118 protein-coding genes and 1 pseudogene (1 of these 119 cut by a window edge) are annotated in these 191,308 nt (G+C 68.3%); 86 read left to right on the top strand and 33 right to left on the bottom strand.

The window, feature by feature from the left end:
• The 4 genes from ACFYO1_RS36935 to ACFYO1_RS36950 all read right to left on the bottom strand — a co-directional run.
• Window positions 1–989: the 5' portion of a S41 family peptidase gene (locus tag ACFYO1_RS36935; RefSeq protein ID WP_387242001.1), read on the bottom strand. Its footprint begins 367 nt before the window's first position; 989 of the gene's 1,356 nt are visible here — the first part of the coding sequence; the start codon lies at window positions 987–989; the stop codon falls past the left edge of the window.
• Between the two features lie 90 nt (window positions 990–1,079).
• Complete coding sequence (locus ACFYO1_RS36940) at window positions 1,080–1,907, bottom strand: DUF1542 domain-containing protein (protein WP_387242004.1); 828 nt, start codon at window positions 1,905–1,907, stop codon at window positions 1,080–1,082.
• Window positions 1,908–2,003: 96 nt separating this feature from the next.
• Complete coding sequence (locus tag ACFYO1_RS36945) at window positions 2,004–3,485, bottom strand: flavin-containing monooxygenase (protein ID WP_387242006.1); 1,482 nt, start codon at window positions 3,483–3,485, stop codon at window positions 2,004–2,006.
• An 82-nt stretch (window positions 3,486–3,567) separates the two neighbouring features.
• The gene (locus ACFYO1_RS36950; RefSeq protein WP_387242009.1) at window positions 3,568–4,710 is read right to left on the bottom strand and encodes an acyl-CoA dehydrogenase family protein; all 1,143 of its coding nucleotides are present in this window, start codon (window positions 4,708–4,710) and stop codon (window positions 3,568–3,570) included.
• A gap of 181 nt (window positions 4,711–4,891) precedes the next feature.
• On the opposite strand from ACFYO1_RS36950, the gene ACFYO1_RS36955 reads away from it, so the two are divergent.
• From ACFYO1_RS36955 to ACFYO1_RS36970, 4 genes are all read left to right on the top strand, one after another.
• Window positions 4,892–5,854, top strand: coding sequence for an alpha/beta hydrolase family esterase (locus ACFYO1_RS36955; protein ID WP_387242012.1), 963 nt, complete (start codon window positions 4,892–4,894; stop codon window positions 5,852–5,854).
• A 360-nt stretch (window positions 5,855–6,214) separates the two neighbouring features.
• Window positions 6,215–6,607 carry an ArsR/SmtB family transcription factor gene (locus tag ACFYO1_RS36960; protein WP_387242015.1) on the top strand — a complete coding sequence of 131 codons (393 nt, stop codon included), beginning with the start codon at window positions 6,215–6,217 and terminating at the stop codon, window positions 6,605–6,607.
• A gap of 47 nt (window positions 6,608–6,654) precedes the next feature.
• Window positions 6,655–7,716, top strand: a complete 1,062-nt coding sequence (locus ACFYO1_RS36965) for a cation diffusion facilitator family transporter (protein WP_387242018.1) — start codon at window positions 6,655–6,657, stop codon at window positions 7,714–7,716.
• A gap of 393 nt (window positions 7,717–8,109) precedes the next feature.
• Window positions 8,110–9,747 carry a long-chain fatty acid--CoA ligase gene (locus ACFYO1_RS36970; protein WP_387242021.1) on the top strand — a complete coding sequence of 546 codons (1,638 nt, stop codon included), beginning with the start codon at window positions 8,110–8,112 and terminating at the stop codon, window positions 9,745–9,747.
• Between the two features lie 60 nt (window positions 9,748–9,807).
• Here the strand turns inward: ACFYO1_RS36970 and ACFYO1_RS36975 are convergent, their stop codons facing one another.
• Together ACFYO1_RS36975 and ACFYO1_RS36980 are read right to left on the bottom strand one after the other, a co-directional pair.
• Window positions 9,808–10,200 carry an SCO5389 family protein gene (locus ACFYO1_RS36975; protein ID WP_375914966.1) on the bottom strand — a complete coding sequence of 131 codons (393 nt, stop codon included), beginning with the start codon at window positions 10,198–10,200 and terminating at the stop codon, window positions 9,808–9,810.
• 63 nt (window positions 10,201–10,263) lie between these two features.
• Entirely contained in the window at window positions 10,264–11,310 is a 1,047-nt protein-coding gene (locus tag ACFYO1_RS36980) for a nitronate monooxygenase (protein WP_387242024.1), read from the bottom strand.
• 247 nt (window positions 11,311–11,557) lie between these two features.
• On the opposite strand from ACFYO1_RS36980, the gene ACFYO1_RS36985 reads away from it, so the two are divergent.
• The 7 genes and pseudogenes from ACFYO1_RS36985 (at window position 11,558) to ACFYO1_RS37015 (ending at window position 53,452) form a co-directional block, all read left to right on the top strand.
• Entirely contained in the window at window positions 11,558–12,382 is an 825-nt protein-coding gene (locus ACFYO1_RS36985; protein ID WP_387242027.1) for a M23 family metallopeptidase, read from the top strand.
• A 91-nt stretch (window positions 12,383–12,473) separates the two neighbouring features.
• Window positions 12,474–13,460, top strand: coding sequence for a DNA-binding response regulator (locus ACFYO1_RS36990; RefSeq protein WP_387242030.1), 987 nt, complete (start codon window positions 12,474–12,476; stop codon window positions 13,458–13,460).
• 289 nt (window positions 13,461–13,749) lie between these two features.
• A complete protein-coding gene (locus ACFYO1_RS36995; protein ID WP_387242033.1) occupies window positions 13,750–21,180 on the top strand; it encodes an amino acid adenylation domain-containing protein in 7,431 nt (2,476 codons plus the stop codon).
• 200 nt (window positions 21,181–21,380) lie between these two features.
• Window positions 21,381–33,680: pseudogene (locus ACFYO1_RS37000) on the top strand (amino acid adenylation domain-containing protein); the annotation flags it as partial.
• 354 nt (window positions 33,681–34,034) lie between these two features.
• The gene (locus ACFYO1_RS37005) at window positions 34,035–50,837 is read left to right on the top strand and encodes a non-ribosomal peptide synthase/polyketide synthase (RefSeq protein WP_387242036.1); all 16,803 of its coding nucleotides are present in this window, start codon (window positions 34,035–34,037) and stop codon (window positions 50,835–50,837) included.
• Between the two features lie 259 nt (window positions 50,838–51,096).
• A complete protein-coding gene (locus ACFYO1_RS37010; RefSeq protein WP_387243129.1) occupies window positions 51,097–52,089 on the top strand; it encodes an alpha/beta hydrolase in 993 nt (330 codons plus the stop codon).
• 127 nt (window positions 52,090–52,216) lie between these two features.
• Window positions 52,217–53,452 carry an Nramp family divalent metal transporter gene (locus ACFYO1_RS37015; protein WP_387243132.1) on the top strand — a complete coding sequence of 412 codons (1,236 nt, stop codon included), beginning with the start codon at window positions 52,217–52,219 and terminating at the stop codon, window positions 53,450–53,452.
• A 530-nt stretch (window positions 53,453–53,982) separates the two neighbouring features.
• Here ACFYO1_RS37015 and ACFYO1_RS37020 read toward each other — a convergent pair.
• Together ACFYO1_RS37020 and ACFYO1_RS37025 are read right to left on the bottom strand one after the other, a co-directional pair.
• A complete protein-coding gene (locus tag ACFYO1_RS37020) occupies window positions 53,983–55,008 on the bottom strand; it encodes an SDR family oxidoreductase (protein ID WP_387242039.1) in 1,026 nt (341 codons plus the stop codon).
• Window positions 55,009–55,060: 52 nt separating this feature from the next.
• Entirely contained in the window at window positions 55,061–55,882 is an 822-nt protein-coding gene (locus tag ACFYO1_RS37025) for an enoyl-CoA hydratase-related protein (protein ID WP_387242043.1), read from the bottom strand.
• 130 nt (window positions 55,883–56,012) lie between these two features.
• Between ACFYO1_RS37025 and ACFYO1_RS37030 the strand changes: the two genes are divergently transcribed.
• Window positions 56,013–57,278, top strand: a complete 1,266-nt coding sequence (locus ACFYO1_RS37030) for a TetR/AcrR family transcriptional regulator (protein WP_387242046.1) — start codon at window positions 56,013–56,015, stop codon at window positions 57,276–57,278.
• 38 nt (window positions 57,279–57,316) lie between these two features.
• Here ACFYO1_RS37030 and ACFYO1_RS37035 read toward each other — a convergent pair whose 3' ends face one another.
• On the bottom strand, window positions 57,317–58,843 hold the full coding sequence (locus ACFYO1_RS37035; protein ID WP_387243135.1) for an aldehyde dehydrogenase family protein: 1,527 nt from the start codon (window positions 58,841–58,843) through the stop codon (window positions 57,317–57,319).
• A gap of 366 nt (window positions 58,844–59,209) precedes the next feature.
• On the opposite strand from ACFYO1_RS37035, the gene ACFYO1_RS37040 reads away from it, so the two are divergent.
• Genes ACFYO1_RS37040 through ACFYO1_RS37050 form a run of 3 tightly spaced genes read left to right on the top strand, consistent with a single transcriptional unit; the run spans window position 59,210 to window position 61,880 of the window.
• On the top strand, window positions 59,210–60,193 hold the full coding sequence (locus ACFYO1_RS37040; protein WP_387242049.1) for an ATP-binding cassette domain-containing protein: 984 nt from the start codon (window positions 59,210–59,212) through the stop codon (window positions 60,191–60,193).
• Window positions 60,190–61,014 (top strand): ABC transporter permease, encoded by an 825-nt coding sequence (locus ACFYO1_RS37045; RefSeq protein WP_387242052.1) that lies wholly within the window; start codon window positions 60,190–60,192, stop codon window positions 61,012–61,014. Before ACFYO1_RS37040 ends, ACFYO1_RS37045 begins: the two co-directional genes overlap by 4 nt.
• Window positions 61,011–61,880 (top strand): ABC transporter permease, encoded by an 870-nt coding sequence (locus tag ACFYO1_RS37050; RefSeq protein WP_387242055.1) that lies wholly within the window; start codon window positions 61,011–61,013, stop codon window positions 61,878–61,880. Before ACFYO1_RS37045 ends, ACFYO1_RS37050 begins: the two co-directional genes overlap by 4 nt.
• Here ACFYO1_RS37050 and ACFYO1_RS37055 read toward each other — a convergent pair.
• Window positions 61,850–63,040 carry a lycopene cyclase family protein gene (locus ACFYO1_RS37055; RefSeq protein ID WP_387242057.1) on the bottom strand — a complete coding sequence of 397 codons (1,191 nt, stop codon included), beginning with the start codon at window positions 63,038–63,040 and terminating at the stop codon, window positions 61,850–61,852. The genes ACFYO1_RS37050 and ACFYO1_RS37055 overlap by 31 nt on opposite strands.
• Before the next feature lie 234 nt (window positions 63,041–63,274).
• Between ACFYO1_RS37055 and ACFYO1_RS37060 the strand changes: the two genes are divergently transcribed.
• Together ACFYO1_RS37060 and ACFYO1_RS37065 are read left to right on the top strand one after the other, a co-directional pair.
• Entirely contained in the window at window positions 63,275–64,279 is a 1,005-nt protein-coding gene (locus ACFYO1_RS37060) for an alpha/beta hydrolase (RefSeq protein WP_387242060.1), read from the top strand.
• 1 nt (window position 64,280) lies between these two features.
• Window positions 64,281–65,216: an esterase/lipase family protein gene (locus ACFYO1_RS37065; RefSeq protein WP_387242063.1), complete on the top strand. Its 936-nt coding sequence runs from the start codon at window positions 64,281–64,283 to the stop codon at window positions 65,214–65,216.
• Window positions 65,217–65,234: 18 nt separating this feature from the next.
• Here ACFYO1_RS37065 and ACFYO1_RS37070 read toward each other — a convergent pair whose 3' ends face one another.
• Entirely contained in the window at window positions 65,235–65,711 is a 477-nt protein-coding gene (locus ACFYO1_RS37070) for a hotdog fold domain-containing protein (protein ID WP_387242066.1), read from the bottom strand.
• 676 nt (window positions 65,712–66,387) lie between these two features.
• On the opposite strand from ACFYO1_RS37070, the gene rpsJ reads away from it, so the two are divergent.
• From rpsJ to ACFYO1_RS37155, 17 genes are all read left to right on the top strand, one after another.
• Window positions 66,388–66,693, top strand: coding sequence for a 30S ribosomal protein S10 (gene rpsJ, locus ACFYO1_RS37075; protein ID WP_003938093.1), 306 nt, complete (start codon window positions 66,388–66,390; stop codon window positions 66,691–66,693).
• A 14-nt stretch (window positions 66,694–66,707) separates the two neighbouring features.
• Entirely contained in the window at window positions 66,708–67,373 is a 666-nt protein-coding gene (gene rplC / locus ACFYO1_RS37080) for a 50S ribosomal protein L3 (protein WP_387242070.1), read from the top strand.
• Window positions 67,370–68,044, top strand: a complete 675-nt coding sequence (gene rplD, locus ACFYO1_RS37085) for a 50S ribosomal protein L4 (protein WP_387242073.1) — start codon at window positions 67,370–67,372, stop codon at window positions 68,042–68,044. The genes rplC and rplD overlap by 4 nt, the downstream gene beginning before the upstream one ends.
• Window positions 68,041–68,346, top strand: coding sequence for a 50S ribosomal protein L23 (rplW, locus tag ACFYO1_RS37090; RefSeq protein ID WP_040731336.1), 306 nt, complete (start codon window positions 68,041–68,043; stop codon window positions 68,344–68,346). The genes rplD and rplW overlap by 4 nt, the downstream gene beginning before the upstream one ends.
• 33 nt (window positions 68,347–68,379) lie before the next feature.
• Complete coding sequence (rplB, locus tag ACFYO1_RS37095) at window positions 68,380–69,219, top strand: 50S ribosomal protein L2 (RefSeq protein WP_387242076.1); 840 nt, start codon at window positions 68,380–68,382, stop codon at window positions 69,217–69,219.
• Window positions 69,220–69,234: 15 nt separating this feature from the next.
• Window positions 69,235–69,516 (top strand): 30S ribosomal protein S19, encoded by a 282-nt coding sequence (gene rpsS / locus ACFYO1_RS37100; protein WP_107654114.1) that lies wholly within the window; start codon window positions 69,235–69,237, stop codon window positions 69,514–69,516.
• On the top strand, window positions 69,513–69,914 hold the full coding sequence (rplV, locus tag ACFYO1_RS37105; protein WP_107654115.1) for a 50S ribosomal protein L22: 402 nt from the start codon (window positions 69,513–69,515) through the stop codon (window positions 69,912–69,914). Before rpsS ends, rplV begins: the two co-directional genes overlap by 4 nt.
• A complete protein-coding gene (gene rpsC, locus ACFYO1_RS37110) occupies window positions 69,915–70,718 on the top strand; it encodes a 30S ribosomal protein S3 (protein WP_040731339.1) in 804 nt (267 codons plus the stop codon).
• 4 nt (window positions 70,719–70,722) lie between these two features.
• Window positions 70,723–71,139 carry a 50S ribosomal protein L16 gene (rplP, locus tag ACFYO1_RS37115; RefSeq protein WP_025347180.1) on the top strand — a complete coding sequence of 139 codons (417 nt, stop codon included), beginning with the start codon at window positions 70,723–70,725 and terminating at the stop codon, window positions 71,137–71,139.
• Complete coding sequence (gene rpmC, locus ACFYO1_RS37120; RefSeq protein ID WP_039822417.1) at window positions 71,139–71,378, top strand: 50S ribosomal protein L29; 240 nt, start codon at window positions 71,139–71,141, stop codon at window positions 71,376–71,378. Before rplP ends, rpmC begins: the two co-directional genes overlap by 1 nt.
• Window positions 71,375–71,647 carry a 30S ribosomal protein S17 gene (gene rpsQ, locus ACFYO1_RS37125; protein ID WP_378726694.1) on the top strand — a complete coding sequence of 91 codons (273 nt, stop codon included), beginning with the start codon at window positions 71,375–71,377 and terminating at the stop codon, window positions 71,645–71,647. The genes rpmC and rpsQ overlap by 4 nt, the downstream gene beginning before the upstream one ends.
• 118 nt (window positions 71,648–71,765) lie before the next feature.
• The gene (locus ACFYO1_RS37130) at window positions 71,766–72,026 is read left to right on the top strand and encodes a DUF6364 family protein (RefSeq protein ID WP_387242083.1); all 261 of its coding nucleotides are present in this window, start codon (window positions 71,766–71,768) and stop codon (window positions 72,024–72,026) included.
• Entirely contained in the window at window positions 72,023–72,457 is a 435-nt protein-coding gene (locus ACFYO1_RS37135; protein WP_387242086.1) for a PIN domain-containing protein, read from the top strand. The genes ACFYO1_RS37130 and ACFYO1_RS37135 overlap by 4 nt, the downstream gene beginning before the upstream one ends.
• Window positions 72,458–72,572: 115 nt before the next feature.
• Entirely contained in the window at window positions 72,573–73,376 is an 804-nt protein-coding gene (locus ACFYO1_RS37140) for a phosphatase (protein ID WP_387243138.1), read from the top strand.
• 169 nt (window positions 73,377–73,545) lie between these two features.
• Entirely contained in the window at window positions 73,546–74,718 is a 1,173-nt protein-coding gene (locus ACFYO1_RS37145; protein ID WP_387242089.1) for an MFS transporter, read from the top strand.
• Window positions 74,719–75,046: 328 nt separating this feature from the next.
• Window positions 75,047–75,481: an EXLDI protein gene (locus tag ACFYO1_RS37150; protein ID WP_387242092.1), complete on the top strand. Its 435-nt coding sequence runs from the start codon at window positions 75,047–75,049 to the stop codon at window positions 75,479–75,481.
• 34 nt (window positions 75,482–75,515) lie between these two features.
• Window positions 75,516–77,702, top strand: coding sequence for an MMPL family transporter (locus ACFYO1_RS37155; protein WP_387242095.1), 2,187 nt, complete (start codon window positions 75,516–75,518; stop codon window positions 77,700–77,702).
• A 91-nt stretch (window positions 77,703–77,793) separates the two neighbouring features.
• Here the strand turns inward: ACFYO1_RS37155 and ACFYO1_RS37160 are convergent, their stop codons facing one another.
• From ACFYO1_RS37160 to ACFYO1_RS37180, 5 genes are all read right to left on the bottom strand, one after another.
• Window positions 77,794–80,400, bottom strand: a complete 2,607-nt coding sequence (locus ACFYO1_RS37160; protein WP_387242097.1) for a hypothetical protein — start codon at window positions 80,398–80,400, stop codon at window positions 77,794–77,796.
• A gap of 243 nt (window positions 80,401–80,643) precedes the next feature.
• Window positions 80,644–81,387 carry a CPBP family intramembrane glutamic endopeptidase gene (locus ACFYO1_RS37165; RefSeq protein WP_387242101.1) on the bottom strand — a complete coding sequence of 248 codons (744 nt, stop codon included), beginning with the start codon at window positions 81,385–81,387 and terminating at the stop codon, window positions 80,644–80,646.
• A 207-nt stretch (window positions 81,388–81,594) separates the two neighbouring features.
• Window positions 81,595–82,524 (bottom strand): RluA family pseudouridine synthase, encoded by a 930-nt coding sequence (locus ACFYO1_RS37170; RefSeq protein ID WP_387242104.1) that lies wholly within the window; start codon window positions 82,522–82,524, stop codon window positions 81,595–81,597.
• 62 nt (window positions 82,525–82,586) lie between these two features.
• Window positions 82,587–83,039, bottom strand: coding sequence for a TIGR03667 family PPOX class F420-dependent oxidoreductase (locus ACFYO1_RS37175; protein WP_387242107.1), 453 nt, complete (start codon window positions 83,037–83,039; stop codon window positions 82,587–82,589).
• Between the two features lie 37 nt (window positions 83,040–83,076).
• Complete coding sequence (locus ACFYO1_RS37180) at window positions 83,077–83,244, bottom strand: hypothetical protein (protein WP_375918566.1); 168 nt, start codon at window positions 83,242–83,244, stop codon at window positions 83,077–83,079.
• A gap of 438 nt (window positions 83,245–83,682) precedes the next feature.
• Here ACFYO1_RS37180 and ACFYO1_RS37185 point away from each other — a divergent pair, with 438 nt between their 5' ends.
• Together ACFYO1_RS37185 and ACFYO1_RS37190 are read left to right on the top strand one after the other, a co-directional pair.
• On the top strand, window positions 83,683–85,530 hold the full coding sequence (locus ACFYO1_RS37185) for an ABC transporter ATP-binding protein (protein ID WP_387242110.1): 1,848 nt from the start codon (window positions 83,683–83,685) through the stop codon (window positions 85,528–85,530).
• Window positions 85,527–87,263 (top strand): ABC transporter ATP-binding protein, encoded by a 1,737-nt coding sequence (locus ACFYO1_RS37190; protein WP_387242113.1) that lies wholly within the window; start codon window positions 85,527–85,529, stop codon window positions 87,261–87,263. The genes ACFYO1_RS37185 and ACFYO1_RS37190 overlap by 4 nt, the downstream gene beginning before the upstream one ends.
• A 46-nt stretch (window positions 87,264–87,309) precedes the next feature.
• Here the strand turns inward: ACFYO1_RS37190 and ACFYO1_RS37195 are convergent, their stop codons facing one another.
• From ACFYO1_RS37195 to ACFYO1_RS37205, 3 genes are all read right to left on the bottom strand, one after another.
• On the bottom strand, window positions 87,310–88,698 hold the full coding sequence (locus tag ACFYO1_RS37195) for an alpha/beta hydrolase family protein (RefSeq protein WP_387242115.1): 1,389 nt from the start codon (window positions 88,696–88,698) through the stop codon (window positions 87,310–87,312).
• Window positions 88,699–88,862: 164 nt separating this feature from the next.
• The gene (locus tag ACFYO1_RS37200) at window positions 88,863–89,570 is read right to left on the bottom strand and encodes a siderophore-interacting protein (RefSeq protein ID WP_387242118.1); all 708 of its coding nucleotides are present in this window, start codon (window positions 89,568–89,570) and stop codon (window positions 88,863–88,865) included.
• 102 nt (window positions 89,571–89,672) lie between these two features.
• Window positions 89,673–90,134 carry a hypothetical protein gene (locus tag ACFYO1_RS37205; protein ID WP_387242121.1) on the bottom strand — a complete coding sequence of 154 codons (462 nt, stop codon included), beginning with the start codon at window positions 90,132–90,134 and terminating at the stop codon, window positions 89,673–89,675.
• A 212-nt stretch (window positions 90,135–90,346) separates the two neighbouring features.
• Between ACFYO1_RS37205 and ACFYO1_RS37210 the strand changes: the two genes are divergently transcribed.
• From ACFYO1_RS37210 to ACFYO1_RS37290, 17 genes are all read left to right on the top strand, one after another.
• The gene (locus ACFYO1_RS37210) at window positions 90,347–91,633 is read left to right on the top strand and encodes a SidA/IucD/PvdA family monooxygenase (protein WP_387242125.1); all 1,287 of its coding nucleotides are present in this window, start codon (window positions 90,347–90,349) and stop codon (window positions 91,631–91,633) included.
• Between the two features lie 41 nt (window positions 91,634–91,674).
• The gene (locus tag ACFYO1_RS37215; RefSeq protein WP_387242128.1) at window positions 91,675–92,628 is read left to right on the top strand and encodes a methionyl-tRNA formyltransferase; all 954 of its coding nucleotides are present in this window, start codon (window positions 91,675–91,677) and stop codon (window positions 92,626–92,628) included.
• Between the two features lie 52 nt (window positions 92,629–92,680).
• Complete coding sequence (locus ACFYO1_RS37220; RefSeq protein ID WP_387242131.1) at window positions 92,681–96,886, top strand: amino acid adenylation domain-containing protein; 4,206 nt, start codon at window positions 92,681–92,683, stop codon at window positions 96,884–96,886.
• A 7-nt stretch (window positions 96,887–96,893) separates the two neighbouring features.
• Entirely contained in the window at window positions 96,894–97,883 is a 990-nt protein-coding gene (locus tag ACFYO1_RS37225; RefSeq protein ID WP_387242134.1) for an ABC transporter substrate-binding protein, read from the top strand.
• Between the two features lie 154 nt (window positions 97,884–98,037).
• Window positions 98,038–99,705 (top strand): condensation domain-containing protein, encoded by a 1,668-nt coding sequence (locus tag ACFYO1_RS37230; RefSeq protein WP_387242137.1) that lies wholly within the window; start codon window positions 98,038–98,040, stop codon window positions 99,703–99,705.
• Window positions 99,702–104,033 (top strand): AMP-binding protein, encoded by a 4,332-nt coding sequence (locus tag ACFYO1_RS37235; protein WP_387242139.1) that lies wholly within the window; start codon window positions 99,702–99,704, stop codon window positions 104,031–104,033. Before ACFYO1_RS37230 ends, ACFYO1_RS37235 begins: the two co-directional genes overlap by 4 nt.
• 158 nt (window positions 104,034–104,191) lie before the next feature.
• Complete coding sequence (locus ACFYO1_RS37240) at window positions 104,192–107,632, top strand: amino acid adenylation domain-containing protein (RefSeq protein ID WP_387242142.1); 3,441 nt, start codon at window positions 104,192–104,194, stop codon at window positions 107,630–107,632.
• A gap of 51 nt (window positions 107,633–107,683) precedes the next feature.
• Window positions 107,684–113,812 (top strand): amino acid adenylation domain-containing protein, encoded by a 6,129-nt coding sequence (locus tag ACFYO1_RS37245; RefSeq protein WP_387242145.1) that lies wholly within the window; start codon window positions 107,684–107,686, stop codon window positions 113,810–113,812.
• Window positions 113,813–113,849: 37 nt separating this feature from the next.
• Window positions 113,850–114,614 (top strand): thioesterase II family protein, encoded by a 765-nt coding sequence (locus tag ACFYO1_RS37250; RefSeq protein ID WP_387242148.1) that lies wholly within the window; start codon window positions 113,850–113,852, stop codon window positions 114,612–114,614.
• Complete coding sequence (locus ACFYO1_RS37255) at window positions 114,611–115,930, top strand: polyketide synthase (RefSeq protein ID WP_387242152.1); 1,320 nt, start codon at window positions 114,611–114,613, stop codon at window positions 115,928–115,930. The genes ACFYO1_RS37250 and ACFYO1_RS37255 overlap by 4 nt, the downstream gene beginning before the upstream one ends.
• Window positions 115,923–119,033 carry a nocobactin polyketide synthase NbtC gene (nbtC, locus tag ACFYO1_RS37260; RefSeq protein ID WP_387242155.1) on the top strand — a complete coding sequence of 1,037 codons (3,111 nt, stop codon included), beginning with the start codon at window positions 115,923–115,925 and terminating at the stop codon, window positions 119,031–119,033. The genes ACFYO1_RS37255 and nbtC overlap by 8 nt, the downstream gene beginning before the upstream one ends.
• A 52-nt stretch (window positions 119,034–119,085) precedes the next feature.
• Window positions 119,086–120,069 (top strand): ATP-binding cassette domain-containing protein, encoded by a 984-nt coding sequence (locus ACFYO1_RS37265; RefSeq protein WP_387242158.1) that lies wholly within the window; start codon window positions 119,086–119,088, stop codon window positions 120,067–120,069.
• Complete coding sequence (locus ACFYO1_RS37270) at window positions 120,066–120,836, top strand: ABC transporter permease (protein WP_387242161.1); 771 nt, start codon at window positions 120,066–120,068, stop codon at window positions 120,834–120,836. The genes ACFYO1_RS37265 and ACFYO1_RS37270 overlap by 4 nt, the downstream gene beginning before the upstream one ends.
• Complete coding sequence (locus ACFYO1_RS37275; protein WP_387242164.1) at window positions 120,833–121,597, top strand: ABC transporter permease; 765 nt, start codon at window positions 120,833–120,835, stop codon at window positions 121,595–121,597. The genes ACFYO1_RS37270 and ACFYO1_RS37275 overlap by 4 nt, the downstream gene beginning before the upstream one ends.
• Before the next feature lie 54 nt (window positions 121,598–121,651).
• Window positions 121,652–122,725, top strand: coding sequence for an MAB_1171c family putative transporter (locus ACFYO1_RS37280; protein WP_387242167.1), 1,074 nt, complete (start codon window positions 121,652–121,654; stop codon window positions 122,723–122,725).
• Entirely contained in the window at window positions 122,722–123,795 is a 1,074-nt protein-coding gene (locus ACFYO1_RS37285) for an MAB_1171c family putative transporter (protein WP_387242170.1), read from the top strand. The genes ACFYO1_RS37280 and ACFYO1_RS37285 overlap by 4 nt, the downstream gene beginning before the upstream one ends.
• 108 nt (window positions 123,796–123,903) lie before the next feature.
• Window positions 123,904–125,673 (top strand): MFS transporter, encoded by a 1,770-nt coding sequence (locus ACFYO1_RS37290; protein ID WP_387242173.1) that lies wholly within the window; start codon window positions 123,904–123,906, stop codon window positions 125,671–125,673.
• Between the two features lie 95 nt (window positions 125,674–125,768).
• On the opposite strand, the gene ACFYO1_RS37295 is transcribed toward ACFYO1_RS37290, so the two are convergent.
• Window positions 125,769–127,808 carry a M13 family metallopeptidase gene (locus ACFYO1_RS37295; protein WP_387242176.1) on the bottom strand — a complete coding sequence of 680 codons (2,040 nt, stop codon included), beginning with the start codon at window positions 127,806–127,808 and terminating at the stop codon, window positions 125,769–125,771.
• 97 nt (window positions 127,809–127,905) lie between these two features.
• The gene (locus ACFYO1_RS37300) at window positions 127,906–129,942 is read right to left on the bottom strand and encodes a M13 family metallopeptidase (RefSeq protein ID WP_387242179.1); all 2,037 of its coding nucleotides are present in this window, start codon (window positions 129,940–129,942) and stop codon (window positions 127,906–127,908) included.
• Window positions 129,943–130,270: 328 nt separating this feature from the next.
• On the opposite strand from ACFYO1_RS37300, the gene rplN reads away from it, so the two are divergent.
• From rplN to ACFYO1_RS37320, 4 genes are read left to right on the top strand one after another with little or no spacing between them, the layout of a single operon-like run.
• On the top strand, window positions 130,271–130,639 hold the full coding sequence (gene rplN / locus ACFYO1_RS37305; protein ID WP_107654146.1) for a 50S ribosomal protein L14: 369 nt from the start codon (window positions 130,271–130,273) through the stop codon (window positions 130,637–130,639).
• A 1-nt stretch (window position 130,640) separates the two neighbouring features.
• The gene (rplX, locus tag ACFYO1_RS37310) at window positions 130,641–130,958 is read left to right on the top strand and encodes a 50S ribosomal protein L24 (RefSeq protein ID WP_387242182.1); all 318 of its coding nucleotides are present in this window, start codon (window positions 130,641–130,643) and stop codon (window positions 130,956–130,958) included.
• A gap of 1 nt (window position 130,959) precedes the next feature.
• Window positions 130,960–131,523, top strand: a complete 564-nt coding sequence (gene rplE / locus ACFYO1_RS37315) for a 50S ribosomal protein L5 (RefSeq protein ID WP_150404096.1) — start codon at window positions 130,960–130,962, stop codon at window positions 131,521–131,523.
• 2 nt (window positions 131,524–131,525) lie between these two features.
• Window positions 131,526–131,711, top strand: a complete 186-nt coding sequence (locus ACFYO1_RS37320) for a type Z 30S ribosomal protein S14 (protein WP_040731429.1) — start codon at window positions 131,526–131,528, stop codon at window positions 131,709–131,711.
• An 89-nt stretch (window positions 131,712–131,800) separates the two neighbouring features.
• On the opposite strand, the gene ACFYO1_RS37325 is transcribed toward ACFYO1_RS37320, so the two are convergent.
• Window positions 131,801–131,989 carry a hypothetical protein gene (locus ACFYO1_RS37325; protein ID WP_387242186.1) on the bottom strand — a complete coding sequence of 63 codons (189 nt, stop codon included), beginning with the start codon at window positions 131,987–131,989 and terminating at the stop codon, window positions 131,801–131,803.
• 264 nt (window positions 131,990–132,253) lie between these two features.
• On the opposite strand from ACFYO1_RS37325, the gene ACFYO1_RS37330 reads away from it, so the two are divergent.
• The 7 genes from ACFYO1_RS37330 to ACFYO1_RS37360 are packed head-to-tail and all read left to right on the top strand — an operon-like array spanning window position 132,254 to window position 136,074.
• The gene (locus tag ACFYO1_RS37330) at window positions 132,254–132,781 is read left to right on the top strand and encodes a WXG100 family type VII secretion target (RefSeq protein ID WP_387242189.1); all 528 of its coding nucleotides are present in this window, start codon (window positions 132,254–132,256) and stop codon (window positions 132,779–132,781) included.
• Between the two features lie 15 nt (window positions 132,782–132,796).
• Window positions 132,797–133,099, top strand: a complete 303-nt coding sequence (locus tag ACFYO1_RS37335) for a WXG100 family type VII secretion target (protein WP_387242191.1) — start codon at window positions 132,797–132,799, stop codon at window positions 133,097–133,099.
• Entirely contained in the window at window positions 133,096–134,508 is a 1,413-nt protein-coding gene (locus tag ACFYO1_RS37340) for a deaminase domain-containing protein (protein ID WP_387242194.1), read from the top strand. Before ACFYO1_RS37335 ends, ACFYO1_RS37340 begins: the two co-directional genes overlap by 4 nt.
• Window positions 134,501–134,971: an SMI1/KNR4 family protein gene (locus ACFYO1_RS37345; protein WP_387242197.1), complete on the top strand. Its 471-nt coding sequence runs from the start codon at window positions 134,501–134,503 to the stop codon at window positions 134,969–134,971. Before ACFYO1_RS37340 ends, ACFYO1_RS37345 begins: the two co-directional genes overlap by 8 nt.
• Window positions 134,972–134,978: 7 nt before the next feature.
• Window positions 134,979–135,323: an Imm8 family immunity protein gene (locus tag ACFYO1_RS37350; protein WP_387242200.1), complete on the top strand. Its 345-nt coding sequence runs from the start codon at window positions 134,979–134,981 to the stop codon at window positions 135,321–135,323.
• Window positions 135,324–135,330: 7 nt separating this feature from the next.
• A complete protein-coding gene (locus tag ACFYO1_RS37355; RefSeq protein WP_387242203.1) occupies window positions 135,331–135,684 on the top strand; it encodes a DUF6086 family protein in 354 nt (117 codons plus the stop codon).
• 12 nt (window positions 135,685–135,696) lie between these two features.
• A complete protein-coding gene (locus ACFYO1_RS37360; RefSeq protein ID WP_387242206.1) occupies window positions 135,697–136,074 on the top strand; it encodes a hypothetical protein in 378 nt (125 codons plus the stop codon).
• Between the two features lie 362 nt (window positions 136,075–136,436).
• On the opposite strand, the gene ACFYO1_RS37365 is transcribed toward ACFYO1_RS37360, so the two are convergent.
• Window positions 136,437–137,006: a Uma2 family endonuclease gene (locus ACFYO1_RS37365; RefSeq protein WP_387242210.1), complete on the bottom strand. Its 570-nt coding sequence runs from the start codon at window positions 137,004–137,006 to the stop codon at window positions 136,437–136,439.
• 324 nt (window positions 137,007–137,330) lie between these two features.
• Here ACFYO1_RS37365 and rpsH point away from each other — a divergent pair, with 324 nt between their 5' ends.
• The 9 genes from rpsH (at window position 137,331) to map (ending at window position 142,891) form a co-directional block, all read left to right on the top strand.
• Window positions 137,331–137,729, top strand: a complete 399-nt coding sequence (gene rpsH / locus ACFYO1_RS37370; protein ID WP_069161946.1) for a 30S ribosomal protein S8 — start codon at window positions 137,331–137,333, stop codon at window positions 137,727–137,729.
• Window positions 137,730–137,744: 15 nt separating this feature from the next.
• On the top strand, window positions 137,745–138,284 hold the full coding sequence (gene rplF / locus ACFYO1_RS37375) for a 50S ribosomal protein L6 (RefSeq protein WP_387242213.1): 540 nt from the start codon (window positions 137,745–137,747) through the stop codon (window positions 138,282–138,284).
• Window positions 138,285–138,286: 2 nt separating this feature from the next.
• The gene (rplR, locus tag ACFYO1_RS37380) at window positions 138,287–138,694 is read left to right on the top strand and encodes a 50S ribosomal protein L18 (RefSeq protein WP_378713354.1); all 408 of its coding nucleotides are present in this window, start codon (window positions 138,287–138,289) and stop codon (window positions 138,692–138,694) included.
• A 28-nt stretch (window positions 138,695–138,722) separates the two neighbouring features.
• Window positions 138,723–139,382 (top strand): 30S ribosomal protein S5, encoded by a 660-nt coding sequence (rpsE, locus tag ACFYO1_RS37385; RefSeq protein WP_107654159.1) that lies wholly within the window; start codon window positions 138,723–138,725, stop codon window positions 139,380–139,382.
• A complete protein-coding gene (gene rpmD, locus ACFYO1_RS37390) occupies window positions 139,382–139,561 on the top strand; it encodes a 50S ribosomal protein L30 (RefSeq protein WP_150404110.1) in 180 nt (59 codons plus the stop codon). Before rpsE ends, rpmD begins: the two co-directional genes overlap by 1 nt.
• Window position 139,562: 1 nt before the next feature.
• Entirely contained in the window at window positions 139,563–140,006 is a 444-nt protein-coding gene (gene rplO / locus ACFYO1_RS37395) for a 50S ribosomal protein L15 (RefSeq protein WP_150404111.1), read from the top strand.
• A 185-nt stretch (window positions 140,007–140,191) separates the two neighbouring features.
• The gene (gene secY / locus ACFYO1_RS37400) at window positions 140,192–141,514 is read left to right on the top strand and encodes a preprotein translocase subunit SecY (RefSeq protein WP_387242219.1); all 1,323 of its coding nucleotides are present in this window, start codon (window positions 140,192–140,194) and stop codon (window positions 141,512–141,514) included.
• Window positions 141,511–142,068: an adenylate kinase gene (locus ACFYO1_RS37405; RefSeq protein ID WP_387242222.1), complete on the top strand. Its 558-nt coding sequence runs from the start codon at window positions 141,511–141,513 to the stop codon at window positions 142,066–142,068. The genes secY and ACFYO1_RS37405 overlap by 4 nt, the downstream gene beginning before the upstream one ends.
• Before the next feature lie 22 nt (window positions 142,069–142,090).
• Entirely contained in the window at window positions 142,091–142,891 is an 801-nt protein-coding gene (map, locus tag ACFYO1_RS37410; RefSeq protein WP_387242225.1) for a type I methionyl aminopeptidase, read from the top strand.
• Window positions 142,892–143,391: 500 nt separating this feature from the next.
• Here map and ACFYO1_RS37415 read toward each other — a convergent pair whose 3' ends face one another.
• From ACFYO1_RS37415 to ACFYO1_RS37425, 3 genes are read right to left on the bottom strand one after another with little or no spacing between them, the layout of a single operon-like run.
• On the bottom strand, window positions 143,392–144,183 hold the full coding sequence (locus tag ACFYO1_RS37415; protein WP_387242228.1) for a class I SAM-dependent methyltransferase: 792 nt from the start codon (window positions 144,181–144,183) through the stop codon (window positions 143,392–143,394).
• Between the two features lie 42 nt (window positions 144,184–144,225).
• Entirely contained in the window at window positions 144,226–144,654 is a 429-nt protein-coding gene (locus ACFYO1_RS37420) for a DUF4254 domain-containing protein (RefSeq protein WP_387242231.1), read from the bottom strand.
• The gene (locus ACFYO1_RS37425) at window positions 144,651–145,172 is read right to left on the bottom strand and encodes a DNA-directed RNA polymerase subunit beta (protein ID WP_387242235.1); all 522 of its coding nucleotides are present in this window, start codon (window positions 145,170–145,172) and stop codon (window positions 144,651–144,653) included. The genes ACFYO1_RS37420 and ACFYO1_RS37425 overlap by 4 nt, the downstream gene beginning before the upstream one ends.
• Before the next feature lie 354 nt (window positions 145,173–145,526).
• Here ACFYO1_RS37425 and ACFYO1_RS37430 point away from each other — a divergent pair, with 354 nt between their 5' ends.
• The gene (locus ACFYO1_RS37430; RefSeq protein ID WP_387242238.1) at window positions 145,527–145,808 is read left to right on the top strand and encodes a PLD nuclease N-terminal domain-containing protein; all 282 of its coding nucleotides are present in this window, start codon (window positions 145,527–145,529) and stop codon (window positions 145,806–145,808) included.
• A 4-nt stretch (window positions 145,809–145,812) separates the two neighbouring features.
• Here ACFYO1_RS37430 and ACFYO1_RS37435 read toward each other — a convergent pair whose 3' ends face one another.
• The 5 genes from ACFYO1_RS37435 to ACFYO1_RS37455 all read right to left on the bottom strand — a co-directional run bounded on the left by ACFYO1_RS37435 (window position 145,813) and on the right by ACFYO1_RS37455 (window position 150,416).
• A complete protein-coding gene (locus ACFYO1_RS37435) occupies window positions 145,813–147,336 on the bottom strand; it encodes a hypothetical protein (protein ID WP_387242241.1) in 1,524 nt (507 codons plus the stop codon).
• 147 nt (window positions 147,337–147,483) lie between these two features.
• Window positions 147,484–147,927, bottom strand: coding sequence for a D-aminoacyl-tRNA deacylase (gene dtd, locus ACFYO1_RS37440; protein WP_387243141.1), 444 nt, complete (start codon window positions 147,925–147,927; stop codon window positions 147,484–147,486).
• Between the two features lie 128 nt (window positions 147,928–148,055).
• Window positions 148,056–148,898, bottom strand: coding sequence for a hypothetical protein (locus ACFYO1_RS37445; protein ID WP_387242244.1), 843 nt, complete (start codon window positions 148,896–148,898; stop codon window positions 148,056–148,058).
• Between the two features lie 24 nt (window positions 148,899–148,922).
• Window positions 148,923–149,180 (bottom strand): hypothetical protein, encoded by a 258-nt coding sequence (locus ACFYO1_RS37450; RefSeq protein ID WP_387242247.1) that lies wholly within the window; start codon window positions 149,178–149,180, stop codon window positions 148,923–148,925.
• A 963-nt stretch (window positions 149,181–150,143) separates the two neighbouring features.
• Window positions 150,144–150,416: a hypothetical protein gene (locus ACFYO1_RS37455; protein ID WP_387242250.1), complete on the bottom strand. Its 273-nt coding sequence runs from the start codon at window positions 150,414–150,416 to the stop codon at window positions 150,144–150,146.
• Window positions 150,417–150,513: 97 nt separating this feature from the next.
• Here ACFYO1_RS37455 and ACFYO1_RS37460 point away from each other — a divergent pair, with 97 nt between their 5' ends.
• Entirely contained in the window at window positions 150,514–150,684 is a 171-nt protein-coding gene (locus ACFYO1_RS37460; RefSeq protein WP_387242253.1) for a hypothetical protein, read from the top strand.
• On the top strand, window positions 150,684–151,010 hold the full coding sequence (locus ACFYO1_RS37465) for a WXG100 family type VII secretion target (RefSeq protein ID WP_387242256.1): 327 nt from the start codon (window positions 150,684–150,686) through the stop codon (window positions 151,008–151,010). Before ACFYO1_RS37460 ends, ACFYO1_RS37465 begins: the two co-directional genes overlap by 1 nt.
• A 27-nt stretch (window positions 151,011–151,037) precedes the next feature.
• On the opposite strand, the gene ACFYO1_RS37470 is transcribed toward ACFYO1_RS37465, so the two are convergent.
• Together ACFYO1_RS37470 and ACFYO1_RS37475 are read right to left on the bottom strand one after the other, a co-directional pair.
• Window positions 151,038–153,302, bottom strand: a complete 2,265-nt coding sequence (locus ACFYO1_RS37470; protein WP_387242259.1) for a tetratricopeptide repeat protein — start codon at window positions 153,300–153,302, stop codon at window positions 151,038–151,040.
• Window positions 153,303–153,462: 160 nt separating this feature from the next.
• Window positions 153,463–155,028 carry an amino acid permease gene (locus ACFYO1_RS37475; protein WP_387242262.1) on the bottom strand — a complete coding sequence of 522 codons (1,566 nt, stop codon included), beginning with the start codon at window positions 155,026–155,028 and terminating at the stop codon, window positions 153,463–153,465.
• Window positions 155,029–155,209: 181 nt separating this feature from the next.
• On the opposite strand from ACFYO1_RS37475, the gene ACFYO1_RS37480 reads away from it, so the two are divergent.
• The 10 genes from ACFYO1_RS37480 to ACFYO1_RS37525 form a co-directional block, all read left to right on the top strand.
• On the top strand, window positions 155,210–155,992 hold the full coding sequence (locus ACFYO1_RS37480) for a MerR family transcriptional regulator (RefSeq protein ID WP_387242265.1): 783 nt from the start codon (window positions 155,210–155,212) through the stop codon (window positions 155,990–155,992).
• Window positions 155,993–156,391: 399 nt separating this feature from the next.
• On the top strand, window positions 156,392–156,715 hold the full coding sequence (locus ACFYO1_RS37485; protein ID WP_378713326.1) for a hypothetical protein: 324 nt from the start codon (window positions 156,392–156,394) through the stop codon (window positions 156,713–156,715).
• A 6-nt stretch (window positions 156,716–156,721) separates the two neighbouring features.
• Window positions 156,722–166,441, top strand: a complete 9,720-nt coding sequence (locus ACFYO1_RS37490) for a hypothetical protein (protein WP_387242268.1) — start codon at window positions 156,722–156,724, stop codon at window positions 166,439–166,441.
• 110 nt (window positions 166,442–166,551) lie between these two features.
• Complete coding sequence (locus ACFYO1_RS37495) at window positions 166,552–167,517, top strand: alpha/beta hydrolase (protein ID WP_387242271.1); 966 nt, start codon at window positions 166,552–166,554, stop codon at window positions 167,515–167,517.
• A gap of 78 nt (window positions 167,518–167,595) precedes the next feature.
• Entirely contained in the window at window positions 167,596–168,087 is a 492-nt protein-coding gene (locus ACFYO1_RS37500; protein WP_387242275.1) for a DUF6301 family protein, read from the top strand.
• Window positions 168,084–168,533: a hypothetical protein gene (locus tag ACFYO1_RS37505; RefSeq protein ID WP_387242278.1), complete on the top strand. Its 450-nt coding sequence runs from the start codon at window positions 168,084–168,086 to the stop codon at window positions 168,531–168,533. The genes ACFYO1_RS37500 and ACFYO1_RS37505 overlap by 4 nt, the downstream gene beginning before the upstream one ends.
• A 94-nt stretch (window positions 168,534–168,627) precedes the next feature.
• Window positions 168,628–170,289, top strand: a complete 1,662-nt coding sequence (locus tag ACFYO1_RS37510) for a hypothetical protein (protein ID WP_387242281.1) — start codon at window positions 168,628–168,630, stop codon at window positions 170,287–170,289.
• Between the two features lie 128 nt (window positions 170,290–170,417).
• The gene (locus ACFYO1_RS37515) at window positions 170,418–170,822 is read left to right on the top strand and encodes a hypothetical protein (RefSeq protein WP_387242284.1); all 405 of its coding nucleotides are present in this window, start codon (window positions 170,418–170,420) and stop codon (window positions 170,820–170,822) included.
• Window positions 170,823–170,838: 16 nt separating this feature from the next.
• Complete coding sequence (locus ACFYO1_RS37520; RefSeq protein ID WP_387242287.1) at window positions 170,839–171,357, top strand: YbaB/EbfC family nucleoid-associated protein; 519 nt, start codon at window positions 170,839–170,841, stop codon at window positions 171,355–171,357.
• A 5-nt stretch (window positions 171,358–171,362) separates the two neighbouring features.
• On the top strand, window positions 171,363–191,308 hold a 19,946-nt coding region (locus tag ACFYO1_RS37525; protein ID WP_387242290.1), incomplete at its 3' end, for a hypothetical protein.

Below are 191,308 nucleotides of genomic sequence, written 5' to 3' on the forward strand. Positions count from 1 at the left end.
TGCGGTTGGGGTTCGGTGCTGCGGGTCTTCTTGGCGTAGGCGAAGTAGGGGCGGTCGGTGAGACGGGCTGCCAGTTGCAGGCCGAGGCTGTCTGAGCCGCCACCGTTGATGCGGAGATCCAGGATCAGTCCGCGTAGCCGGCCCAGCCGGTCCGCGGTGAAGAGCGCGTCGAGGGCGCGGTCGAGTTCGGCGCTGTCGGCGGCGAAGGTGCGTTCCGCGGTGTAGCCGCTGAACGAAGAAACCCGCAGGTAGCCATAGTCTTGCCCGGGAATGTCCGCGTACCCGACGCGGCCGTTGGCGAATTCGGTGAGCGAGTGCTGGAGATCGCGCTGCTGGACGAATTTCTCGACTTTCTGGTCGAGTTGCGGGCTCGGGATGGTCGTACCGGGCCGGCCTGTGCCGAAGAACCCGCTCTCGCCCGCCGACACGACCACGTGTGCGTCGTTCAGCGGCGCGACCATGTCCCGTAGCGTCGCGAAGAGTTGGGCGTCGTCGCCGCGCTGCTCGGCCAGGTCGGCCCGGGTGCGGAAGCGGTCCCGGACCTGTTGCCAGTCAAGGCCTTTCGCGGCGAAGAACGGATAGTTCTCCTGAAACGTCTGCCAGAACACATCGAAGACGGTGGGCTCGGCCGCGGTGGCGCATGGTGCCGGCAGGCCGTCGAGACGCCGCAGCGTGCGGTCGCCCGGTGATCCATCGATGTGCAGCGCGGCCCGATCCGGATGATCGCCGGGCCGCACGGTGAGCATGTCCTTACCCTCGGTGACATATCTGCCCGGATCCCCGGAGCGGGCGGCGGTCTCGTCCTTCATGCAGCTCAGAGCCGTTACCTGATAGGTCTCTAGCGTGTCCGCGTGTACGGAGAGCACGCTCCCGTAGTCGTCCACCTGCCAGAACCCGGACGGAAATTCAGGCGCACCCGCGGCCCTCCCGCACGCCGTGCCGACTACTGCCAGTGCCACCGCGATTGCCGCGGTTCGCTTGCGCTGCATGACCATTCGTCAACCGTCCGGCACAGGGCGGTACTTCGGCAACCGTGTAGGCAGGCGACCGGAAGGTGGTGCTACCCGTAGTAAGCCGGTTCAGAAACTGCCGCCGTCGAACCCGCCGCCGCCGTCGAACCCGCCACTGTCGAAACCGCCGCCGTCCCAGCCTCCACCATCGAATCCGCCTGCGTCCCCACCGGAGTCGTACCCGGCGACGTCGTCTCCACCGGTGTCGTACCCGCCGTTATCGCCCGCGGCGGCGAGCCCGTCCTGGTACCCGTCGCCGTACCCGCTCTCGAACCCCTGCGCGTCGTACCCGACCCCGGACATCCCGGAAAACAGCGACGAGAACAGGAGTGCCGACCCGAGGCCCCAGGCTCCGCCGATCAACGCGGGCTTCCACCACGGCTCGGAGTACCAACCGGCGGGCACCGGACGACCGGCGACACGACCGCCCGGGTAGTAGTTCGGCGTCGCCGGCGAGGGTTCCGGCGACGCCGCGATCTCCCGCCCGTCGTGCTCGACGACCCGCTTTTCGGTGACCTTGCCCGCGGAGTCCTGCCCGTCCAGGGCGGGCACGTCGGGCCCGGGATCCATGCCCATCGCGGTGCGCGCGGCACGGATGTAATAGAGCCCTTCCAGCGCGGTCTGTTTCGCCAGCCGCGCCTGCGCGGGCGTGCGCGCCTGATCGAGTTGCGACCCGGCGGCGAGCTGCCGCTCGGACGCGTCGACCAGCGCCTGCTTGGCCGCCTCGTTCGAGCCGGTGAGGTTGTAGATCTGCCCGCCGAGCCGCTCGTTGACCTGGCGGGCGTCGGCCAGCGCGTCGGCGAGCTCGGTGGCCGTGCGCTGCTTGCTCTGCCGGGATTGCACCACGATGAGGGCGCCCACCGCCACGATCACCACGACGATCAGTAGCCACAACACCGCGCGTACCTCTTCCCTAGCCGAGTCTCGAACCAATGCCCAGTTTACTGGGCACTTGCTGAGACCCGGCTGAAAACAGACGGCGCGGTCTGGTGGCTAGCGCACGTCGGCCGGCACCGATTCAGCCTGTGCCTCGTCGTAATCGGTCAGGTCGAAAGTCTTTGTCTTCCAACGGTAGAGCACGGTCGCGCCCGGCCAGTTGTTGGTGATGCGCCCCGCCGCGTTGCGATACCAGCTGGAGCAGAAGTTCCAAGGCGTGTCCTTCAGTCGCCGTTGGAGCCAGTCGTCCCAGTGCTGCTCGGCGTCCGCGCGCGCGGCGAGGTAGCGCCCGGGCCGGTCGGTGAGGTACTGCACGACCTGCCGGATATAGCGCGCCTGCGATTCCAGCATGTAGATGATCGAGCCGGAGCCCACATTCGTGTTCGGGCCGTACATCATGAACAGGTTCGGGAAGTTCGGCACGGACAACCCGAGGAAGGCGCGCGCCCCCTCCTCGCCCCAGACGTCGGCCAGTTTGCGGCCGTCTACGCCGTAGATGTTCATCGGCGCGAGGAATTCGGTGCCCTTGAATCCGGTGCCGTAGACGATCACATCGATCTCGTGCTCGGCGCCGTCGGCGGTGCGGATGCCGGTCGGGGTGATCGCCTCGATGGCGGTGGTATCCACGGTGACGTTCGGCTGGGCCAGCGCCGGAAAGTACTCGTTGGAGAACAGGCCGCGCTTGCAGCCTGCCGCGTAGTCGGGAGTCAGCTTGGCGCGCAGCTCGGGGTCCGGCACCTGCTTGTCCCGGTGCCGGTCGGCCAGCGCGATCACGGGGGTCTTCATCGCCGGGATATCGGTCAGTGCCAGCGCGAGCACCTCGAACAGTGACCAGATCGCGAACCGCTCGGCGAGCCGGGTCGGCGGCAGATACTTGAACACCGCCTTATGCGCCGCGCTGTATTCGGTGTCGAACTTCGGCAGCACCCACGCCGCCGACCGCTGGAACAGCGTGAGGTGCGCGGCCACCGGCTGAATGCGCGGAATGTATTGGATCGCACTGGCTCCGGTGCCGATGCAGGCGACGCGCTTGCCTGTCAGGTCGACGCTGTGATCCCACTCCGCGGAGTGAAACGCCGGACCCGCGAAGGTGTCGATGCCGGGAATGTTCGGCATGGCCGGCCGGGAGAGCTGACCGACGGCGGGCACGAGGATATCGGCGGTGAGCTGCGTGCCGTCCCCGGTGGTGACGGTCCAGCGCCCGGTCCGCTCGTCGAACTCGGCGTCGGTCACCTCGGTGCCGAACCGGATGAAGCGGGTCAGATCATGCTTGCCGGCGACCCCGCGCATGTACTCGTGGATATCGCGCTGCTCCGAAAACCGCCGGGGCCAATCGGATTTGGGCTCATACGACCAGGAGTACAGCGGCGAGGGCACGTCGCACGCGGCGCCGGGATAGGTGTTCTCCCGCCACACGCCGCCCAGATCCGCGGCGCGTTCCAGGATGGTGAACGAGTCCAGCCCGGCCCGCCGCAGCTCGAGCGCCACCCCGAGTCCGGCGAACCCCGCTCCGATAATGATGATGGACGGCGTTGTCATGATCCGAGCCTAAGCGCCGAACCCGCAGGTCCGAAGAGATCCGCGGTCAGCGAATCGGCATTTTCGGCCAAATCGGCCCGGGTCAGTTCCCCGCGAGTTGGCGGGCGATGACCAGGCGCTGGATCTGGTTGGTGCCTTCGAAGATCTGCATGACCTTGGCCTCGCGCATGTAGCGCTCGACCGGGAAGTCCTGGGTGTAGCCGTAGCCGCCGAGGACCTGGACGGCGTCGGTGGTGACCTTCATGGCGGCGTCGGTGGCGATGAGTTTCGCGACGCTGGCCTGACGCGAGTAGGGGAGCCCGGCATCGCGGCGGCGGGCGGCGTCGAGGTAGGTGGCGCGGGCCGAGTCGACGGCGGCGGCCATGTCGGCGAGCACGAAGCCGAGACCCTGGTGGTCGATGATGTGGCGGCCGAACGCTTCGCGCTCCTTGGCGTAGGCGACCGCGTCGTCGAGCGCGCGCTGCGCCAGACCGGTTGCCACGGCGGCGATGCCGAGCCGGCCGGAGTCGAGGGCGCTGAACGCGATCGAAAGTCCCTGTCCCTCTTCGCCGATCAGTCGCTCGGCAGGCAGGAACGCGTCGTCGTAGGCGGCGGTGGTGGTCGGCACGGCGCGCAGGCCCATCTTTTCCTCGGGCTTGCCGAAGCTCAGGCCTTCGGTGTCGCGCGGCACCAGGAAGCACGAAATGCCCCGGGAGCCTTCGCCGGTCCGCGCGAACAGAGTGTAGAAGTCGGCGCGACCGCCGTTGGTGATCCACGCCTTCGCGCCGGTGATCCGGTACCCGCCTTCGACTTTCGTCGCCCGGCAGCGCAGCGCGGCCGCATCCGAACCCGCGTGCGGCTCGGAAAGGCTGTAGGCGCCGATGGTTTCGCCACCCAGCATGTCTGCGAGCCAGCGCTGCCGCTGGTCGTCGGTGCCGAAGGTGAACAGCGGATGGCAGGACAGGCTGTGCACGCTGACCGCCACCGCGACCGCCGCCCAGCGCGCCGCCAACTCCTCGAGCACCTGGAGGTACACCTCGTAGGGCTGGGCGCCGCCGCCGAACTCCTCCGGATACGGCAGGCTCAGTAGCCCGGCCGCGCCGAGAGCGGGGAAGACCCCGTCGGGGAATGTCCCGGTCTTCTCGCACTCGACCACCCGCGGTTCGAGCACCTTGTCGGCGATATCGCGGGTCAGCTCGAGCAGGTCCCGAGCCTCGGACGTCGGCAGCATTCGATCCACTGGCATACCCCTACGCTAGCGAGCGGATCGCCGGTGCGGGCGTAGAGTCGCCGCTCGTTCTCCGGCGACCTGTCGGACGCGCGGCGCGGTGGCTGTGATCGATCGCTCAGTATGTGCGGAACCCTTTGCGCCCGTTCGTCATCCGGCGGCGGTACATTCGACGACGACCTTGCTGGAAGGAATCTCGATGGCGCGTACCAGGCCGCGCGGCCGAATGACGGCTGCCGTGCTCGCCCTTTTGGCGCTGAGCATGCCCTTCCTCTCGGCCGGTCCGGCCTCGGCGCAGGCTCCGGTGGTCGAGCGCGGTTTCGCCAATGCCGCAGGCTCGCGGGACTTCTACCTGCATGTTCCGCCGGGCGATCCGACCGGTAAGCCGCTCATGGTCTACCTGCACGGCTGCACCGATCCGCAACGTCAACTCGCCGACACCGGATTCGCGCTGACCGAGGTCGCCGACGAACTCGGGTTCGTACTCGCGTATCCGATCCAGACCGCGGCCGCCAACGAGCGGTACTGCTGGAACTGGTTCGATCCGGCGAATCAGGCTCGCGGGCAGGGGGAGTCGTCGATCATCGCCGAGCTCACGACCTCCTTGATCGGTGAGTTCAAGCTGGATCGTTCGCGCGTATACGTCGGCGGATACTCCGCGGGCGGCGCGATGTCCACGGTGCTGGCCGCGGACTATCCGGATCTGTACGCGGCCATCGCACCCATGGCGGGCGGGCCGTACGGGCTGGATCCGCAGACGTTCGGCGCGGACCTGTCCGGCGCGTCCGTCGTCGCGGCGATGGGCGAACGGGCCCGGCCGGTGCCCGGATTCTTTTTGCAGGACTTGGCCGATCAGACCAGCCTGTATCCGATCGGCCGGGCGAACCTGGCCCAGTGGCTCGGCGCCTACCGTCTCGCGGGCGAGCCCGCGGCGCCCACCGCGCCGACCGCGGTCGCGACGACCACGGACCCGGTGCCGACCACGGTCGAGCGCTACGCCGCGGGCGGCTGCGTCCTCGCGGAGTTCCGGACACCGATCGGCCCCGATCACATCGGCGGCGGGCTGCTGATGCAGTCCGCGCGTGGCGTCGCGCTGCAACACGACTTGATGAATTTCCTGCTGGCACACCGGCTCGGCGCGCCGCGAGAGGCGTGTGGCTGAGTAGTCTGAATCGAGAAAAGCGGACAAACCCAACTGGTCGGCCTGTTATAGGCGTGCAGATGTAATTGCACATCGGCGGCGCGAGCGGCGCTGCGGCACGGGCGAATTCACGCTGGTCACGGCGGTAACTGCCGGTTGTCCAGCGACAGCCGACCAGCGGGTTTTGTCTCATTCAGATGTTGTTCCGGCAGGTTGGCTGGCGCACTAGCGCCATAGCGACTAAGACAGTGAACGGTTCGATGGGGACGGACCGGCATGTCGGCGGCCACGCAGGGGGTGTCGCCGCCATTCCGGTCCGGTGGGGATGAACTCGGGAATTCGGCGTAGCCGCACGGCATTCCCTTGGTCTACTATCTGCGTATGAATGCAGGTAGCCAGGAAGGTTGGCCGCAGCTGGCGGAGGATCAGGTGGGCCTGGTCGTCGAGGTTTTCCGGATGTTGGCCGACGCGACCCGGGTTCAGGTGCTGTGGGCACTGGTCGATCGCGAACTGTCGGTGAACGACCTGGCCGGCTATGTGGGCAAACCCGCGCCCTCGGTGTCCCAGCATCTGGCCAAGCTGCGAATGGCGCGACTGGTCAGCACCCGCCGCTCCGGCACCACGATCTACTACAGCCTGGAGAACGAGCACGTCCGGCAATTGGTCGTGGATGCCGTGCACAACGCCGAGCACGCGGGCCCCGGCATTCCGCCGCATCACCGTGGTGACGGAGCACGCGAGCTGCCGGCGAACAGGACCGGAACAGCGAAATGACCTGCACGAAACCTGGTACTGGGCAAGATATCTCGGAGCGTGGCGGGGTGAACAACACGGAGGGCACCGGCCATCGGCACGATCACCATGGCCGGGCGAATTCCGGACACGGCGAAAGCCACCACCATGGGCACGGCGAAGGCGCCGGGCACCCGCACGAGCATCCGAAAGGTGTGCGCGGGCTGCTGCGGGAGATCTTCGTGCCGCACAGTCACGACTCGGCCGACAGTGTGGACGACGCGTTGGAAGCGAGCGCGGCCGGCATCCGGGCGGTGAAGATCAGCCTCGCGGTGTTGAGCGCGACGGCGATCTCGCAGGTAATCGTGGTGCTGGCCTCCGGCTCAGTTGCCTTGGCGGCCGACACAATTCACAACATCTCCGATGCGCTGACCGCGGTACCGCTGTGGATCGCGTTCGCGCTGGGCCGGCGCGCGGCTACTCGCCGCTATACCTACGGCTTCGGTCGCGCCGAGGATCTGGCGGGGTTGTTCGTCGTCGCGATGATCGCGCTTTCCGCCCTGATCGCCGGGTACGAGGCGGTCCGCAGGCTGCTGGCGCCGGTGCCGATCGAACACCTCGGCTGGGTCGCCCTCGCCGGAGTGATCGGCTTCCTCGGCAACGAGACCGTCGCGCTGTACCGCATCCGCGTCGGCCGGCGAATCGGCTCGGCCGCGCTGATCGCCGACGGCCTGCACGCCCGCACCGACGGTTTCACCTCGCTGGCGGTGCTCTTCGGCGCGGCCGGGGTGGCCCTCGGCTTCCCGCTCGCCGATCCGATCATCGGGGTGCTGATCACCGTCGCCATCCTCGCGGTTCTACGCACCGCCGCCAGGGACGTGCTGCGTCGCCTGATGGACGCGGTCGAGCCCGGCCTGGTGACCGCCGCCGAGCGGGCCCTCGCCGCCGAGCCGGGCGTCCAGGGTGTGCGCAGCCTGCGCATGCGCTGGATCGGCCACCGGCTGCACGCGGACGTCGAATTGGACGTTGCGCCGACCATCACCCTTGCCGACGCCCATCGCGTCGCCCACGAGGCCGAGCACACCCTCACCCACGTCGTGCCCAAACTGAACACCGCGGTCGTACACGCCTACCCGGCGCACGTAGGCTGACTCGGTACGCCTGACCTGCCGAAGGTGAGGGCACCTGCCGTCGCATTGGTCTCCGGTGAACATTCCTGTTCAGCACTCCCCGGGCACCTTTACTGTTCGGTAGCATTCGCCCTGTGATGTGGCTCATGGTCGGTGCGTGCTGAACCATGCCGACGCGCGTCCATAACCTCTCCGAGCTGCCTGACCTGCGCCATCGCAGCTGGATTCCGGACGACCTCGGGTCCGCCGGATCCGAGGCCGAACCGATCGGATCGGGGTTGCCGGAAACCGTTGCGACCGCGCTGGTTCCGCTCACCGCACTACCGCCGTTCGCCGACGGAACTACCGTGGCACACGAATCTGGCCTGAATCCGCGGAGAGGCGGAACGGGCCACTGAAGAAAAAGGAGTTCCGATGTTGAGCACCATGCAGGACGAGCCGTTGTCGCTGGCCACGTTGCTGCGCTACGCATCGACGTTTGTCGGCGATTCGACCGTGTCCACCTGGACCGGAACGGGCGTGCGCACCATGACCTATCGCGAAGTCGGCGCGGACGCGGCGCGGCTGGCCAACGCGTTGCGGGAGCTGGGCATCGGCATCGGCGATCGAGTCGGCACCTTCATGTGGAACAACAACGAGCACCTGGTGGCCTACATCGCGGCCCCGGCGATGGGGGCGGTGCTGCACGCGCTCAACATCCGGCTGTTCCCCGATCAGCTGGTCTACGTGGCCAATCACGCCGAGGATCAGGTGGTACTGGTCGACGGCACGCTGCTGCCGATGTTCGCCCAGTACCTGCCGAACCTGAAGACGGTCCGGCACGTCATCGTGGTCAACGGCGACGCGTCCACGCTGTCCGCGCCCGCGGGTGTACAGGTGCACTCCTACACCGAACTGCTTGCCGCGCAACCGGATACCTACGACTTCCCGGTGATCGACGAACGTTCCGCCGCGGCAATGTGTTACACCTCCGGCACCACCGGCGACCCGAAAGGCGTGGTGTATTCGCACCGCTCGAACTGGCTGCACGCCATGCAGGTGTGCTCGCCGAGCGGCATGGCCTTCACCGGTCGCGACACGATCCTGGCGATCGTCCCGCTGTTCCACGCGAACGCGTGGGGCATCCCATACGCGGCGCTGATGTCGGGTGCGAATGTGCTGATGCCGGACCGGTTCCTGCAGCCGGGCCCGCTGCTGGAGATGATGGCGGCCCAGCAGCCGACGTTCGCCGCGGCGGTGCCGACCATCTGGGGTGGCGTGCTGGCCGGCCTGGCCGCCCACCCGCAGGACATCACCCATCTGCGCACCGCAGTGGTCGGCGGCTCCGCCGTGCCGCCGTCGATGATGCGGGCTTTCCAGGAAAAGCACGGCGTGCGCATCCTGCACGCGTGGGGCATGACCGAGACCTCGCCGCTCGGCAGCGTCGCGCACCCGCCGACCGGTGCGACCGGCGAGGACGAGTGGGAGTACCGCTACACCCAGGGCCGGTTCCCGGCGAGCGTGCAGGCCAGGCTGGTCGGCGACGACGGCAGCGTGGTCCCGAACGACGGGGAAGCGCTGGGCGAGTTGGAGGTTCGCGGTCCGTGGATCACCGGCTCCTATTACTCACCGGACGGCGTCGAGGTCGACCCGGACAAGTTCGACGACGGCTGGCTGCGCACCGGTGACGTCGGCAAGATCAGCCCGGACGGCTACCTCACCCTGGTGGACCGGTCCAAGGACGTGATCAAGTCCGGCGGCGAATGGATTTCGTCGGTGGACCTGGAGAACGCCGTAATGGGTCACCCCGCGGTGGCCGAGGCGGCCGTGATCGGCGTGCCGGACGAGAAGTGGGACGAGCGGCCGCTGGTCGCGATCGTGCTCGCCGAGGGTGCGGAGGCCAAGGCCGACGAGCTGCGCGACTTCCTCGCCGACAAGTTCGCGAAATGGCAACTGCCGGAACGCTGGACGTTCATCGCCGAGGTGCCCAAGACCAGCGTCGGCAAGTTCGACAAGAAGCGGTTGCGCGCCCAGTACGCGGACGGCGACCTGACGGTCACCACGCTGTCCTGATCCGGTCGCGGTCGGCCCGGCGCGAAACATCGTGCCGCGCCGGGCCTTCCGCGTGGGCGATCAGCAGTTGCGCAGTTCCGGGCTCTGGTTCAGCAGCTGCGCCCTGGTGCCGATGAACGTGCTGTAGGTCTCGCCGCCGACCGCGGACAGCGGGAAGGCGGCCACCCGATGGCAGTTCTGGAAGGCGAGTTTTACGCCGAAGTGCCGTTCCAGTCCGCCGCGGATCGCGTCGGAGGCCATCGCGCGCAGCAGCTGCCCGCGCGCCACCTCGTCCGGCGGTGCGACCAGGTTGTCGGCGTATTCCTCACTGCCGGAACGCAGTTCGCCGGCGACCCGGCTGACGACTTCGTAGGCGTAGGGCAGCGACTGGCGGACGACCTCGACGAAATCGGCGTCGTCGACTTCGCCGCGTTCGGCACGTTCGAGCAGTGGGGCGGGGACATCGAGGGACATAGCGCTCTCCTCCAAGGGTGGATGGCCGATGCGATGCGTCTCGATTCTAATCGAAAGTCGTTGTCAACAAACCTGGATTCGCCGCGAAAGTGCTGCGTTCAGTGCGGTTTTCGTATCGGCCGCCAGCGTGCGGACCAGTTCGCCGGCCGGTAGCTCCGGTGCCAGGGTGTGCGTCTGGCCCGCCCACAGGTTCACGTTGTCCGGGTTGCCCGCGGACCGGGCCGCCGCCCGCAAAGGCGCGGTGGCGTAATGGATCTCCGGATACGCGGCGGGTGCGGTCGCGCTGTGCTCGACCATGAATTGATTGCGCAGGCCACGGGCCCGGCGGCCGGTGAAGGCGCGGGTGAGCATGGTCGGGGTGCCGGCGGTCAGCGCGGCGCGATGCACCGGATTGGTGCCGGCCTCGGGGCAGCGCAGGAACACTGTGCCGAGCTGCACGGCGGCCGCGCCCGCGGCGAGTGCTGCCGCGATGCCCGCGCCGGTGCTGATGCCGCCGGTGGCCACCACGGGCTTGTCCGTCGCGGCGGTCAGCAGTTGCAGCAGGGCGAGCACGCTGAGCGGATCGGTGTCATCGTCCGCGGGCCGGTCGACGAAGGTGGCGCGGTGCCCGCCCGCCTCCGCGCCCTGCGCGATGAGCACGTCGGCGCCGCGCTCGATGGCGATCCGTGCCTCGGCCGGCGAGGTGACGGTCACCCAGCTTTCCGTGCCGGCGGCCCGCAGCCGGTCGATCTCCGCGGCGGTCGGGCAGCCGAAGGTGAAGGAGGCGACCGCGACCGGATCGGCGACGAGCAGATCCAGCTTGGCGTCCCAGTCGTCGGTGTCGTACTTCGCGTCGCCGACCGGGTATTCGCGGGCGAGCTCGGCGAGGTAGTCGGTGAACTCGGTGGGGGAGGCGGCGGGGCCGGGCACGAAGAGATTGACGCCGAAGGGGGAGCCGGTCGCGGCGCGGGTGGCGGCGATCCGGGCGGCGGTGTCGGCCGCGCTCAGGTAACCGGCGGCTAGCAGGCCGAAACCGCCGGCCTCGGCGACCGCGACGGTCAATTCGGGCGTTGACGGCCCACCGGCCATCGGAGCGAGGACAATCGGGACGGTCAAGTCATCGATGATCACGGCTCCAGTGTGGCCTACTGGACGTGTGACCCGGTATTTACCTGCGTCTTTGCGCAGAAGGTTGCGGAATGGTCACGACGGGGTAGAGTTCCCGTCACAACGGATGCCAAACCGTTATATCGCAGGCTTCACCGGATCGTTACCGAACCGGATCGCGACCGGCCCGGCTCCGCTGAACCACCTGTTCTTCGGACGCAAGGACGCAGCTGTGTCGCACCATCGGGTAGGCCCCAGTTCCATTACCGTCATGAGCCTCATCGGCGATGAAATCTCGGGTCGGCCGACGCGGCATCGCGTCGAGTCCACCGCAACCGACCGGGTGAAGGTCGCCGCCGGCGTCGCGGTCGCCGCGGGCGCCCTGATCGGCACCGTCTCCCAGATCGCCCCCGCGGTCGCCAGTCCGATGCTGCCCGGCGCGCACGACGGCGACGAAGCAGACGCTCCCATGACCGTCCGCGGCACCGGCATTCTGCCGGTCGCCCAGGTCAAGGCCGCCACCCCCGCGCCGGAGGCCCCGGCCCCCGCGGTGCCGGTGGCCGGTCAGATCGCCGCGCCGGCCCCCGCGCCGTTCGGCCTGCAGAACCTGCCGCCGGAGATCGCCGGCCCGCTGGCCCAGGCCGAGCAGATCCTCAAGGGCGTGCAGCAGCAGACCGCGCCCGCCCCGATGGGCGCCGTGCGCCCGGTCGGCGGAGAGATCAGCTCCGGCTTCGGCAGCCGCTGGGGCGAAATGCATTACGGCCTCGACTTCGCCGATCAGATCGGCGCCCCGATTCACTCGGTGAGCAACGGCACGGTGATCGAGGCGGGCCCCGCCTCCGGCTTCGGCCTGTGGATGCGGGTGCAGCAGGACGACGGCACCATCGCCGTCTACGGCCACGTCAACGAGATGCTCGCGCACGTCGGCCAGCGGGTCAACGCGGGCGATGTGATCGCCACCGTTGGCAACCGCGGCAACTCCACCGGCCCCCACCTGCACCTGGAGATCTGGGACCAGGGCGGCACCAAGATCGACCCGCTGCCCTACCTGGCGGCCAAGGGTGTGCCGTTGCAGTGGGGCCCGTCGGCCCACTGATTCCGCTGCCCGGCTTGATATTCCGCCGATCCCTGCCCCCATTCCCGGGCAGGGAGCCCCACCAGGACCGGTCGGTCGATAGGCTCGGATCGTGACAGAGCTGGGCGACATCTTCGAGCCTGGATCACCGCACGGCCGAACCTACGCCGTGCTGGTGCATCATCCGCGATCGAGTCTCCCCGATATCGCGCAGTACCTGGGCGTTTCGGAGGAGACGGCCGCGGCGTCGTTGAACGTGCTCGCGGACCTGCGCGCCGCCGTGCGGGTGCCGGGCGGCGACGACGGACCCGCGGTGTGGGACGCGCACGCACCGGAGTCGCTGTCCGAGGCCGAGGCCCGGCGCAGGCAACAGCAGATCAATCAGATGCACACGGCCGCAGCGCGGCTCAGCGAGACGTTCCGCTCGGTGCGCCGCTCGCCGCGCAGCAGCGGCGCCGTGGTGCCGGTGTTCGAACGCCTGGAAATGCTCGCCGATTTCGAGGAGATGCAGACCAGTGCGCGCAGCTGCGTCAAGGTGATCGAGCGCGGGCCCTACCTCAGCGATCTCGAGCGCGAACGACAGTTGTTCCAGCTCAAGCGGAATCGGCTCGGCGAAGGCATCCGCTACCAGACGCTCTACCAGGACACCATCTACCAGGATCCGGACCGGCTGCGCCACGCCCTGTCCACCAATGCCAGTGGGGCACAGGCGCGCACGCTGCCGGAGCCGCCGTTCAAAATGATCGTCAGCGACGACGAACGCGCTAGCCTGGTGCTGCACGTCGACGAACGCCGCCCCGACCCCATGGGCTTGCGGATCACCGGCTCACCCGCGCTGGACCTGCTGATCAAAACGTTCGACGTGCTGTGGTCGCTGGCCGCGCCCATCTCGGTGAACCCGACCGCGGAGGCCCTCGACGAGCGTGACCGCGCGATCCTGACGCTGATGGGTCTCGGTGCCACCGACGACACCATCGCGCGACGGCTCGGGATGTCCCGGCGTACTGTGGTCCGCCGGACCGCGCGACTGCTGGAGCGGCTCGGCGCGAGCACCCGATTCCAGGCCGGGGTGCAGGCAACCCGGCGAGGTTGGTTGTGAACTAGTTCACCGATCCGGGTACTCGTGCAACACGACCGGTCTGTAACCGATATAAACCGTGGCATCTGGCAAGACACCGCTTCCATGGGGGTCGCGGCGGATGTGGGAAGACAGGAGCCCGAACAAGGGGGCGGACCGCTGTCGGTGGTCCGTATCAATCCAAGACAGCAAGGCGTGGGTACTGAGCAGTCCCTTATATGATTGCTCGGACCGCGCTGGCCCCGGACGATACGCCCTCGATATGGGTAGGGCCGGGTCCTAGCTCGATGCGAGAGGTGAATGCACTCGAATGGAAACTGCCCGTCGTTCCGCTCGTGGTAGCCGTCGCCGCAGGTCGGGCAGCCCGCTGTTCGGGCAGTTGCTGACCGCCGCCGTCGAATCCGAGGCCAACGAGGTCGCCGTTCGCTTCAATCCGTCGGGTCAGCTCGACGACGAACGCCAGCTGACCTACGCCCAACTGGACGCGACCTCCTCGCGGCTGGCCAGGGAACTGATCGAGCGCGGTGTCGGACCGGGCGACGTGGTCGCCATCGGCATCGCCCGCAGCCTCCAGTCGGTCATCGCCGTGTGGGCGATCGCCAAAACCGGCGCCGCCTACGTTCCGGTCGATCCGGCCTACCCGACCGACCGCATCAACCACATCCTGTCCGACTCCGGCGCGACCGTCGGGCTCACCACCTCGGCCCACCGCCCGGTGCTCGGCACCGGGGTGTACTGGATCGAGCTGGACGACCCGGTGCAGGCCGCGCGGATCGCCGCCCGCCCCGAACATCCGATCTCCTACACCGACCGGGTGCGACCGCTGGACGAGCGGCACCCGGCCTACGTCATCTACACCTCGGGTTCGACCGGGCGGCCCAAGGGCGTCGTGGTCACCCACACCGGCCTGGCCGGCCTGGTCGCCGCCGAGCGCGAGCACTACGGCGTGACCGCCGATTCGCGGGTGCTGCATGTGTGCTCGCCGAACTTCGACGTCTCGATCCTGGAGTTGCTGCTCGCCTTCTCCTCCGGCGCGACGCTGGTGATCGCGCCGCCGTCGGTGTTCGGCGGCTACGAGCTGGCCGATCTGCTGCGCCGCGAACGCGTGACGCACATGCTGATCACCCCGGGCGCACTGGAATCGGTGGACCCGGCCGACCTGGACGACCTGCGGGTCGTGGTGGTGGCCGGCGACAAGTTCGGCCCGGAACTGGTCGGCCGCTGGGCCACCGGGGACCGTGAGTTCTACAACGGTTACGGACCCACCGAGGCCTCGATTCTCGCGACCAGCTCGGCGCCGATGGTGGCCGACGACGTCATCACGATCGGCTCGGCGATCCCGGGAGTCGGTGCGTTCGTGCTGGATTCGCGGCTGCGGCCGGTGCCGGCCGGTGTGGTCGGCGAGCTGTACCTGTCGGGTCCCGCACTCGCGCAGGGTTATCTGGGCAAGCCGGGGCTGACCGCGGAGCGCTTCGTGGCAAGCCCGTTCGGCGCGGACACCGATACCGCCGGCACGCGCCTGTACCGCACCGGAGACCTGGTGCGGCGCGTGCCAACAGCATCGCGCAGCGATTCAGTGGGGGGTGGCGGTCGGGAGACGGGTGGGCCCGACGGCACGATCGAGTATCTCGGGCGCTCCGACTTCCAGGTCAAGATCCGTGGCTTCCGCATCGAACTGGGCGAGATCGACAACGCGCTGACCGCGCACCCGGACATCGACTACGCGGCCACCCTCGGCAAGACGCTGCCGTCCGGCGCGACCGCGCTGGTGTCCTACGTGCTGCCGCGCGCCGGAACCACCGTCGACACCGGTGAACTCGCCGAGTTCATCGGAGAGTCGCTGGCCGGGTACATGATTCCGGCCGCCATCATGGTGCTCGACGAGATCCCGCTGACCCCGGTCGGCAAGCTGGACCGCGCGGCGCTGCCCGCACCGGTCTTCGCCGCCAAGGCTTTCCGGGCCCCGTCGACACCGGTCGAGGAGATCGTCGCCGACGTGTTCGCCGCGCTGCTGGTGGCCGGGGAAAAGCCGAGCGGAGCCGGGGCTGTGTCCGATGACGCGCTGACGCGCGTCGGTGTAGACGACGACTTCTTCGAACTCGGCGGCAACTCGCTGCTCGCCGCGCAGGCCGCCGCCCGGATCGGGTCGGCGTTGCAGGTGCGGGTGCCCGTGCAGCTGCTGTTCGAGGCGACCACCGTGGCCGCGCTCGCGGAACGGGTCGAGCAGCACGCGGGTTCGGCCGCCGGGCAGGCGCTGCACGCCCGGCCGCGGCCGTCGCGGGTGCCGCTGTCCTACGCGCAGCAGCGGATGTGGTTCCTGAACCGGTTCGATCCGAGCAGTGCGGTCAACAACATTCCGGCCGCGGTGCGCCTGTCCGGGCACCTCGATATCGACGCGCTGCGCGCCGCCGTGCGCGACCTCACCGAGCGGCACGAGGTGCTGCGCACGCTGTACCCCGAGGTGGACGGCGAGGGCTACCAGCGGGTGCTCTCGATCGGCGATCCGCGCGCGGTGGCCGAATTCGTGGTCGAGCCGGCCACCGAGGCCGAGCTGCCCGGACTGGTCGCCGCCGTGGTGACCAAGGGCTTCGACGTGACCTCGGCCCCGCCCGTGCGGGTGCGGCTGCTCGAGCTGAGCGAGACCGAGCACGTGCTGGTCTGCGTGGTGCACCACATCGCCGGTGACGGCTTCTCGATGGGCCCGCTGACCCGCGACCTGATGGCCGCCTACCTGGACCGGATGCGCGGTGGCGCACCGGAATGGCCGCCGCTCGAGGTGCAGTACGCCGACTACGCGATCTGGCAGCGGGAGATCCTGGGCGCCGAGGACGACCCGGAATCGGTGCTGGCCAAGCAGATCGACTACTGGCGGACCGAATTGGCCGCGCTGCCCGAGCAATTGGAGCTGCCCGCCGACCGGCCGCGGCCCGCGGTCGCGTCCAACCACGGCGCCACCCTCGCCTTCGAGATCGGCCCGGATGTGCACGGCGCGCTGAGCCGCCTTGCGCACAACCACAATTCGACGCTGTTCATGGTCGTGCACGCCGCGCTCGCGGCGCTGCTGGCCCGGTTGTCCGGCACCAGGGACATCGCCATCGGTACCCCGGTCGCCGGTCGCGGCGAGGCCGCGCTGGACGACCTGATCGGCATGTTCGTCAATACCCTTGTGCTGCGCACGGATATCGACTCGGGCGCGACGTTCGACGAACTGCTGCGCGAGGTCCGCCGGGTCGACGTCGAGGCCTTCGGCCACGCCGACGTGCCGTTCGAGCGGCTGGTGGAACTGCTGGACCCGGCCCGCTCGGCGGCCAGGCACCCGCTGTTCCAGGTGATGCTGACCTTCCAGAACCTGGCTCGCACCGAACTGGAGCTGCCCGGCCTGTCGGCCTCGGCGGTGGACCTGGCGATGCCGCTGGCGAAGTTCGATCTGCAACTGGCCCTGGTCGAGCGGATCGACCGGCACGGTGCCGCGGAAGGCATTTCGGCGGCGTTCACCTACGCCACCGACCTCTTCGACGAGGCCACCGTGCAGGACTTCGCCGACCGCTTCGGCCGGATCCTGGCCGCGGTCGCGGCCGATTCCGAGGTCCCGGTCGGCGATATCGACGTGCTGGCCCGGGGTGAGCGCGAGCTGGTGCTGCACGAGTGGAACAGCCCGGGCGCCGAGGTGCCCGAGCTGACCCTGGTGGATCTGATCGGTGCCCAGGCGCGCAGGCGCCCGGACGCTGGAGCGATCCGCTTCGGTGACACCACCCTGACCTTCGGCGAGTTGCAGCGGCGCGCCAACAAGGTGGCACGAGCGCTGATCGCGCAGGGTGTCGGCCCGGAAGCGCTGGTGGCCGTTGCGGTTCCGCGTACCGAGGAGCTGCCGGTCGCGCTGCTCGCGGTGCTCACCGCCGGTGCCGGGTACCTGCCGATCGACACGACCTACCCCGCACAGCGGCTGGAGTTCATGCTCACCGATGCCGCTCCGGCGTGCATCCTGACCACCGCGAGCGAGCTGGAATCCGTTCCCGCGGGCGATATTCCGGTCATCCTGCTGGAGGACACGGCCGACTTCGCCGACGCCGCGGTGCGCGCGTCCGAGCGGGTCGCACCGCTGCGGCCGGACAACCTGGCCTACGTCATCTACACCTCCGGTTCGACCGGCGTGCCGAAGGGCGTCGGCGTCGCGCACCGCAACGTGGTGCAGCTGTTCGCCAACACCCAGTCGATGTTCGAGTTCGACGAGACCGATGTGTGGACGTTGTTCCACTCGTTCGCCTTCGACTTCTCGGTCTGGGAACTGTGGTGCGCGCTGGCCAACGGCGGCACCGTCGTGGTGGTCGACTACCTGACCTCCCGGTCGCCGGAACTGTTCCGCGAGTTGCTGATTCGCGAACAGGTCACCGTGCTCAACCAGACCCCGTCGGCGTTCTATCAGCTCGCCGAGGCGGACCGGGCCGCGCAGACCGCCGATCGGGCCGAGTTCGCGCTGCGCTACGTGGTGTTCGGCGGCGAGGCCCTGGACCTGCGCCAGTTGCAGCGCTGGTACGAGCGGCACGCGGTGGACGCGCCGTGGCTGGTCAACATGTACGGCATCACCGAGACCACGGTGCACGTGTCGTTCCTGTCGCTGGACGAGCAGATGGTCGACAACGCGGCCAGCGTCATCGGCCGCGCGCTGCCCGGCCTGGACGCCTACGTGCTCGAGGACCGGCTGCATCCGTCGCCGGTCGGCGTGGCCGGTGAGATCTACGTCGCCGGCGCGCAGCTGTCCCGCGGCTACCTCGGCCGGCCCGGGCTGGCCGCGAGCCGGTTCGTCGCGAATCCGTTCGGCGCGCCGGGATCTCGGATGTACCGCACCGGCGACATCGGCCGCTGGGTCGGCTTCGGCGGGCAGGCGACGCTGGAGTACGCCGGTCGCGGTGATCAGCAGGTGCAGTTGCGCGGCTTCCGGATCGAACTCGGCGAGATCGAGTCGGCGCTGGTGCGCTGCCCCGGCGTGAGCCAGGCGGTGGTGCTGGTGATCGCGGACGAGAACGCGGGCGACCGGCTCATCGGATATGTCGTGCCGGACACCGGCGTTCGGCTCGACGCGGCCGAATTGCGTACGCAGGTAGGCGAATTCCTGACCGGCTACATGGTGCCGGACGCGATCGTGGTACTGGACGTGCTCCCGCTGACGCCGAACGGCAAGCTGGACCGCAAGGCCCTGCCCGCACCGGAATTCCTCAGCACCGCCGCGTTCCGCGCGCCCGGCTCTCCGGTCGAGCAGGCGGTCGCCGAGGTGTTCACCGGCCTGCTCGGCGCCAACGAGATCGGCCTGGACGACGACTTCTTCGGCCTCGGCGGCAACTCCCTGCTGGCCACCAGGGTGGTCGCCCGGATCAACGAGGCGCTCGACGCCAACCTCGTCGTGCGCGAGCTGTTCGAGTCGCCCACCGTCGCCGCGCTGGCCGCCCGGGTCGTGCCCGGCGCGGCCAAGGCGTCCGGCGCGCGGCCGCCGCTGGCCCGGATGCCGCGCACCGACAAGGTGCCGTTGTCGCTTGCCCAGCAACGGATGTGGGTGCTCAACCAGTTCGATCCGGACTCGCCCGCCTACAACATCCCGCTGGCCATCCGGCTCTCCGGCGTGCTCGACGTGCCCGCCCTGCGCAACGCGGTGGCCGACGTGCTGGAGCGGCACGAGACCCTGCGCACCCGCTACCCGTCGGACCCGGCCGGCGTGGCTTACCAGGAGATCCTGTCGGTCGGCGAGACGCTGCCCGGTGGCCTGGAGACCGTCTCCACCGCCGACCCGATCGGTCGCATCACCGAGCTGCTGTCCACCGGATTCGATGTGACCCAAGAGGTTCCGGTGCGTGCGCTGCTGCTCGCGGTCGGCCCGGACGAGCACCTGCTCGCGCTGGTCGTGCACCACATCTCCGCCGACGGCGCCTCGATGGCCCCGCTGGCCCGGGACCTGGTGACCGCGTATCTCGCTCGGATCGGCGGCAATTCGCCGCGCTGGTCGCCGCTGGAGGTGCAGTACGCGGACTTCGCCGGCTGGCAGCGCGCGGTCATCGGCACCGACGACGACGAGAACTCCATCGCGGCAAAGCAGTTGGCGTTCTGGCGGCGCCAGCTCGACGGACTGACCGGCGAGCTGAACCTGCCGCTGGACCGCCCGCGCCCCGCGGTGCCGTCGATGCGCGGCGCCTCCACCGGCTTCGCCGTCGCGCCGGACGTGCACGCGGCGCTGGTCCGGCTTGCGCGCGAACACAATTCGACGCTGTTCATGGTCGTGCACGCCGCGCTGGCGGTGCTGCTGGCCCGGCAGTCGAACAGCAGCGACATCGCCATCGGCACGCCGATCGCGGGTCGCGGCGAACGCGCGCTGGACGAGCTGGTCGGCATGTTCGTCAACACGCTCACCCTGCGCACCGCCGTCGAGCCCGGCGTCACCTTCGCCGAACTCGTCGACCGGGCCAGGGAGACGGACCTGGCCGCCTTCGCCAACGCGGACATCCCCTTCGAACGGGTCGCCGAGGTGGTCGCCGCCGGCCACGCGACGGTCTACAACCCGCTGTTCGGCGTGGTGCTGTCGTTCCAGAACAACGAGCAGCCCGAGCTGGAGCTGCCCGGCCTGACCATCACCGGGCTGGACGGCGGCGAGATCGCGGCCAAGTTCGACCTCCAGGTGAACGTCGATCCGCGGCATCACGCCGACGGCACCCCGGCCGAGCTGATCACCGCGATCACCTATGCGACAGACCTTTTCGACGAGTCCACGGTGCAGGCGCTGTGCCGCAGGCTGGAGCGGGTGCTGGCCGCGGTGGTCGCGGATCCGACGGTGCGGGTGGGCGATATCGATCTGCTCGACGCCCAGGAGCGCGAGCGAGTGCAGTCCGCCGCGGAGACCGCGCAGGAGCCCAGCGCCGCGGGCGCGACGGCCACCACCGGTACCGCGCTGACCCAGGCGCTGACCGCGGTGGTCGAGGACGACCCGGACGGCCCGGCGCTGGTCGCCGGCGAGGACGCGGTGTCCTATCAGGAACTCGACGCGCGCTCGTCGCGGCTGGCCCGTGTGCTGGCCGCGCGCGGCTGCGGCCCGGGTGACGGTGTCGCGGTCCGGTTCGACCGCGGTGTCGACGCCGTCGTCGCGACCTGGGCCGTGCTCAAGGCCGGTGCCGCGGTCGTTCCGCTGCCCTCGGTCGACGCGCAGGTCCCCGCGGCCCCGGTGGTCAAGGTCGGTCTCACCGGTGCGGCCGTGCCCACCGCGAGCGAGGTCGACTGGCTCGTGCTCGACGATCCCGCGGTGGCCGCGCAGATAGCCGCGGAGTCGCCACGGCCGGTCACCTACGCACACCGCACGCGCGTGCTGCGGGGCACCGATCCGGCCTACGTCGGGACACGCACCCTCACCTACGACCAGCTGGCGGGGGCTGCGGACCAGTTGCGCACGGGCACCGAGCTGACCTTCGAATCCCGCACCTTCCAGGTCGGCGGTCCGGCGGAGCTGGCCCTGATCGAGGTGGTGGCCGCGGGCTCGTGTGGTGCGTCCATGGTGCTCGTCCCGGGCGACGCCGACTTGACCGAGGCGCTGGCCGACGAGTGGGTCAGCCACCTGCTGACCGATCGCGCCACAGCCAGTACCCTCGATCCGGCGGCACTGGAGGATCTCCGAGCCGTGGTGCTCGCCGACGGCGGTGATGTCGGCGGCGCATGGACGCAGGTGGCGACGGTCGTCGCCCTGGCCGATCTGCTGCGTGCGGGGTAAGTCCCGTCGAGTATCGGGTGCAAGCCCCTAAAAACATGACTAGGGTCACTCGGGACCGGTTCGCCGAATCGAGGCGACCGCGGCAGGTGCGGCTTCAACATGTTCGACAGGCAGGATGAGCAGAGTTTCATGGTTCGTGTAGTTGGGGACGTGCGTGCTGATGGCCGGCGGGGAAGCAAGATCCTGGCACTGGTGAACGCATGACGCGTTCCGCTCGTGTCCGGCCGGCGCGGACCCGGCGACCCCGGGTCATCACACTGCCGCAGCTGATGGCGACCGCCGTCGAAGCGAACCCGGACGGCATCGCCCTCACCTATGCCGACGCCACAGCGACACTGGCGCAACTGAGCTACGCCGAACTCGATGAGCGGTCGACCCGCCTGGCGCGGCTGCTGATCGAGCGCGGCGTCGGCCCGGAAGACCTTGTCGCGATCGGTGTTCCGCGCTCGATCGACTCCGTGGTCGCGGTCTGGGCGGTGGCGAAGTCCGGCGCGGGTTTCGTGCCGGTGGACCCGAACTATCCGGCCGACCGGATCGAGCACATGGTGAAGGACTCCGGCGCGGTCTTCGGACTGACCACCGGCCGGTCCGCCACCGAGCTGCCGGGCCAGGTCGAATGGCTGGTCATCGACAGCGAGACCACCCTGCGCTCGCTGGAGCGGCACTCGACCGAGCCGATCACCAACGCCGACCGGGTGCGTCAGCTGCGCGCCGAGCATCCGGCGTGGGTCATCTACACCTCCGGTTCGACGGGCGCGCCGAAGGGCGTGGTCGCCACCCAGGCCGGCCTGGCCGGATTCTGCGAGGAGCAGCGCACCCACTACGGCGTCACGAGTACCGCACGGACGCTGCACTTTTCCTCACCCTCGTTCGACGCCTCGATGCTGGAGCTGCTGCTCGCCCTCGGCGGCGCGGCGACCATGGTCGTGGTGGCGCCGATGGTGTTCGGCGGTGACGATCTCGCCGAGCTGCTGCGCCGCGAGCGGGTGACCCATGCGTTCATCACCCCCGCCGCGCTGGCCTCGATCGATCCGGCGGGGCTGGACGACCTCGGCGTCGTCGCGGTCGGCGGTGAGGCCTGGCCGCCGGATCTGGTGCGGCGCTGGATACTTCCGGTCACCGGTGGCGTCCGCGCGCTGTTCAACGTCTACGGCCCGACCGAGACCACGATCGTGGTGAACATCGGCGCGCCGCTGGTGCTCGACGCCCCGCTGACCATCGGCGGGCCGATCCGCGGCGTCACCGAATACGTGCTGGACGAGCGGCTTTCGCCGGTGCCGGACGGCGTGGTCGGCGAGCTGTACATCGCGGGCGCGCAGGTGGCCCGCGGCTACCACGATCGCCCGGCGCTCACCGCCGCCCGATTCGTGGCTAACCCGTTCGACCCCAACGGGTCTCGGTTGTATCGCTCTGGTGACCTGGTTCGCTGGACCGCAGAGGGCAGGCTGGAGTACGCCGGGCGCAACGACTTCCAGGTGAAGGTGCGTGGTTTCCGCATCGAACTCGGTGAGATCGACGCGGTGCTCGCCACGCACGAGAGTGTCGACTTCGCGGTCACCATCGGGCACGAGCTCGACAGCGGCACCACGATTCTGGTCTCCTACGTGCTGGCCGCGCCCGGCGCGACGGTGGACACCGACGAGCTGATCGCGACCGCCGAGCAGCGGCTGCCCGCGCACATGGTGCCGACCACCATCACCGTGCTCGACGAGATCCCACTGTCGCCGACCGGCAAGCTGGACCGGCGTGCGCTGCCCGCCCCGCAGTTGCAGACCAAGGAATTCCGCGCGCCCAGTGGGGAACTGGAGCAGCTGGTCGCGCAGGTCTTCGCGGAACTGCTCGACACCGGCGCCGAGATCGGCGCCGACGACGACTTCTTCGAGCTCGGCGGCAACTCGCTGGTCGCCACCAAGGTGGTGGCCAGGCTCGGCGCGCAGATCGGCGCCAGGGTGCCCGCGCGCACCGTCTTCGAGGCGCCGACGGTCGCCGCCCTGGCGGCGCGGCTCGCCCCGTTCACCGGCTCGGGCGGCAGGCAGGCGCTGGCGCCGATGCCGCGGCCCGAGCACATCCCGCTGTCGCTGGCGCAGCAGCGGATGTGGTTCCTGAACCAATTCGACACCGCGTCGGCGGCGAACAACATTCCGTTCGCCATCCGGTTGTCCGGCGCGCTGGACGTGCCCGCGCTGCAGGCGGCGGTGGCCGATCTGGTCGAGCGGCACGAGACGCTGCGCACGGTCTACCCGGCGGTGGACGGCACCGGCTATCAGGTGGTGTTGCCTGCGGCGCAGGCGATTCCGGAGTTGGCCGCGACCGACGTCGCCGAGTCCGAGCTGCCCAGCAGGCTGGCGGAGTTCATGCTGGCCGGTTTCGATGTGGCGGCCGAGGTGCCGCTGCGGATGGCGTTGTTCCGGCTCGGCAACGGCGACCATGTGCTCGCGGTCGTGGTGCATCACATCGCGGCCGACGGCACATCGATGGCCCCGATGGTGCAGGACCTGACCTTCGCCTACCTCGCCCGCTCGGGGATGGCCGCAGGCACCGCCGACGGGGCGGATGAGCACAGCGCGGGTACCGCGCCGAATTGGGCGCCGCTACCGGTGCAGTACGCCGATTACGCCCTGTGGCAGCGCGCGATGCTCGGCGACGAGAACGATCCGAAGTCGGTGGCCGCCGAGCAGATCGGTTACTGGCGAACGGCTTTGGCGGGGCTGCCCGGCCGGCTGGAGCTGCCTGCGGATCGCCCGCGTCCCGCGCTGCCGTCCGGTCGCGGCGGGGTGCACACGTTCGAGGTGGACGCGCAGACCAGGGCCAAGCTGGACGCGCTCGCGCTCGACACGGGCGCCTCGCTGTTCATGGTGGTGCACGCGGCGTTCGCGGCCCTGCTGGCCAGGTTGTCCGGTACGCCCGACATCGCCATCGGTACGCCGGTGGCCGGTCGCGGCGACGCGGCGCTGGATGGGTTGATCGGCATGTTCGTCAACATGCTCGTGCTGCGCACCGACAGCGCGCCGGGCGCGTCGTTCCGTGCGCTGGTCGAGTCGGCCAAAAAGGTTGACCTAGAGGCCTTCTCACACGTGGAGCTGCCGTTCGAGCGGCTCGTCGAGGTGCTCGATCCCGCGCGCTCGCAGGCGCATCACCCGCTGTTCCAGGTGGCGCTGTTCTTCCAGAACATGGACAAACCCGCGTTGGAACTACCGGGGCTGTCGGCGTCCGCCCTGGATCTGGACGGCGCGGCGGCCAAGTTCGATCTGCAGCTGACGGTGACCCCGCACGAGGGCGAGAACACCGGTCTCTCGGCCATGTTCACCTATGCCACCGATCTGTTCGACGCGGCGACGGTGGCGCGGTTCGCCGCGCGGTTCCGCCGGCTGCTGCGCGCGGTCACCGCCGATCCGGACCGGGCGATGGGCGATGCCGACCTGTTGTCGCTGGTCGAGCGGGACCGGATCCTGTTCGAGTGGAACGACACTCGGCAGCGCGTCGCCCCGCATCTGCTGCTCGACGGCTATCGGCAGGCGGTGGCGTCTACTCCGGATGCCGTCGCGGTGGTCTTCGAGGGCACCGAGCTCACATACCGCGAGTTCGATGAGCGGGTCAATCGCCTTGCCCGGTTGTTGATTGCGCGGGGTGTGGGTGCGGAGTCGTTGGTGGGTTTGGCGATTCGGCGTTCGCTGGATCTGGTTGTGGGTATGTATGCGATCGTCTCTGCGGGTGGGGCGTATGTGCCGTTGGATCCGGATCATCCGGCCGAGCGGATCGCGCACATCCTCGATACGGCACGGCCGACTTGCGTCGTCACGACTTCCGCTGATGCGGCCGCCCTGCCGGTCGGCGTTGCGGCGGTCGCGATCGACACCGTCGATCTGACGCGGTTCGACGATGCGCCGGTGCGCAAGGACGAGCTGCTCCGCCCGGTGCGGCCGCAGAACCCGGCGTATGTCATCTTCACCTCGGGTTCCACCGGTCGCCCCAAGGGTGTCGCGGTGTCGCACGCGGCGATCAACAATCAGATCGAGTGGATGCTCGCCGAGTACCCGCTCGGCACCGACGATGTGTACCTGCAGAAGACCGCGACCACCTTCGATGTGTCGCTGTGGGGCTTCTTCATGCCGCTGCGGGTCGGCGCGAAGCTGGTCGTGGCGACGCCGGACGGGCATCGCGACCCGGCCTATGTCGCGGAAACCATTGCCGCGCAGTCGGTGACGGTCACCGACTTCGTGCCGTCGATGCTGACCATCTTCGCCGCGCACACCGCCAAGGGCGCCATCCCGACGCTGGAGCAGATCTTCGTGATCGGCGAGGCGCTGCCGCCGGAGACGGTCACGGCGGTGCACGCGGTGATCGACGCGGACGTGCACAACCTGTACGGCCCGACCGAGGCCGCGGTGTCGGTGACCTACTGGCCGGCCGACGGTTCGGATACTCGTTCGGTGCCGATCGGATTGCCGCAGTGGAACACTCGGGTCTACGTGCTCGACGCGCGCCTGCGCCCGGTGCCCGACGGCGTGGCCGGTGAGCTGTATCTGGCCGGTGATCAGCTGGCGCGCGGCTATGTCGGCAGGCCGGATCTGACCGCGGATCGATTCGTGGCGAACCCGTTCGGCAGCGGTCAGCGCATGTACCGCACCGGCGATCTCGTGGTGTGGCGCAAGGCTTCCGGCGCGGACGCCGACGAGGACATGGTGCTCGACTACCTCGGGCGCACCGACTTCCAGGTGAAGTTCCGTGGTCAGCGCATCGAGCTCGGCGAGATCGAAACCGCGCTGCTGGCCCAGGATTCGGTGAGTCAGGCGGTCGCGCTGGTCAGCCAGTCGACGCTGGGTGACCAGCTGGTCGCCTACGCGGTCGCCGCGCCCGGCGCACGCATCGACCCGCAGGAACTGCGTCAAGCCATCGCGGAAACGCTGCCCACGTACATGGTCCCGGCCGCCATCGTCGCGCTCGACGAGCTCCCGCTCAACGCCAGCGGCAAGCTGGATCGCAAGGCGCTGCCGGAGCCGATGTTCACCGCGCGTGAATTCCGCGCGCCCGCAACGGCGGTCGAGGAGATCATCGCGGGCGTCTTCGGCGAGGTGCTCGGGCTGACCAGGGTCGGCGCCGACGACGACTTCTTCGCCCTCGGCGGCAACTCGCTGATCGCCACCCAGGTGGTCGCGCGGCTGGGTGCGGCGGTCGGCGGCCGGGTGCCGGTGCGGACGCTGTTCGAGGCGCCGACCGTGGCCGCCCTCGCGTCCGTGATCGATTCGCAGGTGCACAACCGGCCCGGGGTCGAGCTGGGCAGCATCGAGCGGCCCGCGGAACTGCCGCTGTCGCTGGCGCAGCGGCGGATGTGGTTCCTCAACCGCTTCGACCAGGACGGCGACGCGGCCGGTTCGGCCGCCTACAACCTGCCGTTCGCGCTGCGGCTGACCGGTGCGCTGGATGTCGCCGCGCTCGGTGCGGCGCTGCACGATGTGGTGGCCCGGCACGAGGTGCTGCGCACCGTGTACCCGGAGACGGCCGCCGGTCCGGTCCAGGTGGTGTTGCCGCCCAACGGGATCGCGCTGGATGTCGCGCCGCGACTGCTGAGCGAGGCCGACGTGGCAGGCGCGGTGTACGCGCTGGCGTCGAGTTCGTTCGACGTGACCACCGAGGTCCCGGTCCGGGTGGCGCTACTCCAGGTCGACGGCGTCGCGGACACGTATGTGCTGGCCGTCGTGGTGCATCACATCGCCGCCGACGGATCCTCGATGGGTCCGCTGGTGCGCGACGTGATGATCGCCTACGCCGCGCGGACCGCGGGCGAAGCGCCGAACTGGGCGCCGCTGCGGGTGCAGTACGCCGATTACGCGCTGTGGCAGCGGGCGGTGCTCGGCGACGAGAACGACGCCGAATCCATTGCCGCGCAGCAGATCAGCTTCTGGCGCGCGCACCTGGCCGACCTGCCGGATCTGCTCGAGTTGCCGACCGACCGGCCGCGTCCGGCGATCGCTTCCCTGGCCGGCGCCCGGGTGGATGTGCAGATCGACGCCGCTACCCACGCGGGCCTCGTGGAACTTGCGCGGGCGCATGGCGCGACGTTGTTCATGGTCGTGCACACCGCGCTGGCGGTGCTACTCGCTCGCCTCTCGGGTGCGGTGGACGTCGCCATCGGCACGCCGCTGGCCGGTCGTGGCGAGCGTGAGCTGGACGACCTGATCGGCATGTTCGTCAACACCGTGGTGTTCCGGACCCAGTTCGAGCCGGGTGAGTCGTTCGTCGACCTGCTGAGCAGGCAGCGCGAATCCGACCTGCAGGCGTTCGCGCACGCGGATATTCCGTTCGAGCGCTTGGTCGAGGTGCTGAACCCGCCGCGTTCGACGGCACACCATCCGCTGTTCCAGGTGGGGCTGTCGTTCCAGAACATCGCGCGCACCGCGCTCGAGTTGCCCGGTCTCGCGGTGTCGGGACTGGACGCGGATCTGGCGGTGTCGCAGTTCGATCTGCATCTGATCGTCGGCGACGGCTACGACGAGTCCGGCGTGCCGACCGGCATGGGCGGGTTCTTCACCTATGCGACAGATCTTTTCGACGCTGCCACCGTGCAAGGCTTCGCCGAGCGGTTCGCGCGGGTCCTCGCCGCCGTGGTGGCGGACGCGACGACGCCGGTCGGGGATATCGAGGTACTCGACGCGGTCGAACGCGACGACGTGCTGGCCGGGTGGAACGCCACCGAGCAGCAGGTCGACGAGTCGGCGACGCTGGTTTCGCTGCTGGACGCCGCAGTGGCCGCCGATCCACGATCCGTCGCGCTCGTAGTCGATCTGCCGACCGGTCGCGAGAAGGTGACCTACGCAGAGCTGGATGCGCGGGTGAATCGTCTTGCGCGGCATCTGATCTCGGTCGGGGTCGGGCCGGAGTCGCGGGTTGCTTTGGCTTTCCGTCGTTCGGTGGATCTGATCGTGGCGATGTATGCGGTGGCGAAGTCCGGTGGTGCGTATGTGCCGGTGGATCCGGCGCAGGCGGCCGAGCGGACGAGCTACATTCTCGAGACGGCGGCACCGGTGTGTGTGCTGACCAATGCCGATGCCGCGTTCAGCGCCGATGTCGCGCCTGTGGTGCGGATCGATGAACTCGATCTCGACGGACTGGACGCCTCGCCGGTCACCGACGCCGATCGCGTTTCGCCGTTGCGTCCGGAGAACACGGCGTATGTGATCTTCACGTCGGGTTCGACGGGTCGCCCCAAGGGTGTTGCGGTTTCGCATGCGGCGATTGCGAATCAGTTGCAGTGGAAGGTGACCGAGTTCGGTCTGGATGCGGCTGATGCGATTTTGCTGAAGACTGCTGCGACGTTCGATCTTTCGGTGTGGGAGTTCTGGTCGGCGGCGGTGTGTGGTGGCCGTTTGGTTATCGCCGCGCCGGATGGGCATCAGGATCCCGCGTACCTCAACGAGTTGATGGCTCGTGAATGGGTGACCACGCTGCATGTGGTGCCGTCGATGCTCGACGCACTCACCGCCGGTGACTTCCCCACCTCGCTGTGGCGAGCACTCGCGATCGGCGAGGCGCTGCCCGCCGGACTGGCGCAGCGCTTCCTGCGCGACTACCCGCGCGTCGAACTGTTCAATCTGTACGGCCCGACCGAGGCCGCGGTGTCCATCACCAGCCACCGGGTCTCTCGCAACGACCAGGCCTCGGTGCCGGTCGGTGCGCCGGAGTGGAACAGCCAGGTCTTCGTGCTGGATTCGCGACTGCGGCCGGTGCCGGTCGGCGTTTCCGGTGAGCTGTACCTGGCCGGTGCGCAGCTGGCGCGTGGGTACTTCGGTCGTGCCGATCTGACCGCGGATCGGTTCGTGGCCAACCCGTTCCAGACCGGTGTCCGGATGTATCGCACCGGTGACCTGGTGGCGTGGAACCGCGACGGTGAGCTGGAGTACCGGGGCCGCACCGACTTCCAGGTGAAGATCCGCGGCTTCCGCATCGAGCTCGCCGAGATCGACGCGGCGCTGCTCGCGCTGCCCGAGATCGCGCAGGCCGCCGTCATCGCCAAGTCGGACCCGCGCACCGGTGATCGCCTGATCGGCTACCTGGTCCCGGCCGGGACCGATGTCGATGTGGCGCAAGTGAAGTCGGCACTGACCACCGGTCTGCCGTCGTACATGGTGCCCGCGGCGTTCGTGGTGCTGGATGCGTTGCCGCTGAACGTGAACGGCAAGCTGGATCGGAAGGCGTTGCCGGAGCCGGAGTTCGAGGCGCAGGCTTTCCGTGCGCCGTCGACGCCGATCGAGGAGATCGTGGCTTCGGTGTTCGCCGAGGTGCTCGGTGTCGATCAGGTCGGTGCCGATGACGACTTCTTCGGTCTGGGCGGTAACTCGCTGCTGGCCACCCAGGTCGCCGCCCGGATCGGCGCCGCGCTCGACGCGCGGGTGCCGGTGCGCGCCCTGTTCGAGGCCTCGACCGTCGCCGGTCTGGCGGCGAGGGTGGCGCAGCACGTCGGCTCCGGCCGCAAGGCTCTGGTGGCGGGTCCGCGCCCGGAACAGATTCCGCTGTCGCTGGCGCAGCAGCGGATGTGGTTCCTGAACCAGTTCGACACCGGTTCGGCCGTCTACAACATCCCGGCCGCCATCCGCCTTTCCGGCGATCTCGATGTCGCCGCACTGCAATCGGCGGTGCGAGATCTGGTGGCCCGCCACGAGATCCTGCGCACCACATACCCCCAGACACAGCACGGCCCGGTGCAGTCCATCGCCGAGCAGGTCTCGGTCGATCTCACGCCCGCGCAGATCGGCGCGGACGAGGTAGCGGATTCGGTATACCGAGTCGTGGCAGCGGGTTTCGACGTCACCGCCGAGGTTCCGTTCCGCGCCAACCTGTTCCAGGTCACCGGCACTTCCGACTACGTCCTGGTCTTCGTCGCGCACCACATCAGCGCCGACGGCTGGTCGATGGGTCCGCTGACCCGGGACCTGATGCTGGCCTACGCCGCCCGCACCGGCGGCGCGGCGCCGGACTGGGCCCCGCTCCCGGTGCAGTACGCGGACTACAGCATCTGGCAGCGCGACGTGCTCGGCGCGGAGGACGATCCGCAGAGCCTGATCGCCCAGCAGGCCGAGTACTGGCGCACCGCGCTGGCCGCCCTGCCGGACGAACTGGCCCTGCCCGCCGACCGCCCGCGCCCCGCCACCGCCTCCTACCGGGGCGCGACGCTGGACTTCGAGCTGGACGCGGACCTGCATGCCGCGCTCGAACGGATTGCCCAGCAACACAACGCGACGCTGTTCATGGTCGTGCACGCCGCGCTCGCGGTGCTGCTCGCCCGTCTGTCCGGCAGCTCCGACATCGCCATCGGTACGCCGGTCGCCGGTCGCGGCGAGGCCGAGCTCGACGACGTGATCGGCATGTTCGTCAACACCCTGGTGCTGCGCAACGAGATCGAGCCCGGCGCTACGTTCGACGCGCTGCTGGCCGCCGTGCGCGACACCGACGTCGCCGCGTTCGGCCACGCGGACCTGCCGTTCGAGCGTCTGGTCGAACTGCTCGACCCGGTCCGCTCGGCGGCCAGGCACCCGCTGTTCCAGGTGATGCTGGTCTTCCAGAACCTGGCCCAGACCTCGCTCGAACTGCCCGGCCTCACTGTGACTGGCCTCGATCCGCAGGTGCAGACGGCCAAGTTCGACCTGCAGCTCACCATCGCGGAACAGCCGGACCGCCAGGGCATCTCGGCGATCTTCAGTTACGCGACGGACCTGTTCGACGCCGCGACCATGCAGAACTTCGCCGAGCGTTTCCGCCGCATCCTCGCCGCGATCGCCGCCGATGCCGCGGTGGTCGTCGGCGAAATCGACATGCTCGCCGCCGGCGAACGCGAACTCGTGCTGCACGAATGGAATTCGCTCGGCGCGTGGGTGCCGGGCGCGACCCTGCCCGGCCTCATCGCCGATCAGGTGTGGCGGCGTCCGGACGCGGTGGCCATCCGCTTCGGCACCCGCACCATGGCCCACCCGTCGCCCGACCACCACCCCTCATCGAGTCGCTCCGCGACGCTCACTTTCCGCGAGTTGCAGCGCCGTGCCAACCAGGTCGCCCGAGCGCTGATCGCGCAGGGCGCGGGCCCGGAATCGCTGGTGGCCGTCGCGGTGCCGCGCACCGAGGACCTGCCGGTCGCCCTGCTCGGCGTGCTCGCGACCGGCGCCGCCTATCTGCCGATCGACTCCGCCTACCCGGCCCAGCGGCTGGAGTTCATGCTCGCCGACGCCGCCCCGGTCTGCGTGCTGACCACGGCGGACGAGCGGGCCGCGGTGCCCACGGGCGGGCTGCCCGTCGTCTTGTTCGAGGAGACAACGGATTTCGCCGACGCGCCGATTCACGACGCCGACCGGAACGCGCCGCTGCGCCCGGACAACCTGGCCTACGTCATCTACACGTCCGGCTCGACCGGCGTGCCGAAGGGCGTCGGCGTCACGCACCGCAACGTCGTCGAGCTGTTCGCGAACACCCAAACCCTGTTCCGCTTCGATGAACACGATGTCTGGACGTTGTTCCACTCGTTCGCGTTCGACTTCTCGGTGTGGGAACTGTGGTGCGGCCTGGCGCACGGCGGCTCGGTCGTGGTGGTCGATTACGTCACCTCGCGGTCGCCGGAACAGTTCCGCGAGTTGCTGATTCGCGAGCGGGTGACGGTGCTGAACCAGACCCCGTCCGCCTTCTACCAATTGGCGGAGGCCGACCGGGCCGCCGAGCCCGGCGCGCTGGCGCTGCGCTATGTCGTGTTCGGCGGCGAGGCCCTGGATCTGCGCAAGCTCGAGCGCTGGTACGAACGGCACGGCGGGGCAACCCGGTTGGTGAACATGTACGGCATCACCGAGACCACGGTGCACGTCTCGTTCCTGCCGCTGGACGAACGCGATCGCGGCAATCCAGCCAGCGTCATCGGCCGCGCGATCCCCGGCCTGGACGCCTATGTGCTCGACCCGCGCCTGCACCCGACCCCGCTCGACGTGCCGGGCGAGATCCACGTGGTCGGCGCGCAGCTGTCCCGCGGCTACCTGGGCAAGCCGGGCTTGACCGCGACCAGGTTCGTGGCGAATCCGTTCGGCGCGCCGGGTTCTCGGATGTACCGCACCGGCGACGTCGGTCGCTGGCGCGACTGCGGTGACAAGGCCCAGCTCGAGTACGCCGGCCGCAGCGACCAGCAGGTGCAGCTGCGCGGCTTCCGGATCGAACTCGGCGAGATCGAGGCGGCGCTGCTGCGCTGCGACGGCGTGAATCAGGCGGTCGCCCTGGTCCGTTCGGACGCGCAGGGCGACCGGCTCATCGGTTATGTTGTGGCAGAGATCGATTCGGCGGCCATTCGGGCACAGGTCGCCGAGTTCCTGACCGGCTACATGGTCCCGGACGCCGTCGTGGTCCTGGACGCGCTGCCGTTGACCCCGAACGGCAAGCTCGACCGGAAGGCCCTGCCCGCACCGGAATTCGTCAGCACGATCGCCTTCCGCGCACCTGATACGGCGCTGGAGCAGACCATCGCCGCGGTATTCGCCGACTTGCTCGGCGCGGACCCGGTCGGTCTCGACGACGACTTCTTCGCCCTCGGCGGCAACTCGCTGCTGGCCGCGCAGGCGGTCGGCCGGCTGCGCGAGGCCACCGGCGCGACGGTCAGCGTGCAGTGGTTCTTCACCGACGCCACGGTCGCCGGGCTGGCCGCCCGGATCGACGCACAGGCCCCGGGGGAGAGCGACCTCGACGCCGGTCTGGGCGTCCTGCTGCCGATCCGTACCGCGGGCAGCGCGGCGCCGCTGTTCTGCCTGCACCCGATGTACGGCCTGGCCTGGAGCTACGCCGGCCTCACCCAGCACCTGCCCGCCGAGCAGCCGATCTACGGCGTGCAGTCGCCCGCGCTGTCCGAGGACGGCGACCTGCCCGGCTCGATCGCCGAGCTGGCGCACCGCTACGTCACCGAGATCCGGACCGTGCAGCCGCACGGCCCGTACCGGCTGCTCGGCTGGTCACTCGGCGGTGTGCTCGCGCATGCCATCGCCACCGAGCTCCAGGGCAACGGCGAACAGGTCGAGTTGCTGGCCATGATGGACAGCCACCCGAACCCCGACGTCGCGGGCTTCCGCGCGGCGGTGCGCGGCGCGCTGGCCGAACTCGGGCTCGGCGGCGACCTGATCGGGGCCGACGACGACATCTACGACCTCAGCGACCAGGCCCTGGCCGCCCTGCACGCGATGATCCCGCCGGAACTGGTCGCCCTGACCCCCGAACGGTTGCGGCGCATCTACCGCAGCGCGGTCCGCTCGGCCGAACTGATCGCCCAGCACCGTCCAGGGGTATTCCACGGCTCGGTGGAGTACTTCAGCGCGGCCGTCGCCGACCCGGCGGATGTGCTTCGCGCCACTGCGGCCGACTGGTCGCCGCACGTCACCGGTGCGGTGCTCGACCGGCCGGTCGAGGTGACGCACGCGCGGATGACCGCCCCCGAGGCGCTCGCTGAGATCGGCGCCGAGCTGGCGATTCTGCTGGATCGGCTGGGCTGAGCAGGTCCTGCCGCCGTGGGGTCACCAATCGCGCGGCGGCAGGGAATAATCGTTCCCGGCGCGCGTTTCGCGCGGCCGGGCCGCGGTCCGCTGCCCGGATCGCACGGGCTGTGTTCGGCGTGCGCCGGTGAGGTCGGTAACGATGGGCATGCGCGCGGTCGATGATCATGGGGGCGGGGAGCATCGAGGCGGGTTTGCGGCGACAACAGGCAGGGTGAGGCTTCTCCATGGTTCGGTCGGTCGGGCAGCGGTATGACGACGCGCGCGTAGCGGTGTGCGCGTGACCGAGCGCAGCGAGAGCGTGTTACAGCCCGCCTGGGGCATGACGGAGCCGAGCGCCGGCGAGGTGGAGTCATGACCCGACCGGCACGCGTTCGGCCCACCCGAACCAGGCGATCCCGCGTCACCACGCTGCCGCAGCTGCTGGCCACCGCGGTCGAGGCGAACCCGAGCGGCGTCGGTGTCGCGTTCGCCGACGCCACCGGCACGCTGGCCGAGCTGAGCTACGCCGAGCTGGACGACCGCTCGACCAGGCTGGCCCGACTACTCATCGGCCGCGGAATCGGGCCGGAGGATCTGGTGGCCATCGGCATCCCGCGGTCGATCGACTCCGTGGTCGCGGCCTGGGCGGTGGCCAAGGCCGGGGCCGGCTTCGTGCCGGTGGACCCGAACTATCCGGCCGACCGGGTCGAGCACATGGTCGTCGACTCCGGCGCGGTCTTCGGACTGACCGTGGCCGCGGTGCGCGACGAGCTGCCGGACCGGGTGGACTGGCTGCCGATCGACACCGCGGACTGCGCCAGGCTGCTGGAGGAGTTCCCCGCCGACCCGGTGACCTACATCGATCGGGTGCGGCCGCTGCGCGCCGAGCATCCCGCCTATGTGATCTATACCTCGGGTTCCACCGGCAAGCCCAAGGGCGTCGTCGTCACCCAGGCCGGCCTGTCGAGCTTCTGCGACGAGCAGCGCGAGCGGTACCGGGTCACGAGCGACTCGCGGACTCTGCATTTCGCGTCGCCGTCGTTCGACGCGTCGGTGCTGGAGCTGCTGCTCGCGGTCGGCGGCGCGGCCACCATGGTGGTCGTCGCGCCGACGGTGTTCGGCGGCGAGGAACTCGCGGCGCTGATCCGCCGGGAGCGCGTGACGCACGCGTTCATCACCCCGGCCGCGCTGGCGTCGGTGGACCCGTCCGGGCTCGACGAGTTGCGCGTGGTGGTCGCGGGCGGCGAGGCGTGCCCGCCGGAGTTGGTGCGGCGCTGGGCCACACCGGTTTCCGGCGATCGGACCCGGGAGTTCTTCAACGGATACGGGCCCACCGAGACCACCATCATGACGAATATCAGTGCGCCGCTGGCCGCGGACGCACCGGTGACCATCGGCGGGCCGATCCGCGCGATCACCGAATACGTACTGGACGAGCAGCTGGTGCCGGTCGCCGCCGGGGACGCCGGCGAGCTGTACATCACCGGCGCGCAGCTGGCCAGGGGCTACCACGACCGCGCGGGGCTGACCGCGTCCCGGTTCGTCGCGAATCCGTTCGACGCCAACGGCTCCCGGCTGTACCGGACCGGCGACCTGGTGCGCTGGAGCGATTCGGGGGAGTTGGAGTACCTGGGCCGCAACGACTTCCAGGTGAAGATCCGCGGTTTCCGGATCGAGCTGGGGGAGATCGACGCGGTGCTCGCCGCGCACGAGACCGTCGATTTCGCGGTCACCGTCGGGCACGACCTCGACAGCGGCGCGACGATCCTGGTCTCCTACGTGCATTCCGCGCCCGGCATGGACGCGGATGCCGCCGAGCTGGCCGCGGTCGCCGAGCAGAGCCTGCCCGCGCACATGGTGCCGACTGTGGTCATGGTGCTGGCCACGATCCCGCTGACCCCGGTCGGCAAGCTGGACCGGGCCGCGCTGCCCTCGCCGCGCTTGCAGACCAAGGTGTTTCGCGCGCCGGTCGGCCCGCTCGAGGAGCTGGTCGCGGACGTCTTCGCCGAGCTGCTCGGGCCCGGCGCACCGGTCGGCGCCGACGACAACTTCTTCGAACTCGGCGGTAATTCGCTCATCGCCACCCAGGCCGCCGCCCGGCTCGGTGCGGCGCTCACGGCGCGGGTGCCCGCGCGGCTGATCTTCGAAACCCCCACCGTCGCCGGGCTGGCCGAGCGGCTGGAGACGTTGAAGGGCGCGGGCGACCGGCGCGCGCTCGCGCCGACCGAACGGCCGGAACATATTCCGCTGTCGCTGGCCCAGCAGCGGATGTGGTTCCTCAACCAGTTCGATACCACCTCGGCGGCGAACAACATTCCGTTCGCCATCCGGTTGTCCGGCCTGCTGGATGTGTCGGCGTTGCAGGCCGCGATCACCGATGTGATCGAGCGGCACGAGACGCTGCGCACCGTCTACCCGGCCATCGACGGCACCGGTTACCAGGTGATTCTGCCTGCGGCCCAGGCCGTTCCGGACCTGGCGCCGAAACCGCTCGCCGAACACGAGCTGGCGGACTGGTTGCGCGAGTTCGCGCTGGCCGGCTTCGACGTGGCCGCCGAGGTGCCGCTGCGCATCGCGCTGGCCGAGCTGTCGCCGAGCGAGCACGTGGTCGTCGTGGTGGTGCACCACATCGCCGCCGACGGCGCGTCGGTGGCCCCGTTCCTGCGAGATCTGCTCGGCGCCTTCCTGTCCCGGCGCAACGGCGCCCCGCCCGCGGTGCCGCCGCTGCCGGTGCAGTACGCCGACTACACGCTGTGGCAGCGCGAGGTGCTCGGCGACGAGTCCGATCCGACGTCGGTGGCCGCCGCGCAGATCGCTTACTGGCGGCATGTGCTGGCGGGCATTCCGGATCGGCTGGAGCTACCCGCGGACCGGCCGCGCCCGCCGGTCGCCTCCGGCAACGGTGCGGAGTACACCTTCGAAGTGAGCGCCGAGGTGCATCGCGGGCTCATCGAGCTCGCCCAGCGCTCGGGCGCTTCGGAATTCATGGTGGTGCACGCCGCGTTCGCGGCCCTGCTCGCCCGGCTCACCGGCACCGGCGACATCACCATCGGCACGCCGGTCGCCGGCCGCGGTGAACGCGAGCTCGACGGGCTCATCGGTATGTTCGTCAACACGCTGGTGTTGCGCACCCCGATCGACCCGGGCACCTCGTTCCTCGACCTGCTCGACGCCACCAAAGAGACCGACCTGGCGGCGTTTTCGCATGCGGAGCTGCCGTTCGAGCGACTGGTCGAGGTGCTCGACCCGGTGCGCTCGCAGGCCCATCACCCGCTGTTCCAGGTGGCGCTGTTCTTCCAGAACATGACCAGGGCCCAGGTCGAGCTGCCCGGATTGTCCGCGCAGGCGGTCGAATTCGACGGCGCGGTAGCCAAGTTCGATCTCCAGCTGACGGTGGTGCCGAAGCCGGAGAACGGGTTCTCCGCGCAGTTCCTCTATGCCACGGATCTGTTCGACGAGGCCACCATCGCGGAGTTCGCGCGGCGGTTCGAACGGCTGCTGGTCGCGGTCGGCGCCGATCCGGAGCGCGCGGTCGGGGAGATCGACCTGCTCGCACCGGCGGAGCTGGCGCGGATTCTGGTCGGCTGGAACGAGACCCGGCACGCGGTCGCGCCCGAGCTGCTGCTGGATGGATACCGGCGGGCCGTCGCGGCGCATCCGGAAGCCGTTGCGCTGGTGCACGAAGGCGCGACGCTGACGTACCGCGAGTTCGATGAGCGGGTGAATCGCCTTGCCCGGCTGCTGATTACGCAGGGCGTCGGCTCGGAGTCGCTGGTGGGTTTGGCGATTCGGCGTTCGCTGGATCTGGTTGTGGGTATGTATGCGATCGTCTCTGCGGGTGGGGCGTATGTGCCGTTGGATCCGGATCATCCGGCCGAGCGGATCGCGCACATCCTCGATACGGCACGACCGGCCTGTGTGGTCACCACCTCGGCGGACGCGATCGAGGTGCGGGCCGGTACCCCGGTGCTGACCCTGGATACGGTCGACACCAGCGCTTTCGACGGTGCGCCGGTGCGCAGGGACGAGTTGCTCCGTGCGGTGCTGCCGCAGCATCCCGCCTACGTCATCTTCACCTCGGGCTCCACCGGTCGCCCCAAGGGTGTCGCGGTGTCGCACGCGGCGATCAACAATCAGATCGAGTGGATGCTCGCCGAGTACCCGCTCGGCACCGACGATGTGTACCTGCAGAAGACCGCGACCACCTTCGACGTGTCGCTGTGGGGCTTCTTCATGCCGCTGCGGGCCGGCGCCAAGCTCGTAGTCGCCACCCACGACGGACACCGTGATCCCGTCTACGTCGCGGAAACCATTGCCGCGCAGCGGGTCACCGTCACCGACTTCGTGCCGTCCATGCTGACCGTGTTCGCCGCGCACACCGCGGCGGATGCCTGCCCGACGCTGCGGGACGTCTTCGTGATCGGCGAGGCGCTGCCGCCGGAGACGGTCGGCGCGTTCCGCGCGGTATCGGCCGCCCGAGTGCACAACCTGTATGGCCCGACCGAGGCCGCGGTATCGGTGACCTACTGGACGGCCGACGGTTCGGATACCCGTTCGGTGCCGATCGGCTTGCCGCAGTGGAACACCCAGGTCTACGTGCTCGATGCCCGGCTGCGGCCGGTGCCCGCCGGGGTGTCCGGCGAGCTCTACCTCGCCGGTGATCAGCTGGCGCGCGGCTACGTACGCAGGCCGGATCTGACCGCCGATCGATTCGTGGCCGACCCGTTCGGCTTCGGCGAGCGCATGTACCGCACCGGCGACCTGGTCGTGTGGCGCGACGCCACCGCCGGTCGCGCGCATCGGCTGGAGTACCTCGGCCGCACCGACTTCCAGGTGAAGTTCCGTGGCCAGCGCATCGAGCTCGGCGAGATCGAGACTGCGCTGCTGGCCCAGCCCGCGGTGAACCAGGCGGTGGCGCTGGTCAGCCGGTCCGCGCTGGGCGATCAGCTGGTCGCCTATGTCGTTGCCGCGCCGGGACATTCGATCGAGCAGCCGGAGCTGCTCGCCGCGATCGCGGAAACATTGCCCGCGTACATGATTCCGACGGCGCTCGTCGCCTTGGACGCGTTCCCGCTGAATCCGAGCGGCAAGCTGGACCGCAAGGCGCTGCCCGAGCCGACCTTCACCGCGCGCGAATTCCGCGCTCCCGCGACGCCGGTCGAGGAGATCGTCGCCGAGGTGTTCGGCGAGGTGCTCGGCCTGGATCGGGTCGGCGCCGACGACGACTTCTTCGCCCTCGGCGGCAACTCGCTGATCGCCACCCAGCTGGTGGCCCGCCTCGGCGCCGCGGTGAACGCGAAGGTGCCGGTGCGCACGCTGTTCGAGACGCCGACCGTACAGTCGCTGGCCGCCGCGATCGAATCCAGGACGCACGCCGAGCGGGGCGTGCGGCTCGGCAGCATCGTCAGGCCTGAGCAGTTGCCGTTGTCGCTGGCGCAGCGGCGAATGTGGTTCCTCAACCGGTTCGACCAGGCCGACGGCGAGGACGCGGCCGTCGGTTCGGCCGCCTACAACCTGCCGTTCGCGTTGCGACTGACCGGCGCGCTGGATGTCGCCGCACTCGGCGCGGCCCTGGACGACGTGGTGAGCAGGCACGAGGTGCTGCGCACCGTGTACCCGGAGAACGCCGACGGTCCAGTGCAGGTCGTGCTGCCCGCGAGCCTGGTTGCCCTCGACGTCACCGCCCGCCCGGTTGCCGCGGCCGACGTGCCGGGTGCGGTGTACGCGCTGGCGTCGACGCCGTTCGACGTGACCGGCGAGGTGCCGGTGCGCGTGCGGTTGTTCGAAATCACCGACGGCGCAGCGGGTTCGGACTATGTGCTCGCGGTGGTGGTGCATCACATCGCGGCGGACGCGTCCTCGATGGGACCGCTGGTGCGTGATGTGATGATCGCGTATGCGGCGCGGACCGCGGGCGAGGCGCCGGGCTGGAATCCGTTGCGTGTGCAGTACGCCGATTACGCGCTGTGGCAGCGGGCGGTGCTCGGCGACGAGAACGACCCGGAGTCGATTGCCGCGCAGCAGATCCTGTTCTGGCGCAAGCAGCTGGCCGGATTGCCCGACCTGCTGGAACTGCCGACCGATCGGCCGCGCCCGGCGATCGCGTCGATGGCGGGTGCACGGGTGGATGTGCGGATCGACGCCGCTACCCACGCCGGTCTCGTGGAACTCGGTCGCGCGCATGGTGCGACGTTGTTCATGGTCGTGCACACCGCGCTTGCGGTGCTGCTGGCCCGGCTCTCGGGTTCCGGCGACATCGCCATCGGAACCCCGGTGGCCGGTCGTGGCGAGCGTGAGCTGGACGACCTGATCGGCATGTTCGTCAACACCGTGGTCTTCCGGGCCACCTTCGACGGCGGCGAATCGTTCGCCGATGTGCTTGCGCGGCAGCGCGATACCGACTTGCAGGCGTTCGCGCACGCGGATATTCCGTTCGAGCGCTTGGTCGAGGTGCTGAACCCGCCGCGCTCGACGGCACACCACCCGCTGTTCCAGGTCGGGTTGTCGTTCCAGAACATCGCGCGCACCGCGCTCGAACTGCCCGGCCTCACCGTGGCCGGCGTCGACGCCGATCTCGATGTGTCGCAGTTCGATCTGCATCTGATCGTCGGCGACGGCTACGACGAATCCGGCGCCCCCACCGGCATCGGCGGGTTCTTCACCTATGCCACCGACCTTTTCGACGCCGCCACCGTGCAGGGCTTCGCGGATCGGCTGGCGCGCATCCTCGCCGCCGTGGTCGCCGACGCCGCGACACCCGTCGGCGATATCGACCTGCTCGCGGCCGATGAACGCGACTCGGTCCTGGTGCGCTGGAACGACACCGCGCACGTGGTCGCCGATGCCGCGACGCTGCCGGCGTTCCTGCAGCGCGCGGTGCTGGCCGCGGCCCCCGAGGCGGTCGCCGTGGTGGCCGACCTGCCCGACGGTGCCCGGCACGAGCTGAACTACGTCGAGCTGGACACCCGGGTGAATCGTCTTGCCCGGTACCTCATCTCGATCGGGGTCGGACCGGAATCGCGGGTGGCGCTCGCCTTCCGCCGATCGGTGGACCTGGTCGTGGCGATGTACGCGGTGGCGAAATCCGGTGGCGTGTATGTGCCGGTAGACCCGGACCAGGCCGCCGAACGCACCGACTACATCCTCGCCACGGCCGCGCCCGTGTGCGTGCTGACCAACGCGGACGCCGAATTCGACACCGAGGCCGCCCCCGTGGTGCCCGTCGACGAGCTGGTCCTGGGTTCCTTTGCCAGCGGTCCGCTCGCGGACTCGGAGCGCGTCGCGCCCTTGCGGCCGGAGAACACCGCGTACGTGATCTTCACGTCCGGCTCGACCGGCCGGCCGAAGGGCGTAGCCGTCTCGCACGCCGCGATCGCGAACCAGTTGCAATGGAAGACAGCCGAATTCGGCCTGTCCGACGACGACGCCGTGCTGCTCAAGACCGCCGCGACTTTCGACCTCTCGGTTTGGGAGTTCTGGTCGGCCGTGGCCTGCGCGGGCAAACTGGTGATCGCCACCCCGGACGGGCATCGCGACCCGGCCTACCTCAACGACCTGATCAGCCGGGAATCGGTGACGACGCTGCACGCCGTCCCGTCCATGCTGGATGCCCTGCTGGTGCATACCGGCACCGCGGCGGACCCGGAACCGTCACCGCTGCGGCGCGTGCTCGCCATCGGCGAGGCCCTGCCCGCCGCCTTGGCGCAGCGATTCCTGCTGGCGCACCCCGATGTTCGGCTGGACAACCTGTACGGCCCCACCGAAGCCGCCGTGTCGATTACCCGGCATCGGGTGACCGAGGTTGACCAGGGCTCGGTGCCGATCGGCACGCCGGAGTGGAACAGCCAGGCCTACGTGCTCGACAGCCGCCTGCGCCCCGTGCCGGTCGGCGTCTTCGGCGAGCTGTACTTGGCGGGCAATCAGCTGGCGCGTGGCTACTTCGGTCGCGCGGATCTGACCGCGGATCGGTTCGTGGCCAACCCGTTCCGGTCCGGTGCGCGGATGTACCGCACCGGCGACCTCGTGGCCTGGAACCGCGACGGCGAGCTGGAGTACCAGGGGCGCACCGACTTCCAAGTGAAGATCCGCGGCTTCCGCATCGAGCTCGGGGAGATCGAGGCCGCGCTGCTGGCGCTGCCCGAGATCGCGCAGGCCGCGGTGGTCGCGAAGTCCGATCCGAAGACCGGTGATCGCCTGGTCGCCTATCTGGTTCCCACCGCGGAAGCCGTCGCGCCGCCCGGACCGGCCGGTTCCTTCGCCGTCCAAGCCGCTGCCTTCGCCGCGCAGGCCGCCGCCGAAGCGGGCGGTCCCGAAGAGCCCGCCGGCCTCGATGTGGCACAGGTGAAGTCGGCGCTGGGCGAGGCGTTGCCGTCGTACATGGTGCCGTCGGCATTCGTGGTGCTGGACGCGTTGCCGCTGAACGTGAACGGCAAGCTGGATCGGAAGGCGTTGCCGGAGCCGGAGTTCGAGGCGCTGGTGTTCCGTGCGCCGTCGACCCCGATCGAGGAGATCGTCGCGTCGGTGTACGCCGAGGTGCTCGGCGTCGAACGGGTCGGCGCCGACGACGACTTCTTCGCCCTCGGCGGTAATTCATTGCTGGCCACCCAGGTTGCCGCGCGGATCGGCGCGGCGCTCGATTCGCGGGTGCCGGTGCGCGCGCTGTTCGAGGCGTCCACCGTCGCCGGGCTCGCGGTCAAGGTCGAGCACACCACGACCGAGCACACGCGCAATCCGCTTGTCGCGCAGCCGCGCCCCGACCACATCCCGTTGTCGTCGGCGCAGCAGCGGATGTGGTTCCTCAACCAGTTCGACACCTCGGCCGCCGTCTACAACATTCCCGCCGCGATCCGGCTGTCCGGCGACCTGGACGTCGACGCGTTGCAGCAAGCCGTCGCCGATCTCGTCGCCCGGCATGAGATCATGCGCACCGTCTACCCGGAGACCATGGCCGGCCCGACCCAGCGAATCCTTGCGCCGCACGAGGTTTCGGTGGATCTCGCGCCCGCGCAGATCGGCGAGGAACGGGTCGCGCACGAGGTGCAGCGCATCGTCTCCGCGGGTTTCGACGTCACCATGGAGGTGCCGTTCCGGGCCCGGCTGTTCCAGCTCGCGGCCAGCGAATACGTTCTGGTGTTCGTCGCCCACCACATCAGCGCCGACGGCTGGTCGATGGGCCCGCTGACCCGCGACCTGATGCTGGCCTACGCCGCTCGCAGCGGCGGCGAGGCGCCGTCCTGGGCCCCGCTGCCCATCCAGTACGCCGACTACGCGCTCTGGCAGCGCAGCGTGCTCGGCAGCGACGACGATCCCGAATCGCTCGCGGGCGCCCAATTGGCCTACTGGACCACCGAACTCGCCGGCCTGCCGGACGAGCTGAACCTGCCGGCCGACCGGCCGCGCCCCGCCGCGCAGAGTTTCGCGGGCGGTAAAACGGATTTCGTCATCGACGCCGACGTGCACGCGGCTCTGGTCGGACTGGCCAAGCAGCACAACGCGACGTTGTTCATGGTCGTGCACACCGCGCTCGCGGTGTTCCTGGCGCGCATGTCCGGCACCGAGGACGTGGCCATCGGCACTCCGATCGCGGGCCGCGGCGAGGCCGAACTCGACGATCTGATCGGCATGTTCGTCAACACCCTGGTCCTGCGCACCCGGGTCGCGGCCGACCTCGGCTTCACCCACCTGCTCGCCGCCAACCGGGAGACCGACCTGCGGGCATTCGCCAACGCGGACACCCCGTTCGAGCGCCTGGTCGAGGTGCTGGACCCGGAGCGTTCCGCGGGCAGGCACCCGCTGTTCCAGGTGGCGCTGTCGTTCGAGAACCTGGCCGCGACCAGCTTCGAGCTGCCCGGCCTGAGCTTCGCCGCGCTCGACCCGGCGGCCGACACCGCCAAGTTCGATCTGCTGCTGACCATGCGCGAGCAGCGCACCGAGGCGGGCGCGGAGGCCGGTCTCGCCGCCGAATTCACCTATGCCCGTGACCTGTTCGACGAGCAGACGGTCAGCGAGTTCGGCCGTCGCTTCCGTGGCATCCTGGCCGCCGTCGCGCAGGACCCGGACACCGCGGTCGGCGACCTGGAGATCCTGGACGAGTCCGAGCGGGCCGACCTGGTCTCCCGGGCGGGCGCCGAGGCGGCCGCCCCGCGCAGCCTGCCGGAGCTGATGGCGTCGGCGGTCACCCGGAATCCCACCGGCGCCGCCCTCGTCGTCGGCGGACGTTCGTTCAGCTACGTCGAACTCGACGCCGCCTCTTCGCAATTGGCGCGCACGCTGATCGATCGTGGCGCGGGCCCGGACGTCTTGGTCGCCTTGGCCATCCGGCGCTCGGTGGAGTCCCTGCTCGCGCTGTGGGCGATCGCCAAGACCGGCGCGGCGATCGTGCCGATCGACCCGACCTACCCGGCCGACCGGATCGCGCACATGGTGGCCGATTCCGGTGCGGCACTGGGCGTCACGCTGACCGCCGAGCTCGGCGGCCTGCCCGCGATGGCGGGCGGCCGGCCCTGGTTCGTGCTCGACGATCGCGACTTCACCTTCGACGTCGCGTCCCGCTCGGACCGCCCGATCAGCCTCACCGAACGCCACGGTCCGATCCGGAGCACCAACGCCGCGTATGTGATCTACACCTCGGGCTCCACCGGCGTGCCCAAGGGCGTGGTCGTCACACACGCGGGCCTGGCCAACTTCAGCGCCGAGCAGGTGGAGCGCTACGAGCTCGACCAGACCACGCGCGCACTGGCTTTCGCGTCCCCGTCGTTCGACGCGTCGATGCTGGAGCTGCTGCTCGCGCTTGGCCCGGCGGGTGCGCTGGTGGTCGCGCCGCCGCAGACGTTCGGCGGCGACGAATTGGCCGAACTGATCCGGACCGAGGGCGTCACGCACGCCTTCCTCACCCCGTCCGTGCTCGCCTCGCTCGACCAGGACGCGCTGTCCGGCATGCAGGCCATCGTGGCGGGCGGCGAGGCGGTGCCCGCCGATCTGGTGGCCAAGTGGGCGGTGTCGGAGAACCGGCGCTTCCACAACGGTTACGGGCCCACCGAGACCACGATCATGACCAACATCAGCGACCCGCTGCGGGCCGGGGAGCCGGTGACCATCGGCGGCCCGATCCGCGGCATGCGTTCGCTGGTGCTCGACCGCAGGCTGCGTCCGGTGCCCGAAGGCGTTGCGGGCGAGCTGTATCTGGGCGGCATCCAGCTGGCACGCGGCTACCACGCCAGGCCGGGGCTGACCGCCGCGCGATTCGTCGCCGACCCGTACGGACGGCCGGGCGAACGGCTCTACCGCACCGGCGACGTGGTGCGCTGGGCGCGCGCCGAGGGCAAGCCGGTAGTGGAGTATGTGGGCCGCAACGACTTCCAGGTGAAGGTGCGCGGCTTCCGGATCGAGCTCGGCGAGATCGACGCCGCACTGACCGCGCAGCCCGGTGTCGAGTTCGCCGCCACCCTCGGCCGCGAATCCGGCGCCGGCGCAACGATGCTCGTCTCCTATGTGCTGCCGGCCAAGGGGGTGACGCTCGATATCGCGGCGCTGACCGAACAGCTCGGCAGCACGCTGCCGGAGTACATGGTGCCGACCGCCATCGTGGTGCTGGACGAGATCCCGCTGACCCCGGTCGGCAAGCTGGATCGGCGCGCGCTGCCCGAACCGGCCATCGAGACGACGGCCTACCGGGCTCCGCAGACCAAGGCGGAACTGACCATCGCCGAGGTGATCGGCGAGGTGCTCGGCATCGACCGGGTCGGGCTCGACGACGACTTCTTCGCCCTCGGCGGCGACAGCATCGTGTCCATTCAGGTGGTGTCGCGCTCGCGCGGTCGCGGCGTGACCTTTACTCCGCGTGACGTTTTCGAGTCGCGCACCGTGGCCGCGCTGGCCAAGGCCGCGGTGGTCGAGGACGGCCCGGGCGACGAGTCCGGCGACCTTCCGTTGACGCCGCACGCGGCTCGGCTGCTCGAAACCGGGGTCGAGGTGCGGGCGATCTCGCTCGACGTCCCGGAGAGCTGTGCGGTCGAAGCCGTGCACACCGCGGTCGGCAAGGTGCTCGATCAGCATCCGATGCTGTGGGTGCGGCTCGACCGCGACGGCGACACCCCGGTGCTGCGGATTCCTCCGGCCGACGAACGCACCGGGGAGGCGTTCCGCCGACTGGACGCGCAGCACGGTGAAACCACGCTGCCCATCGACGACGTGGTGCAGGCCGCCGCCGCGGCGCTCGATCCCGAGCAGGGCCGCAACATCCACTTCGTGCTCACCGGCGGACCCGAGGGACGGTCCACGCTGATCGTCGTCGCCAACGGCCTGGTCGTGGACGACATCTCGTGGCGGACCATCGTCGACCAGCTGACCGCGGCCTGGAGTCGCGGCAGGCACGCCGCTCCCGCGGCGCCGGAATCCGGCCTCGGCGTGCTCATCCGCGCGCTCTCGGCTAAGGCGCACGATCTGCGGACCATCGGCGAATTGGGCTGGTGGGAGCGGGTTCTGGCGACGATCCCGGAGGGGAATGTCGCGGACGGGCGCGATCTGCGTGCGCGCAGCCGGGTTTCGCTGGCGATCACCGCGGAGGGCGCCGCCGCGGTGGCCGCCGCCGCGGCGGCCTATCACGCCACCGTGGACGACGTCCTGCTCACCGCGGTCGCGCTGGCCCTGCAAACCGCGGCGGGCGATCCCGTCACGCGCGCCCTGGGCTCGGTGATCCGGTTGTCCGCCGACGAGCGGTCCGCGACCGATGCCGACGAGAACATGGTCGGCGGCTTCACCACCGACTTCCCGCTTCCGTTGCGGCTCAGCCGGATCGACGCCGACGATGCCCTCGTCGGCGGCCCGGCCGCGGGCGCCGCGCTCGCCCAGATCAAGGAGCTGCGCCGTTCGGTGCCCTCGCAGGGCGTCGGCTACGGCCTGCTGCGCTATCTCAACGCGGACACCGCCGCCGACCTGAGCGAGCTCGGGCGCGGCCGATTCGCGCTGCGCTACCGGGATCTGCGCCCGGCCAGGGTGCACACCGACACCACGGCCGACGACCTGTTGCTCGACCTCACCGTCGACGCCGCGGACGACGGCCTGGTCGCCCGATTCGACTACGCCTCCGCAGCATTCGCCGGCGAGGCGGTGAAAACCTTCGCCGAGCACTGGATCTACGCGCTCGGCGGGCTGGCCGAGCACGGATTGCGCGCGCAGGGCGTCACCTTCACGCCGTCGGACTTCAGCCTGGTCCGGTTGAAGCAGGCCGACATCGACCGCCTCGCCGCCGCCTATCCGAACCTCGCCGATGTGTGGCCGGTGACGCCGTTGCAGTCGGGCATGCTGTTCCACGCACTGCTCGCCGAGTCCTCGGTGGACGTCTACACCACCCAGTTCGTCCTGGATCTCGGCGGCGATGTCGACCCGGGCCGGATGCACCGGGCCGCGCAGGGCGTGCTGGATCGGCACGACAATCTGCGCGTCGCGTTCGCCGAGGACGCTGCCGGAAATCCGGTGCAGATCGTCCAGGACTCGCTCGAAGTGCCTTGGCGGCTCATCGATCTCAGCCAGCTGGAGCCGGACGCCGCGGCCGGGGAGCTGGCCGCGATCAAGGCGGCCGATCTGGCGGATCACTTCGACATGCGGACCGCGCCGCTGCTGCGGTTCGCGCTGATCCGTTCGTCCGCCGACGCCTTCCATTTGCTGGTGACCAGCCATCACATCCTGATCGACGGCTGGTCGATGCCGCTGCTGATGAAGGATCTGCTGACCCTGTACGCGCTCGGCGGCAATTCCCGGCATCTGCCCAAGGTTCCGTCGTATCGGGGCTACCTGGCCTGGCTGGTCGCGCAGAAGGCCGACGCGGCGCGCGCGGCCTGGCGCACCGCGCTCAGTGGGATCACCGAGCCGACGCCGCTGGCGCCGGTCGATCCCGGCCGCGAAATCTCGGCCGGCGTCGGCGAAGTCGGCTTCGAGCTGGCGCAGTCCGACACCACCGCGCTCACCCGGCTGGCGTCGGGTCTCGGCGTCACGGTGAACACGGTCGTGCAGGCGGCGTGGGGTCTGCTGATCGGACGCAGCGTCGATCGCGACGATGTGGTGTTCGGCGCCACCGTGTCCGGCCGGCCGCCGCAGCTGGACGGCGTGGAGAGCATGGTCGGGTTGTTCCTCAACGCGATCCCGGTGCGGGTGCGCCTCGGAGCCACCGACACGCTCGGCGGGCTGCTGCGTCAGCTGCAAGGCGAGCAGGCGGGTCTGCTGGACCACCACTACCTCGGACTCAGCGATATTCAGGAAACCATCGGTGTGGAAGGGCTTTTCGACTCCCTGGTGGTGTTCGAGTCCTTCCCGGTCGATCGTGACGGGCTGGACAAGGCCAGCGACATCGACGGTTTGAGCGTCACCGGCGTCGGCGCGGTCAACGGCACCCACTACCCGCTCACCGTGATGGTGGTGCTGGACAGCCAGCTCCGGGTGTCGGTGAAGTACCTGCGCGACCTGTTCGACGAGACGGCGGCACAGGCGCTCGCGCAACGGCTTTCGGCGCTGATCCGGCGGTTCGTGACCAACCCGCAGGCCCGGGTCGCCGACATCGACGTGCTGCTCGACACCGAACGCGCCGAACTGGCCGCCCGCAACGCCACCGAGGTGCCGGAGCTGCTCGACGACGCGACGCTGCTGTCGCTGTTCGACGCGCAGGTGGCGCGCACGCCGGACGCGCCCGCGGTGCGCTACGGCGACGTCACGCTCAGCTACGCCGATCTGGACCTGCGCTCACGGGCGCTGGCCGGGGAGATCGGCCGGTGGGGCATCGGCGCGGAATCGCGGGTCGGCGTGGCCATGCGACGCGGTATCGACCTGGTCGTCACCATCTACGGCGTGCTGCGGGCCGGCGCGGGGTACCTGCCGATCGATCCGGATCACCCGGCGGAACGCAACGAGTACGTGCTGGCCAGCGCCAACCCCGCGTGCGTGCTGACCACCACCGCCGACGCGTTCGAGACCGATACCGATATCGCGGTCGTCGCGGTGGACACGCTGTACCTGCCGCTGGAGTCGGTCGCGTTCACCGACACCGGCATTCGCCCGGACAACGTCGCCTATGTCATCTACACCTCGGGTTCCACCGGCCGGCCCAAGGGCGTGGTGATCACGCACCGGCAGATGGTCAACCAGTTCCGCTGGGCGCAGCGGGCCTACCCGCACGACACCGGCGACGTGGTGCTGCACAAGACGCCGATCACCTTCGACATCTCCACCTGGGAGTTGTTCTGGCCGTTGCAGACCGGCGCGTCGATCGTCGTCGCCGAACCGGACGGTCATCGCGATCCGGTGTATCTGGCCCAGACCATCGCCGAAAACGCGGTCAGCACGGTGCATTTCGTGCCGTCCATGCTGGACGCGTTCCTGGGGCCGGAGTCGGCGGCCGAATACCCGAGCCTGCGCCGGGTATTCGCCGCGGGCGAGGCGCTGACCGCCGAGACCGCGACCGCCTTCGCCGCCGCGCTGCCGAACACCCAGCTGGTGAACTGGTACGGGCCCGCCGAGGCGACGGTCGTCACCGATTACCCGGTCGAAGACACCGCTGCCCTGTCGATTCCGATCGGCACGCCGGTGGCCAATACTCAGGTGCACGTGCTCGACCGGCAGCTGCGCCCGGTGCCGCCCGGTTCCGCGGGTGAGCTGTACATCGCGGGCGTCCAGCTGGCCCGCGGATACCTCGGGGCGCCTGCCCTCACCGCGGAGCGGTTCGTCGCGCACGAGGGCGGTACGCGGCTCTATCGCACCGGTGACATCGTTCGCTGGCGGGCCGGGGTGCTGGAGTACCTGGGCCGCAGTGACTTTCAGGTGAAGCTGCGCGGTCAGCGAGTCGAACTGGGCGAGATCGAAACCGTGCTGCTCGGCCTCGATTCCGTGCGCCACGCCGCCGTCAGCCTGGTCGGCGGCAGCACCGGTGACCGGCTCGTCGCCTACCTCGTCGCCGGGCCGGGGGAGACCATCGACCAGACGGCCGCCCTGCTGCACGCGCGGGCCGCCTTGCCGTCGTACATGGTGCCGTCGGCGTTCCTGGTCTTGGACGCGTTGCCGCTCAACGCCAGCGGCAAGCTCGACCGCAAGGCGCTGCCGGTGCCCGAGCTCGCGGCCCGGCCGTACCGGCCGCCGACGACTCCGCTGGAGCGGACCATCGTCGAGGTCTTCGCCGAGATCCTGGGCGTCGACCGGGTCGGACTGGACGACGACTTCTTCGACCTGGGCGGCAATTCGCTGGTCGCGACCCGCGCGGTCAGCCGGTTGCGCACGCTCACCGGCGCCGAGGTCCGGGTGCAGTGGTTCTTCACCGATTCGACGCCCGGCTCGCTGGCCACCCGCATCCTCGCCGCGCTGGCCGGCGACCACGACTACGACCTCGACTCGAACGCCGCGCTCGGCGTGCTGCTGTCCATCCGGACCAGGGTGCCGCACGACATGGCCCCCGCCGAGCCGCTGTTCTGCATCCATCCGATGTACGGATTGTCCTGGTGTTACGCGGGATTGGCGCGCTACGTGCCGGCCGGCAGGCCGATCTTCGGCTTGCAGTCGCCCGCGCTGACCGAGGAGGGCTACCTGCCCGCCTCGCTGGCCGAGATGGCCGCAAGGTACGTCGCGGAGATCCGGGCCGTGCAGCCGCACGGGCCGTACCGGCTGCTCGGCTGGTCGCTCGGCGGCGTGCTCGCGCATGCCATCGCGACCGAATTGCAGGCCGCGGGTGAGCAGGTCGCGCTGCTGGCCATGCTGGACAGTCATCCCGACATCGATGTGACCGACTTCCGCGCGGCGATCCGGGAGGCGCTCGGCGAGCTCGGCATCGGGGCCGACGGGCTGCTGCCCACCGACGGCGACATCCACGATCTCAGCGACGAGGCGCTGGCCGCGCTGCACGCCACCATCCCGCCGGACATGGCGGTGCTCACGCCCGAGCGGGTGCGCCGGATCTACCGCAGCGCGGTGCGTTCGGCCGAGTTGATCGCCGAGCATCGCCCAGCGGTGTTCCACGGCCGGCTCGACTACTACAGCGCGGCTGGTCACGACACCGCGGCAGCCAACTGGCAACCGTTCGTCGACGGTCGTGTCGAAGATCACCCGATCGGGGTCGCGCATGATCAGATGACCACGCCGGAGGCGCTGGCCGAGATCGGGCCGAGTCTGTCGGACCTGCTCGATCCGCGGGCGCACTAGGTGGGTCGGGCGCGCCCGAAACGGGGTAGCTCAGGCATGATGGGGCAACGCTGCGGTAACGATCACCTCTTTTGCCGCGACAACATAGCCCGTATGGTCTGCCGTGGTGTGTCCAGGGCGGCCACCGCAGGGCACGTGGGGTAATGCAGATGGAATCTCGAGACGAAGCGAAGGTGCGAAATTGATACGTCGACAGACCCGGCGCAGCGGCCTGCGTGCCGCCGCGGCGATCGCGGCCACTGCGGTCCTCGCGGGAGTGATGACCGGCCTCGGCGTGGCCCCCGCGTCGGCCGCTGACCCGATCATCGACGGCAAGAGTCTGCTGGCCAACCCGACCTCGCCCGACGGCTCGAAGATCACCAAGGCCGAGTACAAGGACGCGCGCAACCTCCGGTTGTACGTGTACTCGGCGGCGATGGATCAGAAGGTCATCATCGACGTGCAGCGCCCGGCCGACGCGTCGGTCCCGCGCCCGACCCTGTACCTGCTCAACGGCGCGGGCGGCGGCCAGGACGATGCCTCCTGGCAGGCGAAGACCGATGCGCTGGCGTTCCTTTCGGATAAGAACGTCAACGTGATCCAGCCGATCGGTGGCAAGTGGAGCTACTACACCGACTGGATCAAGGACGACCCGACGCTCGGCCGCAACAAGTGGAAGACCTTCTTCACCGAGGAGCTGCCGCCGCTGGTCGACGGGGCGCTGGGCACCAATGGCGTGAACGCGATCGCGGGCCTGTCCACCTCGGGGACCACCGTGCTCGCGCTGCCGATCGCCAAGCCCGGCCTGTACAAGGCGGCCGCGGCCTACAGCGGTTGCGCCCAGACCAGTGACCCGGTCGGCTCGGAGTTCGTCAAGCTCACCGTCGAGACCTGGGGCGGCGGCAACACCGAGAACATGTGGGGCCCGCCGGGAGCGCCGGATTGGGCGGCCAACGATCCGTATGTGCACGCCGAGGGCCTGCGCGGACTCGACCTCTACATCTCCACCGGCAACGGCCTGCCCGGCCAGTACGACACGCTCGACGGCAAGTACGCGCTGCCCGGCGCCTACGGTCTGGCGAACCAGATCATCATCGGCGGCGTGATCGAGGCGGGCACCAACTTCTGCACCAACAACCTCAAGGGCAAGCTGGACTCGCTGGGCATCCCGGCGACCTACAACTTCCGCAACAGCGGCACCCACTCGTGGGGCTACTGGCGCGACGAGTTCCAGCTCTCCTGGCCGGTCCTGGCCCGCGGCCTGGGCATCTGACAGACCCGGCTAAATACCGACCGACCGCCTGGTTATACCTTTGGGTATGACCAGGCGGTCGGCTTTTACGGGTAGGGCTAACGAAAGAGTTCGGAGACCCGTAAAATTCTGTTCTGTGAGTACGACGATGGCGGAGTCCGCTAAAGCAGCGTCCCAGCGGGCCCGTGCGGCCGGCCTCTTGCTCGGCCCCGCCTTCGTGGCGGCGATCGCGTACGTCGACCCGGGCAACGTGGCGTCGAATATCAGCGCGGGCGCGAAGTTCGGGTATCTGCTCGTCTGGGTCATCGTGATGGCCAACGTGATGGCGGGGCTCGTCCAATTCCTTTCGGCCAAGCTGGGATTGGTGACCGGCCTGTCGCTGCCGGAGGCGGTGCGCGAACGGTCGGGGCGGGGCACCCGGCTCGCCTACTGGGGGCAGGCGGAAACCGTCGCGATGGCCACCGACCTGGCCGAGGTGGTCGGCGGGGCGATCGCGCTCAACCTGCTGTTCCAGCTGCCGCTGCTGCTCGGCGGCGTGATCACCGGCGTGGTTTCGATGGGTCTGCTGCTGGTGCAGGACCGGCGCGGGCAGCAGCCGTTCGAGCGGGTGATCACCGGCCTGCTGGCGATCATCGCGATCGGCTTCCTGGCCAGCGTCTTCATCTCACCGCCGTCGGTCGGCGGCACCCTGGGCGGCCTGCTGCCCAGGTTCCAGGGCTCGGAGAGCGTGCTGCTCGCCGCGGCCATGATCGGCGCGACGGTAATGCCGCACGCGGTGTACCTGCACTCCGGTCTGGCCAGGGACCGGCACGGCCATCCGCCGGTCGGGGCGCAGCGGGTCCGGCTGCTCAAGATCACCAAAATCGATGTGGTGCTGGCGATGCTGCTGGCCGGCACGGTCAACCTGGCGATGCTGCTGATGGCGGCGAATACGTTGCGCGACCGCGAGATCGAGACCCTGCAGGACGCGCACACCGCCGTCGGCGACGCATTGGGTCCGGTCGCGGCGCTGCTGCTCGCCATCGGTCTGCTCGCCTCCGGCCTGGCCTCGACCTCGGTCGGCGCCTACGCGGGCGCGATGATCATGCAGGGCCTGCTGCGCCGCCACATCCCGCTGCTCCTGCGCCGCCTGGTCACCCTGATCCCCGCCCTGGTCATCCTCGGTGTCGGCATCGATCCCACTCGCGCACTGATCATTTCGCAGGTTGTCCTGTCCTTCGGCATCCCCTTCGCCCTGATCCCACTGGTCCGCTTCACCAGCGATCGGGTGCTGATGGGCACCGACGTCAACCACCGCGTCACCACCATCCTGGCCTGGCTGATAGCAGCGATAATCTCAGCCCTCAACATCGCCCTGATCTACCTCACGCTCACCGGCGCCTGACCATCCACACCCGTCAGCGAAACCGCCGCGGATCGAACCCACCGTTGTCCAAAGTGTTTGTGACGCAACCACAGCCAGATGACCACGCTGGGACTGGACGTCGCTTGCTCGACATGCGCCTAAAGCCGGGTACGGCAGGCGACGTGCTCAGCACTACTTCAGTGAAAACCTGGGTAGGTCTTCAGCTTTTCTCGTCAGGTTGCGTTGGGACATGCCGGGGGTCTACCTGGCGAGTCAGGTATACCTGCTCCTGGAGATGATCGATAGTGCTGGGCACGTCAGGTGGGGTCCCCGACCTACTTAGGCAGTTGGCATGGGCAACGCTCGGGTTCCGGCGTGGTCATCGGGTGGTGGTCCGGTTCAAAGAGGCATGGAAAAGAGGGAGTCAAGTGGCCGACCCTGTCTGGTGGGCCAGGTCCTCTCGCTCATCGAGTCGAGTCAAAAGGTCGTTTTCGTATCGAGTCGAGTCAAAAGGTCGTTGTTCAAGATCAATTGGCGACCTTTTGACTCGACTCGATGAGGGGGTGGGGTCAGACCCAGTTTTCGATCCAGTATTTCCAGATGAGGGGGGCGTAGCCGGCCAGTGGGGGGACCTTGATGTCGGTGCCGGAGAGGGCGGCTGCGGTGTGGCGGCAGTCGAACCAGCAGCTGAATTCGCTGTGCTCCAGGATGTCTCGGGGGACGCCGACGCGGGGGAGGAGCCAGCTGGCACCGGGTACCTGGCGCGCGAGGTCGAGGGCGCGCTTGGGCATCACCTCGACCAGGTGGGGTGCGCCGGCCTCGTCGGCGAAAAGATTCAGAGCGTCGGCGACGCTCTGTCTGCGTGGATCGACCAGGTGGTAGGTCGTCGCGTTCGAGCCGGGTTGGTGCGCAATGTAATCCAGGGCGCGGGCGACGAAATCGACCGGGACCATGTTGGTTTCGCCGAGCTTGGGCACCAGCACCGGCAGGATGCGCGGGAGTTGCGCGCCCATGCGCAACAGGCGGAAGAAGTAGTAGGGGCCGTCGATTCGGTCGATCTCGCCGGTCCGGGAATGGCCGATCACGATCGATGGCCGATAGATGCGCCACGGCATGGCGGCGGCGCGGACGATCCGCTCGGCCTCGAACTTGGCTCGCTGCGCCGGGGTGGTCAGCGTCTGGCCCTCGTCGAACATGTCCTCGGTGAACAGCCCCTCCGCCGAACCGGCCACGTCGACCGTCGAGACGTGATGCAACAGACCGGCTTTCAGGCTTTCGGCGACGTCGACCAGATGCCGGGTGCCGTCGCTGCGCTCGGCGAGGTCATAGCTGGACGCCAGATGGAAGACGTGGTCGATCGTGCCGCGATGCTCGGCCAGCCAGGTCGGATCGATACCGAGACCGGGCGCGCCGAGATCGCCGGGCACCGGCCGCACCCGATCGTCGCCGCCCCACTCGCGGGCACAGTAGGCGAACCGGTCGGCGGACTCGGGGCCCGGCCGCACCAGCACATGAATGTCACCCTCGCGTTTCAGCAGCTCGGGGATGAGGAACCGACCGATGAACCCAGTTGCCCCGGTAACCAGGTAGCCCATAGCCGAGGAGCTTAGCTCCCCCGCTTCGCCCAGCCTGCAGGCCAGAGCCGTGTCAGTCCTCGAAGACCGGTTTGCGCTTGGTGAGCATGGCGGTGGCGCCCTCGAGGAAGTCGGGAGAGGTCAAAAGTTCGGTCTGGCCGGACTTTTCGGCCGCCAAGGCGGGGGCGAGAGAGGTCAGGGTCGCTTGGTTGAGGGCTTGCTTGGTTAGTTCGAGGGCGCGGCGGGGGCCGGTCGCGAGTTTCGCGGCGGCGGCTTCGACCTTCTGGTCGAGTTCGGCCTCGGGGACCACGGCGGTGAACAGGCCCGCCTGTTTGGCGGCGGGGGCGGAGAGACGCTCGCCGAGCAGGGCCATCTCGGCGGCGAGGGGGCGACCGGCCGCGGCGGCGATCATCGCGGCAGCGCCGCCGTCGGGCATCAGGCCGATGTTGATGAACGCGAGCAGGAGGTAGGCGTCGTCGCTGGCGTAGACCAGGTCGGCGGCCAGGGCGAGGGCCACGCCGACGCCGGCCGCGGCACCCTTGACCCGCGCGATCACCGGGATGGGGGCGTCGACGATGGCCTGCACCAATCGGTTGGCGGCGTCCATGGTCATGTCGGGGGTGATGCCGCGCTGGGCCTCGCGCACGGTGGCGGTGAGGTCGGCGCCGGTGCAGAAGTCGCCGCCCGCGCCGGTCAGCACGATTGCCCGGACCGACTTGTCCGCGGCCGCGTTCACGAAGGTGTCGCCGAGGGCGACCATGGTGTCGTAGCCGACGGCGTTCTTGCGCTTCGGATTGGTGATGGTCACCCGCAGCACCTTGCCGTCGGGCACCGCCGTAAAGCCGTCCGCAGGCGTCGATGACACGTCTACTGCCGCAGAATCGGTATTGCTCATGTTTGCTCCTACGCTGGAACTCAGCGGCTACCCTGCCATGAATACTGGTTAACTTTGCGAATTGTGGTTAACTTAGGTTCCATTGTCGGGCGCTGTCAACCAGTGGCGCCGCCGGAGAACGGAGAGGTGCATGGTCGCGGATCGCAGCGAGGTCGGCCTCGCTTCCGCGCGGCCGGACCAGCCGGCCGCGCGCAGCGATTCCGCAGGGGGCGGTCGGGTGACGGGCGGGCAGGTCCGTCGGCGGCCGAAGGATCGCAAGGTGCAGATCATCCGGGCGGCCGCCCGCGCGTTCAGCGATCGCGGGTACTACCCGGTCGGCGTCGACGAGATCGCCGCCGAGGTGGGGATCTCCGGGCCCGCGCTGTACCGGCACTTCACCAATAAATACGCGTTGCTCGTCGCGGCCGCCGAAGAGGGCGCCCGGCACCTGCTGAACGTCGCGCGCGCCGCCGACGACCCGCAACTGGCGCCCGAGCAGCGGCTGGACGCGCTGATCCGGGCGATCAGCGAACACACCATCGAGATCCGCCGCGAGGCCGGGCTGTACCGCTGGGAGCGGCGCTACCTGGAACGCGACGATCGGATCCGGATCCGCAAGATCTACGACGATTTGAACGGCACCCTCGCCGAGCCGATCGCGCTGCTGCGCCCGGCCGCGCCGGCCGCCGATGTGGCGATGCTGGCCGCCGCCGTGCTCAGCGCGATCGCCAGTATCTCCGCGCACCGCAGCGCGCTGTCCGGGGCCAAGTTGCTGCCGCTGCTGCACGACATGTCCTGGTCGATCCTGCGCGCCGAGCTGCCGCCCGCGCCGCCGGAACCGGATCCGGGGCCGGTCACCCGCGGCCTGCCGGTGTCGTCGAAACGCGAACAGCTGCTCACCGAGGCGATCCGGATCTTCGGCAGGCAGGGCTATCACGAGGCGAGCATCGAGGAGATCGGCGCGGCCGTCGGGATCAACGCCTCCAGCGTGTACCGCTACTTCGCCAGCAAATCCGACCTGCTCGCCGCCGCGTTCTACCGAACCGGCGACCGGGTCGCGCTGGCGATCACCGAGGCGCTGGCCGAGGCGACCAGCCGCGAGGACGCGGTGCGCCGGATCGCCGAACGTCAGGCCCGGCTCACCTTCGCGATGCCGGAGATCATGCCGGTCTACTACGCCGAATTCAGCAACCTGCCGCCGGCCGAGCAGCACAGGCTGCGCGCCATCCAACGGCAGAACGTACTCGAATGGGCCAACCTACTGGACGGCGATCCGATCGAGGCGCGGTTCCGTGTGCACGCGGCCATCGGCCAGGTGATCGACGTCGGCCGCCTGCTCCGATTCGACTCCCGCCCAGCACAATTGGCCCGGGTCACCGCACTCATGCAGGCCGTCCTGCTGGGCAACCAGGAATAGCCGCACACCATCCGGAAGGTCAAGGGGTGTGCGGCAATTCAGGTTCGTCGCCCGTGCCGGATGCGGAAGATGGTTTTGGCCAGGCGTAGGTGGCGGGGGTGGCGGTCGAAGGTGGACAGGTTGACCGGGGCTTTGTAGCGCTTGCGGGCGATGGCCAGGGTGTGGCTGAACTCGCGCAGGCCTTGGTCTCCGTGGCTGTGGCCCTGGCCGTATTCGCCGACGCCGCCGAACGGTAGCGCGGGAATGCCCGCGTAGGCGGTGGAGGAGTTGATGGTGACCACGCCGACGCGTAGGTGCTCGGCGAACGTCTCGATCTCGTGCACATCCCTGGTGAACACCGAGACCGCCACGTCGTTGCCGACCGCGTTGATGCGTTGCGCGGCGTCTTCCATGCCGGTCACCTTGTTCACGACGAGCACCGGGCCGATGCCCTCGCCGGTGATCGCCAGGCTCTCCTCGGGCACCTCGGCCAGCACGACGGGTTCGATGTACGGCTCGCGAATCGAATCCAGGCCGCCGACCACCGCGCGCCCGCCGCGGGCCAGTGCGTCGCGAATCTGCTTGCGCACCACCTCGATCTGCGATTCCAGGATCATCGGGCCGTAGGACGCGCGCTTGTCCGCCCCGGGACGCAGCTTGGCGGCCTGCGCGGCCACCAGCTCCAAGAACGGTTCGTAGACCGACTCGGCGACGTAGGCGCGCTGGATCCCGGTCGCGTTCTGCCCGGCGTTGGCCATCGCGCCGAACACCGCGGCCTCGGCGGCGTCGTCGAGCTTCGCGTCGACGTGCACGACCATGCTGCCCTTACCGCTGCGCTCCACCACCACCGGCGTCATCGCCTGGGTACACAGCGCGATCACCTCGCGTGCGCCGGAATCCGAACCGGCATAGGCGATCTTGTCCACCTTGGCCCGGCACAGCGCGGAGCCGGTCGCGTGATCGCCGGTAACCACTTGCAGCACCGGCTGATTCGGCGCCAGGCGGGACCAGCTGTCGGCCAGCCACACGCCGACGCCGGTGGTCAGCTCGTGCGGTTTGAACACCACCGTGTTGCCCGCCGCCATCGCGTAGGCGATCGAGCCCATCGGGGTGAACACCGGGTTGTTCCACGGGCCGAGCACGCCGATCACGCCGAGCGGCAGATAACCGACCGAGGCATGCTGGTTGCGGGTCAGCCAGGTGGAGCCGAGCTTCTGCCTGCCGAGGGCGCGGGCGGCGTTACGGGCGGCCCAGTCGAGGTTCTCGACCGCGAGCATCACCTCGATTGCCGCGTCCGCCTCCGGTTTTCCGGTTTCCTCGGACAGGATCTCGACCAATTCGCCTGCGCGGCGGGCGATGTCGCGTTTCCAGTCGAGCAGCCAGCGTTTCCGGCCGCTGAAACCCAGTTCGGCCCACCATTTTTCGGCCGCGTGGGCGGCCCGTACGGTGCGATTGATTTCACCCGCGCCCATCACGGCGTAGTTGCCGACGGTCTCGCCGGTGCGCGGGTCGTAGGACGTCAGCACGTTCGATCGGCCCGATCCTCCGGGCTGCGCCGCCACGTGTGGCTGCGCGGACTCGGCCATGATCACCTCTCGCAGTATCGAAATCGGCGTGCGGGCCACTTGCGAGGCGGCCGCCGCGGACGAGTGAGTGTTCCCCCAATGAGCAGACTATGGTCGCCGCGACGGGCCGACAAGGCTCGCCCACCGCCACCGCGCTGCCCTTGACAGGGTTCACCAGCGGCGATCCGGGCAGCGCCGGACGGATATCCGTGGATGTGAGTAAGGACACATTTAGTTCGCGCTCCGGTTGGGTAGCGCGCGGGCGACCCGGTACGAACCCCGCATGCCGGTAACATCACGCCAAGCGCTACGGATCTCTTATGGGGACGTATACGCGCGCGCTCCGGCGGCCCCCGAGTCGTCGCAAATGCCGATAGTGGAGAGTTGATGCCGAGCTTGAACCAAGCAGATCTGCATGCCAGTGAGCCAGCGGTCCGGGTGACGGACGTGCGGAAGTCGTTCGGCGATGTGCATGCACTGCAGGGGGTCAGCTTCGTCGCCGACCGCGCCTCCGTCCTCGGCATCCTCGGACCGAACGGCGCGGGCAAGACGACGATGGTGAAGATCCTGTCGACGCTGCTGCGCCCGGACTCCGGCACCGCCGTCGTCGCCGGGCACGACGTGCTCAAGGACGCGGCCGGGGTGCGCCGGTCGATCATGATGACCGGTCAGTACGCCGCGCTGGACGAGAACCTGTCCGGCCGGGAAAACCTGGAACTCTTCGGTCGCCTGATGGGCCTGGCCAAGTCGGCCGCGCGCAAGCGGGCCGACACCCTGCTCGAGGAATTCGATCTGGTGAGCGCCGGCCGCCGTGCGGTGCGGCACTACTCCGGCGGCATGCGCCGCCGGGTCGACATCGCGTGCGGCCTGGTGGTGCGTCCGGAGGTGGTGTTCCTCGACGAGCCGACCACCGGCCTGGATCCGCGCAGCCGCCAAGGCGTCTGGGATCTGGTGAACGCGCTGAAGGCGCAAGGCATCACGGTCTTGCTGACCACGCAGTACCTCGAAGAGGCCGACGTGCTCAGCGACAACATCATCGTCATCGACAAGGGCACGGTGATCGCCGAGGGCACCGCCGACGAGCTCAAGGAGAAGACCGGCGGCAGCTACTGCGAGGTGGTCCCGCTGGACCCGACCCAGCTGCGCCCGACCGCCGCCGCGCTCGGCGACCTGGTGCCCGCCGCGGTGCTGGCCGCCCTCAACGGCGGCGACCGGCTCTCGATTCCGGCGCCGGAGGGTGCGGCCACGCTGACCGAGGCGCTGCGCCGGCTCGACACCGCGGGCATCCAGCTGGCCGACATCGCGTTGCGCCGGCCATCGCTCGACGACGTCTTCCTGTCCATCACCGGACATTCGGGCGGCACCGCGTGACGACCGCTACCGCTCCGGACCGCGCCGCCGACGCGGCCGCGTTGTTCGCGGACCTGCCCGAGGCCCGGCTGAGCTCGTTCGCGCAATGGCGCGCGCTGTCCGGCCGCATCGTCTGGACCATGGCCACCAAGGGCGAGCTGATCGTCGCGGTGGTGACGCCGCTGGTGTTCACCCTCGGGTTCTATCTGCCGCTGCGCTTCGTGATGAAGTTCCAGGGCATCGATTACGCCCAGTACGTCATGCCGATCATCGTGTTGCAGACGATGGCGTTCACCATGATGTCGAATGCGCAGCTGGCCGCGTTCGAGGCGTTGACCGGGTTGAGCACGCGGATGCAGACGATGCCGATCGGCATGCTGGTTCCGCTGTCCGCCAGGATCGCGGCGGGGTTGGTCCGCTCGGTCACCTCGCTGACCGCGGCGGTGCTCTTCGGTTACCTGATCGGTTTCCGGTTCGTCGCCGGCTTCGGGCAGGCCGCGTTGTTCTGCCTGTTCTCGCTGGCGATCGGTACCACGCTCGCGCTCGGCGCCGACGCGCTCGGCAGTTTGACCAAGAGCCCCGAATCGCTGAGCCAGGCCCTGACGCTGCCGACGCTGATCTTCGGCATGCTCTCCTGCGGGTTCGTCCCGGAAAAGAACTTTCCGACCTGGATTCAGGGGTTCGTGCGCAATCAGCCGGTCTCCCAGTTCTCCTTCGCGCTGCGGGACATGGCCGAGGGCGGTGTGAGCTGGCAAGTGTTGTGGGTGCCGCTGGCCTGGGTGATCGGGCTCGCGCTCGTGTTCATCCCGCTGGCGGTCTGGGCGAGCGTGAGGCGATCATGAGTTCTGTGCAGGCCCCCGTGGCGCCGATCGAGGAGACCGACAAGATCTCGGGGAACACGCCGTTGCCCCGGGTGACCGCGAAACCCGAGAACTCGCTGACCAATTGGGTCACCCACAGCCTGATCCAGTGCAAGCGACTGCTGCTGGTATGGGCGCGCGATCCCGCCACGACGATTCAAACGCTGGTGTATCCGGCGTTGACACTGCTGATGTTCAAGATCGTGCTCGGCAAGGCGATCACCGGCTATACCGGCCAGCCGAGCATCTACGCGCAGATGGCGTTGCTCACGCTAGTCGCCGCGATGTCCGGTGCCGTGGTCAGCGCGCTCGGCTTCAAGGGTGAGAAGATGACCGGCCTGCTCGGCCGGTTCTGGACCATGCCGATCCACCGTGCCGCGGGGCTGACCGGTCGACTGCTGGCCGAGGCCGTTCGCGTGCTGGTCACCACCCTGTTCGTCATCGGTGTCGGCCTGCTGCTCGGCTTCCGGTTCAACCAGGGCCCGCTCGCCGGCCTCGCGCTGATCGGCATCCCGGTGCTGTTCGGCGTCGCGTTCGCGGTGCTGGTCACCGCGCTGGCGACCGTCACCGAGGGCGTGATGCTGGTCAACATCATCGGCATCATCAACACCCTGCTGATGTTCTTCAACACCGGTTTCGCCCCGGCCTTCGCCTATCCACCGTGGTTGCAGTCGACGATCAAGAACCAGCCGATGAGCTGTGCGATCGACGCGATGCGCGGGCTGTCCTACGGCGGGCCGGTCGCGGAGCCGCTGACGAAGACGGTGCTGTGGACGGTCGGCCTGATCGTGGTGTTCGCCTACCCGGCCGTGCGTGGCTATCGCCGGGCGGCGGAGACCGGCGCCTGATCGAAGTCGTAGTCCAGCCAGCGGTTGCGGTTGGTCCAGCCGACCAGGTCGTAGCGCCAGCGGAACGGCCAGGTGTGCGCGACGGTGTTGAACAGGACCGCGCCGAGGGCGGTGTAGTCGTCGTGGGCGGACAGCAGGGCGCGCTGTCCGCGCGGCGACGCGGTGAAGAACGCGTCGAACATGGCCATCGACTGTTCGGTGGTCAGGCGGCCCAGGCCCCATAGGCCGCGCATCCGCATCCAGTAGACCAATCTGGCTCGTGGCGGCCACAGCTCGGCGATCGGGTCGCGGCCCTGCTGGAGCGCGCCGATCGCGGTGTCGACCAGCGCGAGCGAGTCGGCGACGCTGTAGCCGGTGCAGGGATGCATCATGCCGCCCCGGGAGCCGAACGGAACCGCCTGTGCGGTGCCCTTTTTCGGCGGCGGCTGATCCAGCGGATAGTGCGCGGCCTCGGTCGGTTCCTCGCCGGTGAGCCGGATGCCGTGCGCGGCAAGCCGATTCAGCGTGCGCCTGCGCAGCTCGTGCTGCGGCATGCCGCCCCGCAGGCCGAGGCTGGTCTCCTCGAAGATCACCGTGCCGTCGCCGAGCGGCACCGAGTAGAGGAACGATGGCGGCTCACCGGGACCCGCGCCGTTCTCCGGCCGCCAATCCAGCAGCAGTCCTTCGCCGTCCTCGACCATCGGCGCGGCCGTCTCGGCGGCGACGAAGATGCCGTGCGCGCTGGCGGCCCGGCGCCGGCCGAGGGTGGGCAGGCCGCGGGTGTCGAACACCGTGGCCGCGTTGATCGTCGTGCCGTCGGCCAGTTCGACGACGTGCGCGTCGACCCGGGTCGCGCGCCCGGTGCGCACGGTGGCGTCGTCGAGCGGGAGTGCCGCGCGCAAGCCGGTTTTGGACAGCACGCAGTAGGGGCGATCGATGCGGTGCTCGGACTTGGCCCAGACGGTCGGCCGCGGAATCGTGCTGGCGATCGCGGTCGACGGCAGCCAGTCCGGCAGTTCGTCCACCCAGCAGGAGTAGGTGGGCGGCCACAGCCGATCCGGTCGCGGATCGATGGCGGTGACGCTGAGCCCGGCCCGCATCGCGCGATGGGCCAGCGCCCGGCCGGTCGGACCGAGCCCGACCACGCACACATCGACATCCCGGACCGCGCTGACACCCATGCAGGCATTCAATCCGCTGCGGCCCGGCCGACGCAACTATCCGTTCGGGACGAGCCCCAGAAAATAGGGTCCCGGAACAAGCCGGACAAAGTGAAAGCAAGCACTTCGAGAATTGCACGAAATCGTGCCCCCAGAGTTGGTGGCCCTGCAACTTCAGTGATGAAAAAGGGTTGTTTCGCCCCGTAGTCTCGGCACCGTACGCGGGTGGTTTCCGCGTTTCGGAGAAGGGGAAACATGAGTGGCGACAACCGCGGCTGGCTCAGTGTGCTCGCGGTCACAGTGGGCGCAGTGGTTATAGCGATTATGTCTGCACCGGCGCACGGGGCGCCGGCCGAGTCATCGATTGTCGCGGTGCAGGAACACGATGCGCGAAAGCTGACGTTGACAATTCACTCCGCGGCGATGGATCGCGATATCCAGGTGGAGACCCAACGCGCGGCCGACACCAGCGTGCCCCGCCCGGTCCTCTATCTGCTCCAGGGCGCCAGTGGCGGCGAGGACGGCGTCACGTGGGAAACCGAAACCGATGCGATGCAGTTCCTTTCGACCAAGAACGTGCACGTCGTCTTGCCGATCGGCGGCATGTTCAGCTACTACGCGGACTGGGTGAACGACGATCCGCGCCTCGGGCGGCAGAAGTGGAAGACCTTCCTGACCCGCGAACTGCCGCCGCTCATCGACAAGTACTTCGCGACCAGCGGTCGCAATGCGATCGCCGGCTTCTCGATGGCGGGCACCACCACCCTCGCGCTCGCCGCGACCAGCGGTGACCTCTACTCCAGCGTCGCCGCGTACAGCGGCTGCGCGCAGATCAGCGATCCGGTCGGCCAGGAATTCGTCCGGCTGACCGTGGAGACCTGGGGTTGGGCACACCTGGAGAACATGTACGGCGCGGCGAACGACCCGCGCTGGGCGGCCAACGATCCGTACGTGCAGGCCGAGGGGCTGCGCGGCAAGTCGATCTACATTTCCAGCGGCGGCGGGCTGCCCGGAAAGTACGACGAATTGAACGGCAAATACTCATTGCCCGGCGTCGACGGTTACGCGGCCCAACTCATCAAGGGCGGTGTCATCGAGGCGGGCACGAATTACTGCTCACGCAATATGCAAACCCGGCTGAATACCTTGGGTATTCCGGCAACCTATGACATTCACCCGGACGGCACCCATTCATGGGGTTATTGGGAAGACGCGTTGAAGAACTCGTGGCCTGCGCTGTCCGCACCGTTGGGAATTTAAGATGTGGATTCGGAAACAGGCCGCGAGAATCGCCGGCCTGGTACTCGCTGCCGCGAGCGCGGCGGTATTGCAGGCGCCCGCCGCGGGCGCCGTGCCGCCCATCCCCGCGTTCGCCGGCGCCAACGACTGGGCCTGCCGTCCGTCGGCGGAACGGCCGCAACCGGTAGTGCTGGTACACGGTTCGGGCACCGACGCACCCAATAGTTTCGCCCTGCTCGCGCCGCTGCTGCGCGGCGAAGGCCACTGCGTCTTCGCCGCGGATCTCGGGCCGACGCCCGGCGTGCGCGACGTGGTGAGCGGCCAGGCCGGTTCCGCCTCGATGGGCATCGGGCCGGTCGGCGCCGCGATGCTCGGCCGCACCATCTACGGCGTGGCCGACATCGATCGCATGGCCATCGAGTTGAACGAGGTCGTGCAGGCGGTGCGCAGTGCGACCGGCGCGCGGCAGGTGGCGCTGGTCGGCCACTCCACCGGCGGCACGGTGATCCGGCAGTACCTGCGCGCGCAGGGCGCGGACGCGGTCACGCAGGTGATCACCCTCGGCACCCCGTATCGCGGCTCGACCTGGGCCGGACTCCGGACGAACTATCCGGATCTGGCCTCGCTCGGCCTGGAGAACGCGCAGATCGCGGCCCAGGTCTTCGGAACCCCGGGACAGCAGCAGGTGGTTGGGTCACCGCTGCTGAACCGGCTGAACGCGGGAGGCGAGACCGTGCCCGGTGTCCGGTACACGGCGCTCGCCTCCCGCGCCGACGAAATCATCACCCCGCAGGAGACCGCGTTGCTCACCGCGCCCACCGGCGACAACCGCAACATCTGGCTGCAAGACGGCTGCCCGGCCGATATCGCGAATCACAGTGGCCTGCTCGGTGATACGCGCGCGGCCGCGGTGGTGCTCAGCGCGCTGGCCGGCGACAACCGCGCCCTTCCCTGCTAGAAGGGCGCGGCCGGGGGATTACTGCGGGGTGACCCAGGTGGTGATGTCCGCGTGCACGACCTCGAGCCCGTGCTTGTCGTAGACCGATACCGGCACGATCAGGTTCTGCCCCGTGGTGATCGTGCTGAAGTCGGGGATCTCGTCGAGCTTCGCGACGGCCCGCAGGCTGGTCTCGGCCTTGGCCAGATACTGCACGTTCATCGCCTTCGGGATCCAGCGATGGGTGCTCGGCACGGTCGCCTCGCTCAGCATGCCCATGGCGACCTCGGCCAGGTTGCACGCCGCGATGGCGTGATAGGTGCCGAGGTGGTTGTGGATGCCGAACCACTTCGGCGAGGTCACCTCGCACAGTCCGGGCTCGAGCCGCACGACGCTCGGCAGCACCGTGCCGAAGTACGGCACCCGCGCCACCATGCCCAGCGAGAACAGCGTGTGACCGAGCCGGTTGTCCGGCAGCTTCTTCCAGCTGCGGAGGGTGGCAGTCTCTTTCGTCATGCGCTCATCTTACTGCCGAGTAAGTTCGGTCGGTCGAGTGTGCCCCAATTCACTGGCATGGCGATAGAAGGACTATCTGGGCGGCGCGGCCATCGCGGCCTCGGCCGGTGCGGGCTGCTCAACGCCCCGCTGACCACCGACGGCCTGCTCTACCTCGACGAGAAGTCGGTGTACCAGAGTGGTGACGACCCTTCGGCATCGTCACCCGTCGCCCTTGTTGTCTCTGTTGTCATGCCCGTGACCTGGGCGGAGCGGTTCGCGGGGACCGGATTTGAAGTAGCCGACCGCGTCGGGCATACTGTTCGGGTTGCCTTGCACCGGGCCGTGCCTGTTTTCGAACGGGATGGCTAGGCGAGGCGAGAACTACCAATCGTGTACCTCACTGGTTCAACCGGTGTGGGTACGTCCGGGAACACGGTTCCAGGCCTGAGATGAAGTTCGATCCGGGGCCGAGGAATGAGCGGCTGTGTTGAATGCTGGTCGGAGACCAGAACGACACGCCCGACCGCGTGTACCGGAGAACCATGACAGATGAACAGCGGCGAGGATCAGGCACGCGTGCTTGGTCGCGGTCTCACGTGAGACGTCTTCGTGTGTTCGGGCTGTGCAAATTGAGGGTGGTACGGAAGCCAGCTTCCGGATCACGAAGGTATAAGCGGAGAAAAGGACACTTAGCGTGGCGGGACAGAAGATCCGCATCAGGCTCAAGGCCTACGACCACGAGGCGATCGACGCGTCAGCGCGCAAGATCGTCGAGACGGTGACCCGCACTGGGGCCCGTGTCGTCGGCCCGGTGCCGTTGCCGACCGAGAAGAACGTGTACTGCGTCATCCGTTCGCCGCACAAGTACAAGGACTCGCGCGAGCACTTCGAGATGCGTACGCACAAGCGGCTTATCGACATCCTCGACCCGACGCCGAAGACGGTCGACGCGCTGATGCGCATCGACCTGCCGGCCAGCGTCGACGTCAACATTCAGTGACGGGGACTGGAGATATGACTGACAACAAGAGCAGGCCCGCGGCGGGCATCCTTGGCACCAAGCTCGGGATGACCCAGGTGTTCGACGAGAAGAATCGCGTCGTTCCCGTGACCGTCATCAAGGCCGGACCGAACGTAATCACCCAGATCCGCACCGTGGAGCGCGACGGCTACAGCGCCGTTCAGGTCGCTTTCGGCGCCATCGACCCGCGCAAGGTGAACAAGCCGGTCTCCGGCCAGTTCGCCAAGGCCGGTGTCACACCGCGCCGGCACATTGCCGAGATCCGCGTCGCCGACGCGTCCACCTTCGAGGTCGGCCAGGAGATCAACGCCGACGTCTTCGAAGAGGGCACCTACGTCGACGTGACGGGTACCAGCAAGGGCAAGGGCTTCGCCGGCACCATGAAGCGTCACGGCTTCGCCGGTCAGGGCGCCTCGCACGGTGCGCAGGCTGTGCACCGTCGCCCCGGCTCCATCGGTGGCTGCGCCACCCCCGGCCGCGTGTTCAAGGGCATGCGCATGTCGGGCCGCATGGGTAACGACCGCGTCACCACGCAGAACCTCTCGGTGCACAAGGTGGACGCCGAAAACGGCCTGCTGCTGATCAAGGGAGCGATCCCGGGTCGCCGCGGCAACGTCGTGATCGTCAAGAGCGCAGTGAAGGGTGGTGCGCACGCATGACCAGCCTGGAGAAGAAGGCCAACCTGACCCTGCCGGTCAAGGAACTGGGCGGCAAGACCAATGGCACCGTCGAACTCCCCGCGGAGATCTTCGACGTGACCGCGAACATCTCGCTGATGCACCAGGTGGTCATCGCGCAGCTGGCCGCGGCCCGCCAGGGCACGCACTCCACCAAGACCCGCGGTGAAGTCCGCGGTGGTGGCAAGAAGCCGTACCGGCAGAAGGGCACCGGCCGCGCCCGTCAGGGCTCGACCCGCGCGCCGCAGTTCACCGGTGGTGGCGTCGTGCACGGCCCGCAGCCGCGCGACTACAGCCAGCGCACCCCCAAGAAGATGATCCGCGCCGCGCTGCGTGGAGCACTTTCGGACCGGGCGCGTAACGAGCGCATCCACGTGATCACCGAACTGGTCGCCGGGCAGGACCCGTCGACCAAGACGGCCAAGAGCTTCCTCGCGGAGCTGTCGGACCGCAAGAAGTTCCTCCTCGTCCTCGGACGTGCGGACATCGCGGCCTGGAAGAGCGTGCAGAACCTCGAGTTCGTGCACCCGATCGCGCCGGACCAGCTCAACACCTATGACGTGCTGGAAAGCGACGAGGTCGTGTTCAGCGTGGAGGCGCTCAACGCCTTCGTGCACGGCCCCGCCGAGGCGGCACAGGAGGAGAGCAAGTGACCACCATCGCCGACCCCCGCGACATCCTGCTGGCGCCGGTCATCTCGGAGAAGTCCTACGGACTCATCGAGGAAGGCACCTACACCTTCATCGTGCACCCGGATTCCAACAAGACGCAGATCAAGATCGCCGTCGAGAAGGTCTTCGGTGTCACGGTTACCAGCGTCAACACCGCCAACCGTCAGGGCAAGCGCAAGCGGACCCGCTTCGGTTACGGCAAGCGCAAGAACACCAAGCGCGCGCTCGTGACCATCTCGGCCGACAGCAAGCCCATCGAGATCTTCGGAGGCCCGGTCGCGTAAGCGCCTGGGACTCCAGAAAGAAGAGAAGAACTCATGGCAATTCGTAAGTACAAGCCGACAACCCCCGGTCGCCGCGGGTCGTCCGTTTCGGACTTCGCTGAGATCACTCGGTCGACCCCCGAGAAGTCGCTGATCCGTCCGCTGCACAGCAAGGGTGGCCGTAATGCGCACGGTCGCATCACCACCCGGCACCGCGGTGGCGGCCATAAGCGGGCCTACCGTCTGATCGACTTCCGTCGACTGGACAAGGACGGCATCCCGGCCAAGGTCGCGCACATCGAGTACGACCCGAACCGCACGGCGAACATCGCGCTGCTGCACTTCGTGGACGGCGAGAAGCGCTACATCATCGCGCCCAAGGGCGTCACGCAGGGCACCCCGATCGAGTCCGGCCCCACGGCCGACATCAAGCCGGGCAACAACCTGCCGCTGCGCAACATCCCGACGGGTACCACCATCCATGCGGTGGAGCTGCGTCCGGGCGGCGGCGCGAAGATGGCCCGTTCGGCCGGATCCAGCATCCAGCTGCTCGGTAAGGAAGGCACCTACGCCACGCTGCGTATGCCCTCCGGCGAAATCCGCCGCGTCGACGTGCGCTGCCGCGCCACCGTCGGCGAGGTCGGCAACGCCGAGCAGTCGAACATCAACTGGGGCAAGGCCGGCCGTATGCGCTGGAAGGGCCGTCGCCCCACCGTCCGTGGTGTCGTGATGAACCCGGTCGACCACCCGCACGGTGGTGGTGAGGGCAAGACCTCCGGTGGCCGCCACCCGGTCTCGCCCTGGGGACAGCCGGAAGGCCGTACCCGCAAGCCCAACCGTCCGAGCGACAAGCTCATCGTCCGCCGCCGCAAGTCCGGCAAGAACAAGCGCTGAAGGAGGAGGTAAGAAATGCCACGCAGCCTCAAGAAAGGCCCGTTCGTCGACGACCACCTCCTCGCGAAGGTGGACGTGCAGAACGAGAAGGGCACGAAGCAGGTCATCAAGACCTGGTCGCGTCGTTCGACCATCATCCCCGATTTCATCGGTCACACCTTCGCCGTCCATGACGGTCGCAAGCACGTGCCGGTGTTCGTCTCGGACAACATGGTCGGGCACAAGCTCGGTGAGTTCGCGCCGACCAGGACGTTCAAGAGCCACATCAAGGACGACCGGAAGAGCAAGCGGCGATGACGACTGACACTCAGAATCCGACTGCACGCGCGACGGCCAAGCACGTTCGCGTGACCCCGATGAAGGCTCGCCGTGTCGTGGACCTGGTCCGCGGCAAGCGAGTCGAAGATGCCCTGGCGATCCTGAAGTTCGCGCCCCAGGCCGCGAGCGAGCCAGTGGCCAAGGTCGTGGCCAGTGCCGCGGCGAACGCCGAGAACAACCTCGGCCTGAACCCGGCCACCCTGGTCATCTCGACGGCCTACGTCGACGAGGGTGCGACCATGAAGCGGTTCCAGCCGCGCGCCCAGGGTCGTGCGTTCCGCATTCGCAAGCGCACCAGCCACATCACCATCGAGGTCGAGAGCATCCCCACCGCCGGTGGAGCAACTCGCAACCGCCGGAAGGGAGGGGCAAAGTAAATGGGACAGAAAATCAATCCCCATGGCTTCCGCCTCGGTATCACCACCGACTGGAAGTCGCGTTGGTACGCGGACAAGCAGTACGCGGACTACGTCAAGGAAGATGTCGCCATCCGTAAGCTCCTCGCCACCGGCATGGAGCGGGCGGGCATCTCCAAGGTGGAGATCGAGCGGACGCGCGATCGCGTCCGGGTCGACATCCACACCGCTCGTCCGGGCATCGTCATCGGCCGCCGTGGCGCCGAGGCCGATCGCATCCGGGCCGAGCTGGAGAAGCTCACCAAGAAGCAGGTGCAGCTGAACATCCTCGAGGTCAAGAACCCCGAGTCGGATGCGCAGCTGGTTGCTCAGGCCGTGGCCGAGCAGCTGTCGAACCGCGTGGCGTTCCGTCGTGCGATGCGTAAGGCCATCCAGTCGGCCATGCGTTCGCCGAACGTCAAGGGCATCCGCGTGCAGTGCTCGGGCCGCCTCGGTGGCGCCGAGATGTCGCGCTCGGAGTTCTACCGCGAGGGTCGGGTTCCGCTGCACACGCTGCGTGCCGACATCGACTACGGCCTCTACGAGGCCAAGACCACCTTCGGTCGCATCGGCGTGAAGGTCTGGATCTACAAGGGCGACATCGTCGGTGGCAAGCGTGAGCTCGCCGCCGCCAGCGCACCGGCCGGCGATCGTGATCGTCCGCGCCGCGAGCGTCCGTCTCGCCCGCGTCGGTCCGGCTCCGCCGGTACCACGGCGACCAGCACCGAGGCCGGGCGCGCCGCCACCGCGGTGGTGGACGCTCCGGCAGAGACACAGGAGGGCTGACGCAATGCTGATGCCTCGTAAGGTCAAGCACCGCAAGCAGCACCACCCCGGTCGTTCCGGCATGGCCAAGGGCGGCACCTCGGTGGCGTTCGGCGAGTTCGGGATCCAGGCGCTGGAGCCGGCTTACGTGACCAACCGGCAGATCGAGTCGGCACGTATCGCGATGACCCGCCACATCAAGCGTGGCGGCAAGATCTGGATCAACATCTACCCGGATCGCCCGCTCACCAAGAAGCCCGCCGAGACCCGCATGGGTTCCGGTAAGGGTTCGCCGGAGTGGTGGATCGCGAACGTCAAGCCCGGCCGCGTGATGTTCGAGATGAGTTACCCCAACGAGGAGATCGCTCGCGAGGCCCTGCGCCGCGCGATGCACAAGCTCCCGATGAAGTGCAGGATCGTGACCAGGGAGGAGCAGTTCTGATGGCTACCGAAACGCCGGCCGCAGAGCTCCGCGAGCTCACCGAAGAAGAGTTGGTGCAGAAGCTGCGCGACTCCAAGGAAGAGCTGTTCAACCTGCGCTTCCAGATGGCGACGGGTCAGCTGGACAACAACCGTCGGCTGCGCGTGGTTCGTCACGAGATCGCGCGCATCTACACGGTCATGCGCGAGCGCGAGCTCGGTCTGGCCTCCGGACCCGCTGACAAGGGAGATGCGGCATGACCGAACAGAAAGTCGAAGAGCGCAACAGCCGCAAGGTTCGCACCGGCTACGTCGTCTCGGACAAGATGAACAAGACGATCGTCGTCGAGCTGGAAGACCGTAACCGGCACCCGCTGTACGGCAAGATCATTCGCACCACCTCCAAGGTGAAGGCGCATGACGAGAACGAGATCGCCGGCATCGGCGACCGCGTCCAGCTGATGGAGACCCGACCGCTGTCGGCCACCAAGCGCTGGCGTCTGGTCGAGGTGCTGGAGAAGGCCAAGTAGCCTTTCCGGTCTGAATGTCGAAGGCCCGCTTCCCGTTTCGGGAGGCGGGCCTTCGTCGTTTCCGAGTCGGCGAGGAGGTCCACGTGATTTTCACGTGGAGCACGTGATATCCTGTGGCATGACCAAAAGGAACCTGACGCTTCAGTTGGATGAAGAGGTGATCGCCCAGGCGAAGGTGATCGCGGCAAGGCAGGGGACCTCTGTGAGCGCGCTACTGGCGCAGCAGGTCCGCGAGATCGCCGCCGACTATGCCCGCTACGAGGCGGCGAGGGTGCAGGCGCTGGAACTCATGGCGGAGGCGGCCGGGCGCGGAAGTGGTGGTCGCATCACGTGGCGGCGCGAAGACCTCTACGACCGTGACGAAGCTCTGGCTCGATGAACTCGGAACGAGTCTTCATCGATACCACCGTCCTGCTCTACGCCTACGAGGCCGGTGACAGCAAGCGCAGCGCGATCGCGCGTGCCGTGCTTGCGGATCTGTGGGAGCGCAACGCGGGCTTGCTGAGTACCCAGGTCCTGCAGGAGTTCTATTCGGTCGCCACACGCAAGTTCAAGCCCCCACTGAGCGCGGCCGAAGCCCGTCGTGTCATCGCGCTGTACAGCGAGTGGTGTGCCCGCGATACCGACCCGCTGATCGTCATGAACGCCTCATTCCTTGCGGAACAGCACTCGGTGTCCTGGTGGGACGCGTTGATCATCGAGGCCGCGTGCCAGTCCGGCGCGAAATACCTACTGTCGGAAGATCTTCAGCACGGCCGCGACTTCCTCGGACTCGAGGTGCGGAACCCCTTTCTCGAACCGTCGAACTAGTCGGACATCCGCGGCCCGTGCATCCCGGCTTGTAGTGTCGTGTTGACGGCGATCGAGAACTGCGTCCGTGCATCCGGCTCGGTGGCGGTCGGCCGATGCGGAGGTGGGACTGTTGGTGCAGCCATATGATCGGGCGCTGTTGCGGAAGCATTTGCTACAGACTCGAATAGCGGGGGATGTCGCGACGCCACGGGAGGGGAACCTCGCGCACTACCGGCGGATGGTCGCGAAGGATCCCGCGTATCAGTTCGGGCTAACGCTGAAGGACTGGACGTTCGACGAGACGCTGGACATGATGGCGCGGCTGTGCGGAGTCAACCCCGATCCGCGACACCGGCAGGGGGCCGACACCATCGGCGTCGACCTGACCATCGCGGCGCTCGACGAGATGGGCGCCAGAATCGGGCAGGCCGCGCGGGACCAGGAGACGGTGCTGCTGGCGACCGGTCATCCGGGGCCGCTCATGGGGGTTTACCGAGCCGTCGAAGATGCCTTGCACGCCGCGGGCTGCACGATACTGACCCCCGCGGCCGGCTGGTCGTATCAGGTCATCACCGCCAACGGTTCGCGGGTCCGCGAAATCGTCTACACCTCAGGCGTTGCCGCGCTCCGCACGGGCAGCCGGTTACAGCACACCCACGACCCGAACCCGATGCAGGCCATGCTGCAAGAACTGCGCGACAGTCCGGAGCCGCAGCCCTGGCCCGACCTCGTCATGGCCGACCACGGCTGGGCCGGCACCGCGGGCGAAGCCGGCATCGACACCGTCGGATTCGCCGACTGCAACGACCCCGCCCTGTTCGCCGGCCACGCCGAGGGCAAGATCGCGGTCACCGTCCCGCTCGACGACGGCGTCTTCCCCGAGTATTACGAACCGATGATCGACTACCTGCTCGACCGTGCCGGACTCACGAACTGAGCACCCGGTCGCTGCTGGCCGAAAGATGAACTACCGCTTGCGCATTGAGTGGTGACGACGGGTTTCGCCGAGCCGGGCGAATTCATGGGATAAATCTCTGGCGGGTTGTCGGTGGGCATGACAAGCTCGGTTGGTGCGGTCCTATCGGGTGGTTTTGTCGAGTGCGGCGGTGCGGAATGTACTGCTGCTCGGGGCCTTGGTGCGTATCCCGTTCTTTGCCGGGGCCGTGCTGCTCGCGCTGCATGTCGTCCAGACCCTGCACGGCTCGTATGTGCAGGCCGGTGCGCTGAGCACGATCGTCACGGTGTGTATCGCGCTGAGCGGACCGTGGCGTGGGCGCCTGCTCGACCGATTCGGACTGCGCCGCACCATCGCGCCGTCCATCCTGATCGGCGCGGTGTGCTGGTCGATCGCGCCGTTCGTCGACTACGTGCCGCTGCTCATCCTCGCCGCCATCGCGGGATTGTTCGACGTCCCCATCTTCACCGTGGTCCGCCAGGCGGTCATCGCCGCGACCACCGAGCAGAACCGCCAGCCCGCGCTCGCGCTGGAAGCGGTGTCCGTCGAGTGCGCGTTCATGGTCGGGCCGATCGTCGGCGTCGCCGCCGCGGGTATCTGGTCGACCACGATGGTGCTGTTCTTCGTCCAAATGACCTTGGTGCTCGCGGGCATTCTGCTCTGGGTCCGCAACCCACCCCTGCGCTCCGCCGCGGACGCGGACCGCGCGAGTTCGGTTGCCGTCCCGCGCCGCAGCTGGTTCCGCCTCGAGTTCGCCGCTCTGTGCGTCGGCGCGAGCGCGGCCATCGCGGTGCTCGCGGGCTCCGAACTGACCTTCGTCTCCGCGATCCGCGAGTTCGAGGCGCAGCAGTGGCTCGGCGTGGTGCTGGCGGTCTGGGGCTTCGGCTCTGTCGTCGGCGGCCTCATCTACGGCGCGCTGCACCGCTCCATTTCGACCTACCTGCTGCTCGCCGGCCTGGGCGCGGTTACCCTCCCGATGGCGTTCGCCGTCGGCCCGGTCTCCCTCGCCATCACCGGCCTGGTCGCCGGATTCTTCTGTGCCCCAACCATTACCGCCTCCATCGATCAGATGAGCCGGATCGTCCCCGAGGGCGGGCGGGGCGAAGCCATCGGCTGGCACAGCGCGGCCCTCACTCTGGGCAACGGCATCGGCAGTTCACTGGCCGGTATCGCCATCGATGCGGGCGGGTTCCCCGCCGGCTTCGGCGCGGCGGCAGCTCTCGGCCTGGTCATCGGCCTCGGTATCCCGCTGCTGCTCACCCTGCACCGGCGCCGCCACGCGATCCACAAGGAGCCGGCCGCGGCAGGCCAAGTCGGCGCCTGAGTTTCCGGCGTCCCTCCGGTCGCCCGCCGGTTTCGATCCGGCGATCGTTCACCGCCCCTGAACTGACGTCGAACGGCTTCTTGTGGTCTGCACATGGGCCATCCCGCGCAACCAGCCTTCCGCACGACCCTTGGGAATCGGGTATCAACAGGGGCTTGCGCTATACGTATACATCTACATATAGTTGGCCAAGACGGAACGGCTCACACGGGCCGACCGGCGCAATGGGATGAACGGCAGATCTGTGGGGGTCGACGGGAGCGCATGAGGGGTTCGTCGACTGCTGGGTCTATGCGCACATGCGCACCAACTTATGAATGGAGTCATCATGGATACGCAGCACGCGGTGGATGAGGTTGTGAGTTTCGAGAAGGAGGACTCCGGCCAGTTCCGTGAGGTCGTGGTGAAGATCGGTCCCGGGGGTGCGCGGGCGCAGCGGTTCACCGGCCGCCTGCTGGGCGAGTCCACGCAGTTCACCAGGGTGGGGGTGGAGCAGGTCCGGGTCTATCTGAGCCGCAAGGGCAAGTACGCGGTGCACAAGCAGACCACGGACTGGACCGACTTCTCGGTGATGACCGACTGGGTCAAGGACCTGAAGAAGGACTGGCGCAACGGTTTCGACCTCGATGATCAGAGCTGGGGCGATTCCACGCTGCAGGTGCTGGATTCGGTCGAGGAGCTGCGCGACCGGGTTCCGCTGAAGATCTACCGCGCGCTCGTCGACGTCACCGAACACCCGCCCATCGAGGATCTCGACATCTGAGCTGCGGCTCGGATACCGAAAGGACTTGTCCCCTATGTTTGCTCGTCTCGGGCAGTTGGTCGTGCACCATCCGTGGAAGGTGATCGGCCTGTGGCTGCTCATCATCGTCGGCGTGGTCGCGGCGGCACCGCAGCTCACCTCGACCACCGACCAATCCGATTTCCTGCCTTCGCATTACGAGTCGATCCAGGCACTCGATATGCAGCAGAAGGCCTTTCCGCAGAGCGCGGCGCCCTCGGCGCTCATCGTCTTCGCCCGTTCCGACGGGGCGCAGCTCAGCGACGGCGACGCGGCCGCAGTCGCGTCGATCGGCGTGAAGCTCACCGACGCGAAGATCAAGGATGTGCTCGGGCTACAGGCGATTCCACCGTCGGAGAACCGGCTGATCCAGGTCATCGCGGTGCAGCTGACCAAGGCGACCAGCGCGAGCGACACCACCCAGAGCGACGCGGTCAAGGCGTTGCGCAGCGCGTTGCAGGACCAGGTGCGTGACACCGAGCTGAAGGCGGGCATCACCGGTCAGGCGGCGCAGCTGCTGGATCAGGTGGAGTCGAGCAACAAGGGCATGGCCATCATCGGTGCCGCGACCATCATCCTGATTCTGGTGCTGCTGCTGATCATTTTCCGCAGCCCGGTGATCGCGTTGCTGCCGATCGTCACCATCGGTGCGGTGTCCAGCGTCGTCACCGGACTGATCGCCATGGTGGCCAAGGCTTTCGACCTCAAGATAGACAGTTCGGTCAACGCCATCCTGTTGGTGGTGCTGTTCGGCGTCGGCACCGACTACATCCTGTTCCTGATGTTCCGCTACCGGGAACGGCTGCGGGCGGGGGAGGACCCGAAGACCGCCATGGTCAGCGCCGTCACCCGGGTCGGTGAGGCCATCACCTCCGCGGCGGCCGCGGTGATCATCGCCTTCATGGCGCTGACCCTGTCCACCCTCGGCATGTTCCGGGCGCTCGGTCCGGCGCTGGCCATCGCGGTCGCGGTGGCGCTACTGGCCGGGCTCACCCTGATTCCCGCCGTGGTCTCGCTGTTGGGCACCAAGGTGTTCTGGCCGTCGAAGGCGTGGCAGGCGGAGCCGAAGGGGGCACGGTTCGGCGCGATCGGCGCGGCGCTCGGGCGGCGTCCCGCGGTGTTCGCCCTGGTCTCCGGTGGCGTGCTGGTCGCGCTCGGCATCATTGCCGTCGGGTTCAACCCGACCTTCGATCTGAGTTCGGGCTCGACGTCGAACGCGTCCGAATCGGTGGTCTACAACAAGGAACTGCTCAAAGGCATGCCGGCCGGTGCGACCCAGCCGTCGGACGTGTTGCTCCGCACCACCGAAGGCGCGCTGACCAGCGACCAGCTCACCACCTATCGGGCGGCGCTGACCGCGGTGCCAGGTGTCGGGCAGGTGGCGGAGCCGCTGTTGTCCGCGGACAAGGCGACCGCCAACTTCCAAGTGACGCTGACCTCCGCACCCGAATCGGATGCCGCGATCGAGACGGTGCGCGGTCCGCTGCGCGACGCCGCGCACGCCGCGGTGCCGGCCGGGACGACCGCGGCCGTAGGCGGCATCACGGCGGTGTTCGTCGACTTCCAGGACGCGATGAACCACGACTACGCCATCGTGTTCCCGGTGGCGGCCATCCTCATCATGATCGTGCTCGGCCTGCTCTTGCGCAGCCTGGTCGCGCCGTGGTATCTGATGGCGTCGGTGTTCCTCGGGTTCGCCGCCACGCTCGGCGCTTCGGTGCTGGTGTTCCAGCATCTGCAGGGCGAGACCGGGTTGATCTTCACGCTCCCGGTGATCATGTACCTGTTCGTGGTAGCGCTCGGCACGGACTACAACATCCTGATGGTGGCGCGATTGCGGGAGGAGGCCCGCGAGGGACACGACCCGAAACAGGCTGCGGCGCTTGCCCTGCGGCATACCGGGCCGACGGTGGCCGCGGCGGGCCTGATCCTGGCCGGCACCTTCGCGTCGATGATGCTGGCGGGCAACAACGTGCTCTCGCAGATGGGCTTCGCCATCTCGGTCGGCATCGCGATCGCGGCCTTCGTGATGGCGATGTTCTTCACCCCGGCGCTGACGGCGCTGCTCGGTCACCGCGCGTGGTGGCCGGGGCACGGGGACGAGAAGTCCGGCGGGTCGCCCCAGGCGCACAACACCGTTCGAGGTGATGGGGCGCTGACCGTGCCCAGCGGGAGTTGGTCCGACACCGGTCAACGACGGTAGGTATACGAACGACGGTAAGTAGGAACGAAAAGGGCTGTCCTCCGGTCACTCCGGAGGACAGCCCTTTCGCGTGCCCGGTTGGGCGAGGTCGTCAGCCGCTGATGGCGTACGGGCGGCGTACTTTGATCCCCGCCTCGACCGCGCGGTCCACGGCGGCGCGGGAGACGCCTACCTCGTTCGCGATGCCCGGCGTCAGCCAGGACTCGTCGGCGAGACGAAAGATCTGGGTGAGCTGCTCGATGGACAGGTTCGACATTCCGCGCCGCGCGATTTCGTGTGCGAGAACGGTGATTTCGTCGTCTTCATCGATGTCGTCCTCGTCGTCCAGGAAATCCGGTTCCACCGGCATCTCGGCGGGGACACGGGCGACGACGCCGGCCGGCTCGATGCGCACGGTGGGATTGACAGGCTCGGTGCGCGCAGGGGGGCTGGTCGGCTCTGGCGGTGCCTCGAAGGCGAGTTGTTCGATTGTGGCGTCGGGAGTAGCCGGCTTCCGGCGGCCCGCTGCGGGACGAGAGACGGATTCACCCGAGATCGCCTGTGCGACAGTGTCGGCGATGGTTGCTGCGGCCTTACGTATGGGGTCACCAGGATGAGGCTCTTCTGGCTCGTCGCCGCGGTGGGCGGTGGTTTCGGGAGCCAGGGTGCCGGTGCCGGGATCGGGACGCTCGGGCGGGAGATCGTTCACCGGAAAGAGCTGCATGGCATGGCCGTTGGGCGCGGCGTGACCATTATTTTGTGCGCCGCGGCCGCCGTCGGCAGTGCGGCCGTTGGATGGCGTGGCGTCGCCGCTCGGCGGTGTCGTGCGGTTGGTCCCGTTGACCGGCTTGCCGTTCTGCGGTGTGGGCGGGGTGGTGTCCGTGACCGTGTGGCCGTTCGTGACTGCGTGACCGTTCGGGGTCGGGCGGCCGTTGGACCGTGTGGTGTCGCCGTTGGCCATTGTGGTGCGGTTGGTCCCGTTGACCGGCTTGCCGTTCTGCGGCGCGGACGGGGTGATGTCGGCGACCGCGTGGCCGTTCGTGATCGGGTGGCCGTTCGGGGTCGGGTCGCCGTTGGATTGTGCGGTGCCACCATCGGCCGTGGTGGTGCGGATGGTCCCGTCGACCGGCTTGCCGTTCGACGGCATGGGCCGGGTGGTGTCGGTCACCGAATGGCTGTCGGTAACCGTGCGGCTGTTCGTGATTGCATCGTCGTTCGTGACCACGTCGTCGTTCGTGACCGCGTGGCCGTTGGTGATCGCGTGGCCGTTGGTGATCGCGTGGCCGTTGGTGATCGCGTGGCCGTTGGTGATCGCGTGGCCGTTGGTGATCGCGTGGCCGTTCGTGATCGCGTGGCCGTTGGTCGGCGAAGTGTTGCCGTTGGTGTGCGCAGACTGTGCGGGCGACTCGGTGGTGCTCGATCGAGTTGTGGCCTGGTGTGCCGCCGAGTCGGGCTGTACCGCGAAACCGTGGGTCGAGCGACCGTTCACCGGTGTGGCGGCGTGCGGGTCATGCAGCTCGATAGGGAGCGGGTGACCGTTGATCGCCGAGAACGGCACCGTGACATGGCCGTTGCTGGACTTGTACGTCGGCTGCTCGCCCGGAGTATCCGGTTCGCCGTGCTTGTCGACCGGAATTGCCTGCACGGCATGCCCATTGGTCGCCGGTCGAGCATCGGCGTTCTCGGGCGACTCAGCAGAACGCGCTGTGTCCGTCGAGAACGACCGCACCGCATGCTCATCGGCCGCCGCGGCGACCGGCTCCGCATGATCGATCCGGGGACGATCCGGCACCGCGTCGAAACGCTCCACCGGACCGGCTTCGGCCGGCTGAGTAGCCGTCGTCGCCGCGTACGGATCCACTCCGCTGAGCAACCAGCGCCGATCATCCGGCGCCTCGACCGTGCGCCCGATCGGCGAATTTCGGTCGCTGACCCGATGCCGAATGACGGTCGCCTCCCGATCCACCACCGGCGCCCCATCGATGAGCAGCGCGTACCGTGCGGAAACCCAGGCGTGCAACCAGATCACGACCCCGACCATCACCGGCGCGATCGCGTATTCCGCGGCGCGCCCGAACGATCCCGACGCCAGATGCGGCCCCGCGTTCAACGCGATGGTGGTGCCGAGCAGCGCGGTCTCGAAGAACACCACCTTGCCCCGGGCGAGCTCGCGCCCCCAGCGGGCGGCGGTGGTCGCGGCGACCATGATGGTGATGATCGGGATCGAGATCATCGCCTCGATCCCGTAGCTCAACCAGTACAGCGGGTCGGTCATGTCCCCGCTGGGGACCAGGTTGTGCTGCACGTTCACCCCGGCCCACACCATGCCGAGCACGACGACGGCGATCAGGGCCCGGGAGGACCATTCGGCCCGCCGATACAGCTGCGCCAGCCGCGCGTCCTCGCTGGATACCCGCCGCCGGGCCGCCAGCGCCCGCCGATGCCACCGCTCGTCCGCCTCGTCGGCCCGCCGAATTGCGGCCGCGCTGCGCCGGTCTCGCTTCTCGGCGGCCAGTTCTTCCTCGACCGCCCGTCGCCGCTGCATCCGCCGCTGCGCCCGAACCCATTCGGCGAGTTCGCGTTCCGCCCCGATCTCGCGCTCGGACAACACCTCGAACAGCGCGGCGTCGTGCTGCAGCGGCAATTTTCCGCGGGCCGTCTCGACCCGCTGCGCCAACGCGGCGATCTCGGAACTACCGGTGGATTGTTCGTCGCGCATCGCGAGCCTTCCCGGAGCAGATCGTCAGCAGACCTACTTGCTCGAACGTATGTGTGATCGCACTGAGGCTAAACCGGCCACCGGCCGAGGTCAATGCCGACGCTCGAAAACCAGTGCGAATATCTCACGTGATCTTGGGACACGCCGATTTCGGCAACACGCCGTCGACGTCGCTTTCGAATGTGCCCCGAATGCGCCGGGAATTCCGCTGCGCCGCGCATGTTTTCGGCACCCGCGGTCGAGTCAGCTGAGTGTCGTATGCCAAACGATCGCGGCGGCGAGCGCTCCCGCGCCATTCACGGACCAGTGCAGGGCGATCGGCGCGAGCAGGCTGCCGCTGCGCCGCCGCAACCAGGTGAATACCACGCCCGCTCCCGCGGTGGCGACAACGGCAAGCAGAATGCCGGCGATCTGACCCGCGACCCCGCCGCCGACAAACCCGGAAAGCCCGCGATTACTACTGGTCAACCCGAGCGACGAGGCGATATGCCACAGTCCGAAAAGCAATGATCCGGCGGCGAAGACCCCCCGCGCGCCATAAACCCGATCGAGCGTCCCGTGCAGCACCCCGCGAAACGCCAGCTCCTCGGGAATCACCGTTTGCAACGGAATGACGATCATCGACGCGATCAACGCGCCGGAGATGGTGGCGTAGCGATCGGCCAGGAAGAACGGACGGGTGATCGGCAGCAGCGCGCCGATGGCGACCGCGGCGAGCACGATCCCGACCGCGCCGAGTGCGTAGACCGTCCCGCGCCGCCACTGCCGGGGCGAGAGGCCGAGCTCGTGCCAGTGCAGTCCGCGCCTGCGCATCAGCGCCAGCAGCACCACGGCGGCCGCCGGCACGGTCACGATGCTGGCCCAGGCGGTGGTGAAATGCGCGATCAGGTTCGTTCCCGCGAGGACGACGACAACCACGGCGACATCGGCATAAGCATGCAGTTTGTGCCGGGGCCGAGCCGTTTCCTCGAGGTCCTGTGCGAGCATCCCGCCCAGTGTACGGATGGGCGACAGGGCTGCCGCTCGAGTGGTCATTTGCGGACGGCCGACCCGAATTCGCCGGATATCCGGGACTCGATGTGGCAGCGCCGCGCACCGGCTACTCTGACTGGAACCTGTTTCAGTTCCATGAGCCGCGCCCGGCGTGGCCTGAGCCCCGCGGCGGGCGCATGGGCCGGCTGACCTCCAGTGCCGTCAGCCGGCCCACCCCGCCGGATCCGTCCAGGCCTGCAATGTACGGGTGGTGTCGAAGCGCCGCGGTTCGTGGCTGATCGGATCGGTGAACTCCAGCGACGCGGCCAGCAGTTGCAGCGGCCGGGTGAAATCGTCGACCGGCTTGTCGGTGATCACCGGATAGAAGTCGTCGCCGAGAATCGGGACGCCGAGGCCGTTCATGTGCAGCCGCAGCTGATGGGTGCGCCCGGTCAACGGCCGCAGTCGATAGCGCCCGAGCCCGTCGCGCTGCTCCAGCAGTTCGATCGTGGTCTCGGCGTTCGGCTCGCCCTCGACCTCCTGCGCCGCGAGCACGTGCTTCTCCTTGATGATGCGGCTGCGCACGACCCGCGGCAGGGTCAGCCCGGGATCGACCGGCGCGATCGCCTCGTACTCCTTACGCACCGTGCGCTTGTGGAACATCGTCTGATACGCCCCGCGCCGCGCCGGATTGACGACGAACAGCACCAGCCCCGCCGTGACCCGATCCAGCCGATGTGCCGGAATCAGGTCCGGCAGATCCAGTTCGCGGCGCAGCCGCACCAGCGCCGTCTGCACGATGTGCTGGCCGCGCGGGATGGTCGCCAGGAAATGCGGCTTGTCCACGACCAATAGGTCCTCGTCGCGATGCACGATGGTGATGTCGAACGGCACCGGTGTCTCGATCGGCAGATCCCGGTGGAACCACACCGCGCCGCCGGGCGCGTACGGCGCGTCCGGCGCGATTGGGCCCTCGAGGTCGACGATTCCGCCCTCGCGTAGCAGCTCATCGATGCGGGCCGGATCCACCCGGGGTAGTCGCTCGACCAGATGGTCGCGAATCGTCGCCCAGTTCCCGTCCTCCGGCAGCCGGAGCCGGGCCGGGTCCAGGCCGTGCCGCTTGGGCAACGGCGGTCGCTGCCGCCTTCTCATCGGCATCGACCCTAGTCGTCGGCCATTTCACCGGCCGCGCGCGGGCCGGTGGGCACCCGGCCTCAGAAACCGCGCAGGCGATCCGGGCGGATCCGGACGATCGCCGAGTACTCCGCGAAGAACTGCTCGGCGGTCAGTCCGATGTCTCGCAGGCCGTCGGTGTATTTCGTTGTGTACGTGGCGATCTCGTCCGGCGTGGCGGCGACGTCGTCGATCCGGGCAGTGCCGGTGAACACGACTACCTCGCTGCCCCACTCGGTGCTGTTGAAGTTCAGCGACACTCGTGGGTTGCGGGCCAGGTTGCGCAGCTTGGCCTGGCCGGGCTTGCTGAACAGCAAGAACTCGTCGTCGCGCCACTGGAACCACACCGGGTTGGGTTGCGGGGTCCCGGTGGCGCCGACCGTGGTCAGCCAGATCACCGGCTCCTTGCCGAGACGGGCGACGACCTTGGCGCCGAAGGTGGTGCTCGGGTCGACGACGGGTGCGGCGGAGCGGTCGGATGCCGTTGTGGTCATGTGGGGGACAACACCGCGACAACCCGGGGGATTCCGTCTAGGGCGTCGCCCGCTCGTCGAGCACCATCCGTCGCGCCTCGACCAGCGTCCGGCGCGCACGCCGCCGCACCCGGCACACGTCCACGCTGCAATTCAAATGCACCTGCATGGCGCGGTGCGCCTGTTTCGGCGTCAGCTCGCCCGGATCGACCGAACAGCGCGACATTGTGGAAATGACTTGTGTAACAAACATATTCACGACTCCGTACGCAGTACTTCCGTGTGAATAAGAAGCTAGCGATGTGTGTGCGCTATCGGAGCTGGTCGGCCGTTCGTTCACGGAGCATTCCCCGGCGCGATGGGCGGTCGAAAGGATCGGGTATTGCGGCGTTTTCGTAGATGTCCGAAACAAGTCCGGTGCGCGACAGCCCAATTCGGCGATAAACGCCAGCATTTCTGAATTGTGGGCCAGGTGGGCGCCGTTTGGTGTCGGAAATCGCATTTCGGTCCGCAGCGTTGGACGGCCGGTCGGGTCGCGTACGTCCGGGAACGGCAGCGCCCACTCTCGCCGCAGATAACTTAGGCTAACCTACATTCCAGGCCGATCTTGTGTGAGGATGAGTCCGGCCGGGGGAGGCACAACGATGGCGAGAGGCAGCAACTCATGACGGTGGAGGTCGCGCCGCTTCCGGCGGCGGAGACGGGGAACCGGCCGCCCAAGGCGGTGGTCAAGGCGCGAAAGCAGCAGGAAAAACTGGCCCGCAAGGAGATCCTCGCGCCGGTCCGGCACACCCTCACGTGGGCGAGCCTGATCATGGCGGTGGCCTCGGTGTGCACCGTCGTGCCGTTCGTGCTGATCGTCGAGGCCTGCCGGGAGTTGCTCGCCGACCAGGTAGGCACCGATCGGGTCTGGCGGCTGGTCTGGGCGGCGATGCTGGTGCTGCTGATCCGCGGGCTGTTGCAGGCGGTCGCGCTCACCTGGTCGCACCTGGTCGACGCCGGCTACCAGCTCACCGTCCGGCGCGCGCTCGCGGCCAAGCTGACCAGGGTGCCGCTCGGCTGGTTCGGCGAGCGCACCTCCAGCGAGGTGAAGAAGTACCTGCAGGACGACGTCGAGGCGCTGCACTATCTGGTCGCGCACGCGCGGCTGGAGTTCGTCGGCGCGGTGATCGTGCCGGTGGTCACCCTCGGCTATCTGATGACCGTCGACTGGCGGCTCACCCTGGTGCTGCTGATTCCGCTCCTGGCGTACGCGATCTCGCTCAGCAAGATGATGGACCAGGACAGCCGGGATCGGCTGGCCGTCTACAACCGGTGGGAACGCCGGACGCAGGAGGCGACCATCGAGTTCGTCGACGGCATCCAGGTGGTGCGCGCGTTCGGCCAGGCGGGCAAGGCGCACAGCGTGTTCCAGGACGCGGTGGACGGGCAGGCGCGCAGCCTGGATCGGTGGAAGACGCCGATGATCCGGCTGCAGTCCGCGTCCGACATCGTGGTCGCCCCGGTATTCGTGATGCTGCTGGTCGTGCTCGCCGGACTGGCGGGGGTCGGGCTCGACTGGTTCGCTCCACTCGACGTGCTGCCGTTCCTGCTGGTCGGTCTCGGTCTGGGCAGCTCGCTGCTCGGCCTGGGCTACGGCGGACAGGCGCTGCGCGCGGCCGGCGCGGCGGCGGTGCGGCTGCACGAGTTGCAGCAGACGCCCGAATTGGCTTCCGGGACAGACGCTTCGCCGGTCGCGACGGAAGAACGAGGCGTGGTCCGGTTCGAGTCGGTCGGCTTCGGCTATCGCAGCGACCATCAGGTGCTGCACGATCTCGACCTCGAACTGCGACCGGGCACCCTCACCGCGCTGGTCGGGCCGAGCGGGTCGGGAAAATCGACGCTCGGCAAATTGGTTCCGCGGTTCTACGATGTCGACTCCGGACGAATCACCATCGGCGGGCGCGATATTCGCGACTACTCCACCGAAGAGCTTTATCGCACGGTCGGATTCGTCTTCCAGGACGTGCGGCTGATTCGCGGCACGATCCGGGAGAACCTGCGGCTGGCCGATCAGAACGCCGATGACCAGGCCTTGGAACGTGCGGCGCGAGCCGCGCAGATCCACGACCGGATCATGGCCTTGCCGCGCGGCTACGACTCCGAGATCGGCGTCGATGCCAGCCTGTCCGGCGGTGAGGCGCAACGGCTTTCGATCGCGCGGGCGTTGCTCGCGGACAGCCCGGTGCTGGTGCTCGACGAGGCGACCGCGTTCGCGGACCCGGAGTCCGAGGCCGCCGTGCAGGACGCGCTGGCCGTGCTCGTCGCCGGCCGTACCGTGCTGGTGATCGCGCACCGGCTGCACACCATCACCGGCGTGGACCGAATCCTGGTGCTGGAGAACGGCACCATCGTCGAGCAGGGCGACCATCTGAGCCTGCATACCGCCGGCGGCACCTATCAGCGGCTCTGGGAAATCAACGAGGCGGCGCTCGGTGCCGTCTCCCTCATCGAAAAGGAGGCGGCGCGATGATTCGCAAGGTTCTCGGGCTCGTCCCCGCCGAGTTCGCCCCGCTGACCCCGAAACTGTTCGCCGCGATCACCGCCCAGGCGTTGAGCCAGGCGGCAGCCTATCTGCTGCTGGTTCCGGTGCTGGAGGCGCTGTTCGATCGCGATCTCGGCCGGGCCTGGTTCTGGGCGTTGCTCATGATCGCCGCGGTCGCGAGCGTCGCGATCTTCGGTTATCTGCAAGCGGTGCTCGGCCTGCGCATCGCGGTCGGCATGCAACTGCGGCTACAGACCAGGATCGGTGATCACCTCAACGCGCTCCCGCTCGGCTGGTTCGAAACCGCCAGTGCCGGAAAGCTGTCCAGGATCGCCGTGGAGAACGTGCGCGAAATCCAGGGCACCGTGGCGTATCTGCTCGCCAAGGTGCTCAACAGCGTGATCGTTCCGCTCGGTGTCGCGGTGGGCATGCTGTTCATCGACTGGCGGATCTCGTTGGCCATGCTGCTCGCGGCGCCGGTGCTGTTCGTGGTGAACAGCCTGGCCAATCGCGCCTACACCAGGTCCGACGAGCAGGTGCACGCCGCCGCGTCCGAGGCCGACGCGCGAGTGGTCGAGTTCGCGCAGGCGCAGCCGGTGCTGCGGGCGTTCGGCGCGGTCGGTGCCGGCAACCGTGCCCTCGATTCCGCACTGCACCGGCAGCGTTCGGCGATCACCCGGATGGTGTTCACCGCGGTGCCCGGCCTGATCGTGTTCGCGCTGTTCGTGCAGGCCGTGTTCCTTGTGCTGGCCTACGTCGTGGTCGGCAGGTTCACCGACGGCGCGGTCTCGGCGGCGGCCGCGGTGGCGCTGATCGCGGTGAGCTCGCGGTTCATCGAGCCGTTGAATCAGGCCGCCCAGCTCGCCAACGGACTGCGTGCGGCCGCGGGCGCGGTCGACCGGGTTGGCGGCCTGCTCGCCGAGCCGGTGCTGCCCGAGGCGAAAACGGCTGTCTCGCCGGGACTTCCGGCCGTCGAGTTCGACAACGTGAGCTTCGGCTACCGGCCGGATGAGCCCGTGCTCACCGACCTCACGTTCACCGTGCCCGCCGGCACCACCACCGCGATCGTCGGACCCAGCGGCGCGGGCAAGACCACGCTGCTGCGGCTCGCCGCGCGTTTCTACGACGTGGACGCGGGCCGCGTGCTCGTCGGCGAGCACGACGTGCGGGACCAGCCGTCGGAGACGCTGCTTGATCAGCTGTCGCTGGTCTTCCAGAACGTCTATCTGTTCAATCGCTCGGTGGCGGACAACATCCGGATCGGCAATCCCGCTGCCACCGACGAGGAAATCTGGCAGGCCGCCCAGGCGGCCAGGGTAGACGAGATCGTGCAACGCCTGCCCGAGGGTTTGGACGCCGCGGTCGGCGAGGGCGGCGTCGCGCTCTCCGGCGGTGAGCGGCAACGGGTTTCGATCGCTCGCGCGCTGCTCAAGAACGCGCCGATCGTGCTGCTCGACGAGGCGACCAGTGCCCTCGATCCGCACAGCGAGGCGGTGGTCGTGCGCGGAATCCACCAGCTCACCAAGGGCAAGACGGTCATCGTGGTCGCGCATCGCCTCGCGACCATCGCGCACGCCGACCAGATCCTGTTCCTCGATGGCGGCCGGATCATCGAACGGGGCACGCACGCCGAGCTTTTGGCCGCGGGCGGACGGTACGCCGACTTCTGGAACGAACGCTCCCGCGCTGCCGGGTGGCGACTGGAGCCGGTCGCGGTCTGACCGGGCGACCCTGGTCTGCTCGCGGCGCCGACCGTCGCGAGCAGATCTAGCGCACCGGTCCGCCGTGGATATCGCGGTAATGCGCCGAGGCGGCCTCGACATCGCCGCGGCCGGCACCGAGCGGCTCCCGCAGGAACGCGGTCAGTATGTCGTTGGTGGCCCGCTGCGTTTCGCGCGGACCCCGCGAGCCGCCCATCAGTTCGGCCGTCAGCAACCGGGCCGGATCGGCGAGGAATCGCGGAGCGTCGGTGAAGCTGTAGTGGTTGGCCTCGGTGATCTCGTAGCGGAAGCCGCCTGCCTGTAAGTGCTCGAGCAGTGCGCGGTTGCCATCCGAATACGCTGCGCCGTGGCCGGTTTCCTCGTGATCGCTTTCCAGTAGGAGAAACGGTTTCGTCAAAGATTGCTGCGGCAGTGTGCCGTACAACGTGCCGTCGATGTTCGCCGCCGCCTTGATTCGTCCGTCGCTCGCTACTGCCGCCGCGGCGGCCGCGCCGCCGAACGAATGCCCGATCGCGGCAATATGTTCGGTGTCGAGGTGGCCGGAAAGCCTCAGGCCCAGGATGTCCGGCCGTTCTAGTTGATCGACCACGAAGCGCAGATCGGCGGTGCGCACGTCGAGCAGCTCGCTCATATAGCGGGATTGGTCCGGGTCGTCGGCGAGAAAGCGTTCCCGAGCCGTGGCGATGGTGCCGTCGGCGAGTTCGGTGACCGCTGCCTCGTACGGGTGGTCGACGGCTAGCACGACGAATCCGCGACTGGCCAGATCCGCGATCAGCCCGGTGTAAAAGGCGCGTGGCGCACCGTATCCGGGGGAGAACAGCACCACCGGCCAGCGGGATCGGCCGGGGTCGACCGGCACATCGAGGAGGGCGTGCGTGTCGATCCGGTCGTATCCACGCATAAAGAAACTCGGCAGCACGGTGACCCGATCCGGCAATCGATCCGCGCCGTCGATGTAGGTCGAGCGCTTGCCGTGTGCGCCCGGGTCGGCCGGATACCACGCCTGCACAACGACATTGCGCTTATCGTCCGGTGCGTCCGTGGCCGGCTCCGGCCGGTTCGGATCGACCAGCCGAAGGACTTCGGTACCGACGGCATAGGGACCGGTCGGCCTGGGCAGATCGGGAACCGGAACCATGGCCCAGGCCAGCGCGGCCGGCGCGAGCAGGAGCGCGACGACCACCCTGGCCACCGTCGTCCAGCCGCCGACCCGCCATTTCCACTGCCAGACAACGAGTCCGGTCGCCGCGCCGAGCAACAGATACGTCGGCGCGAACTGCCAATAGAATCCCTCGAGCAGCAACTGCGCCACACCCCCGGCGAGCAGCACAGGCAGCGCGACGGGTGCGACGCGCCGCGCGACGGGCGCGGTGGCGACCGCCGTCACCGCGAACGCGACCGCGGCGAATCCGAGCACCGCGTCCAGGATCGACATGCCAGTTGACCTCCGCTCCGGCGCCGGGCCGCGCGGCTGCTGCGCGGACGGGTTCGAATCCGAGTAACAGCCTGGCGGACGACGGGGTCGGCGCGCGTCGACAGCAGGTCGCGATCCGGGTCATCCTCTGGGATGAACCGACCCCCGCCGAACGGCGGACCGGCTCACTTCCAGTAGGCGCGCGACTTGATCGCGGTTTTCGGCAGGTCGTGGGTGGTCTTGAGGGCCTTCACGATGGACCGCGTGGTGTGGCCGTCGCAGGCCACCCAGCCGTAAGCGTCCTTCGCGCAGGAGATCTCGTGCGCCTGCTCGCGCAGCAGCCTGCCGTTGTCCACGCGCTGCACCCAGGTGACCTGATGGTGTGGCTTGTTGCGCACCGGCAGCGTGGTGTCGGATTCGTACTGCCATTCCAGCCAGACCCGCGCCGGGGTGTCGCCGATCGCGTCGAGCAACGAGTTGACCGCGGGCAGCGAGGCGGTGTCGCCGAACACGATGTATTCGCTCGGCGTCGGCTCGGGCAGCGTGAAATCGGAGCCGAGCACGCAGGCCTCGATCTCGTCGCCGACCTGGGCCCGCTGCGCCCACGCGCTGGCCGGCCCGCCGTGCAGGGCGAATTCGATGTAGAAATGGTCGTTCTCGGGATCCTGATCGACCAGCGTGTAGCCGCGCTGGTGGAGCTTGTCGCTCGCGGCATCGGGGATCCACAGCCGGATCCACTGGGTGGGGTGCACGGGGTGCGCCGCCAGCAGGCCACCGGCGGTGAAGCCGATGCGCCGGTACTGATCCGTGATGCTCTCGGTCGAGGTGACCCGGAAGCTGTAGTCGTCGGCCCGCCAGGCTTTCAGGATGAGACCGTTGGCTCCTTTACCCATGCGGCTAAGGCTAGCCTAAGTAAAGTAGAAAGTCGCGCGCCGTCAAGGCCGGAACGGGCTCCGTGCGCTGCACGGAGCCCGATGTCGTTGCGGCGCAGGCAATCAGCGCTGCTGGCCCGCGTAGTACGCGATGGTGTCGACCGACTCGCTGGTCAGCTTCCAGGTGCCGTCGATCTGCCTCCAGGCGATCTGGATGGGCGGGAACGTGCCGTAGCCCGGCACGGTGACCATCAGGTCGGCGTTCAAGGTGTCGCCCGCGGCGTTCGCGTTCTGCACGGTCCAGGTCAGGCCGGGCACGCCGCCCATGACGCCGCCGACCCGTTCGACCACCGCGAGGTCGGCTTCGCCGCCCTCGAGTTCGGCCGCGCGGGCGGAGCGTGCGGCCCCGGAGTTCAGCACCAGCGAGAGCTTCGAATTCAGCTCACCGGCCGAGGGTGCGGCGGTTCGCACGATGGCGGGCGCTGCGGTCGCGGGAGCGGCGATGGCCACCGTGCCGAAGGCGCCGAGAGCGGCGGCGGTGAGGGCGATTGCTGCGGTGGCCGCGTGGGCTTTGCGCTTGATCATGTGCATTTCCATTCCGTTGGGGCGTGGTGGTGCCGGGGCTTGGGGTCTTCGCCACAGGGCTGGCACTGCCCATGAATATAAGGTAAGCCTATGCATATATGGGGCGGGTCGACCGCCCGGCGCCGCGGGTGCGGGACGCCGCCGACCGTCGCCGCAGCTGACGGCCCGATCCGATAGCTGTGCGGTGGCTGGAATCACAGACAGGAGAACCGGTGGACAGACTTCTCGTCGTCGGAGCTGGTCCGAAGGCAATGGCCGTCGCGGCGAAGGCGCATGTGCTGCGCGGGCTCGGTCTGCCGGCGCCGCAAGTGATCGTCGTGGAATCGCAAGCGGTGGGCGGCAATTGGCTGCCCAGCGGCGGCTGGACCGACGGTCAGCACCGGCTCGGCACCAGCCCGGAGAAGGATGTCGGTTTCCCCTATCACTCGACCTGGGCGCGTGGTCACAACCACGCGATCAACGAGGCCATGATGGCGTTCAGCTGGACGTCGTTCCTGGTCGAACGCGGAACCTACGCCGAATGGGTAGACCGCGGCCGCCCGAGCCCGCATCACAACATGTGGGCCAAGTACCTGCAGTGGGTTTCGCGCAAGACCGACCTCGAACTGGTGCTCGGCACGGTCGGCAAGATCTCCCCGACGGTCGAAGGCTGGTCGGTCTCGGTGACCGGCGCGGACGGCTCGATCAGCGCGATCGAGGCGGACCGGTTGATGATCACCGGTCCGGGGCACTCTCGGCGCGCACTCGCCGACCATCCGAAAGTGCTGAGCATCGCGGACTTCTGGGACCTCGTCGGCAAGCGCACCCTGCCCGCCTCGTCGCGGGCCGCGGTGATCGGCGGTGGTGAGACCGCGGGATCGGCGATGGACGAGCTGGTCCGCCACGACGTGCTCACGGTGTCGGTGATCTCGCCCGCCGCGACCATCTACACCCGTGGCGAAAGCTACTTCGAGAACTCCCTGTACAGCGATCCGGCCAAGTGGCGGGCGCTGAGCGTCCAGGAGCGGCGCGACGTCGTCCGGCGCACCGATCGTGGCGTCTTCTCCGTGCGCGTGCAGGAGAACCTGTTGGGCGACAGCCGAGTTCATCATGTGCAGGGCCGGGTGGTGCGGATGGCCGAACAGGGCGAGGGGGTCGCGCTCACCCTGCGCAACGAGCTGCGTCCGGATCAGGTGCACACCTTCGATCTCGTGGTCGACGCAACCGGCGGGCAACCGCTGTGGTTCCTCGAGCTGTTCGACTCCGACACGGCGGATCTGGTCGAGCTCGCCGTCGGCGGGCCGATCACCCAGGCGCGGCTGGAGGCGTCGATCGGTCATGATCTCGCGGTCTCCGGGCTGGACGCCAAGCTCTACCTGCCCAATCTCGCCGGTCTCGCGCAGGGCCCCGGCTTCCCGAACCTCAGTTGCCTCGGCGAACTCTCCGATCGGGTGCTCGCCCCGGCGCCGCTCCCGTCCCGGTCGATTCCCCGGGCCGCGATACAGCGGGCAAATCGGTAGGCTAGGCTAGCCTTACTTAATTCGAGGATGGGGTTCGGTTCATGCGCATCGTGTCGTTCGGCTTCCAGACCTGGGGCCGCAAAACCCTGCAGGCGCTGCTCGATTCGGAACACGAGGTAGTGCTCGCGGTCACGCACCCGGCCAGCGAACAGTCGTACAAGGCGATCTGGTCGGACTCGGTCGAGGAACTCGCCCGCGAGCACGGCATCCCGGTGCACCTGACCGAGCGGGCCGACGCCGCGACGATCGATCTGGTCAAGCGCGCCGAGCCGGACGTCATCGTGGTGAACAGCTGGTACACCTGGATGCCGGCCGAGCTCTACGCGATGCCGCCGTACGGCACGCTCAACCTGCACGACTCGCTGCTGCCGAAGTTCACCGGATTCTCACCGGTGCTGTGGGCACTGATCAGCGGCGAGTCCGAGTTCGGGCTGACCGTGCACCGGATGGACGAGCAGCTGGACACCGGTGACATCCTGGTGCAGCGTTCGCTGCCGATTCCGCCGGACGCCACCGGAACCGAGCTGGTGCTCGCCGGTATGGACCTGATTCCGGGCGCGGTGCACGAGGCGCTGAGCCTGCTCGAGTCCGGCAACGCGGTCTGGCGTCCGCAGAACAAGGCCGAACGTACCTATTTCCACAAGCGCTCCGACCGGGACAGCCAGATCGACTGGCAGCGCAGCGCCGTCGATCTGGAGCGTTTCGTGCGCGCCCTGTCCGAGCCGTACCCGCGGGCGTTCGCCTGCTATCGCGGGGAGCGGATCGAGGTGCTCGCCGCGTCGGTCTCCTCGGCCTGCTACGGCGGCACCGCGGGCCGGGTCGTCGTGCAGGAGGGCGGCGGAACCGTGGTGTGCGGACCGGAGCCGGTGCGTGGGCGCAACCGCGGCCTGGTGCTGACCCGGATCCGCACGGCCGACGGAGTCGAACACGACGGCGCCGAATTCTTCGCGCGCGGAGGCTATCTCACCGCCGTCCCGGAGTCGTCCTTCGGCTGACGGGGGTACGCACGGCCTGGGAAGCAACGTTCAACCGGGGGGTGAAGGAATCATGTCGACCATTGCGAACTCTCCGAATCGCCTGCCGGACAGCCGATCCGATCGGGCATCGAAGGGCACTACCGCGGGTGAGCGGTATCCGTTGTCGGCCGCGCAGCGGCGCGCCTGGTTCCTGCAGACCCGTGATCCAGCGGACACCACGCTCAATATCTGCGTGGCGTACCGCCTGACCGGTCCGTTGTCCGTCGCGCGCTTGCGCGCCGCGGTCGGCGCAGTGGTCTCTCGGCACGACATTCTCTGCACCACTTATGATTTGGGCGCGGATGGGGAACCGTTCCAGCTCGCCCGGCCGGAGCTGGCGCCGTCCTGGCAGGAACACGATCTGTCCGAGCTGGCCGAACCCAGCCGAGCCCGGCGGCTGGAAGTGCTGGCGCGCCGTGCGTTCGGCCGCCCCTTCGCGCTGGCCGACGAGGCGCCGCTGCGGATCACCCTGGTGCGCACCGGAACCGACGAGTTCGCCTTCATTCTGGTCGCGCACACGATCTGCTGGGACGACGATTCGTGGAGTGTGCTGCGCGCGGAATTGAACGCCGCGTACAACGGTGCCGCGCCGACCGGCCGCGCCACCCAGTTCGTCGAGGTCGAGGTGCTGGGCCAGGATCCCCGGTCGGCCGAGCCCGAGGCCGCGATCGACTATTGGCGCAGCACGCTGCGCCCGCTGCCGGAGCTGCTCGAACTGCCCGGCCGGCCGATCGCCGCGGACACCGAGACCCGCCGGACCGGGCGCCGCGCGCGTCCGGTTCCTCCTGAGCTGCTCTCCCGGGTGTACGAGTTCGCCGGCGAACACGACTCGACCCCGTTCGCGGTGGCGCTCGCCGCCTTCCACGCGCTGATCCACCGCTACACGGCGGCGACGGACTTCCTTGTCTCGGTACCGGTTTCGACCCGCGGTGCGTCGGCCGTCTCGGTAATCGGGTACTTCGGCAATACCGTGCTGCTGCGGGCCGCGGTCCGGCCCGAGGACACCTTCGCGAGTTTCGCCGCGCGCGTTCGCGACACCTGTGCCGCGGCGTTCGCGCATCAGGGGGTCGGCATCGATCGGGTGATCCGCGAGATCAACCCGGACCGGGGGAACGGCAGGGACGGCCTGGAGCAGCTGGTGCGGGTCGGCTTCGGCGTGCGCGAGGCGCCGCGCGGCTTCGAGTTCGACGGCGTCACCGCCACCGGACTCGACCTGGTTCGCTCGGCGCCGCAGGTCCCGTTGCGGGTCACGACCGTGTTCGACGCGCAGGGCGCGCACGCCGAGGTCGAATACTGGGCCGACGAGGTCGAACCCGGGCTCGCCGAGCAACTGCTCACGCACTACGTACAGCTGCTCGACAGCGCGCTGTCCACGCCGGACGCGCGGGTCGGTGATCTCGATATGTATGGCCCGCAAGACCGTTCGCGACTGCTGGCCCAGTCGCACGGCACACTGGTCGATACCCCGGCGACCACCCTGGTCGCGCTGTTCGAACGCACCGTGTCGGCCACACCCGATGCGCTCGCGGTGTCGGCGCCTCGGAGCGGCCACGCCGCGGACGTGTCGATGACCTACGACCAGCTCGACCGGCGCGCGAATCGGCTGGCGCACTGGCTGATCGGGCAGGGCCTCGGCACCGAGGACGCGGTCGCGCTGCGACTCGGCAACTCGGTCGAATTCGTGGTCGCCGTGCTCGCGGTGCTCAAGGCCGGCGGCGCCTACTTGCCGATCGATCCGGATGATCCGGACGAGCGCATCGAGGAGTTCTATCGAGACGCGGCCCCGCGCTTGACGTTCGGCATAGCCGAGTTCACCGCCGCGGAGGAAGCCGCGGCCGAGCTGCCCGACCATGATCCGACCGACGCGGACCGGGTGCGCCCGCTGCGCCCCGGCAATCTCGCGTACCTCATCTATACCTCGGGTTCGACCGGAAAGCCGAAGGGCGTGGCGGTTTCGCATGCCGCGATCGCCGAACACCTGGAGGGTTTCCGCGCCGAATGGGGGATGACCGCCGACGATCGCCTGCTGCAATCCTCTCCGGTCAGCTTCGACGCCTCGCTGCTCGACATCTTCGTCACCCTGACCGTCGGTGCGCGCCTGGTGATTCCGAAGCCCGCGGCGTTCCGCGACATCCCCTACATTGCCGATCTGATCACCCGCTGCGGAATCACCGTGCTGCACATGGTCCCGTCGACGCTGAGCACCTTCCTGCTGCTGCCCGAGGTGAGCGAATGGCGTGCGCTGCGGCATGTTCCGGTCGGCGGCGAGGCCTTGCTCGGCGAGGTGGCCGACCGGTTCTCCGGCGTCTTCGACGCCGAATTGCGCAATCACTACGGTCCGACCGAGGCCGTGGTGTCGGCGACCCACATGCCTGTCGACGGGCCGCAGGGCACCCGGATCGTGCCGATCGGCGTGCCCAACCGCAACGTGTACTGCTACCTGCTCGATGAGCGACTGCAACTGGTCCCGCACGGTGTGGTCGGCGAAATCTATCTCGGCGGTGCGCAATTGGCCCGCGGCTACCTGCACCGGTCCGGGCTCTCCGCGGAGCGCTTCGTCGCCGATCCGTTCCTGCCCGGTGAACGGCTGTATCGCACCGGCGATCTGGCGCGGCGCACGGCAGACGGGGTGCTCGAATTCGTCGGCCGCGCCGACGCGCAGGTGAAGGTGCGCGGCTATCGCATCGAGCTCGGCGAGGTGGAGGCCACCATCGCGGCGCATCCCGGCGTCGGGCACTGCGCGGTGGTCGCGGTGGCGGACCGATCGATCGGGATGATGCTCGCGGCCTACGTGGTTGCCGCCGCGGACGAGCTCGACCTCGACCAGGTGCGGGCGCGGGCCGCCGCGAGCCTGCCCGAGTACATGGTGCCGTCGGCGTTCATGCTGATCGATGAGATCCCGCTGACCAAGCACGGCAAGCTCGACCGCACCGCGCTGCCCGAGCCGGTCCGGGCCGCCCACGGCTATCGAGAACCGGGCACAGCCACCGAGATTCGGCTCGTCGAGCTGTATCAGGAGATCCTCGGCCTCGACCGGGTCGGCGCCGACGACTCGTTCTTCGACCTCGGCGGGCACTCGCTGCTGGCCAACCGCCTGGTGCCGCGGCTGCGCTCCGAGTTCGGGGTGGAGATCGACGTGCGGGTGATCTTCGACAACCCGACGGTGGCCGGTCTCGCCGCGCTCATCGAGGCGACTCCCGTGGTGGCGACGGAGGAATTGACCACCGCCGAACGGGAGCGGCTGCTCGGCGAGTGGTCCACCGGCGTCGAGCTCGCCGACGTAACCGACCTGGCCGAGGTCATCCGCCGCGGGTACGGATTTCCCGGCGCGCGCCCCGCGATCCGTTGCGGGGCAAAGGCCTTGACCTATGGCGAGCTGTTCGACCGGCTGGCCGCCGGACGGCCCGACGAGGTCACGCCCGCTGCCGATCTGGGCGGCCGTCTGATCCGGTTGGTCCGGACGCTGGTCGGGCCGACCGGCGAATCAGCCGGTGGCACTTGCGATTTCGTTCTGCCCGCCGCCGAAGCGCTGGCGGTGGCCGTCGCGGACCGCCGGGCGGTGGCCGCGGATCGCCGGTGCGGGCGCACCGATCCGGCCTACAACGCACGCGACGTCCGCCTGCTCGCGGTGCGGCGCATCGATGCCCGCGCGGCGGTCGAGCTGTTCGCCGCCCTGGCCGACGGCGCTCTGCTGATCGTCGCGACCGAGTCGCAGCGGACCGATCCCGCCGAATTGGCCGCGCTGATCACCGAATTCGCGGTAACCCATGTGGTCACCGATCCCGGTACCGCCGCCGCGTCGGCCCGGGCCGCCGCGCCGGCGTCGCTGCCGGTCTGTCGCTGGGACCTCATCGGAACCGGCACTGCGCCAACCCTTCCCGACCTGCTCGCGGCGGCCGCGCCGGGCTCGGTGGGCACCATCGCCTACGCGGTACCGGAGTATGTCGGCGTGGTCGCGCGTGGACCGCTGGACGGCGCCGGGCGGGTGCGCCCGATTCCCGGCGCTCGGGTGCTGGTGCTCGACGAGCGCGGCACACCGGTCCGGCCCGGTGTGCTGGGTGAGGTTTTCATCGGTGGCGCGGCCCTGGCCCACGCGGGCGACGCGGCCGCGGGACCGTTCCTGGCCGATCCGTTCGCACCGGGGTGGTTGGTGCGCACCGGTGACCGTGCGTCCTGGACCGACGACGGCTGGCTTGCCTTCGGCTCGACCAGGTGCGATTCGCGATATGAGGAGTGACGCAATGATGCTGGACCGAAGAACGGCGGGACGGGGTCGTGGCATGCTCGGCCGGGCGGTCGCGGTGCTGGCGGTGGGCCTGTTGCTCACCAGCGCCGCCTGTGGATCCGATGACCAGAGCGCCGGCGCGTCCGGGGAGATCACCATCACGCACTCGATGGGCCAGACCGCGGTGAGCGGCACCCCGAAACGCATTGTCACGCTGGGTAACCAGTGGCTCGACGCCACGCTCGCGCTCGGCGTGACGCCGGTCGGCTATGCCGACAACGTCTCCCAGGGCGGAAAGTCGCAGGTGCCGTGGGTGCCGGACTCGCTGAGCGAGGCGAAGGTGCTGAAGATGGGCGCCGACGTGGTGGAGCAGATCGCCGCGCTGGAGCCCGACCTGATCCTGGTGCCCGGTTTCATGGTGGACAAAGCCATGTACGACAAGCTGTCCAAGCTGGCGCCGACGATCGGCCCGGTGACCCCGAACGCGCAGATCGACCAGTGGTCGGATCAGCTCGCGACGCTCGGCAAGGTACTGCACAAGGAAGCGGACGCGGACAAGGTGGTCGCGAACGTCAACGGGCGCATCGACGAGGTGGCGCACCGCTATCCGGGCCTGCGCGGCAAGACCTTCTTGACCTGTATGTTGACCGGCCCGGCGCAATTGATGGTGCTGGCCGATCCGAAGGACGGCTCGGCCGCGCTGTTCAACCGGCTCGGCATGGCCATTCCGGAGCACATCGCGAAGGAGGCACCGAGCGGTGGCCGGCTGGCGCTGTCCCCGGAACGGTTGGGCGACTTGAACTCCAACATGTTGATCTGCGGCGCGTTGCCCGCCTTCACGGAGAAGTTCAAGCGGCTGCCCGGCTACGACGAGTTGCCGTCGGTGCGGAACAACGGCATCGCGTTCGTCGACGTGACGACGATCAGTGCCATCAATATCCCGACGCCGCTGTCGGTGCCGTATGTCCTGGAGAAGCTCGATCCGACGTTGGCCGCAGTGAGCAAGTAGGCACTACTGGCCCGTTGAATCCGCTTGCTTTAGGATAGGCTAACTTTAGTTCGGGGGTGGATAGCTACAGGCTATCCACCCCCGACTGTTTGATCAGTACACAGTGGCCGTGGCGGTTCTCTGGTGGTTGCCGCAGTGCTCGGAAGGATCGAAAATGTCGGATTCGCTGGTGCGAAACGCGCCCAGGGCCGCCGCTGGGGATCGTGGCACGCCGCTGTCCCTCGCGCAGCAGGCCGTGCTGCTCCCGGAACGACTGCGGCGCACCGCGGCCGCGAATCTGTTCGTCGCGCTGGAGATCTCCGGCGAACTCGACGAAGAGGCGTTCGAGCAGGCGGCCATCGCGGTGCTGACCGAGCACGAAATTCTGCGGACCGTCTTCCCGGACGATCGCCGCGTCCCGTACCAGCGGGTCGTGCCGACGCCGGACAGCGTGGTCGAGACCGTCCGGATCGACGCGGCCGCACTGGAACCCGCGCTGCGTTCCGACGCCGCACACCGCTTCGATCTGGTCCGCGATCTCCCGATCCGGATCCGGCGCTACACCCTCCCGGACCGCGCCGTCGTCTCGCTCACGGTGCACCCGGTCGCGGCCGACGACCGCACGCTCGACCTGCTGGCCGCCGGACTGTTCACGGCCTACGAGCACGGCCAGGCCGAGCCCGCCGCGGCCCAGTACCGCAGCCTGGTCGCGGCCCAGCTGAAGGAGCTGGGCGTCACCGCAGGCGACGATCCGGCCCTGGCCTATTGGACGGCGCGGTTGGCGGACCTCCCCGAACGCGCGGTACCGGTCGTCGAGGACGAGACCGGCGCGGAGGGATCCCGCCGGGCCTTCCGTATCGACCGCGGCACCCTCGACGCGCTGCTCGCCGGACGCGACACCGGCGCCACCTTCGCCGCGCTCATCGCCCGGGTGCTGGGCGAGGCGGGAATCGGCGAGGACGTTCCGGTGGGCCTGGTCGAGCCGGCGCGGGCCGAGCCGGGCGCCATCCTCGGCAATATCGCCAATCAGCTGGTCCTGCGGCTGGATTCGGTGCGTACCGGCACCCCGCGTGCGCTCATCGACGCCGCCGTGACCTGCGCGGCCGAGGCCCGTGCACACGCGCAGACCCGGATCGAGCGGCTCACCCATCAGCTGAAGGGCACCGCCGCGGTGGTGACCGGAGCGCTCTTCCAGGTGCTGGTCGGCGTGCGCGCCGGTGCACCGCTGGCGATCCGCACGCCCGAATACGCCGTGCGCGAGCTGAATCGGCGCACCGCCCGCCCGCACGGGGTCGACCTGGTGGTCGACATCGCGCTCGACGCCGACGGTGCCGTCGTCACCCTCGACTTCCCGGCGCTGGCCGGGCGCCGCGCCCTCGACGAACTCGCCGCACACCTCGAAAGTCGTTGTGTGGCATGGGCGGCCGGAACGGACGAGCCCTTCGGCACGGTGCTGTTCACCCAGCCCGGCTCGGCAGGCGGTCTGCTGGGCGGACCCGGGCTCGGCGGCGAGCCACAGACCGACGCCGAACGCGTTGTCGCGGCGGCGATTCGGAAAGTGCTGGAGCTCGACGAGGACGACGAGCTCGGCCGCGCGGACACCTTCTTCTCCCTCGGCGGCGACTCGATCGCGGCCCTGCGCCTGGCCACCGATCTCACCGAACAGGGGTACGGGGTCGATGTGCAGACGGTATTCGCCTTCCCCACGATCCACGAACTCGCCACCCAGCTGAGCGAAGCCGCGCCGGCCGCCGACGCGCCCGCCGGCGCGGCGCCGATGAGTGCCTCGGGTCTGGATCCGGCGGCCCTGGCCGCGCTCGGCCAGCGGTTCGGCGCGCGGTGACCACCGAAATCCTCGACGTCGTCGCGCTGTCGCCGTTGCAGCGCGGGCTCTACTCGGTCAGCGCCATGTCCGGCGATGTCGACCCCTACCTGGTGACGTTCGCCGCACGGATCGACAACCTGGCAGACCTGCTCGGCCTGCGCGCGGCGTTCGGCGAAGTGCTGCAACGGTATCCGCACCTGGGCGCGGCGGTGCTGACCGACGGCCTGCCGCATCCGGTCCTCGTCATCACCTCGGCCGGCCGGATCGGCTGGCGCGAGATCGATCTGCGCGCCGCCGACGATCCGGAAGCCGCTGCCCGGCAGCTCTATTGGGAGGAGGGTCGCCGGCGGATCGATCTGGACAACGGCCCGCTGTTCCGGGTAACGGCGGCGCGGGTCGGTGAGCGCGCCTACGAATTGATCTGCACCGCACACCACATCGTGGTCGACGGCTGGTCCATCCCGCTGATCTTCGCCGACCTGATCGCAGTGCACTGCGGGGCGGGATCGGCGCTGCCCCCGGCGCCGCCGCTGCGCGAGCACGCGGCCTGGCTGGCCACCCGCGATACCCCCGCCTCGATCGCGGCCTGGACCGAGGCGCTGGCCGGCCTGACCCCGATGCCGATGCTCGCGCCGCCCGCGCCGGGCGACCTGCCGGTGCTCGGCACGGCCGAATTCGACCGTGCCGAAACCGAACTCGTCGCGAGCTGGGCCCGATCCCGCGGCATCACCTTGAACACGGTCTGCCAAATGGCCTGGGCGCGGGTGCTTTCCGGACTGACCGGCCGCGACGATGTGGTCTTCGGGCAGACCACATCGGGTCGCGACGCGTCGCTGCCGCACGCCGATCGACTGGTCGGCGCGCTGGTCACGACCATCCCGGTCCGGGTGCGGATGGATGAGCGGTCGCCCGCGGTGATCGGCACGGAACTGCAACGCACCGTGGCGCAATTGCGGGCACACGAATACCTGGGCATCGCCGAGATCACCAAGCACGCGGATGCCGGGCAACTCTTCGACACCTTGCTGGTCTTCGAGAACACTCCGCTCGGCGAGATCACCGCGTCGATGCCGCTGGCCGGCGGGGCCACCATGACGCCGCGCCGGATCGACTCGCCGAGCCACTATCCGATCGCGGTGGTGCCGGTGGTGGAGAACGAGCGGCTCATCACCCGGGTAGAGATCCGTCCTGATCTGGTGGACCGATTCGATCCGGATCGATTGGCGCGCAGGGTACTCGAGGTCATCCGCCGGATGATCGAGGCGGAGCGCGCCTGCGATATCGATCTGCTGCTCGAGGACGAGCCCGCCGCGCTGACCGCCGAGTCACGGCCGCCTACGGACTACGCCTCGGTGCCCGGGGCCTTGCTCGCCGCCGCTGAACGGGCCGCCGATCGGGTGGCCGTGATCGACCCGGCGGGCGAGCAGTCCTTCGCCGAGTTCGGCACGGCCGTCACGAGACTGGCCGAGAACCTGCGCAACGCGGGTGTGCGCCCAGGCGACGCGGTGGCGGTCGTGCTGCCCCGCGATCGCCGAGTCCTGCACGCGCCGTTCGCGATCGGTCTGGCCGGCGCGCTGTGCGTGCACGTGGATCCGGCGACGCCCGCCGATCGACTGGCCCACATGGTCGAGATGGCGAATGTCGGGGTGGTGCTCGGCGACGAGTCGCTGGCCGGCACCGTGAGCCTGGTGCGCGAGCAGGGCGGCGAGGTCGTACACGCGATACCGGACCACGACGGCGGGCTGCGGGTACTCGGCGAGCCGGCCTCGTCGGTCACGAACAGCCCTGTCCCGCAGCTGAATCGAAACACGCCCTGCTACGTAGTGTTCACCTCCGGCACCACGGGCCGCCCGAAGGGCGTCGTGGTGCCGCACGGCGCGTTGCTGAACCACTGGTCGAACCACGAGCGCCGGATCTTCGCGCCGCTCAGCGCGCAGACCGGGCGGCAACTGCGGATCGGCCACGGCTGGTCGACCGGCTTCGACGCCGCCTGGCAGCCGACGGTCGCCTTGCTCAGCGGGCACGCGGTCGTCCTGCTCGGGGACAAGGTGCGCACCGACGCCGAGCAGATCGTCGCCGCGATCGAGCAGCAGCGGATCGATATCTTCGATACCTCGCCGTCGATGTTGAGCCGGTTGATCGCCGCCGGACTGTTCACCGAATCTGCCGAGCCCGCAGGGGAGTGTTGCTCTTTGCTGGTGCTCGCGCTGGGCGGTGAAGCGATCAGCCAGGACACCTGGACCCGGCTGCGGCGACTGCCGAGCACCCGCGTCATCAATTTCTACGGACCAACCGAAACCACGGTCGAAGCGCTGATGGCCGACGTGCACGAGCACCCGGCCCCCACGATCGGGCGCACCTTCGACGGGCTGGCCGCCGAGGTACTGGATCACCGGCTGCGCCCGGTGCCACCGGGTGGCCACGGCGAGCTGTACCTGTCCGGCGCGCAACTCGCGCTCGGCTATCTCGGCAGGCCGGGTACGACGGCGGCCGCGTTCGTCGCGGGACCCGGTGGAAGGCGTTATCGCACCGGCGATCTGGTCCGCCGGACCACCACGGGCACGGTGATCTACGAGGGCCGCATCGACAGCCAGGTCAAGATCAACGGCTATCGCGTCGAACCCGACGAGGCGACGGTCGTGCTGCGTGAGCTGGAGGGCGTAACGCATGCCGCGGCACTGGCTTTCGCAGAGAACGGCCGAACCAGGCTGGGCGCCTTGGTCGTCGCCGAGCGCTCGGCCGCCGAGATCCGCGCGGCGCTGGCGCTGCGGTTGCCGCGGTTCCTGGTGCCGACCAGGATCGTGCACGTCGACCAGATCCCGTTGAACCGCAACGACAAGCTCGATGTGCACGCCGCGACCGCGCTGTTGCACGCACCGGTCACCGGCGCCGTCGCGGCCGAACCCGCGACGGAGACCGAGCGGACCCTGCTCGGGCTGATCGCCGCCATGGGCGAGGGACGCACGGGCGCGGTGGGCGTGCTGGACAGCCTGGCCGATCTGGGCATCGACAGCATCGGCATCATCGATCTGGTGTCCCGGCTGCGCGGTATCGGCTTCCGGGTGACCGCGAAAGATGTTGTCGCCGCGGCAGATCTGCGCGAACTCGCAGGCACACTGGACGCCGCGGACGCCACAGAAACGGTCGAGGCGGCACCCACCCCTGCGGGCACCGTCCTCGCGCTCACCCCGCTCGCACACGAGATCATCGCCAACGGCGACTACCGCTACCTGGCACAGAGCCAAGTGATCACGCTCCCCGACGACGCGTCGGCAGAACAGATCGCCGAGCGGCTCGACGCCTTGGCGGCCGCGCACCCGGCGCTGCGTTCCCGCCTCGACCTCGACACACACGGCACACCGGTGCTGATCGTCGCGGAATCCGCCAACGCCGCAACATGTTTGACCGTGGTCGATGACTCGCCGGCCGCCGCCCGGCTCGCCGACACCGTCGACCGGCTGAATCCCGCAACCGGGCAGATGATCGCCGCGACACTGCTCGACGGTGGTCCGGGTCGGCGCCGCCTGCTTCTGTCGATCCACCACCTCGCCGTCGACGTCGTCTCCTGGCTGATCCTCGTCGACGACCTGCGCATGCTCGATCAGGGTCAACTCCCGCCGAACGAGGCTCCCCGCGAAGCGGCGCTCGGTCTCGCCCCCGAGCAGTCGCTGCTGACCGCGCGGCAGCCGATTCTCGGCGTCCCGCTCGGCGGCAGGCTCACCGACCCCGCCATCGATCGTGCGGCCAAGGTGATACAGCGCGTGCGCGAGCTGCGCCCCGAACGCACCGAGCGACTACTCGCCCGGTGCGCGGAGAGCGGAATCTCGTTGGAGGACATCCTGATTCTGGCCGGTGCGCGGACATTCGCCGACAGCGCCGACCCAGCGGGCCGAGTCGCGCTGACCAGGGAATCACACGGCCGCTCCGCCGACGACGACTCCCGTCAGGTCGGCTGGTTCACCGTCGAGGAGACCGTGCTGGTGCCGCTCGCGGCGCTCGACGACTGGACACCGGGCGCGGGCTCGCCGCCACTCGGCGAGCGCACGCACGCCGCGCGCGGACAGGTCCGGCTCAATCATCTCGGCCGCTTCGACGTGCTGAGCTTCGGCACCGGCCCGTGGTCGCCGGCGCCGCTGGCGGACTTCACCGCCGAGTTCGGCGTTGCGGGTCATCCCGATCTGCCGGTGCGGTTCACCGTCGACGTGACGACGGCGGTCGTTCCGCGGGACGGCGGGCCGTCGCTGGTCGCCCAATTCGACCTCAACTCGGCGGTTCTGGGCGAGGCGGACGCCGACCTCCGAGTCGACCGGTGGGCCGCGGCGCTGACTGAATTCGCCGAACGGTGAGCCGGTAACCGGCGTTATGCCGATGACAGGTCATAGAAAATAGGTTAGCCAAACCACACTCTGTCTCCGAGGCCACTTCTTGGGTTACGATGCCATGAGATTAGGCAAGGCTTGCCTATGTAGCCCGATGGGCTGCTTCTCGGCTGGTGAGGAGTCCGATGCTCGGCAAGGCGGAACTGCGCGACCTGGTGGCGGCGGATCTCGGCGTAGCGCCGGAAACGGTGGGCTACGACGACGATCTGGTGAGCCTGGGCATGCACTCGATGAAGCTCATGCACCTGGCGGCCAAGTGGCGTAAACAGGGCTACGACGTGCGCAGTTCCACGCTCGCGCTGTCCCCGACGATCGCCGCCTGGGCGGAGTTGCTGGGTGTAAGCCGTATCGCCGAGGAACCCGTGACGGCGCCCGTTGTCGAGACCGGTTCCGCCACCGGCGAATTCGCGCTGGCGACGATGCAGCACGCCTACTGGGTCGGTCGCAGGCAGGATCAGCGGCTCGGCGGCGTGGCGGCCCACCTCTACGTGGAGTTCGACGGCCGGGGTCTGCAGGCGGATCGGATGCGCCGCGCGGCCGACCGGCTGGTGCGCCACCACGCGATGCTCCGGGCCCAATTCCTGGACAGCGGCACGCAGCGCATCCTGCCGGAGCCACTGGTTCCGGTGTGCCACACGCTCGACCTGAGCGCGCGGGACGAGGCCGATGTCGAGGCCGAGCTCGGCCGGATCCGGCAGGACAAGAGTCATCAGCGCATGGACGTGGCCGCCGGACAGGTGGTGGACATCGCCGTCACGGTGCTGCCGGACGGCGCGCACCGCCTGCATCTCGACGTCGACATGGTCGCCGCCGACGCGCAGAGCTACCGCCGCATCCTCGACGACCTGGCCACGCTCTACGCGGCCGACGAGGACACCCTCCCGCCGCTCGGCTTCACCTTCCGCGAATACCTCGCCGCCAAAGCGCGCATGGCGCCGGACAATTCGGCCGATCGGCGGTGGTGGGCGCAGAAGGCGCCGACGCTGCCCGACATTCCGACGCTGCCGGTCATCCCGGAGAACGACCGACCGGACCCGGCGCGCAGCATCCGGCTGCACCATTGGTTCGACCCGGCCGGCAAGGCGCGTTTGCAGCAGTACGCGCACGGCAACGGTGTGACCCCGGCCGTCGCGCTGGCCACCGTGTTCAGCGAGGCCGTCGCGCGCTGGTCGGCGCAGCAGCGTTTCCTGCTGAACCTGCCGCTGTTCGCCCGCGAGCCGCTGCACGACGACATCGACCTGGTGGTCGGCGATTTCACCAATTCCGTGCTGGTCGATGTCGACGCGCGCACGACGGAGTCGATGGTGGCCAGGGCGAAGCGGTTGCAGCGGGAGTTGCACACCGCGGCCGCGCACGCCGGCTACGAGGGCCTCGACGTGCTGCGCGATCTCGGTGCATTGCGCGGTGCGCCGGTCACGCCGTCGGTGGTCTTCACCTCGGGGCTCGATCTGGGGGAGTTGTTCTCCGAGCGGGTCACTCGCGTCTTCGGCGAGCCGGTCTGGATCCTGTCGCAGGGCCCGCAGGTCGATCTGGACGCGCAGGTCGTTGAGCTGGCCGGCGGATTGCTGGTGAACTGGGACATCCGCCGCGACGCGCTGCCCGCCGGCGTCGCCGAGGCGATGTTCGCCGAATTCCGCGCCACCCTGGACGCACTCGTGCGGCCGGACGCGGATTGGTCCGCGGACCTGACCATCGCGCTGCCGCAAGCCCAGCGCGCGGTACGTGATTCGGTGAACGACAGCACTGTCGATCTGGGCGAGCGCACCTTGCACGACGCGTTCTTCGCGCTGGCTCGGCAACATCCGGAGCGAGTAGCGCTGCGCCGGCGCGCGGGTGGGTCGTGCAGTTACGGCGAACTGTCCGCGCAGGCGCTGGCCGTCGCCCGCGCGCTGGTCGAGGCGGGCGTCGAGCCCGGCGACACCGTCGCGGTCGTGATCCCGAAGGGGCACCGGCAGATTCCGGCCGTGCTCGGGGTGCTCGCCGCCGGCGCGGCCTACCTGCCGATCGGCACCGACCAGCCGAACGCGCGCCGGGACCGGATTCTCGCGCGCGGCGGTGTGCGGGTCGCACTGGTCGATGACGAGGACGGACTGCCCGACTCGGTGACCGGTATCGCGCTCGGAACCGCCTTGACCGCAACACCTCTGGATGCTCCGGTGGTCACGACACCGGATGCGCTCGCCTACGTGCTCTTCACCTCTGGATCCACCGGCGAGCCCAAGGGTGTGGAGGTCAGCCACCGCGCCGCGGCCAACACCATCGACGCGATCGGCACCCGCTTCGGCCTCGGTGCGGACGATCGGCTGATCGGCCTGTCCGCCTTGGGCTTCGACCTGTCGGTCTACGACATCTTCGCGCCGCTGTCGCTCGGCGGCGCACTCGCCTGTGTCGACGCGGCGATCGAGCGGGACGCTGCCGCGTGGGCCGCGCTCATCGCCGACGCCGATGTCACCGTGCTCAACTGCGCGCCCGGCCTGATCGGCATGCTGCTCGATCTCGCCGAACCCGATCAACTGCGCTCGCTACGGCTCGTGCTCACCGGCGGCGACAAGGTGAAAACCCAACTCGCGCAACGTGCCCGCGCCCTGGTGCCCGGCCTGCGCTTCGTCGGCCTCGGCGGCACCACCGAAACCGCGATCCACTCCACCGTCTGCGAGGTCACCGACGACTTCCCCGCCGAGCGGGTCGACGTGCCCTATGGCACGCCGCTGGCGAATGTGCGACTGCGCGTGGTCAACGAGCGCGGCGAAGACTGCCCCGACTGGGTGCCCGGCGAACTCTGGATCGGCGGCGCGAGCGTCGCGGACGGCTACCGGGGCGACGCCGAGCGAACGGCGGACCGGTTCGTCCAGGTCGACGGCGTGCGCTGGTACCGGACCGGTGATCTGGCTCGCTATCTGCCGGACGGCACCGTCGACTTCCTCGGGCGGGCCGACCACCAGGTCAAGATTCGCGGCTACCGGGTCGAACTCGGCGAGGTCGAGTCGGCGCTGGCCACGCTCGCGCCGCTGCGCTCGGCCGTCGTGGTGATCACCGCGGCGGGCAGACTCGCCGCCGCCGTGACCGCGGACGGACCGGCCGAGGCCGCCGACCTCACCGAACGGCTGCGGGAACTGCTGCCCGACTACATGATTCCGGACGTCATCGAGGTGCTCGACGCGCTTCCGCTCACCGCCAACGGCAAGCTCGACCGGGCCGCGATCGGGGCCTTGTTCGCCGAGCACACCGGCGCCCGCACCGGCTATGTGCCCCCGGCGAACGAGGTGGAGGCCGCGGTCGAGTACATCACCGCCCAGGTGCTCGGGCGCGACCGGCTCGGCGTCGACACGGACTTCTTCGACGCCGGCGGCAACTCGATCCTGGCGACCACGCTGACCGGGCAGATCCGCGGTCTGCTGGCGGTGGACGGTTTCGGCGTGACCGGAGTGCTCGAGGGCCGCACCGTGCGCCGGATCAGCGCTGGCCTGCTGGCCGCCGAGCCCGCCCCGGACCGGCTGGTGCACGTCGCGCGGATCCTGCTCGAACTGGCCGAGATCAGCCTGCCTCCGTCGGCGGCCCTGGTGTAGCGCGGAATGCGTTGCCGCACCGGTTAGTTCGAGAGAGATGGGTTTGACGTAATGCGATCGCTGGAAGACCTGCAGGAAGCGATGCGGGCCAGGCTCGCCGCGGACGGGCTGGCAAGCACGCCCACCGTGCCGCGGCGCCGGGATCCGGACCGGGCCGCCATGTCGTTCGGGCAACGTTATGTGTGGGCGCACCAGCAGATTTCGCCGGACAGCACGGCGTACAACCTGTGCCTGGCACTGACCTTCGACGGCGAGGTCGTCGACGACGCACTGCGGCAAGCTTTTCTGGCGCTGGTGCGGCGACACGAGGTGTTGCGCACCACCTATCACAACGACGAGCACGGAAACCCGTACCAGCGGATCCATCCGGACCTGGCGCCCCGCGTGCGTGAGCTCGAGCTCACCGGGTTCGAGGCGGGCGAGGCGGAGCGCAGGCTGACCGCGCGAGTCGAGGCGGCCGCGCACGAGACCTTCGACCTGTCGAACGAGTCGTCCCTGCGGCTCGATTTCGTCCGGATCGGTCCGCGCCGCCTGGTCGTCATCGTCGTGATCCAGCACATCGCCTGGGACGGCATGACCCTGCCCGCCCTGTCGAGGGACGTCGAGCGGTTCTATCGCGAGGCGCTGACCGGATCGATCACCGTGGAGCCGCTGCGCCGCCAGGTCGCCGACTTCGCGGAGTGGGAGCAGGATCGCTTCGCGAGCGCCGATCACGGTGCGGACAGCGACTTCTGGGCCGGCCGATTCGACGGCGAGGTACCGGAACTGCCGCTGCCGTACAACCGGCGGCCCCTGCTCGTCACCGAAGCCGGCCGCCGCCTCGACCGGTTGCTCGGCGCGACCGCGGATGCCACCCTGCGCAACCTCGCCGCAACCCTGCGCACCACTCCGTTCTCGGTGTTCCTGGCCGCGTATTACGTTGCGCTGCGCCAGTTCACGGGCCAGGACGACGTGGTGGTCGGCACCACGGTCGCCAACCGCGAAGAGTCCGGGATGGAGCTGTTGATCGGCAACTTCAGCAACATGCTCCCGTTGCGGCTGAACCCGCTGACGGATCGTCCGGGCGATGGCACCTTCGCCGAACTGGTCGAGTACGTGCGCACCGTGACGACGGATGCGTTCCGGCACAAGAACTTCCCGCAGGAGGGCGTAGTCCGCGCGGTCAACCGCGCCACCGGCAACGTCGGCTCCGCCCTGTTCGACACGATGGTGCTGTTCCTGGATCAGAAGATCGACGGACCGCAGCTGCCCGGCGCGGTCACCAGCTGGCGGCTGGCCGACCACGGTGCCTCGCTGCTGCCGATCGCGGTCGAGGCGTTCCTGCACAGCGACCGGGTAGATGTGCAGATCACCTATCGGACAGACCTGTTCGACGCGTCGACGATCGAACGGCTACACGACTACATCGATCAGACGCTGGCCGAGGCCACGGCAGACCGCCGGGTGGACGAGCTGCTCGTACTCTCACCCGCGGACCGTGCGGCCGTGCAGACCTGGTCGCGGGGCGACCGGGTGCCGATCGAACCGGCCACCGTCGACGCGATGATCCGTGATTCGGTGCGCGACCATCCGGATCGCATCGCCGTGGTGTTCGGCGAAATCGAGCTCTCCTATCTCGAATTCGACGCACGGGTCAACCGTCTCGCCCGCCGGCTGCTCGAGCGCGGCGTGCGAACCGGCGACCGGGTCGGTGTCTTCGCCGAGCGCGGCGATCGGCTGCCCGTGGTGTTCGCCGCCGTGCTGCGCGCCGGGGCCGTGTATGTGCCGATCGACCCGAGTTACCCCGCGGACCGCATCGAATTCATGATCGGCGACGCGCAACCCGCCTTGCTCGTACGTGCTGCCCGGCCCGGCCGGATACTCGATCCGGAACACAGTGCGGGCGTGCCTGTTCTGGATCTCGACGACCAGGCCGAGCAGATGGCGTCGGCGCGGCTCGATGCCACCGCGGTCCGGCCCGGCGAACTCACCCGCCCCCTGCACCCGCTCGACGCCGCCTATCTGCTCTACACCTCGGGCACCACGGGCAGGCCGAAGGGCGTGGTGATCAATCATCGCGCGGTCGCCAGCCATGTCCAGTGGATGCGCGACTACCTGGGCTTCGGTGCCGAGCGAATCCTGCAAAAGGCGCCGATCGGCTTCGATGTCTCGGTCTTCGAACTGGTCAACGCGCTGTGCACCGGCTCCTCCAGTGTGCTGCCGCCGCCGGATTGGTGGCAGGCCGATGTGGAGGCGCTGGCCGACATCATCGACCGGCACCAGATCACCCAGCTGTCCTTGGTGCCCAGCGTGACCCGGGCCTTCCTCGACGCGGACCCCGATCCCGCTCGCCTGCGCTCGATGCGGTTCGTCTACCTCGGCGGCGAGGCCGTGCCGCCGCCGCTGGTCGAGGAGGCGAGCCGGGTATTCGGCGGCACCGTGCTCGGCCTCTACGGGCCGACCGAGGCAGCGATGGACCTCATGCACGAGAACTTCGCGGGCGCGCTCGCCGCGCCGGCGGATTTCCGCGCCGCGCTGATCGGGCTGCCCGAATCGAATTCCGACGTCTATGTGCTCGACGACCGATTGCGCCAGGTGCCGCCCGGGGTGACCGGTGAATTGTATTTGGGCGGAATACAACTCGCGCAGGGCTACCACCACCGGCCCGGCCTGAGCTCGGCCACCTTCGTCGCCTGCCCCTTCGCCGGCGAACCCGGCGCACGGATGTACCGCACCGGCGACGTCGTGCGCTGGCATCCCAGCGGCAGCATGGAATACCTCGGCCGGACCGACGATCAGGTCAAGGTGCGTGGCCACCGGATCGAGCTCGGCGAGGTCGGTTCGGTGCTGCGCCAGGTACCGGGCATCGCGTCCGCCGCGGCGATCGCGATCAACCGCGACACCGACGCGGCCCTGGTCGCGTACTACGTGCCCGAGCCGGGTTCGGCGTACGAGTCCGGCACCGAGGCCGAGAACTCCGGCGCCATCCGGGTGCACCTCGCCGATCGGCTGCCCGACTACATGATCCCCTCGGCGCTGGTGAGATTGGCCGAGCTGCCGCTCACCACGAACGGAAAGCTGGACCGCAAGGCCCTGCCGGTGCCGGATCTCGGCGGCGGCACCGGGCGTGGCCGTGTCCTGCGTGACCCGGCCGAGCAGGCGGTCGCCGCGGTGATCCGGCAGGTGCTCGGGCTCGCCGAGCAGGTCGAACTGGCCGCCGACGACGACTTCCTCGCGCTCGGCGGCGATTCCATCAGCGCGATTCGGATGGCATCGGCGCTCAAGAAGCGCGGCCTGCTGATCACCACCAGCGCGCTGTTCGCGGCGCGCACCATCGCGCTGATCGCCGCAGCCACCGAGCCGATCGACCTGTCCACTGCGCCCGCGCTGGTCGAATCAGGTGATGGCACCGGCTGGATCCCACTCAACCCGATCGCCACGCTGCTGATCGAGCAGAGCGCGCCCTACGCCGCCTACAGCCAGGCCACCGCCGTGGTGACCCCGGCGGACAGCTCGGTCGAGCGACTGACGACCGTCCTGCACGGGCTGGTCGACCGGCATCCGCTGCTGCGTGCCCGGCTGGCGACCGGACCGGACGGCCGCACCGCCTATTACGTGCCGCGGGCCGACGAGCCGTTCACCCACCCCGGCCTCACCGATGTCGAGATCGACTGCGCCGCATGGCCCACGACCGCGACCGAGGTGCTGAACGAGCAGCTACGCCTCATCGCCGAATCGCTCGATCCCGCCGCGGGGCGGATGGTCGGCGCGGCCTGGGTGCACGCGGACGACCGATCCGCCGGCCGGCTGCTGCTGGTGTTGCATCACCTGGTGGTCGATGGCGTGTCCTGGCGCGTGATCCACGAGGATCTGCGCAGACTCTGGGCGGACGAAGAGCTTTCGGCGGCCGACCTCGGCACGTCGGTGCAGGCATGGAACACCAACCTGGTCCGGCTCGCGCACACCGAGCCGGTGACCGAGACCCTGCCGTTCTGGCAGGAGATCGCGGACAGCGCCGACCCGCTGCTCGGCGATCGGGCCCTCGATGCCGCCGTCGATACCGTCGCGACGGTGCGCGAGGTCACCGCCGAGCTGGACATTGCCGACACCCAGTACCTGATGACCACCGCCGCACAGGCTTTCGGCTGTGACTTCCTGGACATCCAGGTAGCGGCGCTCGCGGTCGCGACCCGGCGGTTCCGGCAGGCCCGCGGTCGGGACGCCGGCCCGGTCACGCTGACCATGGAGCGGCACGGCCGCGTCGAAAGCCTTTTCGCCGGAGTAGATCTCACCAACGCCGTCGGGTGGTTCACCACCGCCTATCCGGTCGCGCTGGACATCGCGGCCGACGCGGAGATGGCCGGCGCGGTCAAAACGGTCAAGGAGCAACTGCGCGCCGTGCCCGATTCCGGCATCGGCTGGGGTCTGCTCCGGCAGCTCAATCCCGACACCGGTCCCCGGCTCGCCGGTGGTACCCCACCCCAGCTCAGCTTCAACTACATGGGCCGCTTCGACGTTGCCGTCGCGGCGCAGGACTGGGACGCCGCACCGGAATTCGGCTATCTCGGCGGCCACGCGAACGCCGCCATGCCCGCGCCCGCGCTGCTCGACATCAACACGGTCGCGGTGCTGGACAACGACGCGCCGCAGCTCCGGGCGTCCTTCCGATTCCCGTCCGGCGCGGTGACCGCGGCCGAGGTCCGCGAGTTCGCCGACCTGTGGACCGGCGCGCTGTGCGAGCTGGCCAAGGCCGTGCGCGAGAATCCGGCACGGCGTTTGACGCCGAGCGACGTGCTCGCCCGCGACGTGACCCAACTCGACCTCGACCGCTGGCAATCGCTCTATCCCCGCTGCGCCGATGTGTATCCGCTCGCGCCGCTACAGGCGGGGTTGTATTTCACCGCGATCAGCAACGCCGGGCGTGACGCCTACACGGTGCAGACCACGATCACCGTGCGCGGTGCGCTGGACGTGCCGCGGCTGACCCGTTCGCTGAACAACGTGCTCAATCGGTATCCGAATCTGCGCGTTGCCATTTCGGTGTCGCACGCCGGGCAGCCGCACGCCGTCGTCGCCGACCGGATGGACTTCCCGGTCGAAGAGGTCGACCTCTCGACCGCACCGGACGCGCAGGCACGACTGCTGGAATTCCTGGACGCCGATCAGGCGGGCGTGTTCGATCTGTCCCGCGGACCGCTGATGCGCGCGACCGTGGTGCACCTGCCGGATTCGGCGCACATGCTGGTGCTCGCCTCGCACCACATCCTGACCGACGGCTGGTCCGGTCAGCTGCTGCCGCGCGAGATCTTCGCCGACTACACCAGCGACGGCACCGCCGAACCACTCGGCAACCCCGCGACTTTCGCCGACTTCCTGCGGCTCACCGAGGATCGCGAGCAGGCGACCGAGGCGGTCTGGAACGAGTACCTGACCGGGGTCCAGCCGTGCGTGGTCGCACCGAATCGGGTGCCCGGCGGCTCGGGAGTGCCGGTGGCACATCGCTTCCCGGTCGACGCCGCGGTCGCGGACGCGCTGACCGAGCTGGCCGCCACGGCGGGCACCACGTTCAGCGCGGTCTGCCAATTGGCCTGGGCCAATGTGCTGCGCTACGTAACCGGAGGCGACGCAGCGGTTTTCGGCGAGGTCGTCTCCGGTCGCCCGGCCGACCTCGACGAGGTGGACAACGCCATCGGCTGTTTCGTGAACACCGTGCCGGTCGTCATCGAGCTACCTGCCGGGCAGACCTGGCGGGACCGGCTCACCGACGTCCAGCGGCGGCGCGCCGACCTCATGGAGTTCCAGCAGTATCGGCTGACCTCGGCCAACCGAGTCGCGGGCGCGCGGAGGCTGTTCGACAGCATGTTCGTCTTCCAGTCCTACCCGTCGGGTCGCGACGAACTGGTGCGGCTGCTCGGCGAGGAGCAACTCGAGCTGGTGTCGTTCGAGGGGCGCGGCGCCACCGACAACGCGCTGCTCATCATGATCTTCCCCGCGGACCTGCTGTTCCCCGGTGAACCCCTGCAGGTCGTCGTCTTCTACGCCGAGGACTCGTTCGACGACAACGACATTCAGATCATCGAATCCGCCTTCACCAACACCCTGCGGGCCATCGCCGAGGACGCCGATCGCCGCATCGGCGACACAGCGATCCTCGACGACGGGGATCTGGGGATGTTGGTCATGCGACGGATGTGGCAGTGACGCAGCGCAATCGCGGTGCCGGGCAGGAGATCAGGTAATGGCTAGTACACCGGGCTGGATCCGGAAGTTCCACAAACCGCGGTCTGCGGACAATCCACCGCTGGTGATCTGTCCGCACGCGGGCGGCGGCGCCTCGGCCTATCGGCCGTTCTCCAAGGCGCTCAGCGTGAACTTCGACGTGATCCTGCTGCAATACCCGGGCCGGCAGGATCGGGCGCGGGAACCGGTGCGCGACACCATCCAGGAGACCGCGGGCGAGGCGTTCGACGAGTTCGCCGGGTCGCCGTTCAACCGCGGCGTGCCGATCACCATCTTCGGCCACAGCATGGGCACGATGGTGGCCTTCGAGTTCGCCCGGTTGGCCGACGCCGCGGACGTGCCGGTGCGCCTGCTCGGTGTCTCCGGGGCCTGCGCGCCATGGCAGGTGGCGGATAAACCGCCGCACCCGACGGAGGACGACGAACTGCTCGATCACGTCGGCGGGTTGCAAGGCACCGGCGCCGATCTGCTGGCGAACCGGGAACTGATGCGGATGGCGTTGCCCGCGTTGAAGGGTGACTACCGCGCGTTCGACGCTTACACCTGCGCCGAGGACGTCACCGTCGACACCCGCATCCATGTGATGGGCGGTAGCGAGGACGAATTCGTCGGCATCGGCGATCTGTTCGCCTGGCAACAGCACACGGAGCGGCCGCTGGCGGCGTCGATGTTCGACGGCGGTCACTTCTACCTCAACGACCATGTCGAGGGCATGGCGGAAATCCTTTCCGCCGGGCTGGTTTCGGCGGAGGTCGCCCGATGAGCGGGCATGATGACCCGATCGTCATCGCGGGCCTGGCGGTCGAGGCGCCCGGCGGTATCGACACGCTTGCCGGGTACTGGTCCGCGCTCGCCGGCTCACGCGATCTGATCGGCCCGTTTCCGCGCGACCGCGGGTGGCCGATCGACCAGCTCATGGCCAAGGGTGGCACCGATGGCTGGAGCCAGGTTCGCGACGCGGGTGGCTTCCTCGACGGCGCAGGCGAATTCGATCCGGCGTTCTTCGGGATCAGCCCGCGCGAAGCCGTCGCGATGGATCCGCAACAGCGGGTGGCGCTTCGGGTGGCCTGGCGGGCCCTGGAGAACGCCGGGATCAACCCGGCGAGTCTGGCGGGCGACGAAATCGGTTGCTACATGGGAGCTTCCTACACCGAGTACGGTCCGCGCGGCGACGAGGCCAACGAGCACACCGGATATCGGGCGACCGGTGCGGCGCTGGGCGCGGTCGCCGGGCGGATCTCGCACGCCCTGGGGCTGTCCGGCCCGTCGATGACGGTGGATACCGCCTGCGCGTCGTCGTTGTCCGCCGTGCACCTCGCGGCGTCCGCGATCCGCAACGGTGACTGCGACTGGGCGCTGGCCGGTGGTGTCTGCGTGATGGGCTCGCTGGCCGGGTTCTTCGAGTTCGCCAAGGCCAACGCGCTGTCCACAGATGGGCAGTGCAAGCCGTACTCGGCCGAGGCGCTCGGCACCCTGTGGGGTGAAGGCGCGGGAGTCGTTGTACTGGAACGGGAATCACGCGCGCTGCGACTCGGTCACCGGGTGTACGGACGGATTCTGGCCACCCGGGTGAACCACAATGGCGCGGGTGCGCCGATCGCGGTGCCGAGTGCCGAGGCGCAAGCCGAGTTGATCACCAAGACGGTCCGCGCCGCGGGCATCGCGCCGGCGCTGGTCGGGATGATCGAGGGGCACGGGACCGGCACGGCAGTCGGCGATCCACTCGAATTGGCCGCGCTGGCAGAGGTATACGGCGGCGCGGGGGAGCAGAACGACAGCCCGCGGCTCGGCTCGGTCAAGTCGAATCTCGGCCACGCGCAAGCCGCTGCGGGCATGCTCGGTCTGATCAAAGTACTGCTGAGCGGCCTGCACGGCCAGATCGCCCCGACCAGGCACGCGGAAAGCCCGACCACACAGCTGGATTGGGCGCAGTCGGGTCTGCGGCTAGCCGAAAAGCTGGAGGACTGGTCACCCCGGGACGGGGTGCGATACGCCGCTGTCTCGTCGTTCGGCGTTGCGGGCACGAACGCGCACGCGATCATCGCGATGCCCGTGCTGGAGGAGGAGAATCATGTCTGAGCACCGACTTCCGGACGGCAGTATTCCGGTGCTGTTGTCGTCGGATACGGCGGATTCGCTGCGCCGCGAGGCCGCGGCCGTCCTGGCCTACCTCGGTGATCATCCCGAGGTCGGTCCCGATCGGGTGGCCGGCATGCTCTTCCGGACCCGGGTCGCGCGCCGGTACCGCGCACTGGCCATGGTCACCGAGCAGGGCGAGCTCATCGCGGCGCTGGGTGCGGTCGCGAACGGTGAGCCGCATGCGTCGGTCGTCGCCACAGGGAACGCGGCCAAGCCGCGCAGGATCGGCTACATCTTCCCCGGTCAGGGCAGCCAATACCCTGGAATGGGCCGGATGCTCTACGCACATTCACTCGCGTTCAAGACTGCGGTGGACGAGGCGGAGGCGGTCTTCCAGGACCTGTTCGATCTCTCGCCGCGCTCCTACCTGCTCGCGGAATCCGATCCGGGACACAACCTGTTGCGCATCGTGCAGCCCGCGCTGTTCATGCAGATGATCGGGCTCGCCGCGATGTGGCGGGCGGCCGGCGTCGGTCCGGACGTCACCGTCGGGCACAGTCAAGGCGAGCTGGCCGCGGGCGTGGTGTCCGGGGTGATCACGCTGGCCGACGCCGTGCGCGTGGTGACCATGCGCGGTGGACTCGTCGACACCCTGGCCAAGCAGGCGGGCCGGGAAGACAAGTATTCGATGGCCGTGGTCGGCGTGGACCGCGAGGAGTGCGAGGCCATCCTGGCCCGGCATTCGGGCTGGGCGGAGCTGTCGGTGATCAATTCCCCGCACGTGCTCGCCATCGGCGGGGAAAGCCCGACGGTCGCCGCCGTGGTGGCCGAGCTGACCGAACAGGGCAAGTTCGCCAAGGAGATTCGCGTCGGGTATCCGGCGCACACCTCCGTGGTGACCGAGTTCCGGGACAGCTTCCTGGACAACTCGCTGGCCGCCAAACTCGATCACTCGGAGTTCGCGGCGACCGAGGTCGAATGCATCGGATCCACCCTCGGCACCGCGATCACCCCCGACCTGCCGGTGGGGGACTACTGGTACTGGAACCTGCGCAATCGAGTGCGTTTCGACCTGGCGATCGCGCGCGCGGCCGAGCGAGGGGTCGACACCTTCCTCGAGATCGCCGATCATCCCGCGCTGTTTCTCGCGGTCCAGGAGAACCTGAGCGGCGTCACCCCGCAGCGCGACTTCCAGACGATCGGGACCTCCCGCCGATCGGCCACCGATCTGCGCGAGTTCACCCGCAACCTCGGGCTCGTCGCGGTCAGCGATCTCGGCTACGACTGGTCCGCGCTGCGCACGGATTCGACTGCCGCACCCCGGCTTCCGCTGCTCGACTTCCCGAACACCCAGATGAACCCGAAGCATCTGTGGGCGGCCTACAACCATGCCGGCGCTCCGGCGGCGACCGGCAGCGCCTTGGTGAGCGCTGCCGCCGTCGAGCAGAACACCGTGCCCGCGCAGCGCATTGTCGAACAGTGGGTGCGGATGGGCAGCCGGTCGCTGGTGCCGCCGCGCACGATGGCGGTGCTGGATCACGGTGGCCGCAGTGCTGAACTGGTGGCCGCGCTCCAGGACGCCGCCGTGCGGCACGGTGTCTCGATCGTCGACCCGGACACCGGATCATCCGGTGCCGGAGCGATTTTCGACACCGTTGTCATCGTCCTGCCGGAACTGGGCGACCTAACGGCCGACGCGGCGGTGACCGAACTCGCCGGCTTCCTCGGCGAGCGTGGCCGATTGCCCCGGCTCGACGGTGTTCGCGACGTGTGGCTGGTCACCGTCGGCGGCGAGCAGGTGCTCGACGTGGACGTGCCGAATCTCTTCCACGCCGGCGCACCGGCCGGATTCCGTTGCCTCGCCGCCGAACATCTCGGGGTCTCGTTCCGGCATGTGGATCTCGAGTCCGGCCGGTCTGCCGCGGACTCGGCCAACGCGCTCATGATCGCGCTGCACACCGCCCGGGAACCCGAGCTCGCGCTGCGGGATGGCGGCGTGTACGCGAAACGGCTGGTCGCCGAGGATGTCTCGACCGTCCGGCCGCTAGGCTCAGCCGACCTGCGCGAGGTGGTGATCGTCGGCGGCACCGGCAAGCTCGGGCTGGACTTCTGCGAGCGCTTCGCCCGGGACGGTGCCGGCCGGATCACCTTGCTGAGCCGATCCGGCGGTGCCGCCGAGTCGCTCGCGCGGATCGAGCAGATCAAGCAGATCGGTGGAGCCGAGGTGATCGTCCGGCGCTGCGACGTCACCGACGAGGCCGCGGTGCGCGCCCTGGCCGATGAGTACCGCAGTACCCCGGCGGATCTGATCGTGCATGCCGCGGTCGACTACGACGCGGCCGCCGAGCTCACCCCGGAGTCGGTGCGTGCCGCGGCGGCACCGAAGGTCGTCGCGCTGGAACACTTGGTCCGGCATTTCCCGCGTACGCCGACCGGCCGGATCGTGCTGTGCTCGTCGCTCTCGGCGACCATCGGCGGACGCGGGCACATGGTGTACGCCGCGGTGAACCGGATGCTCGACGCGGCGGCGGCGCGCTACCGCAGCCGTGGCATCGCGAGTTCCGCTGTGCAGTGGGGGCTTTGGCGCGCGGTCGGCACCGCTCGAGCCGACGCGCTGGCAAAGATCAGCGGAACCGGCCTGCGGCCGATGGAGCCCGGCAGCGCGATCGCCGCCGGCATCACCGCGCAGGCGGAGAACGTCATCGTCGCGACCGCGGACTGGGACCGGCTGGCAACCCTGTTCTCCGCCTTCGGTTTCGACCCGTTGTTCAGCACCTTGGAGCTCGGCGACCTGCCCGAGGAGTTGGCCGGGGTAACGCCCGCGCCGGTCGTCGTCTCCGCCCCGGCGGAACCGGAGCCGGCCGCGGGCCGGCCTGTCGCGGCGAACACCGCCGAGCAAGTGCAGTTCGCCCTGCGCGCGGTGATGGGCATGGACCGCACAGAGACCATCGACGGGTCGGTCCCGCTCGTCGCACTCGGCCTGGATTCGTTGCAGGCGTTGGACTTACGTAAACGCATCGAACTCGAACTGCAGCGTGAACTACCGGTCACCGCCATCTTGGGCGGCGCGTCCCTCGACGAGGTGGTGACTTTGCTGGGCTAGCCGGGATTCACAGGGACCGAGCACTATTCGCAGCAGGGACGGAGACAGCACGGTGAATTCGAGCAGGGTAACGGGGGCGCCCGCGGTTTCGGCCGAGCACGCGATCGTCGTAGAGGGCGTGGAGAAGTCCTTCGGCGAGGTGAAAGCGTTGCGCGGCATCGGCTTCCAGGTGCCGAAGGGGAGTGTGCTCGGCGTGCTCGGCCCGAACGGGGCGGGTAAGACCACCACTGTGTCCGTGCTGTCGACGCTCACGAAGCCGGACGCGGGGCGGGCCGTGGTGGCCGGATACGACGTGGTCCGGCAAGCCGCCGAGGTCCGGGCCTCCATCATGCTCACCGGCCAGTACGCGGCGTTGGACGAGATGCTGAGCGGCCGGGAGAACCTGGTGCTGTTCGGTCGCCTGATGGGCCTGCGCCGCAAGGAAGCCCGGGCCCGCGCCGACGAACTGCTCGACCGGTTCGAGTTGACCGACTCCGCCGATCGGCGGGTCGGCCAGTACTCCGGCGGGATGCGGCGGCGCATCGACATCGCCTGCGGTCTGGTCCGGACACCGCAGGTGGTCTTTCTCGACGAGCCGACCACCGGCCTCGACCCGGTGAGCAGGCAGAGCCTGTGGGGACTGGTTCGCTCGCTCAAGCAGCAGGGCGTCACCATCCTGCTCACCACGCAGTACCTCGAGGAGGCGGATGTGCTGAGCGACAACATCATTGTCGTGGACCGGGGCACGGTGATCGCGGAGGGCACGGCCGACCAGCTCAAGGCGCGCACCGGCGCGAGCTACTGCGAGGTGGTCCCGGCAGACCCCGGCGACCTGTCCGCCGTCGTCACCGCGCTCACCGGGCTCGGTGAGATCACCGTCGCCGAGTCCGCCGACCGGGTGTCGCTGCCCGCGCCGGACGGCGCCGCCACTCTGGGCGAGGCGCTGCGCCGGATCACCGACGCCGACATCGAACTCATCGACATCGCGTTGCGCAGGCCCTCGCTCGACGAGGTCTTCATCGAACTGACCAAACCCGTCGGCGAGGCCGTCGAATGAGCGCCGGCACCATCCTGCGGGTGCCGCACGGGATGCAGTGGACGGCGCTGAGCGGGCGCGGTATTCGGGCGGCGGTGCGCGAGGGCGACCTGGTGCTCGCGTACGCGGCGCCGCTGACCTTCTTCGTTTGTATCTATGTGCCGCTGCGTCGTTCGATGGAGGCGACGGGGATCGATTACGCGCAGTACCTGCTGCCGCTGATCGCGATCCAGGCCATGTTCTTCACCGCCATGTTCGCCGGCGATCGGGCGGCGCGCGAGGTGGCGGGCGGCATGGGCACCCGGCTGCGGGCCATGCCGGTGCCGGCCTGGATACCGCCCGCCGCCCGGATCTCCGCGAACGCGGTACGCGCGCTCGCCGCGCTGGCCGGGGCGCTGACCATCGGCTCGCTGTTCGGCTTCCGCTTCCACGGATTCGGCACGACAGTGGCCTTTTCGGCGTTGGTGCTCGGCTTCGGTGCGGCCGTGGTGATCGCCGCCGACGCGCTGGGCACCGCGACCGCCAATCCGGAACTCGGCGCGACGGTGCTGTTCGCGCCGCAGCTGCTGCTGCTCATGATGTCGACGGGTTTCGTTCCCGCGCAAGGATTCCCGGGCTGGATTCAGCCTTTCGTGCGCAATCAACCGGTCTCGCAGGTGGCGGCCGCATTGCGTGAGCTGTCCGAAGGCAGGCACACCTCGACCACCGTGGTGGCTGTCGTCTGGGTGATCGGGCTGCTGGCCGGGGCCATGATCGTGTCGGTGCGAGTGGAAGGACGGCGGCGATGAACGCACTGGTCGATCAGAGCCTGGTGGAAACCGGCAGGCTGCTGCGCCGCTGGAGCAGGCAGCAGGAGGTGGTGACCACGACCCTGGTGCTGCCGATTCTGCTGCTGCTCATGTTCGATCTCGTGCTCAGCAAGTCGCTCGACCTCGGCGGAGGTACCGACGCCATCTACGGGTTCGTACCGATGATCGCGGTGGCCGGCGCGATGTACGGGGCGACCGGCACCGGTCTTTCGCTGTACGGCGAGCGGGAAAGCGGTCTGCTGCGCCGCTTCTGGGTACTGCCGATTCATCGTTCGGCCGGGCTGATCGGCAGGCTGCTCGCCGAATGCCTGCGGGCGGTGGCCGCGACGGTGGTCGTGGTGGTGGTCGGCGTCGTGCTCGGGCTCCGTTTCCAGCAGGGCCTGGTCGGCGTGCTCGGCGTGCTGATGGTTCCGGTGATCGTCATCGCGGGATTCACGCCGATGGTGATCGTGGTCGGGGTCAGCCGGATCGGCGACAAGGTGGTGCAGATCTTCGCCGCGGTCGTGCTGCTCGCGATGTTCTTCAACTCGGGTTTCGTGCCGATCGACAACTACCCCGGCTGGCTCCAGCCGATCGTGCGTGGCCAGCCGATCAGCTGCGCGGTGGAGGCGATGCGCGGGTTCACCGTCGGTGGACCGGTCGCGGTTCCGTTGTCGCAGACGCTCGCCTGGTCGGCGGGGTTGGTCGCGGTCTTCGGGGCATTGGCCGTTCGGGGTTATCGCGGCGCGGCCGAGAGCTGATCGCCGGACCCGGCTCATGGTCGGCCGAGCTAGCGCGGGTTAGTGTCACCGGCGATGAATTCTGTACCTGTTTGGCTCGTGCTGTCGATCGGTGTGTTCGCCGCGATCGTCACGGTCGGGCGATGGTTCTTCGCGAACAGCACGAGCATGGATCGGCTGATCAACCGCCTGTTCAGCTGGGAGCTGGCGGGGTTCCTGCTGCACGGCGTGGTCACCAACGCCGGGGCTCCGGATCTGGCGCAGCGGGTGTTCATGAGCTGCGGGTTGATGGCGGGTGCGCAGGCCTATGGGTTCGCCAGACTGCTGTTCGACGGGGCGGCCCGTTATGAAGCTCGCCGCGGGCAGCGCGTCTACGACGCGATCGCGGCCGTCGCGGCGGGTTCGGTGTTGCTGGCCGAACCCCTCCTGGATCACCTGTTGCCGTTCAGCTGGTCCACCGCGGTGTGGACGGTCTCCCAGGTCTACGGCGGTATCGCCGGCCTGCTGATCCTTCGGGTCTGCGTTCGGGAACTGCGCAAGGGCGACCTGGTGATCAGGGAGATGTTCCTGTACTCCGCCCTGCTCCTGCTCGCCGGGTACTGGACCGTCGGGTCGTTGATCGGCAGCGTGCGAACGGTTTCCGGGGCGCCGCCGTCGGAACCGGGCGCGGCGTGGGTCGTCGTCATTCTGGTCAATTTCTTCCTGCTCACGTTGTTGATCTCGGTCCGGCTGGTCGACGTGCTGCTCGCGCGCACCGGGTGGGATCGCGCGGGCAGGCACTGCCGCCGCCTCGGTCCGATGTGGCGAGAGCTCACCACCGCGGTGCCGGAAGTAGTCCTGCCACCCGACGATTCGGCGGACCAGGATTCCGCGCACCGGCGCTATCGCATGACGGTCGAGATCTGGGACGCGTTGCTGCAACTGCGCCCGTACGTGCCCGACCTGGCCGAGGACGCGGCGATCCGTCCCCTGTTCGAGGATGATCGCAAGGGCTACGCGCTGTTGATGGCCGGCGCGGCACGCGCGAAGGCGTGCGGTGCGGTCGCGTCCGCGAAGCGCCCGATCGATCCCGCACCCCGTCTACCCGACCGTTCCTCTGAGCTCGGGATGCTGCTCGGCCTGGCCCGTGACTGGCCGTCCGCCCGATGAATTCCGCACCGCCCGTATTCACCACCATCGTCAGCGCCTTCGTGCTGGCGATCGTCTGCGGCCGCTGGTGGCTGGTCAACGAAACGCTCTCCGATCGCGTGATCAATCGCGCCCTGACCTGGGACATCGGGGCGGTGGCCGGTTACGCGGCGGTGGCGGGCATCGGTTATCCCGATGTGGGACAGCGCGTCTTCATGGCGATTGGTTTCCTGACGTTGTCCAACACCTGCGGGTTCATCGCCCTGCTCGGTGGCGCGGACCAGCGGACGACTTGGCAGCGCCAGCGCGCCTACGATTCGGTGGCCGCGTCGGCCGGCGTCCTGGTGCTGCTCTGCGCGGTGGCCGGCGAGGCGGGCCTGTTCCCGGCGGCGATGCGGGCGGTGGATTGGGACGGGTTGCTGTGGGTGGCCGTCGACGTCCTCCTCATCGCGATCGCGGTAGCGCTCGGGCGGGCGTGTATTCGCGAACTCCGGACCGCCGCCGCGACAACCGGGGAAACGCTGACCTACTGGGCCCTGCTCGCCGTCGCCTGCTACACCGTGTGCGCGTCGGCCTATCGAACACTGCACACGGTGTCCGGGGCATCGCCACGGGACCTGGGCGCCGCCTGGGCGGTGGGTTCGTTCGCCATGCTCGCACTGCTCGCCGCGCTGATATCGATGCCGCTGGTCAGCGCGGTGCTCGTGCGGGCGGGTCTCGATCGGGAAAGCAGATGGTGCCGCCGGCTGCACCCACTGTGGCACGACCTCACGACGGCCGTGCCCGAGGTGGTGCTACCGCCCGACCGCGAGGATCGCCGGGGGTCGAGCGCGCGCCTGTATCGCATGACGGTCGAAATCCGGGACGCCCTCTTGCATCTGAAGCAGTACGTGCCCGATCCGAGCGCTGCCGGAACCTCCGACCTCCGTGCCTACGCCAGAGATATCGCGGCGGCCGCCCGCCTGAAACGGCACGGGACGCCGCCGGCCAATCCGGGGCGGGCCGTCCAGTTTCCGGCGGGTGACCGGACCACCGAACTCAGCAATCTGCTCGCGTTGTCCCGCGCGTGGGTGGCCGATCGATCCCGCTGACCCCTTCGACTCAGGCCGTTCCCGGAACAGATCACACCGAGCGGTCTTGATCGTTACATCGGCTAACTATATAGTTTGCGGAGATAACCATCTGTGAGGGGCTGTGCTGTGACGTCTCCATCCACCGATCTCGACCTCGGCGAGGTTTCGACCATCCGCCGCAGGCAGCGCTACGACCGGGACCATCCGCACTACAAGTGGATCGTGCTGACCAACACCACGCTCGGAGTGCTGCTCACCGCGATCAACTCGTCGATCGTGCTGATCTCGCTGCCCGCGATCTTCCGCGGTGTCGGACTCAATCCGCTCGACGCGGGCAACGTCGGCTACCTGCTGTGGATGTTGATGGGGTACCTGCTCGCGACTGCGGTGCTGGTCGTCATGTTCGGCCGGCTCGGCGATCTGTTCGGCCGAGTTCGCGTGTACAACATGGGTTTCGCGGTGTTCGCGTTCTGTGCGCTCGCACTGTCCTTCGATCCGTTCCACGGTGGCGCGGGCGCCATGTGGATCATCGTCTGGCGCGTGATCCAAGGTGTCGGCGGCGCCATGCTGACCGCGAACGCGACCGCCATCCTCACCGACGCATTCCCGGCCAAGCAGCGCGGGACCGCGCTCGGCATCAACATGGTGGCGGCGGTCGCGGGCTCGTTCCTCGGCCTGCTCATCGGTGGCGTGCTGTCGGAATGGGATTGGCGCGCGGTGTTCTGGGTGAGCGTCCCGATCGGCATCCTCGGCGCGTTCTGGTCGTACCGCTCGTTGCACGAGGTCGGCATCCGGTCGAAGGGCAAGGTCGACTGGGCGGGCACGATCACCTTCGGGCTCGGGCTCACGGCGCTGCTCACCGGCATCACCTACGGCATTCAGCCCTACGGCGGGCACGCCACCGGCTGGTCCAGTCCGTGGGTGCTCGGGTCGGTGATCGGCGGGATCGCGCTGCTCGGTGTGTTCTGCGTGGTGGAGAACAGAGTCGAGGACCCGATGTTCCATCTCGCGCTGTTCCGCAACCGGGCCTTCGGACTCGGCAACTTCAGCAACCTGATGGTCTCCATCGGGCGCGGCGGCATGCAGTTCATGTTGATCATCTGGTTGCAGGGCATCTGGCTTCCGTTGCACGGCTTCAGCTTCGAGTCGACGCCGCTGTGGGCGGGCATCTATCTGTTGCCACTGACCGTGGGATTCCTTGCGGCCGGACCGATCTCGGGCTGGCTGTCGGACCGCTACGGTTCGCGCCCCTTCACCACCGGCGGCGCGTTGATCGCGGGCGTGACGTTCTTGCTGCTGCTGGTCGTCCCGGTCGACTTCAACTACTGGGTGTTCGCCGCGATCATCCTGCTCAACGGCATCGGCAGCGGACTGTTCTTCTCGCCCAACACCGCCGCCATCATGTCCAGCGTGCCCGCCGCCCAGCGCGGCGCGGCCTCCGGCATGCGCGGCACCCTGTTCAACGGCGGCAACGCGCTGTCCATGGGAATCTTCTTCTCGCTCATGGTCGTCGGCCTCGCCGCCAGCCTGCCCTCGGCCCTCGACGCGGGCCTGCGCGCCCAGGGCGTCTCCGCCGGAGCCGCCGCCGACGTCGCCGGACTACCCCCGGTGGCCAGCATGTTCGCCGCGTTCCTCGGCTACAACCCGATCCAGGAATTGCTCGGCCCCACCGGCGAATTGGCCAAACCGGGCGTCAACGCCGACACCCTCACCGGCCAGGAATTCTTCCCCCACCTCCTCACCGGCCCCTTCCACACCGGCCTGGTCGTAGTCTTCGTCGCCGCCGCGATCATGATGTTCCTGGCCGCCGCCGCGTCCTTCTTCGCCGGCAACAAATACGTCCACGACGAACAAGCCGAACTCGCCGAGGCAGCGGAACTCGTCCCTGTCCCCTGATTCCCCGCTCCACTGATCGGACGCACACCTGCTGATTTCCCGCACACCGAATCGCCGACGAAACGATGCGCGGGAGATCGAGGGGTGTGCGGGAATCAGAAGGTGACGCGCTGATCGGCGGGCATGAAGAGCTTGTCGCCTTCTTTGACGCCGAAGGTGTTGTAGAACTCGGTCAGGTTGCGGACGACCTGGTTGCAGCGGAATTCGGCGGGGGAGTGGGTGTCGGTGGCGAGGTAGCGGACCGTGAGTTCCTTGGTCTGCTTTTCCCGCCAGCTTCGGGCCCAGGACAGGAAAAATGTTTGGTAGTCGGGGTTGTCGACGCCGCGGCGCTTCTCCGAGATGCGGAAGGCGGACAGGGTGATCTGCAGGCCGCGCAGGTCGGCGAGATTTTCGCCGACGGTCAGTTCGCCGTTGATGTGCTGGCTCGGATCGAGGCCCTCGGGCACCAGAACATTGAACTGATCGATGAGCTGCTTGGTCTTGGCTTCGAAGGCGGCCTTGTCCTCGGGCGTCCACCAGTCTTTCCGGTTGCCGTCGCCGTCGTACTTGGAGCCCTGATCGTCGAAGCCGTGGCCGATCTCGTGGCCGATGGTCGAGCCGACCGCACCGAAGTTGACGGCGGGCTGCGCGTCCTTATCGAAAAACGGCGCCTGGAGATACGCGGCCGGGAACACGATCTGGTTGGAAGACGCCGAGTAGTAGGCGTTCACCGTCTGCGGTGACATCCCCCATTCGGACTTGTCGACCGGGGTGCCGAGCCGGGCGAACGCGCGCTTGGATTCGAAAGTGTTGATGGACAGCAGGGATTCGATCAGCTTGCCCCTGGTGATCTTCATCTGCGAGTAGTCGACCCACTTGTCCGGGTAACCGATCTTGGGGTCGATCTTGTCCAGTTTCGCGATCGACGCCGCCTTGGTCGCGGGGGACATCCAGGTCGAGTTGGTGAAGTTGTCCCGATACGCGGCGATCACATCGTCGAGCATCTCCTTGGCGCGCTGCTTGGCCTCGGGCGGAAAGTACTTGTCCACGTACACTTTTCCGAGCTGCTCGCCGAGCTTGTCGTCGACGATCCCGACCCCGTACTTCCAGCGGTCGGGGCGCTCCTCCTGCCCGTTGAGCACCTTGCCCTTGAACTCGAAGTTCGCGTCGTTGACGGCCTTGGGCAGGTACGGCGCGAACTCCCGGATGACGCTGATCTTGAGATAGTCACGCCAGGTGGCGATGTCGACCTCGGTCCACAACTGACCGGCCGCGGTGATGAACGACGGCTGGCCGACCACCATCGTCGCGAACAGGTCACGCGGCCGGTCGGTGTTACCGGCCATCCAGGGATCCCAGTCGAATCCCGGTGCGAGAGCGACCATGTCGGCCCAGCTGAACACGTTGTACGTCGCGTCGGTATCGCGCGTGCGTACGTTGTCCCAGTGCGCGGGCGCAATGCGCTTCTCCAAGTCGAAGACTCGCTGCGCCAGGCCCTCCGGATCGGGCAGTCCGGCGCCGGCGGCGATGCGCCCCAAGAAGATTCGGTACTGCGCAAGCACGTCGGCGTATTCGGGTTTGCGGTAGTACTGCTCGCCGAGTCCGAGCCCGGACTGCCCGACCGACGGGATATAGGCGTTCGAGTTCTTCCGGTCGGTGCCGATGCCGATGCCGATCAGGCCGGCGATCGGCAGCTCGGCCATCACCTTGGCCAGGTCCGCCTTGGTCGCCGCGCCGTCGATCTTGGCGAACAACCCGGCCAGCGGGGTCATCCCGAGCCGCTCGATCTCGTCCCAATCCACCCTGGCGTCGAACAGATCCCGGATCTGCTGCTCCTCGGATCCCGGCTTCGGATCCTTGATGCCGTCGATGATCTCGCGCAGCTGCTGCTCGGTGCGTTCGGCCGCCTCGCTGGTCGAGCCGAAGGAGACCTTGTCCGGCGGCAGCTGGTAGTCGCGCAACCACTTTCCGTTGACGTGCCGGTACAGATCGTCCTGCGGCCGGATCGCCGGGTCCGCGCCACCCATGTCCACACCGGCGAGCGGTTTGCTCGCCTCCTCGGTATCGCTCGAGCACGACGCCAGCGCGGCAGCGGCGGGTACCACCCCGAGCGCGATCAGGAAGGCACGACGGTCCAGGTGTCCGAGACGTGTCACGAGGATTTCCTCTCCCGATGCGGTCCCGCCGCATCCTCTTCAGGCGCGATTTGTTCGCCCGAGGCTACCTGCCGCCGGCGCTGCCCGGCGGTCCATCTCAGAGCGTGACCCGCTGGTCCGGCGGCAGGAACAGCTTGTCGCCCGCCACGACACCGAAGGTCGAGTAGTACTCGGCGATATTCCGGACCACCTGGTTGGCCCGGAACTCGTTGGGCGAGTGCACGTCCCTGGCGAGCAGCATCTCCTTGGTCTGCGTGGTCGCCTGCTGCCGCCAGACCCGCGCCCAGGACAGGAACACCGTCTCCAGGTCCGGCTGCTTGCCGTCGCGCTCGGCGGCCGCGCGGTAGGCGGCCAGGGCGATCTGCAATCCGCGCAGGTCGGCCAGGTTCTCGCCGACGGTCAGCGCGCCGTTGACGTGCTTGCCCGGATCGAGGCCTTGGGGTACCAGCGCGTTGTACTGCTCGATCAGCTGCTCGGTCTTGGCCTTGAACGCGGCGGTGTCCTCGGGCGTCCACCAGTCGCGCCGGTTGCCGTCGCCGTCGTACTTGGCGCCCTGGTCGTCGAAGCCGTGCCCGATCTCGTGGCCGATGACCGCGCCGATGCCGCCGAAGTTCACCGCGGGCAGGGCGTCGGCGTCGAAGAACGGCGCCTGCAGGATGGCGGCGGGGAAGGTGATCTGGTTGGCGTTCGGGTCGTACATGGCGTTCACCGTCTGCGGCGGGAAGCCCCATTCGGTCTTGTCGACCGGCTTGCCGAGCTTGTCGAACGCCCGGGCGATCTCGAAAGTCCTTACGGCGCGGACGGATTCGATCAGCTTGCCCTTGGTGATCCGCACCCCGGAGTAGTCGATCCACTTGTCCGGGTAGCCGATCTTCGCGACGATCTTGTCGAGCTTCGCGAGGGCGGCGGTCTTGGTGTCCGGCGACATCCACAAGGAATTGGTGAAGTCCTGCCGGTAGGCGGACATGAGATCGGCGACCAGCGCCTTGGCCCGGTCCTTGGCCGACGCCGGAAAGTGTTTGGCCACATAGAGTTTGCCGAACGGCTCACCGAGGTTCGCGTCGACCGTGTCGAGGCCGTCCTTCCACGGTTCCTGGGGTTCGTTCCGGCCCTGCAGCGTCTTGTCGACGAACTCGAACGTGGCGTCGGCGATCGCCTTGGGCAGGTAGCGCGCGAATTCCTTGACGACCCCGATACGCAGGTACTCCTGCCACTGCTCGATCGGGACGTCGGCCCACAGCTGACCGGCGGTCGTGACGAACGAGGGCTGCCGGACCACCAGGTTGTCGAACAGCTGCTTCGGCCGGCCGGTGCTGCCCGCCAGCCACGGGTCCCAGTCGAATTGCGGTGCGAGCTTGATCAATTCGGCCCAGGTAACTGGGTTGTACGTGGTGTCGGGGTCGCGATCGCGGACGCTGTCCCAGAACCCGGCGGCGATCTTCGTCTCCAGATCGAGCACCCGTTGTGCGGTGCCGGCCGGATCCGCGAGCCCCGCGCCTGCCCCGACCTGCTCCAGATAGGTCCGGTAGGCCGCGATCTGCTCGGCGTACTCGGGCTTGCGGTAGTACTGCTCGTCCAGGTTGGCGTCGATGCCGGACTGACTGACCTGAGCGATGTAGTTGGCGGAGTTCTGCTGATCCACCACGACCTGCAACCCGATCAGACCCGCGATCGGCAGCGAACCCATCACCCTGGCCAGGTCCGGTTTGGTCTTCGCGCCATCGATCGCGGCCAGCAGATCGGCGACCGGTGTCATGCCGAGCCGCTCGATCGTGTCGCGATCGAGCCGGGCGTCGTAGAGATCGCGGACCTGTTGCTCGGTCGAACCCGCTTTCGGATCGCGGATGCCCTCCACGATGCCGCGCAGCTGCTGCTCGGTGCGGTCGTTCGCCTCGTCGAAGGAACCCAACGACGACTTGTCCGGTGGCAGCCGGTACTGCGCCAACCAGGTCCCGTTCACATGCCGGTAGAGATCGTCCTGCGGGCGGATCGCCGGGTTCGCCCCGGAAAGATCGACGCCGGTGAGCCGGACATTCGAGGCTTGCGAATCCTGCGAGCAGGAGGCCAACGTCGCCGCGGCGGGCACAGCCGCCAGAGCGAGCAGGAAGGCGCGGCGATCGAGACGAGCGGACAAGCTCAAGAGCATCCCCTTTTCGGTACGGTCGAGCCGAACGGTGCTTCTCCTTGCTGATCTTGCTCGGTCCGAGGGTAGCCGCCGCGCGGACACTCTCCAGGTAGCCGAGACCCCCGATTTGGGCCGACCTGCGGGTTCACCTACACTGGACCAGTTGCCTGCGGGAGCTATGCCCGCAATCCGGCAGTGAACCCCCAGTGGTTGGTTCTCGAGTTGCACATTCGGATCCACGAAACCGCTGGCAGGCGCGCGTCCGGAGGGCAACTGACCATGCCCGTCGGGTCGGCAATCCGGCGTGCGTATACATCCAGGTCCAGGAGGAGCTGAAGTGATTCAGCAGGAGTCGCGACTGCGCGTCGCCGACAACACGGGCGCGAAGGAAATCCTTTGCATCCGCGTTCTCGGTGGTTCGTCGCGTCGCTATGCCGGTATCGGCGACATCATCGTCGCTACCGTGAAGGACGCTGTCCCCGGTGGCAACGTCAAGAAGGGTGAGGTCGTCAAGGCCGTCATCGTGCGCACCACCAAGGAGCGCCGTCGCCCGGACGGTTCGTACATCAAGTTCGACGAGAACGCGGCCGTGCTGATCAAGGCGGACAACGACCCGCGTGGCACTCGCATCTTCGGCCCGGTCGGCCGTGAGCTGCGCGAGAAGAAGTTCATGAAGATCGTTTCGCTGGCCCCGGAGGTGCTCTGACATGAAGGTGCACAAGGGCGACACCGTGCTCGTCATCTCGGGTAAGGACAAGGGCGCCAAGGGCAAGGTCATCCAGGCCTACCCGGCGACCGGCAAGGTCCTGGTCGAAGGCGTGAACCGGATCAAGAAGCACGTCGCAAACTCCACGAACCAGCGTGGCGCCTCCTCGGGCGGCATCGTGACCCAGGAAGCCCCCATCCAGGTCTCGAACGTGATGGTCGTCGATTCCGATGGCAAGCCGACCCGGGTCGGTTACCGCACCGATGAGGAGAGCGGCAAGCGGGTCCGGGTCTCCCGTAAGAACGGGAAGGACATCTGACATGACTACCTCTGAGCAGACCCAGCCGCGCCTGAAGGCGCGCTACCGGGCCGAGATCAAGGACGCGCTGAACAGCGAGTTCGACTACGCCAACGTGATGCAGATCCCGGGCGTGGTCAAGGTTGTCGTGAACATGGGTGTCGGCGACGCCGCCCGGGACGCGAAGCTCATCAACGGTGCGGTCAAGGACCTCGAGCTGATCACCGGCCAGAAGCCGGAGATCCGCAAGGCGACCAAGTCGATCGCGCAGTTCAAGTTGCGTGAGGGCATGCCCATCGGTGCGAAGGTCACCCTGCGTGGCGACCGCATGTGGGAGTTCCTGGACCGCCTGGTCTCCATCGCGCTGCCCCGTATCCGCGACTTCCGCGGCCTGTCGCCGAAGCAGTTCGACGGCAACGGCAACTACACGTTCGGCCTCAGCGAGCAGTCGATGTTCCACGAGATCGACGTGGACTCGATCGACCGTCCGCGCGGTATGGACATCACCGTCGTGACCACCGCGACGAACAACGAAGAGGGCCGCGCCCTGCTCAAGCACCTCGGCTTCCCGTTCAAGGAGAACTGACGATGGCCAAGAAAGCACTGCGGATCAAGGCTGAGGCCAAGCCGAAGTTCGCCGTCCGCGCCTACACCCGCTGCCAGCGTTGCGGTCGCCCGCACGCGGTCTACCGCAAGTTCGGCCTCTGCCGTGTCTGCCTTCGCGAGATGGCGCACCGCGGCGAGCTCCCCGGCGTGCACAAGAGCTCCTGGTGAGCCTGCCCTCCTCGTGAGGGCGGTCTAGAACCGAACAAAGGCACGGTCTCCGATGGAGGCCGTGCCTTTGTGCGTTATCGATGACCTCGTCAGTTCAGCTGGCCCAGCAATTCCAGCGAGCGCTGGTGGGCGCTGACCGCCAACGCGGTTTCCCGCGCGGCGTCGGCGCCGCCTTGTCCGGCGAGGTACGAATGCAGATTGGCTTTGGCCTCGTACCAGGCCGCACGCTCGATGTCGCCGGCCCCGGCAGTGGGGCGGCTCAGAGTCAGGGCGGTCATTTCGACCAGGACGTTCACCCGCGGTCCCTTCTCGACGATCTTGCAGATGGTTCCTTCACTACACCGTGACCTGGGTTCGGAGTGTTACGCCCCAGTCGCGAGTACCTACGTAGTATGTGCAGCTCGGACGCCCGCCCAACAGAGGTCACGTGGGGTTCGCTGAGATGTCCTATCGAGGTTGCTGGATTGCGGTGAAGTGGGTCCAGACCCGACAGACCTCCCGCGTACAACCACATTGCGACTTTGTTGCATCCAATGTGCCACGTGGTTGCCGATAGCGGGCATGCCTATCAGTTCGGGGCGGACGTCGCCGCTGAAAGGTCCGGTACCGGCGCGCGCCATCGGACGAACGGCGGTATCTCGGAGCGGTACACGCCCACAGTTCGACCACCCGCAGCATCCGGCGGAACCGATACGGCATTCGGTGCGTCAAAGTGTGTACAGAGCACACCTGACTTCCCACTGAAGGAGCTGATCGCCATGGCGGATCCGTCGTCGCTATCGGTTGAGCCCGAAGAGGTGAAAGCGCTGGGGCGCATGGCGTACCAGATCGCGGACGAATTGAAGTCCGGGTATTCGTCGCTGGTGACCGACACCAAGGCCACGATCGACAGCTGGGCGGGGAATAACGCGGGTGCCTTCACCGCCGCGTGGGATGAGTTTCATGAGGGAGCCGACCAGGTATGGGATGCGCTGCTCGAGCTGGCCGAAAAGCTCGGCGTGACCGCTGAGACACTCCAGGCGGCCGACCAGTCGTTCGCCTCAGGAATCAGCTCGCTGGACTTGCCTTGAACGGGGGCCGATCTCATGACCACTGATACACCGGCCTTCTCGGTCGATCTCGACAAACTCGAGGAGTTGGCCTCCCGTATGCGCGCATATAAGGCCGCGGTTGCCGATCGGCTGGCGCAGCTGGAAGCGAAGGCCAAGGAAGTCGAAGGCGTATGGGTCGGCGCGGCAGCCATGGCCTACAGCCAGGCCCACACCGAATGGGTGGCGGGGGTAACCGACATGCAGGACGGTCTGGTGGCTCTGGAAGCGGCATTGAAGACCGCACACGACAGCTACACCAACGCCGCATCCCAGACCCTGCGGATTCTCGGCGTATGACCAAGCTCGAGGTCGATCCGAAGGTCTACTACCAGGCCGCGATCAACTGCTTCGACGCCGCCGCCGCGCTGAACGACAGCTTCAAATACGTCTTCGGCGAGCTCAACAGCTGCGGGCAGATGGCAGGCCGAGACGAAGACGGCCGCGCCTGGGCAGCCTCCTACGATGAGTCGGCCCGCGACGCCGTGTCGTTCTTCGACCAGACCTTCTCGACCCTGCGCGCGTACGGCACCGCCCTCAACGACATCGGTTTCGAACACGCCAAATCCGATGCCGCGCTGAAAGGTACGGCACAGCCGGACAGGCCCGCCGACTCGGCATCGACAGTGACTTTCGGGCCCTACGCCCTCCCGGCATCGGCCGCAGGCGGCACTCCGCAAGGCTTGGCGAAGGCTTCCATCGAAGTACTCGACGCCATCAATTGCCCCCTCCCCGACGGCAACACCGACACCCTGACCAAGGCCGCCGACGCCTGGGACCGCCTCGGCACGATCTACCAGAACACCAACGCCAAAGACAAAATCACCATCGCCGCCAGCCTCTTCGACGATGTGACGTCCAAAGACGCGATCCAGGTCCGCGAAGACCTGAAAACCCTCGAGACGTCCATCGGCCAACTCCTCACCACCTGCACCCAAATCAGCAAAACCTGCCTCGACTACAAAGAGTCCATCGTCGAACTCCGCAACGAGATCAAAGGCTTCATCGAATCCATCATCGAAGAAGCCGCCCTCAACGTGGCAGTCATCGTCATAGCCTCCTGCCTGACCGGCGTCGGCGGCCTGATAGCCGGCGCCAAAGCCGCCGAATCAGCCCGCAAATGGGCAGTGAAGATAAAAGAAGCCGTCACCGCCTGGCGGGCCCGCAAGCTCTTACAGCTCAAGGGCCTCGCTGACGACGCGAAGACCGCGATGAGCAAGGCCAAGCAGGCCGTAAAGGACCTGCGGGAGCGATTGCGCGGCAAGAAGGATGGTTGTTCAGAGGGGCGCGGTTCAGGTCTGACGAACATGTCTGAGTTCAATGGCAGTCAGGAGGCGCAGGGCGTACGTGCCCGACTCGCCGCGAACGGGGAGGCGGTCGCCAATTCCAGAAATGTCGCAGTCGCTCGTGGTGAGATCGACGGACAGAACATTTCTCTTGATGCAGTAAGTGGTGCGCGAACTCCATCGGGTACGGTTGACGCGCCGACGAATCCTATCCTGCGTCCTCAATCGGTTGACGGCTCGGTGGTCCGGCCGGTCGACTCTGAGTTCAAGATCCTTGACAGTCTTGCGCAACAACTTCGTCCGGACTCGAAAGGGGCTATCAATCTGTATACCGAGCGGTCACCTTGTGACGCATGTACGGACGTTATCAAGCAATTCAAAGAGAAATTTCCCGGAGTGGAGGTGAATGTGACGTATGGCTAGGGCAGAAAATATTGAGTCTATGAGAACTTTATGTCAGGATCTAGTAGATGCCGGGTTCGCATCAGCCGACGAGGTCGTCGGGTGTACCGCTGAGGAGATTGCACAGATAGTATCAACGGCCCTGGATGGGTTTCCGGTTCCGGATGAGTATATCGCCTTCTTGGAGGTTCTGGGCAGAGGTGCAGGAAGCTTTTTTGTGGGAACCGATTTGTTCTATCCCTCACTGCTGGAGGCAAGCGAGGCGGCGGCGGATATAAGCAGTGGTTCGGGGGAAGTATTGTCTTTGCGGGATCGTTTCTTTTTCGGACACCATCAGGGCTATAAGGTGTATTTCTTCGATCGGGGCTCCGAAGCTGTGTATGCCTACCAAGAAGGAACTCCGGAAAATCAACTGCTGGCGGACTCGTTCCTTGCGTTCTTGCGTCAGGCTTTCGAGCTTCAAAAGAATCTGCGCGGCGCGTAGTCAAACGATGAAGGCTGAGTTGAAATATATCCACAGTCCGGACGCGGATCTGGAGCAGGGGGCGTTGCCTCAGGATTCACTGTTCGTTCAGTTGATGATCGGTCCGGTCGGGGGTCGTGGCGAAGAATCCTTCGATCTCACGGTATGTACACCGGAGGCGCGGGATAATCTCGTCGATGCGAGCGACCCGGACTCGGCCCGCTACCTGGTGGTGTTACCGCGCATCGATACCGCCTTGGTCAAGCGGTATGTCGATGACTTGCTGCGGAATCTGGAACGCCCGACTTGGGCGGAGTTGGCGGAGGAGATCGGCCATATCGCCAGATGGGAATTTCACGACTATCGGCCGTGAGGGCGCAATGAGCTACGTTTTCGAGATCGATAATTTGACAGTCTGGAGTCCGTCGCTCCGGGTAGGTGACCTGTATGTCCGGATGGTTCAGGATGTCGGAGAGGTTCTGGCTGTACCCACGGGGCTCAGCGCGATGGCTTCAGATCTTTGGGTTATCGATATCAATGGTTTTGAGGCACTCGTAAAGTTGATGTATGAGACCTACTTCGGGAGCGGGCATCACGTGCTCAAAGGGTTGATCGGGGGCGTGCTTGCGCCGTCTATCGTGATTCTGGAACGTGGAGGCAAGTATATTTCGCCATCTACTGACAGCGAGCGTGAGTTTCTGGACGGGGCGTTGAGACTGCCGATGGCTCGATGATTGGGTTATGACGTGACACGCGAGTATATGAGTTACCCAAATCTTGATGGCCTATATCTGGCGGACAGCTATGTTTTGGAGATTGTCGAGAGTGCTGCTGAGATCAAGTTTGTGCTCGAAGCGGTTTTGACACCTGAGCACCCTCTTTATCATGCGCCTGCCGCTGGTGAACAGTACTGCTACGTCGGTGGAGAACTTGTCTTCAGTGGAGTTCTCGGCGTCGAATGGCTAGGACGTTCGTTTCGAAAGTATAGGGACGATACCGGCACCGAGGACCTGGGCAACATTGATTCTCTGACTAACACAGGTGGGGTGTACTCGGTGGCCGGTGACTGGGGTAGCGTTCGGATTCGCAGCGATGCGGATCCAGAGTTCCGAACTTCTGACTGAGCCCGGTGGCTTCAGGCACTGAGCGGGACATGGTGCAGGGCCTATTCGACGTTTGTCGCCATCATGTCCCGTTAGTCGGTGCTTGCTCGGGTGACTGAATGAAGGCCTTTTCGTTCCCCTGCCAATGCCAGAGTTTCAGCACGAGCCGTTCTGCGTAACAACGTGCTGGCTTGCTGGGACGTGATCATGCAGAGTTCGGACGCCTGCGCTCTGGTGATTTATCCGAACGACTCCACATACTGGAGAACCATGCGCTCCTGTTGGATCGCATTCGTGCCGCGCGCACGAAATGTAGACGGGCGACTTGTGATTGCGCGATGGATCGCGCACCTGTGCGGTGTGCTGGAGGCCGAGCCGCGCGGCTATCGGGTCAGGTCAACGAAGCTGATCTCACCGAGCACGACATGTTCGAGCTCGAGGAAACCTTCGCGATGTAACCGGTGTAACCGGTACTCGGCGGCGTGCGCGTCGAGTCGGAACTCACGGACCTCTTCGATGTCGTACTTGGTGTCGAGAGAAACGACCAGATACGCCGGAATGCCTGCGCGGGCATACTGAACCTTTTTATCGAGCAGATCCTCGGCCGCGGTGGAGGGTGACGAAACCTCGATGACGATCAGCGCATCGCCTGCTTCCGGCTTCGCGCCGCGTTCTGGCAGACAGCGGTAAACCATCACATCCGGTCGGCGGAATGTGAACTTCGGTACCCGCCAAAGAACAACGTCGATATCGGTTTCGACGCGCACGCATGGTTCGGTACTCGGCAACTGCTCCATGGCGCCGGCGAGCCTGCGTGCGACCCGATTGTGCTCCGGTACCGGGGATTCGCAGACGATCACATGCCCATGCACGACCTCGATCTCGCGCGAGATCGACTCGGGCAGGCGGCGGTACTCCTCCTCGGTCATCTCGTGCGGCAGACCGGCCGACACTTCGATCGTCATACTCGCAAGCGTACCCAGTCGGTCCTCCGTCGGAACTGCGTAGCGGCGGGGGGCACGCACCCGGATTTGGCCGTCAGCTGGGGGTTGTCTACACTAGACCGGTTGCCTGGGCACCTCTGTGTCCGCAGGTCTGTGTGCAGTAGCCGCCAGATCTCGCGGCCCGTCCTAGGCACCGAGAACTCGTTTCGAGAACTCATCCGGTCGGCAAGCGTCGGCCGGACCAGCCCAATTGCTGTAGGCCCACGATCGGCATGTCTTGTACATGGCGGTGTTGCATGGGAACCGTAGCGAGAAAGGTGTCGAGGTCTAACCATGACCATGACTGATCCGATCGCGGACTTCTTGACTCGTCTGCGCAACGCCAACTCGGCGTACCACGATCAGGTGAAGGCTCCGCACTCGAAGCTCAAGGCGAACATCGCCGAGATCCTCAAGCGCGAGGGCTACATCGCCGATTACCGGACCGAGGACGCGACCGTGGGCAAGGCCCTGGTCGTCGATCTCAAGTACGGCCCCAGCCGTGAGCGCAGCCTGCAGGGCCTGCGCCGCGTCTCGAAGCCGGGTCTGCGTGTGTACGCGAAGTCCACCAACCTGCCCAAGGTCCTGGGTGGCCTCGGCGTGGCGATCATCTCCACGTCGACCGGCCTGCTCACCGATCGCCAGGCGGCCAAGCAAGGTGTAGGCGGGGAAGTCCTCGCCTACGTCTGGTAAGGGGAGGTAGGACAAATGTCGCGTATTGGCAAGAAGCCCATCGCAATTCCGGCCGGCGTCGAAATCACCATCGACGGCCAGCAGGTGTCGGTCAAGGGTCCCAAGGGCACCCTGACGCACACCGTCGCCGAGCCGATCACCATCACGAAGGGTGACGACGGCCAGCTCGAGGTCGTTCGCCCGAACGACGAGCGCCAGAACCGCTCGCTGCACGGCCTGACCCGCACCCTCGTCGCCAACATGGTCGAAGGCGTGACCAAGGGCTACGAGAAGAAGATGGAAATCTTCGGTGTCGGTTACCGCGTGCAGGCCAAGGGCTCGAACCTGGAGTTCGCCCTCGGCTACAGCCACCCGGTGCCGGTCGAGGCCCCGGCGGGCATCACCTTCGCGGTGGAGTCGCCCACCAAGTTCTCCGTGTCCGGAATCGACAAGCAGGCGGTCGGTCAGATCTCCGCTGTGATCCACGGACTGCGTAAGCCCGACCCGTACAAGGGCAAGGGCATCCGCTACGCCGGCGAGGTCGTTCGCCGCAAGGTCGGAAAGACGGGTAAGTGATCATGGCGCAAACCGAAAACCAGATCGCCAAGCGCAAGCCGCGCGGCAAGGACGTGTCCACGACGCGTCGTCTGTCGAAGACCCGCCGTCACTTCCGTCTGCGCAAGAAGGTCGCCGGCACCACCGAGCGTCCGCGCCTGGTGGTCAACCGCTCCTCGCGGCACCTGCACGCGCAGCTGATCGACGATTCGATCGGCCAGACCATCGCCGCCGCGTCCTCGATCGAGGCCGACGTGCGTGCGCTGGACGGCGACAAGTCGGCCAAGAGCAAGAAGGTCGGCGAACTGCTGGCCGCACGGGCCAAGGCCGCCGGCGTCGAGGCCGTCGTGTTCGACCGTGGTGGTCACGACTACCACGGCCGCATCGCGGCGCTCGCCGACGCTGCTCGCGAAGGTGGGTTGAAGTTCTGATGATCAAGACCAACGGAAGGAACGTCTGATGCCGGGACGTCAACGGCGTGACGGCGGCAACGGACCCGCCGGACAGCAGAATGGTGCCGCCGGTGGCGGCGACAACCAGCGCGGCGGTGGCCGCGACCGTCGGGGCGGCAACGACCGTCGCGACCAGCAGGCCGAGAAGAACCAGCTCGAGCGCGTCGTCGCGATCAACCGCGTCTCCAAGGTCGTGAAGGGTGGTCGTCGCTTCAGCTTCACCGCCCTCGTGATCGTCGGTGACGGCAACGGCCTGGTCGGCGTCGGCTACGGCAAGGCCAAGGAAGTTCCCGCGGCCATCCAGAAGGGTGTCGAGGAGGCTCGCAAGAGCTTCTTCCGCGTCCCGATGATCGGCTCCACCATCGTCCACCCGGTTCAGGGTGAGGCGGCGGCCGGTGTGGTCATGCTGCGTCCGGCCTCGCCCGGTACCGGTGTGATCGCCGGTGGTGCGGCCCGTGCCGTGCTGGAATGCGCCGGCATTCATGACATCCTGGCGAAGTCGCTCGGTAGCGACAACGCCATCAACGTCGTGCACGCGACCGTTGCGGCGCTCAAGATGCTGCAGCGTCCGGAAGAGGTCGCGGCTCGCCGTGGCCTGCCGCTCGAGGACGTTGCCCCTGCGGGCATGCTGCGTGCGCGCGCCCAGGCTGCGGGAGGTGCCAGGTAATGGCAGATCTCAAGGTGACCCAGATCAAGAGCACGATCGGCGCCAAGAAGAACCAGCGTGACAGCTTGCGCACGCTCGGTCTGCGCAAGATCCGGCAGACCGTGGTTCGCGAGGACAACTCGCAGAACCGGGGACTCATCAATGTCGTGCGCCACCTCGTGACAGTTGAGGAGGTCTGACATGACCATCAAGTTGCATCACCTGCGTCCCGCGCCCGGTGCCAAGACCGAGAAGACTCGGGTCGGCCGTGGTGAGGGTTCCAAGGGTAAGACCGCGGGCCGTGGTACCAAGGGCACCAAGGCACGCAAGAACGTCCCCGCCGCCTTCGAGGGTGGGCAGATGCCGCTGCACATGCGGCTGCCCAAGCTCAAGGGCTTCACGAACCGGTTCCGCACGGAATACCAGGTCGTGAACGTCGGCGTCATCGCCAAGCTCTTCCCCGAGGGCGGCGAGATCGGCAAGGCCGAGCTCGTGGCGGCCGGCGCGGTTCGCAAGAACCAGCTGGTGAAGGTCCTCGGCGACGGCGAGATCGGCGTCGCGGTCCAGGTGACCGTCGACAAGGTGACCGGCGCGGCCAAGGAAAAGATCACTGCGGCCGGTGGCACTGTCACCGAGCTGGGCTGACGGTAATCTGACAACCAGTGGCACCGGACGAGTGAAAGCTCGTCCGGTGCCACTGTTAGAGTTCAAGTTGTTGTCTGCCAAGCCTCGTCATGGTTTTCAGCGTCCCCAGATGCCGCGGCGTCGGATCTGGAGTATTGCTTGAATCAACCATGTCCTGACCACCATGTCGTTCGCCAGGAGGATCTGTGCTTTCCGCCTTCGTATCGGCCTTCCGGACTCCGGACTTACGGCGGAAGATTCTCTTCACGCTGGGGTTGATCGCGCTGTACCGTCTGGGTGCCGCGCTGCCGTCCCCCGGCGTCGATTACAGGGCCGTCCAGGACTGCATCAAGCAGGTGTCCGGCGGTGATTCCGGCGGTATCTACCAGCTGATCAACCTGTTCTCCGGTGGCGCGCTGCTGCAGCTGTCGGTGTTCGCGATCGGCATCATGCCGTACATCACCGCGAGCATCATCATCCAGCTGCTGACCGTCGTCATCCCGCGGTTCGAGGAACTGCGTAAGGAAGGCCAGTCCGGCCAGAACAAGATGACGCAGTACACCCGGTACCTGTCGATCGCGCTCGCGATCCTGCAGGCCACCGGCCTCGTCGCGCTGGCCTCGCGCAAGCAGCTGCTGCAGGGCTGTGACAAGGACATCATCGCCGACAACGGCATCTTCGGCATGATCATCATCGTGCTCGTGATGACCGCCGGCGCGGCCCTGGTCATGTGGTTCGGCGAGCAGATCACCGAGCGCGGTGTCGGCAACGGCATGTCGCTGCTGATCTTCGCCGGTATCGCCGCGCGTATCCCGACCGAGGGCAAGCAGATCCTGGACAGCCGCGGCGGTCTGGTGTTCGGCCTGGTCTGTGTCGCCGCGTTCGCGATCATCACCGCGGTCATCTTCGTCGAACAGGGCCAGCGGCGTATTCCGGTGCAGTACGCGAAACGCGTGGTCGGCCGGAAGATGTACGGCGGCTCCTCGACCTACTTGCCGTTGAAGGTCAACCAGGCCGGTGTCATCCCGGTGATCTTCGCGTCCTCGCTGCTGTACCTGCCCAACCTGGTCTCCCAGCTCACCTCCTCGCGGAACAACCCGGACCCGAGCTGGTGGCAGGAGATCATCGCCAAGTACCTGGTGAACCCGGGCAACCCGGTCTACATCGCGATCTACTTCGGTCTGATCGTGTTCTTCACCTACTTCTACGTCGCGATCACCTTCAACCCGGAGGAACGCGCGGACGAGATGAAGAAGTTCGGTGGCTTCATCCCGGGGTACCGCCCCGGCAAGCCCACCGCGGATTACCTCAACTATGTGCTGAGTCGCATCACCCTCCCCGGCTCGGTCTACCTCGGTCTCGTAGCTGTCCTGCCGAATCTTTTCCTCGATATCGGCGCTTCCGGTAACGGTCAGAACCTCCCGTTCGGCGGCACCGCGGTGCTGATCATGGTGAGTGTCGGCCTGGACACGGTCAAGCAGATCGAAAGCCAGCTGATGAATCGAAATTACGAAGGGTTCCTCAAGTGAGAGTTGTACTGCTCGGTCCGCCGGGTGCCGGCAAGGGCACCCAGGCCGTCCTGCTTTCGGAAACACTGGGCGTCCCGCACATCTCCACCGGGGATCTGTTCCGCGCGAACATCAGCCAGCAGACCCTGCTCGGTCGCGAAGCACAGAAGTACATGGACGCGGGCGATCTGGTGCCCAGCGATGTCACCAATCGCATGGTCGAGGCCCGGGTCAACGAGACCGACGCCGCGAACGGCTTCGTGCTGGACGGCTACCCGCGCACGGTCGATCAGGCCGACGCGCTGGAGAAGATCCTCGCCGAGATGGACAAGAAGCTCGACGCTGTACTGAGCTTCGACGTGCCCGAGGCGACCGTGATCGAGCGCCTGGTCGAGCGTGGCCGCACCAGCGGGCGCAGCGACGACAACGCCGAGGTCATCCACAACCGGATGGTCGTCTACCGCGACGAGACCGCGCCGCTGCTCGAGCACTACGACGGCCTGGTTGTCCCGGTGGACGCGGTCGGCACCATCGACGAGGTGCATACCCGCGTGCTGCACGCCCTGGGCCGCTGATGCGCTGCACGACGGTGGGCTGATGGTCTTCGGCCGTAAGAGCAAGAAGGTGGTGCCGTTTCGCACCACCGGTGAACTCGAAGCCATGGCGGCGGCCGGCGCGATCGTCGGCCGCGCCTTGGTCGCCGTGCGCGCCGCCGCCAAGCCCGGGGTGTCCACCCTGGAGCTGGACGAGGTCGCCGAGCAGCTGATCCGCGACGCCGGTGCGGTGCCGTCCTTCAAGGGCTACCACGGCTTCCCCGGGTCGATCTGCGCGTCGGTGAACGACCGTGTGGTGCACGGGATTCCGACCGCGGACGAGATCCTCACCGAGGGCGACCTGGTCTCCATCGACTGCGGCGCCATTCTCGACGGCTGGCACGGTGATTCGGCGTGGACGTTCGGCGTCGGCACCATCATCGACGCCGACCGCCTGCTGAGCGAGGCGACCAAGCTGTCGATGGAAGCGGGTATCGAGGCCATGGTGCCCGGTAACCGGCTCTCCGACGTCTCGCACGCCATCGAACTGGGCACCCGCGCGGCCGAACAACTGCACGGCCGCGCCTACGGCATCGTGGACGGCTACGGCGGTCACGCCATCGGCCGCGAGATGCACCTCGATCCGTTCCTGGCGAACGAGGGCGACCCGGGCAAGGGCCCGAAACTCGTCGTCGGATCGGTCCTCGCGATCGAGCCGATGCTGACGCTCGGCACCACCCAGACCCAGGTGCTCGACGACGACTGGACGGTCGTCACCGTGGACGGCACCCGCGCCGCGCACTGGGAGCACACGGTCGCCGTCACCGAGGACGGCCCCCGCATCCTCACCCTGCGCCCGGAGTAACCACCCCCTGCACAACATTGCTGTGCGGTGCACGGTCGGCGCCGCCGATCCCTGCCGACCCCTCCTGTGCGGAAGATCGAGCGGCGCAACGTTATTCGAGACACTAGCGGTCGGGACGCGGCGTGACGAGGAGACGATACGCACCGACGCCGGCGGGGGTGGCGGCCCCCGCTGGACGATCTCGCCTTGCGGCGATACCCAGCGGCTCGCTGGATCGGTGTCGTCGTTCCTTGCGCCTGCTGCGCGCGACCGTGACGTTGGGCCGGGCGGCGTTGCCCGAGTGCCGGATCAGGTCGACGTTGGTGGCCTGATCGCTACAGTGTTGAACTCTGCTGTCAGCCTATGTCCGGCCGGGTGGGCACTGCCCGAGTAGACGACTACTCGAATCCGGTTGGCGCATCACGTGGTTCAAGTGCGCGGCCACCTCGCCCGGACGGGCGCGCGCATCGGAAATTGTGTGTGGTGTGCGAATTTCCTTGCGGCAGGTAGTCGGCGGGCGGTCAGCCGGGGCGGAGTGCGGTGCGCAGTACCAAAGTCACGATGGGCAGGTCGAATTCGCCCTCGGCGGTCTCCGGCCGGCTGCGCAGATACTCGGTGACCCGGCTCAGCACCTCGGCCCGCTGCTGCGCCGACACCACCAGCGTGTGTGAGTGCGTGCCGATGGTTGTGGTCAGCGACTCGGCCGTCCGCCGTTGGGAGTGCGGGAAGTTGGCGGTTTCGAAGGCCTCGAACAGCGGGTGCTCGGGTAGTGCCGCGGGGGCCAGTTCCAGCGGCGGAGCCGACGCCGCCGAGCGCGCTACGCGGCCCAGCTCGGCGACCCAGTCGACCCGTGTGTCGTCGGTGTTCCACAATGCGGCGAAAACGCCGCCTTTCTGCAAAACTCGCGCGAATTCCGGGAAAGCGCGCTGTTGATCGAACCAGTGGAAGGCCTGCCCGGCCACGATCGCGTCCACCGAACGGTCCGGGAGCGGAATCGCCTCCGCCGTGCCCTCGAGTGCGCGGACGCCCGGCAGGCGCCGCATCAGCTCCACGCGCATAGCGTCGTCGGGCTCGACCGCGATCACCGAGGCGCCGGCCGCGAGCAGCCCCTCGGTCAGTTTTCCGGTGCCCGCCCCGAGGTCGAGGACGATCGGCGCGGGGACGGTCGGCACCTGCTCGAGCGCCCAGCGGATGGCCGCTAACGGATAGTCCGGTCGGTGGTCGGCGTAGTCCATCGCGCTGGCGCCGAAGGAAGCAGCCCGCCGGGCATGCAGGGCACGCTTGCTCGCATCTCGATCAGTCGTATTCCCCATGCGCCTCACCCTAAGTCCGGATAGTGGCGCGGCGGGTGAGATTTACGACGCGCCTGGCAAACGGCGTACGCCCGCGCACACCTCGGCGGCCAGATCGTCGTAGCCGACGGCCAGTTCCGCGAGGCGCTGCCACGCGTCCCACAGGTCCCATTCGGAGGCGCTCGCCAGCGCCGCGTAGGCGTTGGCGGTGAACTGGGCGAGCCGGTCGATCACGGCGCCGACCGTCTCCGTGTGCACATGCGCGGCACCGTGCGCGGGCGGCAGCTGAACGGTGATCCAGCGATCGATGTCGCGCACCACACTGGCTCGGAGCGCGTCGATTTCCTCGGTCGTCTCCCGGCCTGCGCCGAGCCGGCGCTCGTGCAGTGTGGTCAGCTCGTGGGCGCCCCGCAGGAGTGGATTGTTCTCCGGGGGTTCGCCCCGGCATGCCTGCAGGACTTGATGTTTCGCGGGAAGCTGCCCTGTGGTCATCGCCGCCCCGTGTTCCGGCAGGAGCGCACGGTATCCACGATGGCCGCACCGGAGGGACGAAACCTGTTCTCCGGAGCCACGATCCACTCGCGATAGCCGGCGCTGGTGTCGGCGGGGGAGGGTAGCGCGATCTCGCCGCCGATCGGCACGATCGACACGTTGAGCCGGAACAACTCCGCGAACAGGCGGACGTCGTCGGGCAGGTCGGGCCGGATCAGAAAGGTCCAGCGTTTCGAGCGCACGTGAGAAATGACGGGGCCCAATGGATTTCGATGATGTATCAAATCGTCGTGGACCTGCTGACCGAGCGTGGCGGGCATGGTGATCGCGCCGACGAAGCCGGCCCGGACGGTGATCCGGCCGATTTCCGGATGGAAGCCGGCGGGTAGGTCACAGGTATGGCGGTAATAGGCGCATCGGGCGGCTGGGGTTTCCGCCAACGCCAGTTGGTCCATGAGAAGAGCCTCGACTAGCATCGTTGTCTGGTGAAGCCGCCCGAGCGGGTGTGTGCTGGTCACCGAGGGTGACCTACGACACCGTTCGGGCGTGATCTCAGTAGAGCACTCCATGGCAGGGCATAAACGTTCCGTTCAATTAGTTCTCGAGAAGTTCGCCTGCGGGTTCCACCCGATTGACGTGCAGATCGCACGTCGTTGGTCGATTTCGGCATTCATCGTGAACCGACGCGCGGTGAGCGCGAGGTACTTTAATGCTGAACTGTTGAAGTGACCCTGAGGCCGGTTCGGCCGGGACGATCCCGGCGTCGCATCCCACGTCATCCTCGCGGTGTACATCGGTGAGTACCTCCGCACAGCAAATTCAGGGTTAGTCACCGATGTGGTGCGACCGGTCTGAAACCTACGCTGAGTGGCATGACAACAATTGCTCTCGCTTCCGCCCCCGCCCTGGCCAGTACTGCCGAGACGGCAGGCTCGATCGCCTTCGGCGTCTTCGCCGTCGCTGTCGCCATCGGCGCAATCGTGCTGTTCATCGCCGGTGTAGTCAGTGCGCTACGGTCCAGCAACTATGCGGCGGCCGGTAAGGCCATCTGGGTCCTGCTGATGCTCGCGTTCCCGTTCCTCGGCCCGGTCGTGTGGTTCATCTGGGGCCGCAACTCGACCATTCAGCCGGTGCGGCCGACCCCGGCGGCGTGACGGTCTACGGCGTAGTCCGGAAGAACAGCACGCGATCACCGTGCTCGGCGAGCGGGGTGGTCGCGCTGATCTGCCGCAGTCCGCTCGACGGCAGATAGGTGAGGTTGGCGAACATCTGGGTGTTGCCGAACGCCGCGCGAAGTTTCGTCTCGTTCGCGCGGTCGGCGTTCAGATCGGCCAGCATCTTGAAATCCAACGGCGCCAACGGTTTATCCAGCGGCGCCTGCCCCGCCGGCCGGCCGAGGGCGGCGTACTGGGTGGCCGCCCCGTGCTCGTACCAGCACAGCTCGTAGGCGACGTGCTCGGTCACCGTGATCGCGGCCACCGGCCAATCCTGGGACAACCGCCTGGCCAGCGGATGCTTGCCGACCGGCGTCAGCTCCCAGTTCAGACTCATCACCGTCACCCAGCCGCCGTAGGGCTGATCGATCAGCACCACGTCGTCGCCGAGTTTCTCCGCCGTGTTCACCTCGGCGTCGGTGATCTTCCAATTCTTCTCGCGCTCACCGAGATAACTCTCCCGATCCAGCGGGTAGGCGTCGTCGGTCGCGTACGCGCCGATGATCGCCGCGCGGATCTGCGCGATCGCGTCCGGCACCGGGCAGTACACGCTGAGCGCGCCGAAACTGGTGCCGATCTGCACCGGCATCGACGGCGGGTCCGGTTCCGCGCCGGGCAGCAGCGGCCGCAGGCCGACCAGAGCCAGCTTCCAGTTGATCTCCTCGACCGTCGACAGATCGCCCGAGGACTTGAACAGGATCTGCTGCTGGGTCAGCCGACCGGCCTGCTCCAGCGTCCGGCAATTGAGTTCGGCGAGAGCCTTGTACGACTTCGGGGTCAGGTCGAGGTCTTGAACCCCGCAGGCGCGCAACCGGATCGACATGCTCGTCGAGGTGAACGCGGAGTACCGCTCGCGATACATCGACAGCGCCTGCTTGCGTGACCGGCCGACCATCAGGGTACGCAGCAGCGTGCTCAGGCTGGCCAGGTATTTACCCGACAGCTCCGGGTTCGCCGCGGCCAGCGCGCTGCGGATCCGCGCGGCCTCCTCGGTGGCCGCGACCGCGGCGTCCTGATCGAGGCGGCCGAGCCACACACCGCATTTCGACAGTCCGTCGGCGCACAGCCCCGCGACCTCCGGATGGATCCGCGCCAACTGCCGGTAGGCGTCGCACGCGCGCCGGATGGTGGTGGTGGCGAGTTCCCGGCGACCGCTGTGCCTGGCCGCGAGTTCGACCGACCGGAGTGCCTCGTTCAGCTCGCCCGCGAGACGGGCGTTGAGCACCTGCCCGGTGGCGAGCAGGCGCAGCCGAATGGCGACCGCCTCCTCCGCGGGTGCCAGCGCATCCCTGGTCCGATCGCGTACCGACCCGTTGGTCTTGGTGGCGATGAAGCCCTTCGCCAGATCGGCGAGCGAGGTGGCCAGTCGCAGATCCGCCTCGACCGAACGATCAAGCGCCGCATACCGATCCGCGGCGACCCGACGCTCCAGCGCGTCCAGATCCATCGCGTCCCTCGTTTCCAGCATGATCCTCCGCTAACCGGCGGCCGCGTGCCACCCGCACCTTCTAACGCACGAGTCTGTCACGGTTGTCGGCTCGGCGCACCAGGATCCTGCGCGGGCGATGTGGGCAGGGTGTGCTTCGAATCGGCGGCGCGGGCCGCCGCCGTGGAATCACCCTTCCAGCAGCAGTGTGACCGGGCCGTCGTTGACCAGCTCGACCTGCATGTGCGCACCGAATCGCCCGGTCTCGACGGTGGCGCCGAGCTCGCGCAGCGCTGCGGCGAACACGTCCACGAGGGGCTGGGCGACGGCGCCGGGCGCGGCGGCGTTCCAGGACGGGCGGCGGCCTTTGGCGGTGTCGGCGTAGAGGGTGAACTGACTGACCACCAGGATCGGCGCGGAGAGGTCGGCGGCGGAGCGTTCGCCGTCCAGGATGCGCAGCCGCCACACCTTGTCGGCGAGCGTCTTCGCGGTTGCCTCGGTGTCGCTGTGGGTGGCACCGACCAGGGCGAGCAGTCCGTGGGGCACCCCGGACGCGGCCGGATCGATCCGGCCGACGATCTCGTCGTCGACGCTCACCTGGGCCGACCTCACTCGTTGCAGCAGGATTCGCACAGTCATCGATCATGCCGTGCCTGAGTGCGGGGAGTGCCGCGGGTGCTCACCGGCCGTGCGCCATGCGCGGTTCCGGACTCGGATGAGACGGATATTGAGACCGAATTCCGTTGAGCGACACCATGAGTTCATCCGTGTGCGGTGTCGTGGAGGCCAGTCGACAGGCGAGCGGGTGGAGCATCGATGACCGACGAGCGGGCCGAGACCGACAGGGCGACGATGCTCGCCGGCGCGGGCCGGTGAGCGGGGATGGGACTGTACCTGCCCGAGGAACTGCGCTGGCTGGGCTGGATCGCCGGTGCGACCTGGCCGGACGGGGACGAGAGCGGCCTGTGGGAGATCTCGGCCGCGTGGAAGACCGCGAGCGCTGACCTGACTGCCCTGCTGTCCGAGATCGACGCGGCCAAGAGCGCGACCACACGGGCGTATCTCCAGGGTGACGGCGCAACCGCGATGGGCGCCACGTTCGACCACCTGCGCACCGGCGACGAATCGCTGGAGTCCCTGGCGCAATTGCTCCAGACCGTGTCCGACTCCAGCTTCGACGCGGGCACCGAACTCGAGGCGACGAAGCTCAACATCATCGTCTCGCTCGTCTGGCTGGCGCTGGAAATCATTTGGGCTTGGCTGTTTCCGCCGACGGCACCTGCGGCGGAGGCGGCGGCCATCACGACAACGCGGTCGATCCTGCGGGTGCTGGAGGACAAGCTGGCCGCGCAGATCGGCCGGCTTGCCGCGAAGCTCGGCGCGGCCACCGAGAAGCGGTTCTTCCTGAAGACGTTGGCGTCCGGCCGCCTGGTCGCGCCGACCGCCAAGGGGTGGGGTGTGTATTCGGTGAAGCTGCTGGAGACCGGCGTCACCTCGGCGGGCCTGGATGCCGCCGTGCAGCTCGGGCAGATGGCCGCGGGGCATCGCCGGAAGTTCGACGGTACCCAGTTCGGGGTGTCGATCTTCGCCTCGGCCGCGGGCACCTTGCCGTCGCGAGAGTTCGCGCGCTACTTGGGTTTCGGGTTGGACAAGGTGATCGGCGGGCGGAACATCGGTGCGTGGGGCGCCACCGGGCGTGGTGCGTTCATCGGCGCGGCCTCCGGGATCGTCGGTTCGGCGGCCGGCAACGTGGCGGCCGGGGTGGCGACCGGGTCGTGGACGTCGTTCTCCTCGCCCAGCGGATGGGTCGGTGCGGCGGCCAGGGGTGGATTGGTCGGCGGGGCGCGCGGTGGATTCACGTTGAAGACGGTGTCGCCGAACGACATACGCCGGTTCGCCTGGGCGAACAAGCCGACGCCCGCGCCGGCGCCGGTAACGAACGGCGGGCGGACGGGGTCTGTCCGGAGTGGTGATGGATCCGTATCTGTCGCGAATAGTTCAGGAGGGCAATCGCATTCGGGCGGATCACGATCGGTGACGACGGCCTCGATGTCGAACGGCGGTGGATCCCAGCATGGATCGCAGTCGAGTGGTTCCAGGGGCGGTTCGCGGAACGGTGCGCACTCGGTGGTGTCGGGTGGTGGTTCCGGTTCACATTCGGGCGCCTCCGGGCGCGGGTCGCAGCAGGGTTCGCACTCGGTCACGTCTGGGGGCGGGTCGCAGAACGGCTCGCAGTCTGCAGGTGCCGGTGGTGGGTCGCAGAATGGTGCGCACCCGGTCACGTCTGCCGGGGGCGCGCAGCACGGTTCGCAGCCTGGGGGAGGAGCGCAACACGGTTCGCAGTCGGCCGCGTCTGGTGGTGGTTCGCAGAGCGGTTCATCTTCGGGTGCTTCCGGGGGCGGGTCGCGGGCGCAGAGTGCGCATTCGTTCGGTGGTGGCGATGGGCAGTCCGCGACGTCCAGCCGGGGGTCGACGCACGGTGACGGATCGTCGGTCCGGTCGTCCGGGGGATCGTCGAGCAGCGGTTCGGGCCGGACGGGTTCGTTCGTGACAGCTCGCGAGGGATCAATTGTGACGGCTCGCGATTCGACGGGCGGGTCGTCAGTACGTGATTCGAACGGCGGTTCCTCGATCCGTGATTCGGCCGGTGGCTCTTCGGGGCGTGCGTCGGTGGGTGGTGCTTCGGGTCGTGATTCGACGGGTGGAACGTCGGGACGCGATTCGGCCGATGGGTCCTCGGGCTCCTCGCGGAACTCGGGCTCGTTCGTCACCGCGGAATCAGGTCGCGCAGAGGGAAGTCCGCCGCCATCGGTTCGCGGCAGCACCGCCGGTGTCGAGCCCCCGACCTCCTACCAATCATCGGTCGACGGCGGGTGGACGCCGCCCGGGGGGAGCGTGCACGGATCGCCGCCTGGCGGAAGCGTCCATGGATCGTCGGCCGGAGGAAGCGGCCACGGTTCGTCCGGAGGAAGTGTGCACGGGTCGTCCGGGGGCAGCGCCCACGGATCGTCGACCGGCGCACCGAGCGTCGCGAGCCATCCGCCGGGTTCCTCGTCTTCGGCACACAGCGGCTCGAGCTCGTCCTCCTCGAACCAGAGCGGCTCCGGCACAACGAGTTCCACCGGATCATCAAGTTCGCGACCGGCGTCGTCCGGCAGCAGCGGATCCGAGCCGGCCCCACGTCCGGATCCGAATGCCTATCTCGGCCCGGGCAAGGACATGAAGGCGAAGACCCGGCCGAAGCAGATCGTCGACTGGGGCCCCATGCCGCCGCCGTTCACGGTGCCCGCCGCACCCACGCCCGACTACTGGATTCCGGCTGCCGGGCAACCGGAAGCGGCCCCGGAGGTCGATGTGCCGTTCACCCTGACCGATGAGGAGAAGAAGTAATGCCGAAGTTCGAGGTCGACACCGATCAGCTGCGCACCGCGGCGACACACGCCGCGGGCATTCACGACCGCATCGACGGCGTGCTCAGCACCTTGACGGCCAAGCTGGGTACGACCGGTACCCCTTGGGGCAAGGACAGTTTCGGGAAAAAGTTCGCCGACGGGGCGAAGGGTTATCTCGCCGCGCGCGACAACCTGCTCCAGGGCATCGGCGGAATCTCGGGAACCTTCGGCGCGATCGCCGATGGCCAGCGCGACGCGGCCGGCCTGATCGATGGACAGGAAGCCGACAACACCCACTCCTTCGGCAAGCGCGGCAAACCCTGACCGAATCGCGGTGCCGGGCTTGGTTTCCTACCAGAGGGAGCGGGGCCGGATATCGTTGGCCAGGTCGATGAGCGCATAGCGGTGCAGCCGATTCTGCGTCGTTCGCGCGACCGCCCGCAGGACCGATTCCAGCCCGCCGCGCAGCCCGTCCTCGGTATAGCGGAACCCGAGGATCGTGCTGCGCCCCTCCGGTTTTCCGCCGTTGTTCAGCCAGGCCAGCGCGGCACTGAGCACGATGGCCTGCAACTGCATCAGTCGTGGTTCGTCCGGCAGCGCGTAGAGGTGCGCGGCAGCGGCGTCGAGATCCGCTTGGGTCAGCTCGGATACCGGCTTGGTGACCAGCAGTAGGCACGCGGTCATTCGCGCGGCGTTGTGATGCCGCGACGAATCCGGCACTTGCTGCAAGGTGGACACGGCGGTCAACACATCGCCGTCCACGGCCAGCCTGCGCGCCAGGCCGAATGCGGCGCTCGCCACGCCACGGGTGTTCCGCCAGACCGACCGGTAATACTCCGTCGACGCCTGCCGCCACCGATTCGGCTGGTCCGGATTCGAGTCCGTCTGGAGCAGGAGTTCGGCGGTCGCGGCCAGCGCCAGCAGCGGCGCGATCTCTCCGGGAACCATCGAGTGCACGCGATCGAAATGCTCGTAGGCCTGTGCGTAGCCGGCGCAGGACAGTTCCGCTATGCCCGTGTACCAATCGATCCGCCAGTCCGCGCGATGGGCGGGCAGCAAGTGCGCCAGACTTTCCCGGGCCTGCTCCACCTCGCCCAGGTCGAGATACGCGCGGACCGCGGCCAAGGTGCCTTCCAGATCGAAGGTTTCGGGCGTCGCGATGGCTCCCGCGCTCATATCGGCGATGCTCTGCCGCAGCGTGTCGAGCGTCTGCTGGGGATCGCCGTGCAGCAAGGGGGACAACAGCTCCGCGCTCGGATCCTCGCTGTCGATCAGCGGGACCGGCAGGGCGGCAACGACACTCGGGGGATCGAGGGTCGGTACCTGATGTACACCCTCGATCACCCCCTCGGTCTGCCGAATCAACGTATCGATGCCGAAATCACCACGCGGCGAACCGAATACCGCCGAGGTCTGCGGATACTCCCGGTTCGTGTCCTCCGCGAGTACCGCGCGGAGCACGCCGGCGAGCTGTCGGTACATCGCGTACGCGGACGGAAACCGTTGTGCCGGATCGGGATCGGTCGCCCGCAACAGCAGCCGCTCGAACGCGGGATAGCGGCGCAGTACCGGTTGCTCGTCGGCCGGCGGAATCCCGGGGAGCTTCGGACCGCCCCTTTCGGTCGGCATGTTCAGCGTCAACGCGGCCAATGTTCGCCCGACCGTGTGGATGTCGGAGGCGACGGTCGGTCCGGTGCTGGTGAACTCGGGCGCCTGATATCCCAGGGTGCCGTAGAGGCTGCCGCCGGATTCCCTGGCGGCCACCGCGCCGAGGTCGATGAGTTTCACCTCGTCCTCGGTGACCATGATGTTGTCCGGCTTCAGATCGTTGTAGGCCAGGCCGAACGAGTGCAGGTAATCCAGGGCGGGCAGCACCTCCATCACGTAGGCGATGGCCTCGGCGACCGGGAGGTGTTCCGGTGCGCGCAGATCGAGCATTTCCTTCAGCGATTGCCCGCCCACGTATTCCATCACGATGTACCCGCACGGAATTCCGTCCGCCGACCGGTGTTTGACGAAGTTGAAGATCTTCACGATCCCCGGATGCGCCATTTCCGACAGGAACTGCCGTTCGGCCAGCGCCACCACGTGGGCCTCGAAGTCGAGCGGATTCTGCAACCCCTTCAGGACCACCCAGCGGTCGCTGACATTGCGGTCGCGGGCGAGGAATATCCAGCCCATGCCGCCGTAGGCGAGGCAGCCCTGCACCTCGTATTGATCGGCGATCAGGTCGCCGGGGGTCAGCAACGGCCGGAAGTTGAACGGCGATCCGCAATTCGGACATTTCCCCGCCGTGGGCGCAGAGCCGTTACCTCCCGAGCGGCCGACGGGCTTCTGGCATTTCCAGCAGAACCGTTTGTCCTCGGGTACCTCGGGATCGCGCAGGATCGCGGTCGACGGGTCGACCTGCGAAACTCGGGGGAGGTCGACCAGCCCCGCGCTGAGCCGGCGAACACTGGGCCGGGACCGGACGCTGCGCTCGGAACCGGGTTCGGCTTCCAGTTCCAGGGAATCGTCCTGATCCGGCAGCCACGGGGTGGTTTCGGCCGGTGATACTCGTCGGGTAGCCCACTGATACTGGGCCCGGTATGCCAATTCTCCGAGATCCTCGGTCAATGTCGTCGATTGAGCAGGCGGGCGAATGTCATCGGAGCCACTGAAGTGTTCCGGCATTCGACCCTCTCAGCACCAACGCGTTCGGCATCGAGCCGAACCCGCACCGCTCCGCCACCCCGGTGGACAACCGGTGCGGCGGAGCGGGCGGAACAGGTCGGCCCTATCGCGATTCTGCCTCATTGTTCGTTGCGGCGTTGTTGCTTGTACGGGATATATCGGCGATACGCGGGTCGCGGTGTTCCATCGGCCGCTCGGCGACCACCGGGAACGCACCGGTAAAGCCTTCGCGCAGGGCCGCGAGGTGCATGACCCGGCCGCGGGCGAAGAACCAGCCGAGCACCATGGCCGGGACCATGATCACCGCCATCGCGATGACGGCGCCGCGCTGCACGTCGCTCTTGCTGAACAGCATGAGGATGACCACCGCGGCGAGGAAGACCAGGGTCGCGATGCTGGTGTACGGCGCGCCGATCAGCCGGAACGAGGGACGCTGCATCTTGCCTTCCTTCGCCCAGCGCCACAGCCTGAGCTGGCAGAGCACGATCGCCGCCCACGCGGTGATGGTGCCCAGCGCCGACATGTTCAGCACGATCTCGAAGGCCTTGTCCGGGACCAGGGCGTTGAGCCCGACGCCGATCAGCGCGACCGCGCCGGTGGCGAGGATGCCCACGTAGGGCACGCCGCGCTTGGACATCAGGCCGGCCATCGCGGGAGCGCTGCCGTTCATCGACATCGAGCGCAGGATGCGTCCGGTCGAGTAGAGCCCGGCGTTGAGGCTGGAGAACGCCGCGGTCAGCACGACCAGGTTCATCATCGTGCCCGCGCCGCCGACACCGATCTTGGAGAAGAAGGTGACGAACGGGCTCTCGCCGGACTTGAACGCGGTGTAGGGCAGCAGCAGCGAGAGCAGCACCAGCGAGCCGACGTAGAACAGCGCGATGCGGGCGATCACCGAGTTGATCGCGCGCGGCATGATCTTCTCCGGGTTCTCCGCCTCGCCGGCGGCGGTGCCGATCAATTCGACTGCGGCGTAAGCGAAGATGACGCCGGTGGTGCACAGCACGATCGGGATGATGCCGTTCGGGAGCAGGCCGCCGTGCTGGCTGATCACGCTGATCCCGGTGCTGTTGCCCTCGATCGGGCGCCGTCCGGCCAGGAAGACGGTGCCGACGATGAGGAAGCCCACCAGCGCGACCACCTTGATCAGCGCGGCCCAGAACTCCATCTCACCGAACCAGCGCACCGACACCATGTTGATGGCGACCACCAGGGCCAGCGCGACCAGCGCGATGGTCCACTGCGGAATCACCTGCATGCTGCCCCAGTAGTGGACATAGGTGGCGATCGCGGTGATGTCGACGATGCCGGTCATACACCAGTGGAAGAAGTACATCCAGCCGACGCCGAAGGCCAGCTTCTCGCCGTAGAACTCGCGAGCGTAGGAGACGAACGAGCCCGACGACGGGCGGTGCAGGATCAGCTCGCCGAGCGCCCGCAGGATGAAGAACACGAAGATGCCGCACACGGCGTACGCCAGGAAGAGCCCTGCCCCAGCGTCTTTCAGTCTGCCGCCGGCGCCTAGGAACAGCCCGGTGCCGATCGCGCCGCCGATGGCGATCATCTGCAGTTGACGTGGGCGCAGCGCCTTGTGATAGCCCGCGTCCTCGGCGTGCAGTGCCCGCGAAGCCGGCTCCTGCGTCTGTGCGGGAGGTCGAACGATGGTCATGCCTGGGCCTTTCATGTGACGGCAGTCATATCGCTCAGTAACGTACCGCTGTTTAACGGCACGTTCAATAGATGTACATGGTTGTCATCTCATGAAACGCGATCGTCATAGAGTCAGATCGGATGGCTATCGGGTGGCAATCATTCGGTCAGCGCAGGTTTCGGTGTGGTTTCCTTGAGGTATGGCAGCGGGTACGGAATTTACGATCGATGAGCTGGCGCGTGAGGCCGGCACGACCGTGCGAAGCCTGCGCGTCTATCACGAGCGCGGCGTGCTGCCGCCGCCGCAGGTGAAGGGGCGCACCGGGTTCTACGGGTCCGACCACCTCAACCGGGTGCGCACCATCGGCCGGTTGCTGGATCGAGGCATCAAGCTCAACGGGATCAGGGAACTGCTCGAGGCCTGGGACCGCGGCGACGACCTCGGCGACATCCTCGGCGTCCCTGAGCCGGAGGCCCTCGAGCACCCCGGCGCCGCGGCCGAGTCCGCTGCGCCGAGCGACCAGGGTTCGGGTCCCGCGGTCAGGGAAATGGTCGTTGCCGCAACGGAACTCGCTGATCGATACCGGGATGTGCCGCATGGTCTCGCCCGGGTTGTCGCGACCGGAATGTATGAGCCGCTCGATGCCGCCACCTACGTCGTGGCCGACCAGCAGCTCGTCCGGATCGCCGAGCAATTGGCGGCCTCGGGGGCGGCGCCCGCGCAGATCCTGGACGAGGTCGAGCGGTTGCGGGGGGATTGCGACCGAATCGCCCGGCGCTTCGTCGACGTGTTCGAGCGGACCGCCTGGCAGTCGTTCCGGCAGTCGGGGCGCACGCAGGCGGATCGGGCCGAGCTGGCCGAGCGCGTGCTCGCCGCCCGGGTTGTCCCCGGTCAGGCGGCGGCCGAGCTGGTCAACCGTTTCGTCGCGCACTACCTGGACCGCGATATCGCGGAGCTGGCCGAGGAACTGCCCGGTCTGTAAGGCGGGATGGGCGGCTTTTCTCTCGCGAACCTTGCCGCTAGACAGCGGCACGTTCTGTGATGTAACGTTTGAGTCGGGATCTGGGGGCATGCACAAAGCGACGCCAATCTGCGCATGCCCCCGGAACCTGGCCCCTCGAACGGGCGCCCGCGGCACACCGGCCGAAGTAGCTGATGTTGTGCGCGGTCGATCTTCCCTAGCGCCGCATGTCGGCCGAACATCAACGCGTATAGCACATTTCGCGAGGTGAACGGCCAGGTGTACCCGCATGTTGGCTGTAACTGTCGCGGCACTTTCCGTTCACGTCCGAGCAACAGGGGAGTTGCTATGGACTGTCATCGTCGAATGCGTACAGCTGATGTGGGTGCGGGGTGACCGCACATACGCGGAGGGAACGCGGTGGCGGACAAAGTCCAGTACGACTCGGATCTGTTCTTCAAGGCAGCGAAGAAGACCGGGGACGCGCGCGACCGAATCAACACGGTGCTGCACACCCTGCAGGCGTCGATCAACGCGCGCGGAAACCCTTGGGGCAACGACACACTCGGCCGCAACTTCGCCAACGGGCCGGACGGGTCCGGCGGCTACACTTCCTCGCGGGACAACATGATCACCGGCGCGCAGAACATCGCGGGCTCGCTCGACAACTTCTCGACCGGCCAGACCAAGAGCGCCAAGCTGCTGGAGAAGATGGAACACGGGAACCGCGACGGTTTCTCCTGATCCACCATGATCGAACTGCCGGGCTTCCTGGAGTGGCTCGAGCCGATTGTCGGCATGGAGTGGCCCGAGGGCAACGAAGACCAGATGTGGGCGCTGGCCCAGGACTGGCACACCGCCGCCGCTGACCTGCGCACCATTCTCGGCGACATCGATGCGGCGAAAAGCGCCTCGCTGACCGCCTATCCGGTCGGCGAGGGCGTCGAGGAGATGATCAAGGGCTTCGACAGCATGCGCTCCGGCGACGGGTCGGAGAAGGACCAGTCGCTGAACAAGCTGGCCGAACTCTTCGACCAGATCGGCGAATCCGCGAGCGGCGTCGGCACCGAGATCGAGTACGCCAAGCTGATGTACTGGTCCTCGCTGGGGCTGCTGGCCGGCGAGCTGGCCGCGGCCTGGTTGTTTCCGCCCACCGCGCCCGCGGTCGAGGCGGCCGCGATCGGGATCACCCGGATCGCGGTGCGGATCATCGGCGAACGGGTGGTCTCCGCGATCATCCGGCACGCGGGCAAGCTCGTGGCATCGAAGCTCGCGAAGTTCCTGCTGCGCCACGTGGCGATCGATACGATGCTCGGCACGTTGCAGGAGCTCGGCGTCCAGCAGTGGCAGGTGGACCACGGCCACCGCAAATCGATCAACTGGGATCAGGTCGCGGTCACCGCGGTGAGTTCGGCCGCGGGTGGCGCCGCGGCGGGCCCGTTCGGGGACTGGCTCGGGCACCGGCTGAGTTCGGAGATGAAGCCGTGGATGCGGGCCGCGATCACCGGTCCGGGCGCCGGTTTGATGGGCGCGGGCGCGGGATTCGTCGCCGCGACCGGCACCCAGTTCGGCATCGACGCCGCACGCAACGGCGTCGGCGATGCCTGGAACAACCTGAAGAACACCCAGGTCGACTGGCGGATGTTCACCGCGGGCGCGTCGAACGGCGCGATGTCCGGACTGAACAAGGTTGGCGCACAGCACGCTTGGGGACATATGCGCCCGGACCTGTTCGGCAGACCCAGTTTCGGCGACCGCTTCGACGCCGCCGTCAATCCCTCCGGCAGCGGGGCGAATTCGACCGATGGCGCCGGGGCGCGGCCGGCGGACGCCGGCGACGGTAGCGGCCGGGGCTCGTCCCGCGACGGCGGAGCGACCAGGCCGGCCGGCGCTGGAGATGTCTCGGGCAACGGACAGGGCGGCGGAGTCAACGGACAGCGTGCGGGCGATGGCGGCGGATCCGGCAGCAACCGTGGATCGAGTGACGGTCAGAACTCGGGCGCCGCCAATGGTCCCGGCGATAGCCGCGCATCGAGTGCCGATCAAAAATCTGCCGAGGCCGGCGGATCCGATGCCGATCGTAGATCCGCCAATGGTCGGAACTCGGGCGATGTCGACGGGTCCGGCGAGCGCCGCGGGGCGAATGATGGGCGTAATTCGAGCGATGCCAACGGCTCCGGCGATAGCCAGGCCTCAAGTGCTGACCGCAATTCTGCCGACGCTCCCGAGGCCGATGCGAGCCGGGGAGCGGGTCATGATGACCGAACCGGCGACGCCCAGGGGCGATCGGGCGATGCGACGATCCGGGATGCGGACCGGGCGGCCGGCGATTCAGCACCGGCGCATTCCGACGGCGACGGTCAGAGCCGGGCCGGCGACAGTAGCTCCCGACCGGTCGACGGCGCGGGATCGAACCCGGATCGCACTGCGGCGCAGTCCGATTCCGCGGATCTCACAACTCAGCGTGCGGGCGTGGCACCGGAAGCGGACGCCGTGCAGGGCGCGGGGTCCGACGGCCGGATCGATGCGACCTCCACGGGCAGCGAACCGGTCACGGTGCGAAACACCGATGGCGGACTCATCGCCAATGCGCCGATCCATGCCACGCCTCCCGGGAACCCGGGCGCCGCGCCCGCCCACCCGGCATCGGTCAATCCGACTACTGCCGGTGAAAATCGCAGTACTCCACTATCTTCCAGTGCGTCTCGCCCGGCGTCCGCGGATGTGCGTGCGCACACCGTGTCGGACGCCCCACGCGTCGAACAACCGCGGGCCGGAAACCCGGACAGCCGTCCGGCCGCAGATGCCCGCCCGCCCGCCGATCGCCCCCGGGTGAGCGACGTCCGTGGTGACGGCACCGCCCCGCGCACCCGTGAACCGGATCGCACCGGCCTAGCGGACACCGCCCGCAGCGAGCATCAGTCGGCGCTGCAATCGGGTTCGAGCGGCGAGCATCCGCCGCGCGCCCGGTCGAGTGCGGACGGGGCCGCCGAGACGCGGCAGGTAGGCGATTCCGACGGGCCACGGTTGGCTGACAGCTCGCACACCCGGCGGGACGGCCCGACTCCGCTCGACGGAGCCGGCCTGCTGCCGCTCGCCGCCGCGGCGGGCGCCGACGCCGCGCCACGCGCGGATCATCGGACCACGCCACCAGACACCGCCGCGGCCGCCGATCCCGATCACGCCGCCACCCGCCCGGATCGATCGGAACTCGACCAGCGGCGCGACTGCGCGGTCCGCAGCCTCGAACTCATCCGTCGGCTCACCGGCAGCGACGTGATCGACGTGCCGACCCGGGAAGTCGGCCTGGACGGCGTGTCCCAAGGGGAAATCGAGCAGGCCGCCCACGCGCCGCTGCGAGACGTCGAGACCCACAACGAGATTCACGACGCGCTGATGTACGAGACCCGGCCGGACGGCAGTTTCGTGCTGGACTCCGACGGCAACCGGATCGAGCGCCCCGACGGCGTGGCCGCGCTGGTGATCGACGTCTACGGCAAGAGCGACGAGCACAATGTCGGCGCGCACGCCTACGTGCTGGTCAAGGAGAACGGCACGATCGTGGTGCGTGATCCGGTCCTGGGTCTGCCGCACGACTTCCCGCCGGTACCGCCCGGCGCCGACTACCCGGTCCGGCTCACCCGCACGATCCTGTTCGACGAGCACGGAATTCCGCAGCAGCACGCGGATTCCGGTCTGCCGCCGCGGGATCTGGGGTTGCACGAGGTCGGGGTCGGGCACCGGCCGCCGGACGGCGAACCGATCGAACCGGCATCGGACTCGGACGGCGGCGGTAAGAAGCCGCCCGGGCTACCACCACCCGCCTCACCGGACGACCCCGGCGGCGCGTCGAATACCCACCGCGACAACGATTCCAGCGGGCCTCCGGTACTGGAACCGGATTCGGTGGTGCTCGCCGACGACACCCACCCGCATACCCTCGACATCGATGGCGAGCAGGTTCCCCTGGCGCTGCATCCGGACGGCGAGGATCGTTGGCGCGCGGTACCGGCCGGTGAAGGGGAACCGCCTGCGCGGCAGGAGGGTTCGGGCGAGGTCGAGAAGAAGTCGCCGGTTCGTCGTGCGTGGGAACGCATCCGAGACCGGATCTACGTCCGCGGCTACGAGGGGGACAACCCCAAGTACCCGTCCGGTTCAGGCGAGGACGGCCGCGGGCAGACCGCACTGCGCGACGGGGTGGCCAACGCGCCACACCTGTTCGACCAGCCGCCCACCCCGGCTCCCGCTCCACACGTTCCGCATGCACCGGATGTCCCGCACGTGGGACCGGCGCCGGACGCATCGGACAAGGCGCCCAACGTCGCTCGCATCCTGAAAGAGGGCGCGACGATCTGGAAGAACCGCGAGCACCTCCCGATCCTGGGCCAGCTGTCCGGGCGGACCCCCGACGTGGCGGGTGATTTCGTCGCACCGCGCACCGCGGACGGCGCGGAGTACCGCTTCTGGGTCAGCGACGCGGACCCGGATCTGGTGCGGGAGACCATCACCGACCTCTTCGAGGTCAGCCAGATCTCGGCGGAAGAGGCCAGGGCCGTTCTGCAAGACGCGCTTTCGGTGTCGGATCCGGAGCAGCGGCAGCGGATCGTGGACGACATGGAGCGGTTGGGCCTGGTTTCCGAGGACGAGGCGCGGGCCCTCGAGCAGGAACCACCGGCGCACCCGGACCCCACGCCGGACCCGGACGGCCCACCGCCCGAACACGAGTCGCTCTCCGAGCTGGCCGACCGGCTCGGCTTCGACCTGCCCGACGAGGACCCGGCGACGGTGCGCCGGGTCATCGACCAGCAGGAGTACCGCACGCTGCGCGAGGCCGCGTCGATCGAGGGCCTCGCCGACGCGTACCGCCGATACAACGAGGAGCAGACCCGGCCGTACACCAGAGAGGATGTGGCAGGCCGGGATTCGCGCCCCGCACTCGGCGAGGGCGAGCAGCGCAATCACCCTGGCGAGCTCGAGGGACCCGACCAGCGTCGCCGCGCGGAGGAGGACGAGGACCTCTACTTCGACGAGGACGAGTTCGACGACGATCCCGGCCATCGTCCGGTCCGTCAGGGCGAGCCGGATCCGGCCGGACGGCCGGTCCCGTACTCCGACCAGGTCAGTTTCTTCGACGACAATCCGATGGGCCGCTTCCTCAAGGAGCTCAACGCGGCCTTCGACGGTTCGACCGGGGTACAGAACTACACGCCGGTCGGCAATGGCGCGGACCCGCTGAAGGAATGGGGTGATATCGGCCCGAACGACCCCGAGCTCGGCCGGGACCAGGGACCGCGTGCCTACTTCGAACATGCGCTGCGCCGCGACCAGCTGCGCGACGAATTGTCCACCTGGGCACAGATGTTCGGCCTCGACATCGACTCGGTCAGCACGCAGCGGATCGACGAACTGCGGGCCGCGAATCAGGCGCGCGCGGACCGGGTCGCCGAATTCGCCGATGCCGCCGAATTCCGCGTCCATCCCGAATCCGGCGATCAGCCGCCGATCGGCGAACCGTTCGGCGACCAGGTCATGCGGATTCCGGTCGGCGAGGATGTGCCGGACCGGCTCGTCGTCATCGACGGACCGCAGGACCGGGCCGCCGCGCTGGCCCGCGTGCTGGCCGACAACCCGGACCTGGCGCAGGCGGTGAATCGCGGTGACGTTCAAGTCGATTACCACAAGGCGCGCACCGATCGGAACGGTCATATCCATCTCGAACCGGTCGATACGCCCGACGTCTATCACCACCGCGAGCGGATCGATGGCCGCGATCTGGCGGTAACCCTGTTGCGCGACAGGGACGGTCAGTGGCATCCGGTCGTGCTGGACCACGCCGACGTTCCGCACACCGAACCGTCGGCGGCGAACGCGCCGGAACCACCGCCGCGACCGCGGGCCGAAGTGCTCGCCGACCTGGTGGATCTGGCGCGCACCCTCGGCCTGCAACCGGAGGCGCTGCACCCGGACCGGGTGGCGCAGACGATCGCGGATATGAAGCTGGACAACGCTGTTCGGGCCGGGCAGATCGAGGCGCTCGCCGACTTCGCGCGCTCGATGAACGACATCTCGTCCTTCAACGACATCGGTGACGCGCGCAGCCAGCTGGCCACCCGCCTCGGCATCCCCGAGGCGGAGCTGACCCCGCAGCGGCTCGCCGAAGCGCTGACCGACGGTTCGTTCCGAAACGCGCTGCGCGCCCAGCAGATCGGCGATCTCGTTGCCTACGCCAAGCAACTGCGCGACCTCGATCCGGCCGCGTTCGCCGCCGCGCGCGATCAGCTGGCGAAGCGGCTGGGGATCGATCCGTCGGAACTCTTCCCGCCGAAGTACACCAAGAACGACGCGGGGCGGTTGGTGCACGGGCTGGACTCGAAGAGCCTGGATCCGAAGAAGCTGCGCAAGCTGCTCGCGCAGATGGAACGCGACGGCAAGCACGACCTGCTGCGGAACGCGCTCACCGAGTACTCGAAGTCGCTGATCGAGATCGATCCCTACGCCGATGTACCGCGCGGTGACCTGTCCGCCGATCCGCGGGTCACCGGCGAGCCGCCGATCCACGACCCCGAGGCGATCCACGCGTTGCGCGAGATCATCCGCGAGGCAATGGATTCCGGGGATTCACTCGACTTCGGGCAGACTCTCGCCGAGCACCCGCGCCGGCCCGGTGGCGACGGAACCTGGGATCGCGACAGCGACGCCGACAGCGATCGGCCCGACCCCAACCGGGACTGGTCGCGGCTGGTCGGCGTCGATCTCGCGGACGCCGACGACGCGACGTTCCGCAAGGTGTACGAGGCGTATCGCGACGGCAAGATCGAAAAGCACGAGGGTCTGACCCCTACGGAGCTGGCCGCGGAAATCGCCAAGATGCGCGATGAAGTGCGGCAGCGAGCCGCGCAGATCCGCGAACTCGCCGACCTGGCCGACCAGTTCTACCGGGCGCCGGAGCAACTGCCGGCGGGCGACCAGGCCGGGCATCCCGGCGACGGGCATCCCCGGCCCGAACTGGGCGGGCCCGACGACGATGGCCGGACGCCCTCCTCGCCCCCCACCGAGCCGCCGCCCCGCCGGCCTGGGTCGGATGGCGTCGCCCAGCGGCCGGCGATCGAGGGCAACGGTGAACAGCAGCCGGGTGTGCGGACCCGCTCCGTCACCGATGACCCGGTGCGGCAGCCGGATTCGGGGCAGAGTCCGAACGAGCCGGGTAATCGGACGAAGGTGGCCGAGGAGCCGCCGAGCACCGAGCCGACAGTGCGCGACGAACGGCCGACTGCGGATACCCAGCCGGACCCGCACGCACGGATAGATGCGGCGCTGGCGCGTGAACTCGCCGCTCTGGACGAATCGCAGCAGCGTCATGCCGACGAGGCCGACGCCGAGGTGCAGCGGACGCTGGACCGGCTGGATCGGATCGGTCGGGACCTGGACAAGCCGCTCGACCTGCATGACGTTGTGCCGGAGGCTGATTCGGCGGAGCCGCGTACGCGCATCGATGACGCGGTGGCGCGTGAGCTGGCGGCGTTGGATGAGTCCTATCGGCGGCATTCGGAAGAGGCCGATGCCGAGTTGCGCCGCGTGCTCGATCATTTGGAGCAGATCGGGCGTGATCTGGCTGATCGACTCGAACCGCAAGGCATTGCGCCGGAATCGGATTCGGCGAGTTCGAGGTCGCGGATCGATGAGGCGCTCGCCCGAGAGCTAGCCGCCCTGGACGAGTCGTACCGCCGTCATGCGGACGAAGCCGACGCCGAATTGCGGCGGGTGCTCGACCATCTGGAGCAGATCGAGCGCGACCTCGCTGCCCGGCTCGAGCCGCAAGACAGTGCGCCGGAATCGGATTCGACGTCTCCGCCGTCGCGGATCGATGATGCGGTGGAGCGCGAGCTGGCGGCGTTGGATGAGTCGTATCGGCGGCATTCGGAGCAGGCCGATGCCGAGTTGCGGCGGGTGCTCGACCATCTGGAGCAGATCGGCCGAGACCTCGCTGAGCGGCTCGAGCCGCACACTGCGGCACCGGATGCGGATGCGGATTCGGCGAGCCCGGCCAGCCGGATAGACGCGGCGCTGGCCCGCGAACTGGCGAAGGTGGACGAGGCCTACCGCCGCCACGCCGAACAGGCCGACGCCGAGTTGCGCCGCACGCTCGACCACCTCGACCAGATCCGCACCGATCTCGCGGCCCAAAGCGAACACCAGCAACTCATGGCGAACCTCGAGGCCGCCCATCGCGAAATGATCGCCAAGTTCGACGAACTCGACCGCCGCGCCGCTACCGGCCCAGACGTGGCACCACCGACAACCGCCATCCCGCCGCTGGAACTGCCCACAGACGCGCACGGCTCAGCGCCCCGCGAGCCGTCCACCCCGGACCCGGCCGCAGATCACGACCGATCGCGCGAGCCTGACCGCACCCCAGCGCACGACCGATCGGTTGACCCTGAACCGCCAACCACCTCCGACCCTGCCGCGGTCCACGGCCGATCGCGCGACTCCGGCCACACCATAGCGCGAGACCGGTCGACTGACCGTGAACCGCCAACCAGCCGGGAACCCGAGTCCGGACCCGTGCAGACGCCTCCGCGCGGGCCTGCCGTCGCGGATCAAGCCGTGCCGAGGTCGGAAGACGTTGACGCGCAAACGAAGCCAAGCGGCGAGGGCGTTCCATCGGAAGGCAACGGCAACTCGCCGGAATCCGTTGGGAGTACCGAGCATTCGGAGCCGCGCGCGAAGCCCGCACTGAAGCCCGAGGACGGTGAGGGGCATACGCATACGGATCGGCGAGCTGGTGGAGACCCATCGGGGTCGGAGCAATCGCCTAGGCGTGCGCCGGCGTCCGCGCCGAAGCCAGAAGCCGGTGACAGTGGCACACGTGCGAACCGCGGTGATGGTGGTGTTCCGCCTGATCCTGCGGCCGGGCAACGTGATCCGATTCCGCCGCAGTTGCCTGGCCGGGCACTGAGGTCGCACATTCCCCATCCGCCACGAGACTACGAATTCGAGTTCCCCGACCCGGTGGACTCCACCCCCATCCCATGGCCAGTCCCAGACCCGCCCACACCGCCGCACCCGCCGACGCCGCCGCACCCGCCGACGCCGCCACACCCGCCGACGCCGCCACACCCGCCGACGCCGCCACACCCGCCGACGCCGCCACACCCACCGACGCCGCCACACCCACCGGCACCACCGCATACTCCGGATCCGCCCCGGCCTCCCGTGCCGCCGACTCTGCCGGTGCCGCCGCACATTCCGGTGCCACCGACTCTGCCGGTCCCGCCGCATATCCCGGAGCCTCCCGTACCACCGACACTGCCGGTCCCACCGCACATTCCGGTGCCACCGATTCCGCCGGTCCCGCCGCATATCCCGGTGCCACCGAACCCACTCGTGCCGCCGCACCTGCCCGTGCCACCGGAGGTGCCTGAGCCACCGAATCCGCCGCACCTTCCGGTGCCACCGAATTTGCCGGAGCCGCCACATATCCCAACATCACCGCATACTCCGGCACCGCCCGCACCGCCCGCACCGCCCGCACCGCCGGGACCGCCGGTCCCACCGAACATTCCGATTCCGCAGGTGCCGCCGCTTATTCCAGGCCCGCCGGTGCTGCCGCATACTCCGCTGCCACCCATTCCGCCGGTGCCGCCACACATCCCGGAAACACCGAACCCGTCTGTGTCACCGAACCAGCCGGAGCTACCTGAGCCACCGAACCCGCCGTACCTACCGGAGCCGCCGGGCCTGCCGGGGCCGGCGACGGTGCCGAATCCGTCGGAGCCACCACACATCCCGTTGCCGCCGAACACTCCCGTACCACCACACCTTCCGGTTCCGCCGAACCTGCCTGTCCCACCGCAGAACCCGACGCACCCGCATCCGTATCCCGGGGGCCCGGTCCCGCCGGGAGTATCGATGTCACCGAATCTGCCGCCGGGCGTGACGATTCCACCGGCCGATCAGCCGGGATCCTCTCTGCCGCCGTGGACCCCCATCCCACCCACGGGCGGCCCAGGGCCAGGCGGCAACGGTCAACGCAACGGCGGCAACGGTCACGGCCGACGCGCGTACACCGGCGAAAATAGCCGCGGCGCAACGGTTGTCGTCCGCCCATACGTCGGCTATGGCGTGTGGGCCGAATTCGATCCGATTACCGGCGCACTGCAGGCGACGCCTGGCGGGGCGAGTCGACTCGGCGGCGTTTACGCCGAACTGGGTGAAGTTCCCGTGGTGCTCTATCGGCACCATGGCAGGTTGGGGCTGCGGGGCGGCAGTCACGATATCGATCTCGACGGCCCGGTCGCCATCGATTGGTATCCCTACGATCGCCGCAACACCAGGTTCGTGGTCAGCGTGGCCGGCGTCCCCGCCTTCGACGTGATCTACCGTTCCGTCCCCGCCGACGTGGATCTCGGCCTGTTGGTCCGCGACGTCCTCGCCGACCCCTCGCGCCGCACCGCAATCTTCGCTTGACCGCGCGGGACTGTGGCATAGAACAGCAGGTAGCGGGCGCCTTTGTGCACTGTGCCCGGTGGATTTCACCGTTATTGCCACAGCCCGGTGGCGTTGGGTTCAATCGGTAGATGATCAATGGTGATCCGCTGTCTCTGGCCAGCCGTGGCGTGATTCTCGCGTTGCACTCCACGCTGCTTCCGCTCGGCGCGCGCCTGCCCGCCAACCGCCTCGGCGTTGCCGGTGCGCGGCTCGGGCTCGCCGTCGCCTGCCGGATCTGGTTCGACCGCACCTTGCCGACCACACCGGTCGATGTCGAAGGACCGCGCGGTCGAGCACGGGGGGAGTGGGTCGGCGCGGCGCCGCGCCCCGGGCGATCACTCATCTACTACCTGCACGGCAGCGGCTACGTCGGTTGTAGTCCGGCCACCCATCGCGGACTGGTCTCCGAACTGTCGCGCCGTCTCGACCGCCCCGCGTTCACCCTGCGCTACCGGCGCGCCCCCGAACATCGTTTCCCCGCCGCGCACGACGACGTGCTGAACGGCTACCTCTGGCTGCTCGAACAGGGCCACGCGGCGCAGGACATCGTGCTCATGGGTGATTCGGCCGGCGGCCACATGGCTCTCGGCCTGTGTGTGCAACTGCGTGAACTCGGCCTGCCCCAGCCCAAGGCCCTCGTCGGCTTCTCGGCCCTGGTCGACTCGACCTGGGCCCTCGCCGACGCCCGCCGCACCGAGGTGAACGAGGCCTTCATGTCCTTCGGCCTCGCCACCCGAATGACCGGCCTCTACACCGGCACAACCCATTTCGGCGATCCACGGCTGAACGTCGCCGCCCACGCCGGCCCCGACCTACCCCCGATGCTGCTGCAAGCAGGCGGCAGCGAAATGCTCAGCGCCGACGCCGAACACTACGGCGCGGTCCAACGCGCGGCAGGCGGCAAATGCGAGGTACAGCTGTGGCCAGGCATGTTCCACGTATTCCAAGTGGGACATCGTGTTCTACCGGAGGCCCGCGCCGCCCTGGACGGTGTCGAGCGGTTCATCGCCGAGATCGAACGCGCGGAGGTCGAGCGAGGGCCGCTGTCCGCGTAGTCGCGCTACCGCACTGGTTGTGGCACAGTCGATCGCCAAGAAAAGATGCGATCCGACAGTAAGTACTAGGGTGATTCCATGACCGAATGGCGTGCAATGTCCGACGACCAGATCGTCGACCTGGCTCGGCGCCTTCGCTCGTTGAACTGGCCATACCCAGCAACCGACATCCCTGAGCTGGCGGAGTCGTTCGGCTGGCAGGTGAAAACGGCACGGCCGGAGTGGGTCCGCCTCGACGCCGGATTCGGCCGGTCCAGCGGCATGATTCAAATAGATCACGACCAGGCCGTCGAGCTGACACTGCAAGTTACGGATTTCGTAGACAAAGACCCGGCGGGTAAGGCGCAGACGTCCGATACGTTTGTCCGGATGGCCACCGCGCTGACCGCCGGCCTAGGCGAGCCGACGGCCCGGATCCCCGGCGAGTCCGCCGAGATTCGCTGGGCGGGCGCGGAAGCGACCATTGTGCTCAGAAACCTGAACATCACGGTGCAGTTGGCTCTGATCACCAATGCGCGGCTCGCGGCCCTCGATCGGACCATCGACTTGCAGGAAAAGGGGCTGATTTGACCGGGTGGGATCAGTTCGCCGAAGGGTTGGCCCAGCACCTCGCCGAGCTGCCCGCGGGTGCCGTGGTGAAAGTCGTCGAGTCCGATGACTCGGCCGATGTCGCACGGTATGCGCAGTTCCTCCAATCCGAGGACACGCTGTTCGCCGAGATCGTCGGTGACGAGTGGCTCGATCCAGATCTGGGCGCCGGCGAAGCAGGGGCACGGTTGCTGACCGAAGCGGGCTGGCAGCAGCCCGACGAAACTCACAGCGGCAACTGGTGGCTCGATACGCCCTGGCCGATCGACTCGGCGACGTATCGCCGGATCGCGTCGATGGTGGTGACCGGGCTGCGCGACGCATTCCGGATCGCCGACCCTGCGGCGTTCCACTATGAGGCGTGGAACGGCAACGCGGGCAACCGCAAGCTCGATCTGCCGCTGCTCGGCCTGCCTGCGCAGGGCTGACGAGGCGCGACCCGCTGTGCCAGGATGGACGCGGGGCGGCTTCCTCTTCGGGCCAGTCGTCGTTTCGGTGCGCAGATGAGGAGATTTCCGCGACGTGACCAGTCCAGACGATCAGGCTCCGGACCACAAGCCGCGCGACGAGTCGGCGCCGGACCACGATGATTCCGGCGCGCCGGCCGATGCCGAGACGGCCGCCGCCCAAATGGCTTTCATGCGGCGCTTCCTGGTCTCGCCTGAACAGCAGAACGGTGTTGCCGAAACCGGCGAGCCGGCTGCCCCCGAGTCCAGCGGTGACGATGACCAGGAACCCGATGTCGGCTTCACCCTCGCCGGCGGGATGGCCGCGCCGCCGTCGGCGGACCCGGCCGAGATGGCCACCGCGATCAGCCATCAGATCGCCAGGGAATTGGGCGGGGCCGGCCCGGACGGCTGGCGGCGACTGGAGGCCGTCTTCGCGGTGACCGTCGCCGCCGAGATCGCCTTCGCGGTATTCGCCGATGACGAGGAACGCATGGTGCGGGCCTACCCGCCGGAGGAGGTGCTGGCCCTGGTCCGCCAGCACCGGCACGTGTCGGCTCAGCTCAGCGACGGACCGTGGTGGCGGTACAGCATGACGCTGACCAGCAGCGGACAGGTCGAGGTCGATTACGACTACGGCGACGAGCCTTTCCCCGACGAGCAGCTGTTCCCCCCGGAGATCTATCGCGCCGACCTGGAGGTCTATCCGCGAGATGTGCTGCCGGTGTGGCTCGCGGCCTACATCGGGCACGCCGATCGGCAATCACGGACACCTCAGCAGGCGGCCGTCCAAGCACGGGCGGATCGGGACGCGGGCAGGCGCGGGGTGCTGGCCGCGAACGACTTCCCGGCGTTTCCGCTGCTGGCGGCCCGCTGGGCGGTGATCGCCGCGGCGTTCGTCGCCGTCGGATCGCCGCTGGGTCCGCGGGTGCTGCCCGCGTTGAGCTGGTTCGAGGGGTCCAAGCGCAGCGGCTCCACGCTGTATACGGTGCCGGGCGGGCGGGCCGTACTGTCCGGCGGAGTGTGGAACGCGCCGGAATTGAACGCGGTCTACAACCGCGGCGTGCCGATGCCCGACCTGTACGCGGGCGCGCCGGAGTGGGTTGCCAACCCGGTGCTGAATTCACGTGCGGCAGGCGGCCTGCTGTCGTTCTGCTACTGGTGGGAGGGCGGCAACTGGTATCGCGGCATGTCGCCGATCGCCGACGAACTCAGCGACGCGGTGCCGGGCATGTGGTCGCCCGAGTCGGTGGTCGACATCGTGACCGGCTTGATCGCGGAGTCACCGAGTCCACGGCTTCGGCAGGCCGTCGCCAATCTGGTGTCGGCCGCGGAGATCGGGGTCGTCACCAGGTCCACTCTGGTCGACGTGTTCGGCGAAGACGGCGGCTTCGACATCGACAGCGCGCTCTACCAGCTCACCATGGCCGGCGTGACGATGACGGTGCCGGAGCCGATGCCGCAGGAAGACGCCATCGCCCGGGTTCGCCAGTTCATCTTGGACAGCGGTATGGACACCTCCCGGTACCCGCTGGACGGCCTGCGCGCGGACCGGATCAGCATCGGGTGGATGGTCTACGTGCCGACCGCGCCGGGTGAGATCGCGATCGGCCGGGCGCTGTTCTACATCGCCGACGACGGCGTGCTGGAACAGTCGTCGTCCTCGGTGGCCCCGTCGCTCTACATCGCCGAGTTCGAGCATCGATTCCAGCAGCGGCACGGCCAGGTCGATGCCTGATCGCCGCTGCTCGGAGCGGGCAAGACAGCTCCGGTGCCCCTAGGACTGGGGTGCCCCATTGGAGTGGTCCACCAGTAGCGATGGTGTTACGGTTTATTGACTGGCGGCGGAGATCGGGTGAACTGATCATGAACTCTGCCAAGGATTTCAGGTTACGACCGGGGGTTGGCGTCCCCTCGCACTGCGGGAAAGGGTGCATTGTGGCGGATGAGAAATTCGAGTTCCACCCGGACGAATTCCGATCGGCCGCGGGCAAGACGGCTCATGTCGGCGATCGGATCACCGATGCGGTCAACAACCTGAAGTCGGCGGTCGCCGGTCGCGGTGCACCCTGGGGTGACGACAAAATGGGTAACCAGTTCGCGAATGGCCCCGGCGGCGACGACGGATATCTCTCGTCGAAGACGAACCTCATCGAGGGCACTACCGGTATGGCGGGCACATTCAAGCAGGTGGCCGGCGACCAGCGGAAGGTCGCCGACAAGTTGCAGCAGGACCTGGACAAGCGCAATGGCGAAAGCTTCACTTCGTGAGTAAGGGTCGGTAGCCGTGGCACACGATTTTTCTCGGGGAGATGTCGCCGGCCTGATGGAAGAGGTGCAGTCGCAGCTCCACTCGATCGCGCGATTGCAACAACAGCGTCTTGCGCTGATGGGTAAGGCCACCGTGCGCGGCGGGCGGGTGACCGTCGTGGTCAATGCGGACGGCAACGTCATCGAGACCAAGTTCGGTCGAGGCGTCGAGGATTTGGAATACGCCGAATTGGCGCGTGCCGTCACCCAGGCGGCGCAAGAGGCCACCGCCGACGTTCGCCGCCAGTCGCAGGAATTGCTCGCCCCGTTCCAGGAGGAGCGCGCCCGTTTGCCGAAGCTGTCGGATCTGGTCGAGGGAATGCCGGATCTCAGCAGCCAGATGCCCGCGCAGACGCACGCGTCACTGAGTAAACCCGATTCGTTGGAGCGGGCCACCGCTGCCGGAACCGACAGCGCCGCCATGGCATTCGACAATGTCGAGTCGCTCGACAATGTCAAGTCCCGGGAGCGTGGGGTCACCGATTCCGGTTGGTGATCTGAATGGATTTCTGGGACGGACTCCTCGAAACCCTCGGGTGGGTCGCCGGTAGCGATTGGCCCGAGGGCTCGGAAACCGGCATGCGCGCGCTGGCCGGTGACTGGCGCAACGGCGCCGAAGAGCTGCGCGGCATCATGGCCGACATCAACGCGGCGAAGTCGGCCGCGCTCGGCGCGTACCCGTCCGGGGCGGCGCGCGATGAGATCGCGGGCGCGTTCGACATGATGCGCGACGGCACCGGCGCCAAAAAAGAGCAAGAGAACAACAATCTCAAGAAGCTCGCCGAATTCTTCGACAAGCTCGCCGAATCCGCCGACGGCGTCGGAACCGAGATCGAGTACGCCAAATGGATGATGTGGTCCTCGCTGGGACTGCTGGCGATCGAACTCGCCGCGGCGTGGCTGTTTCCGCCTACCGCGCCGGCCGTGGAGTTGGCCGCCGTTGCCGCGACCCGCGTGACGATTCGGATGATCGCCCGGCAGTCGCTCTTGGCCGCCCTCAAGCATGTGCTCAAGATGGCCGTGACCAAGGGCGTCAAGTTCCTCGTCAAGCACGTCGCACTCGACCTCGCGCTCGGCACCATCCAGGACCTGGGGATCCAGTGGATCCAGAAGGAACAGGGCCACCGCAAGGAGATCAACTGGGACCAGGTCAAGATGACCGCAGTGTCGTCGGGGGCTGGTGCGCTCGGTGGTGCGGCGGCCGGCCATTGGCTCGGAAACCGTTTGAAGCACGTCGATTTGGGCCCTGGGATGAAGGGCGCGGTTACCGGCCTCGGCGCGGGCTTCGCCGGATCGATCGCCGGGTACGCACCGCAATTCGCGATCGATGTCATGAACAACGGCTGGGGCGGCGCGCTCAGCAACTTCGACCCGCGGATGATCACCGCCGGCCTGTCCAACGGCGCGATGTCCGGTGGCAACAAGGCGCGAGCCACCAACTTCCACTTCGGCCGCATGGGTGCGCCGGTCGGTGTCGGGGCGCCGGGCGGACCACGGGTCGGATATGCGGGCCTCGGGCCCGAAGGCGTTGGTACACATAGCAATGGCGGTCCGGACATGCGCCCGGCCGGCAGCAATGGCCTGAGTACGACGCAGAACGGCGGGGTCGGCCAGGGCGAGCACGGTGGCACGGGCGGGGAACGGACCGGCGGAGACGCCACTGGCGGGGGGACCGGCAATCGCACCAACTCCGGTGATGGATCGTCCACGCGGACCGACGACACCTCGTCGCAGAACGGCGACTCCTCACGCACCGGAGACTCGGATCGGACGTACAGCACCGACGCCGACCGGCAACAGGGCGGTGGTTCGGAAAGTCGCGGTACCGATGGTGGTCAGCAGCAGGGTGGTTCGGAGAGCCGTGGTACTGACGGTGGTCAGCAGCAGGGCGGATCCGAAAGTCGCGGTGGTGACAGCGGTCAGCAGCACGGCGGTTCCGAAAGCCGTGGCACTGAAGGTAATCAGCAGCAGGGTGGTTCGGATAGCCGTGGTACTGACGGTGGTCAGCAGCACGGTGGTTCCGAAAGTCGTGGCACCGACGGTAATCAGCAGCAGCACGGCGGAGCACCCGAGAGTCGCGCCGGCGCGCCGGAGCAGCATGCCGGAGCCGACGCCGGCGGAGCGGATCGTAGCCGGGCAGGCATCGCCGACAGCGGCAGTGCGCACGACAGCAGCACCGGCGATCGATCGGTCACACCGGAGCAGCATTCCGGTGCGGAGCCGGGAAGTACTGCGGTAAACCATAATTCGGGTGACGCGGGCCGCGTCGGTGACGGTGCGCCGGTCCGCCCCGGCGCCGACGCCGCGCCGGTTCGTCCCGGCGCCGACGCCGCGCCGGTTCGTCCCGGCGCCGACGGTGCTGCGCCGCGGCACAGCGGCGACGGGGCGGCTCCCCGGCAAAGCAGTGACGGTGCCGCACCTCGGCAGGCCGGAGACGCCACCACATCCAGGCCTGCCGGTGACTCCGCGACCTCGCGGCCTGCCGGCGCGGAGCCGGGGCGTGGCGGCGAGACCAGGCAAGGCGCGGAACCGAGGGCAGCCGATTCGCGCGCCGGATCGCCGGACGCCAAGCCCGGCGCCGATCGTCCGCGCGGGGATTCGCGTGCCGGTATCTCGGATTCGAATCCTGTTCGGGCAGGCAAGGATTCGACTCCCGGTCTGCGCGCGGAGTCGAGCGGTTCCGAGGTGTCCCGAGCGCCGGAGCGCAAGGTCGGCGGGGCGGACGAGCACGTCCAGGTACGCCCGGATGCGGACCAGAACGTCCGGCCACGCTCGGAGTCCGACGGGCCACAGTCCAGGAATAGGCCGGAAGCTGGTGCGCCGCAAGCGGATCGGCCGCACGCCGGTGCCGGAGACGACGGCGGACGTCCACGTGCGAACGACTCCCGGCCGGTAGGAGATGGTCCGAACCGGGCAGGCGACGCGGATCCCGCACGGCGCAACGAGCACGGTGACGACTCCGACAGTCGCCCCCACCACGACGACGTGCAGCTCGTCCCGGTGGCGGACCCGAGCGCGACGGCACACCCGCGGCAGTCGGGTGCTGACGGAGCGCCGCGCCAGCACGGCGCCGACGGAGACGGTGCGCCCCCGCGCCAAGACGGAGACAGCGAGAACAAGCGACCGCTCGAGCCGGACGATCCGAATCGCGGCAAGTGCGGCGAGCTCGCGCTGCAGCGACTGCATGAGCGATTCGGCGACCGAATCCGCCTGCTGGAGCGGACAGTTGGCGCCGACGGCATGACCCAGCGCGAGCTGGTCGGCGCCGCGGGCGGGCAGTTGCGCGACTTCCCCGGCGGCCACGACGCGATCCAGCGACGGCTGTTGAAGTTGGGCGACGGCGCCACCGCCTTGGTCGTGGACACCTACAAGGGGCCGCGCGACGAGCACGGTGTCGGCGCGCACGCATACCTGCTGGTGAACGAGGGCGGCCAGATCAAGGTGCACGACCCCGGTATGGGGCCCGACCACGGGTACCCGCCGCGTACACCGAAAGAGCTGCACAGCGTCAGCGCGATCATGTTCAAGCCGGACGGCACGCCGACGGACGGGGTGCCCAGCCGTATCCGGGACGAATTGCTCGCCAACCCAAGCGATTCCGGCGATCGGGTGCGGATCGGCAGTGTGCCGGATCCGCCACCGCATCCAGCCAACGAGCCGGTGCCGCCGGGAATGAAACGCGACGCCGACGGGTACCTACGTCGCCCCGGTGATGGCGCCGAATATTACCGAAGCGCCGCTGACGGCAAATTGCACAAGTTCGGTGATAGGCCGAATACCTGGCGCGGCGATAATTATCCGCACCAATTGCGTAACCCCAACGGCTTCGCCGCTGACCCCAACAGCGCCAGCAGCAGCGGATACGTCCATCGGCACCAAACGCTCGGCGATCCGGAGCCGCATACCCCCACGGACCCGGACATCATCCGTGATCTGGCGCAGGCTTCCGCCGATAGGCAACAACAGGGTGTTGACCGTAAAGAGGCGCGCCGGCTGCTCGAACCGCTCATGCACGAGTTCGATATCAAGGACTCGGACGGCAAAACCGACGTCCATCAGTTGAGCGCAAAGAAGCTGGAAGGCCTGATCGCCGACAAGGTACGTGAAGTCGAGGCGCTCGGCCTGGACGACGCTGCAACGGACGCGAAGCTGGATCGCCTGGCGGAGATGAGATCCCAAGCCGAGAAATACAATCTGCTCGGCGACCAAATGAACGCCAGCTCGAAATTGCTCGGCGAATTGGGTGCTAAATCATTCGGGCTTAAGCCGGACGGCGCCGTGCAGATCACCCCGTTCGAGGGTGCGTGGGATGGCAATTACTCGGTCGACCTCGCTATGTACGTACCCGGCCCGCCACCCAAGCTGATGGTGATCGAGGCCAAGGGCGTCGGCTCGACGCTGGAGGGTGCCGATACCCCCTATGGCCGTGCTGAACAGGGTTCCCCGGAGTATCTCCGGAACACCCTCGCGGTCGACCGGAACCTCAAGCAGATCCTGAACGAGACACCCGAGCAGATGCGCGAGCGCGGTCTCGACCCCAGCAGCGACGAAGGAAAGGCGTTCCTCAAAGCCAGAGAGGATTTGCTGAAAGCGCATCGCGACGGCACGCTCGAGGTTGAATACTATAAGGCGCACACCAGTATCAAGGGTGACGTCACTATCACCCGATTCGACCTCGAACGCAACAACGTCCCGGTTCCGATGGACAACCTGGGCGGCTTCCAGTCCCAGCACCACTCGTCCGATGACGCGTTCAATCTTCCGGATGACCGCCGCGGCCGTTGTGGCGAATTGTCGCTCGGGGAACTCCGGTCGATGTATGGCGGCGACCATGTGCGGATGCCGGAGCGGGTAATCGGTCCTGACGGGATGACCGACGGCGAACTCATGGCCGCCGCAGGCGGCCGGCTGGAAGTCACCTCACACGACGCACTCCAGCAGCGGCTGCTCGCCCTGGGCGATGGATCGTCCGCACTGGTCGTCGACGCCTACTCCGGTTATCGGGACAATCACGGTGTCGGTGCGCACGCGTATCTGCTGGTCAATCAAGGCGGCGATATCGTGGTCCGTGACCTCGGCGCCGGGGTGGCCGATCATGGCTACCCGCCCAGGGTGCCGCGAGATCTGAGCAGCACGCGCGCCGTCGTATTCGATGCCCAGGGCCAGCCGGAGCACAAGCTGAGTCCGGTGGAACGGGCTCGCCTCCTCGCGGAGGCCGCGACCCCCGCCCCGGACCGGCGGGTCGGTCAGGCCTACGACGGTCGCCCCGACGACGCAAACTCCCGACGGCACGACGGCACGGACGAGTCCGCGCCCAGGGTGCGCGACGAGGACGGGGAGTTGCCGGCGCGGGTGCCGGACGAGGTCGGTCTCGACCGGCCCGAGACCAGACTGCCGGACGGAGGCCTACCCGAGGTCGAGGTGATCGGCGAACCCGGTCCCGGCGTCACGCCCGAAATGCTGGATGCCGCAAGGAAATCGGTCGCGGAAACCGGTGAGCCGCTGGTGATCTTCGGCAGCCGCCAGACGGGCGTCTCGGAGGGCTCGGGTGCGCCCTTCCGCGCGGACAGCGATCTCGACGTCGCGGCGACCACGCCCGAAGGGCTGATGAAGCTCGTCGACCTGCACGAGGGCAACAGCCCGATTCCCAAGGTGAAGGACGTCGCCGGAATCTTCACCGAGCAGGAGGCCCGCGACAAGGGCTACCTGGTCATCAAACCGGCCGACCCAGGCCCCGCGACCCCGGTGCGCCCGGCCGACACGGGCACCCCGGCACACGATCGCGATGCCACCGACACGGGATCGCGCCCGTCCGACGAGAACACGCCGGCCAACGATCGCGCGCCGCAGGAATCCGACGCGGAAAACGGAACGCACCCAAGGCCGTCGGATGAGATGGCCGGCAATGATGATGGGCCGCAACGTGATCCGGACGGCAGCAACGATGACGTGCGGATCTACGACGATTACCTGGCCAATGGCGAAGGTGTGGTCCATCGTCCGGAGAGCACCTCGATCGGCGACGACACCAAGACGCACAACGTCCGCGACAACGTCCTGCACGAGGACGGCGTGCACGACGTCGTCGTGCACGGCAGCGAGGACGGCGCTCCGATCCCGGGCTTCCAGGCGAAGACCCATCCCGAACAGATCGTTCAGGCGATCCTCAACAACCCGAATTACGTTCCCGGCACACCGATTCGACTGCTGTCCTGCCACAGCGGCAACGAGCACGGCTGGGCCCAATACGTAGCGAATCGGCTCGGGGTCGAGGTGTCCGCGCCAACCGACGCCGTCGGTGTGGACCGGGCACAGGGTCCGGGCACCGCCCCCGTCATTCGTGACGGCGGTGAGTGGCGGACCTTCCACCCCGACGCCGCCGTCGAACTGCACCCGACCGTCCGCGACTCCGGGCACGAGCCGAACTATCGCATCGCACCCGAGGGTGATCCGCGTGACGGGACCAGCGAGCGGCCTCGCGCTCCCGGCGCCGACCGTATGGAATGGATGGATCGCCCGGACGGCGATGGGCCCGAACCCGGGCCGTCCGGCGACGGCGACAACCGCGCCCCCCGGCACGAGAGCACCGCGGACTGGACTGATCGGATGCGGGCCGAGACCGCCGAGTGGACGGCGCGGATGGCCGCCGAGCACGCCGTCGAGATGCGGCGGATCGCGGATACCGAGCCGCGGGACTGGGCGTCGCAGATGGCGGCCGACCACGCCGAGTGGCGGGCGCGGATGCTGGCATTGCGCGCCGAGTTCTCCCGCGAAATCGCCGACGGGACGTTGCCGCGCCCGGAGACGGAGGTGCCGTCGGGGGAGGCGGGCAAGCATCGGACTCCGGAGCCCGGTGCCGAAGTCCCGCACGAAGGCGACGTGAAGGTCTGGCCGCGCGAGGATTCCACCGCACAGCCCGAGCCCGAGGGTGCGGGCGGCGGTAAGAAGCCGCCGGAATCGCCACCGCCCGTTGGTGGTCCGGGTGAGGACGGCACGAATAACGGCGATCGGCAGTCCGGTGACGGCACGCCGCCGCACGAGACCGACGGCGCGCCGCACCCCGAGGACCCGTTCGACGCGCGTCAGCGCGAGCTGGAGGCCGAGCGCGATCGGGTCGTCGCCGATCGGGACGCGTTGCAGCGGCAGCGCGATCGGCTGGCCGGCCGTCTGCGCGTCTCATCGGAAAATGACTGGGCGGCACTGCATCCCGACAACCTCCCGCAGACCTTGGAGGAGTTGCGCGGACGCACCATGGAGGTGCGTGCGGAGATGCCGCGCGAACACGCCCGCATCGATGAGCTCGAGCAACTGGCCAACCGGGTCCACGACGCGGACAACGACATCGCCAGGATCGATCGCGAGCTGGCCGAGCTGGACGCCGCCCGCGAGGCCGCTCGACTCGAGACCCCCGAGGGCGAGTACGCCCGCCTGCTCGAGGAGCGGCGTGAGCTGGATCATGAGCGCGAATTCGCCAGGGCGAAGCGCGATGAGCTCGCCGCGTACCTCGGGTTCACGGATCTGACCGGCTCCGCGTTCGAGCACCGCATGCTCGAGCTGTATGACCAGGCGCAATCGCGGACCACCCGGATCCCCGGCAACCTGGACTCCCCGGAACGGATCGTCCGGGAGCAGCTCAGCGGCTCCGAGCGCGAGCTGCATCTGCGTGACCTCCGCAGATTCAGCGATGCCATGCGGGACTGCGAGCGGCTCGACGCGGCGATCGCCGAGAAGGACGCCCGCCTCGCGCAACTGCGCGACGAGGGCGTCGTCGGCGAGCGCCCGCCCGGCGACGATACCGGCAACGCCCTCGATCGCCTGGCCCGCGAATACGCCGAACTGCTCCGCGAGGTCGAGGCGCGGCGGCCGGTGCTGGAGGACCTGGCCCGGCGGCTCGGGATTCCGCTCTCGGAGCTCGGCCCGCATCCTCGCGACCTGGAAAAAGCGCTCGATTGGCATCGCACGCGCACGATGCGGGTGGACAACGGCGAGATGGCCGAGCGCCACCGCGTGCTCGACGAGCTGGAAGCCGCCGCGCGCGACGTGCTCGCCGGCGAGCACGAAATGGGCAAGCTGCGCGACGAGATGGCCCGGCTCAACGGGGTCTGGCGGGATCTCGTCGGGGCCGAGGACGGCTGGATGGTCACCGATCGAGTCGGCTACATCCCCGGTGAGCCCGCGCGCATCATCGTGTTCGGTCCGCGAGCGGAATTCGAGCCGTCGCGGGCGAGCCACGACGAGGCGCTGGCGCACGCCATACTCACGGAACCGGTTGTGGCACAGGCGATGATGCGGCAACCGCGGGTCGAATATCAGCGGGTGCTCTTCGATGAAGACGGCACGGTGCGGCGGGAGTCGATGGGGGGTCCGCCCGTCGAGCGCACCGCCACCAGGTGGATCAACGGTGATCCCGGCCTGCTGCTGGTGCGCTGGCAGGACGCGGACGGGCAGTGGCACAACGTCGATCCGACCAAGCCGAGCATGCGCACCAATCGTGGTCCCGACGCGGGTCACGAATACGACCCGGGCAATCCGGATTGGTGGGGCGGGCTCTCCGACTACATCAACGACTTGGCGACGCCGTTCTCCGATATCCCGCCGGGGCATATCGCGAAGAACATGCTCCCGCTGAACCCGATGAATGTCGAGACCCGGTACTTCGACTACGGCGTGTCGCCCGACGATATTGTCAGCCTTCATCTCGGTGCCGATATCGGTTCCATTCAACGGAATATCCGCACCTTGTTCATGGCGATCGACCACCCCCTGGTCCGGGAGTGGATCCATCGGCATCCGGCGATCGGCGATTGGGTACTGGCGCGTCCGTGGCTGAAGCGGTTCTTCCCGGTCGGCACCATGTGGTCGTCGTTCCAGTGGCACCGGCCGCCGGAGACCAATTTCCAGCCGATGTACCGCACCTGGGAGCCGGCCGAGCATGCCAGGGTCGAGATTCCCGAGTGGCTGCGGCCCGCGATCGATCAGGAGGTCGCGAACTGGCGAGAGGTGCAGCAATGGGCCGACCGCGAGTACGACAAGTTCCGGGCAGATGATCAGCTCGCCGACCGCATGGCCGAGCGGCTGGCCGAGTACCGGCAAGAGCAGATGCGGGTCGGCGCACAGGAATTGGTCGAACGCATCCGCAAGGAACTGGTCGATCCGCACCGCGGTGTCGAACCGGACCAGGCCGGGATCGACCGTGAAGTGCAGCGGATCAACGAAGCCATCAACCGGATCGCCGACGATTCCTTCGATAACTTCGCCACCGATGATCGGGTCGCGATCCGGCACGCGGTCGCCGAAATACGGCAACAGCTGCTCGATATCCGGAACGAGCGGGCGATCACCGACGCGGACATCACCCGGATCGTCGACCGGCTGGCTCCCGATATCCGTCCGCTCCCGCCGGAGATCGAAGAGCACAACTGGCCCGATCCGTTCCCGGATCGCCCGCAACCCGACAGCGCACCGCCGAAGCACGAATTCCCGGCCTTCACCAGGGACGAGATTCAGCAGATCCTGAATCATCTGATGGTCGACGAGCATCCAGCCGTCGATTACGCCGATCCCGACGGCAACGTGACGACGCGGCGGATGGATCAGCTCGCCGATGTGGCCGAGGCGATCAACCGGATCAAGGACGGCAAGCCGCTGCCCGCGGACGTCGTCCTCATGCTCGACGCACTCGCCGAATCCAACTTCTTGCGCACTCCCGCGCCGCGCGACGGGCGCTGGACCTGGCATGACGCGAACGCCCACGCGGTGGCCGAGGGCTTCCACTGGGATGCGAACCGGCCGCCGCTGACCGGCGATCGCGCGAATGTCCCGTACGCGCCCGAACCGCTGCACGCGCCGGAGCCGTTCCTGCCGCGGGACCGCTACGAGCAGCAGTTGGCCAACGCCAAGGAGCTGTGGGACGCACGTTCACGTGCACTGCTCGAGGCCGCGCGAGTGGCTGGGGTCGATCCCGAAAGCCTGTTCCGTGCCGCCGATCCCGCCGACCGATTGGCCAACCTGCGCACGCAGCAGCCGGACGCGGCCGGCCGGCAGCACATCGATGACCTGTCGACCGCGCTGCGCAACTTCGACGACGCGACCGCGGAGGTCATGCGTCTCGAACAGCGCTTGGAGCAGCACGACGTCAACCTCGACCGCGCCCGCGCGGCGATCCGTGGCGAGCAGCCGGAAGTGCCTGTGCTGGAAGCGGAATCGAACCCGCAACCGAAAGAGCCGGCGCCGACCGCCGAAGAACTGTTGCAGCAGCAGCGGTTTGCCGAAGCCGATGCGCGCCAACGCAGTAACGAGATCGAGCGGCTGGAGCAGGCCAAGGCCGACGCCATCCGGGCCAGGGGCGAGGCCGAAGCGGACCACCTGCGGGCGCAGGATCCGGCCGCGGCGGACGAAGCCTACGAGCGGCACAAGTATGCCGTGCGGGAGGCGGCCGAGCGGGATCAGCAGCTGGCCGAGCAACTGCGCAAGAACACGATGCTCGAGGCAGGCGCGGAGCCGTTGGATGGAGTGCCGCAGATCGGCATCGTCCCGGGTGAGCCGCCTCAGGTGATCGTCGTGGTGCGCGGTGAGTCGACGGATCCGACTACGTTGATCGATCGTGCTACCGCGGTGCATCCGGAGCTGAACGATCTGGTCGGGCCGAACCGCGACAACGTCACTACCTATCGCCTCGTGCCCGGTGAGGACGGTCGCACGCAGGTGCATCGGACCGACTCGCCAGAAGTTCTCGCGCGGTCGGCGGAGGCGTTGGCCGAGCAACAGCGGATCGCCGAAGCTGATGCGCGCCAACGCAGTAACGAGATCGAGCGCCTGGAACAGGCGAAGGCCGATGCCGTCCAGGCCAGGGACGAAGCCGCGCGACAGCTCGACGAGGCGCAGGACCAAGCCGAGGCCGAGCAGGCGTACGAGCAGCGCAACTATGCCGAGCGGGAGCTGGCCGAGCGGGATCAGCAGCTGGCTGATCAGCTCCGAAAAGACACGATGCTCGAAGCCGGTGCGGAACCGTTGGATGGAGTGCCGCAGATCGGCATCATCCCGGGTGATCCGCCGCAGGCGATCGTCGTGGTGCGCGGTGAGTCGACGGATCCGACGACGCTGATCGATCGAGCTACCGCAGTACATCCGGGACTCGATGATCTGGCCGGCCCGAACCGCGACAACGTCGTCGTCTACCGCCTGGTCCCCGGCGAAGACGGCCGCACCGAAGTACACCGGACCGACCCGCCGGACGCCCCACCCCTGCCCGCACCTCGTCCGGAGCCCGACGCACCGAGTGATGGTGGCGGCGCGAAGAAACCGCCGACCGGTGAGCCGCCTGCCGAGCCGCGAACCACTCCGGCAACCGATGATGCTGCGGCACAAAGCAAGCCGAGCGAAGACCCGACGGCTGCCACGAACGAGCCGGTGAACACTCCGGACAACCTGGTCAGCCAGGCTGTGCCGGTACGTGAGGCGCCTGCCCCGAGTGAGAACAGCGCAACGAGTAAGCCGGTGACCGAGGCGAATCGGCCGACGCAGACTGCGGAAGATCTAGCGCAGCAGCAAAGGTTCGCCGAAGCCGATGCGCGGCAACGCAGTAACGAGATCGAGCGGCTGGAGCAGGCCAAGGCCGATGCGGTGCGGGCCAGGGACGAGGCCGCCGAAGAGCTGCGGCAGGCGCAGGATCCGGCCGCGGCCGAGGATGCGTTCGAGCGGCACAAGTATGCCGTGCGGGATGCGGCCGAGCGGGATCAGCAACTGGCTGATCAGCTCAGGAAAGACACGATGCTCGAAGCCGGTGCGGAGCCGTTGGACGGCGTGCCGCAGATCGGCATCATCCCGGGGGATCCGCCGCAGGCGATAGTCGTGGTGCGCGGTGAGTCGACGGATCCGACGACGCTGATCGATCGCGCTACGGCGGTGCATCCTGCACTCGGCGATCTGGTCGGGCCGAATCGCGACAACGTCACCACTTACCGCCTAGTCCCCGGCGAAGACGGCCGCACTCAGGTGCACCGGACGGACTCGCCGGAGGTTCTCGCGCAGTCCGCCGAAGCCGTGGCGCAGCGGCAGCGGTTCGCCGAAGCCGATGCGCGGCAACGGAGCAACGAGATCGATCGGCTGGAGCAGGCGAAGGCTGAGGCGCTGCGCGGCCTCGACGAGGCCGAGGAGGAACTGCGGCAGGCGCGTGACCAGGCCGAGGCCGAGGAAGCCTACGCACAGCAGCAGCGCGCCGTGTGGGATGCCGCGGAGTCGGATCGGCGGCTCACCGATCAGCTGCGGAAGGACACCTTGCTCGAGGCGGGCGCGGAACCGCTGGCCGGCGTGCCGCAGATCGGCATCATTCCCGGCGATCCGCCGCAAGCCGTAGTCGTGGTGCGTGGCGAGTCGACCGATCCGACCACACTGATCGATCGGGCCACCGCGGTGCACCCGGAGCTGAACGATCTGGTCGGGCCGAATCGCGACAACGTCACCACCTACCGCCTTGTCCCCGGCGAAGACGGCCGCACCCAGGTACACCGAACCGACCCGCCGGACGCGCCGCCGGTCGCACCCCGTCCCGAACCAGACGCGCCCAGCGATGGCGGCGGCGCGAAGAAACCGTCAGTCGGCGACACCCCGGAACCGGTTGGAGTGCAGACCATTCCGGCAGCGGACGATGCTGCGGCACAAAACAAGCCGAGCGAAAATCCAACGGCGGTCACGAATAGGCCGGTGTCTACTCCGGACAAGCTGGTCAATGAGGCTGCGCCGGTACGTGAGACGCCCGTGCCGAGGGCGGACAGCGCGGCGAGTAAGCCGGTGACTACTCCGGACAAGCTGGTCAATGAGGCTGCGCCGGTACGTGAGACACCTGCGCCGAACGAGGACAGCGCAGCGAACAGGCCGGTGGTCGAGGCGAATCGGCCGACGCAGGTTGCGGAAGATCTAGCGCAGCAGCAAAGGTTCGCCGAAGCTGATGCGCGGCAACGCAGTAACGAGATCGAGCGCTTGGAGAAGGCGAAAGCCGACGCTGCGCGGGCCAGGGATGAGGCTGCGGAAGACCTGCGGCAGGCGCAGGATCCGGCCGCGGCCGAGGACGCGTTCGAGCGGCACAAGTATGCCGTGCGGGATGCGGCCGAGCGCGATCAGCAACTCGCCGAGCAGCTCCGGAAGAACACGATGCTCGAGGCCGGTGCGGAGCCGCTGGACGGTGTGCCGCAGGTCGGCATAATCCCGGGTGATCGGCCACAGGCGATCGTCGTGTTGCGCGGTGAATCGACGGACCCGGCGGCGTTGATCGATCGGGCGGTCACGCAGCATCCGGAGCTCGGTGATCTGGTCGGGCCGAATCGTGACAACGTCACCACTTATCGCCTCGTTCCCGGCGAGGACGGTCGCACTCAGGTGCATCGGACCGACTCGCCGGAGGTTATCGCGCGGTCGGCGGAAGCGTTGGCCGAACAGCAGCGGATCGCCGAAGCCGATGCGCGCCAACGCGGTAACGAGATCGAGCGCCTAGAGCAGGCCAAGGCCGACGCGGTGCGGGCCAGGGACGAAGCCGCGGAGGAGTTGCGGCAGGCGCAGGATCCGGCCGCGGCCGAGGACGCGTTCGAGCGGCACCGCTACGCCGAGCGGGATGCAGCTGAGCGGGATCAGCAGTTGGCTGATCAGCTCAGGAAAGACACGATGCTCGAGGCCGGTGCGGAGCCGTTGCAGGGTGTGCCGCAGATCGGTGTCGTTCCCGGCGATCCGCCACAGGTCATTGCCGTGGTGCGCGGTGAGTCGGCAGATCCGACGACGCTGATCGATCGAGCCGCCGCGGTGCATCCGGAGCTCGATGATCTGGTCGGGCCGAACCGCGACAACGTCATCACCTACCGTCTCGTCCCCGGCGAAGACGGCCCCACCGAGGTGCGTCGGACCGATCCGCCGGACGCCCCGCCCCTGGCCGTGCCCCGCCCGGAGCCCGACGCACCGAGTGATGGTGGCGGCGCCAAGAAGCCGCCGACCGGCGAGGCGCCGGCCGAGCCGCAGACCGTCCCGGCGACGGACGACACTGCGGCACGAAGCACGCCGGCCGAGGACGGGGCGCAGGCCTCGGACGTCCGGCCTGCCGGCGACGGTGCGGGTGGCGGGAAGAAGCCGCCGCAACCGCCGACCGCGGCCAGCGATCCGGGTGACGGCGGTTCCGGCGGTCACCGTCCGCCGCAGGGCGAACCCGCGGGCGGGGCGAGCGAATCCGGTTCGGACGCAACGGCACTCGCCCACGCGGTGGCTCGGGTCGAGGGCGCGGAGACCACCGGTGAGACCTTCCAGGTCGAGGTGCTCAGCGAGGGCGCGATGCGCCGGGCTCAACGGGTGGAGCTGATCACCTTCGAGGACGGCACACAGGTGATCCGCAAGGTGCTCACCAATCCGCGCCACGGTGACGCGGAAGCGCTCGCCTCACTGGTCGGCCGCGCCGTCGGCGCCAACGTGCCGCACATCGTGCGGGCCGGCGACAACGTGATCTACATGCAGGTCATGCCGGGCGACTGGGTCGACACGCAGCACTCCGGCGCGATGAGCCCGCGCGATACCGGGCTGACCGAGACGCCGGACGGTGTGCGCCTCGGCCTGCTCGATGCGCTGATCCGAATGCCCGACCGCGGCATGACCAACTGGCTCGTCACCCCGGACGGACGGATCAGCGGCATCGATCACAGCCTCGCCTTCGGCGGCGGGGTGCGCCCGAACGACGAAACCAGCAGCGGTTTCGCCCATCACTTCCTGGAGCCCGGCCCGGACGGCCAGATGCAGTGGCGTCAGCACGATCTGAGCGCGGCCGAGCTGGCCGAGATCCGCGGCCGGATCGAGGCGCTGGCACCGGAATTCGCTGATCATCCCGACTGGCATCAGTCCGTGCTCGACCGGCTGACCAAGCTCGAGCAGAACGTGCGCCCGGACGACGATCCGCCCGCGCCGCAACAGCCGTCCGGCGGTGGCCCGGACAAGCCGGGTGACCCCGGGCGGCCGGGCGCACCGCAGCGTCCCACGCCGTCGAGCTCCGAAAACGGGAGTAGCGCAACGAGATCCGAGGGCGCGCCGGAGCCGGTGAGCACCCCGCGAGCCGCGGACACCACCCAGGTCTCGACGGACGACGCCGGATCCGCGCCGAAGCCCGCGACCGGAGGCGACGACGGTGGGCACAAGCCGCCGCAGCCGCCGGCTCCTCCGCAGGCGGGCGATCCCGGCGACGGAGGCTCCGACGGTGGACACCGTCCGGCGGAGGGCGGTCCGGTCGAAGAGCCGGGCGAAACCCATCCGGACGCTGCGGCGCTCGCCGAGGCGGTCGCTCGGGTGGAGGCGGCGCAGACCTCGGGGGAGATGATCCAGTTCGAGCGGATCAGCGACGAGGCGACGCGGATCACGCTCGAGGACGGCACCCAGCTGATCCGCAAGACGCTCGGCAATGTCCAGCACGCCGACGCGGAAGTGCTTGCGGCACTGGTCGGTCACGCCGTCGACGCCAATGTGCCGCACGTGGTGCGGGCCGGTGATCACGTGGTCTACATGCAGCTCATGCCGGGCGACTGGGCCGGCGGCCGGCATCCGGGCGCGTGGAGCCCGCAGGAGACCGGGCTGACCAACACCCCGGCCGGCGTCCGCCTCGGCCTGCTGGACACGCTGATCCGGATGCCGGACCGCGGCATGACCAACTGGTTGGTCACGCGGGACGGCCAGATCAGCGGTATCGACCACAGCCTCGCGTTCGGCGGCGGGCAGCGCCCGAACGCCGAAACCACCAGCGGTTTCGCCCATCACTTCCTCGAGGAGGGCCCCGACGGCGTGCTGACGTGGCGTCAGCACGATCTCAGTGCGGCGGAGCTGGCCGAGATCCGCGGCCGGATCGAGGCGCTCGCACCGGAATTCGCCGATCACCCGGACTGGCATCAGTCGGTGCTCGACCGGTTGACGATGCTCGAGCAGAACGTGCGCCCGGACGGCGATCCGCCCCGGTCCGAGGCTCCCGGCGAAGGTCGGCAACGCTCGGGTGAGCAGCCTGGCACCCCCGAAAACGGAAGCGGCACAACGAGGTCCGGGGACGGACCGCAGCCGGACCCGGCGCACCTGGCGGACAACGCCGAACGCCGCGCCGAACTGGTCGAGGCGCGCGACCTCGCCCTCCGCGACCTCGACGCGGCAACCCGCAGGCGCAACGAGCTGGCCGAGCTGCTCGGTGTCGACCCGGCCGATGATTGGGCCGCGCTGCGACCCGGCGACAACCTCGCCGACACCGTGCGCGAGTTGAATCACCGCCGTCCCGACGGGCAGGAGTGGCAACCGCACGACCTGCTGCGGGTCCGGGAGCTGGAGCGGCTGTCCAATCGGGTGCCCGAGACCGAGGCGACGATCCATCGGCTGACCGCCGAGATCGCCCGTATGGACGAGCTGACCGGTCCGGCGGAAACCCGGGAGGCCGAATACGACCGCCTGCTGGAGGAGCGGGGAGAACTGGCGCGTGAGCGCGAAGCCGCCCGGGTGGCAAGGGATGAGATCGCGACGCGACTCGACGTGCCCGACCTGACCGGTGACGCGTTCACCCAGCGGGTGATGGAGCTGCACCGGGAGGCTCAGAGCCGGTCGGTGCGGGTGCCCGCCAACCTGGACAGCCCGGCCAGGGTCGTACACGAACCGCTGGCCGGGCCCGAGCGTCAGCTGCGTGAGAGGCAGATTCGCAAGCTGATCCATGCCGTCGAGGCGTTCAACCAGCTCGACGCGGCGGTGGACCAGATCGACGCCAGGCTGAAGGTGCTGCACGGCGAGAACGTGAACCGGGACCGCCCGCTGTCCGCGGACGTGGTCACCGCATTGGATCGGCTGGCCAACCAGCAGGCGGCGATCTTCCAGGACAGCAAGCGACGGCGCGCGGTCCTGGAAGATCTGGCGGAGCGGCTGCATATTCCGCTGTCCGATCTCGGCCCGCAGCCACAGCGGCTGGCCGAGACGATGCGGCACCAGCGGCAGCTCGAGGACGGCACCGATCCGCACCGGCCGGCCATGCTCGACGAGCTCGAGTCCGCCGCGGCCGACGTGATCCGGGCGGACTCCGCGATGACCCGCCTGCAAGACCAGATGACCCAGCTCACCGATCGCTGGCACGAGGTGGCCGAGTGGCGCGACGCCATCGACGCCGAGGGCGGGCGGATGGCAACCGACCGGGTCGGCATCATCGAGGGTGAGCGTCCCCGGATCGTGGTCTTCGGCCAGCAGCCCGATCCGGCGCACCCGCACGCGCTGCACGATGCCGCGCTCGAACACGCGATCCGCACAAATTCCGCTGTCGCACAGGCGATGTTGCGGCACCCGCAGATCGAGTACCGGCAGACCGCACCCGGGCAGGAGTCGGTGATCCATCCGGGACCGCCGGTGCAGCGCACGGAAACCGGCTGGATCAACGGCGACCCTGGCATGCTGGTGGTCCGCTGGCGCGACAGTTCCGATGTCTGGCACGCGGTCAATCCGAGCAGGCCCGATTGGTCGACCAACGTGGACGCCGAAGGCAAGCTGCGCCGCGGCGACAGCCTGAGCGAGTACGACCCGGGCAACCCGGACTGGTGGGCCGGCCTGGCCGATTACATCAACGACCTGGCCACGCCGTTCGCCGATATCCCGCCGGGATACGTCGCGAAGAACATGCTGCCGATGAACCCGATGAGCGCGCCGGTCGAATACTTCGAGGGCGGCGTCCCGGCCGACCACATCGTCACCCTGCACATCGGCGGCGATTTCTATGCCATCCAACGGGATATCCGCACCCTGCTCCAGGCGATCGATCATCCTGCGGTCCGGGACTGGATCCACCGGCATCCGGCGATCGGCGACTGGGTCAAGGCCCGGCCGTGGTTGCAGAAGCTGCCGCCCTTCGCGACGGTGTGGGACGGATTCGACTGGCACAAGCCGCCGGAGACCAATATCCAGCCGATGTTCCGCGGCTGGGAGGCCAGCGAACACTCACGCCTCGACGAGCACGTGCAGATCCCCGAGTGGTTGCAGCAGGTCTTCGATCACGAAGTCGAGCAATGGCAGCGGGTCCAGGATTGGGCCGACGCCGAATACGATCGCTTCCGCGCGGACGACCGGCTGGCCGACAAGATCGCCGATCAGCTGGCGCACTACGGCGAGGACCAGCAGGCGGTCGCCGCGCGCAAGCTCATCGACCTGGTGCGCAAGGAACTGGTGGACGCCCACCGCGGCGTCGACCCGACCCGGCCCGACGTCGCCGAGCAACTGAACCGGATCGACCGGCAGATCGACGAGCTGGCCGACCGTGCGCTCGGCATGTTCGACAGCAACGATCGAATCGCGGTGCGCGACACCGTCGCCGACATCCGGACGCTGCTGCTGGAACAGCAGAACACCGGCCGCATCACCGAGGACCAGCTCCGCCGGATGGCCGACGAGCTGGCGCCGCACATGTGGCACGACACCACCGCCGACAGCGCCCTGCCGCCGCCGCGCTTCACCCGCGAGCAGATCCAGCAGGTCCTCGATCACCTCATGACCGACGAGCACCTGGTCACCGATTACGCCGATCCCACCGGACGATTGGTGCGGCAGCGGATGGATCAGCTGGCCGACGTCGCCGAGGCGATCAACCGCCTGGTGGCCGGCGAGCCGCTGAAGCAGGACATCGTCATGCTCTATGACGCGCTGGCCGAATCGGAGTTCCTGCGCGACCCGGAGAATCGGAACAAGACCTGGCACGACGCGAACACGCACGCGGTCGGTCTCGGCTTCCACTGGGACGCGGATCGGCCGCCGCTGACCGATTGGCGGGCGGGCATCCCGTACGCCGCCGCGCCGCTGCCGGAATCGACGCCGTTCCTGCCACGGGATCGCTATCAGCTCGAATTGTCCGAGGCGCGAGCCACTTTGGACGCGCGCACGGACGCGCTGCTCGCGCTGGAACAGAGCATGGGGATAGATCCGGCGTGGCTGTTCGGCGCCGACGGGCCGGTCGAGACCCGGCTGGCCGAGCTGCGCGCGCAGCAGCCGGATCCGGCGGGACAGCGACGAGTGGACGACCTGACGCAGGCCTTCCGCGAGTTCGAGGACGCCGCCGAACAGGTGCGGCTGCGCGAGCAGAACGTCCAACGCCACGACACCGCGCTCGAGCAGGCCCGCGCGCTGGCCCGGGACGGACAGCAGCCCGAACTGCCCGGCCCGGTCACCGAGCCCGATGGTGCGACGCACCGTGATCCGGCGACGTCGACCGACGACGCGACGCGACGTGACGTCGATGCCGACGCGCGGCGGGAGGTCGAGGAACTTCGCGAGCGTCTCGAACTGGACCTGGTGCAGGCGCAGGAGCGGCTCGATCGTGCCGAGGCCGCGCGTGCCGAGGCCGCCGGGAGCTTGTCGATGACGATCGAGCCGCACGAGTTGCGCTCCGAACGGGAAATCGAAGCGCGCGCAGAGGATTTGCGGGCACGCACGTTGGACGTCACCCAGCAGCAGGCCCGGCTGGACAAGGTCGCCGAACTCGAGCGGGCGGCCAAGGACTACCTGGTGGCCGAGGCGGAGGTCGGTCGCATCGAAGCCGAGCTGGGGCGCGCCGAAACTCAGGCCGAATCGCTGCGCTCGCTCGACACCGGTGCCGGCGATCGGAGCCGTTCGGCGACCGACAACGTGAACCAGCAAGAACCGCAGGGTAATTCGACGCAGACGCGGGCGCATCCGGATCGGGCCGGCGACCACGATGCCACCGATCTCGCTGAGCAGCCGGTTGATTCGGGTTCGACGACAGATCGCGAGCGCGACACCGACGGCCGCGATCGGCAGCAGCCGGTCGATCCGGACTCGGCGGTGAATCGCAAGCACGCGGGCGACGACTCCGATCCCGCTGAGCTGCCGGACGATTCCGGATCCGCGAGAGACCGGACTCGGAACTATGCGAATCGCGATGATTCCGAAAACGATGAGTCGTCGCGGGATTCGGGTTCCACGCGCGATCGGACTCGGGAATCCGATCGGGATGATTCCGCAGCCGACGATGATTCCGGGTCGGATAGCGGGACCATCGACGGCGGTACGAACCGCGATCGCGGCTCGGACAATGGCGACGGCGACGGTGGGGACGATCGGTTCCGCCGTGGTGAGCCGGAGGCGCCGATGTTCCGTTCGCACATACCGCATCCGCCGCACGAGTACGAGTTCGAGTTCCCGCCGGAGGTAGGGCCGCCACTGCAGATCCATGTGCCGATGCCGGATTCGCCGGTGGAGCCGCCGCAGCCGCCGCCGCACCCCCCGGTGCCCCCGCATCCGCCCGTTCCGCCGGCCCCGCCGCAACATTCGGTGCCGCCGACCCGGCCGCACACGCCGAGGCCGCCCACCACGCCGACGACCCGGCCGACGCCGCCGACACCACCGACGACGCCGCCAACTACGCCGCCGACGACGCCGCCAACTACGCCGCCGACCACGCCGCCGACGAC

It is taken from the genome of Nocardia sp. NPDC006044 (assembly GCF_042871115.1).
Lineage (GTDB): Bacteria > Actinomycetota > Actinomycetes > Mycobacteriales > Mycobacteriaceae > Nocardia.

Excerpts from the sequence above, each read along its gene's own strand:
- ACFYO1_RS37270 (WP_387242161.1), top strand. The coding sequence starts at position 120,066 with ATGAGCGCCGGCACCATCCTGCGGGTGCCGCACGGGATGCAGTGGACG.
- ACFYO1_RS37230 (WP_387242137.1), top strand. The coding sequence starts at position 98,038 with ATGTCGGATTCGCTGGTGCGAAACGCGCCCAGGGCCGCCGCTGGGGAT.
- ACFYO1_RS36995 (WP_387242033.1), top strand. The coding sequence starts at position 13,750 with ATGGAAACTGCCCGTCGTTCCGCTCGTGGTAGCCGTCGCCGCAGGTCG.
- ACFYO1_RS37035 (WP_387243135.1), bottom strand. The coding sequence starts at position 58,843 with ATGGCCGAGTCCGCGCAGCCACACGTGGCGGCGCAGCCCGGAGGATCG.
- ACFYO1_RS37015 (WP_387243132.1), top strand. The coding sequence starts at position 52,217 with ATGGCGGAGTCCGCTAAAGCAGCGTCCCAGCGGGCCCGTGCGGCCGGC.
- ACFYO1_RS37450 (WP_387242247.1), bottom strand. The coding sequence starts at position 149,180 with ATGTCGTTCGGCGACACCGTCTTCAACGTGAATCCACCGCGCGCCCCG.
- ACFYO1_RS36975 (WP_375914966.1), bottom strand. The coding sequence starts at position 10,200 with ATGTCCCTCGATGTCCCCGCCCCACTGCTCGAACGTGCCGAACGCGGC.
- rpsE (WP_107654159.1), top strand. The coding sequence starts at position 138,723 with ATGCCGGGACGTCAACGGCGTGACGGCGGCAACGGACCCGCCGGACAG.
- ACFYO1_RS37460 (WP_387242253.1), top strand. The coding sequence starts at position 150,514 with ATGAAGGCGAAGACCCGGCCGAAGCAGATCGTCGACTGGGGCCCCATG.
- ACFYO1_RS37070 (WP_387242066.1), bottom strand. The coding sequence starts at position 65,711 with ATGACGAAAGAGACTGCCACCCTCCGCAGCTGGAAGAAGCTGCCGGAC.
- ACFYO1_RS37060 (WP_387242060.1), top strand. The coding sequence starts at position 63,275 with ATGAGTGGCGACAACCGCGGCTGGCTCAGTGTGCTCGCGGTCACAGTG.
- rplO (WP_150404111.1), top strand. The coding sequence starts at position 139,563 with ATGACCATCAAGTTGCATCACCTGCGTCCCGCGCCCGGTGCCAAGACC.
- ACFYO1_RS37020 (WP_387242039.1), bottom strand. The coding sequence starts at position 55,008 with ATGGGCTACCTGGTTACCGGGGCAACTGGGTTCATCGGTCGGTTCCTC.
- ACFYO1_RS37490 (WP_387242268.1), top strand. The coding sequence starts at position 156,722 with ATGATCGAACTGCCGGGCTTCCTGGAGTGGCTCGAGCCGATTGTCGGC.
- ACFYO1_RS37170 (WP_387242104.1), bottom strand. The coding sequence starts at position 82,524 with ATGAGAAGGCGGCAGCGACCGCCGTTGCCCAAGCGGCACGGCCTGGAC.
- ACFYO1_RS36950 (WP_387242009.1), bottom strand. The coding sequence starts at position 4,710 with ATGCCAGTGGATCGAATGCTGCCGACGTCCGAGGCTCGGGACCTGCTC.
- ACFYO1_RS37135 (WP_387242086.1), top strand. The coding sequence starts at position 72,023 with ATGAACTCGGAACGAGTCTTCATCGATACCACCGTCCTGCTCTACGCC.
- ACFYO1_RS37065 (WP_387242063.1), top strand. The coding sequence starts at position 64,281 with ATGTGGATTCGGAAACAGGCCGCGAGAATCGCCGGCCTGGTACTCGCT.
- ACFYO1_RS37220 (WP_387242131.1), top strand. The coding sequence starts at position 92,681 with ATGTCGACCATTGCGAACTCTCCGAATCGCCTGCCGGACAGCCGATCC.
- rplP (WP_025347180.1), top strand. The coding sequence starts at position 70,723 with ATGCTGATGCCTCGTAAGGTCAAGCACCGCAAGCAGCACCACCCCGGT.
- ACFYO1_RS37025 (WP_387242043.1), bottom strand. The coding sequence starts at position 55,882 with ATGAGCAATACCGATTCTGCGGCAGTAGACGTGTCATCGACGCCTGCG.
- map (WP_387242225.1), top strand. The coding sequence starts at position 142,091 with ATGGTCTTCGGCCGTAAGAGCAAGAAGGTGGTGCCGTTTCGCACCACC.
- ACFYO1_RS37250 (WP_387242148.1), top strand. The coding sequence starts at position 113,850 with ATGGCTAGTACACCGGGCTGGATCCGGAAGTTCCACAAACCGCGGTCT.
- rplF (WP_387242213.1), top strand. The coding sequence starts at position 137,745 with ATGTCGCGTATTGGCAAGAAGCCCATCGCAATTCCGGCCGGCGTCGAA.
- ACFYO1_RS37150 (WP_387242092.1), top strand. The coding sequence starts at position 75,047 with ATGGATACGCAGCACGCGGTGGATGAGGTTGTGAGTTTCGAGAAGGAG.
- ACFYO1_RS37005 (WP_387242036.1), top strand. The coding sequence starts at position 34,035 with ATGACCCGACCGGCACGCGTTCGGCCCACCCGAACCAGGCGATCCCGC.
- ACFYO1_RS36970 (WP_387242021.1), top strand. The coding sequence starts at position 8,110 with ATGTTGAGCACCATGCAGGACGAGCCGTTGTCGCTGGCCACGTTGCTG.
- rpmC (WP_039822417.1), top strand. The coding sequence starts at position 71,139 with ATGGCTACCGAAACGCCGGCCGCAGAGCTCCGCGAGCTCACCGAAGAA.
- ACFYO1_RS37190 (WP_387242113.1), top strand. The coding sequence starts at position 85,527 with ATGATTCGCAAGGTTCTCGGGCTCGTCCCCGCCGAGTTCGCCCCGCTG.
- rplV (WP_107654115.1), top strand. The coding sequence starts at position 69,513 with ATGACGACTGACACTCAGAATCCGACTGCACGCGCGACGGCCAAGCAC.
- rplC (WP_387242070.1), top strand. The coding sequence starts at position 66,708 with ATGACTGACAACAAGAGCAGGCCCGCGGCGGGCATCCTTGGCACCAAG.
- rplX (WP_387242182.1), top strand. The coding sequence starts at position 130,641 with ATGAAGGTGCACAAGGGCGACACCGTGCTCGTCATCTCGGGTAAGGAC.
- ACFYO1_RS37180 (WP_375918566.1), bottom strand. The coding sequence starts at position 83,244 with ATGTCGCGCTGTTCGGTCGATCCGGGCGAGCTGACGCCGAAACAGGCG.
- ACFYO1_RS36960 (WP_387242015.1), top strand. The coding sequence starts at position 6,215 with ATGAATGCAGGTAGCCAGGAAGGTTGGCCGCAGCTGGCGGAGGATCAG.
- ACFYO1_RS37495 (WP_387242271.1), top strand. The coding sequence starts at position 166,552 with ATGATCAATGGTGATCCGCTGTCTCTGGCCAGCCGTGGCGTGATTCTC.
- rpmD (WP_150404110.1), top strand. The coding sequence starts at position 139,382 with ATGGCAGATCTCAAGGTGACCCAGATCAAGAGCACGATCGGCGCCAAG.
- ACFYO1_RS37340 (WP_387242194.1), top strand. The coding sequence starts at position 133,096 with ATGACCAAGCTCGAGGTCGATCCGAAGGTCTACTACCAGGCCGCGATC.
- ACFYO1_RS37335 (WP_387242191.1), top strand. The coding sequence starts at position 132,797 with ATGACCACTGATACACCGGCCTTCTCGGTCGATCTCGACAAACTCGAG.
- ACFYO1_RS36985 (WP_387242027.1), top strand. The coding sequence starts at position 11,558 with ATGAGCCTCATCGGCGATGAAATCTCGGGTCGGCCGACGCGGCATCGC.
- ACFYO1_RS37050 (WP_387242055.1), top strand. The coding sequence starts at position 61,011 with ATGAGTTCTGTGCAGGCCCCCGTGGCGCCGATCGAGGAGACCGACAAG.
- ACFYO1_RS37200 (WP_387242118.1), bottom strand. The coding sequence starts at position 89,570 with ATGGGTAAAGGAGCCAACGGTCTCATCCTGAAAGCCTGGCGGGCCGAC.
- nbtC (WP_387242155.1), top strand. The coding sequence starts at position 115,923 with ATGTCTGAGCACCGACTTCCGGACGGCAGTATTCCGGTGCTGTTGTCG.
- ACFYO1_RS37515 (WP_387242284.1), top strand. The coding sequence starts at position 170,418 with ATGAACTCTGCCAAGGATTTCAGGTTACGACCGGGGGTTGGCGTCCCC.
- ACFYO1_RS37040 (WP_387242049.1), top strand. The coding sequence starts at position 59,210 with ATGCCGAGCTTGAACCAAGCAGATCTGCATGCCAGTGAGCCAGCGGTC.
- ACFYO1_RS37240 (WP_387242142.1), top strand. The coding sequence starts at position 104,192 with ATGCTCGGCAAGGCGGAACTGCGCGACCTGGTGGCGGCGGATCTCGGC.
- ACFYO1_RS37155 (WP_387242095.1), top strand. The coding sequence starts at position 75,516 with ATGTTTGCTCGTCTCGGGCAGTTGGTCGTGCACCATCCGTGGAAGGTG.
- ACFYO1_RS37030 (WP_387242046.1), top strand. The coding sequence starts at position 56,013 with ATGGTCGCGGATCGCAGCGAGGTCGGCCTCGCTTCCGCGCGGCCGGAC.
- rplE (WP_150404096.1), top strand. The coding sequence starts at position 130,960 with ATGACTACCTCTGAGCAGACCCAGCCGCGCCTGAAGGCGCGCTACCGG.
- ACFYO1_RS37165 (WP_387242101.1), bottom strand. The coding sequence starts at position 81,387 with ATGCTCGCACAGGACCTCGAGGAAACGGCTCGGCCCCGGCACAAACTG.
- ACFYO1_RS37350 (WP_387242200.1), top strand. The coding sequence starts at position 134,979 with ATGAAGGCTGAGTTGAAATATATCCACAGTCCGGACGCGGATCTGGAG.
- ACFYO1_RS37185 (WP_387242110.1), top strand. The coding sequence starts at position 83,683 with ATGACGGTGGAGGTCGCGCCGCTTCCGGCGGCGGAGACGGGGAACCGG.
- ACFYO1_RS37475 (WP_387242262.1), bottom strand. The coding sequence starts at position 155,028 with ATGACCATCGTTCGACCTCCCGCACAGACGCAGGAGCCGGCTTCGCGG.
- rplD (WP_387242073.1), top strand. The coding sequence starts at position 67,370 with ATGACCAGCCTGGAGAAGAAGGCCAACCTGACCCTGCCGGTCAAGGAA.
- rpsC (WP_040731339.1), top strand. The coding sequence starts at position 69,915 with ATGGGACAGAAAATCAATCCCCATGGCTTCCGCCTCGGTATCACCACC.
- rplB (WP_387242076.1), top strand. The coding sequence starts at position 68,380 with ATGGCAATTCGTAAGTACAAGCCGACAACCCCCGGTCGCCGCGGGTCG.
- ACFYO1_RS37325 (WP_387242186.1), bottom strand. The coding sequence starts at position 131,989 with ATGACCGCCCTGACTCTGAGCCGCCCCACTGCCGGGGCCGGCGACATC.
- ACFYO1_RS37245 (WP_387242145.1), top strand. The coding sequence starts at position 107,684 with ATGCGATCGCTGGAAGACCTGCAGGAAGCGATGCGGGCCAGGCTCGCC.
- ACFYO1_RS37430 (WP_387242238.1), top strand. The coding sequence starts at position 145,527 with ATGACAACAATTGCTCTCGCTTCCGCCCCCGCCCTGGCCAGTACTGCC.
- ACFYO1_RS37255 (WP_387242152.1), top strand. The coding sequence starts at position 114,611 with ATGAGCGGGCATGATGACCCGATCGTCATCGCGGGCCTGGCGGTCGAG.
- ACFYO1_RS37215 (WP_387242128.1), top strand. The coding sequence starts at position 91,675 with ATGCGCATCGTGTCGTTCGGCTTCCAGACCTGGGGCCGCAAAACCCTG.
- ACFYO1_RS37285 (WP_387242170.1), top strand. The coding sequence starts at position 122,722 with ATGAATTCCGCACCGCCCGTATTCACCACCATCGTCAGCGCCTTCGTG.
- ACFYO1_RS37320 (WP_040731429.1), top strand. The coding sequence starts at position 131,526 with ATGGCCAAGAAAGCACTGCGGATCAAGGCTGAGGCCAAGCCGAAGTTC.
- ACFYO1_RS36955 (WP_387242012.1), top strand. The coding sequence starts at position 4,892 with ATGGCGCGTACCAGGCCGCGCGGCCGAATGACGGCTGCCGTGCTCGCC.
- rpsQ (WP_378726694.1), top strand. The coding sequence starts at position 71,375 with ATGACCGAACAGAAAGTCGAAGAGCGCAACAGCCGCAAGGTTCGCACC.
- rpsH (WP_069161946.1), top strand. The coding sequence starts at position 137,331 with ATGACCATGACTGATCCGATCGCGGACTTCTTGACTCGTCTGCGCAAC.
- ACFYO1_RS37205 (WP_387242121.1), bottom strand. The coding sequence starts at position 90,134 with ATGATCAAGCGCAAAGCCCACGCGGCCACCGCAGCAATCGCCCTCACC.
- ACFYO1_RS37225 (WP_387242134.1), top strand. The coding sequence starts at position 96,894 with ATGCTGGACCGAAGAACGGCGGGACGGGGTCGTGGCATGCTCGGCCGG.
- ACFYO1_RS37275 (WP_387242164.1), top strand. The coding sequence starts at position 120,833 with ATGAACGCACTGGTCGATCAGAGCCTGGTGGAAACCGGCAGGCTGCTG.
- ACFYO1_RS37480 (WP_387242265.1), top strand. The coding sequence starts at position 155,210 with ATGGCAGCGGGTACGGAATTTACGATCGATGAGCTGGCGCGTGAGGCC.
- ACFYO1_RS37160 (WP_387242097.1), bottom strand. The coding sequence starts at position 80,400 with ATGCGCGACGAACAATCCACCGGTAGTTCCGAGATCGCCGCGTTGGCG.
- ACFYO1_RS37420 (WP_387242231.1), bottom strand. The coding sequence starts at position 144,654 with ATGACCACAGGGCAGCTTCCCGCGAAACATCAAGTCCTGCAGGCATGC.
- ACFYO1_RS37055 (WP_387242057.1), bottom strand. The coding sequence starts at position 63,040 with ATGGGTGTCAGCGCGGTCCGGGATGTCGATGTGTGCGTGGTCGGGCTC.
- rpsS (WP_107654114.1), top strand. The coding sequence starts at position 69,235 with ATGCCACGCAGCCTCAAGAAAGGCCCGTTCGTCGACGACCACCTCCTC.
- ACFYO1_RS36945 (WP_387242006.1), bottom strand. The coding sequence starts at position 3,485 with ATGACAACGCCGTCCATCATCATTATCGGAGCGGGGTTCGCCGGACTC.
- rplR (WP_378713354.1), top strand. The coding sequence starts at position 138,287 with ATGGCGCAAACCGAAAACCAGATCGCCAAGCGCAAGCCGCGCGGCAAG.
- ACFYO1_RS37415 (WP_387242228.1), bottom strand. The coding sequence starts at position 144,183 with ATGGGGAATACGACTGATCGAGATGCGAGCAAGCGTGCCCTGCATGCC.
- ACFYO1_RS37280 (WP_387242167.1), top strand. The coding sequence starts at position 121,652 with ATGAATTCTGTACCTGTTTGGCTCGTGCTGTCGATCGGTGTGTTCGCC.
- ACFYO1_RS37010 (WP_387243129.1), top strand. The coding sequence starts at position 51,097 with ATGACCGGCCTCGGCGTGGCCCCCGCGTCGGCCGCTGACCCGATCATC.
- ACFYO1_RS37500 (WP_387242275.1), top strand. The coding sequence starts at position 167,596 with ATGACCGAATGGCGTGCAATGTCCGACGACCAGATCGTCGACCTGGCT.
- ACFYO1_RS37130 (WP_387242083.1), top strand. The coding sequence starts at position 71,766 with ATGACCAAAAGGAACCTGACGCTTCAGTTGGATGAAGAGGTGATCGCC.
- ACFYO1_RS37435 (WP_387242241.1), bottom strand. The coding sequence starts at position 147,336 with ATGCTGGAAACGAGGGACGCGATGGATCTGGACGCGCTGGAGCGTCGG.
- ACFYO1_RS37355 (WP_387242203.1), top strand. The coding sequence starts at position 135,331 with ATGAGCTACGTTTTCGAGATCGATAATTTGACAGTCTGGAGTCCGTCG.
- ACFYO1_RS37345 (WP_387242197.1), top strand. The coding sequence starts at position 134,501 with ATGGCTAGGGCAGAAAATATTGAGTCTATGAGAACTTTATGTCAGGAT.
- ACFYO1_RS37195 (WP_387242115.1), bottom strand. The coding sequence starts at position 88,698 with ATGTCGATCCTGGACGCGGTGCTCGGATTCGCCGCGGTCGCGTTCGCG.
- ACFYO1_RS37465 (WP_387242256.1), top strand. The coding sequence starts at position 150,684 with ATGCCGAAGTTCGAGGTCGACACCGATCAGCTGCGCACCGCGGCGACA.
- ACFYO1_RS37175 (WP_387242107.1), bottom strand. The coding sequence starts at position 83,039 with ATGACCACAACGGCATCCGACCGCTCCGCCGCACCCGTCGTCGACCCG.